218 protein-coding genes, 2 tRNA genes, 4 pseudogenes, 2 riboswitches and 1 other annotated feature (2 of these 227 cut by a window edge) are annotated in these 227,703 nt (G+C 53.9%); of the genes and pseudogenes, 71 read left to right on the top strand and 153 right to left on the bottom strand.

Features of this window, described 5'->3' with window-relative positions; genetic code table 11:
* On the bottom strand, positions 1-710 hold the start of the coding sequence (locus ACKXGA_RS06890; protein ID WP_423730393.1) for a DUF4368 domain-containing protein. The gene continues 847 nt to the left of window position 1, outside the view; 710 of the gene's 1,557 nt are visible here — the first part of the coding sequence; the start codon lies at positions 708-710; its stop codon lies beyond the left edge, outside the window.
* Here ACKXGA_RS06890 and ACKXGA_RS06895 point away from each other — a divergent pair.
* The gene (locus ACKXGA_RS06895) at positions 627-887 is read left to right on the top strand and encodes a hypothetical protein (RefSeq protein WP_423730355.1); all 261 of its coding nucleotides are present in this window, start codon (positions 627-629) and stop codon (positions 885-887) included. The two genes, ACKXGA_RS06890 and ACKXGA_RS06895, sit on opposite strands and share 84 nt — an antisense overlap.
* Before the next feature lie 3 nt (positions 888-890).
* Here ACKXGA_RS06895 and ACKXGA_RS06900 read toward each other — a convergent pair whose 3' ends face one another.
* From ACKXGA_RS06900 to ACKXGA_RS06925, 6 genes are all read right to left on the bottom strand, one after another.
* On the bottom strand, positions 891-1,253 hold the full coding sequence (locus ACKXGA_RS06900; RefSeq protein WP_055145343.1) for a hypothetical protein: 363 nt from the start codon (positions 1,251-1,253) through the stop codon (positions 891-893).
* 42 nt (positions 1,254-1,295) lie between these two features.
* Entirely contained in the window at positions 1,296-3,800 is a 2,505-nt protein-coding gene (locus ACKXGA_RS06905; RefSeq protein ID WP_055145341.1) for an ABC transporter permease, read from the bottom strand.
* Positions 3,800-4,480: an ABC transporter ATP-binding protein gene (locus ACKXGA_RS06910; protein WP_055145338.1), complete on the bottom strand. Its 681-nt coding sequence runs from the start codon at positions 4,478-4,480 to the stop codon at positions 3,800-3,802. The genes ACKXGA_RS06905 and ACKXGA_RS06910 overlap by 1 nt, the downstream gene beginning before the upstream one ends.
* Positions 4,481-4,580: 100 nt before the next feature.
* Positions 4,581-5,588 (bottom strand): sensor histidine kinase, encoded by a 1,008-nt coding sequence (locus ACKXGA_RS06915; protein WP_055145335.1) that lies wholly within the window; start codon positions 5,586-5,588, stop codon positions 4,581-4,583.
* Position 5,589: 1 nt separating this feature from the next.
* Positions 5,590-6,258, bottom strand: a complete 669-nt coding sequence (locus ACKXGA_RS06920) for a response regulator transcription factor (protein ID WP_055145332.1) — start codon at positions 6,256-6,258, stop codon at positions 5,590-5,592.
* Complete coding sequence (locus ACKXGA_RS06925; RefSeq protein WP_055145329.1) at positions 6,255-6,467, bottom strand: helix-turn-helix domain-containing protein; 213 nt, start codon at positions 6,465-6,467, stop codon at positions 6,255-6,257. The genes ACKXGA_RS06920 and ACKXGA_RS06925 overlap by 4 nt, the downstream gene beginning before the upstream one ends.
* Positions 6,468-6,868: 401 nt before the next feature.
* On the opposite strand from ACKXGA_RS06925, the gene ACKXGA_RS06930 reads away from it, so the two are divergent.
* Positions 6,869-7,429, top strand: a complete 561-nt coding sequence (locus ACKXGA_RS06930; protein WP_055145326.1) for an RNA polymerase sigma factor — start codon at positions 6,869-6,871, stop codon at positions 7,427-7,429.
* The gene (locus ACKXGA_RS06935) at positions 7,426-8,094 is read left to right on the top strand and encodes a hypothetical protein (RefSeq protein WP_055145323.1); all 669 of its coding nucleotides are present in this window, start codon (positions 7,426-7,428) and stop codon (positions 8,092-8,094) included. The genes ACKXGA_RS06930 and ACKXGA_RS06935 overlap by 4 nt, the downstream gene beginning before the upstream one ends.
* A 133-nt stretch (positions 8,095-8,227) precedes the next feature.
* Here ACKXGA_RS06935 and mobQ read toward each other — a convergent pair whose 3' ends face one another.
* The 9 genes from mobQ to ACKXGA_RS06980 form a co-directional block, all read right to left on the bottom strand.
* The gene (gene mobQ / locus ACKXGA_RS06940) at positions 8,228-9,925 is read right to left on the bottom strand and encodes a MobQ family relaxase (RefSeq protein WP_055145320.1); all 1,698 of its coding nucleotides are present in this window, start codon (positions 9,923-9,925) and stop codon (positions 8,228-8,230) included.
* Between the two features lie 6 nt (positions 9,926-9,931).
* Entirely contained in the window at positions 9,932-10,162 is a 231-nt protein-coding gene (locus ACKXGA_RS06945; protein WP_055145317.1) for a hypothetical protein, read from the bottom strand.
* Between the two features lie 164 nt (positions 10,163-10,326).
* Positions 10,327-10,515 (bottom strand): hypothetical protein, encoded by a 189-nt coding sequence (locus ACKXGA_RS06950; protein ID WP_055145756.1) that lies wholly within the window; start codon positions 10,513-10,515, stop codon positions 10,327-10,329.
* Between the two features lie 203 nt (positions 10,516-10,718).
* Positions 10,719-11,093, bottom strand: a complete 375-nt coding sequence (locus ACKXGA_RS06955; protein WP_055145314.1) for a hypothetical protein — start codon at positions 11,091-11,093, stop codon at positions 10,719-10,721.
* Complete coding sequence (locus tag ACKXGA_RS06960; RefSeq protein WP_055145311.1) at positions 11,090-12,019, bottom strand: ParM/StbA family protein; 930 nt, start codon at positions 12,017-12,019, stop codon at positions 11,090-11,092. Before ACKXGA_RS06960 ends, ACKXGA_RS06955 begins: the two co-directional genes overlap by 4 nt.
* Positions 12,020-12,302: 283 nt before the next feature.
* Positions 12,303-13,628, bottom strand: coding sequence for a DNA primase family protein (locus ACKXGA_RS06965; RefSeq protein ID WP_330375650.1), 1,326 nt, complete (start codon positions 13,626-13,628; stop codon positions 12,303-12,305).
* The gene (locus ACKXGA_RS06970; protein WP_055145308.1) at positions 13,591-14,226 is read right to left on the bottom strand and encodes a CHC2 zinc finger domain-containing protein; all 636 of its coding nucleotides are present in this window, start codon (positions 14,224-14,226) and stop codon (positions 13,591-13,593) included. Before ACKXGA_RS06970 ends, ACKXGA_RS06965 begins: the two co-directional genes overlap by 38 nt.
* 83 nt (positions 14,227-14,309) lie before the next feature.
* Entirely contained in the window at positions 14,310-16,358 is a 2,049-nt protein-coding gene (locus ACKXGA_RS06975) for a recombinase family protein (RefSeq protein WP_055145306.1), read from the bottom strand.
* Positions 16,355-16,564 (bottom strand): transposon-encoded TnpW family protein, encoded by a 210-nt coding sequence (locus ACKXGA_RS06980; protein ID WP_055145303.1) that lies wholly within the window; start codon positions 16,562-16,564, stop codon positions 16,355-16,357. Before ACKXGA_RS06980 ends, ACKXGA_RS06975 begins: the two co-directional genes overlap by 4 nt.
* Positions 16,565-16,814: 250 nt before the next feature.
* On the opposite strand from ACKXGA_RS06980, the gene ACKXGA_RS06985 reads away from it, so the two are divergent.
* Genes ACKXGA_RS06985 through ACKXGA_RS06995 form a run of 3 tightly spaced genes read left to right on the top strand, consistent with a single transcriptional unit; the run spans position 16,815 to position 20,027 of the window.
* Positions 16,815-17,693: a hypothetical protein gene (locus tag ACKXGA_RS06985; RefSeq protein ID WP_055145300.1), complete on the top strand. Its 879-nt coding sequence runs from the start codon at positions 16,815-16,817 to the stop codon at positions 17,691-17,693.
* Between the two features lie 47 nt (positions 17,694-17,740).
* Positions 17,741-18,667, top strand: coding sequence for a hypothetical protein (locus ACKXGA_RS06990; protein WP_055145297.1), 927 nt, complete (start codon positions 17,741-17,743; stop codon positions 18,665-18,667).
* Positions 18,660-20,027 (top strand): ATP-binding protein, encoded by a 1,368-nt coding sequence (locus tag ACKXGA_RS06995; protein ID WP_055145294.1) that lies wholly within the window; start codon positions 18,660-18,662, stop codon positions 20,025-20,027. The genes ACKXGA_RS06990 and ACKXGA_RS06995 overlap by 8 nt, the downstream gene beginning before the upstream one ends.
* Positions 20,028-20,087: 60 nt before the next feature.
* Here the strand turns inward: ACKXGA_RS06995 and ACKXGA_RS07000 are convergent, their stop codons facing one another.
* The 11 genes from ACKXGA_RS07000 to ACKXGA_RS07050 form a co-directional block, all read right to left on the bottom strand.
* Positions 20,088-20,459 carry a TnpV protein gene (locus ACKXGA_RS07000; protein ID WP_055145291.1) on the bottom strand — a complete coding sequence of 124 codons (372 nt, stop codon included), beginning with the start codon at positions 20,457-20,459 and terminating at the stop codon, positions 20,088-20,090.
* Between the two features lie 349 nt (positions 20,460-20,808).
* Positions 20,809-21,078, bottom strand: a complete 270-nt coding sequence (locus ACKXGA_RS07005) for a hypothetical protein (protein ID WP_117477660.1) — start codon at positions 21,076-21,078, stop codon at positions 20,809-20,811.
* 264 nt (positions 21,079-21,342) lie between these two features.
* Positions 21,343-21,588 (bottom strand): helix-turn-helix domain-containing protein, encoded by a 246-nt coding sequence (locus ACKXGA_RS07010; protein ID WP_117554040.1) that lies wholly within the window; start codon positions 21,586-21,588, stop codon positions 21,343-21,345.
* 6 nt (positions 21,589-21,594) lie between these two features.
* Positions 21,595-22,026 (bottom strand): sigma-70 family RNA polymerase sigma factor, encoded by a 432-nt coding sequence (locus ACKXGA_RS07015; protein ID WP_249259137.1) that lies wholly within the window; start codon positions 22,024-22,026, stop codon positions 21,595-21,597.
* Between the two features lie 462 nt (positions 22,027-22,488).
* Positions 22,489-23,244, bottom strand: coding sequence for an ABC transporter permease (locus ACKXGA_RS07020; RefSeq protein ID WP_423730356.1), 756 nt, complete (start codon positions 23,242-23,244; stop codon positions 22,489-22,491).
* The gene (locus ACKXGA_RS07025) at positions 23,244-23,933 is read right to left on the bottom strand and encodes an ABC transporter ATP-binding protein (RefSeq protein WP_005930891.1); all 690 of its coding nucleotides are present in this window, start codon (positions 23,931-23,933) and stop codon (positions 23,244-23,246) included. Before ACKXGA_RS07025 ends, ACKXGA_RS07020 begins: the two co-directional genes overlap by 1 nt.
* A 12-nt stretch (positions 23,934-23,945) precedes the next feature.
* The gene (locus ACKXGA_RS07030) at positions 23,946-24,119 is read right to left on the bottom strand and encodes a hypothetical protein (RefSeq protein ID WP_035393653.1); all 174 of its coding nucleotides are present in this window, start codon (positions 24,117-24,119) and stop codon (positions 23,946-23,948) included.
* 107 nt (positions 24,120-24,226) lie between these two features.
* A complete protein-coding gene (locus tag ACKXGA_RS07035) occupies positions 24,227-25,129 on the bottom strand; it encodes a sensor histidine kinase (protein ID WP_423730357.1) in 903 nt (300 codons plus the stop codon).
* 7 nt (positions 25,130-25,136) lie between these two features.
* Entirely contained in the window at positions 25,137-25,901 is a 765-nt protein-coding gene (locus ACKXGA_RS07040) for an ABC transporter permease (protein WP_002570970.1), read from the bottom strand.
* The gene (locus tag ACKXGA_RS07045) at positions 25,879-26,844 is read right to left on the bottom strand and encodes an ATP-binding cassette domain-containing protein (RefSeq protein ID WP_423730358.1); all 966 of its coding nucleotides are present in this window, start codon (positions 26,842-26,844) and stop codon (positions 25,879-25,881) included. Before ACKXGA_RS07045 ends, ACKXGA_RS07040 begins: the two co-directional genes overlap by 23 nt.
* 16 nt (positions 26,845-26,860) lie before the next feature.
* On the bottom strand, positions 26,861-27,559 hold the full coding sequence (locus tag ACKXGA_RS07050; protein WP_117554038.1) for a response regulator transcription factor: 699 nt from the start codon (positions 27,557-27,559) through the stop codon (positions 26,861-26,863).
* A gap of 400 nt (positions 27,560-27,959) precedes the next feature.
* Here ACKXGA_RS07050 and ACKXGA_RS07055 point away from each other — a divergent pair, with 400 nt between their 5' ends.
* The 4 genes from ACKXGA_RS07055 (at position 27,960) to ACKXGA_RS07070 (ending at position 31,143) form a co-directional block, all read left to right on the top strand.
* On the top strand, positions 27,960-28,328 hold the full coding sequence (locus ACKXGA_RS07055; RefSeq protein ID WP_005927725.1) for a helix-turn-helix transcriptional regulator: 369 nt from the start codon (positions 27,960-27,962) through the stop codon (positions 28,326-28,328).
* 191 nt (positions 28,329-28,519) lie between these two features.
* Positions 28,520-28,849, top strand: coding sequence for a plasmid mobilization protein (locus ACKXGA_RS07060; RefSeq protein ID WP_186582389.1), 330 nt, complete (start codon positions 28,520-28,522; stop codon positions 28,847-28,849).
* Positions 28,810-30,138, top strand: a complete 1,329-nt coding sequence (locus ACKXGA_RS07065; RefSeq protein WP_423730359.1) for a relaxase/mobilization nuclease domain-containing protein — start codon at positions 28,810-28,812, stop codon at positions 30,136-30,138. Before ACKXGA_RS07060 ends, ACKXGA_RS07065 begins: the two co-directional genes overlap by 40 nt.
* A gap of 111 nt (positions 30,139-30,249) precedes the next feature.
* Positions 30,250-31,143 carry a BRO-N domain-containing protein gene (locus tag ACKXGA_RS07070; protein WP_423730360.1) on the top strand — a complete coding sequence of 298 codons (894 nt, stop codon included), beginning with the start codon at positions 30,250-30,252 and terminating at the stop codon, positions 31,141-31,143.
* A 116-nt stretch (positions 31,144-31,259) separates the two neighbouring features.
* Here the strand turns inward: ACKXGA_RS07070 and ACKXGA_RS07075 are convergent, their stop codons facing one another.
* The 3 genes from ACKXGA_RS07075 to ACKXGA_RS07085 form a co-directional block, all read right to left on the bottom strand.
* On the bottom strand, positions 31,260-31,460 hold the full coding sequence (locus ACKXGA_RS07075) for a transposon-transfer assisting family protein (RefSeq protein ID WP_117477615.1): 201 nt from the start codon (positions 31,458-31,460) through the stop codon (positions 31,260-31,262).
* 2 nt (positions 31,461-31,462) lie between these two features.
* Positions 31,463-34,657, bottom strand: coding sequence for a YodL domain-containing protein (locus ACKXGA_RS07080; protein ID WP_423730361.1), 3,195 nt, complete (start codon positions 34,655-34,657; stop codon positions 31,463-31,465).
* A 99-nt stretch (positions 34,658-34,756) separates the two neighbouring features.
* The gene (locus ACKXGA_RS07085; protein ID WP_423730362.1) at positions 34,757-36,829 is read right to left on the bottom strand and encodes a DNA topoisomerase 3; all 2,073 of its coding nucleotides are present in this window, start codon (positions 36,827-36,829) and stop codon (positions 34,757-34,759) included.
* A 64-nt stretch (positions 36,830-36,893) separates the two neighbouring features.
* Between ACKXGA_RS07085 and ACKXGA_RS07090 the strand changes: the two genes are divergently transcribed.
* The gene (locus ACKXGA_RS07090; RefSeq protein WP_112121137.1) at positions 36,894-37,289 is read left to right on the top strand and encodes a DUF2513 domain-containing protein; all 396 of its coding nucleotides are present in this window, start codon (positions 36,894-36,896) and stop codon (positions 37,287-37,289) included.
* Between the two features lie 257 nt (positions 37,290-37,546).
* On the opposite strand, the gene ACKXGA_RS07095 is transcribed toward ACKXGA_RS07090, so the two are convergent.
* The 23 genes and pseudogenes from ACKXGA_RS07095 to ACKXGA_RS07205 form a co-directional block, all read right to left on the bottom strand.
* Positions 37,547-38,257 (bottom strand): DUF4366 domain-containing protein, encoded by a 711-nt coding sequence (locus ACKXGA_RS07095; protein ID WP_423730363.1) that lies wholly within the window; start codon positions 38,255-38,257, stop codon positions 37,547-37,549.
* Entirely contained in the window at positions 38,247-38,498 is a 252-nt protein-coding gene (locus ACKXGA_RS07100; protein ID WP_097777297.1) for a DUF4315 family protein, read from the bottom strand. Before ACKXGA_RS07100 ends, ACKXGA_RS07095 begins: the two co-directional genes overlap by 11 nt.
* A gap of 18 nt (positions 38,499-38,516) precedes the next feature.
* Positions 38,517-40,502, bottom strand: coding sequence for a C40 family peptidase (locus ACKXGA_RS07105; protein WP_423730364.1), 1,986 nt, complete (start codon positions 40,500-40,502; stop codon positions 38,517-38,519).
* The gene (locus ACKXGA_RS07110) at positions 40,499-41,395 is read right to left on the bottom strand and encodes a DNA cytosine methyltransferase (RefSeq protein ID WP_423730365.1); all 897 of its coding nucleotides are present in this window, start codon (positions 41,393-41,395) and stop codon (positions 40,499-40,501) included. Before ACKXGA_RS07110 ends, ACKXGA_RS07105 begins: the two co-directional genes overlap by 4 nt.
* On the bottom strand, positions 41,392-43,794 hold the full coding sequence (locus ACKXGA_RS07115) for a VirB4-like conjugal transfer ATPase, CD1110 family (RefSeq protein WP_423730366.1): 2,403 nt from the start codon (positions 43,792-43,794) through the stop codon (positions 41,392-41,394). Before ACKXGA_RS07115 ends, ACKXGA_RS07110 begins: the two co-directional genes overlap by 4 nt.
* A complete protein-coding gene (locus tag ACKXGA_RS07120; RefSeq protein WP_005922883.1) occupies positions 43,721-44,146 on the bottom strand; it encodes a PrgI family protein in 426 nt (141 codons plus the stop codon). The genes ACKXGA_RS07115 and ACKXGA_RS07120 overlap by 74 nt, the downstream gene beginning before the upstream one ends.
* 15 nt (positions 44,147-44,161) lie before the next feature.
* Positions 44,162-45,025, bottom strand: coding sequence for a VirB6/TrbL-like conjugal transfer protein, CD1112 family (locus tag ACKXGA_RS07125; protein ID WP_423730367.1), 864 nt, complete (start codon positions 45,023-45,025; stop codon positions 44,162-44,164).
* 103 nt (positions 45,026-45,128) lie between these two features.
* Positions 45,129-45,224, bottom strand: a pseudogene (locus tag ACKXGA_RS07130) (Maff2 family mobile element protein); the annotation flags it as partial.
* Between the two features lie 87 nt (positions 45,225-45,311).
* A complete protein-coding gene (locus ACKXGA_RS07135; protein ID WP_002605633.1) occupies positions 45,312-46,922 on the bottom strand; it encodes a recombinase family protein in 1,611 nt (536 codons plus the stop codon).
* A 100-nt stretch (positions 46,923-47,022) separates the two neighbouring features.
* Complete coding sequence (locus ACKXGA_RS07140) at positions 47,023-47,205, bottom strand: transposon-encoded TnpW family protein (RefSeq protein ID WP_002605634.1); 183 nt, start codon at positions 47,203-47,205, stop codon at positions 47,023-47,025.
* On the bottom strand, positions 47,202-48,059 hold the full coding sequence (locus tag ACKXGA_RS07145) for an ATP-binding protein (protein ID WP_002605635.1): 858 nt from the start codon (positions 48,057-48,059) through the stop codon (positions 47,202-47,204). Before ACKXGA_RS07145 ends, ACKXGA_RS07140 begins: the two co-directional genes overlap by 4 nt.
* The gene (locus ACKXGA_RS07150; RefSeq protein WP_002605636.1) at positions 48,056-48,814 is read right to left on the bottom strand and encodes a phage replisome organizer N-terminal domain-containing protein; all 759 of its coding nucleotides are present in this window, start codon (positions 48,812-48,814) and stop codon (positions 48,056-48,058) included. The genes ACKXGA_RS07145 and ACKXGA_RS07150 overlap by 4 nt, the downstream gene beginning before the upstream one ends.
* A complete protein-coding gene (locus tag ACKXGA_RS07155) occupies positions 48,804-48,995 on the bottom strand; it encodes a hypothetical protein (protein ID WP_006058351.1) in 192 nt (63 codons plus the stop codon). Before ACKXGA_RS07155 ends, ACKXGA_RS07150 begins: the two co-directional genes overlap by 11 nt.
* Positions 48,996-49,181: 186 nt before the next feature.
* Positions 49,182-50,804, bottom strand: coding sequence for a relaxase/mobilization nuclease domain-containing protein (locus ACKXGA_RS07160; protein ID WP_002602093.1), 1,623 nt, complete (start codon positions 50,802-50,804; stop codon positions 49,182-49,184).
* Positions 50,776-51,174: a plasmid mobilization protein gene (locus ACKXGA_RS07165; protein WP_002602094.1), complete on the bottom strand. Its 399-nt coding sequence runs from the start codon at positions 51,172-51,174 to the stop codon at positions 50,776-50,778. The genes ACKXGA_RS07160 and ACKXGA_RS07165 overlap by 29 nt, the downstream gene beginning before the upstream one ends.
* A 533-nt stretch (positions 51,175-51,707) precedes the next feature.
* Positions 51,708-51,911 carry a helix-turn-helix domain-containing protein gene (locus ACKXGA_RS07170; protein ID WP_002602095.1) on the bottom strand — a complete coding sequence of 68 codons (204 nt, stop codon included), beginning with the start codon at positions 51,909-51,911 and terminating at the stop codon, positions 51,708-51,710.
* On the bottom strand, positions 51,901-52,347 hold the full coding sequence (locus tag ACKXGA_RS07175) for an RNA polymerase sigma factor (protein ID WP_002602096.1): 447 nt from the start codon (positions 52,345-52,347) through the stop codon (positions 51,901-51,903). Before ACKXGA_RS07175 ends, ACKXGA_RS07170 begins: the two co-directional genes overlap by 11 nt.
* A gap of 205 nt (positions 52,348-52,552) precedes the next feature.
* A complete protein-coding gene (locus ACKXGA_RS07180) occupies positions 52,553-53,320 on the bottom strand; it encodes a class I SAM-dependent methyltransferase (protein WP_002586626.1) in 768 nt (255 codons plus the stop codon).
* Positions 53,321-53,370: 50 nt separating this feature from the next.
* Complete coding sequence (gene tet(W), locus ACKXGA_RS07185) at positions 53,371-55,290, bottom strand: tetracycline resistance ribosomal protection protein Tet(W) (protein ID WP_418265575.1); 1,920 nt, start codon at positions 55,288-55,290, stop codon at positions 53,371-53,373.
* Between the two features lie 640 nt (positions 55,291-55,930).
* Positions 55,931-56,071, bottom strand: a complete 141-nt coding sequence (locus ACKXGA_RS07190; protein ID WP_044960906.1) for a Maff2 family mobile element protein — start codon at positions 56,069-56,071, stop codon at positions 55,931-55,933.
* A gap of 47 nt (positions 56,072-56,118) precedes the next feature.
* Positions 56,119-57,924 (bottom strand): VirD4-like conjugal transfer protein, CD1115 family, encoded by a 1,806-nt coding sequence (locus tag ACKXGA_RS07195; RefSeq protein WP_423730368.1) that lies wholly within the window; start codon positions 57,922-57,924, stop codon positions 56,119-56,121.
* Positions 57,921-58,391 (bottom strand): PcfB family protein, encoded by a 471-nt coding sequence (locus tag ACKXGA_RS07200; protein WP_156060279.1) that lies wholly within the window; start codon positions 58,389-58,391, stop codon positions 57,921-57,923. The genes ACKXGA_RS07195 and ACKXGA_RS07200 overlap by 4 nt, the downstream gene beginning before the upstream one ends.
* A gap of 100 nt (positions 58,392-58,491) precedes the next feature.
* Positions 58,492-59,406, bottom strand: a complete 915-nt coding sequence (locus tag ACKXGA_RS07205) for a DUF6017 domain-containing protein (protein ID WP_156060277.1) — start codon at positions 59,404-59,406, stop codon at positions 58,492-58,494.
* 403 nt (positions 59,407-59,809) lie between these two features.
* Between ACKXGA_RS07205 and ACKXGA_RS07210 the strand changes: the two genes are divergently transcribed.
* On the top strand, positions 59,810-60,949 hold the full coding sequence (locus ACKXGA_RS07210) for a helix-turn-helix transcriptional regulator (RefSeq protein WP_242990439.1): 1,140 nt from the start codon (positions 59,810-59,812) through the stop codon (positions 60,947-60,949).
* Between the two features lie 12 nt (positions 60,950-60,961).
* On the opposite strand, the gene ACKXGA_RS07215 is transcribed toward ACKXGA_RS07210, so the two are convergent.
* The 9 genes and pseudogenes from ACKXGA_RS07215 to ACKXGA_RS07255 all read right to left on the bottom strand — a co-directional run.
* Complete coding sequence (locus tag ACKXGA_RS07215; RefSeq protein WP_423730394.1) at positions 60,962-61,858, bottom strand: IS3 family transposase; 897 nt, start codon at positions 61,856-61,858, stop codon at positions 60,962-60,964.
* On the bottom strand, positions 61,807-62,163 hold the full coding sequence (locus ACKXGA_RS07220) for a helix-turn-helix domain-containing protein (RefSeq protein WP_181967528.1): 357 nt from the start codon (positions 62,161-62,163) through the stop codon (positions 61,807-61,809). The genes ACKXGA_RS07215 and ACKXGA_RS07220 overlap by 52 nt, the downstream gene beginning before the upstream one ends.
* 316 nt (positions 62,164-62,479) lie before the next feature.
* Complete coding sequence (locus ACKXGA_RS07225) at positions 62,480-63,151, bottom strand: RloB family protein (RefSeq protein WP_117477446.1); 672 nt, start codon at positions 63,149-63,151, stop codon at positions 62,480-62,482.
* Positions 63,151-64,449, bottom strand: coding sequence for an AAA family ATPase (locus tag ACKXGA_RS07230; RefSeq protein ID WP_117477447.1), 1,299 nt, complete (start codon positions 64,447-64,449; stop codon positions 63,151-63,153). The genes ACKXGA_RS07225 and ACKXGA_RS07230 overlap by 1 nt, the downstream gene beginning before the upstream one ends.
* A 139-nt stretch (positions 64,450-64,588) precedes the next feature.
* Positions 64,589-64,819 (bottom strand): DUF6462 family protein, encoded by a 231-nt coding sequence (locus ACKXGA_RS07235; protein WP_117477448.1) that lies wholly within the window; start codon positions 64,817-64,819, stop codon positions 64,589-64,591.
* A gap of 474 nt (positions 64,820-65,293) precedes the next feature.
* Entirely contained in the window at positions 65,294-66,520 is a 1,227-nt protein-coding gene (locus ACKXGA_RS07240; protein WP_117477449.1) for a tyrosine-type recombinase/integrase, read from the bottom strand.
* 107 nt (positions 66,521-66,627) lie between these two features.
* Entirely contained in the window at positions 66,628-66,849 is a 222-nt protein-coding gene (locus ACKXGA_RS07245) for an excisionase (protein WP_242990458.1), read from the bottom strand.
* Between the two features lie 326 nt (positions 66,850-67,175).
* Complete coding sequence (locus tag ACKXGA_RS07250; RefSeq protein WP_242990453.1) at positions 67,176-68,240, bottom strand: hypothetical protein; 1,065 nt, start codon at positions 68,238-68,240, stop codon at positions 67,176-67,178.
* Positions 68,241-68,627: 387 nt separating this feature from the next.
* Positions 68,628-69,311: pseudogene (locus ACKXGA_RS07255) on the bottom strand (DUF5906 domain-containing protein); the annotation flags it as partial.
* A gap of 485 nt (positions 69,312-69,796) precedes the next feature.
* Here ACKXGA_RS07255 and ACKXGA_RS07260 point away from each other — a divergent pair.
* The 3 genes from ACKXGA_RS07260 to ACKXGA_RS07270 are packed head-to-tail and all read left to right on the top strand — an operon-like array spanning position 69,797 to position 72,630.
* Entirely contained in the window at positions 69,797-70,783 is a 987-nt protein-coding gene (locus ACKXGA_RS07260; protein WP_278320829.1) for a FecCD family ABC transporter permease, read from the top strand.
* A complete protein-coding gene (locus ACKXGA_RS07265; RefSeq protein ID WP_117477453.1) occupies positions 70,784-71,542 on the top strand; it encodes an ABC transporter ATP-binding protein in 759 nt (252 codons plus the stop codon).
* A gap of 38 nt (positions 71,543-71,580) precedes the next feature.
* Entirely contained in the window at positions 71,581-72,630 is a 1,050-nt protein-coding gene (locus ACKXGA_RS07270; RefSeq protein WP_423730369.1) for an ABC transporter substrate-binding protein, read from the top strand.
* Between the two features lie 25 nt (positions 72,631-72,655).
* On the opposite strand, the gene ACKXGA_RS07275 is transcribed toward ACKXGA_RS07270, so the two are convergent.
* The gene (locus ACKXGA_RS07275) at positions 72,656-73,447 is read right to left on the bottom strand and encodes an AraC family transcriptional regulator (protein ID WP_005935380.1); all 792 of its coding nucleotides are present in this window, start codon (positions 73,445-73,447) and stop codon (positions 72,656-72,658) included.
* 119 nt (positions 73,448-73,566) lie between these two features.
* Here ACKXGA_RS07275 and ACKXGA_RS07280 point away from each other — a divergent pair, with 119 nt between their 5' ends.
* Positions 73,567-74,235: an alpha/beta hydrolase-fold protein gene (locus ACKXGA_RS07280; protein ID WP_117477455.1), complete on the top strand. Its 669-nt coding sequence runs from the start codon at positions 73,567-73,569 to the stop codon at positions 74,233-74,235.
* A 491-nt stretch (positions 74,236-74,726) separates the two neighbouring features.
* On the opposite strand, the gene ACKXGA_RS07285 is transcribed toward ACKXGA_RS07280, so the two are convergent.
* The 22 genes and pseudogenes from ACKXGA_RS07285 to ACKXGA_RS07390 form a co-directional block, all read right to left on the bottom strand.
* The gene (locus ACKXGA_RS07285; RefSeq protein ID WP_117477456.1) at positions 74,727-75,521 is read right to left on the bottom strand and encodes a hypothetical protein; all 795 of its coding nucleotides are present in this window, start codon (positions 75,519-75,521) and stop codon (positions 74,727-74,729) included.
* Complete coding sequence (locus ACKXGA_RS07290) at positions 75,508-75,966, bottom strand: TFIIB-type zinc ribbon-containing protein (RefSeq protein ID WP_117477457.1); 459 nt, start codon at positions 75,964-75,966, stop codon at positions 75,508-75,510. Before ACKXGA_RS07290 ends, ACKXGA_RS07285 begins: the two co-directional genes overlap by 14 nt.
* A 102-nt stretch (positions 75,967-76,068) precedes the next feature.
* Positions 76,069-77,667: an AAA family ATPase gene (locus ACKXGA_RS07295; protein WP_117477458.1), complete on the bottom strand. Its 1,599-nt coding sequence runs from the start codon at positions 77,665-77,667 to the stop codon at positions 76,069-76,071.
* 123 nt (positions 77,668-77,790) lie between these two features.
* A pseudogene (locus ACKXGA_RS07300) lies at positions 77,791-77,895 on the bottom strand (DUF6462 family protein); the annotation flags it as partial.
* 3 nt (positions 77,896-77,898) lie between these two features.
* A pseudogene (locus ACKXGA_RS07305) lies at positions 77,899-78,051 on the bottom strand (chromosome partitioning protein ParB); the annotation flags it as partial.
* Positions 78,008-78,874 carry a ParA family protein gene (locus ACKXGA_RS07310; protein ID WP_117477459.1) on the bottom strand — a complete coding sequence of 289 codons (867 nt, stop codon included), beginning with the start codon at positions 78,872-78,874 and terminating at the stop codon, positions 78,008-78,010. The pseudogene ACKXGA_RS07305 and the gene ACKXGA_RS07310, both read right to left, overlap by 44 nt.
* A complete protein-coding gene (locus ACKXGA_RS07315; protein WP_117477460.1) occupies positions 78,840-79,706 on the bottom strand; it encodes a DUF6017 domain-containing protein in 867 nt (288 codons plus the stop codon). Before ACKXGA_RS07315 ends, ACKXGA_RS07310 begins: the two co-directional genes overlap by 35 nt.
* A 127-nt stretch (positions 79,707-79,833) precedes the next feature.
* Positions 79,834-80,064: a DUF6462 family protein gene (locus tag ACKXGA_RS07320; RefSeq protein WP_117477461.1), complete on the bottom strand. Its 231-nt coding sequence runs from the start codon at positions 80,062-80,064 to the stop codon at positions 79,834-79,836.
* 489 nt (positions 80,065-80,553) lie between these two features.
* A complete protein-coding gene (locus ACKXGA_RS07325; protein WP_117477462.1) occupies positions 80,554-81,816 on the bottom strand; it encodes a tyrosine-type recombinase/integrase in 1,263 nt (420 codons plus the stop codon).
* A gap of 111 nt (positions 81,817-81,927) precedes the next feature.
* Positions 81,928-82,122 (bottom strand): excisionase, encoded by a 195-nt coding sequence (locus ACKXGA_RS07330; RefSeq protein ID WP_097785632.1) that lies wholly within the window; start codon positions 82,120-82,122, stop codon positions 81,928-81,930.
* Positions 82,123-82,198: 76 nt separating this feature from the next.
* Positions 82,199-82,993: an ATP-binding protein gene (locus tag ACKXGA_RS07335; protein ID WP_117477463.1), complete on the bottom strand. Its 795-nt coding sequence runs from the start codon at positions 82,991-82,993 to the stop codon at positions 82,199-82,201.
* Positions 82,994-83,031: 38 nt separating this feature from the next.
* Positions 83,032-83,754 carry a replication initiator protein A gene (locus ACKXGA_RS07340; RefSeq protein ID WP_242990462.1) on the bottom strand — a complete coding sequence of 241 codons (723 nt, stop codon included), beginning with the start codon at positions 83,752-83,754 and terminating at the stop codon, positions 83,032-83,034.
* A 789-nt stretch (positions 83,755-84,543) separates the two neighbouring features.
* Positions 84,544-85,563, bottom strand: coding sequence for a hypothetical protein (locus tag ACKXGA_RS07345; RefSeq protein ID WP_097839750.1), 1,020 nt, complete (start codon positions 85,561-85,563; stop codon positions 84,544-84,546).
* 641 nt (positions 85,564-86,204) lie between these two features.
* Positions 86,205-86,702 carry a hypothetical protein gene (locus tag ACKXGA_RS07350; RefSeq protein WP_117477465.1) on the bottom strand — a complete coding sequence of 166 codons (498 nt, stop codon included), beginning with the start codon at positions 86,700-86,702 and terminating at the stop codon, positions 86,205-86,207.
* 48 nt (positions 86,703-86,750) lie between these two features.
* Positions 86,751-88,046 (bottom strand): bifunctional metallophosphatase/5'-nucleotidase, encoded by a 1,296-nt coding sequence (locus ACKXGA_RS07355; RefSeq protein ID WP_242990455.1) that lies wholly within the window; start codon positions 88,044-88,046, stop codon positions 86,751-86,753.
* Complete coding sequence (locus ACKXGA_RS07360; protein ID WP_242990457.1) at positions 87,986-88,216, bottom strand: hypothetical protein; 231 nt, start codon at positions 88,214-88,216, stop codon at positions 87,986-87,988. Before ACKXGA_RS07360 ends, ACKXGA_RS07355 begins: the two co-directional genes overlap by 61 nt.
* A 38-nt stretch (positions 88,217-88,254) precedes the next feature.
* The gene (locus ACKXGA_RS07365; protein WP_117477466.1) at positions 88,255-88,590 is read right to left on the bottom strand and encodes a hypothetical protein; all 336 of its coding nucleotides are present in this window, start codon (positions 88,588-88,590) and stop codon (positions 88,255-88,257) included.
* Positions 88,591-88,599: 9 nt separating this feature from the next.
* Positions 88,600-89,199, bottom strand: coding sequence for a hypothetical protein (locus tag ACKXGA_RS07370; protein WP_147322125.1), 600 nt, complete (start codon positions 89,197-89,199; stop codon positions 88,600-88,602).
* A gap of 27 nt (positions 89,200-89,226) precedes the next feature.
* The gene (locus ACKXGA_RS07375; protein WP_097839754.1) at positions 89,227-89,409 is read right to left on the bottom strand and encodes a hypothetical protein; all 183 of its coding nucleotides are present in this window, start codon (positions 89,407-89,409) and stop codon (positions 89,227-89,229) included.
* Complete coding sequence (locus ACKXGA_RS07380) at positions 89,387-90,943, bottom strand: hypothetical protein (RefSeq protein WP_423730370.1); 1,557 nt, start codon at positions 90,941-90,943, stop codon at positions 89,387-89,389. The genes ACKXGA_RS07375 and ACKXGA_RS07380 overlap by 23 nt, the downstream gene beginning before the upstream one ends.
* Positions 90,944-90,958: 15 nt before the next feature.
* Entirely contained in the window at positions 90,959-92,437 is a 1,479-nt protein-coding gene (locus tag ACKXGA_RS07385; RefSeq protein WP_423730371.1) for a type IV secretory system conjugative DNA transfer family protein, read from the bottom strand.
* Entirely contained in the window at positions 92,424-92,609 is a 186-nt protein-coding gene (locus ACKXGA_RS07390) for a hypothetical protein (RefSeq protein ID WP_117477470.1), read from the bottom strand. Before ACKXGA_RS07390 ends, ACKXGA_RS07385 begins: the two co-directional genes overlap by 14 nt.
* Positions 92,610-92,982: 373 nt before the next feature.
* On the opposite strand from ACKXGA_RS07390, the gene ACKXGA_RS07395 reads away from it, so the two are divergent.
* Positions 92,983-96,342, top strand: a complete 3,360-nt coding sequence (locus tag ACKXGA_RS07395) for a S1 RNA-binding domain-containing protein (RefSeq protein ID WP_423730372.1) — start codon at positions 92,983-92,985, stop codon at positions 96,340-96,342.
* A 156-nt stretch (positions 96,343-96,498) separates the two neighbouring features.
* Here the strand turns inward: ACKXGA_RS07395 and ACKXGA_RS07400 are convergent, their stop codons facing one another.
* A complete protein-coding gene (locus ACKXGA_RS07400) occupies positions 96,499-98,913 on the bottom strand; it encodes a tetratricopeptide repeat protein (protein ID WP_423730373.1) in 2,415 nt (804 codons plus the stop codon).
* Between the two features lie 315 nt (positions 98,914-99,228).
* Here ACKXGA_RS07400 and ACKXGA_RS07405 point away from each other — a divergent pair, with 315 nt between their 5' ends.
* The 7 genes from ACKXGA_RS07405 (at position 99,229) to ACKXGA_RS07435 (ending at position 104,676) form a co-directional block, all read left to right on the top strand.
* Entirely contained in the window at positions 99,229-99,534 is a 306-nt protein-coding gene (locus ACKXGA_RS07405) for a hypothetical protein (RefSeq protein WP_423730374.1), read from the top strand.
* A gap of 5 nt (positions 99,535-99,539) precedes the next feature.
* Positions 99,540-100,802 (top strand): hypothetical protein, encoded by a 1,263-nt coding sequence (locus ACKXGA_RS07410; RefSeq protein ID WP_147322126.1) that lies wholly within the window; start codon positions 99,540-99,542, stop codon positions 100,800-100,802.
* Positions 100,803-100,817: 15 nt separating this feature from the next.
* Positions 100,818-102,227, top strand: a complete 1,410-nt coding sequence (locus ACKXGA_RS07415) for a type IV secretory system conjugative DNA transfer family protein (RefSeq protein WP_423730375.1) — start codon at positions 100,818-100,820, stop codon at positions 102,225-102,227.
* A gap of 21 nt (positions 102,228-102,248) precedes the next feature.
* Positions 102,249-103,508 (top strand): hypothetical protein, encoded by a 1,260-nt coding sequence (locus ACKXGA_RS07420; protein WP_117477476.1) that lies wholly within the window; start codon positions 102,249-102,251, stop codon positions 103,506-103,508.
* A gap of 126 nt (positions 103,509-103,634) precedes the next feature.
* Positions 103,635-103,898 carry a hypothetical protein gene (locus ACKXGA_RS07425; RefSeq protein WP_117477477.1) on the top strand — a complete coding sequence of 88 codons (264 nt, stop codon included), beginning with the start codon at positions 103,635-103,637 and terminating at the stop codon, positions 103,896-103,898.
* A 22-nt stretch (positions 103,899-103,920) separates the two neighbouring features.
* The gene (locus ACKXGA_RS07430) at positions 103,921-104,139 is read left to right on the top strand and encodes a hypothetical protein (protein WP_097839765.1); all 219 of its coding nucleotides are present in this window, start codon (positions 103,921-103,923) and stop codon (positions 104,137-104,139) included.
* 18 nt (positions 104,140-104,157) lie between these two features.
* Positions 104,158-104,676, top strand: a complete 519-nt coding sequence (locus ACKXGA_RS07435) for a hypothetical protein (protein WP_117477478.1) — start codon at positions 104,158-104,160, stop codon at positions 104,674-104,676.
* 154 nt (positions 104,677-104,830) lie between these two features.
* On the opposite strand, the gene ACKXGA_RS07440 is transcribed toward ACKXGA_RS07435, so the two are convergent.
* A complete protein-coding gene (locus tag ACKXGA_RS07440; protein ID WP_117477479.1) occupies positions 104,831-107,746 on the bottom strand; it encodes a hypothetical protein in 2,916 nt (971 codons plus the stop codon).
* Between the two features lie 234 nt (positions 107,747-107,980).
* On the opposite strand from ACKXGA_RS07440, the gene ACKXGA_RS07445 reads away from it, so the two are divergent.
* The 4 genes from ACKXGA_RS07445 to ACKXGA_RS07460 are packed head-to-tail and all read left to right on the top strand — an operon-like array spanning position 107,981 to position 111,105.
* Positions 107,981-108,547 carry a hypothetical protein gene (locus ACKXGA_RS07445; protein ID WP_117477480.1) on the top strand — a complete coding sequence of 189 codons (567 nt, stop codon included), beginning with the start codon at positions 107,981-107,983 and terminating at the stop codon, positions 108,545-108,547.
* Positions 108,544-108,972: a hypothetical protein gene (locus ACKXGA_RS07450; RefSeq protein ID WP_423729203.1), complete on the top strand. Its 429-nt coding sequence runs from the start codon at positions 108,544-108,546 to the stop codon at positions 108,970-108,972. Before ACKXGA_RS07445 ends, ACKXGA_RS07450 begins: the two co-directional genes overlap by 4 nt.
* 22 nt (positions 108,973-108,994) lie before the next feature.
* Positions 108,995-109,897, top strand: coding sequence for a hypothetical protein (locus ACKXGA_RS07455; RefSeq protein ID WP_117477481.1), 903 nt, complete (start codon positions 108,995-108,997; stop codon positions 109,895-109,897).
* Positions 109,898-109,938: 41 nt separating this feature from the next.
* A complete protein-coding gene (locus tag ACKXGA_RS07460) occupies positions 109,939-111,105 on the top strand; it encodes an OmpA family protein (protein ID WP_117477482.1) in 1,167 nt (388 codons plus the stop codon).
* Between the two features lie 227 nt (positions 111,106-111,332).
* Here the strand turns inward: ACKXGA_RS07460 and ACKXGA_RS07465 are convergent, their stop codons facing one another.
* Both ACKXGA_RS07465 and ACKXGA_RS07470 read right to left on the bottom strand, forming a co-directional pair.
* Positions 111,333-112,229, bottom strand: coding sequence for an IS3 family transposase (locus tag ACKXGA_RS07465; protein WP_423730395.1), 897 nt, complete (start codon positions 112,227-112,229; stop codon positions 111,333-111,335).
* Positions 112,178-112,534, bottom strand: a complete 357-nt coding sequence (locus tag ACKXGA_RS07470) for a helix-turn-helix domain-containing protein (RefSeq protein ID WP_181967528.1) — start codon at positions 112,532-112,534, stop codon at positions 112,178-112,180. Before ACKXGA_RS07470 ends, ACKXGA_RS07465 begins: the two co-directional genes overlap by 52 nt.
* Before the next feature lie 81 nt (positions 112,535-112,615).
* On the opposite strand from ACKXGA_RS07470, the gene ACKXGA_RS07475 reads away from it, so the two are divergent.
* The 3 genes from ACKXGA_RS07475 (at position 112,616) to ACKXGA_RS07485 (ending at position 118,896) form a co-directional block, all read left to right on the top strand.
* Entirely contained in the window at positions 112,616-112,849 is a 234-nt protein-coding gene (locus ACKXGA_RS07475) for a hypothetical protein (RefSeq protein WP_117477185.1), read from the top strand.
* 310 nt (positions 112,850-113,159) lie between these two features.
* The gene (locus tag ACKXGA_RS07480) at positions 113,160-116,624 is read left to right on the top strand and encodes a TIR domain-containing protein (protein WP_423729204.1); all 3,465 of its coding nucleotides are present in this window, start codon (positions 113,160-113,162) and stop codon (positions 116,622-116,624) included.
* On the top strand, positions 116,608-118,896 hold the full coding sequence (locus ACKXGA_RS07485; protein WP_423729205.1) for a hypothetical protein: 2,289 nt from the start codon (positions 116,608-116,610) through the stop codon (positions 118,894-118,896). Before ACKXGA_RS07480 ends, ACKXGA_RS07485 begins: the two co-directional genes overlap by 17 nt.
* Positions 118,897-119,473: 577 nt before the next feature.
* Here the strand turns inward: ACKXGA_RS07485 and ACKXGA_RS07490 are convergent.
* The 4 genes from ACKXGA_RS07490 to ACKXGA_RS07505 all read right to left on the bottom strand — a co-directional run bounded on the left by ACKXGA_RS07490 (position 119,474) and on the right by ACKXGA_RS07505 (position 125,194).
* Positions 119,474-119,722 carry a DUF6061 family protein gene (locus ACKXGA_RS07490; protein ID WP_117477182.1) on the bottom strand — a complete coding sequence of 83 codons (249 nt, stop codon included), beginning with the start codon at positions 119,720-119,722 and terminating at the stop codon, positions 119,474-119,476.
* Positions 119,723-120,024: 302 nt separating this feature from the next.
* Positions 120,025-121,536 carry a lysine--tRNA ligase gene (gene lysS, locus ACKXGA_RS07495; protein WP_156070116.1) on the bottom strand — a complete coding sequence of 504 codons (1,512 nt, stop codon included), beginning with the start codon at positions 121,534-121,536 and terminating at the stop codon, positions 120,025-120,027.
* Positions 121,537-121,555: 19 nt separating this feature from the next.
* Positions 121,556-122,041 (bottom strand): transcription elongation factor GreA, encoded by a 486-nt coding sequence (gene greA / locus ACKXGA_RS07500; RefSeq protein WP_097773349.1) that lies wholly within the window; start codon positions 122,039-122,041, stop codon positions 121,556-121,558.
* A 363-nt stretch (positions 122,042-122,404) separates the two neighbouring features.
* On the bottom strand, positions 122,405-125,194 hold the full coding sequence (locus ACKXGA_RS07505) for a leucine-rich repeat protein (protein WP_423729206.1): 2,790 nt from the start codon (positions 125,192-125,194) through the stop codon (positions 122,405-122,407).
* A gap of 159 nt (positions 125,195-125,353) precedes the next feature.
* Positions 125,354-125,429: riboswitch (cyclic di-GMP riboswitch) on the bottom strand.
* Between the two features lie 265 nt (positions 125,430-125,694).
* On the opposite strand from ACKXGA_RS07505, the gene ACKXGA_RS07510 reads away from it, so the two are divergent.
* The gene (locus tag ACKXGA_RS07510) at positions 125,695-126,996 is read left to right on the top strand and encodes an MATE family efflux transporter (protein ID WP_423729207.1); all 1,302 of its coding nucleotides are present in this window, start codon (positions 125,695-125,697) and stop codon (positions 126,994-126,996) included.
* 47 nt (positions 126,997-127,043) lie between these two features.
* Here ACKXGA_RS07510 and ACKXGA_RS07515 read toward each other — a convergent pair whose 3' ends face one another.
* A complete protein-coding gene (locus ACKXGA_RS07515; RefSeq protein WP_423729208.1) occupies positions 127,044-127,889 on the bottom strand; it encodes a helix-turn-helix domain-containing protein in 846 nt (281 codons plus the stop codon).
* Between the two features lie 127 nt (positions 127,890-128,016).
* Between ACKXGA_RS07515 and ACKXGA_RS07520 the strand changes: the two genes are divergently transcribed.
* Together ACKXGA_RS07520 and ACKXGA_RS07525 are read left to right on the top strand one after the other, a co-directional pair.
* Positions 128,017-129,132 (top strand): ABC transporter ATP-binding protein, encoded by a 1,116-nt coding sequence (locus ACKXGA_RS07520; RefSeq protein ID WP_005935358.1) that lies wholly within the window; start codon positions 128,017-128,019, stop codon positions 129,130-129,132.
* 115 nt (positions 129,133-129,247) lie between these two features.
* Positions 129,248-129,544 carry a putative quinol monooxygenase gene (locus ACKXGA_RS07525; protein WP_035394851.1) on the top strand — a complete coding sequence of 99 codons (297 nt, stop codon included), beginning with the start codon at positions 129,248-129,250 and terminating at the stop codon, positions 129,542-129,544.
* Between the two features lie 72 nt (positions 129,545-129,616).
* Here ACKXGA_RS07525 and ACKXGA_RS07530 read toward each other — a convergent pair whose 3' ends face one another.
* The 4 genes from ACKXGA_RS07530 to ACKXGA_RS07545 form a co-directional block, all read right to left on the bottom strand.
* Entirely contained in the window at positions 129,617-130,483 is an 867-nt protein-coding gene (locus tag ACKXGA_RS07530; RefSeq protein ID WP_005935355.1) for a carbohydrate ABC transporter permease, read from the bottom strand.
* Positions 130,483-131,460, bottom strand: a complete 978-nt coding sequence (locus ACKXGA_RS07535; RefSeq protein WP_097773343.1) for a carbohydrate ABC transporter permease — start codon at positions 131,458-131,460, stop codon at positions 130,483-130,485. Before ACKXGA_RS07535 ends, ACKXGA_RS07530 begins: the two co-directional genes overlap by 1 nt.
* A gap of 112 nt (positions 131,461-131,572) precedes the next feature.
* Positions 131,573-133,012, bottom strand: coding sequence for a twin-arginine translocation signal domain-containing protein (locus tag ACKXGA_RS07540; protein ID WP_097773342.1), 1,440 nt, complete (start codon positions 133,010-133,012; stop codon positions 131,573-131,575).
* Positions 133,013-133,096: 84 nt separating this feature from the next.
* Complete coding sequence (locus ACKXGA_RS07545) at positions 133,097-134,107, bottom strand: LacI family DNA-binding transcriptional regulator (RefSeq protein WP_097773341.1); 1,011 nt, start codon at positions 134,105-134,107, stop codon at positions 133,097-133,099.
* Between the two features lie 423 nt (positions 134,108-134,530).
* Between ACKXGA_RS07545 and ACKXGA_RS07550 the strand changes: the two genes are divergently transcribed.
* Positions 134,531-136,966: a GH36-type glycosyl hydrolase domain-containing protein gene (locus tag ACKXGA_RS07550; RefSeq protein ID WP_423729209.1), complete on the top strand. Its 2,436-nt coding sequence runs from the start codon at positions 134,531-134,533 to the stop codon at positions 136,964-136,966.
* A gap of 147 nt (positions 136,967-137,113) precedes the next feature.
* Complete coding sequence (locus ACKXGA_RS07555) at positions 137,114-138,841, top strand: DUF262 domain-containing protein (protein ID WP_117477175.1); 1,728 nt, start codon at positions 137,114-137,116, stop codon at positions 138,839-138,841.
* 54 nt (positions 138,842-138,895) lie between these two features.
* On the opposite strand, the gene ACKXGA_RS07560 is transcribed toward ACKXGA_RS07555, so the two are convergent.
* The 3 genes from ACKXGA_RS07560 to ACKXGA_RS07570 form a co-directional block, all read right to left on the bottom strand.
* Positions 138,896-139,648 carry an amino acid ABC transporter ATP-binding protein gene (locus tag ACKXGA_RS07560; RefSeq protein WP_370684159.1) on the bottom strand — a complete coding sequence of 251 codons (753 nt, stop codon included), beginning with the start codon at positions 139,646-139,648 and terminating at the stop codon, positions 138,896-138,898.
* 13 nt (positions 139,649-139,661) lie between these two features.
* The gene (locus ACKXGA_RS07565) at positions 139,662-140,426 is read right to left on the bottom strand and encodes an amino acid ABC transporter permease (protein WP_186851316.1); all 765 of its coding nucleotides are present in this window, start codon (positions 140,424-140,426) and stop codon (positions 139,662-139,664) included.
* A gap of 108 nt (positions 140,427-140,534) precedes the next feature.
* A complete protein-coding gene (locus tag ACKXGA_RS07570) occupies positions 140,535-141,371 on the bottom strand; it encodes a transporter substrate-binding domain-containing protein (RefSeq protein ID WP_423729210.1) in 837 nt (278 codons plus the stop codon).
* Between the two features lie 374 nt (positions 141,372-141,745).
* On the opposite strand from ACKXGA_RS07570, the gene ACKXGA_RS07575 reads away from it, so the two are divergent.
* Positions 141,746-142,363, top strand: coding sequence for a hypothetical protein (locus ACKXGA_RS07575; RefSeq protein WP_423729211.1), 618 nt, complete (start codon positions 141,746-141,748; stop codon positions 142,361-142,363).
* Positions 142,364-142,413: 50 nt separating this feature from the next.
* On the opposite strand, the gene ACKXGA_RS07580 is transcribed toward ACKXGA_RS07575, so the two are convergent.
* From ACKXGA_RS07580 to ACKXGA_RS07595, 4 genes are all read right to left on the bottom strand, one after another.
* Positions 142,414-142,872, bottom strand: a complete 459-nt coding sequence (locus tag ACKXGA_RS07580) for a threonine/serine exporter family protein (RefSeq protein WP_097773337.1) — start codon at positions 142,870-142,872, stop codon at positions 142,414-142,416.
* Positions 142,869-143,663, bottom strand: a complete 795-nt coding sequence (locus ACKXGA_RS07585) for a threonine/serine exporter family protein (protein ID WP_423729212.1) — start codon at positions 143,661-143,663, stop codon at positions 142,869-142,871. Before ACKXGA_RS07585 ends, ACKXGA_RS07580 begins: the two co-directional genes overlap by 4 nt.
* Before the next feature lie 134 nt (positions 143,664-143,797).
* Positions 143,798-145,702 carry a hypothetical protein gene (locus tag ACKXGA_RS07590; RefSeq protein WP_423729213.1) on the bottom strand — a complete coding sequence of 635 codons (1,905 nt, stop codon included), beginning with the start codon at positions 145,700-145,702 and terminating at the stop codon, positions 143,798-143,800.
* 5 nt (positions 145,703-145,707) lie between these two features.
* Positions 145,708-147,807: an efflux RND transporter permease subunit gene (locus ACKXGA_RS07595; RefSeq protein WP_423729214.1), complete on the bottom strand. Its 2,100-nt coding sequence runs from the start codon at positions 147,805-147,807 to the stop codon at positions 145,708-145,710.
* Positions 147,808-148,055: 248 nt separating this feature from the next.
* Here ACKXGA_RS07595 and ACKXGA_RS07600 point away from each other — a divergent pair, with 248 nt between their 5' ends.
* The 5 genes from ACKXGA_RS07600 to ACKXGA_RS07620 all read left to right on the top strand — a co-directional run bounded on the left by ACKXGA_RS07600 (position 148,056) and on the right by ACKXGA_RS07620 (position 152,146).
* Positions 148,056-148,649, top strand: a complete 594-nt coding sequence (locus tag ACKXGA_RS07600; protein ID WP_098924391.1) for a TetR/AcrR family transcriptional regulator — start codon at positions 148,056-148,058, stop codon at positions 148,647-148,649.
* A 144-nt stretch (positions 148,650-148,793) separates the two neighbouring features.
* Positions 148,794-148,869: transfer RNA gene (locus tag ACKXGA_RS07605), tRNA-Val, on the top strand.
* 446 nt (positions 148,870-149,315) lie between these two features.
* Positions 149,316-149,765, top strand: a complete 450-nt coding sequence (locus ACKXGA_RS07610) for a hypothetical protein (RefSeq protein WP_055190176.1) — start codon at positions 149,316-149,318, stop codon at positions 149,763-149,765.
* A 247-nt stretch (positions 149,766-150,012) separates the two neighbouring features.
* A complete protein-coding gene (locus ACKXGA_RS07615) occupies positions 150,013-151,494 on the top strand; it encodes a recombinase family protein (RefSeq protein WP_423729215.1) in 1,482 nt (493 codons plus the stop codon).
* A 217-nt stretch (positions 151,495-151,711) separates the two neighbouring features.
* Positions 151,712-152,146 carry a cytidine deaminase gene (locus tag ACKXGA_RS07620; protein WP_154276929.1) on the top strand — a complete coding sequence of 145 codons (435 nt, stop codon included), beginning with the start codon at positions 151,712-151,714 and terminating at the stop codon, positions 152,144-152,146.
* Positions 152,147-152,333: 187 nt separating this feature from the next.
* On the opposite strand, the gene ACKXGA_RS07625 is transcribed toward ACKXGA_RS07620, so the two are convergent.
* Positions 152,334-152,687 carry a cupin domain-containing protein gene (locus ACKXGA_RS07625; protein WP_423729216.1) on the bottom strand — a complete coding sequence of 118 codons (354 nt, stop codon included), beginning with the start codon at positions 152,685-152,687 and terminating at the stop codon, positions 152,334-152,336.
* Positions 152,688-152,829: 142 nt separating this feature from the next.
* Between ACKXGA_RS07625 and ACKXGA_RS07630 the strand changes: the two genes are divergently transcribed.
* From ACKXGA_RS07630 to ACKXGA_RS07655, 6 genes are all read left to right on the top strand, one after another.
* Positions 152,830-153,162, top strand: a complete 333-nt coding sequence (locus tag ACKXGA_RS07630) for a winged helix-turn-helix transcriptional regulator (protein ID WP_005943481.1) — start codon at positions 152,830-152,832, stop codon at positions 153,160-153,162.
* 454 nt (positions 153,163-153,616) lie between these two features.
* Positions 153,617-154,054, top strand: coding sequence for a radical SAM mobile pair system MarR family transcriptional regulator (locus ACKXGA_RS07635; protein WP_423729217.1), 438 nt, complete (start codon positions 153,617-153,619; stop codon positions 154,052-154,054).
* Positions 154,051-154,740 (top strand): radical SAM mobile pair protein A, encoded by a 690-nt coding sequence (locus tag ACKXGA_RS07640; protein ID WP_423730396.1) that lies wholly within the window; start codon positions 154,051-154,053, stop codon positions 154,738-154,740. The genes ACKXGA_RS07635 and ACKXGA_RS07640 overlap by 4 nt, the downstream gene beginning before the upstream one ends.
* Positions 154,728-155,636, top strand: a complete 909-nt coding sequence (locus ACKXGA_RS07645) for a radical SAM mobile pair protein B (protein ID WP_423729218.1) — start codon at positions 154,728-154,730, stop codon at positions 155,634-155,636. Before ACKXGA_RS07640 ends, ACKXGA_RS07645 begins: the two co-directional genes overlap by 13 nt.
* A gap of 106 nt (positions 155,637-155,742) precedes the next feature.
* A complete protein-coding gene (locus tag ACKXGA_RS07650) occupies positions 155,743-156,186 on the top strand; it encodes a GNAT family N-acetyltransferase (protein ID WP_117477155.1) in 444 nt (147 codons plus the stop codon).
* A gap of 414 nt (positions 156,187-156,600) precedes the next feature.
* Positions 156,601-157,365, top strand: coding sequence for a hypothetical protein (locus ACKXGA_RS07655; RefSeq protein WP_156076377.1), 765 nt, complete (start codon positions 156,601-156,603; stop codon positions 157,363-157,365).
* Between the two features lie 250 nt (positions 157,366-157,615).
* On the opposite strand, the gene ACKXGA_RS07660 is transcribed toward ACKXGA_RS07655, so the two are convergent.
* On the bottom strand, positions 157,616-158,560 hold the full coding sequence (locus tag ACKXGA_RS07660; protein ID WP_186851322.1) for a bile acid:sodium symporter family protein: 945 nt from the start codon (positions 158,558-158,560) through the stop codon (positions 157,616-157,618).
* Positions 158,561-158,666: 106 nt separating this feature from the next.
* Positions 158,667-158,923 (bottom strand) — a binding site (T-box leader).
* A 463-nt stretch (positions 158,924-159,386) separates the two neighbouring features.
* On the opposite strand from ACKXGA_RS07660, the gene ACKXGA_RS07665 reads away from it, so the two are divergent.
* Together ACKXGA_RS07665 and ACKXGA_RS07670 are read left to right on the top strand one after the other, a co-directional pair.
* Entirely contained in the window at positions 159,387-159,719 is a 333-nt protein-coding gene (locus ACKXGA_RS07665) for a DUF6514 family protein (RefSeq protein ID WP_423729219.1), read from the top strand.
* Positions 159,720-159,797: 78 nt separating this feature from the next.
* On the top strand, positions 159,798-160,112 hold the full coding sequence (locus ACKXGA_RS07670) for a hypothetical protein (RefSeq protein WP_097771623.1): 315 nt from the start codon (positions 159,798-159,800) through the stop codon (positions 160,110-160,112).
* Positions 160,113-160,199: 87 nt separating this feature from the next.
* On the opposite strand, the gene ACKXGA_RS07675 is transcribed toward ACKXGA_RS07670, so the two are convergent.
* On the bottom strand, positions 160,200-161,570 hold the full coding sequence (locus tag ACKXGA_RS07675) for an NCS2 family permease (RefSeq protein ID WP_156066003.1): 1,371 nt from the start codon (positions 161,568-161,570) through the stop codon (positions 160,200-160,202).
* A 374-nt stretch (positions 161,571-161,944) separates the two neighbouring features.
* On the bottom strand, positions 161,945-163,636 hold the full coding sequence (locus ACKXGA_RS07680) for a M3 family oligoendopeptidase (protein ID WP_156071087.1): 1,692 nt from the start codon (positions 163,634-163,636) through the stop codon (positions 161,945-161,947).
* Positions 163,637-163,880: 244 nt separating this feature from the next.
* On the opposite strand from ACKXGA_RS07680, the gene acpP reads away from it, so the two are divergent.
* From acpP to fabZ, 10 genes are all read left to right on the top strand, one after another.
* Positions 163,881-164,108 carry an acyl carrier protein gene (gene acpP / locus ACKXGA_RS07685; RefSeq protein ID WP_005935295.1) on the top strand — a complete coding sequence of 76 codons (228 nt, stop codon included), beginning with the start codon at positions 163,881-163,883 and terminating at the stop codon, positions 164,106-164,108.
* An 11-nt stretch (positions 164,109-164,119) separates the two neighbouring features.
* Positions 164,120-164,992, top strand: a complete 873-nt coding sequence (gene accD / locus ACKXGA_RS07690; RefSeq protein WP_097773327.1) for an acetyl-CoA carboxylase, carboxyltransferase subunit beta — start codon at positions 164,120-164,122, stop codon at positions 164,990-164,992.
* Positions 164,989-165,942 carry an acetyl-CoA carboxylase carboxyltransferase subunit alpha gene (locus ACKXGA_RS07695; RefSeq protein ID WP_005935299.1) on the top strand — a complete coding sequence of 318 codons (954 nt, stop codon included), beginning with the start codon at positions 164,989-164,991 and terminating at the stop codon, positions 165,940-165,942. Before accD ends, ACKXGA_RS07695 begins: the two co-directional genes overlap by 4 nt.
* Positions 165,939-166,883 (top strand): beta-ketoacyl-ACP synthase 3, encoded by a 945-nt coding sequence (locus ACKXGA_RS07700; protein ID WP_097773326.1) that lies wholly within the window; start codon positions 165,939-165,941, stop codon positions 166,881-166,883. Before ACKXGA_RS07695 ends, ACKXGA_RS07700 begins: the two co-directional genes overlap by 4 nt.
* Positions 166,884-167,061: 178 nt before the next feature.
* Entirely contained in the window at positions 167,062-167,997 is a 936-nt protein-coding gene (locus ACKXGA_RS07705) for a DUF561 domain-containing protein (RefSeq protein WP_423729220.1), read from the top strand.
* Positions 167,991-169,058 carry an NAD(P)H-dependent flavin oxidoreductase gene (locus ACKXGA_RS07710; protein ID WP_423729221.1) on the top strand — a complete coding sequence of 356 codons (1,068 nt, stop codon included), beginning with the start codon at positions 167,991-167,993 and terminating at the stop codon, positions 169,056-169,058. The genes ACKXGA_RS07705 and ACKXGA_RS07710 overlap by 7 nt, the downstream gene beginning before the upstream one ends.
* Positions 169,055-169,987, top strand: coding sequence for an ACP S-malonyltransferase (locus ACKXGA_RS07715; protein WP_097771629.1), 933 nt, complete (start codon positions 169,055-169,057; stop codon positions 169,985-169,987). The genes ACKXGA_RS07710 and ACKXGA_RS07715 overlap by 4 nt, the downstream gene beginning before the upstream one ends.
* Positions 169,984-170,733, top strand: coding sequence for a 3-oxoacyl-[acyl-carrier-protein] reductase (gene fabG / locus ACKXGA_RS07720; protein ID WP_154276937.1), 750 nt, complete (start codon positions 169,984-169,986; stop codon positions 170,731-170,733). The genes ACKXGA_RS07715 and fabG overlap by 4 nt, the downstream gene beginning before the upstream one ends.
* A 15-nt stretch (positions 170,734-170,748) precedes the next feature.
* Positions 170,749-171,987: a beta-ketoacyl-ACP synthase II gene (fabF, locus tag ACKXGA_RS07725; RefSeq protein WP_423729222.1), complete on the top strand. Its 1,239-nt coding sequence runs from the start codon at positions 170,749-170,751 to the stop codon at positions 171,985-171,987.
* 3 nt (positions 171,988-171,990) lie between these two features.
* Entirely contained in the window at positions 171,991-172,467 is a 477-nt protein-coding gene (fabZ, locus tag ACKXGA_RS07730) for a 3-hydroxyacyl-ACP dehydratase FabZ (protein ID WP_117477164.1), read from the top strand.
* 193 nt (positions 172,468-172,660) lie between these two features.
* Here fabZ and ACKXGA_RS07735 read toward each other — a convergent pair.
* Positions 172,661-172,737 (bottom strand) — tRNA-Val (locus tag ACKXGA_RS07735).
* A 158-nt stretch (positions 172,738-172,895) separates the two neighbouring features.
* Between ACKXGA_RS07735 and ACKXGA_RS07740 the strand changes: the two genes are divergently transcribed.
* Positions 172,896-173,060, top strand: a complete 165-nt coding sequence (locus ACKXGA_RS07740; protein ID WP_097771614.1) for a FeoB-associated Cys-rich membrane protein — start codon at positions 172,896-172,898, stop codon at positions 173,058-173,060.
* A gap of 39 nt (positions 173,061-173,099) precedes the next feature.
* Here ACKXGA_RS07740 and ACKXGA_RS07745 read toward each other — a convergent pair whose 3' ends face one another.
* Both ACKXGA_RS07745 and ACKXGA_RS07750 read right to left on the bottom strand, forming a co-directional pair.
* Complete coding sequence (locus ACKXGA_RS07745) at positions 173,100-173,393, bottom strand: SqdX protein (protein ID WP_423729223.1); 294 nt, start codon at positions 173,391-173,393, stop codon at positions 173,100-173,102.
* The gene (locus ACKXGA_RS07750; protein ID WP_099357280.1) at positions 173,393-173,632 is read right to left on the bottom strand and encodes a helix-turn-helix domain-containing protein; all 240 of its coding nucleotides are present in this window, start codon (positions 173,630-173,632) and stop codon (positions 173,393-173,395) included. The genes ACKXGA_RS07745 and ACKXGA_RS07750 overlap by 1 nt, the downstream gene beginning before the upstream one ends.
* A 183-nt stretch (positions 173,633-173,815) precedes the next feature.
* On the opposite strand from ACKXGA_RS07750, the gene ACKXGA_RS07755 reads away from it, so the two are divergent.
* Genes ACKXGA_RS07755 through ACKXGA_RS07765 form a run of 3 tightly spaced genes read left to right on the top strand, consistent with a single transcriptional unit; the run spans position 173,816 to position 176,017 of the window.
* Positions 173,816-174,436, top strand: coding sequence for a LexA family protein (locus tag ACKXGA_RS07755; protein WP_005935252.1), 621 nt, complete (start codon positions 173,816-173,818; stop codon positions 174,434-174,436).
* Position 174,437: 1 nt separating this feature from the next.
* Positions 174,438-175,130, top strand: a complete 693-nt coding sequence (gene tsaA, locus ACKXGA_RS07760; RefSeq protein ID WP_423729224.1) for a tRNA (N6-threonylcarbamoyladenosine(37)-N6)-methyltransferase TrmO — start codon at positions 174,438-174,440, stop codon at positions 175,128-175,130.
* A gap of 11 nt (positions 175,131-175,141) precedes the next feature.
* Positions 175,142-176,017 (top strand): LysR substrate-binding domain-containing protein, encoded by an 876-nt coding sequence (locus tag ACKXGA_RS07765; protein ID WP_207684595.1) that lies wholly within the window; start codon positions 175,142-175,144, stop codon positions 176,015-176,017.
* 76 nt (positions 176,018-176,093) lie between these two features.
* On the opposite strand, the gene ACKXGA_RS07770 is transcribed toward ACKXGA_RS07765, so the two are convergent.
* The 13 genes from ACKXGA_RS07770 to rlmB form a co-directional block, all read right to left on the bottom strand.
* Complete coding sequence (locus ACKXGA_RS07770) at positions 176,094-177,125, bottom strand: P1 family peptidase (protein WP_097771671.1); 1,032 nt, start codon at positions 177,123-177,125, stop codon at positions 176,094-176,096.
* A 120-nt stretch (positions 177,126-177,245) separates the two neighbouring features.
* Positions 177,246-178,184 carry a homoserine O-acetyltransferase MetA gene (gene metA / locus ACKXGA_RS07775; protein WP_005935244.1) on the bottom strand — a complete coding sequence of 313 codons (939 nt, stop codon included), beginning with the start codon at positions 178,182-178,184 and terminating at the stop codon, positions 177,246-177,248.
* Positions 178,185-178,370: 186 nt separating this feature from the next.
* The gene (locus ACKXGA_RS07780) at positions 178,371-179,645 is read right to left on the bottom strand and encodes an O-acetylhomoserine aminocarboxypropyltransferase/cysteine synthase family protein (protein WP_097771608.1); all 1,275 of its coding nucleotides are present in this window, start codon (positions 179,643-179,645) and stop codon (positions 178,371-178,373) included.
* 223 nt (positions 179,646-179,868) lie between these two features.
* Entirely contained in the window at positions 179,869-180,525 is a 657-nt protein-coding gene (locus ACKXGA_RS07785) for a methionine ABC transporter permease (RefSeq protein WP_097771607.1), read from the bottom strand.
* Complete coding sequence (locus ACKXGA_RS07790; protein ID WP_097771606.1) at positions 180,522-181,535, bottom strand: methionine ABC transporter ATP-binding protein; 1,014 nt, start codon at positions 181,533-181,535, stop codon at positions 180,522-180,524. Before ACKXGA_RS07790 ends, ACKXGA_RS07785 begins: the two co-directional genes overlap by 4 nt.
* A gap of 150 nt (positions 181,536-181,685) precedes the next feature.
* Entirely contained in the window at positions 181,686-182,612 is a 927-nt protein-coding gene (locus ACKXGA_RS07795) for a MetQ/NlpA family ABC transporter substrate-binding protein (RefSeq protein ID WP_423729225.1), read from the bottom strand.
* Between the two features lie 455 nt (positions 182,613-183,067).
* Positions 183,068-184,870: a molecular chaperone DnaK gene (gene dnaK, locus ACKXGA_RS07800; protein WP_423729226.1), complete on the bottom strand. Its 1,803-nt coding sequence runs from the start codon at positions 184,868-184,870 to the stop codon at positions 183,068-183,070.
* Between the two features lie 97 nt (positions 184,871-184,967).
* A complete protein-coding gene (locus ACKXGA_RS07805) occupies positions 184,968-186,029 on the bottom strand; it encodes an SseB family protein (protein ID WP_423729227.1) in 1,062 nt (353 codons plus the stop codon).
* A 127-nt stretch (positions 186,030-186,156) separates the two neighbouring features.
* Positions 186,157-186,789, bottom strand: a complete 633-nt coding sequence (locus tag ACKXGA_RS07810) for a helix-turn-helix domain-containing protein (RefSeq protein ID WP_423729228.1) — start codon at positions 186,787-186,789, stop codon at positions 186,157-186,159.
* A 418-nt stretch (positions 186,790-187,207) separates the two neighbouring features.
* Entirely contained in the window at positions 187,208-188,194 is a 987-nt protein-coding gene (locus ACKXGA_RS07815; protein ID WP_423729229.1) for an Ig-like domain-containing protein, read from the bottom strand.
* A 250-nt stretch (positions 188,195-188,444) separates the two neighbouring features.
* Positions 188,445-188,984: a rubrerythrin gene (rbr, locus tag ACKXGA_RS07820; protein WP_097771602.1), complete on the bottom strand. Its 540-nt coding sequence runs from the start codon at positions 188,982-188,984 to the stop codon at positions 188,445-188,447.
* 134 nt (positions 188,985-189,118) lie between these two features.
* The gene (locus ACKXGA_RS07825; RefSeq protein WP_423729230.1) at positions 189,119-191,734 is read right to left on the bottom strand and encodes a cell envelope biogenesis protein OmpA; all 2,616 of its coding nucleotides are present in this window, start codon (positions 191,732-191,734) and stop codon (positions 189,119-189,121) included.
* A gap of 45 nt (positions 191,735-191,779) precedes the next feature.
* Positions 191,780-192,583: a 23S rRNA (guanosine(2251)-2'-O)-methyltransferase RlmB gene (gene rlmB / locus ACKXGA_RS07830; protein ID WP_005935208.1), complete on the bottom strand. Its 804-nt coding sequence runs from the start codon at positions 192,581-192,583 to the stop codon at positions 191,780-191,782.
* Between the two features lie 565 nt (positions 192,584-193,148).
* On the opposite strand from rlmB, the gene fba reads away from it, so the two are divergent.
* A complete protein-coding gene (gene fba, locus ACKXGA_RS07835) occupies positions 193,149-194,012 on the top strand; it encodes a class II fructose-1,6-bisphosphate aldolase (RefSeq protein ID WP_117477141.1) in 864 nt (287 codons plus the stop codon).
* A gap of 153 nt (positions 194,013-194,165) precedes the next feature.
* Here the strand turns inward: fba and ACKXGA_RS07840 are convergent, their stop codons facing one another.
* From ACKXGA_RS07840 to ACKXGA_RS07850, 3 genes are all read right to left on the bottom strand, one after another.
* On the bottom strand, positions 194,166-195,437 hold the full coding sequence (locus ACKXGA_RS07840; RefSeq protein ID WP_423729231.1) for a bifunctional folylpolyglutamate synthase/dihydrofolate synthase: 1,272 nt from the start codon (positions 195,435-195,437) through the stop codon (positions 194,166-194,168).
* The gene (locus tag ACKXGA_RS07845; protein ID WP_423729232.1) at positions 195,434-195,943 is read right to left on the bottom strand and encodes a folate family ECF transporter S component; all 510 of its coding nucleotides are present in this window, start codon (positions 195,941-195,943) and stop codon (positions 195,434-195,436) included. The genes ACKXGA_RS07840 and ACKXGA_RS07845 overlap by 4 nt, the downstream gene beginning before the upstream one ends.
* Positions 195,944-196,090: 147 nt before the next feature.
* Positions 196,091-196,187: riboswitch (THF riboswitch) on the bottom strand.
* A 168-nt stretch (positions 196,188-196,355) separates the two neighbouring features.
* Positions 196,356-197,903 carry an alkaline phosphatase gene (locus tag ACKXGA_RS07850; protein ID WP_423729233.1) on the bottom strand — a complete coding sequence of 516 codons (1,548 nt, stop codon included), beginning with the start codon at positions 197,901-197,903 and terminating at the stop codon, positions 196,356-196,358.
* 292 nt (positions 197,904-198,195) lie between these two features.
* On the opposite strand from ACKXGA_RS07850, the gene ACKXGA_RS07855 reads away from it, so the two are divergent.
* Positions 198,196-199,083: a PfkB family carbohydrate kinase gene (locus tag ACKXGA_RS07855; protein WP_423729234.1), complete on the top strand. Its 888-nt coding sequence runs from the start codon at positions 198,196-198,198 to the stop codon at positions 199,081-199,083.
* 365 nt (positions 199,084-199,448) lie between these two features.
* Here ACKXGA_RS07855 and ACKXGA_RS07860 read toward each other — a convergent pair whose 3' ends face one another.
* From ACKXGA_RS07860 to ACKXGA_RS07870, 3 genes are read right to left on the bottom strand one after another with little or no spacing between them, the layout of a single operon-like run.
* Complete coding sequence (locus tag ACKXGA_RS07860; protein ID WP_423729235.1) at positions 199,449-201,371, bottom strand: ABC transporter ATP-binding protein; 1,923 nt, start codon at positions 201,369-201,371, stop codon at positions 199,449-199,451.
* Complete coding sequence (locus ACKXGA_RS07865; RefSeq protein WP_423729236.1) at positions 201,371-203,122, bottom strand: ABC transporter ATP-binding protein; 1,752 nt, start codon at positions 203,120-203,122, stop codon at positions 201,371-201,373. The genes ACKXGA_RS07860 and ACKXGA_RS07865 overlap by 1 nt, the downstream gene beginning before the upstream one ends.
* Before the next feature lie 34 nt (positions 203,123-203,156).
* Positions 203,157-203,633: a MarR family winged helix-turn-helix transcriptional regulator gene (locus tag ACKXGA_RS07870; protein ID WP_242888562.1), complete on the bottom strand. Its 477-nt coding sequence runs from the start codon at positions 203,631-203,633 to the stop codon at positions 203,157-203,159.
* A 264-nt stretch (positions 203,634-203,897) separates the two neighbouring features.
* Between ACKXGA_RS07870 and ACKXGA_RS07875 the strand changes: the two genes are divergently transcribed.
* The gene (locus tag ACKXGA_RS07875) at positions 203,898-205,028 is read left to right on the top strand and encodes an MFS transporter (RefSeq protein ID WP_423729237.1); all 1,131 of its coding nucleotides are present in this window, start codon (positions 203,898-203,900) and stop codon (positions 205,026-205,028) included.
* A gap of 70 nt (positions 205,029-205,098) precedes the next feature.
* Here the strand turns inward: ACKXGA_RS07875 and ACKXGA_RS07880 are convergent, their stop codons facing one another.
* The gene (locus tag ACKXGA_RS07880; protein ID WP_097773305.1) at positions 205,099-205,719 is read right to left on the bottom strand and encodes an epoxyqueuosine reductase QueH; all 621 of its coding nucleotides are present in this window, start codon (positions 205,717-205,719) and stop codon (positions 205,099-205,101) included.
* A gap of 122 nt (positions 205,720-205,841) precedes the next feature.
* Between ACKXGA_RS07880 and ACKXGA_RS07885 the strand changes: the two genes are divergently transcribed.
* From ACKXGA_RS07885 to ACKXGA_RS07895, 3 genes are all read left to right on the top strand, one after another.
* A complete protein-coding gene (locus tag ACKXGA_RS07885; protein WP_005935179.1) occupies positions 205,842-206,045 on the top strand; it encodes a DUF896 domain-containing protein in 204 nt (67 codons plus the stop codon).
* 205 nt (positions 206,046-206,250) lie between these two features.
* Positions 206,251-207,546: an adenylosuccinate synthase gene (locus tag ACKXGA_RS07890; protein WP_097771587.1), complete on the top strand. Its 1,296-nt coding sequence runs from the start codon at positions 206,251-206,253 to the stop codon at positions 207,544-207,546.
* A gap of 42 nt (positions 207,547-207,588) precedes the next feature.
* A complete protein-coding gene (locus ACKXGA_RS07895) occupies positions 207,589-208,488 on the top strand; it encodes a DegV family protein (protein ID WP_117477133.1) in 900 nt (299 codons plus the stop codon).
* Positions 208,489-208,663: 175 nt separating this feature from the next.
* On the opposite strand, the gene ACKXGA_RS07900 is transcribed toward ACKXGA_RS07895, so the two are convergent.
* The 7 genes from ACKXGA_RS07900 to rsxC form a co-directional block, all read right to left on the bottom strand.
* Positions 208,664-209,251, bottom strand: a complete 588-nt coding sequence (locus tag ACKXGA_RS07900) for a sortase (RefSeq protein WP_156076358.1) — start codon at positions 209,249-209,251, stop codon at positions 208,664-208,666.
* Between the two features lie 642 nt (positions 209,252-209,893).
* Positions 209,894-210,811 (bottom strand): RnfABCDGE type electron transport complex subunit B, encoded by a 918-nt coding sequence (locus tag ACKXGA_RS07905; protein ID WP_156067485.1) that lies wholly within the window; start codon positions 210,809-210,811, stop codon positions 209,894-209,896.
* A 15-nt stretch (positions 210,812-210,826) separates the two neighbouring features.
* Positions 210,827-211,459, bottom strand: coding sequence for an electron transport complex protein RnfA (locus ACKXGA_RS07910; RefSeq protein WP_097771578.1), 633 nt, complete (start codon positions 211,457-211,459; stop codon positions 210,827-210,829).
* Position 211,460: 1 nt separating this feature from the next.
* A complete protein-coding gene (rsxE, locus tag ACKXGA_RS07915) occupies positions 211,461-212,126 on the bottom strand; it encodes an electron transport complex subunit RsxE (RefSeq protein ID WP_238078350.1) in 666 nt (221 codons plus the stop codon).
* 16 nt (positions 212,127-212,142) lie between these two features.
* Positions 212,143-212,691: an FMN-binding protein gene (locus ACKXGA_RS07920; protein WP_423729238.1), complete on the bottom strand. Its 549-nt coding sequence runs from the start codon at positions 212,689-212,691 to the stop codon at positions 212,143-212,145.
* The gene (locus ACKXGA_RS07925; protein WP_005935147.1) at positions 212,688-213,647 is read right to left on the bottom strand and encodes an RnfABCDGE type electron transport complex subunit D; all 960 of its coding nucleotides are present in this window, start codon (positions 213,645-213,647) and stop codon (positions 212,688-212,690) included. The genes ACKXGA_RS07920 and ACKXGA_RS07925 overlap by 4 nt, the downstream gene beginning before the upstream one ends.
* Positions 213,647-214,969 (bottom strand): electron transport complex subunit RsxC, encoded by a 1,323-nt coding sequence (gene rsxC, locus ACKXGA_RS07930; RefSeq protein WP_227622398.1) that lies wholly within the window; start codon positions 214,967-214,969, stop codon positions 213,647-213,649. The genes ACKXGA_RS07925 and rsxC overlap by 1 nt, the downstream gene beginning before the upstream one ends.
* Before the next feature lie 345 nt (positions 214,970-215,314).
* On the opposite strand from rsxC, the gene ACKXGA_RS07935 reads away from it, so the two are divergent.
* Positions 215,315-215,440, top strand: coding sequence for a hypothetical protein (locus ACKXGA_RS07935; RefSeq protein ID WP_005935143.1), 126 nt, complete (start codon positions 215,315-215,317; stop codon positions 215,438-215,440).
* A 92-nt stretch (positions 215,441-215,532) separates the two neighbouring features.
* Here ACKXGA_RS07935 and ACKXGA_RS07940 read toward each other — a convergent pair whose 3' ends face one another.
* The 14 genes from ACKXGA_RS07940 to ACKXGA_RS08005 all read right to left on the bottom strand — a co-directional run.
* The gene (locus ACKXGA_RS07940) at positions 215,533-216,039 is read right to left on the bottom strand and encodes a hypothetical protein (RefSeq protein ID WP_423729239.1); all 507 of its coding nucleotides are present in this window, start codon (positions 216,037-216,039) and stop codon (positions 215,533-215,535) included.
* Between the two features lie 22 nt (positions 216,040-216,061).
* Positions 216,062-216,598 carry a DUF5662 family protein gene (locus ACKXGA_RS07945; protein ID WP_097773294.1) on the bottom strand — a complete coding sequence of 179 codons (537 nt, stop codon included), beginning with the start codon at positions 216,596-216,598 and terminating at the stop codon, positions 216,062-216,064.
* Complete coding sequence (locus ACKXGA_RS07950) at positions 216,595-218,484, bottom strand: glycosyltransferase family 2 protein (protein WP_423729240.1); 1,890 nt, start codon at positions 218,482-218,484, stop codon at positions 216,595-216,597. Before ACKXGA_RS07950 ends, ACKXGA_RS07945 begins: the two co-directional genes overlap by 4 nt.
* A 3-nt stretch (positions 218,485-218,487) precedes the next feature.
* Positions 218,488-219,231: an ABC transporter ATP-binding protein gene (locus ACKXGA_RS07955; RefSeq protein WP_097771572.1), complete on the bottom strand. Its 744-nt coding sequence runs from the start codon at positions 219,229-219,231 to the stop codon at positions 218,488-218,490.
* 13 nt (positions 219,232-219,244) lie between these two features.
* Positions 219,245-220,054 carry an ABC transporter permease gene (locus ACKXGA_RS07960; protein ID WP_423729241.1) on the bottom strand — a complete coding sequence of 270 codons (810 nt, stop codon included), beginning with the start codon at positions 220,052-220,054 and terminating at the stop codon, positions 219,245-219,247.
* Between the two features lie 6 nt (positions 220,055-220,060).
* A complete protein-coding gene (rfbC, locus tag ACKXGA_RS07965; RefSeq protein WP_005935131.1) occupies positions 220,061-220,627 on the bottom strand; it encodes a dTDP-4-dehydrorhamnose 3,5-epimerase in 567 nt (188 codons plus the stop codon).
* 249 nt (positions 220,628-220,876) lie between these two features.
* Positions 220,877-222,196, bottom strand: a complete 1,320-nt coding sequence (locus ACKXGA_RS07970; protein ID WP_423729242.1) for a D-alanyl-D-alanine carboxypeptidase family protein — start codon at positions 222,194-222,196, stop codon at positions 220,877-220,879.
* 70 nt (positions 222,197-222,266) lie between these two features.
* Positions 222,267-222,857, bottom strand: a complete 591-nt coding sequence (locus ACKXGA_RS07975; protein ID WP_097771569.1) for a dipicolinate synthase subunit B — start codon at positions 222,855-222,857, stop codon at positions 222,267-222,269.
* Complete coding sequence (locus ACKXGA_RS07980; protein ID WP_423729243.1) at positions 222,854-223,648, bottom strand: NAD(P)-binding domain-containing protein; 795 nt, start codon at positions 223,646-223,648, stop codon at positions 222,854-222,856. The genes ACKXGA_RS07975 and ACKXGA_RS07980 overlap by 4 nt, the downstream gene beginning before the upstream one ends.
* A gap of 104 nt (positions 223,649-223,752) precedes the next feature.
* Complete coding sequence (locus tag ACKXGA_RS07985; protein WP_423729244.1) at positions 223,753-224,664, bottom strand: hypothetical protein; 912 nt, start codon at positions 224,662-224,664, stop codon at positions 223,753-223,755.
* A gap of 185 nt (positions 224,665-224,849) precedes the next feature.
* Complete coding sequence (locus ACKXGA_RS07990) at positions 224,850-225,791, bottom strand: histidine kinase dimerization/phospho-acceptor domain-containing protein (RefSeq protein WP_423729245.1); 942 nt, start codon at positions 225,789-225,791, stop codon at positions 224,850-224,852.
* Positions 225,773-226,453 (bottom strand): response regulator transcription factor, encoded by a 681-nt coding sequence (locus ACKXGA_RS07995; protein ID WP_423729246.1) that lies wholly within the window; start codon positions 226,451-226,453, stop codon positions 225,773-225,775. The genes ACKXGA_RS07990 and ACKXGA_RS07995 overlap by 19 nt, the downstream gene beginning before the upstream one ends.
* 4 nt (positions 226,454-226,457) lie before the next feature.
* On the bottom strand, positions 226,458-227,321 hold the full coding sequence (locus ACKXGA_RS08000) for a TraX family protein (protein ID WP_423729247.1): 864 nt from the start codon (positions 227,319-227,321) through the stop codon (positions 226,458-226,460).
* 66 nt (positions 227,322-227,387) lie between these two features.
* Positions 227,388-227,703 carry the 3' portion of a GNAT family N-acetyltransferase gene (locus ACKXGA_RS08005; RefSeq protein ID WP_423729248.1) on the bottom strand. It continues 203 nt past the right edge of the window, so 316 of the gene's 519 nt are visible here — the last part of the coding sequence; its start codon lies off the right edge, out of view; it ends in the stop codon at positions 227,388-227,390.

Below are 227,703 nucleotides of genomic sequence, written 5' to 3' on the forward strand. Positions count from 1 at the left end.
TCTTGGAACACCACCCAATTTTCCGGGTCGTTATGAATCCGCTTCTTGTTCTTGTAGGACTTGGAGTAGGTTTTGAAGTTCAGAACATCACCACAATACTCCTGCTGGTACAGAAGATGGGTAATCGTGGAACCATTCCACTTGGTGGCGGGGCGCGTCTTGGTCTTTCCGGGACGGCCGATGCCTTTCTGAATCCAGTAGGCCTGCGGCGTCAGGATGCCTTCCTTTTCAAACTGAGTGGCAATCTGTTCCGTGCCAAAGCCCTCCAACGTCATATCAAAAATGCGCCGGACAACTTGTGCAGCTTCTTCATCAATGACCCAATGCTTGGGATTGTTCGGGTCCTTGATATACCCATAGGGAGGAAGTCCCATCGGTTCGCCGGAGTTGCCTTTGATTTTATTACTGATACGGCGTTTCTTGCTGATGTCGCGGGCATACCACTCATTGAACAGGTTTCGGATGGGTGCCAGTTCGTTTTCTCCCTCGGCCGTGTCGATGTTGTCCGAAACGGCAACAAGTCGGATGTCATGGTCCGGGAAAAATTCTTCTGTCAGCCGTCCGACCTCAATATAGTTTCGGCCCAGACGGGAAAGGTCTTTGACGAACACGGCGGAGGCTTTTCCTTGTTCAAGCTGCTGCATCATTTCAACGAAACCGGGACGGTTCATGGTCACGCCGGAAATGCCATCATCCAGAAAGTGAACCAGATTGGTATAGCCTTTTTCCTTTGCAACTTTGGTGAGCAGTTTCTTTTGAGATGGAATTTGTCAAGGGGCTTTTCTGCAAAACACAATGTTTCTGAAAATAGCGTTCAAAATATATGCAGAGCCGTTAGTCCGCAGAGGATGCGAATTATCGGCTCAATGGTTTTCTTTTATTTGTAATCATTACTTTTCCAATTCCAGATATTCTTGTCCCATGAAGAAGATTTTCAATTCGTTTTGATCTACTTCTATCTCAAATTCTACACTACTATTTCCCTGTGTAACACAGATTATATCCGAGTAAGAAAAACTATAATATGCGTCACCGCAGGATAGACCCGAATCGGGCATATCTTTACTCACAGCAAGTTCCCCGTTTTCTTGAAAGGTAAATATCTCCTCAGCATTTGCATCCTTCCATGTGCCAATAATATCTTTTTCGTTCTGAATGCGATTTACTTTACCAACACATACAATGGCAAGTATAACTGCACCAACAGTCAAAGCAATGCCTGCAACTCTCTTTACCAGTTTCTTTTTACGCAATTTCTATTACCTCTGTTTCAGTTGCTTTGTTAGATTGAATGATTACATATTGCTCAATTTCAGTTCCTCTACAATTTCCACCTTTGATACGCTTCTAACAGCAAACAGCATAGCGATACATACCATAGCGCCGACAGCCATAACTGCAAGAGCATAAATACCGCCGTTCATATAAAAAGCAAATGGTGTCATACCCGACGATATGAAGTAGTAGATAGCACAATGAATCAAAAAGCTCACAGGCAACGCAAGAACCAATGCTTTTACGCCGTACAAAACAGCTTCGAGCAATAGCGTACATTTTAATCCTTTGGCAGTCATACCAACAGAACGCAGAACAGCAAATTCGCTTCTTCTCAAATGAATCGTATTCGAGATAGTGTTACAAACATTCAAGCTGATAATAACCGTCATCAGGATCGAGAACAGGCAGATTACCAGTTTTGCAATCGTATATACCTGTCTGGAATTATTCGTTGCGGCTGCAATGTCCACAGTTTGCGGAAATCCTCTGTCAGCCAGACATTCCATTGCTTCTTTATGCTGTGCTGTCTGTATTCTCATTTCCACATAGGCGTTATCATCTATCAGCAAGTTAAAATAACTTAAAGGCACGATGAGGACAGCTCGATCTCTCACAAACATGGATTGGATATTTGCATTTTCTTCTGAAACGATTTCTTCCACGATAATCGGCAAGGCATCCTCGGATGCCCCCAGCGGAATGATTTCTGTTCCCGGTTCAATAAGAAACGGTGAGCCTGCAATTACCCGATTTTGTGCCGAATTATAGTATCCCATAGTCTGATTGAGCAAAATTCCATGATTGAAATTTGTCACATCCAGACTGAATCCATTTTCATCGCAAAAAGAGACAAAATGTTCTTCGTCCAATCCTACGACATATACCTCTGCTTTCGTACCATTGATAAAATATCCTTGCATATCAGGATTGATTTGTTCCTGCGAAAATTCAGCGGTCATATATCGCTGAAAAGAATAGGAAACATCCGCAGTGATATTTTCATCCGATAATGCCCCGATTGCGACAGGAATATCTTTGTATTGAATCATCGAAATCACATCAGTATAACAGGAACCGTCCTCCTTCATATCCAAGGATGTCTGATAAAGCATAAAATCAGAGAAACTATATAAGGAAAGGGCAATTACCACCGACAAGAAAATAGAGCCGGTAATCGCTCGGAAGCGTTTTGGATTACGCTTAATATTTTTTGCTGCTAACGAACCATAAATGCCAAAAACCAAAGAAACGATTTTTCCGTCACGGAATTTCTTTCTTGATACCGCATTGTTAGACTGGCGGATCGCTTCAATAACTGTAATTTTAGCTGCTTGCTTCACAGGCTTTCTACTTCCGAAGTACAAAGAAGCAATGCCGGATAATCCGCTGACGAGCAGGATCAATCCGTTTACCTTCAAGGACAGTTCTACGATGCCAAAAGTGAATGTTTCTCCAAAAGCTGCCCTGACCACACTTAATAACAGAGCAGATAGCAGGATACCAACAACCAATCCAAAGGGTATGCTCACCACTCCCAAAAGGAAGGCTTCTAAATATACGCTAAGGCGTTTTTGCCCTTTTGTGGCTCCAATACTGGATAGCATTCCCATCTGCTTAATTCGTTCCTGTAAGGAAATGGAGAGGGCGTTGCTGATCATTGAAGCAGATGCAGCCATCAAAAGACAAACGACCATGACCACCAAAGCAATCAGTTTTGCAGCTCCTTTACCCCCGGTAATTCCATGATAGACTAACAATTCCGAATGAAACTTTGCTACATGACTGTCTACTGCCGCAGCCACTTCTTCGGCTTCTGTATAGATCGAATTGGATAAATTCTTTGCCTTGACATACGCAGCAAAATCGGATGCCGTTTTGTCAACACCTGCAAAGGCATTATAGTTTGCTGCGATTTTTGAGTCATTCACATCTGACAGAATACCAACAACTACATACGCTTTCTCTTTTGTTGGAACGAAGCTTTCTTCTTCGCCCCTATAATTTGTCAGCCCGGAAAGCTGGGCATTATATTCATCCCAAATTCTTGAACCAAGAGTTAAAGAAATCGTATCTCCAATCTCTGTATTCATGTTGTTTTTCTTCAAAAAAGATTCTGAAATAACAATCTCATTTTCATCTTGCGGGAAACGCCCTGCAAGCAAATACTGATTTAACGAAAATCTTTGGGTAAAGTTCTCGTCAATCTCGCCAACGGAGAGCATTGTACTGTTGGATTTCTCCCCGTAAAAACTGTTTCCGGCAAAGCGGAGAAGCGAAACTTCGCCTACATTGTTTTGACTATATAGCTCTTGAACCTGCTCCCAAGTCAAATCCTCCATGTAGTAGTCATAATCGCCACCATACACTTTTTCTTTCTCTTTCAAAAAATCAACCAACGACCATCCCCCACAGAGAATAGCGGTTATCATACTGATTGACAAAAGAATGGTTAAAAGTGTGAGTAGGGTACGCTTTTTATTCGACAACAGATTCCTGAGTGTAAGCATGAAAATCATATTCATCAGCGTATCACCTCATCCCTCACAAGTCTGCCATCCTGAATTTCCAGAATACGGTCTGCCTGCATTGCGATTTCACGGTCATGGGTAATCAGGATCATTGTCTGGCGATAGACTTCATTGGATTCACGCAGAAGTTTCATAATATCCCTTGTGTTCTCCGTGTCCAGATTTCCCGTTGGCTCATCCGCAAGGATAATCGCAGGTGCGTTAATCAACGCTCGTCCGATTGCCACTCTTTGTTGTTGACCGCCGGATAACTGACTTGGCAGGTGCTTTCTACGCTTTACCAGTTTGAGTGTGGATAGCAGTTCTTTCAAACGCTCCTGATTGATTTTACGCCCATCCAATCGAATCGGCAGCGTGATATTTTCCTCGACAGTCAAAACCGGGATCAGATTATAAAACTGATAGACAAGCCCAACCTGCCTTCTTCTGAATACAGCCAATTCATCTTCATTTTGCTCATAAACATCCTGTCCATCCACAAATACTTTTCCCGAAGTCGGTCTGTCAACACCACCTAAAATGTGCAACAGGGTAGACTTGCCAGACCCAGATGCTCCAATGATTGCAACAAACTCTCCTTTATCGACGGAAAAAGAAACATCTGACAAAGCATGGACAGGAGCATTGTCCATTTCATAGGTTTTGCAGATATTCTCTACTCTTAATATCTCCATAAAAAGTTCCTCCATATATTTTTGCAATTCAGTATAGCAAAGCCAAGTGACTGCTTCATTACTTTTTCATTACAAAAATGTCACTTAAAAAGGGGCTGCATTAAGCAGTCCCCCGATAAAAGCAGATTTCAAATTTTGCACCGCCTGACTCCCGATTTTTCGCTTGGATGACACCACCCTGATTGACAATGATCGTCTTTGCCAGAGCCAACCCCAAACCGGCATTACCGATTGTAGAGCCACTTCCTTGATAAAATCGGTCAAATAAATGGGGGATGTCTTTTTCCTGAAAACCTGTTCCGCTATCCTCTATAATGATCTGTGTCAAAAGAGGTCTTTCTATTGCCTTGATTTCGATAGTGCTGCCCTCTGGTGAATGTTCGATACAGTTTTTGATTACATTCCCCAAGGCTTCAGCAGTCCAATCAGTATCAAGAGATAGTTTTAATTCTGCCGGAATCACTTGCGTGATTGTCTGCATTTTTAATTCTGCCGCAATCTCCAGAGGACGAATTGCTTTTTCTACCACATCTTTTAAGTATACCGCCTGTGGCTTTAGAGTAATCGTTCCTGCATCCAGCTTGGATATTTTCAGAAGTGTGGCTATCAGCCACTCCATTCTTGATAAGAGCATAGTCTGTTCGCGGATCAGCTCATACCTTTCTTCGTCAGTCAGTTCCTCATTACACAGAGAAGCATTTAAGATATTCAGCGATGTCAAAGGTGTTTTTAATTGATGTGAAATATCGGCTAAAGCATTTGCCAAATTACCTTTCTCCATTTTCAGAGCTTCTGCCTGTTCAATAAGCCGTCTTGTCATCTTGGATATTTCATCATGTAAAACAGATAACTCACCTTCTTGAAACTGCCCAAAAGAAATTTTTTCATCTCCATGTAACAGCCTATCAATATGCAAACTAAAATCAGCAATTTTCTTGTATCTCTGATATGTGAAAAAGAGGGAAACTGCACTGGATGAAATGATAGCCGACAGAACAATCCACACAGCTTTGCTATCAACGATAATGCCAATGCCGCCCCAAAATAGAATAAGAATACTGCTGACAACAATTTGCCTTTTAACTTCTTTATTTCTGATAAAGTCCATATCAACCCACCTTATAGCCAAGCCCACGAACGGTAATTATGATTTCCGGCTCCTGCGGATTGGTTTCAATTTTGTCACGTAGCCTTTTCATATAGACAGTCAATGTATTATCATTGATAAACTCCCCAGTAGTGTCCCATAAAAGCTCCAACAATCTTCTGCGAGAAAGGACAATACCTTTGTTACGCAAAAAGACTAACAGCAACTTATATTCCATAGCAGACAACAAAATCTCTTTCCCATTCTTTGATACGGTTGCTTGATTTGTGTCCACAACTAAGTCGAGGTAACTGATAATGTTTTGTGTGTTCTTAGTTCTCCTTAATACGCTGTTGATCCTTGAAAGCAGTTCTCTTGGTCTGAACGGTTTGCTGATATAATCGTCAGCCCCCATATCTAACCCAGCCACAACACTATATTCATCATCAGAAGCCGTTAAGAAAATAACTGGCATAGTTCCTCTTTCTTTAATTGCAGAACAAACAGAAAAACCATTTCCGTTTGATAATTGAATGTCCACCAAGGCTATATCGTATTGGTCGCTATCCAATTTTTCTATTGCTTCTTTTTGACCGGGAGCATTTTCGATTTTGAACCCTTCATTTCCTAAATAGTCTGATAATGAGGATACGATACTTTGGTCATCCTCCACTAATAACAATTTACTCATCGTGTGTTCTCCTTGTTGTCAGCTATAAATTCATTTTTATTTTGTTTATATCTTCCATCAGCCGGCTTTTGGGCATCTTGGGGAATTAGCCATGCACGAGGTAGCCGAACAATTCCATCAATGCGATTCTCCTCACACAGCTTTTGAACACGACGCACCGATATTCCCCAAAGTTTAGCCGCATCCTGTACTGTCATGTATTCAAACATAGTTTACCTCCGCATCAAATAGTTATATATATTATATACGCACAAACGAACAATATCAATGGGCTGTTTGTAAACACTTAAACACTAACTGTGTACGAATTAACTCGGCGCTAACAATTTCCGTCATCCTGTTTCGGATATTATTTATTTTTCCACCCAACCCATTCTGTCCGGGCAGCTACCTTTAATTTTTTGTTACGCCTCCTCTGCTGCGAGCAACTCTACCAAAACCGAAGGACCATATTTTCAGACTGCCGAGCGACCTCGACTGGTGCCAAACGATTTTGCTGAGGCGATAGAAAATAGAATTGCAATGTACTATAATAAAGGTGTGAAATTTTCCCTCGCTTCTGTAAGATTGTCCGCCAGATCCATAGTACATAGGTGAGGAGGTGGATACCTTGTTAGAGGATGTGAAGATCATTGAACTGTTCTTTGCTCGTACTGAGCAGGCAATAGCTGAACTTGCTGCAAAATACGGTTCAACTTGCAAAAGAATTGCAAACAACATTTTGAAATGCGAACCCGACGCAGAAGAATGTGTAAATGATACATACCTTGCTGCGTGGAATGCAATTCCTCCAGAAAGACCTGACCCACTCAGAACCTATATTTTTCGTATTACCCGCAATATCGCTACCGCAAAATACCACGCAAATACTGCACTAAAGCGAAACAGTTACTATGATGTTGCACTTGATGAGTTGGAAGAGTGCCTAACTTCTGCATCTACTATTGAACAGGAAGTGGATGCAAAGGAGCTGTCACAGGAAATTGATCGTTTCCTTGACAGCTTGGATCAGGAAAGCAGGGTTATGTTTGTAGCAAGGTATTGGTACTCAGATAGCATTACAGAAATTGCAAAGAGGCTTCGTACAACAAATAACAATGTGTCTGTTCGCCTTTCCCGAATCAGAAGCAAACTTAAAAATCATTTACAGAAAGCGGGGTATGATTTATGACACGAAAGAACATCTCTGACGCCGTTGGTGGCATTGGTAGCCGTCATATCGAAGAAACGGCGAGTTATCAGGCAAAGAAACAAAAAAGCATTTGGCTGAAATTTGGGGCAATTGCTGCGTGTCTCTGTCTAATCGTGGTGGGAGTGTTTAGTATGGGATTATTCGGCAAAAGTACAGAAACAGCTACATTAGGTGATGGAACTACCATATCTTTCACTAAAGCAGATACGGTAGCCTCTGCTCTGAGTTTGAACTTGCAAGCACGAGCATTGACCAAAGATGAGGTTCAGACTATTTTCGGTGATCTTCCGATTTCCGGAGATGCCCTCTTTACCTTGGACGATGTAGCATTTGTTGGCTTTGATGGTCATTACAGCGATATGAAATTTGTTGTTTCGCTGTCTGGGAACAATCTTATGGATACTACCGTAATTGGCAAGGGAAATGTATCTATGGTTGGAGATACGCCAGTTAAAGCTGGCTACTTCGTTACAAATGCAAACAGCGAAGGAATTAAGACTGTGATCTATTACGCCTATATCACATTTGATAACTATTCCATCTATATCGAAAATGCAGGCGGAGAAAGTGAAAGAGAGGCTGTTCGAGCGGAACTGATGGCAGCACTTGATAAGTTGTTGGAAAACTCTTTTGATTTTAAGTGATAGAATTCGATTAAATATTGCAAGCACCGGTATGGAAAACCCATACCGGTGCTTATTTTACGCTTGACGTATAGGGATTATCTCCATCCCCCTATGTCACAGACTTCACCTGAAGTTTCAACCTCCAGCACTTTTAACGTTCCATATCTCTGTTTTTCATCTTACGCTCAAGCCGCTCCGATCGCCGCCTTTGCCGCAGTTCTCGATCCATTGTCTTTTCCTGTGCATATTCGTCAAGATAGCCAGACACATCCCGTAGGCCACTCTCCATCAACCACCAACTGAACTTGTCGCCATAAGCCGCTTCAATGCGTTGGGCTGCTGCTTTCTCTCTGTCAGGTCGAAGTGCCTTCCGCTCCAGATAAAGCTGCAAGGAATCAAAGCCGGAAGCTTGCTCTTTCAGCTCGGCATACTCAGACAATGCAGCCTCCAGCTCTCCGGCATACTTATTCTCCTGCGCCTCAAGCCGTTTGAGATTATCTTCATAGCGGTCAATCTGGCGCTGGAAGATATCGCTTGTGGCGTCCTCTGGGTATTCCAGAGAATGAAGCAGCATAGCCTTTTCGCTTTTTAGCTCCTCTAACTTTTCCGTCAACTCGGCTATTTTGGAGGCAAGCTCACGGTGCCTGACAAAGTGGATCGCAGGAAGGGATTTCTTTTCAGCCAGTAGGGACTTCCGTTCTTTGGTTGTTTCCTTTATCTGCTGCACAAGGGAGCGGTACTGTGCCAGATTTGGCTTCAGAATATTCAAGGCACCGGTCATCTGTTTCTTGCTGCTGCGGATATGCCCTAACTGATAGCAGAAGATCAGCATATTTTCCCGCAGCTTTTCCAACGCTTCTGCAATAGCGGGCAGCGTGTTCTTCACCGCCTCCGTAATTTTCTTGAACTGCGCCTTCAGTTCCCGCAGGAGCCTGTTGTCCGCCTTGATCTGACGGTTGAGTTCGCACCTGTCGGACACGATACCTTTCTGTTCCAAAGCACGGGCAATCACGCCCTCGTGGATGGTGGGCTGCTCGTCAATGCCTCGCTCGACAAAGCTGCGGTGGTCGATGCGCTCCTCATGACCGTATCGCTCCAAATATTTGTTTGTCACATCTGCCCATGCTTTGCGCCAGATAAGGAGCTGTTCCTCGCTGTTCCAGCGTTCAGAAATGGGATTCTGTCTCCCGTATTTGGTGCTTTTGGGATACTTGCTGGCACGCTCATATCCATGTTCCTCAGCTGCGGATGGTGTCATATACACTTTCTTCCTGCCTACCTTGTACTGGTACTGTTTCTCCCATCCGTCAGCCTGTGCAGCCTTAAACTCGGCAGCGGTAAAGCCCCGTTCCTCACCGTCACGGCTGCAGAGATATTCCTTCTCCGTTTTGTATTGCCATTTGCCGCTTTCATCAAGCGGGCGCACCGTCAAGAGAATGTGGGCATGTGGATTATGACCCGGTGGATCAGGATCGTGGATTGCCAGATCGGCGCACATCCCGTCTGCGACAAATTGGTTTTGTACGAAGTCCGTCAACAGCGTCTGCCATTGCTCTAGGGACAACTCTATGGGCAGGGCTACCACAAACTCACGGGCTAAGCGGCTGTCCTTGGTTTTCTCGTTTTCCTCCACGGCGTTCCAGAGAACCTCTCGGTCTTGCCATGCGGGTGGGGCCATGTCCGGCAGGAATACCTCCTGCCACACAAGCCCCTGCTTTCGGGTGTAATCGTGCTGTACTCCGTCATAGTCATTGAGGATGTGGGAGCAGCTGAGATAAGCGGAGGCTGCACAGGCGGAGCGTCCGGCTCCCCGGCTGACCACCTTTGCCTCCAAGTGGTAAATTGCCATTTGCGTTCACCTCGATTCGTATTTTGTGAGGGGGTGGTAAAACGCCACCCCTTGGTTTCTGTTTCTCTTTGCAAAGAGAAAATGGGCTGCATTGCTGCCCATATCTGCGATAAAGCTGCCGGTGGCAGGTTTTCGCAGGCAGGAGGCGGGCAGAGTATCTGCCGGATTGGTGCGACAAGCAGCAATCTCTGCATCAGCAGAAGCGCCGACTGCACAGGGAATGCTGACTTGCGGCATTTCCTGCCCTCTCTGGAGAAGTGTCCGATGGACAGTTCGTGAAGAGCGCACGAGCCCGACCAACGGAAGGGATACCACCGCCTGCTTCGCAGGTGGTGAGTAAGTGCGCCCTTCGGGATAAAAAAGGAAGGGACGCCCCGGTTGCCCGGAACGCCCCTCGCAGATTAGTGTAGCTTCTCATATAACAAGTCCTCTAATTTTTCAAGCTCCATTTGCTGAGCCTCTGGAAATACTTTCTCCAAAACAGCGCCCTCCTGAATCAAGCGTCTGGTACGGGCCTTTCGCTCTTTCGCCCGATCCCGCATTTGTGCCTCCTCCAATCGGTGCTTGGCCTGCAATTCTTCCTTGGTCATGATCTTTTTATTTGCCATATCTGGCTCCTTTCTGCCGCTGGGCGGCTTCGTGATAGTAAAAAGCAGGGAACTGGTATCACACAGATACCAACTCCCTGCAGAACTGATGGTAAATTGTTTTCCTCATTCTGAGAATTGCCAATTTGGTAGCAAAGACGGATTGTATTGCCACCAACATAGTAGTAAAATCAAGAAAAGTAATTTCAAAAGCCGTCTGCAAAATCCAGCGCAGCTGAAATGTCCTCCTCGGTTTCCTCCGAAACAAGAGCAGCGGCAGGCTGTGCGCTCTGCATAAGCTGTAGGATACCGCCAAGGCTTACCGGCGTACAGCTCTGCAAGCTGCGTGAGATGGTATCCTCGATCCGGCTGAGGAAAGCGTCCTCCTTCTCCCGTGTTTCCAGATAGGGATCATCGGCAAGCTGCTTGCTACGGTCAAAGTAAGCGTTGACCGCCGAAACGACTGCCTTGCTGACTGAACGATATTCTCGCCTGTCAAGGCTCTGCAAATGCTCCCACGCCCTGCGGTCTGCTTCGTTCTCCAGATTCAGCCGAAGTGTTGTTGTGTAGATTTGCTTCATACAAGATCGCCTTTCTTTTGCATTTTCTGTGCAGACAGCAGCTCATAGCCCTTGGCTGTGGCGCAGATGTCATCATTGATCATCACCCGGCTGGCATCATATTCTCCGAAATTCTTCACCATGCAGCTTCCACCGCCGACAACATAGAGCCTCATCAGTTCCGGGTCATACTCATGCTCACGCAGTCTGCGGAAGATGCCTGCGGTGTAATCCCTCGCTGTGTTCTGGATAGCAGTTAGGTAGCGTTCGCTGATGTCTGCCGTCCCAAAGCGAATCACACGCTCCAGAATCGTATCATCTACCGATGCGCCAAACTGCCGCATGAGATTTTCCCGGACAGCAATCATGCACTGGTTTGTCCCGTACTTCTCCGTGAAGCACTTCTGAGATAGCGGACGGCGCTCGTTGATATACATGACATTCATCGTTCCGTTGCCAATGTCGCAAAGCATATTGATGCCCTTGAATCCCCGCAGTCTGTCCGCCACAGCGGAGAAGCCCTGCGGGAAGATGTCCGCTCCGGCAAACTCCACATGATAGCTGACACCACGGAAAATGAAATCCGCCATTTCATTCTGCAACAGGTACGCCTTGAAGCTATCCTTCTGTTCGCTGACCCAAGTAAGAGGGAGCCCCGCCGCCAAATGCACACGGGCAGAGGTCTGCTTGCGGATATTCAGCTCTCTTGCAATGGCAGCAAGGGTCAGAATATAGTAGTCACCGTCTGTCATTTTGTCAGAGATAAACTCCTTGTGACCTTCGCCCACGGTGTAATAGCTGCCGTTGTAGACAAGCAGATTGCTTTTGAAGGTCGGCTCCTTGTCAGAGATGATCACGCCCGTAGGAAAGCAGCAATGTGCAGTCTTGATATTCCCATAGCCGTGGTCGATGCCGATGATTATAGGGTTATTGTTCATATAGTTCATAGTTTGTCCTTTCTGCCGCTGTGCGGCCTTGAAAATAGATTGTTTGTGTACGGCTCTGTACGGTAAACGCCAGTGCTGTACGCCGCTGTACACCGATTGGTCTTTGGATTTTGCGTTTGCTTTGTCAAATCGCTGTTTATACCGCAAGAAAATGCGGTAATCGCAGCACATTGCACATAAAGAACGCTGATTTTGCGGTAAAATAGCTTTTTGAAAACGGAGTTGAGAACTGCCGTACATCGTGTACGGCATGTACGGCAGTTTTGAAGTCCAGTTCTCATATTTAATAAGGAAGCAAGTTCATCGCCTCCACTCCGATAAATCCACGCACCCGCTTTCCGGCTGCGTACACATTGTTGGTAGCCTCCACATTATAAAGCCGTTCATTCTGGGCCAGCTCTGAGCTGATACGATTTGCTGACATAGGCTTTTGTGCGTTGTCCTCGCACCAGCGGAGATAGGCTTCATAGATAGCCTTGGAGCTGGCTTCGCTGTCGGCCTTAAAGCGGATATAGCCCTCGGATTGCAAAAACTCGATCACATTGTTGCTGCTGCGCTTTACTGTCTCCATATTTTCTTTGGCTCTATCGCTGATGGTGAACTGATACTCGTTCCCAATCAACCGCCGCAGACCCTCCAGACACCACAAAAAGATGCCCTCACGCTCCTGTGTCAGCTTATCCACCAGAAATGGATCATCGGCTCGTCCTGCTGGCCTGTCCTTGGTGGTCAACACGATCTGCCTGCGGAAGAAGCCGTCTGACTTGTCGTGCAAAGCGGTTAAAGCGCCGTTGCCGAAGCAAAGAAAGCGGACATAAAGCTGGCTCTGATAGCTTTGAACACCCTTGCGTTCCATATCCATCTTGCACTCTGAGGTCACGATGGATTTGATATAGTTGGTCTTGGGCAGGGCACTCATATCCATATCGTCATCCACCATCAGCAGCTTGTTTTCCAGGTCTGCACGGCTGAAACGGTTGTTCTCTACCTTCTGGATGCTGGTGGTATTCATGTTATCTCCCAGCATGGAGCGCATTACAAGTCCGATTCGACTCTTTCCTTCGCCGCCCTTACCAATCATCAGGAGCATTTTCTGCCCCTTTGTGGTAGGCAATAGGCAGTAGCCCATATACTCCTGCAAGGTGGGAATGTCCTCCGGGACAAGCAGCTCGGATAAAAATTGCAGCCAGCGCACAGGCGGCGGTGCATCGGGGAGATAGGCCACACTCAGACGGTTGTTGCAATAGCTTTTGTCCTCGGTGAAACGCCCATCCAGAAAGAGTGTCCCGTTTGCCACATGGATACGGTCAGTCTCGATGGGCAGGGGCGGCGAATAGGCTTGCAGCTTGATACTGGCCAGCAGATTTGCCACCACCTTGGAAAGCCCGGAGGTCAGACAGCCGGAGATCTCCTCCAGAATGAGATTGCCGATTTGCGCCTCGTCCTCAATCAGTCCATCCACTGTGAACAGCCTTCCTCTGACACATTTCATGGGATGCTTTTTTAAGAACTGCTGACAAAACAGCACTTCGTTGATGCGTTTTCCATCATACCAATCGGGAATGCTTTCTTCAGGCGGCATAACCATTGGGGTATTCAATTCGTCCATAGGTTTCCTCCTTTCGCAGTTGTTCCAGACGCTCCTTTAGTGCTATGATTTCACCATCCGTCATCCAGTCCTGTACAATTTCCCGACGCTCATAGCTGTCACCAAAGGTGAGAATGTTCAGTTCATATTCAATCTGACTGAGCTTGTGGCAGGCTTCCACGAATAAATCATGGACTGGCTCATCCGGCGTTTGCGGCGCATAGTATGCTTTCCATTCCTCCAAGCAACGGTAATAGTCCGATAAAACAGAAAAGCACAGACGCTCGTTTTCTTTGAGCTTCTGTGCTTCTGTTCGGATACGCTTTGCATTGAGTGCCGCTGCGCTGGGCGGCTTGTCCGGGTCAAGATGAAAGTCTATCACCAGCTTCATGGCTGCGTCGTAGGGCTTGAGATCAAACAACCTTGCAGTGAAGTCAATGACATCTCCATGCTCTCCGCAGGTAAAGCAATAATAATGGTCGTTTGCCACATACAAGCTGGGGTGTCTGTCATTGTGAAAGGGGCAGAGCGCCTTGCCGTGCCGGTTGACCTCAAGGCCATACGCCTGTGCCGCTTCCCGCAGGCTGACGTTGTTTTTTACGGTTTCGAATAAATTCATGTGTCCTCCTTTGCGTAGAAAAAGCGGCTTGCCCTGATATAAGGCAAACCGCTTCCTCAAAATTTATTGTTTTATTGGAAATATTAAGCCGGAGAGGTAACTGTCTCCGCTGCCAGTTTTTCCTTCCTGTTCGCTGCATTGCGAACCCGCTGGCCTTTGATATGCCCCTCATATCGGCACTCATCACTGCAATACTTGACATTGCTTCTTGTGGTGGAAAAGGTCTTACCGCAGTTTTCACAAGTGCAGTCACGCCGCCTGTTTTCTGCCGCTTCCTGCCGGTAGAACTTCGCCCGGCAATTCGGTCCGCAGAACATAGCAGCCGAGCTTTTGGATTCAAATCCCTGACCGCAGCACTTACAGGTTAGCTGAAAAGGCTGCCCAACGGTGTGCTTCCCGGCCTTAATCAACTGATAGCGCTCCCGGCTTTTGATGCGATGCTGGCGTAGCTGCTCCTGCCGCTTGATTTCCTCTGCTGTCAGCTCCGGGGCAGGAAGTTCAAACTTTCCGATGAATTTCAGGAAGATTTCTACCTCCTGCGTTCTGTCCCCGTCGATGCGCTCCGGGGCATGAACGATGATTTTATCAATAAATTCATTGATCATCGGTGTAGTCAGCTCGGAGAAATCGGTGTACTTTTCTGCCAAAGCAAGGAACTGCTCTACACGGGCAGTATCTTCCTCATAGCTCGTCAGGCTTTCCTCCGTTTCTGCAATCTGTGCGGAAAGGTTTTTCTGTTCGACTTCGTACTCAGCAAGCAGGCTGTCAAAGCGTTCCTCAGAAATTCGGCCTACGGCAAAGGATTCATAGAGCTTTTTAATGATCGTATCCAGCTCACTGTGGCGCTTACGGTCTTTGTTCAGCTTTCGTTTGGCATCTTTGGCCGCCTCCACCTGCCTGACCTGTGAAGCGGCTCGTATCTTCTCGGTGAATTTTTCCCGATCTGCTATGGCAAGCTGGCTGACAGTGCGGATTGTCTCTAAAATAAGGATACGCAGCGACTTAGTGGTAATATAGTGCCCGCAGCAGTCCTTTCCATGCTTCTGATGTGCCAGTGTATAAGAGGAGCAGTCAAAGAAATCCGACGGATACGGAGTGCCTTCTGTACCGCCTCTGGAACGATGATTATACATCTTTGCGCCGCAGTCCGCACAGTATAAAAGCCCGGTCAGGGGATTGGCTTCGCCTATGGTATCAATACGCCGTGGCGTTTTCCGCAGTTGCTGAGCAAGCTCCCATGTTTCCGGCTCGATAATGGCCTCATGGGTGTTCTCGAAGATCAGCCAGTCCTCCTTGGGATTAGGAATAGAGGTCTTGTCCTTATATGACAGCTTGTGGGAACGGAAATTGACCGTATGCCCCATATACTCAGGCTTAGACAATATCTGCCCCACAATATAGCCGCTCCAGTTATAAGGATATGCGAACTCGGTCTTACTTTTCCAAACGCCAATGCCTTTCCTTGCAAAATAGACCGCCGGAGCTTCTACCTTATCTTCAAAAAGGATTCTGGCAATGTCATAGGGGCCTTTTCCCTCGATGGTCAGACGGAAGATGCGCCGCACAACGGCGGCGGCCTCCTCGTCAATCAACCAATGGTGCTTGTCGTTCGGGTCTTTCTTATAGCCGTAGATGGCACTGTTGGTGGTAGGCTTGCCTGATTCCCCCTTCACACGGATAGCGGTTTTCTGCTTGCGGCTCAGATCACGCAAGTACCACTCGTTCATGATGTTGAGGAACGGAGCAAATTCATTGCTGTTCTGGTCGTTGCTGTCCACGCTGTTGGCGATGGCAATAAAATGAATGCCATGCTGACGGAACATAACCTCCGTGTAAAAGCCGGTCTGCAAGTAGTCACGTCCGATTCGGGACATATCCTTTACGATCACACGAGCCACCTTGCCAGCTTCAATGTCTGCCACCAGCTTTTTCCATGCCGGTCTTTCAAATGTGCCGCCTGAGAATCCGTCGTCCGTGTAATGGGCAAAGTTTGTGTACCCCTGCTGTGCGCAATAGCCCTCCAAGTATTTCTTTTGATTCACAATGGAGTTGCTATCCCCAATCTGGTCATCGTCACGGGAAAGTCGTTCGTATAAGGCGGTGATCTTGTCCTCAGTCTGAATGATGCTCATGATGCGCTCCTTTCAGACTGACGGCTCATTTGTGGTACACCAATTATATCACAAGTTCCGTCGTTTGTAACTACTTCGTTGCGTATCATTCGTAAAATTTTATCCTCCATTGTCTCTTTCCCACTTTCACTGAAAGCGACTCTCACCTTGTAGGTGGTGCCGCCAATACGTCTTATCATATACTGTGCCTGTTTGTTTTTATCCATAGCGTTCCTCCTTGAAAAATTCATGTTCGTTTGATATACTAATGGTGGTTCCGACTGATGTAAGTCGGTGGCATCTTGTGTCATGTTTCATAAAGCTACCGCAACTTGCGTCCTCCTTTCTCTTGATACGGGTTGAAAAAGTAACCTAAATAACCGCTTATCAGATTACCCTCTCACTAATAGGAGAAATCCGGGGTGTAAATCGGAACTGTTTTTGAAAGAAATTCAAAAAATTTTCGGAGGTGAGGTCATGACAGATGAAAATAGAACATTTCTCCTGTTCCCGGATGACGGTGATGACCTAACCGAATGGGATGAAGCCTCCGATCTGACGATACAAAACGAGCAGTTAGAGGAAATCCTCTCCGAAGAACGAGCCTTAGAGCTGGAAAGAGAGCTGGAGCAGGACGAAAACCCAAGGGACTACACCGTAGAACTGGAGGACGAAGAGGAAGAAGCTGCTCCTGTCAGCGAAAAACGCTTAAAGCGCCAGATACGGGCAGAGGCGTTGGCACGGCTGGAGGATGCTGCAAGAACAGAGGACGACTTTCGATACGTTGTCAGCGAATGGGACAGGTTGGATCGGAATCGGGAACGACGGGAGCGTGACCATGAAAATCTCCGGGGAGATGTTCCGTTAGAATACATGGCAGTTCCCAATCCGAAGATGATTCCGCTGTATTTGAATCTGCCACGATACCGCCAGCTTGCCAGCGGCAATTTTCTGGATATCATTTTTTCTTGCCCCTATGAACTGCATGAGTTGGTTGCAAGCTCATTTATTTCTGAGCTGATACGCAGCCTTACCATTGATCAGAAGGAAGTGCTGTATTACCTGTCCATCCGGCAGTACAGCACCATACAGGTGGGTATGATACGGGGACAGACAGACCGAAACATTAGAAAGCTCCGAAAGAATATCCACAAGAAGCTGCAAAGAGCGGTTTATGATTACCTTTTGGAAAAACAGAACGACTGTGGAAGCCTAACGCTGCGGGAACGGCAGTTCTTAGAGGAATATGGGCTTTTGCTGAAAGCCTATGGCAAGGACGCCGTTATCCTCCGGGAGAACAAATCAAAGCCGAGGAAAAAGAAAGCTGCCCTTGGCAGCAGCAAGGACAGCGAATGATCTGATTGAATTTGATAAGCAGATGACCGAAAGGAAGGATTTGCGTTATGAATACATTTTTTGAGCAATCCCGTTCCCATTGGGTGCGGTATGAACGCTATGAAATCAAAACAGGCAAGGACGGGAAGAAATACATCACCCCGGCAAAGGATGCCAGGCCGGATGTCTATAACCCACTCAAGGAAGCCCCGGACATTGTGCTGGATGCTCTGAATGTGGGGATGCTGATGATGAACGGCAAGAAAAGCTCTGAGCCAGAGGTAGAAAAGGCAATCTTGGAATTTATTACCCACTATGGGCTGCTGGGCCTGATGACGGCCCTGCCCACCACGCCGTCCTTTATGGATTATGAGGCGGTATATCTGCCAAAGAACCATTTTATCAAGGAAGAAACGATGGAGACGGAGAAGTATCTGTCCCTGTTTTACCCCTTTGATAAGCTGGATGTGGTCAAGAACGGTGTGGAATCCAGTTGGAATGTGTCCAGCGACCGGGCAATGATTGCACTGACCATGACCTTTATGGACGAGCCGATGGCAAAGACCATGAGCTTCCAGCGGGCGTATGCAGAGCCTTACGATTGGGTGGCACAGCAACTCAAGGATTGGGCATTTAATATGCTGACCTCTTTCTTCTATTATAATGACTATGATTCCATGGAGGAAGAAAGCCGGAATATGCTGCGTAAGTCTATGGCTGCATTTGGCGGCATTGCACCCACCTATCATATAGAGCTGTTGGATAGGCCAACGATCTATTGGGATTTCCATTCCCTGCTGTTGGGGATTCAGATGATGTTCAGCTTCATGCTGGTGGACAGCACAAAGCCGTTGCGGATGTGCAAGCAGTGTCAGAAAGTGTTCCTGAGTAACCGGGCTAACTCCGCTTTTTGCAGTGCAAGGTGTAAAAATCAGTATAATGTTTATAAGAGCCGGGGAAAGAATAAATCAGAGGATGGTGATAATAATGCCTGAAAATCAGAACATAGAATGGAAAGCTAAGTGGAAGGATGACTATCTGGAATGGATTTGCGGCTTCGCCAATGCACAGGGCGGCAAGATTTATATTGGCTGTGACGATGATGGAAAAGTTATCGGCCTGCCCAATATCCGCAAGCTGCTGGAGGATGTTCCAAACAAAATCCGAAATGCCATGAGCATCGTGGTGGATGTCAATCAGCTGGAGCGTGACGGGAAAGAATATCTGGAAATCGTTGTTCCACCATATCCCGTTGCCATAAACTGCAAAGGTGTCTATTATTATAGAAGCGGCAGCACCATGCAGACCCTTTCTGGCCCAGAACTGGAGAGCTTCATTCTACGCAAACGTGGTGCTTCGTGGGATAATATGCCCTTGCCGGGATTTACGTTGGATGATATTGATGATGAGTTGGTCAAGAGATTCAAGACCCTTGCCGCCAAGAAGGGCCGGATCGACCAAAGCGTTTTAGACGAGGACAAAGCGGATTTAATGGAAAAGCTGCGTCTGACCAATGCCGGGTATTATACCAACGCAGCGATGCTGCTGTTCTGCAAAGACCCTGACCGCTGGCAGCTGGGCGCATACACAAAAATCGGCTTTTTCGAGAATGATGCCGATCTCCGTTATCAGGATGAAATTCACGGCTCCTTGTTGGAACAGATTGACAAGATCATTGAAGTCATCCATCTGAAATATATGAAAGCGAAAATCACTTACGAAGGGATGCAGCGCATTGAGCGTTATTTTGTTCCCGACGCTGCCCTGCGTGAAGCCCTTCTTAACGCTCTATGCCACAAGCAATATGAAAGCGGCGTTCCGATTCAGATCAGCGTGTATGAGGATAAGCTGTATATCGCTAACTGTGGTAGGCTTCCAGACAACTGGACGGCAGACAGCCTGATGTCCAAACACGCATCCCGCCCTTACAACACGGCGATTGCGAATGTGTATTATTTGGCCGGCTTCATCGAGAGCTGGGGACGTGGTATTGAGAAAATCTGTCAGGCTTGCAAGGAAGATGGAAGCCCGCTTCCTGCGTACACCGTGCATCCCGGCGATATTATGATTCAGTTTACAGCGTCAGAGGATCGGGTTATTCGATCTGCCACCTACAAGGTGACAGAAAAGGTAACAGAAAAGGTAACAGAAAAGGTAACAGAAACCTTGGATGAAAAATCCATGCAAATTCTGGCCCTGATTTCCGAAGATCCTGCATACACATCTACCACCATAGCAGATAAGCTATCTATCAGCAGAAAAACAGTTTCTCAGCGTCTGAAGGAGCTGAAGGAAAAAGGAATCATCGAGCGCATCGGGTCTGACCGAAAAGGCTACTGGAATATAAAGAGCTAAGTGATACAGAATTAGCCCCACACCAGCGTTCATTCATGCTGATGCGGGGCTAACATGTGTTTAGCAATATACAAGCTCCGTCAGAACAATTTCCTCTGCACGGTTATGAATGTTGTTCATGCGCCGTACCCATTCCATTTGATCGGTAGCTTTAAGTGCCTCGGTCACACCTTCCAGTCGTGCCATAGCTTCGCACATGATCTCCATACGCTGATTGCAGGATTTGTCTATCTCTGCAAGATGTTCATGCAGGGTGCAGCTTGTTAGGTAGTGTGCATAAAGGACGGGACGATGCTCTTTCAAGTAGCGGCGGCGCATACGGCCATACTTACCGATCTGATATTCCTCGGTCTCCGGCAGCGCAAGGTCGGGGATATAGTAATCGCCAACCTTCGTATATGTGCCGCCCATTTCTTCAAAAATAGACTTCATTTTCATGCTCCCTTCGTGCTAAAATGTCAGCAGTTATGCGGATTTTTTTCCTTTCCCACAACTGCCAGACCAATTCACCACAAATGAGCCGCCAGTCATGTAATAGTATTAGGCGGTAGAAACCACCCTCTACATATTACATCTTGGTTGCCGATGCTGTAACTCTCGCCCTCCAAATTATCATCACGGGAAAGACGCTCATAGAGAAAAGCGGTTGCTTCACGGGATTTCTTGTTACTCGACTGTTTCATACTCGCTCCTTTCTTGGGACAGTCGAATAGCAAATTCACTTGTACACCTATATTATAACACGATCCGCTTTCTCTGTCCGCTGCCTCCCGAAAGGTCATTATAATTTTTCGCTTTCGGATTTCATCAGCCGGAGAAGAACTTCTCCTAAGGTCTGGGAACTTTCTTCTTTGAACACCGGCTCAACGATAAAGGAGCGATTGCCAATACGATAAGTCGAATCCAGAGTAAGCATCTCTGGATTTTTTGTTTTTTCAGGGTTTGTCTTTTTCGCTTGCATCGTAAAAATCCCCTTTCTTAAAATTAAAAAATGAGCCAACGGATGGCTGCTGGCAGCAGCCCACGGGAATCTCACCCCTGCATTCCTCATGCAGCCCTACTCATTGCCTGCGACGCTCTGAACGCTCGGACTTTGACGGTAAGGGAGTATCAGCCTGTCGGTATGTCATGGCCCGCAAGCAGCCGCGCTTGCATTGCGGCGTGGTGATGATCGCTCCACTTTTCAAAGAAAAGCATCTTGGCGCACCCGCCGTCCGGCTCGATACAGACAGCAACGTATCCGTTTGCCCTATGATGCACCGCCATTATCCTGCGGGCATATTTTTCAAGGTGCTGTCCCGAAACGTGGAAAGGGTCAGCCCGTTTCGGCTTTGGTTACAATAGAAGAAATCAGTTTGATTTCCAGATGGCGTTTCATGTACTCGTCTATGCACACATGAGGCTGACCGTGCTTGTCATAGAGAATGCCTGTACAGAGCTTGTTGATATAACCTCTGTAATGTCGCAAAACCTGTTCAACTGCATCGGTGTCCCCAGCGCAGGCAGAGCGAATCACCGAGAGCGGCAAAAAATCTCTGCTCGTGTGTTCATAGGAGTTCATTTACGCCTAACCTCCCTCCGGCAAGTGCGCCTTTAGCTTTTTTCGCAGCTCGTTCAGCGTTTTTGTCCGGTGGCGCTGTACAGCACTCCGGGACATTCCCATGAGGTCGCCAATCTCGCCATCGCCCAGTTCCAGAACGCAAAACAGAATCAAAATGCTTTGTTCTTGCTTTGGCAGGGCGGCAAACGCATTGGCAACAAGTTCATTGTCGATGTGCAGATCACAGCCGTAGGATGAAAATACAAACTCTTCACTCGGATAATGGTCTACACTCGTGAGCTGCCCCAGTTCTTCCAACGAAAGAACGCTGAATGACTTTTCACGGTCAAGCAGACGTTTCTTATTTCGGTGATAGTTCCGGGCCTCATTTCGCAGCACCGCTTTGCAGAACGCATCGAATCGGTACTGTTCGCCATCGTTGCGAGGGATAGCTTCCATCTTCTCACCCCCTTTCCGTGGGGATGTCGGGTGGATTTTTCCCTTTCCGCTAATATGACACCTGAAACACCCGATTCTGCCCGCTTTTTTGAAAATTTCCAAAAATATTTTTGAAACAGGCAGCTTTTCAGGCGGCAATAGAAAAGCCCAGCAGACCGAAAACGGCCAACCGGGCATAATGGCAGCACGAAACGCGCAGTAGCTACATCGTATAGTACATAGTAAAAGCCCTGCTGACCCTGTGCGGGAGCAAGGCTTTTTTTGACAGTTCAAAACTAGGCGTTCGATAGAATATCAGGCGCATGGCGGCATCCTCCTAGTGGCCGCCATACGGACGATGAAACGCTTTGATAAGCAAAAAGAACCGGCGGCCTTGATTTTCTCAAAAGCCGCCGGTTCAAAATGGGCGCGCGGATATGTCTGCTGTACGACGGCTTTTTTTCTTTTGCCGTCGTCCGGCAGTTAATTTTCTATTTTTTTCTTATGAGAAAAGACAATCAATCCAACCAGAAACAGAACAATAAAGCAAAATACAATGCTAATACATCCGCCAATGGTGGCCGATATAGGCACCTCATAGTAAGTGGATTTATCCGAGAAGAACATAGACACACGATATGCAAAGCTACCCGGAATGACAAAGCCTCTTTCTGAACCGATGAACAGGCAAGATACAAAGCCATATATAACTCCGACAACGCTTGTTACAATAATATTGCGGCTCAGATTGATAACGATTGCCCCTAAACAGGTCGTTACAAAAACTATAACACCGGCTTCAATTCCAAACCCGATTGCCAGCTTGAGGAACAGGGAAATACCGCCGGTCAACCTGCCAGCTCCATTGAGTATCGCCACCAATAGGCCAAATGCGATAAATAAGACAGCCGCAAAACAGATGCCGATAACGACGCTGACAGTAACTTTCGATAGAAAGAGCTTCTTCTTTGAAAACCCGTAGGTAATCCAGTTGATGTAAGTTTTGTTTTTGTATTCCTGATAAAACAGCGAACCAATCAAAATGAAGAGCACCATTGGGAAGAACATGGAAAACTGGTTATTCATAAAGAAGAACAGGTCAGCAAGTGATGTTGTGCTACTGTTGAAAATTGCTCCTGCTCCGCCGGTAATGATGGGAAGAAGCGACAACAACAGAAGAAATACCATAAACCATTCCCGCTTCAACTTGTAAAACTCATTTTTAATCAACACTCCCATTATGCTTCCTCCCTCTGGCCGGAAGTCATAATATCCTCATACAGGGCTTCCAGTTCCTTTTCGTTATAGTCGTTTTCTACAATCTTGATGATTTTTCCGTCACGAATGAAAATAAGAACATCCGTGACAGCAGCAATCTCCGTCAGATTATGGCTTGATACCAAAATACAGTGTTGGGGAGATTTTAAGCGTTCTTTCAGAAGCAGCCGGATTTCCTTTATCCCCATCGGATCAAGACCGTTGGTAGGTTCGTCCAGCAGTAAATATTGAACATCGCCTAAAAAGGCGCGAGCAATTCCCAGTCGTTGGCGCATCCCCAAAGAAAGTTGAGAGAACAGCTTTTTTCGGGCATCCAGCAAGTTCACTTGTTTGAGCGCCACTTCGATGTTTGGTCTTTTCAGACCTAAATATTGTGCGTGGAGCTTCAAATTTTCCTCTACGGTGAGCCGGGGGTAAAAAGCCGGGTATTCAATCAAACTTCCAAAACATCTACTGGAAACGGGCTGTCCATCAGAGAGGATTTCTCCCGAAAAGGCAGTCAGACCCAGCATGGACTTAAACAGTGTTGTTTTACCGGCTCCGTTTGGCCCCAGTACACCATAGATTTTTCCTTGCTCTAAAGTCAAGTTGATGTTGGACAGCAATGCGGTATTTCCAACATTCAAATTTACATTTTTGATTTGCAGCATGAAATACCTCCGTTATTGAAAAAAGATGAAAAGCAAAAAGGCCACAGCATAAATCAAAAATGAAATACTAATGGGTTTTGATCTCTGTTTTAGTCCTTTTAGTCCATCGCTCAATACGCCATGCAAGGCCGTGAGCAGGCACACCGCCAAAGCGATGATAGAAACCACTAAAGCTACTTTAACCATTTGTTTATACCTCCTATGGCTCATACTTTACCAAAGAGGTTTAAGATTTGTTTGAGAAAAGTCTAAGGAAAGTCTAAGGATGAAAAAAGAGCCGCCGAAGCAGCCCTTTAGGAATTGACAATGGGAAACACGACTTGAATTGCAAAGATACCGTTTTGCAAGGAAGCGACAATTTGCCCGCCCATGCGGGTCACAAGTCTTTGAGCGATTGCCAATCCCAGCCCGGTTGTCTTTTTTGTTCGTGACTGGTCGGTGGTGTAAAAACGGTCAAACAAATGAGGAATATCTTCTTGCTGAATACTGCTCGACGCATTTTTAATGGTTATGACCGTTTGAACTTCTTCTATCGCTGCGGTGATTTGATAATTTCCCTCCCCGTGAACAAGTGCATTATAAACCACATTTGAGAAAATCCGGGTCAAGGCATCTGGATCGCCCCAAATGATAGCTGGTGGATTTGGGATAACGATATAGGGGACACATTTTTTCTGTTCAAAATCGCCGTAGTATGAGGCGACAACATCCCGAAGTACACTGTGTATATCCGTATTTCTACAATTCAATTTCAGTTCGTCGGCCTCAATCCTTACAAATTCAAACAGTTGGTCGAGAAGCAGCTTTACAGCGGAAATTCTTTCTCCCGCAATCGTTGCATATTCTTTTTGCTCCCCTGTTAAATCCTGTTCCTGTAAGAGCTGGATATAGCCATTTGCTGTTGCCAGCGGCGTTCGCAAGTCATGGGAAAGACTGGTAATGGTATCTCGGAACAGTGTATCGCTCCGTTCAATTTCCTGCCCCATGCTACGATATTTTTTCAGAAGATGATTGATACTTGCAGCCAAATCCTGTATTGTCCCATCCGTTTTTTCCACCATAATTTCGGTTTGCGTATCACGGTCAATCAGAAAGTCAATCTGTTTTTTTACTTTCTGAACCAACTTTCGCTGATAAATCAGTTTCAGGGACAAAAACAGGGAAAGCATTGCAAGCAAGATACATAACACCATCATGTAGCCATCACCGCCTTTCCAAATTGCGCAAGTCCAACCTTAGAAACAGGGAGAGCGAAATGGCTGTTGGTAAAAACAGATATACTACCAGTGTCAAACAAATGGGTATTAAATCCTCCCCAAAGGTATTGATCTGCAAGCTATGAGATAGCCCTACAACCCAATACTTGTAGAGCGAATAATCCATATCCAGTGCTGTACTTATCTTTGTGAGATATAAATACAAAACCCCCAGCATAAAAAATGCGGTAATCGTAACAATGATCCGATGCCGGAGCAGGTAACTTAACAAATTGAGAAATGCAGTGTAACCTAAAAAGCACAGGCATTGAAACAAAAGAAAGACTCCGATTGCAGAAAACGAATACTTTATGTCATACCGGGATGCTCCCATCATCAGAATTGACAAATACGCAACACCAAAGCATACAAACAGAAAAAATAAAACGCCACCCCATGAGGCCAGCAGTTTTCCAAAGAATAGGTGTACTCTGCTTGTACCTTTAGAAAGTGTGATACTGTATGTGCCGGTATGAAAATCTTCTGTAAAGTACAGGCACAAAAAGAGCGTCAATGGAAAAATCAGACTGTAATCTGAAAACAGAAACTCCGTGAACGAAACCAGTGATATAACCGGAAGCATACCATTTACCGAATTGTGATAAAAGGTCAGGGCAAGCGCAAAGACAAAAAACGCAGCCAATACGAGGCAGGCCCAAAACAGGCGGCTTTTGCGGATACGGAACAACTCACTTTGCATCGTCTGAATCACTCTTTGCACCTCCTGTCATTTTCAAAAGATAGTCGGTCGGCTCCATACCGGCAAGCCAGATTTCTGATACCTCTATCCCGGAATGAACCAGCAGCGTATTGATTTCCCCGGATTGCTCATTACAATGAAAAATTCTAATCAGGTCATGACCCAACACTTCAAAATCCGGGAACTGCTGGCTTAAAATCGTAATAGCCCGTTCTAATTGTGGAGTTCTTATCTTTATGCACCGCTGGCAGCTCTCTTTCAATTCCCCAGCCGTAAGCTCACAAAGCAGCTTTTCATCTGCCATTACGCCATATTTGGATGCAAGCCGGGAAAGCAGCGTATAATCCTGTCCAGAGATTAAAAGTGTGGTATGGTTGATTTCATGCAGATAGTTCAGAACAGAAAGCAGGTGTTCACATTCTCCCTTATCTAGCCCGGAAAAAGGATCGTCCAAAATTATCATATCTGGATTTCCCAAAAGGGCAACAGCCAAATTCACTAAACGCTGGGTCGATAATGGCAATCGCCGTACCGCCTTTTTCTCTTTCAGGTTCAAATGCAGTATATCTAAAATATGGATTTCTGTGGTTCCAAAAACGGAAGAAAAATAACGCAGCATATCAGCAGGTGACAGAGAGCCGATTGTCACAGGCTTTTGTGGTACAAACCCAATCCGGCGGCGCTCCTTCTGATAGTCTATATTGCCAAATAATTTGAGCGTACCAGCTTGAGGTCTAAGTGTACCTATAATGGTTTGCAACAGTACAGATTTCCCGGCGTGATGGCCGCCATACAGTGCATAGATTTCTCCGCGTTTTACCTGAAACGCGATATTTTTAATTCCGTTTCCATCCGGGAAAACATAGGTCAACCCGGCTGTTTCCAAAGCAGTCTCCAAAATAATCATCCCCTTTCCATGCTGTCTTATTGTAGCAGACTGGTGTGCAAACTTCATAAGATTTCTCTAAGGATTAGCCCTGCATTTTGAAACCGAGGCCCCAAACCGTCTGAATATACTTTTCCTCTGGATTGACCTTGGCAAACTTCTTGCGGAGATTTCCAATGTGGACATTGATTGCATTATCGTCCCCGATAAAATTTTCATTCCACATGCTTTCAAAAATATTGTTCTTTGTGAATACCTTTGAGGGCGAGGACATCAGAAGTTGCAAAATCAGGTATTCATACCGTGTCAAAGTAATGGGGGTATTCCTGATTTTAGCCTCCATAGCTTCTGTATCAAGGGACAAGTCCTTAAAGCGAAGTATTTTGCTATTGTTGGGGGTGGTAGACTTCTGAAAGCGCCGGAGCACTGCTTCAATCCGCACCAGCAGCTCTTGATTGTCGAATGGCTTTGTGATGTAATCATCTGCACCATTTCGTATGAGGTTCACTTTGCTGTCTATATCCGTTTTAGCGGACACACCGATAATCGGAATATCCATCGTGCTTTTCATCTTTTCCAATACTGTTTCCCCCGGTATGCCGGGCAGCATTAAATCAAGTAAAATTAAGTCAAAAGTGCCTTTCTCAATCAACAGAAGCGCCTCGCTTCCAGAATATGCAGAGGTTACGCAATAACCATGTTGGGTCAAAAGCCGCTTCGTCATATCATTGAGCAACACATCATCTTCAATAATCAGAAGATGTGGGTGTGTTCCAGTTTCCATACTATTATCTCCTTATCATTTCTCAGATTTCCGAATTAAAGCTCACATATTATTTTAATTATACCGTCTCTGTTGCATTAGAGCAAGGCAGAGCCACTTTTGAAATGAAACAAAATACTACCTTACATCAAATTTGATTACATTCTCATAACCTGACCAGAAATGTACAATGATATAGGGTGGTAGCCGTACTTTTGAAGAAGCTGAACAAGTTCCTCGCGGATTGCCGGTTCATCTTCTATAATGAAGATTTTCATGCTCACACCTCCATATTCTATTATATTTCGATTTTCCAGAGAATACAATGCTCAAACTATGAACAATAAAGTTTAGCAGCAATGCACTTTGCATCATTTCGCCAATCGTCCATGAACTATAAAATGTATATGGGTGATGCAGAATGGCAAAAATTGAGGACTGTCCCGGCTTTGAAACGTTCGGAGCGGATGTTAAGGCAGCACGAAAGGCAAAACAGCTTTCCCGCAGTGCGCTGGCCGACATGATACATTGTGACAGCCGGTATCTTGCGAACATCGAAAACGAAGGCACGTTGCCCAGCTTGCCGGTGGTGATTCAGCTGATAAAAATATGTGGTCTGCCCGTGGAGCGGTACTTCAACCCGGAACTCATGCGGGAAGAAAGTGCGGAACGTCAGCGGGTCAGCCACAAGCTGCAGCTTTGCCCGGAAGAATACTTACCCATCGTAGAAGGTGCCATTGACGGTGCCCTGCGAATCCATGAACAGGAAAAAGAGCCCGTGTGTGTCTGATTGTCATGCACGGTCATTGAGAGGATGCAAAAGCGTCCTCTTATTTTTTTTGCATTTTGCGGGCAAAACGGGGGTGTTGTGGTGTCATAGTAGTGGGAAAAGATAACGTAGCAAGCATAGGGAGTGTAGCCACTCCCGGCAGAAATGCTTGCTGGGGAGTACCCCAGACCCCCAAGAAACGAGGTGAAACTATGACGAACCGAACCCGAAAAATTGTTCTGCGTGTTCCAGTGACGCCGGAGGAACGGGAACTTATCCGGCAGAGGATGGCTCTGCTGCACACACGGAATTTTTCTGCATACGCCCGGAAGATGCTGATAGACGGATATGTTGTCCACATCGACACCACCGACATCCGGGCGCAGACCGCCGAATTGCAGAAGATTGGCGTCAACGTCAATCAGATCGCACGGCGGCTGAACAGCATGGGGCCGCTGTACACACAAGATATTGCGGACATCAAAGGAGCGCTGGCACAGATATGGCAGTTACAAAGATACATCCTATCAAGTCAACGCTGAAAAAGGCACTGGACTACATTGAGAATCCAGCCAAGACGGATGAAAAAATGCTGGTGTCCTCCTTTGCCTGCTCCTATGAAACCGCCGACATCGAATTTGAACTGCTGCTATCACAAGCCATGCAGAAAGGCAACAATCTGGCCCACCACCTGATACAGTCTTTTGCGCCGGGAGAAACCACGCCGGAGCAGGCCCACCAGATTGGTCGGCAGCTTGCAGATGAAGTCCTGCAAGGCAAATACCCGTATGTACTGACCACGCACATTGACAAAGGGCACGTCCACAACCACATCATCTTTTGCGCCGTGGACATGGTGAACCAACGAAAGTATGTTTCCAACCGACAAAGCTATGCCTACATCCGGCGCACCAGTGACCGGTTGTGCAAGGAACATAACCTATCCGTGGTAATGCCCGGTCAAGACCGGGGCAAGAACTATGCCGAGTGGGACGCGCACCGAAAAGGCACGAGCTGGAAGGCGAAGCTGAGAGCTTCCATAGATGCAGCCATCCCGCAGGCCAAGGATTTTGACGATTTTCTGCGGCTCTTGCAGGAGCAAAGCTATGAGGTCAAGAGGGGCAAGTATGTTTCGTTCCGTGCGCCCGGACAGGGACGGTTCATCCGCTGCAAAACGCTGGGCGAAGCCTACACCGAGGAAGCTATCACCGAGCGCATCAAAGGGCAGTTCGTGGAGCGGAAGCCCAAAGAAACCCGCAAAATTTCTCTGCGGATTGATTTGGAAAACAGCATCAAGGCCCAGCAGTCCGCAGGGTATGAGAAGTGGGCAAAACTCCACAATCTGAAACAGGCGGCCCGGACGCTGAACTTCCTGACCGAGCATGAAATCGAAAGCTACCCGGATTTGGAAAGCCGGGTGGCCGAGATCACCGCCGCCAGCACCGAAGCTGCCGCCGCACTGAAAGCGGCCGAACACCGGCTTGCAGAAATGGCCGTGCTGATAAAGGATGTTACCACCTGTAAGGAGCTGCACTCGTTGGTGCAGGAGTACCAGCGGGCCGCTGACAAAAAGCAGTTCCGGCACAAGCACGAGGGCACCCTGATTCTCTATGAAGCGGCGGCCAAGGCCCTGAAAGAGCAGGGCTTTCAAAAGCGGCCCGACCTCTACGCCCTGAAAGCCGAGTATAAGCAACTGACCGAGCAGAAAGACCAGCTGCAGCGGCGGTACAGCGAAGCCAAACGCCAGATGCAGGAATATGGTACCATCAAGCAGAATGTGGACGGCATTCTGCGGACAGCACCGGGAAAGGAGCAGATGCAGGAACGGTAAATCTGCACAAAATATTGTTCGGATTTTTGAATCCCAAACGCTTAGACCGGGTGGCGTTTCCATCCGAAATCATGTAAAATAGAACTAGACAACGAAAGCGAGGAACCCTCTATGGCAGAAGTGAACGATAACAGTTCTATCCAGCTTTTTGAAGATCAGAAAATCCGCACTGCATGGGATGCAGAAAAGGAAGAATGGTATTTTGCCATCGTTGATGTGATTGCTGTTCTGACTGACAGCGCAGACCCACAGAACTATTGGCGCGTTCTAAAAAAGCGTCTTAAAGACGAAGGAAATGAAACCATTACAAATTGTAATGGTTTGAAAATGACCGCTCCTGACGGCAAAAAGCGCAAAACGGATGTCGCTAACACTGAACAGCTCCTGCGCATCATCCAGTCAATCCCATCTCCGAAAGCTGAACCGTTCAAGGCATGGCTGGCAATGGTAGGCAAAGAACGCATTGAGGAAACAATCGACCCGGAGCAGGCCATTGACCGTGCGCTTGATACCTATTTGAAGAAAGGCTACTCCGAAGAATGGATTCACCAGCGGCTTTTGGCAATCCGTATCCGAAACGAACTGACAGACGAATGGAAGAAGCGCGGGGTGCAAAAAGGCAAGGAGTACGCCATCCTGACCGATGAAATTTCCCGCGCATGGTCTGGCATGACCACAGGGCAGTACAAGCGGCTGAAAGGCCTGACAAAAGAAAATCTCCGGGACAACATGACCGATTTGGAACTTGTTTTGACGATGCTGGCCGAAGCCTCCACCACGGATATTTCCAAGACTGCAAAGCCGCAGACCTTTGAAGAAAACAAGCAGGTTGCCAAACGCGGCGGCAAGGTGGCCGGCATTGCGCGGCAGGCACTTGAAGCGGAAACCGGCAAGCCCGTTATTACAGAAAAAAATGCGTTTGACTTCCAGCAGCTTGTGACCGACGTTGTAGAAGATGCCGCCGAACTGCCGGAAAATCCCACCGAGAAAAAAGATAAAGACTGATACATGAAAAATAGCCGGACACAGCAGCCACAAGGCCACCGTGTCCGGCTATTTCTGTGTTGGCAACGACACATCACTTTTGCTGAAAATAATGTGTCATTGTCGAGCTGGCGGTATCACTCACCCGCAAAATCGAACCTCTGTCCGTCAAAGTCCGCATCAGTCATGTGCTCCAACTTTGCAATGGTTCCATTCGCCAGCCGCCGCATTTCTGTGTCCATATCCGGCAGGGCGGCCAGCATCCGCGCCATCGTCCGGCGGCGGTCAGAAGTGTGGTACATACAGATCAAATTTTCTTCTTCCACGCTAAAATTCATAGTCAGACCTCCAATTCCTTTGCCTTTTCCCGTGGCAGCGTTTGCTTGCTCTGTTCCTTTTTTGCGGCATCCAGCTGTGCCCGGATGGACGGCTTTTTCGGTTTGGCCGTTCGGGATTTTTTTGCTTTCGGCGCCTTTTCCTCGGCCTTGACTGCGGCGGCAAGGTCCGTCAGAGAAATTTGTTCCCCGACCTTTGCTTTGGCCTCCAACTCGCCCAGAGAGGGCGCATTGTTCAGCACGCCATCAATCATATTTTCGTTTTGTTCGGTGGAAAGTTCTGCGGTGCGCAGCGGATTTTCCCGCAAAAACTCCGGCACCTGCTGGAAGCCCACACTGTCGCAGTAGTGGGCGGTGTCCTGCCCATTCTGGTGCAGCACCACCACATCCGAAACAGACAGCGAGTGGCCCTTGAAGTCTGCCGGATGGTCCACATTGAACGTGCGGTAAATGTCCTCCAACGTGGTGCCCGTAGCCAGCGGCGCGGCGTAAACTTCCGTATAGTTGGCCTTGTCCACAGTCAAACCGGCAGCCTGCAGGCGGTCGTAAGGTTCAAAACGGTAATCACGGGTGGAATCCTCATTACGCAGCTGGTAGATGGAAAAGCTGTCCTGCTGCGGTGCTTCAAATCCTGCCGCTGCGTATTCCTCTACCGTCATTCCGGCAGCCGCCGCTTCCTGCGCGATCTCGGCCTGCACCTGTGCCTTATAGTCCTGCAAGCTCTGGTCAAAGTCGGTCAGCTTGGGCGGTTCCGGCAAGTCATACTGGCCTTGATTGAGCAGCGGGCGGCAGTCCTGCACATAGGTTACAATGGCATTGTAATAAGCGGTTCGTTCCGGCGAAGCGTTCTGTTCCTCCCGCAAAGCAGTGGTGGCGGTCTGCTCCATAGCGGAAAGATTGCAGTGCTGTTTGAGGTACGGAATAAACTCGGTCAGCACCATTTCCCGCTCTGCCTTGTCCTGCTCCCACGCTTCCGGGCCTTTGTTGTGCAGAACAAAATTCTTCCAGTTTTCATCTTTGGCGTAGTATTCGTGGTAGTTCTGGATGTGCTGAACCAAAGAGCCCTCTCCGTCACCGAAATCCTGCCGCCCCTCGTAGTTGTCGGGCTGACCGTTCAGGGTAAAATCAATGCGGAACGCGGTCTTGTCGTACCAGCCACCCTCGTAACCATCCTTTTCCCGGTCTGTGTGCTGGGCGGTGTCCAGTTCTTCAAAAACGCGGTTTGCCACAGACAGCGGCATGATTTCGCCGTCCTGCAGCTTGTCACTTTCGCTCCAAAGAATTGTGACCGTGGGCGCTGCGGCAGGGTCTGGAATTTTGACAGGCACGGGAAGTTCGTTGGCCTTTTCTGCTGCATCTTGGAATGCCGCCAGCTTATCGCCCAAAAGAATTTCCGACACCGTGGCTGTCTGCCCCAGCAGGTTAAGCGCTTCCTGCCCGGCATCCGGCAGGGTCAGACCGGGCGCGTCCAGCTGGCCTCCGTCCAGAGCCTTTTTGTCCGCATCATACAGTGTATAGTCATAGCCGGAATCACAGGTCTGGATGAACAGGATGCTGCCGTTGTCCAATGCAAATGCGGCCTCCTGTGTAGCGGAAAGGTCTGCTTCCCGCTGCTGGCGCAGTTCTGCCAGATGTTCGTCCAGCGCAGAGATCAGCTCATGGGCCGCGCTGCGAATAATTTCCAGAGAGGCTTTTAGTTCGTCCAGTTCCCGGCCCGAACTCCACCCAGCTACATAGCCAAACGAATACTCGGACGTGTCCAGCCCATAGTGCTGGCAGACGGCATAGGCCACACTTTCGGCCTGCACCTCGCGGGTGCGGCTGTCCGGGCGGTTGGCCTGTTCCGGGTCGGTGGGGTCGATGGCGTGAAGTTTGGCGTGGGCAATTTCATGGATAGCCGTCTTGATGGTCTGTAACTGGCTCATGCCCTCTTGGATGGCAATGCGGTTGTCAAGCAGGTGGAAATAACCGTGCGCCCCGCCCTCGATGTCCTCAAACCCGATGGGCACCGGGGATGTCTGCTCCAATGCCTTGAAAAAATCTTGGTAGTCCTGCACGCTGCCGGACAGTTCATCCGCAGCAATGGACGGCAGTGGTTCACCCTCAGTCTGGCTGACATCGAACACGGACACCACCTTAAAGGCCGGAATCTGTACCGTTTTTTCTTCGGTCAGCGGCTTGCCGTCCTTGTCCAGAATCGGCTTGCCCTGTTCGTCCAGCTTTTCCATCTTCTGCTTGACCTTGTACGGTGCAGGAGCAAGAATTTTGATGCCTTTTTCGCCTTTCTTTACGGTGCGGTGGAACGTGTCTTTCCACTTGTTGAAGCCCGCCACCAGCTGTCCGCCCTGCATGGCGATCAGCAAGGTGTTGTTGAAGCTGTAATTGTGGAATTTTGCCATCGTGGTGAGGTAAGCTTTGTAGTGGTCACTGTCGAACAACTGCTGAATGCCCGTTTCCAGCCGGTCCGTGATTTCTTTCATGCGCTCTACGCTGTCTTTGCCGTTTAGGATAATGGGAATAACTTTCTGCGGTTCCGTTTCAGGCTGAACAGGTGGTGGGATGTTGGCCGAATCTCGCAAAACTTCCGGCGCAGGAAAGGACAGTACCCGGTATTCCTCCGGCACAGGCTGGCCCTCGTGGACTTTCTGCCACGCGTCCCCGCTTTTGACAAGGTAGCCATACTCGGTAAACACGCCCTGCTCCTGCTGGGCCACATACCGGCCGAACTGCGCCGTGTCGATGCCGCCTTTCCATTCTTCCGGCATATCCACCATGCCAGAACGGTTCAGATAGTAGTCGCCCAGCTGGGCAGGCCCGCGCACATCCGGCAGATGCACATAATAGTCCACGTTTTCGGGAAAGTCGGTGATTCTCCCGATGCTGAAAAGCTCACTCTGCGGGGCTTGCAAGGCGGCGTTCAGTTCTGCGCGTTCCCCGGTAGAGAGTGTTTCCAGTCGTGATGCCAGAAAGTTCAGTTCGTCCACATTGGATGCCAGCACCATGTTGTAGGGGATGGCAAAACGCTTTTCTTCCTCGGCAAAATAGCCGGAAATGAAAAGGCCCTGCGGATTATCGGACGAAATGCCGATTTGCCGCAGGGCCGCTTGTACCTGTTCGGTTGTAGTGGGCAGGTCCAGCCAGACGCCATCTCCGCCTTGTTGCTGTCGATTTTGCAGCTGGATGGAAAATAATTCGCTCATTTGGTCACACTCCTTTTTTTGCTATCCTACGGATAGAGAGAGCCGGTTATGGCAAAATGAATGCTTCACCTTACCATAACCGGCCCTCGTATTTTTGCCTTACTCTTTGCGCTCTACCCGGTAATTGACGTACTTGCCTCCCGTATCTGCCAGAAGCATCGTTGCATCATAGGTTTTGCCTGTCTTTTCGGAATAGAGGCCCTTGACCTTTGCCTTACCGTTTTTGAGCAGAGCAGCGGCGATCTTCGGTGTGAACGCCTTTTTGCGCTGCTCAAAGAAGCGGTCATTCTTCCACATCACGAACTGACAGCTACGATTCCCGCAGTAGAAGTTTTTCTTGCCCTCATAGACGTTTTCACTGCACCGGGGACACTTGCCGATAATAACCCGTTTCGACTGGAACAGGTTTTGCTTATCTGCACTGATACAAGAATAGGTCTTGACCAGCTGGCGCACCTGCGCTTCAATTTCGGCCATGAACTCGTCCGCGTCTGCATTGCCCTTGGCAATCTCGGTCAGGCGGTTTTCCCATTCGGCGGTCAGGACGGGAGAGGTCAGGCTTTCCGGCAGAACCACCGCCAGATTGATGCCGTCCTTGGTGGGGACAAGCTGTTTGCCCTTGCGCTGCACAAAGCCCATTTGCACCAGTTTTTCCAGAATCGCGGCACGGGTGGCCGGAGTGCCCAGCCCCTTACGTTCCGCTTCCTCCGGCATATCCTCGGTCCCTGCCCGCTCCATTGCCGACAGGAGCGTATCTTCGGTGTAGGCTTTTGGCGGGGACGTGAAATGTTCCGAAATGTCAGTTGTCACGGAAAAGTTCTGTCCCTCGGCCAGTTCCGGCAGAGTGTTCATCGCTTCCGTTTCTTCTTCACCGTCTGCTTTCAGAGTGGAGCGGAACCGCTGGTCGATCTCTTTCCATCCGGGGACAAGCACGGTCTTTCCCTTGGCGGTGAACTCATTTCCTGCACAGGAAAATACCGCAGTCACGGTTTCGTACTCATGGGGTGCGGCTATCGCGCAGAGCAGTTTGGCGCAGACAAGACTCATCAGCTTGCATTCACTCTCGGCAAGACCAGTGAAACCCTGCTTTACAAATTCGGACGTGGGGATGATGGCGTGGTGGTCCGATACCTTTTTGCTGTTCAGCACCCGGCCCACATCCGCAGTCAGTGCAAGCCCTTGGGCAAAGGGCAGCAGCCCCAGCAGATCAGACACAAGATGTTGTGCTGTCTGGCCCATATCCTCGGTCAGATATTGGCTGTCGGTGCGGGGATAGGTCAGCAGTTTCTTTTCATAAAGCTGCTGGGCATAGTCAAGGGTCTGCTTTGCTGTGAAGCCGAACAGGCGGTTTGCCTCCCGCTGCAAGGTAGTCAGGTCATAAAGTTTGGGCGGCTGTTCCGCCTTTTTCTCTCGCCGAATGGACGTGCAGACTGCATTTGCACCTGTGCATTTTTCTTTGAGAGAATTTGCGGTTTCTGCATCCGCAATGCGTCCGCTGTCCGCTTTCAGGCTGCCGGACTGGATGCCGACCGTATAATACTTTTCTTTCTGGAAGCGCAGGATTTTTGCATCCCGGTCCACCAGCATTTTCAGTGTCGGGGTCTGCACCCGGCCTACCGTCAGGGTTTTGTGATACAGCACCGAAAACAGTCGCGTTGCATTGATACCCACCAGCCAATCCGCCTTTGCACGGCAGAGGGCCGATTGATACAGAGCATCATAATCCGAATCCGGGCGCAGGTTTGCAAAGCCCTCCCGGATGGCTGCATCCTCCATGCTGGAAATCCAGAGCCGCTTCACAGGTTTTGTGCAACCGGCCATTTGGTAGACGAAACGGAAAATCAGTTCTCCCTCCCGGCCTGCGTCGGTCGCTGCGGTCACACTGTCCACATCCGGGCGGTTGAGCAGAGAGCGCACAGTTTCAAACTGCTGTTTCTTTTCGTCCGGGACAATGAACTGCCACAGCTGGGGCAGAATGGGCAAATCTTCATACTTCCACTTGCAGTATTTTTCATCGTACTGGCCCGCTTCCGCAAAGGACACAAGGTGCCCGATGCACCAGCTGACAAGATACCCGCCGCCCTGCCAGTAGCCGTTTTGCTTTTCATCGGCCCCGATCACGGTGGCAATGCTGCGGGCAACACTGGGCTTTTCGGCAATAACTAAATTCATATAGAACACCATCCTTTTATGTAGATGAAATATGTGGTATAATGATTAAAAAAGGGGTGATACAATGGAAAGAGATATGGTGCTAATCCGAAAAATTCTTTTTGCAATAGAGGAAAAATACACAGACAGGGCTTTATCATATCACGATTTGGGATTGAACGATTATACACCAGAAGTGGTTGCATATCATTGTAGTCTTTTACATGATGCGCAATTGGTATCTTCCTATGTGTCGCGTTATGCAGATGATAGATTGTATGCTTTTTATGTAGGCAGACTAACTTGGGAAGGACATGAGTTCCTAGACAAAATAAAGAATGACACCGTGTGGAATAAAACCCTAAAAGTTATAAAGGAAAAGGGATTGCCTTTGGCATTGGATACGGTAAAAGATATTGCCGCTGCTGTTGCGGCAGCAATGTTACAGGCAGCAATCAGTGATATAAAGGCAGGGGGATAAAATGTTTCAAACGTGCAAGTTCTGCGGCTCACAAATGCAAGGAGAATATGAAACGCTGAGTAGTTCAAACCATTATAGATTTTTCTTTACCTGCCCTAATTGCCACGCGATTTATGAGGGAGAGCGCAAAGAAAGAGGAAATCTTGTTCTTTTGAACGATTCTCGCTGGTACAATCCCAATTCTCACGATTTTGAAAAATGAGAACCGGGTCTGCTCGACAATGGGTGGACCCGGTTCCTTTATGATAAGAGAAAGATTATTGGGAAATATCATTAGAACTCTCGATTTCAGCAGGTTCCTCGTCTGCATCTTCGTCCTCGCCAAAATCGTATTCGTCCAAATCATCGTGGCCGGTGGTATCGGTCTTGGGCTTGCGGAACTTGAAATAATAGAGTGCCGCGCCACCGCCAGTCAAAGTCAGCACCAGCAGGATCATCAGACTGCCCATGTTGGACTTGGGCTTTTCCTGCGGCGTTTCGGTGTCAGTTTTCACCGCTTCCGGGGCCGTGCAGTCGCGCAGGCTCTTTTCACACAAGGGGCAGTTTTCGTTGACATCCCCGACATCACACTTCACGGTGCAGGTGCAGACTTCGGCGGCCTGCGGTTCTTCATCCAGCAGGGCCAGCAAGTCGGCATCGTCCACTTGGTTCAGAAAGTGGACAGAAGTTTCCTTGTCCTCGTTGGCGCGGTCAATCAGGATGTAAAAATAATTCCCGGCCTTGGTGGTCACAGTGATAAGCTGCTTGTCGCCGTAAAAATCATCCACCAATGTTGCGTTGCCTTTGGGCGTGATAGGTACACCCTCCGGCTCCATGCCGCCAGTGGTAGTTTTCTCGTCCAGAATTTCCGGCAGAGGTTCCGGGGCAGGGTCAGAGCCGCTTGCAAAAGCGGGCATGGAAAAGGAGCAGAGGCAGAGCAGGATAGCCAGCAGCCCGGCTGCAAAACGGCGGCTCCAATCAGGTTTCATCGGCGGCATCCTCCTGTTTGTGGTACGGGGTGACGGTGGGTGCAGCGTTCAGCGCACCGCTGCGCAGGAAAGCCGCGAACTCGTCCGGCTTCATGTTCATGCTGCGCACCAGCTGAATGATCTGCAAGTTTTCCTGTTCAGTCTTTGCAGCTTCCAGTTCTTTCAACTGCTGCTGATATTCGCTGATTTTTTCTTTGAGCCGTTCGATGTCGCGCTCAATGCGGGAAAGTCTTTTTGCCATACAAAATCCTTTCTGGCGTCACGGTAAACGCCCATAGCTGTAAAAATGTTCCTGCCAATATTTTGAGTTGAGGTTTGTGTAGGAGATAGGGTCGCCGCAGTGCAGCATGATGGAATTGCCTACATAGATACCGCAATGGCTCACGCCGGGGGTATCGTAGGTTCCCTTGAAAAATACAAGGTCGCCCGGTTTGACCTGCGCCGTCGAAACAGGAGTACAGAGGTTGTAAAGGTCCTGTGCGGTCTGGCGGCCCACGTTCCAGCCGGAGTGATTCAGCACCCACGAAATGTAGCCGCTGCAATCAAAGCTGGTGCTGGGCGAACTGCCGCCCCACACATACGGGTAGCCGATGTACTTCGTGGCTTCCTCCATCATGGCGGCAAACCTATCATCCTTTAGTGCTTCCGGGGAAATATCGTAGTAGGTGGGCTGCTTGATGGTGGACGCATTGGGGTACTGCGCTTTGCCAAACAAATCCGGCCGGTTGCCCAGTGTGCGCATATAGAGCGAATAGGCACTAAGCTGTTCTTCGGTCAGCACTTCCACGGGCAGATGGGATAAATCCTTGTTCTTCAGCTTGACGGTGCAGATGTAGTATTCATACGGTTCTTGGTAAGTGATAACCTGCGGCACACCATACGGGCCAATAATGACCATCATTTTTGTACGGTAACGTATCTGCATGGTCACGGTCTCGGTCAGGATGTACTGCTTTTCAAAGAGCATTTCAAGTTCGCCCTGCACCTCGGCCAATGTAAAAACGCCATCATGGAGCGCGGACAAAATCGAGATCAGCACATAGGGGTCATGCTCGATTTCGTCCAGATAAAAATGGTATTCATCGTAGTTGTGGGTGGCCTCGTAGGTGTCGAGATACCGTTGCAGTTTTTGTTCCAGCTTGGCGTAGGCTTTCTCTGCACCCAGCATATCCTTGTCCTTGGAAAAGTAAGAGGATGCCGTCACGCCGGTCCCAGCGGTGCCCGCCATCACCGTGCAGGACTGCAAGCCCGTTATCAAGAGCAGAGCCAGCAGACCGAACACCGCCACGATCAGAATGGTTTTCCAGTTCCGGGCCGCAAATTCGGCTACCCGTTCGCCGCCCTCGGCCGCCAGCTTCGTTACCCGGAAACCGTTCTCTGCGGTGGCGGCTGCACCCTGCGCGGCGGCTTGTCCGGCCTGCCGTGCAGCTTTGGCATACTGCTGTTTGATACGCCGTTTCTGCCACATCCGGGAAATGGGGTTGCTGGCCGCCTGTGCAATTTGCGGATTGTCCCGCAAGGATTTCTGGTAAAAGTATTCTGCATTGGCAGACATGAGCTGACGCTCTGCCTTTTCCACGGCCTTGTAGGGCTTCATCTTGTGGTGCCGGATGCCGCTGCGGATGGCTTTGGCGGTCTGACGCTCCACCAGTTCTTCACCTTTGTGGCCGCCCTCCACGCCCACATTTTCGTGTTCGACCTCGTGGATTTTTCCGTGAGCGAACAGCAATGCTTCCGACAGCGGGCGGCTGGCCGGGTTTGGTTTCAGGCTGGGCGGGCCTTTGTCCTGCTGCTCAAACCGCAGGGTGGATTTTGCCTTGCCGCTGGCTGCATCGTAAACTTTTTCCTTGACCGGGACACGCTTCTTCGGCAGAGCGGCGCGGGCCGCATCCAGCTTGTCGGCCTTTGCTTCCGCCTTTTGGATGTACGGCTGCAACGCCGGGTCTGCCCGTTCTTCCTCGATCAATTCCAAACGGGCGGCGGAACGGTGCAGACCATCTTCACTTTCGGCGGTGGCTGCGGTTTCTGCCGCCTTTTTCGCTTTCTTTTTATTTTTATGCCCGTCCTTGATGTCCTCGGCCCGTTCCAGAATTTTTTCGGCCTTGCCCTCGGCATCCGTGGAGTAGTCCTGTTCCGCCTCCCGGCTGGAAACGTTCTCCACAGTGCCGTCCGCCTGATTTTCTACCACCAGACCGTCACGGGTCATAGTCTGGGTGACTTTGGCTTTTGTCTGCAATTCTTTCAAAGTTCTTCACCTCCCATCGGGCAGCAGCTTGTTTCAATGTCCGCAATGTATTTGAGAATCGGGAACACCTGCGGCGGCGAAACCGCATTGCCCAGTGTTTTCATCCGCTTGCTGCGGTTCGGCACATCTTCGGTCAGGCGCGGGATGTCGGCGGGTTCTTCGGCCCAAAGGGAATGTCCGTCCATTTGCGCGGGAAACCCATCAGCCACTCTACCCAGTCCGGGTTGAGGTAGGGCTTTTCCAGCGTGGTGGGGGTCATTCGGTAGACCACATGAGAGAGCCGCGCCGTCCATGCTTTGCCATCCTTGTTCATCTTGCGATAGCTGCCGTTCGCAGAGATTTGGATGTCCAACCCCTTGCCCACATCCCCGGTGTCGCTGGCAAGGGGTGTGGGAAGCAGCGGAGCCGATGATGAATACCCGTTTCCGTTCGTGCCACGCGCCAACGGCAGCAGCAGGTAATACGAAAACCCGAACATCGTAACCTGCCTGCACCAAGTCAATGAGCGTTTTGTCGAGCCCCATACGGAGGAAGCCAGCAACATTTTCTCCAAGCACCCAACGGGGCTGCAATTCCCGGATGACCCGCAGCATTTCGGGCCACAGGTAGCGTTCATCGTGGAAGCCGCGCTGCCGCCCTGCGGTGGAGAACGGCTGGCACGGGAAGCCACCTGAAATGAGGGTGACGGTGCGAAGTCCTGTTTTTTCAAAGAAAGCCTCCTTTGTTACAGTGGTGATGTCCTGAAAGCGGGGCACCTCCGGCCAGTGGCTTGCCAGCACAGCGGCGGGAAATGCCGCCCACTCGCATTGACAGACAGAGGTAAACCCCGCTGCTTCCGCGGCAAGGTCGATGCCGCCGATGCCGGAAAACAAGCTGAAATGTGTTAAGCTCATAGCTCCACCACCTCGCTGAGCCGGGTGGTCATGATCTTATAGAGCTGTGTGTTTTTCGGGATGGGGTTGGAAAACGGAAGCACCACGTTTTCAAAAATCAGCAGTCCTTCGCCCGGTTCCGAATTGTCGATGTACTTCTGCTGGTCTGCGGAGAGGTTCAGCCGTTCCGAAAGGATTTTGCGGTCGCCGGATGCCTGATTCAGCAGCGTGATGAAGTCGCTGTTTTCCAGAATGTTCTCGATCTCCGGGGAAGAAAGAAGGTCCTTCACATTCTGGGTGGCGCCTGTGGGCACGCCGCCCCATTTGCGGAAGCGTTTCCAAATCTCGGCACTATACGCGGCGGTCTGTTCCTCTTTCAGGAGCAAGTGGAACTCGTCCGCAAAATACCATGTGGCCCGGCCTTGGCTGCGGTTCTGGGTGACACGGCCCCATATCTGGTCTTGGATAATGAGCATCCCCAATTTTTTTAACTGCTTGCCTAACTCTTTGATGTCAAAGGCCACGAGCCGGTTGTGGATGTCCACATTCGTTTTGTGATTAAACACATTCAGCGAGCCGGACACATACAAGTCCAATGCCTGCGCTACCCGGTCCGCTTCCGGCAAGTGCTGGTCGAGCAGGGCTTGGTGGAGGTCAGACAAAATCGGCATATTCTCCGGGCAGGGATTCGCCAGATAGGGGCGGTAGATGGCTTTCACGGCACGGTCTATCACGGTGCGTTCAATCGCTTCCAGACCCGTTTTGCCGCCCATGACCAGTTCACAGAACGACAGCACAAAATCCGACTTCAAGGCCAGCGGGCTGTCATCTTCGGAATAATTCAGGTTGATGTCCAGAGGATTTACATAGTCCTTGCTGGTGGGCGAAAGTTTGATGACCTGCCCATGCAGCCGCTTGACCAGCGGATAATACTCGGCCTCTGGGTCTGAAATAAAAATATCGTCAGCAGTCGTTAAAAACACACTGACGATTTCGGACTTGCAGCTCATGGATTTGCCGCTGCCGGGCGTGCCCAGCTTCAAGCCGTTGGGACACCGGGCCTGCTTGCGGTCCAGCATGATCATGTTGTGGGATTTTGCGTTGATGCCGTAGTACATGGCCGCACCGCTCTGGAAAAGCTCCTGCGTGACAAAGGGCACAAACACCGCCACGTTGGAGGTGGTAAGGCTGCGCTGAATCCTTATCTGGTTGATGCCCAGCGGCAGACTGGACACAAGGCCCTGCTCCTGCTGGTAGTCCAGCCGGACAAGAGAGCAGTTGTACTTCTGGGCCACACCTGCCGCTTGGAACACATCGTTGCCCAGTTTTTGCTTGGTGTCGGCCACATTCAGCACTAAAAAAGTCAGCATGAAAAGCCGTTCGTTCCGGGTCTGCAATTTGTTCAGCAGCTTTTTGGCGTCCTCACCGTAGGTGGCAAGGTCGCTGGGGAGTATATCCATGTCGTACCCGGAACGGACAGCCTTTTTCTGCTCCTGAATCTTCATGGCGTCAAGGTCTGTGATCTTCCGCTTGATGGTTTTGATGGCCTCGGTCTGGTCGATGGCCTGCACATGGAGATTGACGAGAATGCCGCTTTCCGTTTTGAGAAAATCGGCCAGCATTTCATCCGAAAGTTCCGGCGCAAGGATTTGTAAAAAGCTCACAGCTCCATATTTGCCGCCCAGTCCAAAAGTCTTGGCCGTGCCGAAGCAGAGGGAGGACGGGGCCACAAAATCCTTAGTGGACAGGCCGGAGGGCGCCAGCCAGTCCCAGTCAAAGCGGAACGGTTCCCCGTCCGGGTGGAAGATGCCGTGCAGCACCTCCAAACGCGCCTGTCCGTCCATGACGTGCGCCACGCAGCCCATGGTCTTGAAATAGCCCAGCAGGTCAAGACCAATGCGGGTCAGCCGCGCCCGTGCGGTTTTTAGATTGTCTGCCTCGATGGTGAAGGTCAGGTACTTGGTTTTGACAATGCCGTTGTTTCCGCTGGCAAGCTGCTTTTGCAGGATGGCGGTGTACTCGGCGCGGATGTCGTCAAAATCATCCCCCTGCGGTGCGATCTCAAAACTTTTTGCGTACTGCACCGGGTCAACCTTGCGATTGAGAAACGAAAGCTGCACATGGATGGAGGCATCCACATAGTTGTACAGGTCGCACAGGTGTTCAAAGATGGCGGTCCTCGTTTCCGGCTGGGCCAGCTGATAGCTGATGTCCTCAAAGGCAATGCACTTGGAGAACGTGCGTCGGTCAATGCGGCACACACCGTCCGGGTAGATGGCCTCATACGGGATGGTGGCCTGTGCCGTGCGGGGCTTGCCGTCACCCTTGTACTTGCGGAGAACAGCATCAATTTCTTTTTTCTGGGTGCGGGTGAGCTTTTTGGGCTTTTCGGTTTCGCGGGGTGTCGTTTTTCTGGACAATGGCCTTTACCTCCTGTTCCATTTGGTATTGCCGCACAAGGGCGGCATAAGCATTGTTGGTCTGATAGGGCCTTTCCTTGGGGCGCAGAAAACAGCACTGAATCATTTGCTGAATCACCACTTCAAGGGGTTGGCCGTGCCGCTCGAACAGAGCGAACAGCAGCCCCGGCAGCATGGCAAAAATCATCAGCAGGGCCGCTGCACTGTTGGAAAGATAGTTCCGGGCCAAAAAATAAAGCGGTCCGCCCGTTAAAAGCGCACCGCCGAAGCAGACCAGCTGCCGCTTGGTCAGCCCGAATAAGACTTTGGATTTTACATGGGTCAAATCTTTGGGAACGGTCACATACGCCATTCAAACGCTCCTTTCTCAATGGGCACCAAACACGGATTTGCTGATGCTGCCGGTCTTGAACAGGCAGAAGCAGAGCAGCACGGTGTAGCCCATGCAGCCCCAGATGGCCCCGGCAATGTCCGCCGCGCCCGAAATGTTGCGTATCAGCACCGCGTAAATACCCACGACAATCATAATCAGGAACGCTTGGAAACCCAGTGCCAGCAAAGACTTCAAATAGTTCTGCCCGGTGCTGCACCACTCGCTGCTGCCCATGGTCGCCAGCGGGATAGGCCCTAACGCCGTCACTACATAAATTTCAATCATGCGGCCATAGGTCACAAGGAAGATGCAGATGGACAGGATGTTCATGGTCAGGCCCACCACAAGGGTCTGGAACCACAGGCTGAGCAGACTGCCAATGGTCATGCCTTCCAGCTGAAATTCCAGTCCGGGTATCAGGCGGTCAAAGTGGATGGACGTTTCGCCGATGATAACGCCGGAACTTTGGTTGACAACGCTCTGGGTGGCATCGAACACACCCATAACGATATTCCATGTGTTGCTGACAATGAGGATGGCAAAAGCAGACTTGAAAATCCAGCGGAAGAACATGGAGGTGTCAAAGTCGTGCATATTGTTCTTTTCGGTAATCATCTGGATAAGCTCATGGCACATCACAAGGGCAAGGATAGCCGCTGCAATGGGCAGCACCACCGTTTCGGAAAGGTTGCGCAGCATATTGAAGATGCCGCTGTTCCACGCCTGCGGGGTGGAGCCAACGTTGGAAGCGATTTCGCCCACCTTGGCGTTCACGTTATCGAACAGGCCGGAGAGGTTGCCCGTGATGCCATCGATCAAAATGCCTTTTATCCATTTCTCGATGATCTCACTAATCAAGCAAAGATACCTCCTTTCCCGCGCCCTCCCGGTTCGGTGGGAGAGCGCGGAGTAGGATTTTAAGTGTTAGTTGTTCGGAAAATTGTGGGCAGCGATGCAGGGCTTAGCCCAGCAGCCCGGACAGCAGCGGGACAAGGGTCACGCCGATCAGGGCAACGCCGCCGCCCGCGACCAGCTGCTTCACGCCCTGGCTCTTTGCTGATGTGTGATAAAGAAGTAGTAGAAGTGTAAAAAATTTTGCCGTTCCTATCCGGCGTTTGCGCATTGCGCCGGATAGGTCGGGCGGTCATTCGGGCAGGTCTACCTTGCCAACGAAAGAGTAATAAATATCAATGTCCTGTCTGCGTGTGCCGTTCTCGTCATAGCTGCACTCATGCACAACGATTTTCTCCACAAACTCACGCAAAAGGGTAGGGGTAAGTTCTTCAAAGCTGGTGTACTTGCGGACAACATTCATAAACTTTTCTGCGTTTACCGTGGCTTCCTGCGCTTTGGAAAGCTCTGCCCGGATAGCGGCGGCTCTCTCTTTCAGTTCTTTCTGCTCGGCTTCATAGTCTGCCGACAGCTCCGTGAAACGCTCGTCTGAAATGCGCCCGGTCACGCTGTCCTCATACAGCCGCTTGAAGATAGCGGATAACTCGCTGATACGCTTCTCGGCGGCTTCCAGCTCCTTTTTCCTTGCGGCGTTCCTGCGCTTGCCCCCGTCCTCGTTCTGCTCGATCAGCAGCTTCATAAACCGGGCTTCGTGCTTCGCTGCATAGCTGGTGACTTTCCGCAGATTGTCGGTCACTCCGGCGGTCAACAGGTCGGTGCGGATAAAGTGCGCCGTACAGTCACGGGTACGCTTCTTGTAGCTCCCGCAGATATAACAATCCTGCTTGCGGGTGGCGTTCTGGTAACGCTGCTGGTAAAGGACGCTGCCGCAGTCGGCACAAAAGAGTATGCCGGAGAATAAGCCCACTTCATCATAGCGGTTCGGGCGTTTGCGCTGCTTGCGTAACTCCTGCACACGCTCCCACATCTGGGTGTCAATGATAGGCTCATGGTGGTTCTCGAAAATCGCCTGTTTCTCAATGGGGTTCTCTACGCTGTGCTTGGTCTTGTAGGACGGCTTCTCCGTCTTGAAGTTTACCAGACAGCCCGTGTACTCCCTGTTTTCAAGGATATGTACCACGGTATTGGTCGCCCACTTGCACTCATAGCCGGGGTGGTAGCGGCGGGTGCTTCCCGTCCGACGGTATTCCAGCGTTCCCGGCGTGGGGATCTCCTGCTCTGTGAGCATACGGGCTATCTTGGTCGGCCCGTTCCCGGCAAGGCACAAGCTGTAAATCTGCCGCACAACAGGGGCGGCTTCCCCGTCAATGATAAAATTTTCGTCCTCGTCCATAAAGTAGCCGTATACGGGTTTGCTCGTGACGGGCTTCCCGCTCATACCCTTAGACCGTTTTACTGCTTTGATTTTCTTGCTCGTATCTCTCACCAGCCATTCGTTAAAAATGTTCCGCAGAGGGGCAAAATCATTGTCGCCCTGTGCGCTGTCCACTCCGTCATTGATAGCGATAAAGCGGACGCCTTTCTGTGGGAAAATCATTTCCGTATACATTCCCACTTGCAGATAGTTTCGCCCTAACCGTGACATATCCTTGACGATAACGGTGCCGACTTTTCCGGCTTCAATGTCCGCAAGCATGGCTTGAAAACCGGGTCTTTGGAAGTTCGCCCCAGAATAACCGTCATCTGTGTACCATTGCAGATTGGAAAAGCCGTTCTGCTTCGCATAGGTTTCAAGAATACGCTTCTGGTTTGAAATAGAATTGCTCTCACCTTGCAGCTCGTCCTCGTGGGATAATCTCGGATAAAGGGCGGTAATAAGGTTTCGGGTGGTCTGTCTTAACATAGTGTCCTCCATTTCCGACAGCCAGCCCCACTATTCCGTATGACTATCATACCACACGCCGGGGCTGGCTGTACAGTCCTTTCTGCTTCTTTACGTCCCGTCAAATTGCCGATTTTTGTGTAGCAGCTTCCGCTTCCAGCACTTTCAGCATTTTATCGGCGGCGGTGGCGGTGGTGTCCTGCTTGAAATAGCCGGAAACGACAAGGACAGAATTACCTATGCGGATTTCCGTCACGCAATCCGGGCGGCGGGTGCTGCGGTCATTCTTTGGGGTGTTGGTCATAGGCGGCTCTCCTTTCTGTTCATCAGCTTTTTCAGTTGTCCCATTTTCTCCTGCGCCGTGGCTTTTCGGAAGTTGCTCCCGGTAAAGCGGACAGGAGAACACATTTCAATCAGACGGTCATAAATGCGGGCGTGGGCGGTGTCCTCCGGGTGCTGCAAGTCCTCCAGCGTGAGATTAGTCGTGACGATCAGCGGCCTGCCGCTGCGGTAACGGCTGTCAATCACGTTGTAGACCTGCTCTAAGCCGTATTCCGTTCCCCGTTCCATTCCAAAATCGTCAAGGATAAGCAGCGGGAAGCTGCAAAGTCGGGAGATATATTCATTCCTGCCCTCAAAGCTGGCGGCAAGGTCACCCAATATCAATGCAAAGTTTGTCATGCACACGGGGATTTCACGCTCCATAAGGGCATTTGCGATACAGCCCGCAAAATAGCTCTTGCCTGTGCCAACGCCGCCCCATAGCAGATAGCCAATGTTGCGCTCTTTCATGGTTTCCCAGTTCTCCACATAGAAATGGGCGTGTTCCATTTGCGGGCACTTGCCGTTGTCGTTCTCAAACGTCCAGCCCTGCATAGCCGGGTCTGTAAAGCCCCGCCGCTTCAACCGCTCGACAGTTTCAAGGTGACTGCGCTGTTTCTCTGCGGCTTCCCGTTCCTCACGCTCTGCCCGCTGGCAGTCACATTCTGCCGGGTGGCGGTCACGCCCCAGCCATGCGGCGGTTTCTTTGGGGAAATAGCCCTCTTTGGGCTTGTGGCACTTCCCGCAGTATAAAAGCCCGTCCTCGCCGGTGTAGTCCTCCGGCTCCGGCGTGGTGTCGGTCATATTCAAAATCATTTCATCAAATCCATTCGTCATAAGCTCTCGCCCTCCTTACAGGTATAATCGGGTATGCCCTTTTTCGGGGCTTTCTTGGCTGCGTCCTCCTGCGCCCACTTGAAAATCGTGGCTGCATGGCTCTTGTATTTCCTCCCGCTGGAAGCGATATGGCAGGATAGGCGGTCAATGTAATACTCCCACTTGCCGGGAAGCTCTGTTTTCAGCCCGTCAAGCTCCGTATCGGAAAGAATGACATTGTGGTATCTGCCATAGGCGGCGGGGGCGGGGTGTCCCGTTTCTAACTCTCTCTCTTTTTCTATTTCTATATCTATCTCTTTCTCTATCTCTATCTCTGGTGGACAAATGTCCGCTCGATATGGTGGACATTTGTCCGCCCCTGTCTGCGGCAGGGCTTTTTGTTCCTGCAAAGCCAGCCGCGCCCTGCGCTTGCGCTCCCCCTCGGTAGAGGACTGGCCGATTAAAAGCTCAATGTTGCTCATGTAGAGTGCGCCGCTTGGCAAAGGCTCCACAAGCCCCAGCTTCATAAAGATTTTCAAAGCTCTCTCTACGGTACCTACCTGCTGGCGGGTAATGGTCGCAATCATCTGGGCGGTGTAGGGGATATTCTCGTCAAGCTGCAATTTCCCGCCGTTTTTCAGCGATTTCAAGTACAGCTTCAAGAGAATGTTGGAATAGATAACGCCGTCCTGCATACTTTCCAGCAGAACGATTGCATCATCGTCAAAATAGCTCTCTTTCAGCTTGAGGTAGTAATATTTGCGGTTATCTGCCATAGGCTGCGTCCTCCTTTTTCCAGCGTTTGGAATAATAGCGAGGGCATAGTATGATAACCGCCCGGAAGCTCTGTTTGCAGTCACGGGTGCAGCCCCGGCATAGGTCGTTGTAAGTGATACGGTTGCGGTGGTTGAGGAAGAAAGACCATTCCAGCCGCCGCTTCTTGCTCATTCTCGGCAATGGTAAGCTCCTTTCTGCCGTTCCTATCGGTGTAGCGGGATAGGGGGCATTTTCTGTATGTTCTCGGTATCATTTTCGGGCTTTTTCTGCCCTGTAAGCCCCGTTTGGAAGTCGGGGAGTATTGCGGTAAGGGTTCATATCATACCTGTATTTTTGTAGGGTTTCGGTATCATTTCGGGGCGGTCTTTAACGCTCCTGTTCACGCTTTTTCTGCTGGCTCGGTGCGCCCCTTAAAATCTGGTCGATATTGCGTCTGACTGTCTGAAGCTCCTGCGCCCGCTGGCGTTTCTCCCGGTAGTCGTTATATCCGGCGTTCTTCTGGACGGTAAGCTGCTCAATCTCCCTTTGCAGGGCTTTGCTGGCTGGCAGCTTGGTTATTCCATGCTCCCGGAAATAACGGGCGGCTGTGTCCGCTATGATAAAATCGCTTTCGTGCTGTTCCCGGTAGGCTCTCCGGGCTTTCTCCGATTTCTGCGCTTTCAGACCGTCACGGGCGGGCTTCGTGCCGATATAGCCCAAAAGGTTGCGCTGCAATTCCTTTTTCTCCCGGATAGCGGCTTCCAGCCCTTTCAGTCCGGCAAGGCTCTCCTGCGTGGCGGTGTTGGCTGCGGAAATGGCAGCGTCCAGCTCGTCCGGGGAAGAAAAGCCATACTGCTGGTAGAGCATGAGGGTAGCCGACATCTGTTTGAGGTTGTGCATGGTCGCCCACTTCTCATAGCCCCGTCCTTTCCCCTCGGCTCGCTTGGCGGCTATGTCTACCATGCGCTGTACAGCGTCATTGTTCGGGGCGTTTTTCGCTTCTTTTTTCGTCCGTAAGCGGTCTTTGATACTGCCGGGGTATTCCGCTATGGCTGCGGGTTTTTCGGCGGCTCTGGCGGCGTTCTGCTCCAAAACGGAGAGGACAGCAGCCCGGTCAAAATCGTCCCCCAGCTTCCGGGCGGTAATTGGCTTCGTCCTGTCCGGCGTGAGGTAACTTAGCCGCCCCCGGCTCTCCTTGACGGTCACACCATGCCGGAGAAGCAGGGCGGCAAACTCATCAAAGCCGGAAGCAGCGGCAAGGGCTTCCCGGATAGTCCGGCGCAGCTTCGCCTTATCCGTTTCAAACTTGGTCTGCCGGGGCGCGATACCGTCCGCAGCAATAGGGGCGTTGGCTCTGTCAAGGGCAGCCTGTCCTTTCTTCTGCGCCCAATACTCACGCTCGGTAATGCGTTCTTTGCTGCCGTTCAAAAGGTCTATCTGGTAAAGCCCCTCGCTGTGGCACATCTCCATGACTTCGGCTTTCAGATAGTTCATAGCTGCGTCCGTACAGCGGTGCTTGCAGCCTGCTTTCCTGTCCGCTGGCCTGTCCATGTGGGGCAGCATGGGAACCTCCGCAATCCGCAGACTGTTAATGACGATATGCACATGGATATTTTCGGTGTGGCTGTGTCCGTCCGGGTGGGTGCAGACAAGGGCCTGGTGTCCGGGGAAATGCTCGGCGCAGAACTTCTCGCCCAGCTCCTGCGCCCGATCAACGGTCAAGCCGTTGTCCGGGCCGTCCCGTGGGTCAAAGCTGATGATGTAGTGGTGGCTCTTTACGTCCTCCCGTTTCTGGTTCTTGCCGTAGCGGAGATTGGAGCGCATACAGGCAACGGCAAAATCCTCCCCGCCACAATTCAGAGAGGATATGCGGTAGTCTACCCTCGGTATGAGCCGCCCGTCTGCGTCAAGGGTGGGCTTCATGGTAAACTCGTCATGCTCGAATGTGAGGTATTTTTCAGCGTCCCCGTAGTTGGCATTTTTAGAGCTGATATGTTTGAGTATCGCCAACGGCTTCACCTACTTTCTGCAAGACTTCAAACTTCAAGGCGGCAAGGTCGGCGGCGGCTCCCCGCACTTCCTTTTCCAGCCCCCGGTAGGGGCTTCCGTATTCGTTCAGGCTCCGGGCAATCTGGTTTAAGTTGCCGCCGATTTTCCCGTACTCTGCCGTGAGCTTGGAGAGGGCGGCAAGCAGCCCGTCATTGACCGGGGAAACGGTGACAATGGGGCGTATGGTCGCTTTCCGTATGGCTTGCCGGATAAACTCGGACTGGCTGATTTCATAAGCCGCCAGCCGCCCGGTGAAGTCGGCGTATTCTTCATCGGTCATGCGGGTCTTTACCACATGACGGCGGTGGGGCGTATTGTATTTCTTTCGCATGGTCTGTGACCTCCTTTCTCGCCCGACAGGGCGCATAGCAGGGTTTGGGGAAGGCACTCCCCAACAAGATTCCCGCAGGGGCAAAAATAAGCGGAGAGCGAATTTTGGCACCTCGGTAGAATCTTGCTCTGAAAAACTCCGGCGTTCCCCGGCTTCCGTACTTTCCGCTAACAAGACGTTTCAAAAGGGCTTTGCTACCCGCTATTCCGGCTTATCTTGAAAATTTTCCTTTCACTACCTACAACACCACGCAAAGCAAAATGGACGGAGATTTTTAGAATTTCCCCTCTATTCCCTACAACACCACGCAAGCCGGAATAGGCGGACAATGGCAGTATTTTTTTCTTTGATACCCTCTACGGATAAGTAAGGGATTTTGCCAACTGCGGCGGCTATTTTCCCTTTTGTTTTTTCATACTGGGGATTTTCAAAAATGCCAAACAGGAACGAAAAAAAGCAGCAAATCTGTTGAATAGATTTACTGCTTTCTGGTTGCCGGCGAAGCGGCGGTTATTCAGTTGTAGGCGGTAGGGCTATCTCCCAAAGCGGAACTTGAAAATAGCTGTGAGAAGCGTCTGGGTGATGTAGTCCTCTGTATCTTGGTCTACCCGTCCATTCACACGGGCGGCACATTGTATGCGGCGGCGGTAATACTGCAATACAGTTCCCACCGCTTCCGGCTCCCCGCTGGCGGCTTGGACGATTGTTTCATAGGGGAGAAGCCTATTATTTCTCATATGCCATTCCCTCCATTTCCGCTTGGAGCTGCCGTAGGGCTTTTCGGATATGGTAGCCCGCTGTGCTGCGGCTGCGCCCGTACTGTCTGCCAATTTCGTGCTGTGGAATACGCTTGAAAAAGGACAGGTAAATCATTTCCCGCTCCCGTTCGTCCAGCCGTGACAGGGCTTCCGCAAGTAAACCGCTGCTGAAAATGACCGTATCGCCGCAAAGGGTAAGTATGTATTCCTCGTCCGGCTCCGGGGCTTGGAAATATTCATCTGTCGTGCCTAAAGGGTAGTGCTTTTCGTCTGTGAGGTATTCAAGGGATATTTCTCTTTTGTGCTTCCTGCTCCGTGTCCTCGCTGCGTTGATCGTTGCATTTCGGATAACGACTTTGCAAAAGGCATGGAAAGTGTACTCGATATGTTCCCGATATTCTTCTGTACAGGTCATGGAAAATCCCCCTTTCCTCCCAAAAGGGCTGTGGCTGGTTAGTAGTTGCTTTTTATGATAGTAAGGGGCGGCAGCACTTTAGGCTGTCGCTCCTTGATTGCCTACCAGCAAAGACGGGCGGGGCTGTCAACGACGGCGCGAAGCGGCGTTCATTTTATCGTTGACTGGCTCGGCTGGGTTTGCTATTTACCCGACAAACTTGAATTTATTTTAAGCTATCACGTTTTACCTTCTTAAGCCTTACTATCATTACCATAGGAATTTCTTTGTTGGTTTTGAAACATTCTTCATAAAATCCATCAATGACAAATCCAGCTCTAAAACAAAGGTTAAAAATATCTTGTATGGAACGATGATAATAAATCTGCTCTTTCGGTTGCCCTTCAATCGCTATATCATAGTAACTGTGCGGTGTCATATATTTTTCAGTCAACGTGACAAAACAAGGGTGTTGCGTTGCAAAGACAAAAATTCCGCTTTCCTGCAACAGTTCATAAACAGCCATAAGAAGTGGTTCAATGTCCGTAATATCCATAATTGCCATATTAGAAACTGCTTTCGTAAAGGCTCGATTTCTTTTTAATTCTAATATACTTTTTCTATCGGTCGCATCCGCCACACAAAATTCAATTTGTTTTGCATATTGTGATTGCCGTCTTTTAGCCAATTCTATCATTTTTTTGCTGTAATCAAAAGCGACAACCGAAGCACCTCTTTGTGCAAGATACGAAGAATAATTTCCATTGCCACACGCAATATCCAAAATGTAATCCGCAGGATTAGGAGATAGAAGTTCCGTTACTTTGGGGCGCACTACCTCTCTGTGAAATTCATTAGATTCGTCACCCATTGCATTATCCCAAAATTGTGCGTTCTCCTCCCAGATTTTTTTACTTTCCTCTGTTCCCATGTTCTCTCCCACTCCCCAAATTTGCTTTTTTGCTTCCATTAAATCTTCCTTACTATATTCCATTGTTACCCTCCATAACTTCTGATTGTTGCCGTCTTGACGATTATGTATCTTTACATTACCTTCTGAAACATATGGCGCACCTTGTCCAGGCGGCTGTTTGGACGGCGGGGCTGGATGACCGGCTGACCGACAGCGGCCTGATATCCTTTCAGCTCTGTAAGGCATACGCTCCGCCCGTTGGTGTAAAAGGCCAGATCAGTACGGTATGCCTGTATACAGCGGGCGGGAATCTCGCCAGTAAAGACAACTTCATCCTTTTTTACCTGGGCCGTTTCGATGGTGGCACAGTATTTCGGTGCATCATGATAAGCCCTGGAAAGATATTCCCGGGGCGCATAGAGGGTGAAGGAGAGATAAGGTTCCAGCAGTTGCGTCCCTGATTCCTTCAATGCCTGTTCCAATACAATCGGGGCCAATGAGCGGAAGTCCGCCGGCGTGCTGACCGGACTGTAATAAAGCCCGTATTCAAAGCAAATCTTACAGTCCGTTACGTTCCAGCCGAACAAGCCCTGCTCCAGCCCGTAACGGATACCATCCCTGACAGCGTTTTGAAAACTCTGGTTCAAGTATCCCAGCGAAACCCGGCTCTCGTATTGTACACCGGAGCCAAGCGGGAGTGGTGTAACAGACAGTCCGATGGATGCCCAAAACGGGTTGGGCGGCACCTCGATATGGATGGTGTGGCTGGCTGCTTTGAGCGGCCGCTCCATATAAATGACGGTGGGTTCCTTTACCACTGTTTCAAGCTTGTATTTTTCCGACAGCAAAGCGGAAACAACCTCCAACTGCACCCGGCCCAAAAAAGAAAGAATGATCTCATGGGTGATGGAATCCACTTCGCAACGCAAAAGCGGGTCAGTATCCGCAAGTTGCGTAAGAGCGTCCAGCAGCCGTTCTCTTTGCGCTGCCGTTTTCGGCGCAATCGTCGTCCGCAGCATGGGGAGGGGGTCCTCGCGCCACCTTTTACGAGGGAGCCGGGTTTGGTCCCCTAATACATCGTTTAACCTCACGCTGTCGCTGGGAAGGATAACAATTTCACCCTGATAAGCGGTGTCTGTCCGAACAATTTCCCCTTTGGATGGAATACGCATCTCTGTGATTTTCAGCTTTTCTCTCCCGGCCAGGGCCACCGTATCCCGCAGGCGCAGCGTTCCGCTGTATAACCGTAGATAGACACGCCGCTGGCCGCAATCGGTGTACTCAACCTTGAAAACGCTGCCGCATAGGGCGGCGCCCCCCTGTTCCCCAATCGGTTGGAACAGCCCTGTCACCGCATCCATCAACGGTTGAATGCCAAGGCCATTTTTGGCGCTGCCATGATAGACTGGGAACAGGGAGGCGTCTTGAACCCGCTGCTGTTCCTCCCGCGCAAGTTTTTCCCGGCTGATTGGTTCTCCTGCGATATACTTTTCCAATAATTCATCGTTATTTTCGATGACCGCATCCCATGCTTCTATGTCGGTATTTTCCTCCAGGACTATTTCCGGGGACAGCGACACCGTCTGCTTGATGATAATATCGGCGGAGAGCTTATCCCGAACAGACTGAACCACGCTCTGCAAATCAACGCCAGCCTGGTCGATCTTGTTGATAAAGATAACGGTGGGAATGTTCATTTTCCGCAGGGCATGGAACAGAATACGGGTCTGGGCCTGCACGCCATCTTTAGCGGAGATCACCAAGATGGCCCCATCTAAAACAGCCAAAGAGCGGTACACCTCCGCCAAAAAATCCATGTGGCCGGGCGTATCCACAATGTTAACTTTACATCTGTGCCACTGGAAGGAAGTGACTGCCGCTTGAATGGTAATCCCACGCTGCCGCTCCAAAAACATGGTGTCCGTCCTCGTTGTCCCTTTTTCGACGCTCCCCGGTTCTGAAATGGCTCCGCTGGCATATAGCAGGCTCTCCGTCAAGGTCGTCTTTCCAGCGTCTACATGGGCAAGAATTCCAATATTGATTATTTTCATGTGATTGTCCTCCCTTTACAGCCCCAAAGGGCATAAAAATCCCCAGCAGTAAAATACTTTTACCACTGGGGATTATAAGTTGCGGACATACACATATACAGCATACACCTGTTTGTGATTGCTGTTTTTGGGGATATGTCAAAATTGATAAGGCAAAAGTATTCTTAAATTGGGTACAAAAAACTAAGCCCCTACAAAAGGAGCTATCATAATCCTTTGTTCCCACTATTTGATTATAGTTTTATTTAAGAATACCTTGCCGCATATTTTTTACTCCTTTTCTGGATTAAATCATTGTATCACATCAGTTTTAGGAAAGCAAGTACCTAAAAGAAATTTTTCTTCCCCTTATATGTAACAATCATACCGGCTTCCTAGCGTTCAGAATGTTTTCTGCTGTCTGCTGTGGTGTTTGGTTGGAATTGTCCAACCAAAAGCCGATCCGTGGTGTTGTCTGCATTTTACTAAATACAAATTCAATGTATACAGAAAGATATAAGGAGTGGGAGGGATTCCGCCGTAGTTGGCATTGTAGGAAAATCCAAAAGTTTAGATTTTCCCACAATGCTTATCTTTTGGTCTTTGGTTCGGAATAGTGTAGTGCTGGCGGTCTATCTCTTGTTTTCGGTTGCTTGCTTCCTTACCGTACATGAGCATTGCTGCCGGGGTTATCCTGTCCATAACCCTCCAACAGGTTGATGCCGCCCCAGACACACAGGGCACCGCCCAGACCGACCACGATGGTCTGCAAAGTATCGACTGCACTGTTGAAAAATTCCATAAGGTCCTCACTTTCTGCCGCTTATTCTGCGACACTCAAAATAAAAATTATTCGGCTGCATCTTCATCCGACAGGTCGATTTCGTACAGGTCAAAACTTTCGTCCTGTGCGACTACCTGCTGCCGTTTCCGGCGTAGAGTGGATAAGAACCTGTCCACATCAAAGGTATTCTTTTTGTCCGCGTCCGCAAGGTATTTGTAGTGCGGGTGCTTGGTGATGTCGAACTTCTCCGAGAAGAACGGCCTCACACCCCGCAGCTGCAAAATACATCTGCCGCCGTCCATGATTGCGATTTCGTCCTCTGACATCAACGCCTTTCCTAGTTTTTGATAGTTCAGTCCGTGGGAGGTTTGAGAGCCCCGGTTTTCGCTGGTGTTGAAACTGTCGATAGTCTCTTTCCCCAGCGCATCGGAGATCTCTTTGGCATTTTTGCCCCGCCCACTCAAAAAGAGAACAGAATCGCAGTTGTCCGAAATGATTTCGGCGGCATCCTTGTAGATGGCTTTCAGCTGCGACTGGCTCTGCAAAATGATGGATGCCGAGATTTCCCGGCTGCGGATGGTGGCGATCAGCTTGTCGAAGTTGGGAATCTGCCCGATGTTGGCGAACTCGTCCAGAATCAGCCGTACATGGACAGGCAGCCGACCACCGTATTTATCATCCGCACGGTCACACAGCAGGTTGATAAGCTGGCTTTGGAGCATAGCGAGAATGAAGTTGAACGTAGTGTCTGTGTCGCTCATAATCAAAAACAGCACGGTCTTTTCATCCCCGATGGTGTCCAGTTCCATTTCATCGTCCTCCATCAGCTCCCGCACTTCCCGGATGTCAAATGGGGCTAAACGGGCACCACAGCTTATCAGGATGGAGGAACGGGTCTTGCCCGCCGACAGCAAAAACTTTTTGTACTGCCGGACGGCGAAGTGGTCCGGGTCTTTCTGTTCCAGCCGCTCAAACATGAGGTCCACAGGGCTTTGAAAGTCCGGGTCATCTTCACGGGCTTCACTGGCATTTATCATTTCCAGCAGGGTGGTGAAGTTCATTTCTTCTGCCGGGGCCTCGTACCAGATGTAGCCAATCAGAGCCGTGTAGAACAGCCGTTCCGACTTCACCCAAAAATCTTCTGCCGATTTTTCACCCTCGCCCTTGGTGTTAGCGATAAGGGTATTCACCAGCTTCAGCACGTCCTTTTCCGAGTGGATGTAGACAAAGGGGTTGTACTTCATGGACTTGGAAAAGTTTATCGTGTTCAGGATTTTCACCCGGTAGCCTGCCCGCTGGAACATTTGGCCCGTTTCCAGAACCAGAGTCCCTTTCGGGTCTGTGACCACGAATGAGGTGGGATAGTCGGAAGTGGGAAAGCATTGCATGAGGTTGGGCTTCACATAGAAGCGGGTTTTGCCGCTGCCGGAGCCGCCGATCACCAGCACATTCTTGTTCCGGGCCGTCTTGGGGTCTTTGGGCCGCCCGGTCATGGTCAGGCGTTCGGTCTGGGTCAGCAGGATGTTGTTTTCAAACTTGGGGTCGATGTAGGGGGCAATGTCTTTGGCGGTGCCCCATCGGGCAGAGCCGTATTCTTCACCCTTGCGGTATTTCTTGGCGTTCTTGCCCTTGCTGTACACGATGAGCCGGACAGCCACCGCCCCGGCAACGCCCACGCACAGGTCAAACGGATGCAGGCTGGGTAGCGGGTTTGCAAAGGTGGCGGAGATGCCGCTCGTTAGGTGCAGCAGCTTGGCCGAAGCATCCGCGCCCGCAGCCAGACGGTACGCCTGCCCGCATTTGGCGAACAGGTACACGAACAGCAGATACGGCAGATTCAGCAACAGCAGCTTTTTCAGTTCAGGCTTCATCGCTCTAACCCCCTTTGCTTGATTTTTTCCTTCGCACGTTTCGACTGCTGGGCGGCTTTCTGCTTGGCTGCGGTCAGCACCTTGCGGATGGAGGGCCGCTGCTCCTTGGAGAGCGTTTTGGCTGTGAACTCCCGGAACGCCTGTTCCAGATTGTCCGTATCCTTGGCCTTGAAGATCACGATGTAGTGGGGCGGCTGGGTGGTCTTGTCCTTGCGTAAGGTGAAGTCCACGCCGTACTTCTTGGCGCAGGGTTTGAACGCCCCGATGTTCGCCTCCGTGACTTCAATGTTGGTCAGGGATGCACCGTGGGCTTTCAGTTGTTTCAGGCTTTGCTTGCCGTGATGCAGCGTTGGCTCCTTGGCCCGGTGCTGTAAATATTTTTTCAGCGCGGTTTGCAGAGCTTGTGCGGTGAGTTTGCCTGTTTTCATGGACAGGGCAATGGTTTTCTGGGTGATTTCTTCCTGCAATATGAATCCCTCCTTGTTGCAGAAAATTCAGGGCGGCAGCTAGGGTGGAACCACCAGCCGCCGCAGATAAAGGGCTCTCATGAGTGGACGCTCCTTTCGGTCAGGTGTTGGGCGGACGGCCCCAATCGGGCTGTGCCATATCGTGCGCCACAAGGGACGCATAGTAGCTGTTGATGGTGCTGGGCGCGTTAAAAAGCATGGCCCGCAGGTATTGCTTGATGTTGCGGACTTTGGTAGTGTTGTCCCGCAGGCAGTCCATGACGAACTCAATGTGATGGCTGTCCAGCTTCAGGAATTTCGCCTTGACCAGCTCTGCCGGGTAATCGTCCCCAGCCACCCGGATGGATTTGCGGTTGGTGCAGACCGTTTCCAGCAGGATGTCCACGATCTCGTCCAACTGTTCCCGGTCTATCCGGGGATTCTGAGTGAGGGTGTCATACTCGATATTCTCTAAAATCAGGTCCCGGTAGATTTGATAGGCCGCTTCCTTTCGGCTTCCCGTTCGTTCCGGCGGCGATGCCGCTGCCTCGCCCTCGTCCAAAGGCAAGGGGTTTGGGGAATGGATAGGAATGGAATCGGTATTTAATCCCTCTTTCTTTTGTTTTTCTGTAATTAGTTTATCTTTATTTAATTGCATTGGATTTTCCAACGTAGGGTTTTCCTGCGTGGAATTCTCCAACGTTGGATTTTCCAATGTAGGTGAAACTGATGCAGGAACAGGCTGCGGCAGCTCGAAGATCACATAATCTGCGCCGCGCAGCCGCCCTTTCTCGTCCCGTTCTCTGGAACGCTGGATGTATCCTGCCTGTTCCAGTTCCCGGATGGCCTGCCGTATCGCGTCAATGCTTTCCCGGTTGATACGGGCCAGCCCTTGCAGGGTGTAGTCCCAATCTTCCGGCAGGGAGAGCATTTGGGAGAGTAAGCCCTTGGCTTTCAGGGACAAGGCCCGGTTCCGCAGGTGGTGGTTTGACATGACCGTGTAGCCGCTGTTCTTTTCTACCCGAAATACTGCCATTTCACGGATGCCTCCTTTCGTTGTAAACAAAAAAGCAGCGTTCATTTGCTCCCGGTGATGGGAGAAGTGAACGCTGCGCGTACTTGATAATTTTTAGGTTGTATGGTATATAAAAGGCAACTATATTTCAAACACGGCTGCCCATCGGGGTGCGATACAAGCAAGTTGCTATCCGATGACCTCAAAAACAAATTGTACTACGATGGTTTTTGAAAAGTTCTGTATCGCTACTCGCACCAGACAAGAAAGATCCGAACCGTTTCTCGAAAGAGAAGGGTTCGGATCTTTTGTTTGCTGACCTTTGGCGCGGCGCTGTTCCTGTTTGCCAGCCTGCACAACACCAAAAAGGACACCACCCGCAGCCTGCGCCGGACCAGCTGCTCCGGTGCCTTTGTGCTGCTGGATGCCACCGTCAACACCCGCATGGAGGGGGGCCGGGTACTCCCGCGCCGGGCTCTATGTGCAGAAAGGCGGTGCCGACACCCCCACCGTGCCCCTGCTGCCCCACCGCAAATGGCGCATGGAATTCCAGACCGACCAGTTCCCGGACTACGACCGCTGGATGACCCCCAGCAGCACCCCGCTGTACCAGGCTTATACGCTGACGGAGCGGTTCAGCCTCCCCGGCACCTCGGAAGAGGAGGTGCAGTTGTTTTTGCTGCCCCTGCGGGGCCGCGACGGCACCATGTACGGGCTGTGCGGCTTTGAGATCAGCCAGAGCTTTTTCAAGCAGAACTTTGCCCAGCCCACCGGCTTTGACCACCTGATCTGCCTGTTTGCCCCGGCAGACAGCGGGCTGAACGCCAGTGCCGCCCTCAGCAGCGGCACCACCGGCGGCTACTTCCACGCCCCCCGGGAAATGCTGGTGCTGCGCAGCATGGGCAGCAGCCTGACCCAATTGATCAGCTCCGACAGCGCCTATGCAGGCATCTCGGAGCTTTGCCGCCTGAGCGAGAACCAGTCCTACCGGCTGGCCGTCTGCATCCCCATGACGGACTACCGCAGGCTGATCTTTTCCGGCAATCTGCAAATGCTGCTGATCGGCCTGTTCATCCTCTTTTTTGTGGTGTTCTGCTGCATGTACTTCCACCAGCACATCCTCTCGCCTGCGTTCCGGCAGTTTGAGGAGGACCGGCGGGAGTCCCGGCGGCGGATGGACGAGCTGCAGATGGAGCGCCAGCAGATGCAGACAGAGCTTTCCCGGCTGGCGGACGTGTGCCGCAACGAATCCGTCCCCGATGCCTTCCAGACCTTTCTGGAGGGCATCCCCAACCTGACAAAGACCGAGCGCCGCATCTTTGACGGCTATGTGGCCGGGCTGCGCTCCCGGGAGATCGTGGAGCAGCTGGACATCAAGGACAGCACCCTGCGCTTCCACAACAAGAACATCTACGAAAAGCTGGGGGTCAGCTCCCTCAAGCAGCTGCAGCAGTTTGCCGCGATCCTGAATTCCGGCGGCAACAGCGCCCCCGCGCCCCAGCTTTCGCTGAAAAGATGCAAAAAGAGCCGCCGCACCTCACATGAAATGAACCCCAAAAGTTAGACAAAAATTGAATTAAGCAGCTCCAACGGTCTGAATCCTGTACTGTACAGGGCTCAGACCGTTTAGTTTTAATTTAATTCGGCGGTTGTTGTAATAGTCGATGTAATCGACAATAGCTTTTTCAAGCTGGTCAATGGAATCAAATTTTTCCAGATAGAACAGTTCCGTCTTGAGCAGTCCGAAGAAGTTCTCGGCAACAGCATTGTCCAGACAAGTGGCTTTCCGAGACATACTTTGCGTAATTCCTTTTGCTTTCAGCAGATTCTGGTAGGATTTCATCTGATACTGCCAGCCCTGATCCGAATGCAGAATCAGATTGTCAACCTTGTCCGGCAGCTTTTGAAAAGCACCTTCCAGCATATCCGTGATCTGCTTAAAGTTCGGATGGCGGCTCAGATTGTAGCTGACAACTTCGCCATTGAACAAATCAAGAATTGGAGACAGGTAGAGTTTCTGGTCGTTCACTTTGAACTCGGTAACATCTGTGACCCATTTCCGATTCGGCTGGTTTGTCTTGAAATGCCGTTCCAGCAAGTTTGGCGCAACTTCTCCGACTTCACCCTTGTAGGAGTTGTACTTTCTTTTTGCGCGAACCTGACAGACTAAGCCCAGCTGCTTCATGAGTTTCTGAACCGTCTTGTGATTCACACAAATATCGTTGTTGTGTAGTTCTTGTGCAATTCTGCGATATCCGTATCGCTTCTTGTTCTCATTGAAGATTGTAATGATCTGTTTTTTTACCATCTGGTACTTCGCAGGATTTTGAGACCGATGCAGGTAGTAATAGAATGTGCTGCGAGGAAGTCCGGCAAGTTGCAGCAATGCTTTCAATGGATATTTCTGCCTTAGCTCCTGAACTACTTGTGCTTTCTGTTTTGGCGTTCCTCTTCCAGCACCAAGGCTCTCAATTTTTTTAAATAGTCGATCTCCATACGAAGCCGTTGATTCTCTGCAATGAGATCTTCTTCTACTTGCTTGTCTAATTTCGGCTTCCGACCTTTCTGCGTCCCACTGGCGGCACAGGCTCGTCCTCGACGCTCTAACAGAAGTGCTTCTTCTCCTTCCTCCCAATAAATGCGCTCCCAGTCCCTGAGTGTACGGTCCGAAATGCCATATTCTCTGGACGCTCCCTTAAAGCTCAGGTTTTCTCTGTGGATTCGTTTAATGATTTCTACCTTCTGCGTTCCGTTGTACTTTCGTTGTCCCTTTGGCATACAAAAACACCCCATTTCCTAAACAGTATACCATACTGTCTAACAAATGGGGGGCAGTTCACACAGGTGCAGCGGCTCTTTTACATTGATTCTAGGTTCCGGACGCTCCGGGGACACTTCCGGCAGCTTCGTACAGCTTTGCGCCTGCGGAGCCCCGGCAGCCTTCTTTTACTGCTCAATCGGCTTCATCGTGGGGAAAATGCAAGCAAAGACTCTATTGGTATCCATCGTGCTTCATTCGTATCCTTGGTGCCCGAAGAAAAGACAAAGGAAAATTATCATTTTACAATAAAATTCCCCTGATAGTGAGCAATCTTTAGACCATAGAGTTAAGACTTTCCAGAAAATCAAGTGCTTCAAATACAGTTGAAAAAGTTAAACAATTTTTACAGAGCCAATGATTTCGTTCATCGGTATCTTCAATACAAGGAATTTCCTTAATGCTTTGCAAACGCTTTTGAGCATACTTTATTGCCGTTGGATAATTAGGAGCAATTTTCCAAATGGAGTCTTTGTCGCCTTTCCTGTAAGTTGGGATAATCTTTTTAACATCTTCTACGAGTTTCTTTTTGTCCGCATCAGTTTGAGTGGGAGGAGCGCAGTCCTTAAAATGAAGCATAAACCAATACTCAACACAGCCAGAAGTCATCAAAAGCCGAACACGGATATTAGGCTTTTTTCGTAGTTTGCGAAGGTAATTAATGGTTTTTAATCGTTCACTCCATATTTCATCTGCCCTATCCTTTGATTCGACATCGAAAAAGAACCATATTTCATCTGTTGCTTCAGCTACATCTCTATATTTTTTATCCTTTTCAAATCTACTTTTTGTATCTGCAAATAAATTTGTAGAAGCCCTCTTTGAACATCGTTTAATTACAGCCACATCAGAGAAACAACTCTTTAAATAATCAATATACTGTTGCTCGCTCTCTCCTTCATAAAATACATAAATTAAAGGCTTAATACGTTTTACTTGACGAGGCATTACTCTACCTCCTCAATTTCAACATTCGGAATTGCGCCGTACTTGCCAAGAATATAATTTTTCTGGATGTTTTCCGTCGTTCGTGTTCCAAGTTCACTAACACTATAAAGCTCAGAAACACCATCCGCATTGCGCTTATCCACAAAATAGAATTGATCTTTCCTTAGCAAATCCATACCCATAAGTTCTGTATTATGAGTTGTGAAAACAAGCTGTGCACCGTTTGGATTTGTACTCTTGTTCTGGAATTTTGCAACGATATATGCTACCAAAATTGGATGTAGCTCCCGATTGATTTCATCAATCAGAAGGAGTCCACCCGTTCGCAAAGCTGATTCAATTCCAGGAGCAATTGACATTAATCTACGTGTACCATCTGATTCATCGTCCAAGTCCAATTTGTAAAGCCCTTTCGAGCCATCTTTGTTTTTTCCTTTGTGCGTTGTTTTAGCGTCAACTTGGTCAACCCGCATTTGTTGCATTTTCACGTGGGGGCTAGATGCCAATGCCTGTGCAAATTGCGATAATGCCCTTTTTAGTTCATCTGGCATATTTTCGGGGAATTTATCACTGCTGTCGATTTCTTGATTATTAACATCAAATTGGACATCCTCAATGCCGAGATCTGCGGCTTTTGCATAGTTTGAAATTGCTTTTAGCATGAGTGGATCATCAGTGTAGTTAATTAGTTGATCTGGAATATCTGCATAATCCCTCGAAAAACGAACATCCTCTCTAAACCATTGCATCGCTTTGACACAATCGGCATCATTCATTGTACACGCAACGGAGAAAAACAGTTGATTTTCTGATACCATTTTACCAATCAGCTTTCGAAGAGCTTTATCCTCTGTGAAGCTAAAATTTTGTCCTTCTCGATGAAAAACAGTTGCCCTTTGCCCTTTTGGTGCATGAAATAGGTGTTCTTCTAAAATCTTCTGCCGTGTCGCAGAAAATCCATACCAGTACTTTATACTGTTTTTGGTATAAATAAACTCAAATTCTGTCGGTTGTTCTGCAGAATAATCATTTAACGCAAATGAATGAACTGGAATCTCGGATTTTTCATGTTGTGTTCGCTGTGCATTTTTTATAAACTGAACGGCTAGCCAAAAAGCACGGATAACATTACTCTTTCCACCGCCATTTTTTCCATAAATCGCTACAGTTGGTAGAATTTTTTGACTTTTATAATGAATCAGACAATCTTTTTTACTGCCTAAGCCCATTGCCTCCATAGACATTATTGCTTCATCGCGAAATGAACGATAATTTTTAAACCGAAATTCTATCAGCATATTACAACCCTCCAATGATAGAGTATCACACTTTTGAAAGAAATTCAATCAAAAAAATCTCACTTTTGAAAAAAATCATACAAATTCAAGAAAAAGCGCACCTTCGGATGAAAAGTGCGCTATGTAAGAAAACTCTGATTCAGTTGTTGCTGCGATGCTGTTCCAGATAATCATCCAGAATATCCAGATCGACGATCGCCATCTTTTTTATGCGGAGGAGTGCGTGAGCTTCCTGTGCCAGCTTTCGGAACGAAATCTTTCTCATTGAATAGAGAGCCATTCCTTCCTCGTAGCCAACGTATCTCTTTTTCTTCTTGGCTAGAATTTTTTCCAGTTCGGGAACTTCAAACGAAGCAGGCGTATGTTCCATGACAGTCTTCTCCTTTGTCAAGGGTAGTGGTATACTTGCGTTATCAGGATATAAAAAGAGGACATCTCACGGTCAGCGTTTGCTGATGGTGAAATGTCCTCTTGGCTGTTTTCTCGTTTACAGTTCTCTGCTGGTAGCCAGAATGTGAGAATCCGTCTGTCCTAATGGGGATTTTTCTGCATCTCCGTCACTCCATGCGGAAATCCGTCAAGGATGTCAGCTTTCTGACATTTTCTGTGTCTGAATCCGCGATGTACTTCATTGTCGGAGACACAAAGATTACCACGTAGCTCAGTTAGATTCAGGGCGCATCGTGGGGACAGGTCAAGGAAGGCTCACAAATGGCTTTATTTTCCTTTATAAGCCTATCCATGCGGCTTCCTTTTTCCTGCTCCCGTACGTCACCCTACGCAACTCTCCACAACTTACCGGCAATTTGGTGTAAAAGTGGTGTAGTAGTTGGTGTAGTAGATTTCAGACCGAAATGCCCAGTTTACCGTTCAGATTTGCAAAGGAATGGGCTTTGGCTTCCTTAGTGGCTTCCGCGTAAATCTCCATCGTGGTGCTGATGTCCTTGTGTCCCATGATGTCCTGAATGATCTTCAGGTTGGTCTCATTTTCGCACAGCCGGGTGCAGAATGTGTGCCGGAGATTGTGGCAGGAGAAAGGCGGCAGCAGTTCGGGTTCGCGCTTCTGCTTTTCCGCTTTTTCCAGTTCGGCTTCGTTGTAGGCAACGCTGATGCGCTTGATAGCACGGTTGACGGTCTGCGGATTCTGCGGCTGACCGAAGCGGTTCAGGAACACAAAGTCCGAGATACCATCGATTTCGTACTCACACACCAGTTCCTGCTGATTGGCTCGTTCCTGCTCCAACGCTTTTCGAACTTCAGGCAATATGGGAATTGCCCGTTTGCCTGCGGCAGTTTTGGGCGTGGACATGGTGAAGTAGCAGCCACCGACTTCGTGGTCATGGTAGACCAGATTGTGCTGAATGGTAATAAACCCACTCTCAAAGTCGATGTCACTCCAGCACAGGCCTACCGTTTCCGAGATACGGCATCCGGTTCCCAGCATGAAAGTGAACATCGGAAGCCAGTGCTGGAACTTCGGCGTTTTCTTAATGAAATTCAGGAATGCCTGCTGCTGGGGCAAGGTCAGAGCGTGGCGTTTGGGCGTTTCGTACTGGTGGGCGGCTTTAATGGCCGTCAGGACACCATCCGTGGGATTTACACGGATGTACTCATCGTCCACCGCCACCGCAAAGACCTGATGGAGAACATTCTGGATGGTTTCCAGCGTGTTCAGTGCCATCTTGCCATTGCGGACGATGCCATTGTAGTAGCTGCGGATATCCGACTTGCGAATATCCTTGAGCTTCATCCTGCCGATCTCATCCCGAACGAACCGATTGTACATATAAACGTAATTGGCGAAGGTATGCTCTTTCAAGCCCACCTTGTTCTTACGCCACAGTTCAAACAAGTCATTCAGGGTCAGGCTGCACTCCGGGATGCGGATGCCCTCTGCCAAGTCGCGCTGTATCTTCTCTTCCTTTTCGCGCAGCCCCTCCAAGGTTGCATCATAGATGGTATGGCGTTTTCCGTTTTTCGCAGTCCAACGGTACATATACAGCCCGTCACTCTTGCGGTAGACCTCGCCATCCTTCAGAACACGGCCTTTGTTATCTTTACGTCTTTGCATATAAACTCTCCTTTTCGTTCACAGAATGTTGAAAAGGAGCCTTACACCATGAGTATACCATGGTGCAAGACTCCCTGCAACATCAAACGGTCAATTTTCACACCGCATCAGATCGAGAATGCCTTGTCCAGATATTCGTCCAGCTTACGGCGTTTGATCAGCCGTTTGGTTCCGTTCCAAAGGACGAACTTGCATTCATCGCTATCGGTCATCGACCGCAGTTTATTGACACCGATCCCGGAGTACGCCGCCGCTTCCTCCAAGGTCAGATTGCTCTTTTGCCAAATCGGAACTTGTCGGGACTTAGTCCCTCCATCTTGCTGACGCAAGACCGTTCCGTTGCTTAAAGTCCCCACTGGGGACTTCATTGCTTCGCAAACGCAAACTTCTTTCACTTGCACCTCCATATCCTTGTAACCGGGTGCCGGGGCAGAAGGTGCCAGCTTTCTGCCCCAAACGCTCCCGATGAGGTTCAGATTTCCGAGTGCCCCTCCTGTGTGCGGGGTTGTGCCGCTGGTTTGTTTTGTGCCTGTTCTGCCTGCAAGCGGTTCAGCAGTTGCAGAACGGAATCCCGTGCTTTCTCCTTGACCTGCTCCTTGCCTTTCTGCCGGACTTCCGGCTTCAAGAGCTTCTCCTGCAAGCGTGCAGAGGTGGTCTACATGGTCTTGAGGAACTTGTCCAGCACGCTATCCAGATGTTTTGCAGTGTACTCCCGTGTGGCCTGCGGAGCTTTGCGTTCCGGGGACAGCACCCACTTTTTCGTATCCTCGATCATCCGCATATCTTCCTTGCGGATCTCGGTGCGTACCACATCCGTCACGACCTCCACCGCCTTGTCGTAAGCTGCTGCTGAAACATCTTCCAGCAGGGTCTCCATGTCGCCGACCTTGAGGGTCAGTTCGTCCAGCCTGTTCTGCTGAGCGGCAAGCTGCTCCTTCTGCTTGGCAAGGATGAAGTCCTGCTTCTCCAGATACTTGCGGTTGCCGTACTCCGCTTCCTCCTCCAGATCCAGCCCATATCGCTTGGCGATCTCGAACAGCATCTTCCGACAGGCGGTATCAAAGGTGATTTTGCGGTTGTTGCGGCGGCTGAGGGGCTTGTCCGGGTCGGGCAGCTCAAAGCCCAGTGTTTCCAGCGCCTTTTCCTGCTGGGGTGCGACCTCTCCGTGTTTGTTCTCGCAGTCGAACACATGACGTTCGTGGATATGCGGTATACTTTCATCCAGATGCAACGCCCAGTCCAGTACATGAACATGGTCTCCGAACCTCGCCTTGAACTCTTCAATAAACTCCGTCACGACCGCCAGCAGAACTTCGCCCGAAGCATGGTCGTCCTTTGTTCCCAGCTGATAGATGGTTTCTTCCGGGCAGGTCTTGCGGCTGGACAGCAGGTCAGGAATGGAGCGGTTACGTTCCGTGTGCCGGATCTTTGCGTTACGCTCGTTCTGGTTTTCGATGAAGGCCGTGTAGTGGGTCTCGTAGAATTGCCGTTCCACATCTGAGAAGGTTGCTGCCAGATCATCCGGGTCTTGTGGGACAAGAGCCGAACGGAAACCGTGAAAGCAGTCCCAGTAGATGTTGCCCTTGGCTCGTTCGGGGTCGATGTGCTCGCTGTTGGTGAGGTCGAGATTCCGGTCGTTGTGCTTGGGATTATAGGTGCCGTGCTTTCCGGCTCGTCCGTTGTGTCGCGTTAATTTCAGATAGACATCCCTCCGTTTCAACAGCTTGGCGTGGAAAAACGCAGCAGCGGAGCTGCTGGATCTGCCGCCGTTTTGCGCCAGATAATACCCAGTAGGATATGACGCACAGCATCATATCACTGGGGCAAAGGACTGCATCCTCTGCACTCCTGCACCGGGCAAGCTGTCCTGAATGGACAGCTCGTCCGGCTTTTCAGAGGGTCATTTTGACCCTCTGATTTGGTAAATGCCGCTCTCCGACACTTACCACTCTTGGCAAACTGTCAAGATGACACTTTGCCAACGCCTCCTATAAAGGAGAACTTGAGCGTTTTTCTGCGTACGTGCGTACACAGCAGGCGGCGTTCTCTGTACGCACGTACGCAGCGAAAGACCGAAAACGTGCCATATAGGGGGATCAAAAGCGGGTCATGCCCGCCAGCCGTTTGGGGTAAGGTCAGGCTGCACAAGGGTCTCGATGCCCACAAATCCCCGGACCCGCCGCCCGGAAGAATTGATGATGTTGTTGGTGGATTCCAGATTGTACCTGCGCTGGTTGGCGATCAGGGCATCGCTGAACCCACGGGATTTGATGGCGTTCAGGCTGTTCTCCTCACACCACATCTTGTAAACCTCATACAGCTCTTTCGAGCTGGTGCAGGCATCCGCCTTCAGGCGGATGTAGCCCTCGGATTCGAGGAAATCGAACACATTGTTGTTCCGCTTCACCAGTTCCCGGTTCCGCTTGGCACGGTCACTCTCGGTGAACTGGAAGCCATTCTTCACCAGCCGCTGCAAGCCCTCAAATGCCCACAGCAGGATGCCCTCGACCTCTGCCGCCATCTTCTCGGCAATGTCCGGGTCATCCACACGAGACAGGGGCTTGTCCTTGGTGGTCAGGATGAGCTGACGGCGATAGAAACCGTCCGAGCGGTCATACAATGCCTGCAGATCGCCGTTGCTGAACGCCAGCAGACGGGCGTACATCCAGCCTTGATAGCTCTGCTTGCCCTTGCGCTCCAAGTCCATCTGTCCCTGTGCGGTCACGATGGATTTGACATAGTTGGTCTGACGCAGGGCTTCCATCCGCATATCATCGTCCACGCAGCGCAGGGGCATGGGGTCCACCATTCTGCCGTCCGGGGTGAAAAATGCACCATTCGAGTAAAGCAGTTGATGGGTGCTCAGAAAATCGTCACAGAACAGGGATTCGTTGAAAAAAACCTTCTTGAACCATGCAGGGGTAAAATTACTCATAGGCATTCCATCCTTTCGTTGGCGTTACGGAAAAACAATGTGGTCAATTTGACCACATTGTTTTCTGGTAACTGAGGAATCAACGTTTAGCCGTTCTCCCTGCATGGATTTCCTGCCCCCTTCCGGCGGCGTTTTCCGGCTCTCCCACTTGGGGGTCATCGCCGGGTATCCCATGCAGACGGTCATGCGGTTTTTAAGAATCGTCCATTCTTTAAAGAATTGTCCATAGACAAATCTGCAAGCAGCCTGTAAAATACTTTGCAGGTAGTCAAAGCTAACCCCTGACCACTTGAGAGGGTGATTTCTATATGAAAAAGACACGACTGACGATCATTCTATTGATGATTCTAACGCTTGTTTCTGCAATCATTACGCTTTGCATGGGAGCAGTCCGCATTCCGGTACAAGATACACTATCGATCCTGCTTCGGCACCTGTTCGGGACAGACACAGGCACCTCGGTATCTGTGGCATTTGAACAGATCGTCTGGCAGATCCGAATGCCCCGAATTATTCTGGGCTTTCTAGCAGGAAGCGGGCTGGCGCTCTGTGGCTGCGTGATGCAGGCAGTTGTCCAAAACCCAATGGCAGACCCATACATTCTTGGTGTGTCGGCAGGCGCAACGCTGGGAGCCACCGGTTCACTCTTTTTAGGGCTGGGCGTAATCTCCGGCTTTTGGGCCTTTGTAGGAGCAGGCGGTGCCTGCTTCCTCGTATTGGCTCTCTCATCGGCGGATGGCAAGACCACCTCAGTCAAGCTGATTCTCTCTGGCATGATCGTCAATGCGCTGCTGACCGCATTTTCCAACTTTATCATTGCAGTAGCCGGTGATTCGGACGGTATGATGTCCATCAAGTTCTGGACGATGGGTTCACTGACCCGTGCCGGATGGAAGAACATCGGCCTTGTCGCACTGATTGTACTGGCAGCAGCAGTCTTTTTCCGGACGCAGGCGCAGACGCTGGATGGCCTGATGTTGGGCGAGGAAGCAGCTTCCACCATCGGCATCAACACCTTCCGGTGTCGGTTGGTTTACCTGCTGGTGCTCTCGGTGCTGACCGGTGCACTTGTATCGGTCTGCGGCACGATTGGCTTTGTAGGGCTTATTATCCCGCACGTTTCCCGCGCCATTGCAGGCACAGCACACCGAAAACTACTGCCCATTGCAGCATTATCCGGCGGACTGTTCATGCTTTGGGTAGATGCCATCGCCCGCAGTCTGATTCCCAACACCGAGCTGCCTGTGGGCATCTTCACTGCCTTGGTGGGTGCGCCGTTCTTCGTCTATGTGATGGTGCGTAAAAAGTATGGATTTGGAGGCAATTGAATGAAACTGGATGCGAAAAACGTCAGCGTTTCGATTGCCGGAAAACCCATCGTTCGGAATCTCTCCATTGAGGTGCCGGACCGGAAATTTTCGGCCTTGCTGGGTGCCAACGGCAGCGGCAAGACCACTCTACTCCGCTCCATCTACCGCACACAAAAGATGGACAGCGGCATCGTTCGTCTGGATGACGAGGACATCACACACTTTTCCGGCAAAAAGCTGGCGCGGAACATGGCGGTGATGGGACAATTCAACCAGATCAATTTTGACTATACCGTGCTGGACATCGCCCTGATGGGACGGTATCCGTTTCACTCCCTGCTGGAGCAGGAAAAAGAGCGGGATTATGAGATGGCTTTGGAGGCACTGGACAAGGTAGGCATGAAAAGCTACCGCGACCGGAACTTCCAGTCCCTTTCGGGCGGTGAAAAGCAGCGGGTGGTTCTGGCCCGCGCGCTGACCCAGTCGCCCAAGATCCTGATCCTCGACGAGCCGACAAATCATCTGGATATCCGTTATCGGTTAGAAATCCTTTCAATCATCAAAGATTTGCAGATCACGGTCCTGGCTGCTCTGCATGATCTGAGCCTTGCGGCGCAGTTCTGCGACTATCTCTACCTGATGAAACAAGGGGAGATAGTTACGCAGGGGATGCCCGAAGCCGTAATGACCTCTGAAAACCTGCACCGCATCTTTGATGTCGAAGCCTGTGTCTACCCCAGCCCGATCAACGGAAAACTGATGATTCAATATCTATAACAAAAACGCGGGAGTACCCCGCAGAAAGAGGAACCTTTATGAAAAAGAAAACCCTGAGTGTTGCTGCCGCGGCACTGGCAGCCGTCATGCTGGCCACTGGCTGCAGTCAGACTACATCTTCTGTGGCATCGTCTGCTGCCGCCTCCTCTGAGGTGGCTTCATCGGTGGCCGAGAGCACCGTTTCTTCCGCTGAGGAGACTGCCTACCCCCTGACCCTGCAGATTTATGACGCTGATGGCAATGCTGTAGATATGACCTACGACCATGCACCGGAGAAGGTGCTGTCCACACAGCTGTCCATGACTGAGTTGCTCATCAAGCTGGGGCTCAAGGATAAAATCGTCGGCGTGTTCGATAATGACAATGCCCTGAAGGGTGACATTGCTGATGAAATTGCATCTCTAAATAGCCTTGGCGATAAGAAGTCTGTTTCCAAGGAGACCATCCTTGCCACGGAGCCGGATCTGATCCTTGGCAAGGGTCCCCTGATGTTCACCGAAAGCAGCATTGGCACTGTCCAGTCCTATCAGGAGCTGGGCATTCCCGTCTACACTGAGCTGGCTAGCGCTTCCATTGATCAGTCGCTGGATAACATTGTAGAGGATGTGCGGAACATCGGCGAGATCTTCAACGTGCAGGAGACTGCAAACGCTTACGCTGACGAGCTGCAGGAGAGAATCGACGCGCTGATGGACAAGGTCAGCAGCCAGAGTGGCGAACCCCTGAAGGTTCTGTTCATGGCTGGCTACGCCGATGGCACCTTCGTGGCCTTCAATTCCAAGATGAGCAGTTGTATGCTGAATGCCCTGAACGCTGAAAATGTTCTGGACAAGGGCGGCAACGGCTTGACTCTGGAGAATCTGGTCTCCATGAACCCGGATATCATCGTCTACGTCCGCGCAGATCGCTTTGGTGCCACCGATGCCGACGCGGTGGAGCAGCTGACCTCCAACGCCGTCGTGCAGGAAGTTCCCGCCATCGCCAACCAGAAGGTCATCGAGATGGATTATGATGACGTAATGGACTACGGTGCACGGGTCATCGATTCTGCTGAGACCCTGTACAACTTCATGTACAGTGCATCTTAACGGAACCTGAAATCAAAAATTTCGGTTATGGCAGAATACGGGTGGGCGGAAAGCCCATCCGTTTTTTGTAAATGCGGCTGAAATAACAGGCATCTCGGTAGCCGACCTCATGAGCGGCCTGTGTCACAGTGTAGTCGCCGGAACGCAAAAGCTCAGTGGCTATTCGGACACGATAATTGATGAGGTAATCGATGGGACGGATGTTTTTGTACTTATAAAAGAGATAGCTGACATGTCCAGCTTTCTCATTGACCTGCTCGGCCAGTGCGTCCAGCGTCAGCGGCTCTGCATAGTGCTCTGCGATGAAATCCAGCAGGATGTTCATAATCTGGCTCTCGTTATAAGTTTCCTCGGGCTGAAAATCTGCAAAAATCTGGGCGAAGAACTCTTCTGTCAGCTTTTCCTGCTGGTACTGACTGCGGATGTCAGCGTCCGGGTGGAGCTTTAGGATCTGCTCCAGAATGGAAAAGGTCTGTTCCGGATTTTTGAGCTTGTGGGAGAACAGCAAAGGCCGGTCGTTTTCGTAGTACATATTGATGTAGTGGAAATCCTGCTCGCCCAAAGCCGAAATGGTCAGGGTCTTGTCGGGACATCCGTGCAGGAATAGTCCTCGCTTGGCAATGAAAGGTTCGTGCTCAAATGAGAAGATGGCCCGACCCGACACCGGAACAATCAGTGCACTTTTCAGGGTGCGGTAGCTATTACTCTCACCAGCGTGCAGGGTAAAGCTGCGGAAGCCGACAGACTCGATTCGGCCCTGATTGTATTCCTGAAATAAAATTTCCAGCGGATTAGGAAGCGCGGATATTTGATTCATTGGGAGCTCCTTTGTGCAAAAGCGGTTAGCTAATGCTAATATAGCACAAAATGCTACCGTTTGTCTATGTGGGGAGCACCCCACACTGCGTAATAATTGATAAAAAAGGGCGGTTATGGATGGAAATTCTAAATCTCGGTTCACATCGAATTGGAGTCCGGTTCCCGGAAAAGGGACTGCGCAAAGGCAAAAATCCTGCAATCCTACTCAACGATGGGGAACTGATTGAGCAGTTGAATCTGCGCACGGAACGAGCAGTGTTGGTGGGGGTATACCCCAATAACAGACTTTCAGAATATACCCCGTGGCCGGAACCGGCTATTCGACCGGGCACGCCGGATTTTGGTGGGCAGCTAGGACAATATCATCGAGAACTGAACAACGAAATTCTCCCGGCGCTTATAGACGAATACGCCCTTGACACGGAAAAGCTGGCGTATGGCGGCTATTCGCTGGGCGGTCTGGCTGCAACCATGAGTCTCTGGGAAACAGATGCCTTTGCTGCAGTATTTTCCCTCTGTGGGTCGTTCTGGTATCCGGGTGTTGCCGATTTCATAGAGGAACATGTCCCCAAAAACCACTCCGCACAGGTTTATCTGCAAAATGGTATCCGGGAGGGCGAAGGCCACAACAACCGCCTGTGTGATGCCTATAGCTATGCCCAACGAGTCCACACTGCCCTGCAAGCGACATGTGGAGCCAAAACTGTGCTGGATGACTACGGCCATCATGACCGGCAAAGTGAGCGTCTTAACGCTGCACTGCGTTGGGTGGAACGTGTGCTATGAATCATTGGCGTAAATTTTGGCGTATGCTGAATCAAGGTGCATTTTATAATCACCAGCGACGAGCTGATTTAACCGCAGGGAACGCCGATTGGTAGCATAAAATCCTTATATGAAACAAAAAGCGGCAGCTACGTTGTTTTACGCAACATAGCTGCCGTATCTTCGTTTTAATTTCGTGTTTTACTGCTCAATCGGCTTCATCGTGGGGATTGCTCTAACACACCCAGACGAATCCTTATAAATCGCTTCAAATCGTTACTTTTCACTCATTTTCAACTTCATTGTTGAGTAATAAATCTTCAAAAACAGCGATGTTTTAGCGTACAATTGGTACAAGATTGGTACAGAAGTGGTACAAAATCACTTTTGCACCCAATACTTAGCACAGACGATAATATATGCCGACAAGCGTTATTCCACCTATACTATATCAACATCAATGTTATAAATAGTAGGTTGAACTTCATACGATTCATCTCATCTTCCTTAAATCACATTGGAAGAAGCGGTGCAATAAAATCGGCCAGTGCTGCAACTGATGCGCCAAATTCCACGGTGCCTTTAATAGCCTTCAATGTTCCAAGAGCAGTTTTAATCATACTCTTTTTAGGTTTTTCTGCGGCAGCTTCGGTTTCTATTACTTCTAGACTTTCATAAGCAGCCTCTCGGCTATCTACATCAAGTACATCTGCATTTTCTTTGATTGCCGCAATCAACTTCTCTAATCCATCCAAATCAGCTTTTACCTGATTTGTTGCATTAACAGTTGAGCCATCTGTTGCAATAATAGCCTGACCGTTTTCCACAGATACATTATAAACAATTTTTTCATCTAATCCCATATCAATACCAACTTTCGTTAAATATCTTTCAATGTGACCAATCAAAATCATAACAAAGCGATCATTAAAGGCCTTCACTCTTTCCTGAAACTTTGAAGTGGAACGGGCATACCCTATGGCGATTGCATTATAAACATCAATATTTTCATTTGCAATATACCGTAGAACAGCATAAATATTCCGAACTTCTTCCTCCTCTGTATCACCAGGTGCGAAAATTTCTCTCCCATATGAGTGTTGAACTTCTTTAATATCCTCCTCAACATTCATATCACAATCGCCGCAGCTTTTAATATAATCAGCAATAATAGGTGTACTGTCCAAATAGTTCAGATATTTTTGAAGTACACCAGTATAGTCTCCGTAGTTTGCTTGAATCAAGCGATTAGAGTAGCTATTGAAATCATAAAGAATTTTTCGGAGTTCTCGTTTATTCAATTTCATAATCTTTTACCCCACAAAATGGACAATATGCTCCTGCTATTTTCAATAATGGCTTAATTTTGGCTGTCCGTCCACAACATGAAAATGTACCGCTTTCTAATGCTTCAATGCCAGAATGAAGCGGAGATTCACTTTTATGTATCGGACGATTTCCTGCTTTTATTTTAACATACTTGTTGCTTTTTCGTTCCAAGTCTTTAACCATGTCATAAATATAGTCATTGGCAATATTCTCTGCCATGTTCATCGCAAGATTTAATACATCCTCAGTGAGGTAGTTGTCACTTATCAATCCACAACTAGGGCAATAGATTTGAAGTACACCGTCATCCTGTGCGTCAGATGGCATCACCTTAAAAAGATTGCCACAGTGGTCGCATTTCAGAAGTGCATAACCGTCATCGTCTGTTGGAATTGAAATACTCATTTGAATTTCATCATTCATAGATTTTATATCCGTTTTCTTTTAAGAGGATACTCATTGGAATTTTCTTCAAATCAATTCGGATTTCATACGGGGTCTAGATGTGAATAGAAGCTTTTCAAGTTAAACACCTTTCTGGATGTGTTCTATGACACACTCATGTTTTTTCGTGATCTTATCATAATTGATGCCAACCAACAGCAGATTTCCCTGATAATCCTTCAGCGCATTGCCGTAGTGCTTCTCCTTGATTTGAGCCAATGCGCCAGCCGCACTCTTATCCCATTTCAGCTCGATCACTATCGCTGGCTTGTCCAGATGCAGCCTGCGGGGAATAAAGCACACATCCGCAAAGCCTTTACCTGCGGGCAGTTCACGCACCAGCGTGTAATACTCCCGTGCAAAATAGAACGCCAGATTGATGGTACAGCTCAGAGAGTTTTCATCGTTGTATTGCAGGATAGAGACTTCTTCATGTGCCTTATCGATGCCGGCTGCCACGGCATCCGCATCCATTGCCCACAATGCTTCGAGCAGCTTGCGGGATGCGTCAACGGAATCCATGACACCTTTCCAGTTCATTGTGCTGATGGCATTGACGTACTCCTGCGAAACTTCCTTGTTGGGAATCGTCACGGTTTCGCTGGAACTATCGTAGGTCAGATAGCCCAGATGCACCAGCAGCGTCAGCACATCATCTTTGCAGGAGAAAGTGGTCATATCATTGCTGAATGTGCCGGTGTTGATCTTCACACGCTCGCCAGCAAGCATCCGAACTACGGCATCCTGCAAACCATCCATATCCATCTGGATGTAAATTTTCAGGGCTTCGTAGGTTTCAGTCTGGTTCCAGTAGGTGCCGAACTTGTGCCGCAGCATGGCTTCCACAACCGATTTCGGGCTGTACATGGAATAATGCACATCACCGGACTGCCGGTGTGCAATCAGGTCATAGCCATCGTACCATGCTCTGGCTTCCTCAAAGTTCATCTGATACTTGTCACAGAGAGCAGCTACTTCCTGCTCGGTGAAGCCGAAGTATTCTGCCAGATCGCCAGGGTCGGTCATGGAATATTCGGTGAACATATTCAGCGCAGAATGAGAGCCGTACTTCTTGATCGGAAGAATGCCCGTCATATAGGCCAGCGCAACATAATCCTTATCCTTGAGCCATGCCCGCAGGAAGTCGAGATACTTTTTCTGCGCATCCTGATCCTGCTGATATTCGCGGAACAGGCAGTCCCATTCGTCAATCAGGATCACGAACGACCGTTTCGTTTTTGCGTAGATGTCCTTCATCACCTGAATGAGATTGCTCTCATCCCGAAAACGCACTTCCTGAAAGTGGTCGGTCAGGTCAAAGACCAGATACTTTTGCAGCATGGTCAGCATTTCATCCATGCTGTGCGTCATGCTCAGAAATTCCTGCATATTGACCTTGAGGACATCGTACTGGTTCCGATGCTGCTGATAAGAACCTGTCTTGCTGATTTTCAGAGGGTCAAACAGGGATGCGGTATCTTCACCACGGTCGTAGTAAGCTGCAAGCATATCCGCAGCCATCGACTTGCCGAAGCGTCTGGGGCGGCTGACGCAGAGAAACTTCTGCCGCGTGTTCAAAACCGCATTTGTCTTTTCGATCAGTCCTGTCTTGTCCACATAGATTTCCGAGTTCAGACTTTCCTGAAAGCCTTTGCTGCCCGGATTCAGATAACTGCCCATGCAGGCACCTCCCATCGTGCGAATGTTATTATGTTCATTATACTCTAATCTGCCCGGAATCACAAGAACAGGTAACAGGGTTTTATGTAAGACCTCCGGCGGTGCGCCGGAGGTGCAAAATGCTCACATACGGAAGGTGTCCAGATATTCATCAAAGATGTCCAGATTCACCAGCACCACACGGCGAATCTTGTAAATTGCTCCTGCTTCCTTTGCGAGCTGTTCAAATGTATCCAGAACTTTGAATGGGTGGTTCTTAAACGGGAAAAGTTCATCCACAGGAATCTGTTGTACCTGTTCCCGCTGTTCTTCCTGCCGGGTTTCCTCCGAACTGAACAGGTCATCTAGCCCTTTCAGAGCTACGTTTAAGCCGCTTTTCGGCATCCGCCAACACCTCCCTCGCTAAAGATTGGTAGGCTTCTGCCACCTTGCCCTTTGGGTCATGCCGGAAAATGCTCTTTCCTGCGGCACTGGTTTCGGTGGCACGGACAGACCGGGGAATGGTCTGGTCGAACACCTTGATTTTACTGCCGTATACTTGGCGTATCAGGGTGTCGATTTGCTTTCCGTAGTTGGTGCGGCTGTCCGTCATGGTGAGCAGGATGCCCTCGATTTTTAATTTCGGGTTGATCTGCCGCCGCACCTTGCCGACGGTCTGCAAAAGCTGTTCCAGACCTTTGGCAGACAGGTATTGTGCCTGTACAGGAATCAGTGTGGTGTCAGCCGCCGCCAAAGCATTGATGGTGAGCATCCCCAGAGAGGGCATACAGTCCAGTAGGATATAATCGTACTCCTGTTTTGCTCCGTCCAACACCTGTTTGAGCATCTTTTCTCGGTTCATGCTGTTCACCAGAGCTACTTCCAGCCCTGCCAGTTCGATGTTGGCAGGAATCAGGTCAACGCCCTCTGCATGGTGCAAAATGCCCTCGCCGGGCGGAATGGGCTGGTCGTTCATGGCTTTCTGCATCAGAGTGGACAGGGTGGTGGGAAGTTCATCGGGCTGCTGCCAGCCCATGCTGATGGTAAGACTGCCCTGCGGGTCGGTGTCCACCAGCAGAACTTTCTTGCCCTCCATTGCCAGCCCAATGCCCAGATTTTCACAGGTGGTGCTTTTTCCGACACCGCCTTTCTGGTTCGTGACTGCGATAATCGTTGCTTTCTTTGCGATAACATCACCCCACCTTCCGGGAACCGTGCGCAAAATCATGGTTCGTTAAGTTCTGATAGTGTAGATTCATGGTCGTGGGCGCATTGTAGAGCGAGGCAAGCAGATACTGTTTCATGTTCCGCACCGGGGTGGCATTTTCGGTAAGGCTGTTCAGCACAAAGCGGATGTGGTCTGCATTCAGCTTTTTCAGCCGCCTGCGTACCACCTCGGCAGGCTTATCATCCCCGGCGATTCGGAGCATCCTGCGTTTGGTGGCACAGGTATCCACCAGCAAATCCACGATCTGATAGATGATGTCCTCATCGTCCGGGCAGAGCCGGAGAAGTAGCTCGACCTCCAACGCCCGATAAAAATAATCCTCAAGCTGTTCCCGGATGCCCCCGGAATAGATAGGATCAGGATCGTTCCACTCTGTTTTATTCTTATCAGTCTTATTTGCTTGCGGTTTTTGCCGCTCCTGAACTGCGCTTTGGGCAACGCCTGAATTGCTGTTTGCGCAATTCAGATTGTGCGTTTTTGACAGCCCTGTGGTGAAGTCTTTGACGTAAATCAGGCTGGTTCTGCCCAGACCGCGCCGCTTGCGCTCGATCAGGTCGATTTGCTCCAGTTCCCGGAACAGCTTGACCGCCTTGTGTTCGGCGCAGCAGAGCGATTCCTGCACTTCCCGGACAGTGTAGATGATATACACCCGCCCCTGCTTGTCCATCCAGCCGTTTTTGACCGACAGGCTCATGCGGTCGAGCAGGATACCGTACAGCGTCCGGGCATCCGTGGAGAGCTGCCGGAAACGGCTGTCCTGAAACAATGCCTTTGGGATGCGGAAGTAGGAAAACAGTTCGCCCGACTGCCCATAGAAATAGTCGAGCGTCATTTGGTGTGTCCTCGAATTTTTAACTCTAAGCATTTCTTCATGTGCAAAACCTCCTTGATTCTGATTTTCGGGCAAAAGAAAAAGCGCACCTTCGGATGGAAAGTGCGCTATGTAAGAAAACGCTGATTCAGTTGTTGCTGCGATGCTGTTCCAGATAATCGTCCAGAATGTCCAGATCAATAATCGCTATCTTTTTTATGCGGAGTAGTGCGTGAGCTTCCTGTGCCAGCTTTCGGAACGAAATCTTGCCCATCGAATAGAGAGCCATTCCTTCTTCGTAGCCGACGTATCTCTTTTTCTTTTTGGCCAGAATTTTTTCCAGTTCGGGAACTTCAAACGAAGCAGCTTTATGTTCCATGACATTCTTCTCCTTTGTCAAGGGTAGTGGTATACTTGCGTTATCAGGATATAGAAAGAGGACACCTCACGGTCAGCAATCGCTGATGGTGAAATGTCCTCTTGGCTGTTTTCTCGTTTACAGTTCTCTGCTGGTAGCCAGAATGTGAGAATCCGTCTGTCCTAGCGGGAATTTTTTTGCATCTCCGTCAGTCCATGCGGAAATCCGTCAAGGATGTCAGCTTTCTGACACTTTCCGTGTCGGAATCCGCGATGTATTTCATTGTCGGAGACACAAAGATTACCACGTAGCTCAGTTGGATTCAGGGCGCATCGTGGGGATGTCATCGACGAGCAGTTATAAGCCTTTATTTCTTGATACTACTCTACACCGCAAGGGTTGATTTTTGCCCTTCCATTTACGTCTCTACACAAGCCTTTATCCGAACTGTATCGTTTGGCGTATGAAATGGCGTAAATGGCGTATGGCGTATTTGGCGTACGCTTTATTTTATTCTTCAGGGTCTTTCCACTGTGCGAACTGACGGTCAAGATTTTCAAATTCGGACTTCCGCAATTCCTTGGTCACATCCGCGTAGATGTTCAAGGTCGTGGAAATATCCGAGTGTCCCAGCGCATCCTGAATCACCTTGATGTTCACGCCCGCTTCGCACATGCGGGTCGTGAAGGTATGCCGCAGGGTGTGGCAGCTGAAACGCGGCAGAAGTACGGTACTATTCGGATTCTTCGTCAGCACTTCATCGTTGCAGTCCCGGATGATGCGCCGGATGGCCTTGTTCAGCGTTCCCTGATGCTGACACTCACCAAAGCGGTTGACAAAGATGAAGTCCGTGTAACCGTCCACCGTTACCGTGCAGCGGATCTCTGCTTCTTCCTGATAGGCACGTTCCTTTTCAAAGGCTTCTTTCACGAAGTCCATCATCGGAACAGTGCGGACACCAGCCTTCGTTTTGGGCGAGTGGCAGTTGAAGTAGCAGCCCTTCTTACCACCGTTGTTCTCACGGTGGTCGTAGTTGACCAGCGTGTGGTTGACGGAAATCGTCCCTTCCTCAAAATCCACATCGCACCAGCGCAGACCAGTGGCTTCTCCTACGCGCAGTCCCGTTCCCAGCATAACCGCGAAAATTGGATACCAATGCTGGTACTTCGGCGTTTTGGAGAGGTAGGACAGCAGAAGATTCTGCTCTGCGACGGTCAATGCCTTACGGCGGTTGGTTTCAAACTGGTGTGCCTTTTTCAGCTCCCGCAAAACATTGTCCGAGGGATTGCTCCGCAGATAGCAGTCATCCACCGCCATGTCCAGCACCTGATGCAGAACCGTGTGTACGCTTTCAATCGTGGAAATCTGCAAACCCCGCTCGTCTGCCAGCGTGTTGTAGAACTGCTTCACATCCGACTTTTTGAGCGCAGACACCTTCGATTTGCCGAAATCCAGCTCCACGAACTGCCGATAAAGGTACAGATAGTTCTGGAAAGTGTTGTCCTTCAGACCACGCTTCACCTTTGCCCACAGGGTGAACACATCATTCAGGGTGACATACCGCGCTTCTGCCTTGATGCCTTCCAGTGAATCCAACTGGATGTCTTTTTCCTTTTCCCGAAGTTCCTCTAAGGTCGCGGCATAAATAGAATGTCGCTTGCCATCCGGAGAAGTCCAACGGAAATCGTACTTGCCATCTTTGCGCTGGGATTCCCCTTTGCGGAGAACCACACGCGCCTTGTCCTTGCGTTTCGTATTCTGATTTGTTGCCATGAGCGTTGCTCCTTTCTACATCGCGGTGCAGAAAAGAGCGTTGTTCTGTGTTCATAGTACCACAGATACGCCATTCTCTGCAAGACGTTTTGAAAAATATCCGGGACATTTTCAAAGCGAGTACATTCGCTCCGTGTATTCATCCAGCTTGCGCCGCTTGATGAGCCGCTTGGAACCCACCCACAGCACGAACTGACAATGCTCCTTATCCGATAATGAACGTAGCTTGTTGATGCCAATGCCGGAGTAAGCCGCAGCTTCCTCCAGCGTTAAATTGCTCTTTTCCCAGATTGGGACATCCTTCATAGGCAGACCTCCATATCCTTATAGCCGGATGCAATATTGCATATCCAGCAGTTCTTTTTCAGGTATCTATCTCGGATTATCCAATCAATGCTTTCAGCCGTTCCAGCTTTTCTTGTGCGTTTTCTCTCCGTAAGCTGACACCAATACAGGAGATGGGCACGCACATCTCCAACAGGCGGTCATAGATGCGGGCGTGAGCAGTATCCTGTGGGTGCCGGATCTCATCCAGTGTCAGATTGGTCGTGACGATCAGAGGCTTTCGGCTGCGGTAGCGACTGTCTACAATGTTGTAGATTTGTTCCAGCGCATACTCTGTGCCGCGCTCCATCCCGAAGTCGTCAATGATGAGAAGCGGATAGCGGCACAGCCGGTCTACGACCTCATTGCGCCCGGAGAAACTATTATTCAATTCGTTCAGGACATGAGCAAAGTTTGTCATGCACACAGGCACTTCCTGCTCCATCAGAGCGTTTGCAATGCACCCGGCAAGGAAACTCTTGCCGGTGCCAACACCGCCCCAGAGCAGCGGCCCAATGTTCTCTGAGTGCATGGTCTGCCACTGCTCCACATAACGGTGTGCATGGTGCATCTGCGGGCTGCGCCCATTGTCGTTTGCAAATATCCAGTTCAGCATCGCAGAATCCGAAAAGCCATCTGCTTTCAGCCGCCGCACAAGGTCGAGGTGCTTCTGCTCCTTAACAGTTGTCTCCTGCCGCTCCCGTTCGGCCTTGTGACAGGCACATTCTACCGGATGCTTGTTCCTTCCCATCAGAACAAGACCTTTGGGAAAGAAGGCTTCTTTGGGCGTTTGGCACTTGCTGCAATAAAGCAGACCGTTGTCTCCGTGATAGTCCGCTGCGTTTCTGGGCATACTTGAAACGGGGTTTTCCAAAATTTTCTCAATCGTCTTTATAGGCTTTCTCCTTCCGCAAAGGTGTAGTCCGGGATGCCCGGTATTGTCTTTTTCTCTGACTTTTGCCGCTTCGCCCAGATACGAAGTGTAGCGGCATGGTCAGTATACTTCTTTCCGGTGGACTGGATATAAGAGGACAACTGCTCGATCAGACTGTCCAACCCTACAAAGTCAGCCTTGAGCCGCTTGTACTCTTTGTCCGTCAGAAAGACATTCTGGTATTCTCCCAATGATAGGCGAGCCGTGTTTGTTCTTATCAGGTGGTTATCATTCAGGTTGTTCTTATTACGTTGGTTAGGTGTGCATTTTTGCGCAATCATGCTGCGCGTTTCTGCACAATCAGACTGCGCACTGGTGCATACTGTGACTGCGCAATTCTGCACAGTATGCGGAACTTTAAGCAGAATATGGCTGGGTTTGGAAAATCCGCTGCGCACCCGCTCGGCAAGTTCCGCTTTTTCCAGTTCAGCAAAAGAGCGTGTCACACTGGAAACGCAGCACCCCAAATCTTTCGCCAGATTGGAAAGCGGATAGACCACATAAATGCAATCCTGTGAATCGGCCCAGTTGTTTTTCTGCGAGAGTGTGGCACGGTCGAGCAGGAGCGTGTAGAGCAGCTTTGACGTGTGGCTCAGGTCAGCGTCGAGAAGAAACCGGGCATAGGGCAGATACTGCGGCAGTGGCATATTGGCTTTCAAGTAGTCTGAAATAATCTTCACCTCCAATTTTTACGTTCTATCATGGTGCTTTAGGGGGCTGAGAATTGTAAGCGCAAGATTCGCCCGTGTCGCCTCAAAACTCACTTTCGTAATTTTGGCCGACGGCGAACTTGCTGGAGATTTCACTCCCCAGTCCCTCGATGAAATCTGAAAATCTGCAATTTTCAGATTTTGGCTCCCCATAAAAATGGTGAGCAGCCGAGATGCAGGGCATCATCGGGGACGTGTGGGACTGCATCCCACACCCTGCACCGAACAACCATTCAACAGAGATTTGCGAATCCCTGCTGTCTGCTTGTCCGGTTTTTTGCTGTCGGTCTCTCCGCAAGCTATTCCTGCCCGATTCACTCCGGCGTTCTGGCTTTCCTTGGTGCGCTCTTGTCCTGGCGGCACTTCACCGGAAAGTTATATTGGCTTGCAGTCGACGATTCTGTTGTCAAGGAACACTGGTTTTCAATCTTAGAATTGGAGAAAGCCCGTTTCGCAAGGTACTTTCAAAATCTTTACAGATTTTTTGCTGTCTCACAAATAGGAATCCGCAAGGGCAGTTTCATATACAATTTTTTGAAATTTTCAAAATTTCATCCACCCACGAGGCGGGAGCATTGTGGCTGCAAGATGAATTTTCATCAAGCCAACCATCAGAAACGGACGGTTCTGTATGAGGGCATGGGGAGCAGAATCCCCATCAAGATGCCCGGTATGAAAAGCCCAAATGGGATTTTGAGTTACTCCGGGCGAATCTTGCCCTGATAAATGTGCAGGCAGTGATCTTCGGAGAAGTCAGCGTTAGCATTGAGATTGATGGTTTCCATCACTGTTCAAGCGGTCTTTTACGGTCTGAAGATACCGGCTGGCGCGGTCGATAAACACCAGCAGTTTCTCATTGTTCTTTGGTTCGGTAAGAATATCGGGGTATTCACGAAAACACATTTCCCACCGCCGCACAAAATCCTCCTGTGCGCCCTGAATCTCACACATCATGGCTTCGCCATCTGCCAAACGGCGAGGCGAATAGATACTCTTGACGACATCCTTGAGATTCTGTTTTTCTTCCTTGTTGAGTCCTTTCTTATGCCCCTGAATGTCTCGCTTGAAGGTCGTTATAAACTCATTGTCCTTTGAAGGCGAAGAATAAGAATCCGTGATACTGGAATTCCGTTCAGCTTTAGGCTTACGCAACTCTGCCACAACTTCGGGACGCTTTTTCTTTGGAATCTTTGCAATCGAGGAAATTTCACGGTCAGTTGCACGAATCTTTCCGCTCAGGATTTCTTCTTGCACACCGGGTACTGCTTCCTCCGCCGCTTCCACACCTTTTGCAAATTGTTCTGCACGGTAAACATAACTTTCAGATGTTCCATTCTCTGCTGCAACTTTTGAACGCGAACCATGCTTTTGGTGGTTTGGTTCATTTTGAACCAGACCACTTTCGGGTGCCAAGGTGTACTGATTGCCGTGAAACGATTTGATTTGCTTTTCCGCTTCTGCCTGCTTTCCAATCAGGAACTTTTTCTGCTCTGGGGTCAGATTACGCCGACCCAGCTGATTCTTGCAGATCCATGCCAGTGCTTCATAACGGTTAGAAAATTTTCTCTCGATGACTTCAAACGGAATAAATGGATATTTTTGAAGGACTTGATAGCGCGTGTGTCCGTCAACAATGTAGCCGTTCCAAGTGATGATCGGATTCAGCACACGCTCTTCCTTGAGGATGTTCATTTCCAGTTGGTGTTTTTCTTCAAATGTTGGAGGATTGATCTGACGCTGGAACTCCGGGTCAATTTTGAGTTGGCTCAGTTTTGTCATAGGCAAATCATCCTTTCTGAAATGAAATAGAATATCATTATTCTTACGCCGTTCTCTCTGCATGGTGTTCCTGCCCCTTTCCAGCGGCGTTTTCCGGCTCACCCTTGCGGGGTCTTCGCCGGGTATTCCATGCAGACGGTCATGCGGTTTTCAAGGTCCATGGAATAAGTATACAGTATCCTTTGGCTACTGAACAGGAAGTATTCGTTCCGGTTTTGAGGCCTTTTTTCGGCTTTTATGGGCAAAAACCGGAAGCTTTAGTTCCGGCTAACCACTGGATCGCTTTTATCATAGCAGAAATCTCGTTGAATTTTCAGGAGGTCGCACCTCCGGTTTAGACACAAAAAACCGGAGGTATCGCCTCCGCTTTTGCGTGCAACTTGCTTTAGCTGCGTGCATTTCGTTTTGCACAAAAATAACCGTCCGCTTCAAGTTAAACTTGAAAACGGACGGTCTGGCTTGCAAAATAATCTTCAAAATTGGAGGGCAGTTTGAGAGGCTTCATAGTACCCGCAAGCAGTGCAGACGTATATACATCTGCTTATTTTGCGTTGCAAAATACTTGTTGGGAACACCCAAACCCGTGAACTGCATCCGTTGGATGCAGGCCGCCTTTCCTGATTCAACACGATTCTTCGCACTCAGAGAGTGGACGATTCCTCCGGGTGTTCCAGTTCATAGGCTTCCTGCGCAGGAGCAGTCAGATCCCACAGGGCACTGTATACTTCCCGATAATGCGGTGGGAACGAATTGGTCCCATACGCCGAGATCGTAGAGCCATCTGTAAATTCAACGTAGAAACCGAAGCTTTCACCATCCAGCACCGCACGGTTGCTGCCTTTGAAACCGTTCCAGCTGCCGACATCGTAGGTCTCAAGAAGTTCTCTGGCCTCTTGCAGGACCGATGCATCTGTAGGATACACAGAATCCGGCTCCTCACCGTCCCAGAGTTCCAGCACGATCTCTGCACCTTGATCGGTACGGCGGATGATCCGGTTGGTGATTGCAGCGCGTGCCATCCCTTGTTGCGAAAAGCTGATCTTCTGTACCTCAGTGATGGGAACTGAAGATGCTTTGGGCGTTCTGGTGCACCCCGGCATCGCAAGTGTTATTCCCAGCAGCGAAGCGAGAAATGCCATTTTCCGCTGCCTCCGTAAGGATCGTTTCATAGGATCCGCCCTTTCCTGTTATGGTGTTACGGTGATCCGGCCATCCAGCCAGTGATCCAGCCACTCGTACTCCTGAAAGTATTCTATAAGCACATCCTGACAGGAGGTTGCAATGGTACGGGGCTTTTGCAGGCGGGCGATTTCCTCCCGAGTGACATCGAAGAAGCTGGTGATGTTTTGGAAGTGGAAATTCTGCATCCCGACGGTGAAAATTCTCTCGTCTGTTACTTCCTCACCCTTGTAGGTCAGCGACTCAAAATCATGGTTGCTGCGGCTGTACCGCAGGCGGAGCGCTGCCGGGATCTGGTAAAACTCAGTGTGGCCCGCGAAAGATTCTTCCCGCAGCATAAAACGCAGCATATGCCGCAGCTGTCTGCCGGTGACCTTGAACAGATACACGCCGTCATCGTAGGGGAACGCCTCGGTCAGGTTTCTGTAGGTCACAACAGGTCCCAGCCTTTCGGCCCGGATGCTGCCGGAACCCAGCAGCATGACATCCACGCCAAGGCTCTGGGTAAAGATATCGGCCAGCAGGTCGCCCAGCTCCGTTTCCTGATTGCGCTCCGGGTGGGTCAGTTCCCGGCGGAACCGCGCCACGATGTGATTATACTTTTCATCTACCTGACAGGAGAATTGTGCAATGACCTGTTCCATCACCGGGTTCCGAGGACAGTTTTTGTCGATGATGGGAACGGACTTCCATGTGTAGGAGTCGATGCAGTTGTTGTCGGTGTCCACTACGATGTCGAACCGGCCAATCTGATCCGTCCCGGTCCCGGTCTGTGTAATTACAATGCCGTTTTCTTCCCATGCCTGTTCCAAAAAGGTGTGGGAATGCCCGCCGATGATGAGGTCCACACCCCAGGCCGGGTCCAGCTGGCTGGCAAGCCGCCGATCCTCTTCAAAGCCGATGTGAGTGAGCAGGACCGTAAAATCAATGTCGATGCTGTTGTGGGCGTTGCAGATCTTGCCCACTTCCACCGCTGCGGCTGCCGTATCTACAAAGGAGCCGATGAGGGATTCGGATTTTGTCTGGTTGATCACGTCTTGTGTGATGATGCCGATGAAAAGGATGTTCATCCCATCTATCTGTAAAATCTTATACGGCGTGAACAGCCGCGTCTGGGTGTGCTTGATGTAGAGGTTGGCGTTGATGATGGGGAATCGCGCCAGCTTTTCGATGAAAAGCAGATGCGCGACACCGTAATCCACCTCATGGTTGCCGATGGTGACGATATCCGGGGCGAGGGCGTTCATGATCTCGATCGTGGAAAGCCCCTTGTATTCCGAATCGATGACCGAGCCGCGGAACATATCGCCTGCAATGGCATAGAGAACATTTTTTCTTCGCTGCGCACCTTTTCCACATAGCCCGAAAGCATCGACACGCCGCCTACCAGTTTGTCATCCAGCTGTTCGGCCAGAAAATCGCCGTGCATATCGTTGGAGTGCAGGATGGTGATCTTTTTTGTGTGTTTCATCATATCATTCCTCCATGGTCCGGGATCCGGCTCAGACTGTCTCAGCTCTCAGGATCCAGAAGCAGCGTTCCGGAAGTCGGGCCGGACAGAAGCGGGTCGCCATCCAGATGGGTCATTTCCAGCCGACCGTCCGACCGGCGCGTGACCTCGAAAATACCTGACAGATCTGCTGCGCCATCGGTTCGGCTGAAAAGGGTAAATTTGATCTGCCGGGGCGTATCCCATGCACCGCCTTCGCCGTCCAGAATCAGCCAGCTGCCGCTGTACTCTGCAATCGGCGCACGGTTGCCCGGGCCATAGCTGTAATAAAGCTCGTTGCCGGACCTTTCAAAAAGCAGGTTCAGGCTGAGTGCCTGCCCGTCTTCGCCCCGGGCCAACGCAGACCATCAACCCTCAAAAGGCTCTTTTTCGTATCTCGTCAGGTCCCATACGCCGCCACCGAGGTTCCACGGGGTGTTCACCGTGCCGTCCTGAAGGGAAAGGCAGGGGTTCCAGTCCAGAACATCTCCCTGCCGGGTCGTGATGACGACTTCGGTGCTGGGGATGATATCACTGACATTGCAGAAAAGCAGGATGGGGTCTGCCTCGTCGCTGCGGTAGAGCACCTGCCCGGTCTCGCCCACAAAGCCGTTGCCCTCATTGCACACCCATTCATTGACGGCCAGCGTGGCACCGTAGGCCGGGACGATGCAGTAAAGTTCGTACCCGCCATCCGGGGCAGAGACATATCGGCTTTCCTGGATCTCTTTCACATAGCCGCACTGGGAGAGATCTGCATTTTCCAGAATTTCCCCGACGCTGCTGCCGCCGCCCAGAAAGACCACGGCACAGGCAAAGTTCTGCTCCAAGGCCATGTTCCGGAGCGTTTCCAGCGTCCAGCCGCCGCTCGCGCCTTTGCGGGCAGCGCCGCCGAGGTCAAAACGAACTCGCTGTATCAGGATACGGAAAGTAACTTCTGAACTGAAATAAGAGCCGGTTTGTGACACTTACATTTCGCAGACCGACAAGATGCTTCAGGCGGACAACATCTGTTCCAATGCAGTGTCAAATTGTATCCACGCATTGATCGAATTCACTTTCTGCGCCTGTCTGGCCGCCTGAAGGCTGAATTTCCACCCGGCAAGCACCAGGCCAAGCAGTGCAATGCTGACGGCTGTAAGGCAAAAATATTTTTTAAACAGTTTCAGGATCTTCATCGTATGGTTCCTCCATGTATTCATCTGTATGTACGCCTTCCATCGAAACAGGGGCATGATACGCACTGTACCGCTGTCGGACCCGTTGCTGAAGTTCGTTTGTGGACGAATCCGGGAGCACCCATTCATCGGGTTCGTGTTCCAGGATGAACCGGATCGTGCGGGAATCAACTGTCGTTGTAAAGACTGTGAATGACTTTTCCGGCAGAGCGTATTCATCGGCAGTACACGAAAGCTCACCTTCTTTGCCTGAAACAAGAACCGGTTCGTCAAATAGATAGTCCGTAGTGCAGGGGGTGCCATCTGGATTGTGGACCTGACAATGCAACTGATCGCCTGCGTCAAGAAGTGTTTCAGCTGGAACGAACGTATCTTCCAGATGCTGGTGTCTGGAAATCTGGATGTTCTCCCATGCACCCCACAGTATGAGGGCAAAGACCGGCAGATCCAGCAGGCTGTTCCTGCCGAGAAAAGGCAGAGTGACCGGCCAGGGAGCGCCAAAACCGTACAACATCCCGCACACGGCACGGTAAGAAAGCATCCCTGCTGCGGTAGCGTATACAGACCATTCTTTATGGACGCGGGCATTCCGGAAGTCAACCAGCTTTACAAGCACCCAGATGAAGCCAACCAGAACCAGAGTCAGACCGATCACGGCAGCCCAGCCGCCATAGTACAGAAGCTGCAGCACGGGTGTGCGATTGTCTGCCAGCCAGTAATGTGCATCAGCGGAAACTTTCAAAAAGTCCGATGTACCAAAGAACGCGGCATGCGTTGCGATTTCACGGACCGCTACTTTCAGTGCCTCCCAGTTACTGGAGAGCATACAGATGGTATCACCCTCCACCGGAAGCTTCAGCTGCAGGGGCAGGCATAGCGTTCGGATAATTGCATACAGCCCAACATGCAGGATGGATTTTTCGGCATATTCGGTTGGTACATATTTCCACACTGCAACAGCCAGTGTGAACGTATTGAGGAGCAGAAGATCGAACTGCCAGATATTCGGCATTGCCTGAAAAAACAGAAGTTCTTCAAGCGTCATGACAAAAAGCGAGGTGAAACCGTTTTGCTGGGCATCCCGACTGAAGTCCTCATGTTTCATCGCCCGCAGAATGGCATCTACCTGGATCGGGAACCAGATGATGACCCAAAAATCGTAGATATATCGTTTGGGGAATGTGAAGCTTCCGAGCGCGACACTGGAATACGAGAAAAAGGAAACGTTGCCTTGGCCCCTAATCTCGCAAAAAAGCAGAGCCATCATGGCAATCGCGCCCCATGCCGCATCCTGCGCACAGTCCGCTGTGCTGTATGTAGACTGCCACACGGCTGGCCGGAACATCACAAGTGTATTTAACAGGGTTGCAAGGCTGATGGCCGGGATAATTTCTATGAGGAACGAAAAATCTCCATAACTGTCGCTGAAACTGTTCTGATGAATGAAAGTGTTCAGCCAGATCAGACCCAGGACCAGTGTGCTGCCGATGACCATCGGCAGGATTTGTTTGCTTGATCGTTTGATTCCTGTCATAAGGATCCTCCTTTTTTATTCTTCAAAAAGCTGTGCCAACAGATCTGGCTCCTCGGCCGAAACGCTGCCAACGAACGATTTTTCTGATGGAACACGGATGAAGATTTCCTGCAAAAACGCAGTGTGCCGGCGGTTTGCATCATCATTTTCCGGATTTGCTTTCTGCCCGGAACGGACTCTCTGCCGAAGTCTGAATTCTTTTGCGACACGTTTCTCGTATTCCCGGAGGACATTCTGATATTCCGCGTTCGCAAACGTATTGTAACGCTGTCCGTAATGCGGTTTGGAACCGTGCCGGAACAGGATCTGGCTGCCAATGGGCATCTCCAGAATATCCTTCAGCGGAACATTGGCGCGGACACTGATATTCTGTGCGGTTGCCAGGTCGTTACTGCCCATGTAGACATAGGTATCACAATTGTTTCTGATCGTAGTTGCCGGGCCATCTCCGTAAAGAGAAGCCAGCTGCGTTTCCGACTGGATGAGAAGGGTGACTGAGATCTGCTTTTCACGCAGGATCGAAATGTACTGGTCAAATAGCGGAACAGGACAGCCGGTAGCGAAATCATCTGCAATCAGGTGGACGGGAACGGGCAGTTTTCCGTCCGGCTGGTTTTCTGCGTAATCGAACAGTTCCTTGAACAGTTGGGCATAGAACAGGCTGATAAAACTGTTAATGCTGGGATTGACGGGGCTGGATGTGATAAAAAGCGCTGTCTTTTCATTGGCCAGCTGCTCAAATCGGAGCCTTTTCCGCATCCGGAGCATCACACGCAGTTCAGGGGTAAAAGTCGAATCTATAATGGAATGCAGCGTGCTGAACACGCAGCCCGCTGTTTTGACAGGCAGATTGCTGAAAGTCCGCCAGTTGGAAGAAGCGTAATTGAGCGGATCTTTTGATTCCAGAAACTTGAACTTTTCGTCCAGATCGGTTGTGACCAGTTCATCATAGCGTGAGGAAATGGAAAGGGAATCGATCGTTTCCAGTACATCCGCAAATGTCGGGTCATCTTTCAGCATCAGTGTCTCGGCAATCAGAGCGTTGAGAAGGGAAGCTGCCGATTCATCCCAATAGGGGTCCGGATTATGGTTTCTTCTTGTTCCGGATATGATGCTCTGGGACAGGAACGAAATATCGGCAAAGCTGTTGATATAGTCCAGCGGATCAAAGCAGACATTTCCACGCGATGGATGGACAAAATCAAGATCCAGAATCTTATACCCCCGGTTTTGCAGCAGCGGGATGAATTTGTTCACGATCCCGCGCTTTGTAACAGAACAGACGATCGAGCGCGAAAAGGATTCCAGAAGGAATGGTTCCACGATCGAAACCGTTTTGCCGGAGCCGCTGCCGCCCACGACAAGGATATTGTTATTCAGTCCGGTTTTCCGGCAGTCTGTACTGAAGATGCAACCATCGCCCAGGATCATGCGGTCGGCTCTGTCCGGGTACTTTGCCGGGATGTTCAAAGATCGGGTCTTACGTTTTGCCATTGCCTTGATCCTCCCGTGCTTTTAAAAGCGTTGCAATCTCCCCGAATGGGATGACCCTGTCGTACAAGCAAGCCTTATCCTGAACAGAGACCGATTGGGGATCTTCCGCCTGTCTGTCTGCCGGAGCGCTTCTGCCGCTCGCCCGGAACATGATGAGGTTGCAGTTGCTCATGGTCGAACTCTCCTTTCCTTTTCCTGAGAACTCCAGGCTGCAGTGCGGTCTGGTCTCTTTTGTCTGGCATAAAGATATCAGATGGTTTTCTTTCACCGGTGCAAAAAAACAGATTTTACCTGAAAGTTGGGAATGAAAGTGGCTCATAGAGAAAAGCCGAACCTTTCCTTGGGCGTGAAAGGTCTGGCTTTTTTCATCCTGATACAAAACAAATAGTGGGTTTTGTGTGCCAAGGGGGAAAATTCAAAGGGAAGATCATCGGGACTGTATGCAGGAAACATTGAGATTTTCCTTGTTACAGTCCGGCAGGTGTGATATGATAAAACCATAAACTCAGGGCGTGAATCTCAAAATGTAAAAAGGAGTTGGATATATGAAAAGTTTTACCGGGTTCAGGCTATCACTTTTCAGCTTTTTGGACCGTCATCCCCTTTATCCTTACCGGGATGACGCAGGAGAGCTGAAAGTTCTTCTGATCGGTTATGGCCAGCGGATCCTGGATGATATCCTGCCGACAGTCGCAACGAACGGGCAGCTTCTCGACACAGCGCTTCATATCACGCTGGCAAGTTCCAACCCGTCGCAGTGCGTGGACACGCTCCTTCAGAAGGTACCCTATCTGCCACATTTTTCGGCAATCTCCTGCATGAACAAGCGGGTCTCTGAAAGTGAGATGGAGGATAACCGGTGCACGCTTTCTTTTGAGAAAGCACAGCTGACAGCAGAGGGAATGCAGCAGCTTGCCGGGGAACACAGCGATTATCGGTATGTCATCATTTCAACCGGAACCGATGAGAAAAATGCCGAGCTTGCACGGGCGTTTGGCAGCTGCGGACGCGATGAGCCGGTGTTGATCGCCTATGTGCAGAGAAAAAAGAAGCCTGGGCTGACGATGCCGTCCACAGAACAGGCCGAGCTGATTCCATTTGGTTTCGATGCCGATGGGGCAGAGTTTTCGGAGGAACTGGAAAAAATCGGCCTTAACCTCCACAGTTCCTACATTCGCTCGGCGGACAGCCGGTATTCCGCCAACAGCGTGCTCCACGATTTTTACCATGATAAGTATACCTATGTGTCCAACATGGAGGCAGCCATCCACATCAAGGCAAAGCTCCTCTGCTGCGGCATTTCCTGCAGCGACCTGAAGCAGGCGGCCAAAGAGTTTTCTGCACGCATCGCAAAGGAGCCGGCTCTCATCGACCGGCTGGCATCGGTGGAACACGACCGCTGGGTATTCAGCAAGATCTTTGCCGGATACCGGCAGCTGCAGGATCAGACCTTGATTTACCGGGACGGCAATACCACCCACAGTTCTGCGCAGAAGTGGCATACCTGCTTGCTGCCGGTAGATCACACCGGAGTTTCCTCTATCACACAGGAGATCTGGCAGGCGGCAGAATCCGGCACGGTATCCGACCCCGGACTCGACCCGCTGGATCAGATGACACTGCTGCTCCATCAGAAATGCAGAGAAAATGCAGAAGCACACACCAGCACGGTGGACAGCCTGCTGAAAACGATCCAGGATCTGCTCGCGGACAATGCAAGCTTTCCCCTTTCTGCATATGAGTCGTTCAAACAGCTGTCTCTTGCAGTGTCTGAACTGCGGATCCACAAAAGAAGCGCGATTTCCCTTTATCGTCGGTCGTGGAAAAAACTGTATGACCAGATCCGGGCCGATGACGGTGTGCACGCTGCGGTGCTGACCTCTATCCTGGATAATTTGCAGGCAGAGATGGGATCGCTCATTGAATACGTTTCCCGGAAGGATTACAAGGAACAGGACCGGATCCTGTGCCGGGGCATTCCTTATGCCCTGACCCATCAGTTCCGTCCGGTGGTTCTTAAACTGCTTTCCTCCAAAACAACGGACAACATTGCATCGATCCAGCAGATGGATCCTGCGGCGGTCACGTTTGTGGGGATTGCCCGTACCGCAATGGAGCTTGCTCAGATCGATACAGTGCTTGCAAACCTGAAACGCTATGTTTCCCATTACCTGCAGGAAACGGAATTTGAATACTCCATCTTTGTACCCAATGAACTGTGCGGCACCGCAGACGAGGAACGCGAGGATCTCGTGTTTGTTCCGCTGCTGGAGCGCAAGGCACTTGTCGATGAAATGAGCATGCTGTTTTCGGCAGCTCCGGCGTACATTGATGTCAGTGGAGCGGATCCGCTCCTGACAGCTGCCGCGATGGAGTATGCGGATACGCAGGGCTGCGGGGTGTTCTACAACTGCGGTGGCACCTTCTTGAATATTTCCCGTGCAGAGGAACTGGAGTACCCGTTCCCGAAGCAGGGCTTTACGGTGGAGCAGATGTTCTCCATCAACGGCGCAGACACCATCGGCGTGGAATCCTCCCGGATCACAGGCCTGGAGAACATTTACCAGCCGCTGTGGGATCTCTTCCTGCAGAACAGTATGTACTGGAACACGCTTCCTGACAAACGGATCGCTCTGCCGGATGACCGGACGTATACCTTTCCCTTTGCCGGAGAAGGCGGGGAAGTCACGATCCGGACACAGCAGGCTGTGGCACAAAAGCTCTTCCCGGTGCTGCAGCAGATGGTGCAGCTCCAGTATATCCGGGATATCTCGTTTGATTCGGTCTATGGTTCGGCACGGACGATCCTTTTTTCAGTCCGGCCCGGCATCACGGATGCTGCGCAGTTCCAGGCGGCGCTGCAGTCCCTCTGCGATGGATTTGATCCGCAGACCATGACCTTCAGCCTGAATTATAACCATAAGACCCTGCAGGTATCCGGCCTCCACTGTACGGTTTCGCTGGCAGATGATAATCCGGCGTACCTCAAGGGGCATAAGACGATCCTGCAGCGGCTCACGGAATTGGGCGGGATCTATGATGTTGTCTACAGTGACCCGAAAACCTGTACGTTCCGGCTTGCCAGCCAGGAAATGCGGCATATCATGGAAAAAGCCGGCAATCTGGCAGAAGCCTATGTGTATTATACCGCTCTGCTGGACTGTGGCTTTGATGATGTGGAAAACGGCCTTTCCTTCCGTCATTCGGTAGGCTCCGAGATCCGGAATGAGATCGATGTTCTCTGCACCAGCGCAGACCGGTCTTTGTTCATCAGCGTAAAAGCCCGCAACGAGGGTGCGTTTGCAGATCCGGATCTGAATTATCTGAACATGGTCGCTTATGAGATCCGCTATGAGGCGGAGCATTTCGGGCTGAACAGCAAGGCGGTTCTGGCAGCTCCTGCGCTGCCGATGTTTATCCTTGCTGCCAATGGGACTTATGTGCTGAGCAACTATGCCATGAAGTGCCGGTCGCGCGGGGTTTATTTGTGCGGCAGGGAGTGCTTCCAGAGCGGGATGCTTGGCCGCACGCTGACTGCTATCATGAACGACGCAGTCGATACCTGGAGCGATTTTCTGCGCCCGACCGCCGCACCTGTGGCGGATTCCATACCGGCTCGGATCATTCCGTTTGAGGACCTTGAGGAAGGGCAGGTCTATTATGGTAAGATCGTCGGCATAATCGCCAAGTCTGCCTTTGTGGAGATCGGCGTCCGCCACAAGGGCACTGTTGTGAACGGAGCACTGTTCATCTCAGATATCGCCGACTGCTATGTGTCCGATATCCACGACTTTGTGCAGGAAGGCGACGTTGTAAAGGTGGTCGTGACGTGCATCGACCCCCAGAAGACGCAGTTCCGGGTCTCCATGAAACAAGTTCCGGAACGGCATGAAATAATAAAATAAGCGCGTTTTCAGCTCAGCTTTCCGGGCATAGCAAAGCCTCCCCGTGCAGGTTTATGATCCTGCACAGGGAGGCTTTTTGTCTGTTGTCTACTTTTTGTGAACCTGTTCAGCAGACAGGACGCCTATTTTTGGTTTGCTTCTGCGTTTCAGGGCGGATCACTGTTGTGCAAGCTGCTTCTGGTAAAATTCTGCCACTTCGCGCCTCAGACTGTCTGCTTCTTCTCTGCGGCCTGTTTTTTCCAGAAGGGCTGTCAGATTGTCGCAGACCAGCTGTAACTTCGGCAGGTAGACTTTTGGATTTTCCTCGGCCAGATTCCGGCGTATTTTTAATGCCTCCCGATACAGTTCTTCCGCCTCCTTGAATGAGTCAATATCAGAGAGAAGATATGCCAGATTATTGCAGCTTCGCGCCAAATAAGGCAGATAGGCATCAGAATTCTTCTCGGCAAGGTCGCTGCAAATCTTCAATGCCTCCCGATACAGTTCTTCCGCCTCCTTGGAAGAACCGGTATCACTGAGAAGGTATGCCAGATTGTTGCAGCTGATTGCCAGACTGGGCAGATAGACATCAGGGTTTTTCTCGGCCAGATCCCGGCGAATCTTTAATGCCTCCCGATGCAATTTTTCTGCTTCCTTGAAAGAGTGGACATCCTGAAGAAGGCTTGCCAGATTGCTGCAGCTGAGTGCCAGATCAGGCAGATAGGCGTCGGGATTTTTCTCGGCGAGACTGCGGTAAATCTTCAAAGCCTCCCGATACAGTTCTTCAGACTCTTTGAAAAAACCGGTATTACAGAGAAGGTCCGCCAGATTATTGCAGCTTCGCGCCAAATAAGGCAGATAGGCATCAGAATTCTTCTCGGCAAGGTCGCTGCAAATCTTCAATGCCTCTCGGCACAGTTCTTCGGCTTCCTTGAAAGAACCGGTATTACAGAGAAGGTCTGCCAGATTGTTGCAGCTGTTTGCCAAATAAGGCAGATAGGCATCAGAACTCTTCTCGGCGAGGTCACGGTGAATCTTCAATGCCTCCCGGTATAATTTTTCGGCTTCCTTGAAAGAACCGGTATTACGGAGAAGAGTTGCCAGATTGTTGCAGCTGTTTGCCAAATAAGGCAGATAGGCATCAGAACTCTTCTCGGCGAGGTCACGGTGAATCTTCAATGCCTCCCGGTACAATTTTTCGGCTTCCTTGAAAGAGCCGATATCGAAGAAAAGAATTGCCAGATTGTTGCAGCTGTTTGCCAGATTAAGCTGATAGACATCAGAATCTTTCCCGGCGAGATCCCGGTATATTTTTAATACCTCCTGATACGCTTTCTTTGCTGTCAGAAAATCATTTTGTGCGGAATAATCCAATCCTATCAGGTTGTATAACTTTGCCCGCCGTACCGCGCTGGTATCCGGCTCCAGCGCATACCAGTGCTCCAGCCGCTGTGCGATCTCAAGAGATTTCTGATATTGGCGCTGATTATACAGGAAAGAGGCGTAGTCATACAGCACGTCTGGCTCCATGTGGTGTTTCGCTGCCAATGCGGTGATGTCCTCATAGACAGCGATGACCTTTCGAGCATTCTCCGCCGTATTGCCCTCGGCCTTATAGGTGTCGATCAGCGTTTTCTGACCGGAGATATATTCCAGGATCGCATCTTTTTTGATTTCAATGATTTCCTCCGCCTGGCGGATCTCCTTTTTCCACGTCTGATCTTCCAGCAGAGTTCTGGCAGCCTCGTAGTTGCCCATGTCGATCATCTGCAGGGCGTCCCGCTCGCGCCAGTTCAAGGACTGGCCCAGCTGGCGTTTTTCCGTGGACTGACGGAACAGCTGCAGGACATCCATTTCCAGCGTGTGGAGCTGCTCTGCAATTTTGTTCCGCTGCCCACTGTTTGCCAGCAGGCGCTGCATGGCATCTCCCGCTGGGTTCTTTGCATACTCCAGTGCCAGTTTGCCCATCTCGTCTTCCAGCTGGGCCTTCTGTGCCAGAAGCTTCTGGACCGTCTCATTTTTACTGTAAAGCGGGATGTCTGCCACGGAGAACATCTTGTGGCCGTCCAGGGATGCCATGCCGTCCTCGACCTTCACTGTGCCGCCTACGGTCTGATCGCGGGTCAGTTCCAGCAGCATATTCAGTTTGAGCGTGTCCACATTGCAGAAGGTGGAATAATAATGCCCGATCTCCTGATCCAGACGGTTCATGAAATCACGGATGTTCTTGCTGGCAGATTCCCCCTCTGGCAGCTGCCGGAAGTAGGTGTAAATCTTAGGAGCACCGGCTTTTCGGAACTGATCCAGTGCCGTATCAAATTCCTCGATCGTGTAGATGGCATCGTCTGCCCGGTCAGAGCCTCTGCCGAAGAGGATGTAGAAATACTGTGCTTCCCGGATGGTCTGGTTGTACTCCGCCTGCTTCCGGTCCTTTGCCACCGCATTGGAAAGGTCCTCGCAGATGGTGAGTTGAAAATAGATGCCGCGTGGGACGTAAATATCGTTCAGCGAGCGGATGAAATCGCTCAGGCTTGCCCGCTCCTGCGCGAATTCGATGATGGAAGACGCGATAAACAGCTTGATGTACTTCATCTAAGCTCCTCCTGCATTCCTTGCAATGCACCGGCAGAACCGCCGGCCCGTTCGTGCCCATAAAATCAGCCGGGGTACATTTATAATAACACGGACTTCTGAAAATGTGAATGCACCATCCGGAAAAATCCTGATTCTGTTATAAAAATACGAAGCGTCCACTCATTTGCCTGAGAATGAGCGGACGCTTTTTTCGTTATGCCAGTTTCATGCTTTCTTTCAGGGACCTTCACGAAGACACGGAATAAGAAGCGGCTGAAAGAAGAACATACGGTATGATGATGCAAGAAACCAACCCGAAAGGAGAACAGAACAATGACCGCAGAATTACAGGCAAAGCTGGCTGAACGGATCAGCCAGGAATATTTTCTGAGCGAGGACGCCGCAAAAAAGCAGGCGCAGGAGGCGGTGCAGCACTGCCCGGATCTACTGCAGAAGAATCTGGAGCAGTGGGCAGCCGGAGAACCGTTGACAGAGATCAGCATCGACGGATACTCCGTTCCCATGCTCCTGGCACTCTGGCACAGCCCGGATTTTCTCGGAGCAATGGAGGTGCTTGCGGAGTATCTGACCGGTGACCGCGACAAGGCAGAACGCCGGATTTGGCGGACGCGGAGGTGATCCAGGTGAGCGACTATGGAGCGCATCCGACCCAGTACGGGAACCTGAGCGATGGAAACCTTTATGCGATGTACCGCGAGAGCGTATACCGCAGCCTCAGCGAAAGCCAGAAGCTGGATCTGCTGCAGGAAACCGTAAACCGGGACGCCGCAGCGAGAGGTGAGGTGGGAAGCCCGAAGGTCCGGTTTGAAAATATGCCGTCCAGGACCGACGGCTATGCTGAAAAAGGCGTCATTTCCGTGAACCGTGATCTGGCGGTGAACGGAACCCGGACGGCGACGTATCAGGGCAAAACGCTGCAGCATACGATCAATGACTACAATATACAGAGCCTGGTCACAGTGCTCCACGAGAATGTGCACTGCTATCAGGACCAGATCATTGACGGCACGATCCGGAATGCGGATCCACAGCTTGCGGCAGAATATCGCGCCAACGACTTCACGATAAGTATGGTCCAGCAGGGAAACAACCTGGACTTTGGAAGCCAGTACCTTACAGGCGAAACATCCAACGGCTACTACATCTATTACTTTCAGGCCACAGAACGGGATGCTTTCCGGTGGTCAGAAGAGGAAGCAAGCCGCATCGTGCAGGAACTCACAGCAAAGTACGGCATGGAACCATCGTTTGAGGCCTACGAAAAAACGCTGCAGGCGAATGGCTATTCCGTGATGGAGGCGGAAGCGATCCAGCGTTTTCAGAATCCGGACTTTGTAAAAGACCTAAACCAGGTGCTGATGAACCAGTATTATGGCACCCACAAGTCTGTGGATGCCAGAACAGAACAGGCTGTCAAGAACGAAATGGTACAGAGTCGGCAAGCTCTGCAGCCTGTCACGACAAGGTCGTTATCCACGGGAAAGGAGCAACAGAATATGAGTTTCCAATATACACCGATGACAGTCGAAGAATATGACCAGTTTCTTCGCAATGCGGTCAACGAGTACTATGTGCACGCCATGAACGACCCGAACATGAGCAAGGAAGAAGCGCTGCGGACATCCGGTGAAGCGGCCGAACGCTATCTGACGGCGGTGGAGGAGTACAAAGCAGCCATGGAAAACAATGCAGAAAACAAGATCGGTGCTGTGAACGACAACTTGAATACCGGCGGACCGGTAGAACAGGCCTCTGCAGGTGCCGTGAATGAACAGACAGAGCAGACCTCGGTGAACACAGGCGTGGATGCCGGCACAGATGTCGGCGTGAGCAACAGCGAAGGCTGTGACGAAGATGTAGGTCTGGGTGGAGATCTGGACCTGTGAGAAAGGAGCATCATAATGGCATACGAATTTGGAAACCGCCTCGCGGAAAGTACTGCGGCAAATCAGAACCGGAATGCGGGAGTTTATACGAGAACGCTGATCGGACAGACGATCCGGGAAACACCTGTCCCGGTATGGACCGCCGAAGCGGCACAGCATCCGTTTGTGACGTTTGAAGATCCCTCCACCAGAAAACGGATCGGGATCAGCAAAGACATGCTGTCCTACGGGTTCCTCACCCTTGCGGAGCCGGGCGGCGGCAAAACCAATCTGCTGAACATGATCACCAGGCAGCTCCTTGTCAGCCAGGAAAAAGGCGACAAGATCATCATCTTTGATACCAAGGGCGATTATTACCGGGAGTTCAGCGACCGCATCCCGAAGAAGGATTGCATTGTGGTCGGTGCGGGCAGCGAGTATGCCGGCCTGACCGGCTGCCACAATCTTTTTGCGGAGATCATGCCCCGCGCCGGCAATGGCCGGTTGGTGTATACGTCGGATTCGGATTCCGATGCGCTGGAAAAAACAAAGCAGCTTTTTTCCGGGATGCAGAGCGAGTCGCAGCCCATCTTCCCTGCCATGGCTGAGCAGATCGTGGCCGGATTGCTGATCTATTTCATGCGCCGGTACTGGATGTCGGAACCGGAGATGCTGAACAATGAGGCGTTCATCCGGTTTGTCACGGCAAGTACGAATGCGGAACTGAAGGCCGTCTTTGAACTGGACTATATGAAGGACTACCGGAACTGCATCAGTTATATTGCCGGTACCAATAACCAGACGCAGGGTGTCAGCAGCTACATCGGCACAGTCCTCCGGGAATTGTTCATTGGCCCCTTTGCAAAGCATGATCCGGGCAGGGAGTTTTCCATGCGGGAAGTCGTGGATGCTGCAGACCGGAAGGTTGTATTCGTTGAGTATGACCTCCGCCGCGGCAAGACCCTTGCGCCCATGTATGGCCTGCTGATGGACAGTGCGCTCGCCAATGCGCTGGGAGGCCGGAATACAGCCAGAAACAACGTCTATTTCATCTGGGACGAAATGCTGTTGCTGCCTAAATTGACGCATTTCTCTGATGGGTTGAATTTTGGGCGTTCGCAGGGCGTAAAGATCCTGTGCAGACTTCAGAATTTTTCCAGCCTGGCAGATATCTATGAAGAGATCGGAGCCAAACGTGTCCTGTCATCGTTCCAGAACATCGTCGCTTTCCACAATGCAGACTATGACACGCGTTGCTTTTTGATGAACCGGTTCGGTGCGAACTACCAGAACCTGTCTTTTTCAAGCCAGCAAAGCAATATCCACACGCAGCGGGAAGGCCACACAGTTGAGGATAACGATATCCTGTCGCTGGGATTGGGCGAAGCAATCGTCAGCCTGAAAAATGAGGCACCGTTCTTTTTCCGGATGCCGCGGTATCACTGATAAACAAAGGAGACGAGCAGTATGTTTGAGAGCAACAAAGGAATGGTCCTGCGCGAGTGCGACCGACTGAATGAAACCAGAGGCGTTATGACCGGCAGCGTGAGCCATACGACCTTTTTCCACCGGATCCAGGGAGATCTGCTGATTTCCGGATATCTTGCTTCGAACCTGTCACTCATCACCGACCTGGTTCTGGAATATCTATGCCGGAAGGATATGCCGACGATCCTTCTGTCGTGCCACCCGGAACTGTTTGGCCGGATTCGCGGGATGTGCGCAGGAGCGGAGGAACAGATCGCCATTTCGGATTCGCTTGAACGGAAGTACCAGCCCTTCTATGGATTGGGAAAAGAGAAACTCCTTCACTTTATCCATCGTGCAGCGGAGCTGCTGGGATATCACACCATGATCGATCGGATCCTGCAATATGCCTCTGCAGCGTTGAACATTGTTGCCATGAAGTATCCGGTGTCTCTGCCGGCACTGTCCGCACTGCTTCTGGAAGACGATGATCGAATCGCCGGATATGCGCTTACACTGGGGCTGAACAACATGGTCACTGACGTGATCCTGGCAAACCACGAGGCAGGCATCTGTCTGCGGCGCATCTGTGAGAAGCTCAGTTCTGTATTTGACGCTGTGGCAGATCCTGACGCCGATACCAAATACGATCTTCAGAGCGGAACACAGAAGGGCATCCCACTGCAGGCGCTCTATACGACATCCGCAGAACAGGCCCTGATGAACGAATACCTGAAAGAAGAACTGGCGGCCGCCCTGAAAAAGGTCAACCGGATCCGTGTGATCGTGGATGAACTGGAGTTCGTACCGGAAGATGTGCTTCTCCGTTATTTGTTTAGTATGAAACGGCAGGGACGGATCGAACTGATCTATATCTCCCGGAATGCAAAAGAATCCACGGAAGGCGCGGCCCTGAGTTTTTCCAATGTTGTGCTGTCGGGGCATGATCAGCCGGCAGTCACAGAAGAACTGTCCCAGACTTTATGGGGAACCTATCTCTACAGCTACCCGGTGCCGAATGTCGGCAAACCGCCGGCTCTGATCTTCACTCCCCGCAAAACAGTCAACTGGGCGATCGCAACGCAGGAGCGACTGAGAGTCCGTGCTGCCGACCTTTTTCCGCGACAGGGGTTTCTGGGGCAGATCCCGGATCAGTTTGCGGTAAAGACTGCTGCGAATGAGTACATCTATCTGGTTTCTTCTGCACGGTTCCTGTCATCAAAGGGAGCATCCCTGACAAGAGCTGCACTTCACGCCTGATACCGGTTCACTGTCCAGCCTGAAGAAGATCCTGCTTTTACTTTCAGAATCAGTGCAAAAAAAGCAGCTCTGAAAATAAGGGCATGCTATAATGGAACCAGAGCAGAGAAAAAGGAAGAATTGCAAATGAAAAATGAAAATGATATCTTTGGTTCCGAACGCGGCTTTGGCGCGGACACCGGTATTTCCGCAGTTACAATAACCACCCTGATCCTGTCAGCGATCTCCATTGCTGCGGCAATCTTTGTGATCATCAACTTCAATATCATCACCGCTGTGATCGCGATGTGGGTGTCGGAATTGCTGGCATCGGCGATCATCATCCTGGCCGTTGTAGCGGAGATCCTATGTCTGATCCTGAGCCTGTCCAGGGGCTTCAGAAGATGGTAAATGCAAGAAGGAGGAATTTGTCATGTATTATCAGGATGTTACCGTCTGGACTGTCATCAAGCGGTTTCTTCTCGGTTGGCTGGCTGCAGGAGCGGTGCTGGTGCTTATAAGCTGCGTGCGCTACAGGCAGTGCATCGCCGCAGCTATTGCCAACAACACCTGGGCATGGATCAACGCGGTCATGCCGATCGGCATCGTGATCATCATGTTGTGGGTGCTGATCAGATCTTTTTTGCGATAACAAAGGGGAAAAAGGAAAATGCCTGCATATAAAAAAATCACCGATCTGAAGGTCTATGTCCAAGAGCTGCTGAATAGCGGCGCACCGGTCTGCACAGCGGAAAAGACTGCGCGCATCCTTGCCTGTCCGGGCGTGCCGGGGAAACAGGTCATTTCGTGGTCTGTGGATGCCGGCGGTGCGGCTGTGAAAGAGAAAGAGGCGGTGGTTTCAACCGACGCATCCGGCCATCCGGACTGGATCGCCACCAAGGCGGATGCGTCAGGCAGCCCTGTGGCCGACTGTCATGCCCACCTTAATCAGTGGATCATCGGCGACAGTACGTTCCGGAGAAAATACACGGCTATACCGGGTCAGCCTGATCTGTACAAGCCCATGGGCGGTCCGCAGCGCTTTGTGTTTCTTTCGGAGGCCATCCACATCGTGCAGTGGGGAGAAGAATGGAATGTGGACGCAGGCGGGTATATCAACATCACGGATCCGGAGGATCTCTATGTCATTTCCGGCCGGGATTTTTCGGACACCTATCGGGTCGTCTGACGGATCCGGCCATCCGGAGAGCGGTATTTCGGGCCCGGCCAGAAACCCGCAGATTTCCCGCACTGCCGCACGAACAGAGAAAAGCAGGCCACCACTGTGCATAAGCGGGGCCTGCTTTTGCTTTTCCAAAGGAGAGGGTGGAGCCTTCCGGCTGTCAGATGCCGTTCAGCGCCTCCTGCACAGGGGCCGGAGGTTCATGCTCGATCCAGCGTGCTTCGATAAGTTCCGCGCTTGCGAGAACATGAGAGCGGTCGAACTCGGCAAAGTCCTTCGGCGTATAGATCCAGCCAATCGTGGTGGCACGGTCGGTATTGTTCAGCTTGACGGTGTCTTTTTCCCGGGATGCAGCAAAGCGCTTCCAGTCGTTCTTGTGGGGCTGTTTTCCGTCATCTGGCGTCAGCGCCTGTTTCATCTGCTCTGCCAGCACGGCCAGTTCCTGCGATGCGCACAGGCAGCCGTGGAGCCGCGCAATGTACAGCTGCTGCTTGGGGTTTCCTTCTTCCATATAGAAGAGCACCTGCTCCGGCGGTGCGGCTCTCCAGCCGCGAGAATAAGCCCACCGGATCCAGCGTGCATGTTCGATGCAGACAAGCTCCGGGATAAGGACTTTGCCGTTTTCCCCGATGGCTTCACGGAACTGATCTCCCATGTCATGGGCAAGCTTTGCGTTTGCGTCCTCTGAGCCGACGGTGCCGAGTGGTGCATCAGACATAATGTGTTCCGCATTGGCTGTTCCGATCTGGAACATCTGGTAGGGCAGATACAAGGCGGCAGCCATGGAGGAATCCCGGTTGTACATTCTGGCATAGTAGTCCACCAGATTTTCATTCTTTACGTCATCCGCTGCATTCCAGGCAATCCCGCAATACTGCAGATGCACGGATTCTGCCACTCGTTCCCAGTAGCCGCCATCCATGGCATCCCAGGAGTAGCTGTCTGTGAGAAGGCCGAAAGAAATCAGGTTGTAATTGTTATACCAACTGCTACCATGATCTACGGTCTGGACGACCATATTCTCCGCGAGATATGCGATGTCCGGATCTTTGCAGTAGAAGGCAATGCGCGGTTGGCTGCCGTTCTGAAGAGGTGTACGCCCTGCGACACAACTCCGCACATTCCACTCCCGCAGCCGGATTGCAAGGTTGAGGCTTGAGATGTCATTGCCTGCGTCGATTACATAATAATTGAACGAGTTCGGCATCGCTTCGATCTTGTCAACATATCCTGCGAGCCGATAATCTGAAAGCGCCGGAAGCGTGAGATCCTCTGCCAGAAACGTCACATGGGAAGTCATGTCGGCATCCGGAAGTGCTTCAAACATGGCGGGAAACTCCAGCCGCATTGTATTTTTGATCTCCTGCGCAACGGGCGACAGCAGATGGAACTTTACCGTAAGTCCGGGGTAAGAAAAAGTACTGAGCCAGTATGCTTCGCGCAGCAGGCGGCTGGCAAGCGCGGCATTCCTGTCACAGATCACCGTGAAATTGATGACAAACGGGCCGCGCTTCAGTTCCTTGCCGGACACGCACTGGATCAGCTCGTAGATCGGATGCCGGGTGAGGAGGGCCTGTGCTGCCCATTTTTCATCGTCGATGAGGAATACCTTGACAACGAACTGACCAAGACGCTTCATAGCTGTATCGACCAGCGCGGCATAACGATCCTCCGAGGCTCGCAGATAGATCGCAGTTCCGCTCCAGTGCCGGGTAGACTGCTCCGGGCTGACCGGATTGCTGCGCTCCACAGCGGCGATCCGGTCCAGAAGACATAACAGATCATGGAAATTCTTTTCCTGGTCATCATCAAACAACAGGTAGCGGGTCTCCTGTCTGAAGTCCACAGAATCCTGAAGGGCTTTTTTTCCGGGTGCACAGTACACCCACTTTTCTGCAGCTTCTTTCTTTTTCAATGCATCATCTGCTTCTTTCCGCAGTGTATCCGGTGCAGACTGCAAGACGGTTTTTGTGTACTGGTTGATGCAGTTGGAGACCACTCTTGCTGTTCCGTGCAGTGCTTTGGCACGCGGACGCAGAAGAAGCGGCGCTGCATCGAACCCGTATTTGTTCAGCAGGACCTCCCGCGCCCTGGCATAACCGAATTTGTAAGCGCGGAGCATCAGCTCCTTCGGACTCAGCAGAGTGCCGGATCTCTTGTACCCGTGTCCTGCGTAGCAGACAGACAGCATGTAATATGCTTCGCCCCGGACAAGGTCCGGCGCGAACCGCAGCGCAAGAATGCCTTCTGCGGCTTCACCGCAGGTGAAGAAATCCTTCTGCCTGAACGCGTCTCTGCACTGCTCCAGCAGCTTGGCAGAGCGGTCGTTGTCTTCTGCTAGCCGCTTTTCTTTCCATGCCTCAATGGCCTGGATCTCTGTGCCTTCCTTTTTGGGGGTAAGGAGAAGGAAAACGAGGTCTTTTGTCAGAGCGTCGTTATTCCAACTCCAGCAGGACCAGGTGAGTGCGATCACGGTCAGGTAGGCCAGCTGCTCCTCCAGTGTGCCCAGTTTTTTCAGACCCTCGGAGTGGCTGGCCAGGTCGGGGTATTCTTTTGATTTCTTTTTGAGCCGTTCCAGCAGCGTCATCACGTCTCCCGAAAAATCTCTTCGCTCGTTTTCTGTCAGCTCTGCCAGCATGATCTGCAGCTGCCCACGGATGTGAGGAAGCAAGGTGAACTCACCGGTCCTGAATCCCGCTTTCCGGGCAAGATCGATCAGGTTGTTCCCTACGGCCTCGTACTGACGTTCGGAGTAGAGCTTTCCTGTGTTGGGATTCTCTGCGCAGATAAAAAAACGGCTGATGGAAGCTTCCTTCAGGTTGGCGAGATCCGTTCCGTCGGGCATCAGGCGATACTCCGCCGGCAGTATTGCGCATAGGATGCGGTGCTGGTTGTTCTTTTTATCGGTATCTCTCTCTTCAGGCCGTCCCGCCTGCTTTGCAAGAGCCGTGGTCATCCTGTCCCGCATCTTTCGTGCATACAGGCCGCCCAGTGAAATCCGGAAGGGGCCAGATAAGCATTTTTCATCCATTACCTTCAGGCGGCATTCTTCTTTCAAAGAGGGCTTTGTCATCATAAACGTTCCTCCATGTTCCAAACCGGAACCTCTGCGAATGAATGACTTCCGGTGCATTTTGCGCCGTTTTGACCAGTATAGCATCCGCAGGGCATGACAGCAAGGCTTCTTTCACAAAAACCGCAGGTTACTTTCAGGAAAGACCTCTCTGTGAAACACCTGAAACATGAAATCTGATAAAATTATCTCAGCCGAAGGGCCAACGGACAAAACAAAAGAAAAGGAGTTGAGACTATGCTGATCTATTCGAACAACCGAAAAAGCAAGTATCATGAGGTGCCCATCTGGAAGGCGGATCGGTTCATGCGTCTGCGCGGCACTGCGGATGCACTCATGCACAAAACCGATTTCCGGATGAAGGGTGAAAAGAACACCCTCAGTGGCGGATATTATGAGCACGTCCGCCGTGAACTTCAGACGCTGGAAGCTGCGCAGGTGGCATGGCTGAACAAGAGCCTTGGCCCCCAAATTGCTGAATTCAAGGCAATGCCCCATGCCTCTGACTACGGCGACAGCACGCCGCGTTCCACCACCGGTGCGAGACGCGCGGCTCGCGAAGCAGGCGCACGCCGGGCTGCCGCGCAGGGAAAGCGGCGTGAGCTGATCGCCTCCATCCGCAGTGAACTGCTGACGGCAGAAGGCGAGATCAACACCGCCTACTGCACGGCCAACGCCGCGCTTACCCGCTATGGCAAGGCCAGCAAGTTCAAGGTGCTAGATGAAGAAATCCCGCACTTTACTGCAGTTTTTTCGGCAGCGGATTATGCCAAACGTCTCGGAATTGAGGAGGTGGTATCATGAGCCTTTTTAAGAAGAAGCCGCAGATGCCCGCCCAGGGGCGCAAACAGGTGGAGACAGATTTTGAGCATCACACGATAATCCATCACCTTCTCTTTGCCTATCCTGACGATTATACATCTTGTGGAGCGTATCCAGATTATTCCTCTCCGGAATATTTTTCAGATGTGCTTGCAAAGGCAGAGGAAGCTATCAAGTCTCTGGATCTGGACGAGACAACGACGGAAGGTTTCACGGAAATGGTGAAATTGAAAGCGTACCAGAGTATGCTCTCCTCGCTGGTCGAAACACGGCAGAGTCACCACCGTACCGCCTTGAATCTCCGGTCCGATCTGCTCCTTCAAATCGACAATCTGAAGTCGAGTGAAGCTATGATCCAGCATGAACTCGACGCCGTCGAAGCTGCGATTGCTCGTCTGAAAGCCTAAAATAAGAATGGAGGAAACGCATATGTATACTGGAAATGAAAAGAATCCGGTCCAGCAGATCGAAATCATCAAGAAAAATAGCCGTCAGAAGAGCAGCTTGCTGGACACTCTGATCCATCATGCACTTTTGCCGATGACCATCCTCTTCATGGTGATCGATGCCCTTACGATTGCTTATTACGCGCAGAACATTTTTGACGAACGTGTGGAGCTCGCCTGGGCGGTCTCCGGGGTCCTTGCACTTGTCCTCGACGTCAGCCCTGCGCTTGCCGGTTCACTCCTTGCCAATCACAGCGACCTGTTGAAGAGCGATAAACGTCCCAATAAACGGCGGATCTGTCTCCTCATGGCTGCGGCAGCGGGTGCATACCTCGTGTTCCTGGTCTTTTGCATCGTCACGGCCAAGATGAACATCGCAGATGTGGACGGTGACGCGACGCTGTACTTCATCGGTCAGATTGCACGAGCACTGGTCCCGCTGGTCACAAGCGCCGCCGCCTTTGGCCTTGGCTGGGAATGCAACCATCACGACCGTCTGGCTGTGCTGGAGGCGGAACGTCTGGAACTCCTTGATCTGCAGGCAGAGACTGCCAATGCGATCCGTCATAAGGAATTTGCGATGGCGAATTTCAACGCGGACGAAGCGGACTACCGCCTGGCCTGCGTGAAGCTCCAATCCCTGGCCTGCGCAGCCAAAAGCGCTCAGCTGGCTGTCAAAATTATCCTGACCAACGAACTCGGAAGCGCCGAAGCGGCCAAGGCCCTACTGACCCGTGCAGGACTGGAAGATCCCTTTGCATGTGATGAAGCGAAGATCCGAGAGATGCTGATCCCTCCCCAGGCAGATGCCGTACCAGCACAGCCGGCGCTGCATCTGGAGGAAACAGCCGAGGAAGCACCCCAGGAAGAAGCACTGGCATCCTGATATCCGATTTTGCAACATGATAAGAAGAAAGGAAAATCCTTATGAAAAAGATGTTTCGACTGACCGCAGTTCTTGCAGCTGCCGCTTTGGCCGCAGGCCTGATGGTGGGCTGCAGCACCGTGCCTTCCTACGGAGACAGTACCACTGTCGCCCCAACGGACACTGTGTTACTGTTGGAACAGGGCGATGGCGTCCCCGCTTTGACAAATCCTGAAGATTTCACTGAAAACATAAACACGGCTTTCGGCGGCAGTGCAGCACTGATCATCACGGACGGACAGCCGCAGGTGTATGGGCCGGTCAAGTTCAATGTTAAAAAGAACAACGAGATACAGCAAAATAAGGCAAACAACAAGCTGAAAGCCTCTTTTGTGGAGATCGTGAAGGAGGCCCGGGCGCAGGTGCCGGAGACCGATGTCTTGACATCTGTCAGTCTCGCTGCGAGAGTCTTGAATGCCGGGACAGCTGAGAATAAACAGCTCATTATACTTCACAGCGGTGTCTCGACCGCAGCCGCGTTACCGATGGAGGATATTAATATTGTCAACGAGGATCCTGTGGCTCTCGTTGATCGACTGGAAGAGGCTGCCATGATCCCGGATCTGGAAGGGGTTTCTGTGGAATGGTTCGGAGCCGGTGACACGGCAGGCAGCCAGCCCACCCTGAGTGCGAAGCAGACGGAAGCAATCAAAGCTTTCTGGTCTGAATATTTTAACCGTGCCAAAGCTTCCCTGACCTTCCACAGCGACGTGATCAGCGGCCCGGCGCTCACAGAGTTCGGACACACTGTTTCTCCCATGGCCGCTGACGGTGGCATCGAATTTGTGAAGATCACAAATGAGCAGATCGCGTTTCTCCCTGATAGTGTCGAGTTCGCAGATGAGGCTGCAGCCGGCACAGTGATCAACGAGCTTGCCGAGCAGATCCGGACTTCGTCATCGTCTTATGTGGTCGCAGGCAGTGTGGCCAAGGTGGATGGCTCAACCACCGAAGGGGCCATACACCTCTCTCTGGTAAGGGCCAAGGTCGTGCGGGATTGCCTTGTTGCAGCAGGTGTGGACTCCGGCAAGCTGATCTGCTACGGTCTGGGATTCGAAGCCACCGATTGCCGCAGTAGCGTGGAAGAAGAAAATCGTTGTGTGTTTCTCGTCCAAGCCAACACAGCTCAGGCTGCTCAATTTGAAGCGGTCGGCCAGCCGGAGAGCTGAACGGCAGCTGCATAAGGGCAGACACTTACGCGGTCATCTCCGGAAGTATGATATCCGGCCGGCAGGCCTTCTTACGATGGCGTACTGGCCGGATCTTTGTTTGGCACTGCACCGGACACAGTTTTCCCCCCTCGTCTGTGTGAAATCGGTGATGATACCATTTTATCAGAAACAAAAAACACGATGCAAAAATGATATGAACCCCAAAAGTTAGACAAAAAAACGAATTAAGCGGCCCCAACGGTCTGAATTCTGTATTGCACAGGACTCAGGCCGTTTAGTTTTAATTTAATTCGGCGGTTGTTGTAATAGTCGATGTAATCGACAATAGCCTTTTCAAGCTGGTCAATGGAATCAAATTTTTCCAGATAGAACAGTTCCGTCTTGAGCAGTCCGAAGAAGTTCTCGGCAACAGCATTGTCCAGACAAGTGGCTTTCCGAGACATACTTTGCGTAATTCCTTTTGCTTTCAGCAGATTCTGGTAGGATTTCATCTGATACTGCCAGCCCTGATCCGAATGCAGAATCAGATTGTCAACCTTATTTGGCAGCTTCTGAAAAGCGCCCTCCAGCATCTCCGTGATCTGTTTGAAATTTGGATGGCGGCTCAGGTTATAGCTGACAACTTCGCCATTGAACAGATCGAGAATTGGAGACAGATAGAGTTTTTGGTCGTTCACTTTGAATTCAGTAACATCTGTGACCCATTTCCGATTCGGCTGGTTTGTCTTGAAGTGCCGTTCCAGCAAGTTTGGCGCAACTTCTCCGACTTCACCCTTGTAGGAGTTGTACTTTCTTTTTGCGCGAACCTGACAGACTAAGCCCAGCTGCTTCATGAGTTTCTGAACCGTCTTGTGATTCACACAAATATCGTTGTTGTGTAGTTCTTGTGTAATTCTGCGATATCCGTATCGCTTCTTGTTCTCATTGAAGATTGTAATGATCTGTTCTTTTACCATCTGGTACTTCGCAGGATTTTGAGACCGATGCAGGTAGTAGTAGAATGTGCTGCGAGGAAGTCCGGCAAGTTGCAGCAATGCTTTCAACGGATATTTCTGCCTTAGCTCCTGAACTACTTGTGCTTTCTGTTTTGGCGTTCCTCTTCCAGCACCAAGGCTCTCAATTTTTTTAAATAGTCGATCTCCATACGAAGCCGTTGATTCTCTGCAATGAGATCTTCTTCTACTTGCTTGTCTAATTTCGGCTTCCGACCTTTCTGCGTCCCACTGGCGGCACAGGCTCGTCCTCGACGCTCTAACAGAAGTGCTTCTTCTCCTTCCTCCCAATAAATGCGCTCCCAGTCCCTGAGTGTACGGTCCGAAATGCCATATTCTCTGGACGCTCCCTTAAAGCTCAGATTTTCTCTGTGGATTCGTTTAATGATTTCTACCTTCTGCGTTCCGTTGTACTTTCGTTGTCCCTTTGGCATACAAAAACACCCCATTTCCTAAACAGTATACCATACTGTCTAACAAATGGGGGGCAGTTCAAAAAAGAGGAGGTAGTTTTTATGTGGGATTCCAATGACAACTATGACGTGCGTGATGGAGCTCGTGGCGTGGTTCGGGATACTTGCCGGAAAGGGTTGATCCTTGCGCTTGAAAACGGGCAGGAGGCCTTTGCTTTCTTTAGCGGGCTGCTTCCCGGCACCGAAGTGTTCTGTACGGTGCTGAAGCCGTCCAACGAGAATTTGCGGATGCTTGTTTCCGTTGACGCCGTTCTGGAAGAAGATCTGGCAGCTTAAAGGGGGTGCTCCTTATGATTTTGCGCGTTGGTCAAAGAAACGGGGTGCGCGGTACCCCTCTCTGGACTGCGGCCGATCCATAAGGGGTGATCGGCTTGCCTTGCGCCAAAATCTCTCCCCCCCCTTGCTTGTTGCAGATGATTTTGCACTATGTTATACTTGCAAAGTAGGAAAGTTTCTTTTTCTCTCACTGCGCGAAAAAGGTTGAATCTCCGGTGAAAGCACCGGGAAGAAGAGCACACCGTTTCGCATCCTCTGCGGCGGATCGTTAGAGAAAAGGATGTCAAAATACAAAATGGAGGTGTGAAGAATGATGGAAAATATACCGTCCGGACACGTTGATGTGTTCCTGTCCTATTCACATGATGACCGTGAACTGGTGGAAAAAATCGCGGGTTTGATCTCTGCAGCGGACTTTTCCTGCTGGATCGATAAAGAAAGACTGCGTGCGGCAGAAAAATTCAACTCTTCGATTGACATTGCCATTGATGACTCGATCGTCTTTGTTGCCTTTCTTTCCAAGACCTATGTCAACAAGCCGTATTGTATTCACGAATTCGACCTGGCGATCCAGAGGGAGAAAAGCATCGTAGCGGTCTGTCTGGACGATGTGAGTGAAAGCGCGAACCGGCAAAGCGCCTATATGTTCTCGTTTTGTGCCGGCCATGATGTTCTTGGTTTTGGGGCAGGAATCAATGAAAGTTCTGATGGCATCGCATCCTTTGCGCGTGAGATCACAGAGAGCGTCCCCCTGATGCAGTTGAAGAGATTCCTTTGCAGTGGGGACGAAAAGGATCTGCCGCCGATCGACACGCCGGAGTATCTGATGGACCGCCTGCGGCTCTATCATGAACATCAGTATGAGCAGAGTGAAAACTACGCATTGAACGAGATCCGGAGCGAACTGTTCCCCGCCATTAAGAACCCTGAGATCAATATCCTGTACAAGGATGATCAGAAGAAGGATGTCTCTCTGGTAAAGTTCTTCTCCGAAACCGACGGACAGGATGATCTTCATAAACACCTGTTGATCACCGGCGAAGGCGGCATGGGAAAAACCGTTTCCCTGCTGAAGACCTGTGATTACCTGTTGAGCAAACGAATCAACGCCATCTATGTCCCGCTCAGCAAGATTAATGCCAGTATGACCCTGGACCAATATCTGGCTCGCGTTGTCTGCGGAGGAAATCAGTCCATGTGGGGTGTTCTAAGAAATCTGATGAGCGTGCCCTATACCTCGGCACCCAATGTTGTTCTCCTGCTGGATGGCATCAACGAAATTTCACTGGACTATGTAAAGACCTTCGTAAATAAACTCAATACTGATTATATCATTGCCTACAGTGGGATCCGAATTATCATGACCTCAAGATGGTTTGACGCCTCCCTGCTGCATTGCCTGATGGGAAATGTTGTCTCGCTTGAGATGCAGACGTTGGACAGAGAATCCATTGAGTTATATCTACACAACATGGGCCTTCCGCCTGTTACGGACGAGAAGGTGTTTGCGGTCATCCGGACACCGTTGATGCTGACCTTGTTCTCGGATGTTGAAAAGCACCGTTCCAAATACCAATACATCAAGGGCATTGTTCTGGAAGAGCATCCGGACACCGCCGGAAAGATCCTGAGCAACTTCTTTCAGACACAGTTGTACCGTGCTGCGGAAGAAGATAATTTTGATCAGGCCGCCCACCTTGTGCTGTTGGAATATCTGCTTCCTGCTCTTGCATTCAAAATGTTGGAAAAACAGCGACTGTATTTGAGCGAGGATGAGATCTGGCGCAGTATCGGCGAGATAGATAAGAACTGTGATCGGTACACTTGGTACAAAAAAGATACGCTCTGCAGGCTGCTCCGTGGGAGAAGCCGTTTTGATACAGAGATCCTTGTTGGTCTTGCAACGGATTCTCTGCATTTTCTGCATGAATCAGATGCCGGATACGAATTTTTGCATCAGAGCTTCCGCGACTACTTTGCAGCATTCCATATTGCAAATGAGATGAAGGCATTTGCATACGATCCTGACCGCCAGGATGACGTGGAGCCTGTTCTGCAGCAGACTATCTATCCGAATGATATTCTCGGTTTCGTTTCAGATATCCTGCGGGAGGAAAATGCCCGACCGGTGCGGGCAGAAGACGGCTGGAACTTTCCGGGAAAGACAACGATCTCAGCGCCGGAAAAAAGTGTTGCCGAACAATTACTCTCCCTGTGGAGAACAGAAAACGGCGACCTTGCCCAGAACGCTGTTGCGAACCTTATAAACATTATGAAAATCGGCCGGAAGGGCCTTCTGGCCTGGTGCGATTTCTCGGATCTTGATCTCCGGAAATGCTGGTTGAATAAATGCGTGTTCACGGTCTGGTACAGGGATGCCTATTATCCCAGCCTCTTTGACCGGGCATGGATCGACCGGGCCAATTTTCTGACAGACGGTCATGAAGCACCGATCAGCGCTGTTGCGGCCGACAGCCACGCGCATGTGTTCAGCGGTGATGAGGCGGGCGTTGTGAAAATCTACAGCCTTGCAGAGCAATCCTACCTCGACACGATCCAATTACAGTCCAGTCCGGTCGTTGACCTTGCGCTGGATCACAGCGGGGAACTGTTGGCCATCTTGTACGAAAATATCGTTTTCTGCTATTCGATCGCAACAAAGAGCGTGGTGAAAAGTTACGGCAATGACAGCCGGAGCAAAAGCTTTCGCTATGTTCAGTTCTCAAAAGAAAACGAGTTGAATGTTTCGTTCGATCTGGAGCCTTTGATCTGGTACGATGTTCATGGGCAGAAACTTCCTTCCGGTTTGCCCTATGATATTCCGGCAAGATGCGCCAGATGGAATCCGCAGCGACAAGAATTCGCCCGGAGCAATCTGCTACAGCTGTTTTCCGTGACACGGTTTGACGAGGACACACATTCATGGAAACTTCAAACCTTTTTTAAAAATTCCTCTGAGGATACCATCCCCCACAAAGGCGGCGACCGGGAATTCGACCCTTCGCGGTTCCAAAGTTTGAGGGATGTCGGTGCTTTGGGGGCCGGGGGAATCTGCTGCATCCAATATCGTGCAGATGGTACACGCGTCTTAGTCGCGATTGAGAACTTACTGGTCGAGTATGATACTGAATCCTTCGATGTGCTAAATCGGAAGACATTCTCATCCAATGTCCGATGCGCCTGTTATTGGGAAAATGGAATTGCCGTCGGAGTTGGTTCTCATCTGGTCTTACTGGATCCCGATTTCTCAGAGGAAAAAGTCCTGCGGGGTTCGCAGATCAACTCAATCCGTCGTGTCCTTGAAGATTATAAGAGTGATGGGTATTATGTCCTTTCTTCCACCGGCGAAATAAAAAGGCTGAACCATGAACTGGTCGTTCAGGATATGCGATATACAGGAATCACGGGCAGGTTTGTCTGGGTGCGCGACAGGCTGACCGATGATATCCAGATGGCCTTCCTACCGCTGAGACGTTTTCCCTACGGGGCGCGGTATACTTATGAGACCGATCAGTTTGAACCGTTGGGTTGGAGATATGAGTTTCTGGATATTCCTACGGATAATGACGAAGATGCACAGCGCTTTTACACGATGGATTCCTCACTGATGGCGATCGAACGTATTCCTTCTTACCGAAAAATTGAATATACCAACTATACAGGGATCTGGATTTTTAGGTGCTCCTTTAATGAAATCCAGGGAAATATGACGGATCACAAGAACATTAGTTTTCTCATCCAGAACGGAGGTATCATTCATGACGTCAACGAATAAACTCAGCATTTCGTTTCACGATTTCGATGCGCAGGGAGGCTGCTGTGCAGACATCACACTCCCCGTCTCCGGCACGGTGATTTCCGGGTTCAAGGTCAGGCCTGGCATGGGCGGCGGCATCCAGGTGCATATGCCTGCTGTTATGGGGACCACATGGCCCTACTCGGCGGAGATCGAATGGGCCGAGGTGAGAAAACTGATCACCGCAGCATACCGAAAGGAAAGTTTTGATCCGCCGGTTTCGGTGACGCTGCACGATTTTGACCAGGAGAACAGCTGTCTGGCGGATGTGACCCTCCGGGAGACCGGGGTCGTCGTCAGTGATCTGAAGGTCAAGATCGGCCCTGGCGGCGGCATCATGGTTCATATGCCGGCATGGATGCACACCCGTTGGTCGTATACTGAGGTTCAATGGAGCGATGTCCGCCAGGCAGTTACGCAGAAGTACCTACTCGTTGCCCCTACAAAACAGCAACCGGACGGAGCGGCAGGCACCGCTGCTGCTCCGAACAAAAAGCCACTCTGCACGTTCTATTCCTCCGTGAACAAGACAGAGGCTGAGGTCACGGCTATGATAAGAGCTACCGGGGAACAGATCCCCGGCATTCATCTGGTGTATATCAAAGAACTGAAAAGTCTCCATATCTATATGCCCAAAGAAATACACGATCAATGGGCCGGCACCGGCATGGACTGGAACACGCTGTCGGGGATCATTGCTGAGGAATACAAGCGACAGGTTCTGCACGAAGACAGTATCCTCCCGTCGGATGCAGCAGAGATCCTGTTCCCCCGTGTGAGGAATGTGACCGCCTGCTTTGCGGATGTGAGTCTGCCGTACAAGAAAAGCGTCATAAAAGGCTTCCGGATCAGGAAACTGGAAGGGGAAGAAAAGCCCATCATCTGGACACCTCAGTGGATGGGGCGCTGGAACGACGACCGATTGTCTTGGTACGATCTGTGCGCGCTGATCGCGCGAGAATACAGTCAGTATTCCGGAGGCGGTACCCTTCCTGCGGAGTCCCCCTCCACAGAAGCTTCCTCTGTACCGGCTGCTGCACCGCCCCTGCCGGAGAACTGTACACAATCGAGCGTTCCGGCAGATGAAAACACTCCCATCCTGCACGCGCCCAAACAGCCGGTCCGAGAAGCAAACGAGTTCGGACGCGTAAAAAATGCCGAGAAATCTTCCTTTATTTTCTATCCAAGAACGGTACTGCGCGCTGCGGATGCTTCAGACGGCAGCCCAAGTTCTCCAAAGCCACTCATTGCTCTGGTCGCTGCAATGAACAAGGGCTCTCTGGGTGGCATTGGCCCGTTCGAGATCAGCCTTCTTGAATGGATCGCAAAGCTTCGCTATGTTACAAGCACGATGCTGGTCGATCTGATAAAGGCGGGTTATGTATCGTTCGGTTGGCGAAGTGGTGTCACACAGGCTAAACTGACTACAATTACAAACAGAATGGCGGAATATGGGCTGATCAGCCTGACCCGCTTTGTGACGCTGAATGAGGACGGCAGTACGGATGGCAGCAGCTGCTCCGTCATGCGAATCATTACGTTGGGAAAGAACGGCAGCACCCTGCTGCGTGAACTGGGCAAAAAAGGCGGCCGCTATAATGCGTTCGACATTTTCCAGGACGGCAACACGGTCAAACGCATCCTGGCGACGAACCAATGGCTGATCTATTGGCTGCGTACCTACAAGGACGAAGTTGGTGAGAATTTCGAAACAAGCTGCGTCATTCAACTGAAGGGTACGGAGTATACCGGTGCCCGGTTCTATGCGACCGTAACCATAAACGATTGCCCGATGGTGGCAGAGCCTGTCCGGCGCACCGAAGACTTTGAAGCCGAAAGCATAAAACAATGGTTGCGTGAAAAAATCGAACGTTTTGCTCTCATGTTTGACAATTTGGATCAGCTTTACCACGAAAAGGACGAGATCAGTTTCCCGCAGAGGCCCATTATCGTTTTGATCTGCGAAGATGATGATCATATCCGCGAAATCTGGGAATCAATCCAGCCTGTTCTGCCAAAGATCAATGGCCAGGAAATCTGGTTCTCCAGTGATTTGCGAATCTTCAATTATAACAAGCGTGGTGAGCGTTTCCTGTACTTTGTCGACGGTGTTCCTCAGCTGGTGAACCTGAAACAAGTCCTGGGCGTAGACGATGAGGCAGGTTCGGCGGCTCCAACGGCAGACGATGGGGAACAGGCCAAAACGTTACAAACTGTCTGCCCTCAGGCTCCTGCCGATGATGCAGATTGAGCAGTAAACTACATAAGGCATAGTGATTGAAAAGTCCACTGAACCTTCAGGTCGTTACGATTACGACTGAGAACACCCCTGAGGCGTGCGAGAGCATCGCTTCGGGGGCGTTTTGCTGAAAAGATGCTGCCAGAAGCCCCTTGGCTCCTGTAACAGGAAGCCAAGGGGCTTTTTGTGGCTGAAAATCGTAAAAAATGATTGACGCATCGGCTGTTTTCAGGCATGATAAGAAAGTCATTCTATGAACAAAACGTGAATCGCCAAGAAAGAAGGAACATCATGAACTATGGCCTCCTGAGTCTGCTGCCGCCCGTTGTGGCAGTCATTCTCGCCATCTGGAGCAAAAACGTTATATCATGCTACTGCTTTCTTTTCAAAGAGGAAAGGACTTTATTTTACGGAATATGTTTGTTTTCTTTGGATGTTCTGCTTTTCCGTAGCAGCTTTTGATTACAACTGCACTTTGGCTGGTCCGGTTCAAAATGAACCAGACCATTTTTACGCATCAGGAAAAATGATGCCCACCGACTTATGGCAGAAGCCATAGGCCAGTGGACATCGTGTTCTTTATAGGGGCTTAATCTTCCAGTCTGCCATGGTCGCAACCAAGCGAGAGATAATGTCCAATCTCCCCACCCAGCACCATCTGGGCATACTCCAAGGGCTTGTTGTAAAGCAGCCAGTCCAGTTCTGCCCGCTGTGCCGGGGTGTTGCCGTACTCGTCCTCGACGGCAATGCAGTCGATGGCAAGGGTAGTGCCACCCTCGAACCGAGCTTCCACCCGGTTGGTGTCCATATTGTAACGGCAAGAAAGCAGGTTGTTCATAAGAAAGCCTCCATGTTCTTCCCATTTGCTTCTTTTGCGGTGAAAAGTTCCGGCTGTCCGTTTGCAGATTTATGAATTCGCTTTGTGATGCAGCCCTTTGCAGGTCTACACCCATCCACCACACGCTCCAATTTTACGCTAAACGCGAACAACGCTCTTTTTGCTCTGCACAAAATCCTGCATCGTTTGGCGTAAAATTGGCGTATGGCGTAGTTTTCGCTGGAAATCCGTCAAAAGAAAAAGGCCTGAAACTTCTCGGTTCATCAAGAAGTTTCAGGCTTTGTTTCGCTTAAATTGGAAATTTACTGCTCAATCGGCTTCATCGTGGGGAACAGCAGAACATCGCGGATGGAGGCGCTGTCGGTGAGCAGCATGACCAGGCGGTCCACACCGAAGCCCAGGCCGCCCGTGGGGGGCAGGCCATACTCCAGAGCGTTGACGTAGTCGTAATCCACCTGAGCCTTGCAGTCGGGCTCGATGGCCTTGCGCTCGGCGACCTGACGCTCAAAGCGGCCCTTCTGGTCGATGGGGTCGTTCAGCTCGCTGAAGGCGTTGCCGTACTCGGTGCAGTCGATGAAGTACTCAAAGCGCTCGGTAAAGGCGGGATCGTCCGGCTTGCGCTTGGCCAGCGGGCTGATCTCGACAGGGTAATCATAAATGAAGGTAGGCTGGATCAGCTTGTCCTCAACAAAGGCATCAAAGAACTCGGCCAGAATGGCACCCTTGGTGGGAACCTCGGGCAGCTCCACATGATGCTCCTTGGCAGAGGCAATGGCATCCTCGTCGGACTTCCAATCGTTGAAGTCCACGCCGGAATACTTCTTGACAGCCTCCACCATAGTCAGACGCTCCCAGTGACCCATATCGATCTGCTTGCCCTGATAGGGAATGACCATGCTGCCGCAGATCTTGAGGGCAAGGCGCTTGTACAGCTCTTCCACCAGATCCATCATGCCGTGGAAATCGGTAAAGGCCTGATACAGCTCGATGCTGGTGAACTCGGGGTTGTGCTTGGGGTCCATGCCCTCGTTGCGGAAGATGCGGCCAACCTCATACACGCGGTCCATGCCGCCCACGATCAGGCGCTTGAGGTACAGCTCAGTCTCAATGCGCAGCACCATGTCCATGTTCAGGCTGTTGTGGTGGGTGTAGAAGGGACGGGCGGAGGCACCGATCTCAAAGGGGGTCAGGATGGGGGTATCCACCTCCAGGAAGCCCTTCTCGTCCAGATAGGCGCGAATCTCCTTCAGGATCTGGCTGCGCTTGACGAAGGTATCCTTCACCTCGGGGTTTGCGATCAGGTCCACATAGCGCTGACGGTAACGCATCTCGGTATCGGTCAGGCCGTGGAACTTTTCGGGCAGGGGGCGCAGGCTCTTGGCCAGCAGGGTCAACTCGGTGGCACGAACACTCAGCTCGCCGGTCTTGGTGCGGAACACCTCGCCCTTGACACCGATGATATCGCCCACGTCCAGCTTCTTGAAGGCGGCATAGGCCTCCTCGCCCAGCTCGTCGCGGCGGACATACAGCTGGATATCGCCCTTGTCATCGCGCAGGTGGGCAAAGCTTGCCTTGCCCATCACGCGCTTGGACATCATACGGCCAGCCAGCGCGACCTGCTTGCCGCTGTCGGTCTCGTTGGGCAGCTCCTTGAACTCTTCCTTCAGGTCGGCAGAGTATGCGTCCTGCGGGAACTTGGTCAGGGTGAAGGGGTCGTTTCCGGCAGCCTGCAGGTCGGCCAGCTTCTGGCGGCGCACCTGCACCTGCTCGCTCTCAGACAGGCCCTGAGCGGGGTTTCTCTTTTGCTCTTCCATGGTTTCCTCCCGTTCAGGCTCAGTTTGCGGCGTGGGTGATGGCCAGCACTTCGTACTCGACGGTCTGGCCGGAGGGCAGCAGGACCTCAGCCTTCTCGCCCACGGCCTTGCCCAGCAGAGCGTGGCCCACGGGGCTCTCGTCGCTGATCTTGCCGTTGATGGGGTCAGCCTCGGTGCGGCCAACGATATCGTACTCCTCGGCCTCATCATCGCCGATCATCTTGATGGAAACGTGGGTGCCAACAGCAACGCTGTCCACGCTCAGCTCGCTCTCGTCGATGATCACAGCGTTCTTGACCATCTGCTCCAGCTCGGTGATGCGGTTCTCCACCAGACCCTGGGTGTTCTTGGCTTCATCGTACTCGCTGTTCTCAGAAAGGTCGCCGTGGCTGCGGGCTTCCTTGATCTCCTCGGCCAGCTCCTTGCGGCGGACCGTCTTGAGGTATTCCAGTTCGTCCTGCATCGCCTTCAGGCCGGAAGCGGACATCTTGATTTCTTGTGCCATTTTGGATCTTCTCCTTGTCTATTGGATTGACGCAGCCGCAAAGCCGCGCACGAATGCTATTATGACTGTTCTATTATAATAGCAAGCCGGGAGCTTGTCAATAAAAACCACGGCGCTAGAGCGGAAAAAGCGGCGGTTTCGGCTCCCGCCCCTATGCAGAAGCGCCCCACCGGTTCCCCGGCAGGGCGCTTCCACAGGTTATTTGGGAATAGAGAATGGTTCGGTTGTGGGGGCAACCCCCCAGTCGCTTTCAGCGACAGCCCCCGCTAATAGGGGGGCCCTTGGCATGGCGGATAGTTTCACCTTTTTGCCAAGGCCGCCCCTATTAGGGGCGGTGGCATCCCGAAGGGATGACGGTGGGGTTTACTTTTCCTGTGCCTTATTCCACACGCGGATCACTTCGACACGGCTCACGGAATCGGTATCCACATAGGTCTCGCCGTTGTCCTTTGCGGCCTTGAGCAAATCGTTCTCCACAGCCCAGGCAATGGCCTTCTGGGTATCGGTGGCATCGGCGGGCAGAACTGCGGCGGGTGCGGGCTTACCGGCATGGTTCCACACCAGCAGGGCCAGCTCGGCACGGTTTGTGGGGATGGCAGTACCGGCGGGCAGAGCGGTTTTCAGGTACAGCTCCGTGCCCAGCTGGTAGCCCTGCCATGCCAGAATGGCGGTGCCAGCAGCGGCAGTGCCGACTACTGCGGCGGTGCCCAGAATGTTGGGCTCGTCCTCCTCAATGGAGGCATCCTTCGTCATGGCTTCGATGGTCACGCCACCGGCAGGCATCTGGAACTTCAGGGGGTTGTTCTTGACATCCACATCCAGCGTTTCATCGGTGGTAATAGTCCACTGGTCAAATGCAACGGCATCGCTCTGGCTGGTGTAGGTCACGGTCACGTCAGCCTTTTCGGGCACTTTGGCGATCAGCTCGCCCTTGTCGTTCTTCTCAGCCTTGATCTCTTCGTCACCATTCTTAATGGTAACATCAGCATTCTTAACGGTCAGGGTGTAGAGCTCGGTTGCAGGGGTCAGTTCGGCGGCCTTTTCGGCAACAACGACCTGAGTGCCATCAGCACAAATCTGGGCACCATTTGCGTCCTTCAGGGCAACGTTAAAATCAAACTTGCCGACTTTTTTGTAGGTCACATTCAGGGTTGCTTTGATATTACTGCTTCGGGAAGTCAGTTTCATCATCTGAGCCAGCTCCTGAACAGTGTATTCTTTCTCGGTCAGTTCCTTGCCGTCCAGCTCCACCTTCTCTACTTCGTCGCCGTAGGTCAGAGCAACTTTACCTTTGTGAATCTCTGCCCCATAGGTGCCCGGGTTAACGGTAATGTTCACATCAACCGGGGTATTGACCAGATAGGCGCTCTTGGAAGTGGTTGCAGTCATCGTTGCGGCAACGGGGATGACTTTCCACTTGGCGTAATAGGTTTTACCAGTTACGGGGGTAGTATCCTTGGTTTCAATCTGGCAATTAGCGTCCTCATACCATTTTGCGGTACATCCAGCCTTGGTTACACTGTCAAAACCGGTCTTATCCGTATTGACTGTACCGCCCTTAACAACCATAACGATACCGTGACGATTCGAAATGCCAGTGTCACTCCCCGGAATTGCACTTGCATCATTGACATAGATGACAGTAGAATCATTCATACCATCACCAAAGCAGCCAGCTGCATAGCTGGCAATCTTTTTGCAGCCGGTCAGGTCAACGGTTTTCAGGTTGGTGCATCCCGCAAGCGATGCTTCAAACGTTGCATCATCGCCAACCACTTTCAGATTTTCCATCTTCGGGAAAGTCTCAGCTTTTACATATTGCAGGTTTGCATCGCTCACAGTAACTTCTTTGAGTTGTTCACTAGGAGAGAACATATTTTTCCAAAGAGTTTCTGTCGTCATATCTGTCCGACTAGTATTCAATGTGCCAAGAATTTCCACGTTCTTCAAAGAGGTTACAGCCGGATAAGAACCTGTCGGTTGTTCTCGGAAGGGATTAGAATCATCGCTAGTAATTTTTGCGCCTTCTTCAATAATAAAGGTTTCAATGCCACATGCTGGGAAAGGAACATGATGCAATGCGGTTTCACCGTAGAAGGTCACTCTCTTCAAATTCTGACAATTTGCAAACGCCCATGCATCAACTTTTGTCACACTCTTCGGAATGTCAATTTTCTCAATAGCAGTCCCTGCGAATTCAGAATCTCCAATGATTGTAGGGTTGCTTCCCAAATCAATCACACTCAATTTCTCACAACCCCGCACAATTGCATAGGGAAGTTTTTCGGTCCTAACAATCATTTTTTTCAAACCAGAACCTTGAAGTGCATTAGAAGTCCCATCCGGAACCTGTGGGTTTTTTCTTAATCCAAACTCGATGTCATCTGTAACAGTAAAGCTTTCCAGATTCCGCATCATTGAAAAAGCATACGCACCAATATATTTCAGATTGCTCCAGTTATCAAAATCAACTGTAAACTGTGTTCCTCGAACTGCCGCACAGCCAACACCTTCAAAGCTCTTGGGAAGCCATTCAGTCAGTTCCTTGTCCTTGCCCAGTTCAGAGCAGAAATCGAACATACTTGTAGGCAAATATTTTCCTGTATATACATTCTGGTTTGAATCCACGTCAGTAGTTTCAGCCGCTTCAAATCCTTCTGCCCAGATTACTTCTTCCAATACTTCATCATGGCGGAAGATGTAATCACCCAAATGCTGAATGCTGGCAGGAATATTAGCTTTTTTCAAAGCCTTCATCCCACGGAATGCACTATTGCCAATCGCAGTAACGCCTTCCTCAATATGTACCTCTGTAATCTGGTTGAGATAGGGTTTCCATGGACGCAGATCATTGTCTGTGCCAACATCCGTATCAGCAATTCCCTCATAATCTGCCATTGGGCCATTGCCAAAAATAGTCAGAACCTTTGTAGATTCATCGTATTTCCACTGAACACTCTCTTCCTGATTCTCTGCACCACAATAACCAGAGGTTTCTGCTTCGCTTTCGGTGCTATTCTTGCCAGTAACAGTGGTTGTCTCCGCAGTATTGGTGCTCGTTCCCGCTGCAAACGCCGAAACCGCAGTAGCAGGCATCATGGAAACTGCCATGCTCACTGCCAAGGCGGCGCTGATCACACGTTTCAATCTCATAAAAATCCTCCTTTTATGAATTACTCCCAAAATATAACCATGCCCGCACAAAGCAAAAAGAGCGCCGCACCGGCCAAATGGCTGGTACAACGCTCTGCGTTTTGTACTTTGGGAATCTACCGCCCCTTGAGGTGATGCCCATGTGCGGTATGGTTGAGAAAGTGCAGCTGGCTGCCATATTACAGGCCCTTTAGCTTTGCGCCGCAGCCTTTCGACTGGTTTGCCGATTCTTCTATTTTTATGTGGCAACTTACACAAAAATCATAAAACTTTTTTTTTTTTTTTGTCAATAACCCAAAAGCATCTTTGGCGAGTTGCACAAAAGCAGCAGTGTTTGTATAACATTTTCGGATAGCGCATCGCCCCGGGGAGAAGTGTTCCGTTTGGGAAATGATGGCGTGTTTTCTCGCTTTTTCGTTGAAATATGCCAAGTTTTATGATATAGTAGTAGTCGTTTTTATGTTTCACTCCCCTACTCTCCCTGCGGAAAGGAAGCTCCCATGAACCTGACAAAGCAGTTCTTCAAGTATGTGTCGCAGAATATTTTCGGTCTGATCGGCACATCGTGTTATATTCTGGCCGACACCTATTTCATTGCCCAGGCGGCGGGCACCGACGGCGTGACCCTGCTGAACCTCTGCCTGCCCATGTACAACCTGATCTTTGCCTTCGGCTCGATGATCGGCCTGGGTGCGGCCACCCGGTACGCCATCCTGCAGGCGCAGGGCGAGGCGCGGGCGCAGCGGTATTTTTCCAACGCCATCCTCTGCGCCTGCCTGATCGCCATCCCGTTCATGCTGGCGGGCGCGTTCTGCCCGGGCACGCTTCTGCAGCTCATGGGCGGCGATGCGGACATCGTGGCGCTGGGCCTGAACTACACCCGCATCTTCCTGCTGTTCACGCCCTTCTTCATGTGCAACTACATCTTCTCGGCCTTCGTCCGCAACGACGGCGACCCGTCCCTTGCCATGGTGGCCACCCTGAGCGGCAGCCTGTTCAATGTAGTGTTCGATTACATCTTCATCTTCCCCATGGGGCTGGGCCTGCCCGGCGCGGCGCTGGCAACCGCCATCTCGCCGGTGCTCAGCATCGCCATCTGCAGCCGCCACTTCTTTCAAAAGAACAACACGCTCACCTTTGTCCGGCAGGCCCCCTCGGCCCGGCTGCTGGTGCAGAGCTGCCAGCTGGGTATCTCCGGTTTTGTCGGGGAGCTCTCCTCTGCCGTGACCACCACCGTGTTCAACTTCCTGCTGCTCCGGCTGGCGGGCAACGTGGGCGTGGCCGCTTACGGCGTGGTGGCAAACTTTGCGCTGGTGGCAACAGCCATCTTCAACGGCGTGGCCCAGGGTGCCCAGCCGCTGATCAGCCAGTGCTACGGCAAAAACGAGATGGCCGGGGCAAAAAAGCTGCTTCTGCTGGGCTGCGGCACCGCGCTGGCGCTGGCGGCGGTGTTGTATGGTGCCGTGTTTGGCTTTACCGATACCTTTGTTGCCCTCTTCAACAGCGAAAGCTCTGCTTTGATGGCCGAATATGCCCACAGCGGTATGCGCATCTACTTCCTGGGCTACTTCTTTGCAGGCTGCAATATTGTTGCGGCGGGCTATCTGGGTGCGGTCAACCGCCCCACCGAGGCCACCATCACCTCGGTCAGCCGGGGCGTGGCCGCCATCGTCACCTGCTCGCTGCTCCTGAGCGCCCTGTTTGGCATGAACGGCGTGTGGTCGGCCTTCCCCGCCGCCGAGGCCATCACGCTGGCCCTGACGGTGTTCCTGCTCAAGCGCCCGCAGTCTGTGTGCAGCTGAACGCCTCCACGGAAAAGAGCCGGGTGCTGCCCCGGCTCCTGAACATTTTAAATATACAGTGCCTGCTCCCGCTGGCTTTCCGCCGGGCTGAGGGGCCGCGCTGTCTGACCGGCCAAGGCCCGCCACTGTGCGGGGGATTGGCCGGTCTCTTTTTTGAACACCCGGCACAGGTAGTTGGCCCCTGAGAAGCCGCACAGGCTGGCAATGACATCCAGCGTGTATTCCCGGTGCAGGAGCAGCCGCATGGCAGCTTCCACCCGCACGGTGGTCAGGTAGCGCCCCGGGGGCACCCCCACGGCGGCGGTAAAGGTGCGGACAAGGTGGCTCTTGGAGACTCCCAGCCGCTCACTGAGCTCCTCCACGCCGTACAGGCCAGCGTAGTTCTGGCGGATATCCTCAATGGCGGCCTCCACCAGCGGCGGCAGGGGCGGGGCGGCGCTGTCGGCCCCCGCAAGCTCACAGAGCAGGGCAAAGGCCAGCTGGCTGGCGGCCCGGCTGCGGGGTGTGTCGGCCTCGGCGGCAAGGCGGCCCAGCAGCTCTGCGGCGGCGGGGCAGGTCTCGCCCCGGGCCAGGAACGGCAGCTCCGTCAGCCCGGCAAGGAACTGCACCGCCGCCTGCCCGGTCAGCTGGATGCAGAGCAGGTGGCTTTCCCCTTCCGGGGTCAGGGTCAACGGGGCGCGGCTCAGCACCAGATGGCCCGCCGCCGCACTCTGGGGCGGCAGGATCAGTGCGCTGCCCGCCGGGGAGGGCGAGACATCGGTCAGGCTGGCAGTGCATCTGCCGCTGGAGATCAGGCAGACCCACAGCCCCTCGCCGGTCAGGGTCAGGGGTTCTTTGGGCTGGATATCCCGCACCACGCCAAGGGCTGCGGTGCTTGTCCAATCATAAAGCAATATCTGACACCTCAAATCAATAAAATGCTATTTTATATCACAAAGTTATCTGTTATTATAATACCAACGAGAGCGTGCACCGTCAAGGTGCCGTAACATAGAAAAATTTTAATGGAGGCAATGACCTATGGCTTCGATTAGCTGCCAGCACATCTACAAGATCTATCCGGGCGCTACTGCTCCTGCTGTTACCGACTTCAACCTGGAGATCCAGGATAAGGAGTTCATCATCTTCGTCGGCCCCTCTGGCTGCGGCAAGTCCACCACCCTGCGCATGATCGCCGGTCTGGAGGAGATCTCCAAGGGCGAAATGTACATCGGCGGCCGCCTGATCAACGACGTTCCCCCCAAGGATCGTGATATCGCCATGGTGTTCCAGAGCTACGCTCTGTACCCCCACATGACCGTTTACAAGAACATCGCGTTCGGTCTGGAGCTGCGCAAGACCCCGAAGGACGAGATCGACCGCCGCGTTCACGAGGCTGCCAAGATCCTGGAGATCGAGCACCTGCTGGACCGCAAGCCCAAGGCTCTGTCCGGCGGCCAGCGTCAGCGTGTTGCTCTGGGCCGTGCAATGGTTCGTAACCCGGCAGTCTTCCTTCTGGACGAGCCCCTGTCCAACCTGGATGCAAAGCTGCGTACCAGCATGCGCACCGAGATCATCAAGCTGCACAAGAAGCTGGCTACCACCTTCATCTACGTTACCCATGACCAGACCGAGGCTATGACCATGGGCGACCGCATCGTTGTTATGAAGGACGGCATCATCCAGCAGGTCGATACCCCGCAGAACCTGTACGATATGCCTTGCAACATGTTCGTTGCCGGCTTCATCGGCAGCCCCCAGATGAACTTCCTGGACGGCACCGTGACCAAGAACGGCGATCAGTACGCCATTGACCTGGGCGGCGACACCATCCCCCTGCCCAAGGAAAAGACCGCTGACGGCAAGCTGGATTCCTACGTTGGCAAGAAGGTCAAGATGGGCATCCGTCCTGAGGATATCGACGACGAGCCCGAGTTTATGGCAAAGCACCCCGACTGCCACCTGGAGGCTCAGGTCGATGTGTCCGAAATGATGGGCGCTGAGATCTACCTGTACCTGGAGTACAAGGGCAACAAGATGACCGCCCGTGTCGCTCCCACCTCCAAGGCACGCAACGGAGACACCGTCCGCGTTGCATTCGATCCGCACAAGGTCCACCTCTTTGATGTCGAGACCGAGCAGACCATCCTGAACTAAGTTCTCCAGGGATCATCTTTTGATCCTCCTAATAAGCAAAAGCCGCCGGGAAGCGATTTCCGGCGGCTTTTGTCTAAAAGAACACACATTGGAACATTATAAGGGAGATTTCACCATGGAACACATGATGCTTCTGGTCACCTACCGTATGCTCCCCGGCCAGCGGGACGCTTTTCTGCAGGAGGTTGCCGCTGCCGGCATTCTGGCAAAGGTCCAGCAGGAGGACGGTTTTGAGCGCTACGATTACTACCTGAGCGCCGCCGACCCGGACGAGCTGCTCATCGTTGAGGAGTGGGACTCCGAAGCCCAGCAGCAGGCCCACGTAAACACCGACCACATGGCCCAGCTCCGCGCCATCAAGGAGAAGCATGTTGCTTCCACTGCGATGCAGCGCATTGCCAAAGCCGACTGAGCACGAGAGGATAGAAAAGCACCCGCAGCCAGCTGGCTGCGGGTGCTTTTTTCAAAGGAGAGAACGGAATGCTCAGCCCTTGACACCGCCCAGTGCAACACCACGGACGATGAACTTGGACAGCAGCAGATAAACGATGATCACAGGCAGGATGGCAATGGCCACCAGCATATAGACCTTGCCCATATCGAACTTGAGGAAGTCGGCACTGCGGAGCTGTGCAATGAGGATGGGCAGGGTCTTTTTGTCTGCCGTATCCAGCACCAGTGCGGGGATGAAGTAGTTGTTCCAGCTGGACACAAAGGAGAAGATGGCCTGCACCGCCAGAGCGGGCTTCATAATGGGAAGCACGATATGGTTGAAGGTGTAGAACTCCCCTGCGCCATCAATGCGGGCGGCTTCCACGATCTCCATGGGCAGGCTGGCATCCAGATACTGCTTCATAAAGAAGAACACCGCCGGGGCCGCAATGCTGGGGATGATGAGGGGAATGAAGCTGTTCTTCAGCCCCATCTTCGTGATGAGCTGCAGGAAACCCAGCGCCGAGACCTGGGTCGGCATGGTCATAATGAGCAGGATGATGGCAAACGCCGCCTTTTTGAACCGGAAGTTATAGGCGTAGATGCCGTAGGCTGTCAGGGCCGAAAAATAGACACTGAGGGCAGCCGAGCAGCCGGACACGATCAGGCTGTTCCGCACACCAGTCAGCACCGGGATGTTGGCATCCGACAGCACGTTTTTCAGGTTGGTCATCAAGGATCTGCCCGGCAGAAAGGAAAAGCCCTTCTGGATCTCAAAATGGGTGCGGGTGGAATTGATGACCAGCACATAGAAGAAGAACAGGCATAAAAAGCTCAGCAGCACCAGCGCCGCATAGCACACCGTGCGGCGGGCCGCAAGGGTCGCTTTTTCGGATCTTGTCTTGACTGCGTGTGACATTATGCTTTTCCTCCCTTCACCTGTTTGGCCGCCTGCCTGCGGGCCTTGCGCTCGGCCTTGCTCAGGCCGTCGTCCTCCTTGGTCAGGGCCATGTAAACGATCACGCAGAGCACTGCGCACACCAGGAACAGCACCACCGAGACCGCGCCGGCCATGCCGTAGTTCTTGCTGAACAGGTGGTTGTTCAGGTACATGATCATGGTGGTGGAGGTGCGGTCGGGGCCGCCCTTGCCGTTGGTCAGGATCTGCGGCACATCGAACATCTGCAGGCCGCCGATCATCGAAGTGATCATCACATAGACCAAAATCGGCCGGATGAGCGGGATGGTGATCTTCCAGAACATCTGGTTCGGGGTGCAGCCGTCCAGCTCCGCTGCCTCATACAGGGTGGGGTCCACACCCATGATGGCCGCCATCAGCATGATGGTCGTATTGCCGAACCACATCAGGAAGTTCATCAGGCCGATAAGGCCGCGGTTGCCCCAGACACTGTTCAGGAAGCTGAAGGGCTCCTTGAGGATGCCCATGCCCACCAGTGCAGCGTTCACGGGGCCGTTATCCGAGAACAGGGCAAAGAACAGCATGGCAAATGCCGAAGCCATAATGAGGTTGGGCATGTAGATGACTGTCTTGAAGAAGGTCTGGCCCTTCAGCTTCAAGCGCAGGTCGGTGAACCAGGCCGCCAGCAGCAGCGAGATGGCGATCTGCGGAATGAAGCCAATGATCCAGAGCAGCAGCGTGTTGCCAAAGTATTTGGGCAGGTCGGTTGCAAACAGGGTGATGTAGTTCTTCAGGCCCACAAAGGTGGGGCCGATGATCTTCAGGCCGCTGCGGTAATATTCAAAAAAGCTGTAATAGATCGTAGACCCCAGTGGGATGAGCTGGAACAGCGCAAAGATGAGGAAGAACGGTGCAATGAAGATATAGCCCCACTTTGCATAGCTGATTGAGCCGTTCTTCTTTGGTTTTGCTCCCATAGTAACTGCCCTCCTGACGTACACTGCCCAAAGCAAAACGGGGCGGGCGGGATCAGCGTCCGGCCCGCCCCATTCAGATTCGGTTCAAAAGGTTTTCAGGTTCCGGCTGCGCTTATGCGGGCCAGACCACATCGGTCAGCTCGGGGTACTTTTCCTTGATGGCGGTCTCGAAGTTTGCCTTTGCGGTATCCTCGTCCACCGTGCCGGTAAAGTAATCCTTGAAGGCATTCTGGAGGCTCTCGTTCAGGCCCTGATCGTACGGGCCTGCGTTGGACATGTCGATCTTCTTTGCAGCTTCTGCAAACAGGGCGATATGGTTCTGGCCGCCCAGGAAGTCGGAGGCATAATCGCTGTTTGCGATCTCTTCCATGGCCTTCTCGTTGTTGGTGTAATCCTGCGTATCCAGGGTGATCTGCTTCATAATGGCTTCGTCGCAGGTCAGCTTCTGCATCACGTCGCGGATGATATCGGTATTATCGGTACCGGCTGCCGCGCAGATCCAGGTGCCGCCCCAGTAATAGGGCTGAGGACCTTCGCAGACTGCGTAATCGCCGTAGATGCCGTTGCCCACTTCTTCCTTGCCGCCCTCGGCCACAGGGGTCTCCAGAGAGTTGCCCAGCAGGGTGAAATTGATGCCCCAGGTGGAATAGAAGAAGCCAAACACCTTGCCGCTCGGGCCCTGATCGGCTGCCCACTGGCTGTCCCACAGGCTGGACTTGTTGTTGTAGCCCTTATCGGTGTACTCCTTGGTCTGATCGACCCACTTCATAATGTTGGGGTCTACCTTGACGGTCGTGCCGTCCACCCAGGGAGCGTCCACGTTGTTGGAGAAGGTGCGGTAAGCATCATCGAAGCCAGACAGCATCTTGTAGCCCTTTGCATAGGCCTGTGCAGCCACCTCGTTGAACTTATCCCAATCGGACAGATGGCTCTGCACCTCGGTGGGATCATCGGTGCCCAGCACTTCCTTGGCAATGCTGCGGCGGTATGCGAACAGACCGGGGGTCGCCTGCCAGGTGGTGCCGCGCTGGCTGCCGTCCACGCTGACAATATCCTTGGTGTACTGGTACTGACCGGCCAGATCGGCATCGGTCAGGCCGATGTCTGCCTTGACATCCAGCGCGTAATCGGAATCCACATACTTCAGTGCGTAGTCAGCCTCGATCAGGAAGATATCTACCTTGTCATCATCGGCGGCGGAGTCCTGATTCAGCAGGGCCTCATCCAGCTTATTCTGGTAGTTGTTGTTTTCGTTGGCGTTGATGGTCCACTTGACAACGGTGCCATCTTTCAGGGTGGTGGTGGATTTGTCCTCAGCGATGGAGGCGACCTCAGGATAATAGTTATTGAAGCGGCCCTGGAACTCGTCGTTCCAGCACCAGATATTCAGCACCTTGCCCTGAGCTGCCGGAGCAGCGGAAGCGGCGGAAGAGGCTGCGGCAGAGGATGCCGCGCCGGTAGAAGAAGAGGAGCCGCCGCATGCGCTCAGCGCTGCACTGATGGTAACTGCACCGGAAGCCAGCAGGAAATTACGACGCGAAATCTTTCTCATAATGAAAAACCTCCTTCAATGGTTTTCGTGAAAAAGCGTTTCAAATTCAAGGCTCCGGTTCGCCCGGAACCAAATCCAACCCATTCATTCGATGCTGCGCACCGAGCCGCCCTCCAGCAGTTTTCCTGTCACCGGGATCTGCTCGGCCAGCGTCACACGGGGATGCTCGATCATCTGCACCAGCTTATCCGCTGCCATCCGGCCCAGCATTTTGGTGTTCTGCTGCCAGGTCACCAGCTGGGGTTTCATCACGCGGGAGAGGTAAATGCCGTCATATCCCATCACGGAAATATCCTCCGGGATGCTCAGGCCCGCTTCCTGCAGAGCGATGCAGCCGCCCATGGCCGAGAAGTCATCGGGGAAGAGGATGCAGGTGGGCCGCTGGGGCAGTGCCAGCAGGGCCCGGGTCTCCTCGGCACAGCGGTCGGGATCGTGATACACACCGCTGCGCACATATTCTTCGGGGACCTGCAGCCCCAGCTCCGCGCAGCTCTTGTAGAAGCCCGCCAGCCGATTCTCCGTCACCGCCGTGCGCTCGCCATGGATAAAGGCGATGCGGCGGTGGCCGTTGGCGTAGGCGTACCGCACTAGAGCCGAAAGTCCGTTGACATTATCGGAAAGGACCGCCATCCGGTTGTTGAACACATGGTCGATGGTCACCACCGGCACATCACTGTTGACCAGCTCCACCACCTGCGGATCGTTGAAATCCACGCAGGCAATCACCGCTCCGTCCACGCCCCGGTAGTGGCAGTGCTCCAGATAGGTCATTGTTCTGCCGCCGAGGTTTCGGTTGACAAAGGTGATATCATAGCCCAGCTTTTCTACCTGCACCTTGAAGCTGTCCAGCACCGCCGAGAAGTACTCATGGGCCAGACCGCTCTGCCGCTCGTCCACAAACAGAACGCCAAGGTTGTAGGTACGGTTGGTCTTCATCGCGCGGGCCGCCATATTGGGCACATAGCCCATCCGGCGGGCCGCCTCGCGGACACGGTCGCGGGTCGCAGCAGAGATGTCCGACTGGCCATTGAGCGCTTTGCTCACCGTTGCCACCGAGACACCGCATTCACGCGCCAGATCTTTTAAGGATGACATTTCGCCGCCCTCCCTCACAGAGACCCGCTCAGGGCTTCCGAACGAATCCTAAATCGTTTTCGCAATTTCAATATAGCGCACTTTGCACTAAAAATCAAGCAGAAGAAGAAAAGTTTTATTTCAAAAGACTGCTTTTCAGCAGGTTGCGAGATTTCATTTCCTCAGAATTATGCAGTCTGTATCGTTTTCGTTACATTTCGTTACCGTTCGATAATTTTTTCGTTCCCATACCGGTTTCCACCCCTGAACCAGCCCGCTGCACCCTTGTTGTATATTTCAGGTCCGCTCTTGATTTTTCCCGCAGGATAGACTATTCTTAGGGCGACAAGTGCCTTTCCCACCCTTGGGCCGCAAATCCTAAATCGTTTTCGCTATCAGATGATTTCAGCATTTCCGGTTTACCCTATAAGGAGGAACAAGGCTATGAGATTCGGACATTTTGATGATGCGCGCCGGGAATATGTGATCGACACGCCCCGCACTCCCCTGCCCTGGATCAACTATCTGGGCAGCGAGGACTTTTTCAGTCTGGTGTCCAACACCGGCGGCGGTTACAGCTTTTACCGGGATGCCCGGCTGCGGCGGCTGACCCGCTACCGCTACAACAATTCCCCGCTGGACATGGACGGCCACCGCATCTACATCAACGATGGCGGCACCATCTGGAACCCGGGCTGGCAGCCCGCCAAGACGGAACTGGACCGTTACACCTGCCGCCACGGTCTGGGCTACACGATCCTGCAGGGCGAAAAAAACGGCATTGCGGCCGCTCAGGAGTTGTTCGTACCCCGGGGCGATGCCTGTGAGATCGACCGGCTGACGCTGGAAAACAAGACCGCCGCCCCCCGCACGCTGGACGTGTTCAGCTATGTGGAGTTCTGCCTGTGGGATGCCATGGACGACAGCTCCAATTTCCAGCGCAACTTTTCCACAGGCGAGGTGGAAGTGGTGGAAAGTGCCATCTATCATAAGACAGAGTACCGGGAGCGCCGGGATCACTACGCCGTGTTCTGGGCCAACGCCCCCGTTACCAGCTTCGACACCAGCCGGGATGCCTTCTGCGGCGTATACGGCGGCCCCGCCGCACCGGAAGCGGTCAAAGCCGGTCACTGCTCGAACAGCATTGCCCACGGCTGGGCTCCGGTGGGTGCCCACCATTTCCATCTCACGCTGGCACCGGGTGAGAGAAAGAGCATCATCTTCGGGTTGGGCTACATTGAAAACCCGGTCGGGGAAAAATTCAGCGCTCCCGGCATCATCAACAAAGCCCGGGCCGAGGCCATGATGGCCCGCTATGCCACCGACGCACAGGTGGATACCGCCCGCAGGGCACTGGCCGACTACTGGCAGGAGTTGCTCTCGGGCTGGCAGCTGACCTCCGGCGAGGAAAAGCTGGACCGGATGGTGAGCCTTTGGAACCAGTATCAGTGCATGGTCACCTTCAACATGAGCCGCAGTGCCAGCTATTACGAGAGCGGCATCGGCCGCGGCATGGGGTTCCGGGATTCCTGTCAGGATCTGCTGGGCTTCGTTCATATGATCCCCTCCCGCGCACGGGAACGCATTCTGGACATTGCTGCCACCCAGTTTGAGGACGGCAGTGCCTACCACCAGTACCAGCCCCTGACCAAAAAGGGCAACAGCGACGTGGGCAGCGGCTTCAACGATGACCCGCTCTGGCTCATTGCGTGCACCGCCGCCTATCTGCGGGAGACCGGTGACTGGTCGATCCTGGACGAGCCGGTTGCCTTTGACAACGACGTGACCAGAGCACAGCCCCTGATGGAGCATCTGCGCCGGAGCTTCCGCTACACCCATACCCATCTGGGCCCCCACGGCCTGCCGCTGATCGGCCGGGCCGACTGGAACGACTGCCTGAACCTGAACTGCTTCTCGGAGCACCCGGGCGAGAGCTTCCAGATCACCGGCCCCAGCGAGGGCCCTGTGGCTGAGAGCGTGTTCATTGCGGGCATGTTCGTGAAATATGGCCGCGAGTACGCCGAACTCTGTGACCACCTGCACCTCACCGAGGAGGCCGCCAGTGCCCGCACCGCCATTGACGCAGTAGAACAGGCCACCCTGACCGCCGGCTGGGACGGCGCATGGTTCCGCCGTGCCTACGATGCCTTTGGTGCCCCCGTAGGCAGCAGGGAATGCGACGAGGGGCAGATCTTCATCGAACCCCAGGGCATGTGCGTGATGGCCGGGATCGGCCGGGAGACCGGTCAGGCTGAAGCCGCACTGAAGAGCGTGGAGGAGCGGCTGGACACCCCGTACGGCGTGGTACTGCTCCAGCCCGCCTACACCACCTACCGGCTCAATCTGGGCGAGATCTCCAGCTATCCCCCGGGCTACAAGGAGAACGCCGGTATCTTCTGCCACAACAACCCATGGATCAGCTGTGCTGAGACCGTGCTGGGCCACGGTGACCGGGCCTTTGCTGTCTACAAAAAGACCTGCCCGGCCTATATCGAGGACATCAGCGAGATCCACCGCACCGAACCCTACGTTTACAGCCAGATGGTGGCAGGCCGCGATGCCCCCACCTTCGGCGAGGCCAAGAACAGCTGGCTGACCGGCACGGCGGCATGGACCTTCGTGAACGTGAGCCAGTACATTCTGGGCATCCAGCCCACTCTGGACGGCCTGCGCGTTGACCCCTGCATCCCCCACACGCTGGCAGGCTACACCGTCACCCGCCGTTACCGGGGTGCCGTGTACCACATCCGGGTGGAGAACCCCCACGCCGTGCAGAAGGGCGTGCAGCGCGTCACCGTGAACGGCGCTCCTATTGCGGGCACCCTCCTGCCGCTGGCAAAGGCCGGTGAAGGTGTGGAAGTTGTTGTGACCATGGGATAGGCGCATAGCTTCTGTTTTGTAGAATTGTAAAGCTCCCGTTTTTCAGCTTTTCCTGAGAAACGGGAGCTTTTGTTTGTGATTCATTGAATTCACAGTGGATTCGTGCTATTCTACTAATAAATCTGAAAAGTAACGGGAGGATTTTCCATGGACGCACATAAAGCGAAAATACCTGACATTGTAAACAACTCCACTCTCATTGAAGTTCCATTTTTTCAGCGAGCCTATGTTTGGAAAGAGGATTTATGGGAACGTTTTCTTGACGACATGGCGTTCGTTGTTCAATATAACCGCCCCCACTTTCTTGGAACTCTCATCCTGAAAGACGCTTCTGTTCCTCAGCAAAACACCTCTTATGCATCAAAACTTGTTCTTGTTGATGGTCAACAACGTCTTACGACATTTTTGATTTTCTTAAAGGTGCTCTGTTTAAAAATGAATCAGCCGGGTATCTTTGATACAAATTTTCGCCTAATAACAACGCGGGAGCTTTCTTTACAGCATGGAAAAAATGATTCCGAAGCATTCAAATGCGTTATGGATCAAACAAATGCAGTGCCCATCATAGACAACCGCTCCTCGTCTCCAATTGTTCAGGCATTCAACTATTTTGCTTCACATTTGCAAATGAGTACTTTGAACGACTATATGACAGTCATTTCCAACGTTCAATTTGTCCGGATTGATTTGGGCCCCACCGATGATGAACAGCAGATTTTTGATTCTCTAAATTCCCTTGGTGTTCGCTTAACCACCTCCGAGCTTTTAAAGAATTACTTTTTTAGCAGGAATAACATCACTGCGTATCAAAATATTTGGGAATCTGTTTTTGAAGCCAACGAAAGCGCAAAAGCCTATTGGGATACCGAAATTGAGGCCGGCCGCGTAAAACGCCCACTTATTGATATCTTCTTCGATGCCTATTTTCAGCAGTTTATCCAAAAGAAAAAGTATAATATTAGTGTTGACGACAAATTAATATATGCTCGCACAGATCAGCTTGCCAATTCCTATCAGAGTTTTGTAAACACATATTGTGGCGGTAATAAAAATACTATTCTGGATACTCTAAAGGATTATGCCACTTTATTCCAGCAAACCTTCAAGTCCGATTTTTGCAGCACCACAATTCCATCAGATTTTGGCATCGAACGTTTGAACATCGTTATTTTTGGTCTAAAAACCACAACGTTGATTCCTTACGTTCTCTACCTTGCAAAAAACATTTCTAATTTAGCCATTCTAAACGAGATGTATGGCATTCTGGAAAGCTACGTTATGCGTCGTATTGTCACTCGTGCTTCCACAACAAATTATACAAAGTTATTTCTCTCCTTTATCGCCAACGAAATACTTACTCCACAGGATTTACGAGACCGTTTGCAAGTGCTTGGCGGCACCAACTCCTCGATTCCTGATGACACTGAACTTCGGGATGGTTTTGAACACTCTAAACTGATGAACCTTTATTCTAAAGGTGTTCTTTATCTGATTGAAAGCCACATCCGCCCTGCTCAGAGTGCTGTTGTGCTGCATGGTTTCAACAATTACAGTCTTGAGCATCTGATGCCCAAAAAATGGCGCAACAACTGGCCCGCCTGCTCTACCCCGCTGGCCGCAGAAAAGAGAGATTCTATCCTTCTGACTCTGGGAAATCTTGCAATCATCCCGCAATCTTTGAACGCCTCCATCCGGGACAGTGACTGGAGCACAAAGAAAGCCGGAAAGGGCCAAGCAAAGCCCGGTCTTACGCTCTGCGCATCGGGCCTTTCCACGCTTCAGAATGCCCTGACAAAAACGGACTGGAACGAGAGTGAGATTCAGACCCGTGCCCTCTGGCTTTATAAACAGGCACAAAGTCTCTGGAAGTTTTAAACCATTCAAAAAATGCCGCCGCACGAATTTGTGCGACGGCATTTTCAGCTTCAATTACAGCATCTTGGAAAGGAAAGCCTTCAGACGAGGATGCTTGGGGTTCGAGAAGAGCTCCTGCGGGGGCTCATCTTCCTGGATCCTGCCCTCATCGATGAAGATGACGCGGTTGGACACCTCGCGGGCGAAGCCCATCTCGTGGGTGACCACCAGCATGGTGATGCCGGTGTGGGCCAGCTCCTTCATCAGCTCCAGCACCTCGCCGACCATCTCAGGGTCGAGGGCGGAGGTGGGCTCGTCGAACAGGATGACATCCGGGTCCATGGCCAGAGCGCGGGCAATGGCAATGCGCTGCTGCTGGCCGCCGGAAAGGCTCTTGGGGAACACATTGGCTTTATCGGACAGGCCGACACGGGCCAGCAGCTCCTCGGCACGCTTGGAAGCCTCCTCCTTGCTCTTGAGCTTGAGCAGCTCCGGGGCCAGGCAGAGGTTCTGCTTGACGGTCAGGTGGGGGAAGAGGTTGAAGTGCTGGAATACCATGCCCATCTTCTGGCGCACGGCATCGATGTGGGCATCATCCACCTCGATGCCTTCAAACTTGATGGAGCCGCCGGTGGGGATCTCCAGCCGGTTCAGGCAGCGCAGGAAGGTGGACTTGCCGCAGCCGGAGGGGCCGATCAGGCAGACCACATCGCCGCGGTAGATGTCGATATCGATGCCCTTCAGGACATCCAGGGTGGGGGTGGGCTGCTTTGCGCCCTTTTTGACCTCACCGCCGTAGGTCTTGGTCAGACCACGGACTTCCAGGATCTTTTCAGCATGATTAGCGGTCACCTTGCGCCATCCTCCTCTCAAACTTCGACAGCAGCCATGTAAAGATCATGACTAAAATCAGATAGACCACTGCAACGCCCAACAGGGGGAACATGGCCTCGTAAGTACGGTTCATAATGCCCTGCGCCGCATACAGCAGCTCCTTGCCGCCGATGACGGTGATGAGCGAGGTATCCTTGAGCAGGACGATGAACTCGTTGCCCAGTGCAGGCAGCACCGCGCGGATGGCCTGCGGAATGACGATGACCACCATGGTGGTCATGTAGTTCAGGCCCAGGCTGCGGCCGGCTTCCATCTGGCCGGGGTCCACCGCCATCAGACCGCCGCGGATGATCTCCGAAACGTAAGCGCCCGAGTTGATGCCCAGTGCCAGTGCGCCGACCATGGTAAAGTTGCGGCTGTTGGAAAAGATGACCATGCTCATAATGAGCAGCTGGACCATCATGGGGGTGCCGCGGATGATGGTGGTGTACACCTGACAGACGGCATTGAAGAAGCCCAGCACCGGGTTCCTGCGGCCGGGACGCTGCTGGTCGTGCGCAACACGCACCAGTGCCACCACGCTGCCCAGCACCACGCCCAGTGCCAGCGCAATGGCGGTGACCAGCAGCGTAGTGCCCACGCCCTGGATGTACTGCACCCAGCGGTCGTTCAGGATGAACGCCTGATAGAATTTGAAGAACATTTCCTGCCCGAAGTCCAGCTTCGTGCCGCTGTTGAGCAGCTCTTTCAGCAGTTCGTATTGTGCGGCCATTCGCATCCTCGCTTTCTGAAATTGTTAGAATTTTGTAACCTGTTCTTTCCAAAAAAGGGGAGGTGCCCCAGATGGGGCCGCCTCCCCGTGATACAAGGTACAGCTGAATTATTCAGCGGTGATGTACTTGTCCACGATGGACTGCAGGGTGCCGTCAGCCTTCAGCTCTTCCAGAGCGGCATTGACAGCATCCTCCAGAGCGGAACCCTTTGCCATGCCAATGGCGTAGTCCTCCTCGGCGTAGCTGGTGTCCAGAATGACCAGACCAGGGTTGGCGGCAACGTACTCCTTTGCAGGGGCATTGTCGATGACAACTGCATCGACCTGGCCATTCTTCAGAGCCTGCACAGCGGTCAGGCCGTCGTCGTATGCGACCACAGCATCATCACCGAAGTCATCAGAGCAGTAGATGTAGCCGGTGGTGCCGCGCTGGGTGCCGATCTTCTTGCCTGCCAGATCATCGGGAGAGGTGATATCAGAGCCCTCGGGAACGATGATGGACTGGATGCCGGTAGCGTAGCTGTCGGAGAAGTCCATCACAGCCTTGCGCTCGTCGGTCACGGTAACGCCAGCCATGACAATATCGGCCTTGCCCTGCTGCACGCTCAGCAGTGCTGCGTCGAAGTCCATATCATCGATCTGCAGCTCCAGGCCCAGCTTCTCAGCGATCGCCTTGGCGGTGTCCACATCGATGCCCTCGATCTCACCGGAGTCGGTGGTCATCTCGTACGGAGGGAAGGTGGCGTTGGTGGCCATGGTCAGCTTGCCAGCCTCAACGGTGGTCAGCTCAGCGGCAGCGCTGGTGGAAGCAGCCTCGGAAGAAGCTGCACTGCTTGCAGTGGAAGAAGCGGTGCTGGAGGCGGAACCGCCGCAGGCAGTCAGAGCCAGAGCGGCAGCGGTCAGACCAGCGGCAGCCAGAAAGCTGCGGCGATTGATCTTTTTCATATTCAAACACTCCTCTGTTGATTGTATATTTTTTCACTTTCCCGGCACGATGCGCTTCATCGTGTCATCAAGGAACAGAATTAGTATATGTTGTACAAATAAAAAAGTCAAGTGTTGTGCAAAAAATCGGAACAAATGAAACCCTTTTGAAAACATTTATACAGGTTGCATCCCATTTTCAGTGTATATATTCATTTTACTTCTGTGTTTCTGTCATTCCGCTGCATTCTGCCGGAAAATGTTCCCACGGGACTTAATCCCGGACATTGACACCTTTTCCTTCCAATTGATATAATCAGGCTGGAACAACGGTAAAAAGTAACCAAGCTCAAACCGCGTTGCCCCGCCGGGATGCGGGGAGAAAGGATCCTGCTATGAAAAATCGTATGCTGAAAGCCCTGGCCGCCTTTGGTCTGTCCGTCTGCGTGCTGGCGGGCAGTTCTGTGGTCGGCATGGCCGAAGAGACCCCGGGCAAAACCGAGTGCAAAGAACACACCTGGAAGACCACGACAGAGTATAAGACCGAGTGTGTGGAGACCACCTTCCAGCATAAGCTTCCCGATGGCACCACTGAGACCCTTACACTTTGCCCCGAATGCGGCAAGGTAAAGAATAACACCCAGCTGACCAAGGTAAACGGTGTCTTCTCCAACTTTTCCAACCTGATTGTTCACACCGGGACTCTGAAAAACGGTGAGCAGGTAATGACAGCAGCATTCTACTATCCCACTGTTATTGAACGGGTCATCTGCGAAAAGTGCGGCACCGTAAAGAGCGAGGAGATCACCCCCGCCCGAGTGATGGCTCAGCCGGTCATTGCCAGCATCGAGGTACCCGCCAATACCGTTTCCGGCTACAGCCTGATGCAGATCAATGCCGACGGTACTGAAACGCCGGTCAGTGTCTCCTACAACACCGAGCTGAACAAGGCATACTTCCAGCTGGATGTCACCACCGGGGCCCAGCTGCTGCGGATGGTTCCCACCACCTGATTTCCCCGCATAACCAACGAGACCGCCCGGTGGGCGGTCTCGTTTTTGTTTTATCGGCGTTTCTGCGGCAGGGGGATGCCCAGCACAAGCGCAATGCCCACGGCCAGCGCCACGGCGATCTTGAAGGTGGAGATGCCGTTTGCCAGCGCCAGCGCGTTGTCGCCCTGAATGAAGTAGTAGGCGCTGTAATAGATGCCCGCACCGGGCACCAGCGGAAAGATGCCGGTGAGCAGGAACACCGTCACCGGTGTTCTGAGGGTCATCGCAAGGATGCGGGCCAGCAGCGTCAGCGGGATGACCGCCAGCAGCGAGGCTGCAAAGGCTTCCATTCCGAACAGCTCCGCGATCTCGTATACCAGCCATCCCACTGCGCCCACCAGCCCGCAATAAGGCAGGGTGCGCCTGGGGCAGGCAAAGAGGATGGCAAAACTCAGGGTGCCCGCCCCGGCCAGCAGGAACTGCAGGGCCAGACGGCCCAGCTGCTCCCCGGTGAAAAGAAGCTCTGTCATACCACGGCCACCCCCTTCAAAAAGGCATAGAGGCTCAGCACAAGGCCGGTGCCGATGGCGATGCTGGCCGCAATGAGCAGTGCGTCGATCATCCGGATGGTGCCGGACAGGTAATCGCCCTGCACAAAGTCCCGGATGCCCATGGTAAAGGCGATGCCGGGGGTCAGGATCATCAGAGTGCCGATGATGGCGTGGCTGGACTCAGTGCCCAGCAGGCCGCAGCCCAGAATGCAGCACAGAGTGATGAGGGCGGCGGTGGAGATGGTGCGAAACCCGCCCCCCACGCCGCGCCGCCCGCAGAACAGCAGATAGGCGTTGGCCGCAACACCGGCCGCAGCGGCGGCAAGCCCGGCTTTCAGATTGCCGCCAAAGATCAGCGCAAAGCAGAACGCGCCGCCCATGCCCGCCGCAAGCTGCACCCAGTCCTTTGGAAAAGGGATGCACCTGGCCTGAGCCAGACGGGCCTCGGCCTCGGCGACGGTCTCCACTTCCCCGGACGCGATCTGCCGCGAAAGCTGGTTCACTGCCGCCACCCGCCCCAGGTGGGTAGTACGGGTGGGCACGTTGCGCACCTCGCTCATCTCCGCCGTACCTGCGCTGGCAAAAATGCCGTTGGTCAGCACATAGACATGGAATTCCCGCAGGTGGAAGCTGGCCGCCATGATCTCCATGGTCTGCTCCACCCGGAACACCTCTGCCCCGTTCTCCAAAAGGGTCTGCCCAGCCGCCATGATAAAATCCATGATGCGGCGGCGCTGTTCCCCGTCCGGATACAATTCCCTCTCTGCCATGCTGTGGTCTCCTTAAAATTGGCATAAAAAATGACCGCCTCAACGTTTCAGTGCCTGAGCGGTCATTTTTCTTGACGAATCTATTTGTAGTATAGTCAATCTCCGGCGGCTTGTCAAGCAGGCACGCCGTTTTTTCAGAACTTGAACAGGTTCACGATCCGCTGCCACAGGCGGGTGAAGAAGTTGCCTTCCTGCACATCGGCGGTGGTCTGGGCGGTAACATCCGCAGCGGCGACCGTCTCACCGGTCTTATAGATGAACTTCACGCTGCCGGAAGCATCCTCGGACTTACCGGCAAAGCTGGTGTAGTCCTCCAGACGGCTGGTCATCTCGTCCAGCACGGTCTTCAGGCCATGGATCTGCTCCTCGTCCAGAGCGCCGGTCAGCTTGGAGATGCCCTCCTCATTGAACTGGTTCAGGCCATCGTTCAGCCGGACCGTGCCATCGCTGAGCTGGCCTGCGCCATCATTCAGGGTGGTCACGCCGTCATACAGGGTCTTGGTTCCATCGGCCAGCTGGGCGGCACCGTCCTTTGCGGAATGGGCACCATCAGCGGCGGTGGCAACACCGTTGGTGTACTGGTTGACACTGGACACGAAATACTGGATCTGCGCCAGGCTGTTCTTCAGGGCACGGACATCTGCGATATCCTGGCTGTTCTCAGCCTGATACTTCAGCTCGTCATGCACGGTCTGCTTGGCGCTGGCAGTGCTCAGATCAAGCATGGCGCTGAACATGGAGGGGTCGTAGCTCTGCATCAGCCGCAGAGCAGCTTCCAGGTCATGGTTGGTCTTGGTTGCGGAGAGATACAGGGCAATGTCCAGCTGGCTGGCCTTGAAGCTGGGCTCCTGCTCCCAGACGGTGCGCACCATCTTCTTGCGGGCAGCGGCCAGTGTCTTTTCGTTCATGGTCAGCACTTCGTCAATAACGGAAGCGTAGTTGTCCCAGGTCATGGGGGTGTCGATCAGGCCGCCCTCCATCAGGGTGCTGTTGGCGGAGGCCAGAATGCCATCGGCCACCTGCTGGGCACCAGCCTGCAGGGCGGCGTTGTTGGAGCTCAGGGTATCCAGACCGTTGGTCAGCTGGCCCAGACCATCGTCCAGGGCAGAAGCACCGCTGTTCAGCTGAGAAGCGCCGTCCAGCAGGGCCAGGGTACCGTTGGCCAGCTGGGAAGCACCGTCCACCAGTTGGGCGGCACCATCCATCAGCTGGTTCATGGCATCGTTCAACTGGCTGATGCCATCGGTCAGCTCGTTGAGGCTGCTCAGGTCAAAGGCATTGGTGCCCAGCGCATCGGCGTTGGTGGCACAGGCCAGCATGACCTGCGGTGCGGTCAGGTTCTCAACATCGGCTTCCACGGTGACGCTGTCCTGCAGATAATCCTCCACAGTGGACAGGTCATCGGGCAGCAGGCCGTCCAGAGATTCCTTCACGCCGGGCAGGCAGACAAAAGCGGCCACGCTGCTCTTGGCGGCAGATTCCAGCATTCCGTGCTCGGCGCTCAGGTTGGTGGCATCCTGACCAAAGATCACGCCCACAGCAGTGATGAGCGGGGTGACAACGGTGCGCTCCTTTCCGTTGACGGTCACGGTGCCGGTCTCGTTGTTGGTCAGGTCGATGGTCACGGTCAGGTGGCCGCTCTTGCCGATCAGGTTCTCAAGGCTGTCGGTCACACCGTCCAGCGTATAGGTGACATTTGCGGTGATGGGCAGGGGCTTGTCGGTATTGCCCTTATAGTACACGTCGGTGTCGTCGGTGTTCCAGACCAGCTTTTCGCCGTCCTGGGTGAACGCGGCATCGCTCTCGGTGTTCTGGATATCGGTCAGGGTGCTCTCATCGGTGACATTGGACAGGCCGGAAGCGCTGTACAGGTGCTCGCTGACGGTGGTGGACTTGATGGAGCCGTCGGCGTTCATCACGGCGTAGACGGTCTCATCCTTGGAATAATCGGCCTTGGCGGCTGCAAAGGCGGGCAGGGTCATGCCTGCGGCGAGAGTCAGCGCCAGCGCCGCACTGGCGAAACGAAGCGATTTTTTCATGGTAATTACTCCTTATCAGACTTCTTGGCGTTGGAAGATTCAGGGACCAGCCAGTGCATGGTGGTGTGGCGGATGACCCAGTCCAGCAGCATCAGGGCAGCGGGCAGAACAACCAGAATGACAGCCATACTGATCAGTGCGCCGCGGGAGATGAGCCGGCAGATGCTCTGCAGCAGTTCCATCTTACTGATGGCGGCCACGCCGACGGTAGCGGCAAAGAAGGTCAGGCCGCTGGTCAGGATGGACTGGCTGCAGTGCTCCAGCGACTGCTGGGCAGCTTCCCGGGGGGTGCGGCCATAGCTGCGCTCCTCGTGATAACGGGTGGTCATCAGGATGGAGTAATCCACAGTCGCGCCCAGCTGGATGGTACCGATGACGATGCTGGCGATGAAGGGCAGCTGGGTACCGGTGAAGTACGGGATGCCCATATTGATGGAGATGGCGGCCTCGATGCTGGCAACCAGCAGCACAGGGATGGACAGGCTCCGGAAGGAGATCAGGATGATGGCAGCGACTGCCATGATCGACCAGACGTTGACGTTCTTGAAGTCCACGTCCGCAACCTCGATCAGATCCTTGGTCATGGCACCCTCGCCGGTGATGACACCGTTGGGGTCAACCGCCTTGATGAGGCCATTCATCTCGGTCAGCTGGCTGTTGATGGCATCGGTGCCGGTCTTATAGGAGCTGTTGGCCAGAATGAGCTTGTAGCCGCCGGACTGCAGGATCTCGGTCACGCTGTCGGGCAGCAGCTCGGTCTGGAAGCCCGGGCCGGTGATGGAATCCAGGCTCACCACCTGGGTGATGCCGTCCACATCCTTGAGCTCATCACAGAGGTCAGACACCTGCGTTGCGGTCAGGTCCTCATCCACCAGAATAAAGTGGGAGGTAGTCATGCCGAAGTCCTCGCCCAGCTTGTTGGTGCCAACGATACCGGTCAGGTCCTGGGGCAGCGAGTCGAACAGGGTGTAGTAGACCTCTGTCTTTTGCTGGGCCACCACAAAGGGCACCAGCAGCACAAGAAAGACGACCACGATGGGCATTGCGTGCTTGGAAACAAAGTAGCTGAGCTTGGTCAGCTTGGGCACGATGGTGCGGTGCTTGTACTTTTCGACCTGCTGATCAAAGGTCAGGATCAAAGCAGGCAGAATGACGATGGTGCAGATGACACCCAGCGCCACACCCTTTGCCATAACAACACCGATATCGCGGCCCAGCGTCAGGCGCATGGCGCACAGTGCCAGGAAGCCTGCAATGGTGGTCAGGGAGGAAGCGGTGATGGAGGTCATGGTCTTGCAGATGGCGGTCACCATGGCTTCCTCGTTGGAGGAGCGGAGTTCCTTTTCCTCCTGATAACGGTGGAGCAGGAAGATGGAGAAGTCCATCGTCACGCCCAACTGCAGCACCGTGGAAAGCGCTTGGGTGATGTAGCTGATCTGACCCAGGAAGATGTTGGTGCCAAAGTTGTACGCAATGGGGAACAGCAGGCCCAGCATGAACAGCACGGGCGTGATGGTGCTCTCCAGCGAGAGGAACAGCACCAGCATACTGGCACCCACAGCGCACAGGATGTACAGCGGCATCTCTTCATTGATCAGCGCCTTGGTATCCTGCAAGATGACGCTCATTCCGCCAAAGTAGCAGTCGTGCCGCAGCACCTGTTTGATCTGCTGGACGGCGTTCATCGTCTCGTCGCTGGCGCTGGGCGCATCAAACCGGACGATGAGCATGGTGGAATCATTTTTACCGAACATGAACTGCTGGACATCCGCGGGCAGCATCTCGGTGGGGATGCTGGGGTCGATGACATCGCTGAGCCAGAAGGTCTGTGTGACACCGGGCACCGCATCAATGTCCTTCTTCATGGCGATCAGTTCATTGGTAGGCAGGCCTTCCACCGTGATCATGCCGGTGGAGGCCAGATGGAAGTCGTCCTCAAGCGCTACCTCGCCGATCATGGAGTCGAGCTCCTGCGGCAGATAGGTCAGGACATCATAGTTGATGCGGGTAGCAACCGCGCCGATTGCGGAAGGGATCAACAGCAGGACCGCTACTGTTAAGATCAGCTTGCGCAGACGCACGATGCTCTGTGCGATCTTTTTCATGGGAACCCTCCATACGAAAGTTGATTGGATCTGCCCTAAAATGACCCGTGGTCATTTCTGAGCAAGCACTATTATAACCAATCGACGCAAGGTGTCAAGATAGAAAATGACCAAAAGTCAGTTTTCTTATCACAAAGCAAAAATTGTATAGCTTGTCCGGGGGCTTTTGCTCTTGCGCTCTTCCCTTCTCCCTGCTAAAATATTGTTTACACGACAAAACAACGTCAGAAAAGAGGATGCAGCAAGCTATGAGCACCGTGGAAGGAAAGAAACAGGAAAAGCGCCGTGCGCTTCTGGACGCAGCTTACGAGCTGTTTCTGGAGCGGGGCACCTCCAAGACCAGCGTGGAGGATATCACCTCCCGCGCCAAGGTGGGCAAGGGCACGTTCTACCTCTATTTTGCCGATAAGGGTTCGGTCACGCAGGCCCTGCTGGCCCGGGTGAGCTACCAGCTGCTGGACAACGCCTGTGCCGCCGCCGAGCAGCACGCCGCCGAGCTTACCAGCTTCCCCGACCAGATGATCTTTGTCATTGACCATATCATCGAAGCCCTGCGCGCGGACACCCTGATGCTCCGCTTCCTGGAGCGCAGCTTTGTCTGGCCCGGGCTGGATCAGATCGAAGCCAGCGGCGAGGCCGAGCCGCTGATGCGCAAGGTCCTCCAGACCGTGATGTGCAGCCCCGAGATGGCAGGCCGCACCGAGCGGGAGATCTACCAGCGCATCACCGCCCTGGGCAGCATGTGCATGTCGGTGTGCTATACCTCCGTGTTGGAGGGCAAGCCCGACAACATCGACAACATGAAGCCCATCCTCTATGACATCATCCGCCGGGCGCTCTGAGCGCACCTCTCCCCTGCCAGCCCCCGCAAAGGGGCCTTTGCGCCAATCCCCCGGGGCAAAAAACGGAAAAGGCAGACTTTTTTCAAAAAAGCCCTTGCAATTGCGCGAAAAATGTGGTATTATATTTAAGTCGATACGACATCTGGACGGTTAGCTCAGCTGGTAGAGCATCTGCTTGACGTGCAGGAGGTCACAGGTTCGAGTCCTGTACCGTCCACCATTCAGTTCGTACTCGAACCCAATCTTCTATGAGAAAGGGTTCGGGTACGTTTTTTGTTTATCGGAGGTTCTGCGGAAGGACTACTCGGAACGGTAAACGAGCAAAGGCAGGGTATCATCGTGGTGATGGTATCCTGCCTTTTGTTTTGCGGGATCAAGGTCGCTTTGTGCGAACTTGATCGTCCCCCTATATGGCGCGTTTGGGGGTAATCGCTGCGTACGTGCGTACCGGGAGCCTGTACACCTCTGACAATGTGTAACACACTAGACTTTGTTCCAAAGTCCGTGTGCTAAGGGGCAGGCCCCTTAGAATTCCTGTGGAGTGTGTACGCACGTACGCAGGAAAACGGCAAAATTTCACTATATCGGGGTGTTCTTTCATTGAAGAGTATGATATACTCGGCTTAGTTCAACAAATCGGAATTGAGGGAGTAGGAGAAATCGAGATTGGAGGATAAGTTGGTGAACAAGATTTTCAAAGGTCTTATTCGATTTTTGATAGAAGTGATAGTTATGACTGTTTTGATTGTTGGGATCAACATATTTACGAATGGTATGTATCTTTGGGGATTGCCCCGCATAAATGATATTCAGTCTGTAAATATCACGTATCCGAGTGTCACGGATGATGTTAAAGAAATTTCGAGCAGTGAGGACATTGAGTTAGCCTTAAAGCTAACGGGATTTCTGAAATATGATTTATTTGGGGAAGTGAATAGCGAAGAAGAACCCGCTATTACAATTACTTATTTTCTCAAGGATGGAACAAGCAAAACAATCTCCGCTAATAACACTACTGTCTGGTGGAACAATAAAATTCATGTAATCAAGGACAAGGAAATGTTTGTCAACCTAACAGAGGGAATTTTCTTTCTGGAAGATTTACAAACAAAGTAAATCAATTCCAGTTTGCTGTACTCGTTCCTAGCAGGGTTTGGGGCAGGCACGCCCCAACAAGAAGCTGTCCCAAAGGGGCAAGAATTTTCAAGAATTGAAAATTTGTGGCCACGGGACGATTCTTGCTCTCACCTTTTTCGCTGCGTTTCGCAATTTTCACATTTCAATCTGCTCGCAGATTGTTGACAAGCTGCGCTTGACCCGATACTATAAAGGCAAGTCGAATACACGCCAAGGAGGTGCAACCATGACCGCCGTGATCTACGCCCGCTATTCATCTGACAGCCAGCGAGAAGCGTCCATTGAAGGACAACTGCGCGACTGCAAGGACTACGCCGAGAAGAACGGCATCACCGTGGTCGGCACCTACATTGACCGTGCCTACTCTGCCAAAACGGATGACCGCCCGGACTTTCAGCGGATGATCAAAGACAGTGGAAAGAAAATCTTCGATGTGGTTCTGGTCTGGAAGCTGGACCGCTTTGCCCGGAACCGATTCGATGCCGTGAACTACAAGTACCAGCTGGAAAAGAACGGTGTCCATCTGGTGTCTGCTATGGAACCCATCTCGCAGGGGCCTGAAGGCATTATGGTGGAGAGTATGCTGATCGGCATGGCGGAATACTATTCCGCCGAGCTCGCCCTGAAAGTGGCGCGCGGTGAGCGCGAAAATGCCCTTCAGTGCAAGTATAACGGCGGTGTGGTGCCGCTGGGCTTTACCATTGGCAAGGAAGACAGACTGTACCATATCGACCCGGAAACGGCGCCCATTGTGCAGGAGATCTTCACCCGGTACGCCAACGGCGAGCCTGCCGAGAAAATCGCAGCATCCCTGAACGAGCGCGGTCTGCGCACCCGTACCGGCAAGCCCTTTGTCAAGAACAGCTTCTTCCAGATTTTCCGGAACCGCCGCTACATAGGCGAATACCGCTATAAGGACATCGTGACACCGGGCGGCATTCCCGCCATCGTGGACGAGGACTTGTTCAACCGGGTGCAGCAGCGTTTCGAGCAAAACAAGATTGCCCACGGTCGCCCCGCAAAAGAGGATGTGAGTTATCTGCTGACCACCAAGCTGTTCTGCGGCAAGTGCGGCACCCTGATGGGCGGTGAGAGCGGCACCAGCCACATGGGAAACACCTACTATTACTACAAGTGCGGCAACGCCAAACGCCACGGCAAGGCGCACTGCGACCTGAAAGCCATCCGCAAAGAGCCTCTGGAACGGTTCGTGGTGGAAACTGCTATTAAGGTGATTTTCAGCGATGAAATCATCGAACGACTGATAGATTTGATTATGGAAGCCCAGCAGCAGGAGAACACCCGCCTGCCCGTTCTGAAAGACCAGCTCCGGGATACAGAGAAGCGGCTGGCAAATCTTCTGGAAGCCATTGAACAGGGCATCCTGACCCCGACCACCAAGCAGCGGTTGGACGAACTGGAAGCCCGGAAGGAAGCCCTGAACACCAGCATTCTAGAAGAAGAGCTGAAAAAGCCAGTCCTGACCCGCGAATGGATGCGGTTCTGGTTTGAAAAATTCCGCAAGGGTGACATGAGGGACATGGAACACCAGCGGCAGATCATTGATACCTTTGTCAACTCGGTCTACGTCTTTGATGACCGGGTCGTACTCAATTTCAACTTCACGGATGATTCCAAAATCATCTCCCGTGAAGACGTTTTGGGTTCGAGTGCTGTGGACAATGCTCCACCATACGAAAGCCTCTAACGAAAGTTAGAGGCTTTTTTGTTGCGTCTGCCACTGTCTCACATCAGAGCAGGACGGTACAGAACTCGAACAGGGCGGCCCCGCCAGCGCAAGTCCGAGCGGTCGTACAATAGCAAAGGCAGAGTATCATCATTACGGTGGTATCCTGCCTTTTGCTATTCTTCATAGAGTATGGTATACTCAGCTCAACAATTCAGAAGTTGGCATGGAGATTTATATGAGAAACTATGAAATCGAAAACGAAATGTACCGCAGGGCGGTAGAACTGATTGAAACACGGTATCCTGTCGGTTGGGGTGGTGCTGGTGTCGTGCATACATCGAATGGAAATTATTACACAAGTGTCAGCATTGAGACTGCTAACGCATCTGCTGTTTTGTGCATCGAGACAGGTGCAATGCTTGAAGCACATAAATTCAATGAAAAGGTAACGCATTGCATGTGTCTTGTCCGTAAAGATGAGAAATCCCCCTATCAGATATTGTCTCCGTGCGGTATTTGCCAAGAGAGATTAAGATACTGGGGTGAAGATGTGCAGGTAGCAGTTACCACAGAAGAAGAAAAAATCAAATTCGTACAGCTGAAAGAATTGCAGCCCTATCATTGGACAAAAGCATACCCCGCTGAAGAACTTGAACATTGGAACGAATAAGTTCGCCGCACATCCTCATCGCATCGGGGAACTGCCCATGGGGCGGTTCTTGCTTTCACGCTTTTAGGAAAAGGGTTCGGGTACGTTTTTGTTTATTGAAGTTTACCGCAGCAACCGAACGGTAAATGAGCAAAGGCAGGGTATCACCATGACGGTGGTATCCTGCCTTTTGTTTTGATATGTTTTATCAGTAGATCACAGCATCCGTTGCAGTATAGCCTTCGAGAGAATTCTCCTTGACCTGAATACAAATATAAGTGATTTCAGAATTGTTTGCAGCAAAGAACTGACGTTTTGCCACGGGAGAAATCTTCAGCCAGTCGCCTGCTGCAAGGCTGATTTCTTCGCCATCGATAACGACCTTGCCTTTGCCGGAAAGAACACCGTAGATTTCCTCATTTGCCTTGTGGGAGTGGACAAACGGAACATTTGCTCCCGCAGGAAGCGTATTCAGGCTGATCTCCGCACCAGTCAGGGCGAGCTTTTCGTGAAGCTCCGTCCGATCTTCTTTTCCAACGGTCATTTTTGTGTAGCTTGCCATTGTAAGCACCTCCATTTTGATTCGCAATCTTTCATTGCCTGAGCTAAGTATAAAAGCTCGCACATTCAAAAACAAGTACGCACCTTTTTGTAACTGTACACTCAAAAATGAATGTGATATACTATACACAGAGGTGACTGATATGCGTACAAAAGAAGAACTGCCGGAATGTCCGGTTGCAACAGCAGTATCCCTGATTGGCGGAAAATGGAAACTCTTGCTTCTGCGCAATCTGAAAGAGCGTCCATGGAGATTCAATGAGCTGCAAAGAAGCATCGACGGGATCTCGCAGAAAGTTTTGACCGAGAGCTTAAGACAGATGATTGATGATGGGCTTGCCTACCGCCGTGATTATCACGAGAATCCTCCCAAAGTAGAATATGGGTTGACCGATCTCGGAACGGAAATGTTACCAATCGTCAATGCACTTGCAGACTTTGGCAATTACTATAAATCAGTCGTTGATCGGTCATAATCGATATTATGAAGTAGGGTTTAGGGCAGGCACGCCCCAACAAGACCGCGTTTGCGAAGCAACGAACGCCCCAGTGGGGATTTCAAGCGGCAGAACGGTCTGCGTTAGCAGATGGAGGGGCTTTGCCCCAACAAGTTCTGAAAAGAGACTACTCAGAGCGATAAACAAGCAAAGGCAGGGTATCACCATGGAGGTGGTACCCTGCCTTTTGCTTTGCATCCCTTATATTGCACGTTTCGGGTCAATCGCTGCGTACGTCCGTACATGGCCGGTACGCACGTACGCAGGAAAAAGGGCAGGTTCTTGCATATAGGGGTGTTCTTTCGGCTGTCGGTATGGTATACTCGGTTTAGTTCAACAAATCGGAATTTACTTCTACTTAGACATACAAACTGTTGACAGTAAAACTCCTATATAGTATTATTTGATAAAATACTATGTAGGAGTTTTTTGTGTGAAAATGAATGGCGGATTTCTTGTCACCAAAATAAAACAGCTTGGAGACCGGATTTTCGAGAAAATTCTCAGCGAAAAGAATATTGATGCATTTAATGGAGCTCAGGGGCGTATTCTTTATGTGCTGTGGCAGGAGGATGGTATCTCAATCAGGTTACTCTCGACTAAATGCGGATTAGCGATAACATCTCTTACTACGATGCTGGAAAGAATGGAAAATCAAGGGCTGATAAGACGCGTTCAGTCTGAAACGGACAAAAGGAAAACACTCCTGTTTCTGACTGAGAAAGCACACGCCTTAAAGGGCGAGTACGATTCTGTATCTGATGAGATGGGCAGTATTTATTACAAAGGTTTTTCAGAGGAAGAAATTACCCGGTTTGAGGAATGCCTCGACCGCATCAGAAAGAATCTTGAGGGGTGGCAGAAGTCATGAGTATTTGTATCAAAGATCAGATTCAGAACATGAATATCGTCATTGGCTGCACAGTGGGGTGTACATATTGCTATGCCCGCAACAACGTGAAACGCTGGCATATGATTGAAGACTTCTCTGACCCTGAATTCTTTCCGGGTAAGCTCAAGATGATGGAAAAGAAACGTCCGCAGAACTTTCTTCTTACTGGGATGAGCGATCTCTCCGGATGGAAGCCGGAATGGAGAGACGAGGTATTTGTAAAGATCCGTGAAAATCCACAGCATCAGTTTCTGTTTCTGACCAAGCGCCCCGATCTGCTGGATTTTGATACCAATCTGGAAAACGCATGGTTTGGCGTTACGGTGACGAGGAAAGCAGAACTGTGGCGTATCGACGCCCTTCGGAAAAACGTCAGAGCAAAACATTACCATGTTACCTTTGAGCCGTTATTCGACAATCCCGGCACAGTTGACCTTTCCGGAATCAATTGGATCGTTGTGGGCACCATGACCGGAGCTCAGAGCAGGAAGATTCATACGGAGCCGGAATGGGCATGGTCTCTGGCGGACCAGGCACATAAGCTCGGCATTCCGGTGTTTATGAAGGAAGACCTTGTCTCTATCATAGGGGATGAAAATATGATTCAGGAAATGCCGGAAGAATTTAATAAAGTGTTAGAGGTACAGAAATCATGGAAGAAGTAATAAATGGAATCCTCATTCGTGAGGTGGAAACAAAGAACATCATGACTAAGTCTAGTCTGCCGGTAGGTGGTTACTCGGTCAATCCCTATGTAGGCTGTACACATGCCTGCAAGTATTGCTATGCTTCTTTTATGAAGCGCTTTACCGGACACACGGAGGAATGGGGCACTTTCCTTGATGTGAAGCATTGGCCGGAAATTAAAAATCCGAAGAAATATGCCGGACAGCGGGTGGTCATCGGTTCTGTGACAGATGGCTACAATCCACAGGAGGAGCAATTCGGGAATACCAGAAAACTTCTGGAGCAGCTGATCGGCAGTGACGCAGATATTCTGATCTGCACAAAGTCGGATCTTGTGGTACGGGATATTGATCTGCTGAAGAAGCTTGGACGTGTAACCGTTTCATGGTCGATCAACACACTGGATGAAAATTTCAAGAACGATATGGACTCTGCTTCGAGCATTGAGCGGCGTATCGCTGCTATGAAGCAGGTATATGAAGCAGGTATCCGTACAGTCTGTTTCGTATCCCCGGTATTTCCCGGTATCACGAATTTTGAAGCAATCTTTGAGCGGGTAAAGGATCAGTGCGATCTGTTCTGGCTCGAAAATCTCAATCTTCGAGGCGGTTTCAAAAAGACAATTATGGATTATATCACCGAAAAACATCCTGATCTTGTACCACTTTACGACGAGATCTATAACAAGCATAACCGCAGCTACTTTGAAGCACTTGAAGTAAAAGCTGCGGAAATGGCTAAGAAGTATGATTGTCCCTTTGTGGATAATGAAATGCCTTATGGCAGAGTCCCGCAGGGGCATCCGGTAATCGTGGATTATTTCTATCATGAGGAAATCCGTGGGACAGAGAATACTGGAAAAAGAAATCGTTAAACAGAAATTTTGTAAGAACTTTGATCGAGGGAGACTCCTTGTCCGAAGGGCAAGAAGGTGCAATCGAGAAGATTTAGAACAATTCCAGTTTGACGGAGTAATGGATATGAAAATCCGAGAAGTGAATGAGAATAAAAAGCAGTTTATATCATTATTGTTATTAGCTGATGAACAGGCGAGCATGGTTGATCGGTATCTTGAAAAAGGAACTATGTATGTGCTTGAAGACAATGATGTAAAAGCTGAATGTGTTGTCACCGATGAAGGTAACGAAATACTTGAAATTAAGAATATCGCAGTCGATCCGGAAAATCAGGGAAAGGGCTATGGCAAAGCACTAATTGATTTTCTTGCCGGTAAATATGCAGATGAATATTCTGTTTTGCAAGTTGGAACAGGTGACAGTCCATTGACGATACCATTTTATGAAAAATGTGGATTTGTTCGTTCTCACAAGATTCCTAATTTCTTTACCGATAATTATGACCACCTAATTTATGAGGGCGGTGTACAACTAATAGATATGGTATATTTGCAAAGACATATATAACTTCCAGTTTGCCGTACTCGTTCCCAGCAGGGTTTGGGGCAGGCACGCCCCAACAAGACCGCGTTTGCGCAGCAAGAGGGAGGGGCCTTGCCCCGACAGGTTCCTGCGGAGGCACCACTCGGAACGGTAAACGAACAAAGGCAGGGTATCACCATGGAGGTGGTACCCTGCCTTTTGTGCTATATGTCGCGTTTGGGGGTAATCGCTGCGTACGTGCATACCGGGGAGAGCCTGTACACCTTTGGCAAGGTGTGCCACACTAGACTTTGTGCCAAGGGGCTGCGCCCCTTTGGAACCTCTGCGGTGCGTGTACGCACGTGCGTAGCAAAACGACTAAGTTCTCGTATATAGGGGTATTCTTGTAGACAACGGTATGATATACTCGTCTTAAAGAGCGAAAAAGGAGACAAATATATGGACAGTAGTGAAATCCTCGCAGAAATGGAAATGAATTACGATGATCTAGTTGCATATCTTCTGGGTAAATATGGTAAAGCTCAGTATGACTATTTTCTAACCGATAAATGCGTTTCAAAAAATCGGAAAGTAACGAGAACATCGGAAGGATTGCTTTGTCATCACATCGATGAAAATATACATGATGATCTTTCCGAACCTCACTATGCAATAAAAAGTCCTTTTGCAAGCCAAAAAGCTGATAGATTGGTATACTGCAATTATATAGAACACCTTCTGCTACATATTCAAATCGGAAAGGACCGCTACTGGAAAACGCACTCAACCATACGATCGCCGGCCTCATTTTCAGCATTTATCATGCCTGGTATGCATTATCTTTGTTATGACTTAAATGAGTTATATGATAAAGATGGAAGTGTTCTTGAATGGAAAATGCGGTGCTACCGTAAGGTTGAAGAAAACTTTAATGATTATGTATTTATTCTTAAGAGTTTTGTCAACTACTTGGAAGAACATTACAAAGGTCCAAAATTAACTTTTTATGTAGGAAAAAAGGTTAAACATAAAATCCAAGGAGAAGGTATCGTTACCGAGATTAAAGGAAAAGGTACGAGTGCGATAGTAACGATTCAGTTTGACAAATATAAAAATTTCACCTATGGAGAGTCGTATGACTGTTTTGTTGTAGAGTTAAAGGATGAACTTGCGAGAAGTTGGAGTTCTGATTGCGTCGCCAAAATACGCAGTGCTCTAGGATAAATTTAGCAGGGTTTGGGGCAGGCACGCCCCACCATACAGTTCGTACCCGAACCCGATTCTTTACGAAAAAGGGTTCGGGTACTTTTTTGTTTATTGAAGTTTACCGCAGCAACCAAACGGTAAACAAGCAAAGGCAGGGTATCACCATGATGGTGGTATCCTGCCTTTTGATATTATCGTATCCTCGGTTTCGTTCAGTAGATCGAAAGTTATACTGGGGTTTCCGGGCGGTTGAGGTTCTTATGGACCATCAGTCCTTCTTCTCTGCAGTGCGGGCAAAGAAGTTGGCGAGGAGGGCACCGGAAATGTTATGCCACACAGAGAACACAGCGCCGGGGATGGTTGCCAGCGGATACTGTGCAAAGTGGGCAGCGGCCAGAGAGGTGGCCAGACCGGAGTTCTGCATACCGACCTCGATGGAAATTGCACGGCACTTAGTGGAATCCAGCTTCAGCAGTTTGCCCACGCCAAAGCCGGTGAGGTAGCCCAGCAGGTTGTGCAGGATGACCACGGCCAGGATCAGCAGACCGCTGGTCATGATCTTGGCAGAGTTTGCGGACACAACGGCGCAGATGATGAGCACGATGGCAGTGGTGGAGATCAGCGGCAGCACACGGACGGCATTCTGGGTGAAGGCATGGAAGAAGTGATTGACCACAAAGCCCAGTGCGATGGGAACCAGCACCACCTTGACGATGGACAGGAACATATTCACGGGGTTCACCTCCACGCGCTGACCGGCATACAGCAGGGTGAGCAGCGGGGTGAGGAACGGAGCCAGCACGGTGGAAACAGCAGTCATGCCAACGGACAGTGCAACGTCGCCCTTAGACAGATAAGTCATCACGTTGGAGGAGGTGCCGCCGGGGCAGGTGCCCACAAGGATGACACCGATGGCCAGCTCAGTGGGCAGATGGAACACCTGCGTCAGCGCCCATGCAAGGAAGGGCATCAGCGTGAACTGTGCAATGCAGCCGATGATCACGTCCTTCGGGCGGCTGAACACCACCTTGAAATCCTCCGGCTTCAGGGTGAGGCCCATGCCGAACATAACGATGCCCAGCAGGGTGTTGACCCATGCGGTCTTTACCACGCTGAATGTGCCGGGGAAGAACAGGGCCAGCGCTGCCACCACAATGACGATGCCAGCCATATACTTGCCTACAAAGTCGCTTACTTTTTCCAGTGTTTTCATGTTAAACTCTCCTTTTCCAGGTCCTGATTTTTGCGGATGCAAAGGCAATGAAACATCCGGAAAATGGCTTTCCCGCAAACAAAAACGCCTTTGTCCCTTACGGTTTGTAAGAGACAAAGGCGTAGATCCTCTGCGGTACCACTCTTATTGCCGGTGCAAAACCCGGCCCCTCAGTGCGCATCCAACAATGCGCGGCCCGTGATAACGGGGGCCTGCCGTTCCCGCTTACTGGGGCGCAGATGCCGCCCATTCAGCCGGAAAGCTCGGAGAGGATCTTCCCACGGACACCCTGCACTGCCTTGCACCATCCGGCAGCTCTCTGCAGCATTCTTTCCGGGTACTCTTTCTCGTCATAGCCGAATATTTCACTGCCCCGGAGTATACTCCCCTGCAAGGGGAAAGTCAAGTGATGCGGCCCGTCGGATTTTTCATCTGGTTTGCATCCGGAGTGAAAGCATTTCAGACAAGGGCAGCGCCGGGGTCTGCGGCAGACGATGCGGAGGCAAAGCAGAACGAGCAGCCTTATCCGCACAGCGAACAAGTGATATACCAGAAAGCTCGGTCTTACGACCGATTTCTCAACTTTTTCTGCCAAAAAGTGGTTAAGATGCGGCAAAGATTTTTCTTTTTGTGCTTTCGGTTTTCCGCGGAGCATTCTTTCATCTGCTGCTGCGTGAAGTTGATTTTCTCAATTTTACACGATATTCCGTAAAATTGTTCATTTCCATTTTCCAGTTCGTCTTTTTACTGCACCACCGGTTTCACCGGACATGCAAAACACGCCGCCAAATTTCGAAATTTTGGCTGTTTATTTTGAAACCAAGAGATGGTATATAAATTTTGTCAGAACATTTTGCGGGTACGAACCTGCATTCATGCAGCCGTTTCAAAGCGGCGTGACAATTTTGACAGAGAGGTGATTGGTGTGTTTTGGTATCATTGTGTTATGGAACGACTTTATCATCCCGCGTGTGGTGCGTATACATCCTTTGGCATCGCCGCGTATTCTACATCTCACGGACGACACCGAAAACTGCGGTTCATCTCAGATGTCTCCGTTGACCCGGTGCGGGTCCTTCGCCTGGCCGCGCGCTGTACCGCGTGCCAGCTCGATCCGTCTCAGCTGATGGATGTGGTGGAGGATCTGCTGGCGGCATAAGGCCGCTTTTTGCGGGAGGAGTTTTTTCTGTCACAATTCTATGGTATACTGGTAGAAAAAACGCCGGAGGATACCACCATGGCAGAAACGAATCAGACCCAGCGGGAAGAAGAGCTGGCCCGCCGTGAGGCACTGCTTGCCCAGCGGGAGGCCCAGCTGGAAAAGGAGCAGGCAGAACTTGCCGCCGCCAAAGCCCAGAGCGCTGAGCGCAAAAAGACTCTGCTGGACAACAACGACCCGAATTTCGTCAACCCCAAGGAAAAGCTCTACGATAAATTCCCCCTCACGGTCCACCAGATGGACATCATCATTGGGGTGCTGTTTGCCCTCATTCTTCTGTTTCTGGTGCTGGGCATGACGCACACCAGCTTTTTCGGGCTGTTCGGCGGCTGAACCCTGCCCGCCCCACCCGCGCAGAAACCCATAAACGCACGAAAGCCCCGGCCGGAGCCGGGGCTTTCTGTTTGCTGCAAATGCCTGTTACAGCAGGACGTATTTCAGGATGAACAGAACGGTCAGCACATACATCAGGGGGCTGATCTTCTTCTCCTTGGCCTTGCCGGTGATGACATTCAGCAGGGTCCAGGAGATAACACCGATGGCGATGCCCTCAGAGATGCTGTATGCGGTGGGCATTGCCAGGATGGTCAGGAATGCGGGGATGCCCTCAGCAGGATCGTCGAACTCGATCTTCAGGGCAGAACCCATCATGTAGAAGCCAACGATGATCAGGGCCGGAGCGGTCGCAAAGCTGGGGATGGTCAGGAACAGGGGGCTGAACACCACGGCCAGCAGGAACAGCACACCGGTGGTCATGGAGGTCAGGCCGGTGCGGCCGCCCTCGGTCACGCCGGAAGCGCTCTCGACGAAGGTGGTGGTGGTGGAGGTGCCCAGCACGGCACCGGCGCAGGTGGCGATGGAGTCGGCCATCAGCGCGCCCTTGATGTTGGGCAGCTTGCCCTCCTCATCCAGCATGTCGGCCTTGGAAGCAACACCGATCAGGGTGCCCAGGGTATCAAACAGGTCAACGAAGAGGAAGGAGAACATCACGGCGAAGAAGTTCAGGATGCCCACGCCGGAGAAATCGGTCTTGAACACCTGACCAAAGGTCTTGCCCAGAGCAGAGAAATCGAAGCTGATGAAGCTGGTGGGGATAACACTGTACATGCCGGCATCGGGGTTGGGGATGTAGATGCCGGTCAGCTCGCAGAGGATGCCCAGCACCCAGGTGATGAGGATGCCGTACAGGATGCCGCCCTTGACCTTTTTGACCAGCAGGATGGCAGTGATGAGCACGCCCACCAGCGCGAGGATCGCACCTACGCCGATGCTGTGGAAGGTCTCGCCCTTGAAGTGCTGATAGGTGACAAGGGTAGAATCGCTGTTCACGATCAGCTTTGCGTTCTGCAGGCCGACGAAAGCAACGAACAGGCCGATGCCCACGCTGACAGCGCTCTTCAGGGTCATGGGGATGGCATTGAAGATGGCCTCACGCACATTGGTCAGGCTCAGCACGATGAAGATGATGCCCTCCACAAAAACGGCCATCAGAGCCAGCTGCCAACTGTAGCCCATGGTCAGGACGACCGTGTAGGAGAAGTAGGCGTTCAGGCCCATGCCGGGAGCCAGAGCGAACGGATAGTTGGCCAGCAGAGCCATCAGGGCAGTGCCAACGAACGATGCCAGCGAGGTGGCGATCAGGACCGCATTGGCATCCATGCCCGAAGCGGACAGGATGCTGGGGTTGACCGCAAGGATGTAGGCCATCGTCATAAAGGTGGTGACACCCGCCATGAGTTCGGTCTTGACATCGGTGTGGTTTTCTTTCAGGTGAAAGATCTTTTCTAACATGAAAGTTCCTCCTGTGTTATAGTAAAAACAAAAACCGCCGCGTGGGAACCGGCGGAAAGAACAGCTCCCATTGTAGCAGAACTGTTTTCCCCTGTCCATGGTCGAAACACAGAAAATTCACGAAAAGTTCAAACTTTCTTGTATAGGTATGACTTATCCAAAGGCTTTTTGGCGTTTTATGGAAATTTTTCTTTCCGGTCATGGAGTTTGTGCTGACCCTGATATATCCATAGTCTGTATTTGCGATAAAATCGACCTCCTATTCACGAAAAAGCGCCCCCGCTCACTGCGATCTTACAGTGAACGGGGGCGCTGTGCATTTTCATAGAAAAGAGCGGATTTTGCAAGAAAAAATCTCCGTAGATCCGGGAAGCTTACACCTGATGCTCTGCGATCCACTGGCCCATCTGCTGGGCGATGGCCTTGATCGAGCCATCCTCAAAGGGAACCTTCAGTCCGGCGGTCTGCATCAGCTCTGTGTAGCTGGCCAGACCGGCACGGCGCACCAGCTTGAGGTAGCGTTCCCAGGCATCCTTGTGGTCCTTGAGGCTCAGCAGGAAGAATTGCAGCGCAGCCATGGTGGACAGGCAGTAATCAATATAGTAGAAGGGGCACTCATAAATGTGGAGCTGACGCTGCCAGCCGGCACCGCGGCCATAGAAGGGCAGGTTGTCGAAATCGATCCAGGGGCGGTACTTGTGCTCCAGCTCCAGCCAGACGGCGTTGCGCTCGTCCGGGGTGAGGTTGGGGTTCTGGTACATCCTGTGCTGGAACTCGTCCACGATGCAGCCATAGGCCAGGAAGAGGAAGCTGTCCTCGGCGTGGAGCAGGGCGTATTTCTCAGTGTCCTTGCCAAAGAGCAGATGGTGCCAGGGAGCCGTCAGGAACTCCATGGCCATGGAATGGATCTCGGCGCTCTCCATGCCGGGGCACTCGAGGTCTGCGGGGACCTTGGGGTCACGCTCGGCCACATAGCCCTCAAAGGCGTGGCCGCACTCGTGAGTCAGCACGTCCACGTCAGCAGAGGTGTTGTTCCAGTTGGCAAAGATAAAGGGGGCCTTGTAGGTGGGCAGGCTGGTCATATAGCCGCCGGACATCTTGCCGGGGCGGCTCTCCACGTCGAACAGCTCATTGTCCTGCATGAAGTCAATGAATTCTGCGGTCTCGGGGCTCAGCTCGTGGTACATGGTGCGGGCGGCGGCCATCCGGGCATCGTAGCCGGGGATGGGAGAGGGGTTGCCGTCCTGAAACGCCACAGGCAGGTCGGAGAAGGTCAGGTGGGAGATGCCGGTGCGCTTGCAGCGCAGCTCGATCACCTTTTTCAGCTCGGGCACCACATCGTTGGCCACCTGGTCGCGGAACTTCCGGATCTCGGCAGGGCCGTAGCCGATGCGGTTCATCCGCACATAGGAAAGCTCGCTGTAATCGTGGTAGCCCAGGATCTGCGCCTGTGCGTTCAGGTTCTTGACGATCTTGGTGTACAGGCCATCCAGCTCGTCACGGTGGGCATCGAAATACGCTGCCTCGGCCTCGTAGGCGGCGCGGCGGACAGCAGGGTCCAGGTTCTCCTTATAGGGGCCCAGCTGGGGAATGGTCAGCTGCTTGCCGTCAAACTCGACCAGTGCGCCGCCGTACACCTGCTGGTACTGGCTGACAAGGGCGTTGTACTCCTTCTGCAGCTCCACGGTGCGGTCATCCATGCCCAGCACGGCGTTCTTCATACCGGCCACGCAGGTGGTGCCAAAGGCTTCGGTCAGCGCGTCCACATGGGCGTTGGCCAGAAATGCCCGGCTGATCTCCACCCGTGCGTTCTCCACGGCGGGACTGTTGGCATCAAAGAAGTCCTGCTCGGCCTTCCAATAAGCGTCACGGGTGTCGCAGGTGTAGTGGATGCTTGCCAGCTGTGCGGCGGTGCTGTAATCGGCAAAGGCGCGGCTCTGCTCGTAGTAAACATTCACCAGCTCCTCGCCGCTGGCGGCCCCGGCGGCCTTGGCAGCCAGCGCCTTGCACTGGCCCAGCAGGGCATCAATGTCCGGGCGGGTATAACTCATTTCGCTGAATTTCATGGGATCCATCCTTTCGTTTCTTCTTGTCTGAGTGCTGAACCCATATTAGCACGTTTGGGGAAAAAGGGCAATGGAAAAGAGGAACTGCCCCTGTGGAGGAAAGTGTGTCAGAATTGTAAAAGTTAAAATATTTTAGCTATTATTCTTGACTTATCCGACGATTCAGATATAATGGTCGTGTTCGCAAGAAACCTCAAACTTTTTAGATAATAAAAATACAAACCGATCAAAGGAGAATATTACCATGACGTTTGAAGAAATGAAGAAGATCGTTGTTGACACCCTGAACTGCGAGGAGGACAAGGTGACCATGGAGGCCAGCCTGACCGAGGATCTGGAGGCCGACAGCCTGGATGCCGTGGAGCTGAACATGGCGCTGGAGGATGCCTGTGGTGTGTCCATCCCGGACGAGGAGCTGGCAAAGCTCAAGACCGTGGGTGACATCTACAACTACATCACCGCACATATCTGAGGAAACATGCGATGAATGATATCCGAGATCTGCTCCCCAACCGGATGCGGGAGCGCACTTTCCAGCTGAAAGCCAAGCGGGATGCCGGAGCTGTCTGGCACGAGCCGCAGTTTGTGGAGTGCAAGCAGTGCGGCCGCCGCGCTGCCCGCACCCTGTGGGGCAAAAGCCTGTATGTCTGCCCCAACTGCGGCTATCACATGCCCATTGGCGGGTATTACCGGCTCAGTCTGGTGCTGGATCACGGCAGCTTCCGGGAACTGGACGCTGACCTTGATCCGCAGGATGTGCTGAACTTCCCCGGATACGGGGAAAAGCTTGCCGCCGCCCAGAACAAGACCGGCCTGCACGAGGCTGCTGTCACCGCTGTCGGCCGCATTGGCGGCGTGGCCTGTGTGGCAGCCGTGTTGGACAGCCGGTTCTTTATGGGCAGCATGAGCACGGCTGTGGGCGAGAAGATCACCCGCGCCGTGGAGTACGCCACTGCCAAGCGCCTGCCTCTGGTCATCTTTTCGGCCAGCGGCGGCGCGCGGATGCAGGAGGGCATTTTCAGCCTGATGCAGATGGCCAAGACCAGCGCCGCCATCCAGCGCTTTTCGGCAAAGGGCGGGCTGTACGTCAGCGTGCTGACCCACCCCACCACCGGCGGCGTGACCGCCAGCTTTGCAAGCCTGGGCGATATCATGCTGGCCGAACCGGGGGCACTCATCGGCTTTGCCGGCCCCCGTGTCATTGAGCAGACCATCGGTGAAAAACTGCCCGCCGGGTTCCAGCGCAGCGAATTCCAGATGGAACACGGCTTTGTGGATCAGGTGGTGCCCCGCAGTCAGCTGCGGGATACGCTGATCCAGGTCCTGCAGCTTCATGCCGGAGGGAAACACGAATGATAAAAGATATTTTGGAGCAGCTGGCCCCGCTGGACGCACAGATCGCCGCGCTGAAGGGCAGCGGCAGTGACATGGAGGCTATCACCGCCCATGCGTCCGAACTGGCAGAGCTGGCGGTGGAAGAGGACGAGATTCTGCGCTCCTGCGGCCCGCTGACTGCCGAGGATCGGGTCTTTCTGGCCCGTCACCCGGAGCGTCCGCACATCGACGAGACGATCTCTGCCCTGTTCACGGATTTCTTTGAGCAGCGCGGCGACCGGCAGTGCAAGGAGGACGCGGCCATTCTGGGCGGCGTGGCCCGTTTCCACGGGATGCCGGTGACGGTCATCGGCCACCGCAAGGGCTCCACGCTGGAGGAAAATCTGGCCTGCAACTTTGGAATGCCGGGGCCGGAGGGTTACCGCAAGGCTCTGCGCCTGATGAAGCAGGCTGAAAAATTCGGCCGTCCCATCATCACCTTTATCGACACGCCGGGCGCTTACCCCGGCAAGGATGCCGAGGAGCGGGGGCAGGGCGAGGCCATTGCCCGGAATCTGATGGAGATGAGCGGCCTGACGGTACCGGTCATCGCCGTGGTCACCGGCGAGGGTTCCTCCGGCGGCGCGCTGGCACTGGGTGTGGCCAACCACATCCTCATGCTGGAAAACGCGGTCTACTCAGTGCTGAGCCCCGAGGGCTTTGCCAGCATCCTGTGGAAGGACTCCTCCCGCAGCGGCGAAGCCTGTGAGATGATGAAGCTGACGGCGCAGGATCTGTACCGCGGCGGCATCGTGGAAGAAGTGATCCCGGAGCCGGTGGGCGGTGCCCAGCGCTGCCACGCGGCCCTGTTTGAGCGCATGGATGCCGCTCTGCGCGCCCACCTGAAAGAATTGTGCCGCATGAGTGACCGGCAGCTGGCCGATCAGCGCTATAAAAAGTACCGCCAGATCGGAGAAACGAGGAACGCATGAATGGTTTACAGCTGATCGCCACCGGCGGGGCACTTCCCGGACGGACGATCACCAATGACGCGCTGAGCCGCATGGTGGACACCAGTGACGCATGGATCACCAGCCGCACCGGCATCCGCACCCGGCACTGGTGCACCGAGGACGAATCTGCCGCCACGCTGGCCATTGCGGCCGCGCGGCAGGCCCTTGACCGCAGCGGCCTTGCCCCGGCGGACATTGCCTGCTGTGTCTGCGCGACCCTTTCTGCCCCGGATGCCACCCCCAGCGTGGCCTGTCAGGTACAGGCGGCGCTGGGCCTGCCCGAAAATCGGCCCGCACTGGACATCAACGCGGCCTGTTCCGGTTTTCTCTATGGCATGGCCGTGGCGCGGGGAATGCTGACGACTCTGGGCGGGCAGTATGCCCTCGTCATCGGGTGCGAAGCGCTTTCCCGCCTGATGGACCCCACCGACCGCTCCACCTGCGTGCTGTTCGGCGACGGGGCCGGAGCCGCCATTTTCCGGCTGGCAGATACCCCCTTTGCGTTGACGCTGGGGGCACGCGGCAGTGATGTCCTCCATGCGGGCGGGCCGAGCCGGGAAGGCTCTGCCCCCATCACCATGGACGGCAAGGCGGTGTTCCGCTTTGCGGTGGATGCCCTGCCCAAGTGCCTGCACACGGTGCTGGACGAGACCCGGCTGACCCTCGAGGATCTGTCGTGGGTGGTCTGCCATCAGGCCAACAGCCGCATCATCGACCACTGCATCAAGGCCCTGCAGGCCGACCCGGCAAAATTTTATAAGAACATGGATCGCCACGGCAACACCAGCGCCGCCAGCATTCCGGTCGCCCTCAACGAGCTGGCCGAGAGCGGGCAGCTGACCCCGGGCAGACCGCTGGCCTGCATCGGCTTTGGCGGCGGCCTGACCTGGGGCGGCGCGATCCTGCAATACAAAGAGTGAAAATCATGTTCGGCAAACGGGCTCGCCCTCTCAGTCACCTTCGGTGACAGCTCCCCCAAAGTGGGAGCCTTTGGCAAAACCGAAAAGGTTACCGTACTGCCAAGGGCTCTCCCCTTGGGAGAGCTGTCGAGCAGAGCGAGACTGAGAGGGCGAGGACGCTTACCGATAGGATAAAACTATGAAACTTTTAAATGAAATTTTAGGCACGAAATACCCCATCCTGCAGGGCGGCATGGCAAACATTGCCACCGGTGAGTTTGCCGCAGCCTGCTCCAATGCAGGTGCACTGGGCATCATCGGCGCAGGCGGTATGAATGCCGACACCCTGCGCGAAAATATCCGCCGCTGCAAACAGCTCACAGACAAGCCCTTTGGCGTGAACATCATGCTGATGCACCCGCAGGCAGACGAGTTTGCCCAGATCGTTGTGGAAGAAGGCGTGCAGGTGGTCACCACCGGCGCAGGCAACCCGGGCAAATATGTTCCCATGTGGAAAGCGGCGGGCATCAAGGTGATCCCCGTGGTGGCTGCCGCCGTGCTGGCAAAGCATCTGGAGAAGCTGGGCATCGATGCCGTGATCGCCGAAGGGACCGAGAGCGGCGGCCATGTGGGCGAAATGGCCACCATGGCGCTGGTGCCGCAGGTGGTGGACGCAGTGGATCTGCCCGTCATTGCGGCAGGCGGCATTGCCGATGGCCGTCAGCTGGCAGCAGCCCTGGCGCTGGGTGCCTGCGGCGTGCAGGTGGGCACCTGCCTGCTGGTGAGCGAGGAGTGCCCCATCCACGAAAACTACAAGGCTGCCCTGCTCAATGCCAAGGACAGCGACACCATCGTGACCGGACGCATCGGCGGTTCCCCGGTCCGTGTGCTGAAAAACCGGATGAGCCGTGAATATGTCCGGCAGGAAAAGGCTGGTGCCGATAAGATGGAGCTGGAAAAGTTCACCCTGGGCAGTCTGCGCCGGGCCGTGTTTGAAGGCGACATCTCCACCGGCAGTCTGATGGCCGGTCAGGTGGCCGGAATGCTCCACGAGGTACGCCCTGTGGCGGACATTCTGGATGACCTGTGGAACGGCGGGAGGCAGCGTATCCACGCGCTGAGCGAGGAATGCTGACGCTCGGAAAGAAAGCCCTGTCTGTGCCCATCCTGCAGGGCGGCATGGGCGTGGGCGTTTCTCTGGGCGGGCTGGCCGGTGCCGTAGCGGCCTGCGGCGGCATGGGGTGCATCTCCACCGCCGATGCAGGCTACCGGGAGCCGGACTTTGCCCGTGACCCGGCCAACGCCAACCACCGCGCCCTGACCGCTGAGATCCGGAAAGCAAAGCAGATCGCAAACGGTGCCGGTATGGTGGCCATCAATGCAATGGTGGCCACGCAGGACTATGCCGCCGCCATCCGCACCGCGGTGGAAGCGGGCGTGGACGCTGTGGTGTCCGGCGCGGGTCTGCCGCTGGAGCTGCCCGGCCTTGTGAACACGATGGAGGTCGCCATCGCGCCCATCGTTTCCAGCGGGCGGGCGGCAAAGCTCATCCTGCGCCGCTGGGCCAAGGAGTTCGGCCGCACCGCCGATTTTGTGGTCATTGAGGGCTGCAAGGCAGGCGGTCATCTCGGCTTTGCGGAGCAGGACCTGTTCTCCGGAACCTGCCAGACGCTGGATGAGATCCTGCCGGAGGTGCTGGCCGAGGTAAAGCCCTATGAGGCGCAGTTCGGCCACAGCATCCCCGTGTTTGTGGCGGGCGGCGTGTACACCGGGGCCGATCTGGCTCACTTTACCAGACTGGGTGCCGCAGGCGTTCAGCTTGCCACCCGCTTTATCACCACCTACGAGTGCGATGCATCCCAGGGGTACAAGGATGTTCTGCTGAACGCCGGTTCTGAGGATGTGCGCATCATCCACAGCCCGGTGGGAATGCCGGGCCGGGCGCTGAACACGCCGCTGGTGCAGGCTATGGCGGAGGGCAGACGCTTCCCGCCCCGGCACTGTGCCCGCTGCCTGAAGACCTGCGACCCCGCCAAGGTGCCCTACTGCATCACCCATGCACTGATCGAAGCGGTCAAGGGCAACCTGGAGGAAGGACTTTTCTTCTGCGGGGCCAATGTGGGCAGGCTGGACCGGATGTACACTGTCCGTGAGCTGATGGATGAACTTGTGACCGAATGGAGGCAAAACCGATGAAGCTTGCCGTTTTGTATGCCGGTCAGGGTGCGCAGCACCCCGGCATGGGCAAAGAATTTTACGAAGCATCTTCCGCTTTCCGTGCCGCGTTCGACGCTGCAGACCTTCCGTTTGATCTGCACCGCGTCTGCTTCGACGACCCGGACGGCGTTCTGAATCAGACCGAATACACCCAGCCCTGCATGGTGGCCTTTGCCTGCGGCGTATCCGCCGTTCTGGCCGAGCAGGGGGTCAAGCCCGCTTATGTGGCCGGTCTCTCTCTGGGCGAATATTCCGCGCTGGAAGCCGCCGGTGTATTCACCGCCAAGCAGGCCATTGAGCTGGCAGCCTACCGCGGCAAAGCCATGGCCGACGCGGCCAGCGGCATCGACTGCGGCATGACCGCAGTGCTGAACCTCGACCGGGTCCCCCTTGCAGAATGCTGTGAGCAGGCATCCGCGCTGGGCTGTGTGCAGATCTGCAACTACAATTGCCCGGGCCAGCTGGTCATTGGCGGCGAAAAGGCCGCAGTGGACAAGGCTGCAGAGCTTGCAAAGCAGGCCGGTGCCCGCCGGTGCATCCCGCTCAAGGTGAGCGGCCCGTTCCACACCCGTCTGATGGCTCCCGCCGGGGATGCCCTGGCAAAGCGCTTTGCCGCCGAACCCTTTGGCGAAATGAGCGTTCCGGTGCTTTTTAACTGCCTGGGCCGTGAAAAAGCCGAGAGCGACAGCATCCCGGCCCTGCTGGTCCGGCAGGTGCAGAGCAGTGTCTACATGGAGGACACCCTGCACCGTCTGGGCGAGCTGGGTGTGGATCACATTCTGGAGGTCGGCCCCGGCAATGCACTCTCCGGCTTTGTGAAAAAGACCCTGCCCGGTGTGACTTGTGTGTCGGTGGAGACCCCGGCGCAGCTGGACACCGTTCTGAACGCATGGAAGGAAGAACAATGAACGAAGAAACCATCATCCGTACCGCCGTTGTGACCGGCGGAAGCCGGGGGATCGGCCGGGCCGTGTGCGTACAGCTTGCCCGGCAGGGCTGCCATGTGGTGGTCAACTACTGCCACGGCGAAGCGGCCGCCGCTGAGACCGTGTCTCTCTGCAGGGCCGAGGGTGCGCAGGCTGTGGCCGTGCAGGCCGATGTTTCCACCGCCGAGGGCTGCAAAAAGCTCTTTGAGGAAGCGGTGAACGCCTTTGGCCGGGTGGATATCCTTGTGAACAATGCAGGCATCACCCGGGACAACCTGATCCTGCGCATGTCCGAAGCAGACTTTGATGCTGTGCTGGACGCAAACCTCAAGGGTGCGTTCCTCTGCTGCAAGGAGGCGGCCCGCCGGATGGTGCGCCAGCGCTGGGGCCGGATCATCAATCTGAGCAGCGTCGTTGCCCTGCGGGGCAATGCGGGCCAGACGAATTACGCTGCCAGCAAGGCCGGACTCATCGGTCTGACCAAAAGCCTGGCCCGGGAGCTGGCCAGCCGCAATGTGACAGTAAACGCTGTTGCGCCCGGCTTTATTGAAACTGATATGACTGCCGCCCTGCCGGAGGCTGTCCGCACCGAAATGGCAAAGGATATCCCGGCGGGCCGCGCGGGCCAGCCGGAAGACGTGGCAAACGCGGTGGCGTTTTTTGCCGCAGAACAAAGCAGCTATCTCACCGGGCAGGTGCTCTGTGTGGACGGCGGCATGGCAATGTAAAAGGAGAAATTCTCTATGGAAAAACGCAGAGTCGTGATCACCGGTCTGGGCACCGTGAACCCGCTGGGCAACACTGCTGCCGACAGCTGGGCTGCCGCAAAGGCAGGCCGGTGCGGCATTGGCCCCATCACCCAGTTTGACACCACCGATTTCAAGTGCAAGCTGGCCGGTGAAGTGAAAAGCTTTGACCCCGAGACCGTTGTGGACAAAAAGGAAGCCCGCAAGATGGCCCGCTTCACCCTGCTGGCACTGGCTGCTGCAACCGAGGCCATTGCCGACAGCGGCCTGAACACGGAAGCAGAGGCCAAAAACATCGGTGTGGTCCTTTCCAGCGGCATTGGCGGCCTGCCCACCATCGAGGAGCAGCACACCCGCGGGGAAGAAAAAGGCATGGAGAAGGTCAGCCCCTACTTTGTGCCCATGTCCATTGCCAACATGGCGGCGGCACAGGTGGCCATCCGCTTTGGCCTGAAGGGCATGTGCACCTGCCCGGTCACGGCCTGCGCCGGCGGCACCAATGCTGTGGGCGATGCCTTCCACCGCATCCGGGACGGTTACGAGACTGCCATGGTCTGCGGCGGTGCCGAAAGCTGCATCAGCCCGCTGGGCATCGGCGGTTTTACCAGCATGAAGGCGCTTTCCACCGCCACCGACCCGGACGCTGCCAGCCTGCCCTTTGATGCCCGCCGCGGCGGCTTCGTGATGGGCGAGGGCAGCGGTGTGCTGGTTCTGGAAGAGCTGGAGCACGCCCGGGCACGCGGTGCGCATATCTACGCCGAGGTGGTAGGCTATGGTGCCAACTGCGATGCTTACCACTTTACCGCACCGGCTCCCGGCGGCACAGGTGCCATCGACTGCATGAAGCTGACACTGGCCGATGCAGGCATTGCCCCGGAGCAGGTGGATCACATCAACGCCCACGGCACCGGCACCCACATGAACGATGCCTGCGAGACGGCTGCCATCCATGCCGTGTTCGGTGAACACGCAAAGCAGCTGACCGTGGTCAGCACCAAGAGCATGACCGGCCACCTGCTGGGTGGTGCGGGCGGCATCGAGGCCGTATTCACGGCGCTGGCCCTGCGAGACCAGTTTGCTCCGCCCACCATCCACTACGAGCAGCCTGACCCGGAATGCGATCTGGACTATGTGCCCAATGCAGGCCGTGCACAGGCCATGACCTACGCACTGAGCAACAGCCTGGGCTTTGGCGGGCACAACGCCTGCATCGCCCTGCGCAGATGGGAGGGCTGAGCCATGGCAGAACCGCGCACCGTGCGGGAGAACGCAAACGCTCTGAACAGTGAGCAGATCGCAGCCCTTCTGCCCCACCGCTACCCCTTTGCCCTCGTGGACCGTATCCTGGACTACGAGCCGGGTCAGTGGGCCATTGGCCGCAAGTGCGTTTCCCGCAATGAAGAATTCTTCTGCGGTCACTTCCCGGGCCAGCCGGTCATGCCGGGAGTGCTGATCCTGGAAGCACTGGCCCAGACCGGAGCCGTGGCGGCGCTGAGCGTTCCCGAAAACAAAGGCAAGCTGGCCCTCTTCGGCGGCATCAAAAATGCCCGCTTCCGCAAACAGGTCACCCCAGGGGATGTTCTTACGCTCCATTGTGAGCTGGTGGAACAGCACGGCCCGGTGGGCATCGGGAAAGCGTCTGCTTATGTGGATGGCAAGTGCGCCGCCACAGCGGAGCTGACCTTTGTGCTGACCGAAGCAAACACAGGGGCTTAAGGCGCTTTGTGCGCAGCAATCGCCCCCAGAATATCCTTGTAACACAAAAGGCAGGATACCATCGCCATGATGATATCCTGCCTTTACTCGTTCCTGCTTACCGTTCTGCATACTCCCTCCGCAGAACCTCTTGTAAACAAAAAACGTACCCGAACCCTTTTTCATAAAGAATCGGGTTCGGGTACGAACTGTATGGTGGAGAATTAGGGACTCGAACCCCAGACCCCCTGCGTGTGATGCAGGTGCTCTAACCAGCTGAGCTAATCCTCCGAATCGGAACGAGAGAATTATACCACAACCGAAGTGGATTGGCAAGCCCTAATTTTGATTTTTTCGCAATTTTTTTCCACAGCGGGGCAGTTGCTCTTTTGCGCAAAATGGTGTATACTGAAATTGCGCATTCCAGCGCAAAAAGAGAGGTTTTTTCAATGCTGACACTTCGTGGGATCATTACCATTCTGGTGCTGGCAGGGCTGTTTGCCCTGGCAGTGGTCTGGATCTCCAAGCAGGGCGGCTGGAAAGGCGAAGGCTGCGGCGGCAACTGCGCCTCCTGCCACCAGCACTGCGATACTCCGGAAAAGAAAACGCACTGACTGCAATGCCCCCGGATGGCTGTCCGGGGGCATTTTGCGTCACAGGGCACCGTAGCGGGCGGCAAAAACGGCTACGGTGCTCAGCAGATCGAGCTGGGCTTTCTGGTAGGTGGTGCGTCCGATGCAGAGCCGCTCCAGCACATCCTCCTCCTTGCGGCGCTCCAGGTAGCGCAGCTGGAGCAGGCCTGCACGGATGGGGTCGGCGGTGCGGTAATACTCCTGCGTCTGCTGGATGGCCCGGGCCCAGCCCCAATTGGCCGGGCTGCGGGCCCACTGGCGGGTACCGTAGTTCTGCAGGGCCTCCCGGGTCTTTCTGCGCTGTTCAGTGGTCATCACGCCGCCCCCTTTCTTTGGCACATCCGGGTGCCCGGGCCAAAGAAGCAGGCATCCCGCTGTTCCATGGTCAGCCCCAGCATGGCAGAAAGCCGGTCGGCTTCGCTGACTTTGAAATCACTCTCGTCGTTCAGCTTCTGATGCAGGGCGCTGCTGCTGATGCCCAGCACCCGTGCCACATGGCCCAGTTTCAGGCCCTGGCTTTCAATGTAGGCGCGGATCTGTGTGGTATTTGTCATCAAAGATTCTCCTTTCATCTGGATCTCTGCGTGTCGTTTCACAATCTTTGGTTGTATTATAGTTCGATGTTGATTTTTTGTCAACTATTTTACCAAAATCGCGCGAAAATCGTTGATTTTTAAGAACTTTTCTGATATACTCATGGCAGAACATTCTTTTTCAAGAAAAGCGAGGTCTCTGCCATGTCAGAACTTTCCCGCCGTATCTTACAGCGTCGGCTCGAGCTGGGGCTCTCTCAGGAAGAGCTTGCCCAGCGGATGGGCTACCGCTCCAAATCCTCCATCACCAAGCTGGAAAAAGGGGTCAACGACATCCCGCAGTCCAAGGTGGAGGAGTTTGCCGCTGCATTGGAGACCACACCCGCATGGCTGATGGGGCTGGAAAACACTGCGTTTGTCCCGCCGGGGTTTGAGCCCCTGCCCGAAATGGTGCGGGTGCCGCTGGTGGGCAGCATTGCCTGCGGCTCCCCCATCACCGCCGAACAGAACATCGAATGCTACATCGGCGTTCCTGCCGCATGGCACGCCGACTTTGCCCTGACCTGCCACGGCAGCAGCATGGCCCCCACCATCTGCGATGGTGACATCGTCTGCATCCGCTGCCAGCCCGAGGTGGAGCAGGGCGAGATCGCCGCCGTGCGGATCGGCGACGAGGCCACCTTAAAGCATTTTCACCGGCAGGGCGACACCGTTATGCTGCTGGCCGACAACGCCGCCGTCTGCCCGCCCATGATCTATGCCGGGCCACAGTTGAACGAGATCCAGATCGAGGGCAGAGCCGTAGGCTTCTGCAGAGGTTTATAATATGAGCAACGAAACCATGACCCTGAAGGTCATCGCACACATCCACACCGCCTTCCCCACCAAGTTCGGCATCCCCCGGCAGAGCGGGCTGGTGGACGGCCTGCGGGGCGAGATCATCTTCACCCCGGAATACCGCAACGCCGATGCCCTGCGCGGACTGGAGGATTTCAGCCACATCTGGCTGGTGTGGCAATTCTCCGGCGCGGTGCGGGAGAGCTGGTCTCCCACCGTCCGGCCCCCGCGCCTGGGCGGCAACACCCGGATGGGCGTGTTTGCCACCCGCTCCCCCTTCCGGCCCAATCCGCTGGGCCTTTCCAGCGTCAGGCTGGAGGCCATCGAGCACCGCCCCGAGGTGGGCCCGGTGCTCATCGTGCGGGGCGCAGACCTGATGGACGGCACCCCCATCTACGACATCAAGCCCTACATCCCCTACGCCGACTGTCACCCGGACGCGGCGGCAGGCTTCACGGCCCAGACCCAAACGCACAGGCTGCAGGTCGAATGCCCGCCGGAGCTGTGGGAGACCATACCCGCCGCCGAGCGGGACGGCCTGCGGGGCGTGTTGGAAAACGACCCCCGTCCCTCCTACCAGCACGACCCGGAACGGGTATACGGAATGGAATTTTCTGGATTAGAAGTCCATTTTGTCGTAGATGGTGCTGTTCTGACCGTGACCGGCATCACCCGCCGCTGAGAGGTACCGCCGTGGAACTGCGTACCATCAACACCTTTTTGCATATTGCGGAGCTGCACAGCTTTTCCCGTGCGGCACGGGAGCTGGGGTATTCCCAGTCGGCAGTCTCCGCGCAGGTGGCCCAGCTGGAAGCCGAATTGGAAACGCCGCTCTTCGACCGGGTGGGCAAAACGGTCCGCCTGACCGATGCCGGGCAGACCTTTCTGACCTATGCCCGCTCCCTGCTGGCCACAGCCGAGCAGGCCAAAGCGGCCCTGCAGCCTGCCCGGCAGGTCAGCGGCACCCTGCGGGTGGCACTGGCGGATTCGGTCTGCAGCACCTTTCTGCCCGACCTGCTGCAGCGGTATCACGCCCTCTGCCCACAGGTGGAGCTGGTGCTCCGCACCGCCACCGACGATGAGATGCTCCAGATGCTGGGTTCCAATCAGATCGACCTGGCTTACACGCTGGACAAGCCGCTGCTGCAACCCAGCTTTGTGCTGGCTGTGGATGAGCCGGAGCCCATCTGCGTGGTGGCCCCCGCCGGGCACCCATTGGCCGGGCAGGCAGAGGTCACGCTTCAGGAACTGGCCGGGCAGGAGTTCCTGCTGACCGAGCGGGGCATGAGCTACCGCGATGCCCTCGACCAGTGCATGGCAGCGCAGGGGCTGGCCATCAAGCCCTTCCTCGAGCTGGGCAGCGCTTCCCTGCTCTGCCAGATGGTCGAGCACGGCATGGGCCTCTCCTTCCTGCCCGAGTACATCGTACAGAATGCCCTCGCCGCCGGAACGCTGGCCCGCCTGAATGTCCCCGCCTGCCGCGTGGAGATGCGGCGGCAGCTGTTTTACCACAAGGATAAATGGCTCACCCCCCAGATGAAAGCATTCATCGCGCTGGTGCAGAGATAAAGACAGCGATAAAAAATAAGCCTTTCCGTTGGTGTCACACTGTGAGGTGTACCACACGGAAAGGCTTATTTCTTCGTTACTTTTTCAACAGGTCGGAAAGGCACTGCACCGTCCGGCCATGGTAGCCGGTGACGGTCTCGGCGTGGAGCAGGCTGCTCAGGACGCTTTCCTCCACACACTCGGCCACCGCCCGGAACAGCGGGTTGATGGCATCATCGTGGAGCATCTCCATGGGCAGGAGGGCTTTGTCCGAGTAATGCGGCATCCGGTTGGCCGTGGTAAAGGCCAGAACGATCTCACCCGAACCGTTGCCGCAGGCACTGCCGGTGCGGGAAAGCCCCACCAGCGCCCGGTGGCAGAGCCGCCGCAGCTGGCGCTCACTCAGGGGGATATCTGTTGCCAGCACCGTGATGATAGAGCCCTTGTCCTCATGGGGCGGGATGCGGGCCTCCAGCAGCTCGTGGATGGGTGTGCCCGCCACGATGAGGTCATCGAAGGTGGCGTGATTGGAGAGCACCAGTGCCCCGATGGTGTAGGACTTACCGTCCAGCTCCACCAGCCGGGAGGCAGAACCGATGCCGCCCTTCAGCCCATGGCAGCGCATTCCGCGTCCGGCACCCACTGCACCCTCGGCGAAATCAGCTTTACAGTCTGCCAGAGCGGCAGCCACATGTGCCTCGGTGACATGCAGGCCCCGGATATCGTTCAGGCCGCTGTCGTTGCACTCGCAGACGACCGGGTTCACACTGCCGGTGGTCTCGCAGATATCGGGGTTGCGCTCCAGCATATATTTGACCAGCGCCGTCTCCACGGTGCCCACACTCAGGGTGTTGGTAAACAGGATGGGGGTCTCCAGCGTGCCCAGCTCATCGATCTGGACAAGGCCGGTGGTCTTGCCGAAGCCGTTGATGACATGGCAGGCCGCCAGCACTTTGTCATGGAACACATCCCCGGGGTGAGGCAGCAGCGCGGTCACACCGGTCTGGATGTCGCCATCCGCCAGTGTGCAATGGCCCACTGTCACGCCCGGCACATCACTGATCTTATTGCGCTCCCCGTGGGGCAGATGCCCCACCCGGAAGCCCCATTCATTCTTATCGATTCCCATAAATACCTCTCCGTTATTGCTTTCCAATACCGCCCCTCCTGATCCGAAAGGCAGAAAAACAGTCGTGCGTAAACCTGGCTTCCCCATGGGGGAGCTATCGCCGCAGGCGGTTGAAGGGGTTCACCCCTCAGAGTGCTTCACGCGCTGCATCTCCCCCAGATCATAGGGGGTGTTCTGGTAGACGTAGTAGTTCAGCCAGTTTTCATACAGCAGATGGGCGTGCGCGCGCCAGCGGAAGAGCGGCGGCTGGCTGGGGTCATCGTTGGGGTAGTAGTTTTTGGGCACTGCAATGGGCAGACCCTTGGCCACATCCCGCTTGTACTCCGCATCCAGCGTATATTTGTCGTACTCCGGATGGCCGATGACAAAGATCTGCCGGCCGTTCTCGGTGCTCATCAGGAAAGGCCCTGCCTCATCGCTCTCGGCAAGGATGCGCAGCGCACTGCAGTGGTCGATATCCTCCCGGCTCATGGCGGTGTGGCGGCTGTGGGGGGCATAGAACACCTCATCAAAGCCGCGCACCAGCGGGTTGGAGGGCCGGATGACCCGGTGCTCGAACACGCCGAACATCTTGGCAGGCAGCAGCTCCTTGCGGATGCCATAGTGGTAGTACAGGCCCGCCTGCGCACCCCAGCAGACATGCAGGGTGGAATAGACGTTCGTCTCGCTGAAATCCATGATCTCGCACAGCTCCGGCCAGTAATCCACCTGCTCAAAGTCCATGGTCTCCACCGGAGCGCCGGTGATGATCATGCCGTCGTAGCGGTTATGCTTCACCTCGTCGAAGGTCTTATAAAAGGCCTCCAGATGGGCCGCGGAGACGTGCGTTGCCTCATGGCTGACCGTCTGCAGCAGGGTCATGTGCACCTGCAGCGGCGTGTTGGCCAGCAGCCGGGCGATCTGGGTCTCGGTGGCGATCTTGGTGGGCATCAGGTTCAGGATCAGGATCTCCAGCGGGCGGATATGCTGGGACGCTGCCCGCTCCCGGTGCATGACAAAGACGTTTTCCTCGTACAGGGCATCGTAGGCGGGGAGCGTTTTCGGGATGATGAGGGGCATAGATGGTTACTCCTTTGGTGCGGATATTGATAGCGGCCTCGCCCTCTCCGTCACGGCTTACGCCGTGCCACCTCCCCCAAAGTGGGAGGCCTTGGCAAAACCACAAAGTTTATTTTTCGCCAGAGGCTCCCCCTTTGGGGGAGCTGCTGAACGAAGTGAAGCTGAGAGGGCGAGCCCGTTTGCCTTTTAAATTTTATCCAAAGCCTGTGCGATATCTGCGATCAGATCCTCAGCGCTTTCCAGACCGCAGCTCATGCGCACCAGCTCTGCGGGCACACCGGCGGCTTTCAGCTGCTCATCGTTCATCTGGCGGTGGGTGCTGGAAGCCGGGTTCAGGCAGCAGGTGCGGGCATCGGCCACATGGGTCTCAATGGCGGCCAGCTTGAGCTCCTTCATAAAGGTGCTGGCAGCTTCGCGGCCGCCGGCCAGACCAAAGCTGACCACGCCGCAGCTGCCATTGGGCAGATACTTTTCAGCCAGTGCGTGGTAGGGGCTGGACTCCAGGCCGCAGTAATTCACATAGGCCACCTTGGGATGGCTTTCGAGGAACTTTGCCACGGCCATGCCGTTGGCGCAGTGGCGCTGCATCCGGACATGCAGGCTTTCCAGGCCGAGGTTCAGCATATAGGCATTCATCGGGGACTGCATGGAGCCGAAGTCCCGCATCAGCTGAGCCGTTGCCTTGGTGATAAAGGCACCCTCTTTGCCGAAGCGTTCGGCGTAAGTGATGCCGTGGTAGCTGTCGTCCGGGGTGCACAGGCCGGGGAACTTCTCGGCGTGGGCCATCCAATCAAACTTGCCGCCGTCCACGATGGCACCGCCCAGCACTGCGCCGTGGCCGTCCATATACTTGGTGGTGGAGTGGGTCACGATATCCGCGCCCCACTCAAAGGGGCGGCAGTTGACCGGCGTGGGGAAGGTGTTATCCACGATCAGGGGCACGCCGTGGGCGTGAGCAGCCTTGGCAAACTTCTCGATATCCAGCACGGTCAGGGCGGGGTTGGCAATGGTCTCGCCGAACACCACCTTGGTGTTGGGCCGGAAGGCAGCGTTCAGCTCCTCCTCGGTGCACAGCGGGTCCACAAAGGTGGCCTCAATGCCCATCTTCTTCATGGTGACGGAGATGAGGTTGAAGGTGCCGCCGTAGATGGTGCTGGATGCCACGATATGGTCACCGGCCTCGCAGAGGTTGAACAGGGCAAAGAAGTTGGCTGCCTGACCGCTGGAGGTCAGCATGGCGGCGGTGCCGCCCTCCAGCTCGCAGATCTTCTTGGCCACAAGGTCACAGGTGGGGTTCTGCAGGCGGGAGTAGAAATAGCCGTCGGCTTCCAGGTCGAACAGCTTGCCCATATCCTCGCTGGTGGCATATTTGAAGGTGGTGGACTGGATGATGGGGATCTGGCGGGGCTCGCCATTGCCGGGCGTATAACCGCCCTGCACACAGATGGTATCACGGTTCATTGCAACATACTCCTTTACTGGGTTTGTCCGAATAGTACAATTCCCCGCAGGAGCACATGCCTCCGGCGGGGAATTGAAACGTTGAATTTTACTTCCCGTCCGGGACGAAATGAGGAGGGAACTCCTTCCGTCAAAGCCTTTCGGCTTTGCCACCTCCCTCAAAGAGGGAGGCTTTAAGGCTCCCTCTCCGAGGGAGCTGGCGCACGAAGTGCGACTGAAGGAGTTACTTCCTCAGCCGCTTATCGCTTCTGGTGGCCCAGAAGGTGCCAACGGTCTGGAAGATCTGCACCAGCAGCACCAGCAGGATGACGCAGACGATCATAATGTTGGTCTGGTAGCGGTAGTAGCCGTAGGAAAGGGCGATCTTGCCCAGACCGCCGCCGCCGATGACACCGGACATGGCCGAGTAACCCAGAATGGTGGTCAGGGCCGTGGTCATGCTGGAGATCAGGCCAGGCAGGCACTCGGGGATCATTACCTTGGTGATGATCTGGAAGGGGGTCGCACCCATGCTCTGGGCGGCTTCCACCACACCCTCATCCAACTCGCGCAGGCTGGTCTCCACCAGACGCGCCACAAACGGGAAGGCCGCCACCACCAGCGGGACGATGGTGGCCTTGGTGCCTACGGTGGTGCCCACGATGATACGGGTCAGCGGAAAAACGCAGATCATCAAGATCAGGAATGGCACGCTGCGCAGGATGTTGATGATGATATTCAGCAGGTGCATCAGCCAGCCGGGCAGGGGCAGAATGCCGTCCTTATCACCGGCCACCAGCAGCACACCCAGCGGCAGGCCGATGACCAGAGAGAACGCGGTGGAGAGCACCGTCACATAGAAGGTCTCCCAGATGGCAAAGCCATAATCTGCAATGGTCATTCTCCGGTCACCTCCTCCACCGTAATGCCGGGCTGTGCCCGCATATAGGCAGCAGCCTGTTTTGCTTCGTCCAGGTCAGCGGGCAGCTTGAGCAGCATGGAGCCGTAGCACTGGCCGCTCAGGTCGCGGGTATCGGCGCTGAGCACCGACACCAGAATGCCCTTTTCAGCGGCAAGGCTTGCCACCAGCGGTTTTGCGGCGGAAGAACCGTTGAAGGTCACACGCACCACATGATCGTCCGGCGCAAAGCTGGACAGGTCGCGGGCGGCGCTGCCGCCGTTGGGAGCCACCAGACGCTTTGCCGCGGCGGTCTTGGGATTGGCGAAGATCTCCTTCACCTCGCCCTGTTCCACCACAACGCCGCCGTCCAGAATGGCAACGTGATCGCAGATCTCCTCCACAACGCTCATCTGATGGGTGATGACCACCACCGTGATGCCCAGCTTCCGGTTGATGTCCTTGATCAGGGTCAGGATGGAGTGGGTGGTGTTGGGGTCCAGCGCGCTGGTGGCCTCATCGCAGAGCAGAACCTTGGGGTCAGTTGCCAGTGCGCGGGCAATGGCAATGCGCTGCTTCTGACCGCCGGAGAGCTGGGCCGGGTAGGCGTTGGCCTTATCGGGCAGACCCACCATTTCCAGCAGTTCCTTGGCGCGCTTTTCGGCTTCCTCTTTCTTCACACCTGCCAGCTCCATGGGGAAGCAGATGTTCTTCAGGCAGCTGCGCTGCATCAGCAGGTTGAACTGCTGGAAGATCATCGTGATCTCCCGGCGGCGCTGACGCAGCTGGGCAGGCGTGAGCTTTTCCATCTCCACGCCGTCAATGACCACGCTGCCCTCGGTGGGGCGCTCCAGCAGGTTGATGCAGCGCACCAGCGTGGATTTGCCCGCGCCGGACATGCCGATGATGCCGTAAATCGAACCATCCGGGATGGTCAGGCTGATGTCCTTCAGCGCATTCACTGCGCCGTCCTTCATCTGGAAGGTCTTGGAAAGGTGTTTGATCTCGATCACAGAAATTGCTCCTTGCTGTTGAATAAACTCCTTCAGTCAAATCCTTACGGATTTGCCAGCTCCCTCATGGAGGGAGCCTGAAACAGAACGGTCAAGCAAAGGCCCCCTCCCCGAGGGGGCTGTCACCGCAAGGTGACTGGGGGAGTTCGCTTAACCCTCGATCGGGCTCAGGTCACTCTGCTTGCCGCCGTAGATGCCCATGGGCTCAACGTGGATGCCTGCAACGGAGACCAGGTGGGTGCCCTTCTCCTCATTGAAGTTGTCCAGGTAGGGCTGATGCTGGAAGTAGTTGGTGTCGCACTGGCCATCCTCAACGATGGTGTTGGGGATCACGTAGTCATCGTACTCCTGGATGTCCAGCGTAATGCCCTTGTCGGCCAGGATCTGCTTGCAGACCTCCAGGATCTCGCAGTGGGGGGCGGGGGTGGCAGCGCAGCTGACAGTCTCACCGTTCAGTGCGTCATAATCGATGGAAGGATCATAGCCGTCAGTGGGGTCCTCCACAACAGAGACCACAGCGCCGCCGTAGCTCTCGGTCATAAAGTCCTTGACCTGCTGGCTCTGCAGGGCAGCGATCAGAGCCTTGATCTTGGGCTCCTCCTCATTGCCTTCCTTGCAGACCAGAACGTTGACGTAGGCAGAGGTGCCATCCTCCATGGCCAGAGCGTCGGTCATGGGGTCCAGACCGGCAGAGATGGCGTAGTTGGAGTTGATGACAGCGTAGTCCTCATCCTGCAGGACGTTGGGCACCTGAGCAGCCTCGACCTCGTCCACATTGACGTTCAGGGGGTTCTCCTCGATATCGTTCTTGGTGGCGGTCAGGCCTGCATCTGCCTTCAGCTTGAAGAAGCCGTTCTTCTCCAGCAGGGTCAGAGCGCGGGCCTCGTTGGTGGTGTCGTTGGGAACCGCGACCTTGATCTTGTCCAGCTTGGCAGCGGTGGAGGCAGCCTCAGAGGATGCAGCACCGGAAGCGGCAGAGCTTGCGGTGGAGGAAGAGCCGCCGCAGGCGGTCAGGGCAGCGGCAGCAGCGGCCACGCCGGAAACTTTCAGAAAATTACGACGAGTGATCTTAGACATTTTGTTTTCCCTCTCTACTTTTACAAAAAATGTTTTTGTGCGGTGCGGCACAATCCGCACCCTTTGCACCGGAAGCAAAATAAAAAACGCTTCCGTCCTCAGCGGGCATACACCCACAAGGACGAAAGCGTAAAACTTCCGTGGTACCACCTTGGTTTACTGTCCCCTCACAGAGGCAGCCTCACTGCTGCGGCGTTTTGCAACGCGACAACCGGACGCTGTAACGGGCGCTCCCGTCGCAGGCTTAGCACTCTTGCACTTCGCCCCCGCGGCTCCGAGACCATTTTCAGCCCCCTGTTTCCTGCCCTTTTCCACCGCCCGGGCTCTCTGGAAGGATCAATGCGAAAACCTACTCTTCTCTTCACAGCCATTTTTGTGATATTGCATACATAATACCCCACTCTTCCGGGTTTGTCAACCCTTTCAACGAAGTTTTTCAGTAGGGAATTGCCTGCTTACTGCCGGCCGGCATCCTGCTCCGTGCTGTACAGCACCATCAGGTGGTTGGCGCTGGCTTCCAGCTGGGATTTTGCCTGACGGAGGTTCGCCTCCTCGGTCTCGTTCATCTTTTCGGGCTTATCCTTGCGCAGGCAGCGGCGCAGGCCGGCAAGGTCATTCCTGACTCGGTTCTTCTCGTCCTTATCCAGCTCTTTTTTACACTTGGAGAGGGCTTCATCCACCTTGTAAGCCAGCATCTCGGCCTGATTGTGGAGTTCCAGCCGCTCCCTGCGGCGGGTATCCTCCTCCTCGTAGGCGGCGGCATCGGCCATGGCGCGCTGGATCTCGTTCTCAGAAAGATTGGTGCTGCCGGTGATGGTGATGTTCTGCTCCCGGCCGGTGCCCAGATCCTTTGCAGACACCTTGACCACGCCGTTCACATCAATGTCAAAGGTGACCTCGATCTGGGGCTTGGAGGAGAAGCCGGAGCGGATGCCGGTGAGCTTGAATTTGCCCAGGCTCTTGTTGTCGCGGGCAAAGTGGCGCTCGCCCTGCAGCACATTGATCTCCACGCTGGTCTGCATGGGGCGGGCCGTGGTAAAGATCTGGCTCTTGCGGGTGGGGATCATACTGTTGCGGGTGATGAGGGGGGTGGCCACGCCGCCCAGCGTCTCAATGGACAGCGTCAGCGGGGTGACATCCATCAGCACAAGGCCCTGCGCGGCCGCACCAGTGGCACCGGCCAGCTTTCCGCCGCCCTGCAGCAGACCGCCCTGCACGGCGGCACCCATGGCCACGCATTCATCGGGGTTCAGGGTATGGCTGGGCTCACAGCCCAGCAGCTCCCGGACCTGCCGCTCCACAGCAGGCATCCGGGTGCTGCCGCCCACCAGCAGGACTTTGCCCAGCTGGCTGGCGGAAATCCCGGCATCCCGCAGGGCGTTCTGCACCGGCTGAACGGTGCGGGCCAGCAGGTCACCGGTCATCATCTCAAACTGGGGGCGGCCCAGGCTCAGATCCAGATGGTGGGGGCCATCCTTGCCCACCGCGATAAACGGCAGGTTCAGCTGGGCGGAAAGCGCACTGGAAAGCTCCTTCTTGGCCTTTTCCGCTTCCTCCTTCAGGCGGCCCATGGCGGCGGGGTCCTTGGTCAAATCGATGCGGTCAGATCTGCGGAACTCCGCCACAGCCCACTCAACGATGCGCTCGTCAAAGTCATCGCCGCCCAGATGGGTATCGCCGCCGGTGGCCAGCACCGTAAAGGTGCCGTCCTCGATCTCAATGATCGAAACATCAAAGGTGCCGCCGCCCAGATCATAGACCAGGATCTTCTGGGGAGCTTCGTTGTCCAAGCCATAGGCCACCGCGGCGGCGGTGGGCTCGTTGATGATGCGCAGAACATTCAGGCCCGCAATGCGGCCCGCGTCCTGAGTGGCCTTGCGCTGGCTGTCGTCAAAATAGGCAGGCACGGTGATGACGGCCTCGGTCACCGGTTCGCCCAGGTAGCTCTCGGCATCGCGGCGGATCTTGGTCAGGATCATGGCGCTGATCTCCTGCGGGGTCAAGTCCCTGCCATCGATATGAACCCGGTGATCAGAACCCATGTACCGCTTGATGCTGGACACCGTGCGGCCTGAGTTTGTGGCGATCTGGCGCTTTGCCGCGCCGCCCACCAGACGCTCGCCATCCTTGGTAAAGGCCACCACGCTGGGGGTGGTGCGCTCGCCTTCGGCGTTGGTGATGACCACAGGCTTGCCACCCTCCACCACCGCCACGCAGGAGTTGGTGGTACCAAGATCGATTCCGATCACTTTGCTCATAGTGCTTGTCCTCTTTTCTTCGGCGCAGAATATTTCCTTGAATATCTTACCGGTTTCCTATGACGATTTCTTAGAACAAATGTAAAGAAACTGTGTTTCAGGCATTTTTATCGTCGGCCAGCAGCTGATCCGTCAGCAGTTCAGCCTCCCGCAGCCAGTCGGCAGCATCCGTTTCGCCCTCGGCCTGCAGGATCCGAAAGCCCTGCACGGCCTCCGCCACCTGCAGCAGCGCCTTTTTGCGGGAGAGGTACTGGGTCTCGTACTGGGCAAGACGCAGGCAGACCTGCGGGGTGTAGGCGATGTCCGGCACCTCCCGGGCAGCGCTCTGGGCGCGGCGGTAGTATTGCAGGGTCTCCGCCATCTCCCCACCCGATGCGGCACAGTCATCCCCCAGGGCGATCATGGCCTGCACCTCCCCGGCCTGTGCGGCCTTTTTCCACATCCGCCGGGCCTGGGTCTTATTCTTCCGGGCACCCCGGCCATAATACAGGCAGTCCCCCAGGGCAGAAAGCGCCTCTGCGCTGCCCGCCTCGGCGGCGGCAGTGTAGCGGGCCGCTGCCTCCGGCCAATCCCCGGCCCGGGCGGCGGCGTGCCCGGCTTCCAGCTCCTGAGCGCCGGTGTTATCGCTCCCCCGCTCCGATCTCAGCAGCCCGCTGAGCAGGGAGACATCCAGCGTGGCAGAGCTTGTCCACGGGTCCAGCACCACACCATCGATGCCGTCCGTTTCCAGCGCATACTCCATGGCGCTGCGCAGACTGCGCTCCACCATGGGGCGGGTGGCGCTGGCCTTTTCCGCCTCGGCGTTCTTTACCGAAGTGAACAGCGGCAGATAGTGCCGCTCTTTCCGGGCGTGGAGCAGCCAGGGCGGCAGGCCCTCAGCCCGCTCCTCCGGAATGGGCAGATGCGCCCAGGGGGCGGCCCCGCTCTGGGGGTCCACCGCCGCATCCAGCGGAACCAGCACCTTGGTCTGCAATTCCAGCGCATAGTTCAGGGCGTTCATCAGGCTCCAGAAATGTTCCTCGTTCTGCTCCCGGTACAGCCGCGCCACGGCCTCCTCCACAAACGGGCAGCCTGTGCCCACCGGCCCGTACTGCGGCGCAGTCCGCTTTTTTCCGCTGCCCACCGGCCGGAAGCGCCGACCGCCCATGTTGTATGCCATTTATCTCACCCTTCTTTTTCATCAATAGGATAAGTATAGCAGGAATCCGCAAATTTCACAATATTTTCCCGCAGGCAGCCGAACGCAGAAACAGCAGGCGGCTGCACATGGCCGTCTGCTGTTCGGTTCACTCTTCTGCCGGTTTTGCCGCATCGTCCAGATAGTCCTCGATGCTGCCGATGCTGTACCGGTTCTCGTTGGCTTCCACGCTCCGTACACTGGCATCGTAGCAGGCTTCCAGAATGGGCATCACTGGCTGCTGGCCCTCCGGGTCGGTCAGATGACCGATGGCCCGGGCCTCATAGTAGTTGTCGATGATCTGGTTCACGATCCGTTTGCGGTCACGGAGCGGAGTCTGCAGGTTGGCCAGCTGCTCCTGCCGGATGCCGCAGCTGTTGCTGCCGTGGTCACCGAACAGGATGTAATACTCCTGCTCGATCTCCAGCGGTGCAGCCTGATGTAGGTAATAATCCGCCAGTACCCGCCGCTTTTTCTCCGTGCTGAAGCCCTTGATATCCTCCATGCCGCGCGGAAAGAGTTCCGGATGCCGGATCCACATTTCATAGGGCCCCACCGGCAGGTGCAGAGTATCGAATACATCCAGATAATCCTCCAGCGCAATGCGGATCTCGCCCCGCTCCCATTTCTGAATGGTGCGCTTGTCCCGCCCCAGCATATCCGCAAGCTCCTGCTGGAATCTGCCCGCCACGTTCCGGGCAAAGGCAATGGCTTCCCCGATTCGGTTCCTGTAGTTGGTCATATTCTTTCCCTCCTGACACACACTTGTCCACCAGGCATTCCAACGTCTGGCGACATAAAATACTTTCCTCTGGATAAAAGGATAATGGTTTGTCCCGCCTTCTGTCAAGAGTTGCAAATTCAATCACTTCACGTCAAATTTTTGTTAAATGTGTCATTCAAGCCGGACAGCCGCCTTTTTTGTAGAGATTTCGCCGCTCTGTGGGGCAGCCGCTCCCTGTCTTAAACAACATTCGGGCCATTTTGTCCTTTTTCACCTGCCGGAGGCGGCCGGATGTGTCATGTACATCACACCATGCAACGCAAAATATTTTTTGAAAAAAATTCCTCTTCGGCAAGTTTTTCCCAGCGCATCCGTTTTCATACACGCAAAAACCGCCCATAGCCGTCAAAAACAGCCATAGGCGGGTGCTTTTTCTTTATGCCAGTTTATTCAGCCTTACGGCAACGTAGGGGTCAGGGAGCTTGAGCTCGTCAGCAAGGTCGGCTTCAGATTCGTACTTCTCCGCCGCCATGCCCACCACAACGCTGCACACGTCAAAGCGTCCGGCGGGCGAAAGAGCCGTGACCTTAGCTTCTCCGTCGGCAATGGCGGTCACCACGCCATCCGCATCCACGGTAACGACACCGGGGTTGCTGCTGACCCATGTAATGGGCACACTGCCGCCGCCTTCCACCGCAACGGTGGCCGTCAGGCGCTCCTGGGTGCCCACGGTGCGGAGCAGCAGGTCACTTTTGTTCAGGGTCACCTTGCCGATATCCGAAGTCACCGTGACGCTGCACCGCAGAGCCTGGCCGTTGGAGACCATTGCCGTGATGGTGGTGGTGCCCGCCGCCTGAGCCGTGACAAGGCCCTTGTCGCTGACTGTGGCAACCTCAGGGTTGCTGCTCATCCACTGGTAGACATAGAGGAAGGAGTGGTCGCTGTTGGTCAACTGGAGCTGATGGGTGGGGTGCAGGTCATTGTACTGCAGCACAAGGCTCAGGCTGGTGGTATCCAGCGTGGGCTTTTTTCTGGCTGCTTCTTCATTTTTGCGGGTCACGGTCACCTTGCAGGCGGCACGTTCGCCGTGGTCGGAGATGGCGGTGATGATTGCGGTGCCAGCATTGCGGCCCGTCACCTTGCCGTCGCCATCCACCGTGGCAACATTGGAGTTGCTGCTCATCCAGACGATGAAGTAATAATCGCTCTGGCCGCTGGTGTACAGGTAGCCCTTGGGGCGGGGGTCATCATCGGTGATCTCCAGCTCCATCTCGGTCAGCTCCAGTTCCAGCTTGGAGCCGGTTCCGGTCAGGCCTGTCAGCACACCGGGCGCGGCCTGCGCGGGCAAAGGGACAGCCAGCAGGGCCCCGCTCAGAGCCAGCAGGGCCAGAAGCCGCCCCGCGGTTTGGAATTTCCATTTCATTGGGTCGAACTTCCCTCCTTGTTTCATCCCATGGGATCAAAGGAATGCCGCACACATGGAAAAATTTCGCGTCCATGATTTTTCTCACTATTGATTTATTTTACACGTCCGGCCAATGTGGGTCAAGTTTTTCGCCCAAAGTGCTGTGCTTTCGCACCCGATTTCGTGGACTATACCAGTTTTTCCGGAAAATTTTGTGCAAAAAGAACGCCGCAGTCCCGGCGTGGGAGCTGCGGCGTTCCGGACAGGATCAATAATTGTGCTTTTTCAGCTCAAAGTAGCTCTGGGGATGTGCGCAGACCGGGCACTTCAGGGGAGCCGACTTGCCGATATAGGTGTAGCCGCAGTTCCGGCACTGCCAGACCTGCTGCTCTTCCCGGGCAAAAACCTTGTTGTTCTTCAGGTTCTCGGCCAGCTCACGGTAGCGCTCCTCGTGCTCTTTCTCGATCTGCGCCACCATGGTGAACAGGGCAGCCAGCTGGGTAAAGCCCTCTTCCTTGGCCTCTGCGGCCATCCGGGGGTACATCTCGGTCCACTCGTCGTGCTCGCCGCCGGCTGCCATTTCCAGGCAGGTCATGGTATCGGGGATGGAGCCGCCGTTCAGGGCCTTGAACCACATCTTGGCGTGCTCCTTCTCGTTGGCAGCCGTCTCCTCAAAGATCGCTGCCAGCTGCTCATAGCCCTCCTTCTTGGCCACGCTGGCGAAGAAGGTATACTTGTTGCGGGCCTGGCTCTCGCCTGCAAAGGCTTCCCACAGGTTTTTCTCGGTCTTGGTACCCTTGAGTTCCATATTCATGCTCTCCTTTTGTTTGTGCGGTGTATCATTTCGCCGCCGGTGACCGCCGGGGCGTTCCTTCTGCACTGATTATACCAGAGTTCCGAATTGAAATCAAGAATAATTCCTATTTATTTTGAGAATATCTCTCAGTTATGCTGTTTCAGAGCGCAGACTGCAATGCTCAAAGCGCTCCATGCCGCCTGATACATCAGGACAGCGGCCACCGACAGGGTGCCGATGCTGCCCGCGTAGGTCAGCAGAACACCGATGACCACCGAGAACCAGACCGAGACCATCTGCACCGTGGTGGCGCTCGTCTCGGCGTTCTGGGCCTTTTCCGCCGCGCGCAGACCGCCGATCAGGCTGGCAAAACCTTTATCATGCAGCATACAGCAGCGGGCGGTCTCGTCCGGCCGGGCTGGGGTCAGCGCGCTGCACTGCTCCTGATCCAGCAGAGTGATCATCCCCTCGGGCAGATGGTAAGCCTCGGTGATGTGGCGGGCCGTCAGGCTGGGGTCCTCACAGGTGACCAGCAGGCGGATGTTCTCCCGCTGCAGCACCTCCAGACCGCGGGCGGCGTTGCGGCCGCCCACATAGTGGAGCACGAACATGGCGTGCAGGCTTCCGGAAACAGCCAGATACAGGATCTGCAGCGCGCCGTTCTGGGAGTGCTCATCCTCGTACTCCTGCTCAGGCAGGGGCACGCCCTCCCGCTCCATGTACAGCCGGTTGCCGATGAGCACCCGGTTGTTATCGCACCAGGCGGCAAAGCCAAGGCCGTGGTGGACCTCCAAGTCCTTCACAGGGTACAGGATCTCGGTGCGGTCCTCGATGATCTGGCGGAACAGCCCCCGCAGGGTCTCGCAGCTGTGGTTGAGGATGCTGGCCGCATAGAGGATGGCACGGTCGATGCGGCCGCCCTTGAAGATGCGGATGTCCTCCAGATTCACGCTGTCGGCGGTAAAGAGCTCGTCGGCATCCACCTGCACGGTGTCCACACCGCCCAGCTCCTCAATGGCAGCCCAGCCGGGCACCACGGCACCGGCGGCGGCGGCGGTCTTTTGCAGGCGCAGAGACGCGATGCCCGCAACCAGGGTGGAGGACAGCGGTGCACCCATGCAGAGCATGGAGGTCAGGGCTGCGGCCATGCCGTTGGGCCCGCCGCCAAACAGCAGGAACACCAGCCCGCTGAGCACGGCGGCACCCAGCAGGATCAGGGCTGTCTTGCGGGCGCGGCGCTCACTGGCGCGCTCCCCGAAGCTCTGCTCCACCAGCGCCTCGTCCCACTGGACAGGGCGGCTGAGCAGCACCCAGGGGTCTTTCTGATCCAGACTCCGGGCCAGCACCCGGATCAGATCCTTATCCCGGACACGGAATGCGCCCTGCAGCCCCTCGGGGGATCGGGCGGCGAGGTCGTAGCCGTTTCTGACGGCAGTCAGCAGGACACGGCTGCCCAGCAGGGCCAGGAACAGGCCCAGTGCGGCCACACCGGAAAGCAGCGTCCAGCTGGAGTTCTGATAGCTCTGGGCGTTGAGCAGGGCGACCACAGCCTGCACCAGCGCACCGCAGGCAGCCAGCGCCGGCATGGTGTCTGCACTGGGGCGGCCCTTGAGACCCTGCAGGCCATCCCGCAGGACAGGCCAGCCCACAGCCAGCGCACCGGCCAGAAAGAGCAGGTTGGCAGCATAGAACGCCGCCGGGGCGATCACGGGGTCAAGGGAGGCCACAGGGGCCAGCAGCCCCTCGGCAACAAGGCCAAAGTGGAGCAGTACCACGGCAAGGATGCCCTCCAGCACACACCGCAGCGTCAGCTCCGCGCCCATCCGGCGGAGCTTCTCCCCCACCTGCTCGGGCGTTTCCGGCTCGGTTTCTTCTTCAGGCTTCTCCGCAGCCTCCGGCGCGGCAGGGGCCGCTTCCTCAGCAGGCTGGGCCGGGGTCTCCTCTGCCGGGGCGGCAGGCCGGGCGGGTGCTTCGTCCTCTTCCAGCCCCATCAGCGGCAGGCTCATGCTGTCGTCCTTGCTGGGGGCCTCGGTGCGGGTAGGGGCCTGCGGCTCGTTCTCGTCCGCGCCCTTGCCAAAGAACTGGAAAGCCGTTTCCGGTTCCGGCTCAACCTCTGGCGCGGCTTCCGGGGCAGACTTCGCCTGCTTTACCGACTGATCCTCGGCAAACACCATGGGGATGGCCGGGCCCTCAGGCGCTGCGGGAGCTTCCGGCTCCACGGCCAGCACCTCTTCGGGGGCATCCTGCACCTCCTCCACCGGGGCGGGCTTGGGGGTGCCATAGAGCATGGCCTTGAGTTCGGCCATCTCTGCATCCTCCTGCTGCTCCTGCGGGGTCAGGGGTTCCCGGCGGCGGGGCGGCTCCGGCTTTTTCTCGGGCTGGGGTGCGGGCCGGGGTTCCGGCTTCGGCGCTGCGGGGACTTCCGGCGCGGTGGGCAGAGCCACAGGCTCTGCTTCCTCCAGCTCTCCGGGCTCCAATGCCAGCTCCAGGCCGGCCTCGGCTTCTTCCTCATGGCCCAGCACGATCTCACCCGTGGGCGGCAGCTCATTCTGCACGGCCGGGGCGGCGGCAGGCTCCTCTTTGTCCTTTTCGCGGTGAAAGAGTTTGCCCAGCAGGCTGCCGGTGCTCTCCTTTTCCTCATCGCGGCGCTTCATCTCTTCGGGCACCTGTGCCACGCTGGTGCTGAAAAACGTGCGGAACTTCTCGTTCTGCGCATCGATCTCTTCCTGTGTCAGCTCTTTGCGCTTATCATCCTTTGGCATCCTAGTCCCTCCCTGTTCTGGTCACGGCGGTCTGGCCGCTGTTTCTTACTCTGCGGCGCGCTGGCTCTGGATCTCGTACAGGATGATGCCAGCCGCTACCGAGACATTGAAGCTGTCCACACCGGTGCCCTGAGCGGCCATATCCAGCCGCACCACGCCATCGCAGAGCTTTTTCACCAGCTGGGACACACCACTGCCCTCGCTGCCCAGCACCAGTGCGATGGGGCCGGTCAGGTTGTTCTTGCGCAGGGGCACACCGTCCATATCGGCACAGTAGACGAACACACCCTGATCCTTCAGGCGGCGGATGGTCTCGCCGATGTTGGCCACGCGGGCCACAGGCAGGCGCTCGGCCGCACCGGCACTGGACTTGATAACGGTGGGGGTCACGGACGCGCCGCCCCGCTTGGGGATGACGATGCCGTGGGCTCCGCACAGCAGAGCAGAGCGCATCACCGCGCCCAGATTATGGGGGTCCTCGATGCCGTCACTCAGCACCAGGAAAGGGGGCTCCCCCTTCTCTCTGGCAACGTTCAGCAGGTCCTCCACGGTCACATATTCGATCTCGCTGGCAAAGGCAGCCACGCCCTGATGGCTCTCGGTGCCGGTCATCAGGCGCAGCTTGTTGGGATGCACCCGCTTGACCGTGGCCCCGGCCTCCTTGGCCATGGCGGTATAGTAAGCTGCCACAGCGGGGGCCATGCCCTCCGCGATCAGCACGGTATCCACGCCGGAACCGCTCTTGAGCAGCTCGGTCACGGGGTTTTTGCCGTAGACCAGGCTCTCATTCTTGGGCTGCTCCTCCGTGCTGCTGCGGCGGGGGCGGCGCGGCATTTTCTGTTCGTCCATTGATGTGTTCTCCTTCCATTCTATGGCAAGGCGGGCCGTTTGAGCCGCGCCATGGTTTCGTTCTGTTTCAGTTTTACTATATTTTGACACTGATACATTCTAAAGTATAGCATACCCCGGCATTCTTCGCAATGTTTGCCGAAGGCAAAAGTTTTCCACATTCAGCAGGCTATACAATCGGTAATTCGGCTCAAATTTTTCCACATGTTGAAAACCCGGTTGAAAATGTTCAAAAATCAAGTTTGTACGCCCACTTTCCAGGTGGAATTCCACAGTTTCCACCGAGTTTTCAACCTCCCGGGTTCGACACGCAAACTTTCCGCCGTACTTTTTGTAAAATTCAAGTCGGAATTATGACAATTTTTTGAAGGGAGATCCAGTGGTTTTTGCCAGAATCTCCAACATCAAAATGCCCAATGTGAATTTGTGTTGAAAACGCCGCGGGAACCGCCTTGATTTTATCCTGTAATTGGGGTATACTACCCTTAGGTTCGTTAAAGGATGCGCAATCTTGTATCCAAAACGGCTTTTTCACCCCAAAATGATTTTGCGGAGGTAATGAATAATGTTGGTAAATGCAACCGAAATGCTGATCAAGGCACGCGATGGCCACTACGGTGTGCCCCAGTTCAACATCAACAATCTGGAGTGGACCAAGGCAGTCCTGACCGCCTGCGAGGAAATGAAGAGCCCCGTTATCCTGGGTGTCTCTGAGGGCGCAGGCAAATACATGACCGGCTTCAAGACCGTTGCCGCCATGGTCAGCTCCATGGTGGAGACCATGGGCATCACTGTTCCCGTTGCCCTGCACCTGGACCACGGCACCTACGAGGGCTGCAAGGCCTGCGTTGAGGCCGGCTTCTCCTCCATCATGTTCGACGGCAGCCACTACTCCATCGAGGAGAACGTGGAAAAGACCAAGGAGCTGGTCGCGCTGGCACACTCCAAGGGCCTGAGCATCGAGGCCGAGGTCGGCTCCATCGGCGGCGTTGAGGACGGCGTTGTGGGCGCTGGCGAGATCGCAGACCCCGCCGAGTGTGCAAAGATCACCGATCTGGGCATCGACTTCCTGGCTGCCGGCATCGGCAACATCCACGGCGTTTACCCCGCCAACTGGAAGGGCCTGGACTTTGAGGCTCTGGATCGCATCCACAAGGCCACCAACAACATTCCTCTGGTCCTGCACGGCGGCACCGGCATCCCCGACGAGATGATCCAGAAGGCCATCAGCCTGGGCGTTTCCAAGATCAACATCAACACCGAGTGCCAGCTGGTCTTTGCTGAGGCCACCCGCAAGTACATCGAAGCTGGCAAGGATCAGCAGGGCAAGGGCTTCGACCCCCGCAAGCTGCTGGCTCCCGGCGCTCAGGCCATCATCGACAAGTGCAAGGAGAAGATCGAGCTGTTCGGCTGCGCAGGCAAAGCCTGAGCCGAAGCGCATCTCCTGAGCACATTCCCGCCCCATAAATGATATTGCCCCGCTGTTCTGTGCATCACAAAACAGCGGGGCGTTTTTTGTAAGCCAGTCCGCAAAAAGGGGGCTGCTGCACCGATTTTTCCCGTGTGCCGCAGCCCCTCTTCTTTACTGGTTCAATTTTGCAAACGCTTTCCGCACATCGCCGGAGAAGTAGAGCGTGCCCAGCGCGCACACGGGGCCGGTGCCCCCAAGGGCGGCCGCCCGGGCTACACCGGCTTCAATGGTGGAAGCGGGCTCAGCTCTGCCGCCCCGGGCGCGGATCTGTTCGGCCAGCGTCTCGGCGGGCATGGCGCGGGGGGTATGGGCCGCCACGGTGACGAACTGCCCGGCCAGCGGCAGGAGCAGTTCCAGCATCTCGTCCACATCCTTATCCGCCATGATGCTGAGCAGGAACACGAACTTCTGCCCCGGAAAGCGGTCCCTCAGGCTCTGCACGGTGGCCCGCATTCCGTGGGCGTTGTGGCTGCCATCCAGCAAAAAGGCGGGCGAATGCCGCAGCAGCTCGAACCGGCCCGGCCAGCGCACCTGTTCCAGACCGGCGCGGATGGCGCTGTCCGGGATGTTCCAGCCCCGGCTGCGCAGCACCCGCAGGGCCGTAATGGCCGTGGCGGCGTTCCGTGGCTGATAGCTGCCGATCAAGGGCAGGCGGATGCCATTCAGGCCGTCAAAATCAAAGGTGACAGCATCCAGATCCCCGTCCTCGATGGTCAGCCTGCTGAGGTCCACCACGGTCAGCGGCGCGTGCCGCTCTGCCGCCGTACGGGCGATGACGGCATCGGCCTCGGGCACACCGCCATAGCTCACCACCGGACTGCCCGGCTTGATGATGCCCGCCTTGGCCGATGCGATATCGGCCAGGGTGGGGCCCAGCTCCTTTACATGATCCATGCCCAGCGCCGTGATGACCGCGCACTCCGGCGGGTCGATGACGTTGGTGGAATCCAGCGTGCCGCCCAGGCCTACCTCCAGCACCACGATGTCGCATTTCGTCTCAGCGAACCAGAGCATCCCCAACGCCGTGATGATCTCGAACTCGGTGGGGATATCGGTCATGGCATCGGCAGCAGGCTTCACACGCTCCACCAGCCGCACCAGCGCCTCGTCCGGGATCTGTTGGCCGTTTACCTGAATGCGCTCGTTGAACCGGTTGATAAAGGGCGAGGTATACAGGCCCACCCGGTAACCCGCCGCCTGCAGGCAGGAGGCCAGCATGGCCGCCGTGCTGCCCTTGCCGTTGGTGCCCGCCACATGGATGAATTTCAGCTGCTTGTGCGGATCTCCCAGTGCGGCCAGCAGGGTCCGGGTGCGGGTCAGGCCCGGCTTGTGCCCCGCCCACTGGACGGCGTGGATATAGTTCAGTGCTTCTTCATAGTTCATTGTGCAATGCCTCGGATCGTTTTGTTTTCCAGCAGCAGGCGCACCAGCACGGTGTTCACCGCTGCCAGGACCAGCGCGTTGGGAATGCGGGTCACCAGCACGCTCCACGGATAGTTATAGAAGAGGTGGAGTGCCAGCGAGTTGATGACAATGGAGCCCACCGCATGGCCGGCAAACACGCTGATCTGGGTGCGCAGGCCCAGCCGCAGGTTGGGCAGGGCGCGCCAGAGAAGGCCCGCCGTCAGGCCGATGGAGCCTGCCCCCAGCGTGATCAGCGGATTGATGGCGTAGCCGGAAAGGGTGCCGCCGATCATATCGGCCACTGCACCCACAGCAAAGCCCTCCACCGGCCCGAACAGCACAGCGGCCAGCAGGGTGGGCAGGCTGCCCAGGTTGAACCGGACAAAGCCGGTGGAAATGCTCAGCACCCGGGCAAACACGATGCTCATGGCAGTGAGCAGGGCCAGCATGGTGAGCTTGCGGATAGAATTTCTGGAATGGTTCATATCAATTGTCCTCCCCTGTTTCGGGAACCGCGGGGCGGGCAATGCAAAACGCCCTCCCCTGTGACAAACCGCACAAAGGAGGGCGTGATTCAACGGTTCACATCCAGACGGGGCCGCAGACGGCCCCATCTGCACCCAAGTCCATGCAGCAGCGGGATGCAGGCCATGCACCGCGGGTCTTACCTTCGTCCGCAGCACAACTCCCCGTTGATGCGGCACTTAACGCGCATGGCCTTACTCTGTTGATGGTCTTATTATATGCCTTTTTCCGGCCCATTGCAACCACAACTCCCATCATTTTTCCCAATTCGCGGGGCAGATTTTTGACAGGGTGCACAATTCCGGGCCTATACAAAAAGCCCTCCGGTGCGTCTCGTCCCGGAGAGCTTTGGGGTACAGAAGGTCTGGTCAATTACTGCACATCGGTCAGCTCAGCCAGCTTGTGGAAGATCTCGGTGTTGTCATACACGCCGCGGAACTTGTCTGCACCCTGACCACGGGCGTAGAGGTTCACCATGGCACCGGTGTGGGCGTAGGTGGTGTGATCCACACCGGACTTGTGGTTGATGGTGTGGCAGATAGCCATGCTGAAGGGGATGTAGGTGCCATACAACTCGTAATCCTGCTGGCTCATCTTGCTCTGGCTGGAAGAGCCGACCTTGAGGGTGCGCTCGTAAGCGGTGCGCAGGTTCTCCACCTCGTAGTCGGTCAGCAGCAGCTTGCCTGCGTTGGCGGCAGCGGGGTCGGTGGGCAGGGTCAGGCCGAAGTTTGCCTTCACGTCCTGCATCGCGGTCTCAAAGGGAGTCTGATTCTTCACGTAGTGGTTCACATAGGTGGAATCGAACTTTGCGTAGGACATCTTCTGGTGGGCCAGGTTGGTCAGGAAGGTATCGTAGTTGGTGGTCTTGTAGCCAATGCCCAGGCCGCCGGTCTCGTGGTCAGCGGTCACCAGGATCAGGGTATCATTGGGATGCTGGGCGTAGAACTCCACAGCGGCCTGCACCGCGTTGTGCATCTCGATCACATCATGGATGGAGGCAGCGGCATCGTTGGCGTGGCAGGCCCAGTCGATCTTGCCGGACTCCACCATCATAAAGAAGCCGTTGCTGTTGTCCAGCAGCTCAATGCCCTTGCGGACATAGTCGGTCAGCTGCCACTCTCCCGGAGCGGCATCCATGGCGTAGTTCATGGACTTGCCGTCGGCCAGGTTCTCGGCAATGATCAGGGTCTTGCCGGCCCCGGCCTTCAGGGCAACTGCACCGGCCTGGGTGGTGACAACATTGTAACCGGCCTGTGCAGCCACCTCGTGGTTGTTGGGGCCGGTGCCATCGCCGTTCACCTTCTGGAACTCGCCGCCTGCGAAATACTCAAAGCCGGAGTTTGCCAGCTCCACGCCGATCTGATAGTAGTTCTTGCGGGTCTTCTGGTGTGCATAGAAGGCAGCAGGGGTGGCGTGGTCAATATTCACCGTGGAAACAATACCAACCTTGTAGCCCTTCTGCTTATGGAGCTTCTCCGCAATGGTCTCATAGGGCACATCACGGGTCCAGGGGCACATATTGATGACACCGCTCTCGGTCTTTTTGCCGGAAGCGATGGAGGTAGCGGTGGAAGCGGAGTCCGGGCAGAAGGAGGTGCTGTCGTAGGTGGTCACACTGCCCACTTCCGGGAACTGGGTAAAGCTCAGCTCTGCCTCGGTGATGGCACCGTTGTTGGTGACAGTGCCCTGATAGAACCGGGCAGACTGGATCTGGGCAGTGCCCATGCCATCGCCGATGAACAGGAAGATGTACTTGGGCTTATTCTGGAACAGGCCAAAGCAGTTCTCCTCGTCAGCTGCGATGGAAGCAGCCGGAGCGGCAGCGTTTGCAGCCACAGGGGCAGCAGTCATCAGACCGGCGGCAGATGCCACAGCACCCACTTTCAGGAAGTTGCGGCGGGACATTTTATGTTCTTTCATACGATAATTCCTCTCTTATCCTGAGCCCTCCCGGGCCCTGTTGCAATGTTTCTTGGGAACGGTTCTATTGTACCCGTTCAGAGAAAGAGGGGAAACCACGGTAAGGAAAATCTTAGGTAAACCCTGGGCAAAGAAAAACAGGCATTGGTAAAAAACAGGTGGTCTTTGTAAAATCGGATCTTTCCTGCCCGCACCATTTCGCTCCGTCAGGATTTGTCCCGGATCGGTTGCATCCGGTGGGCAAATCGTGTATACTGTAACCCGATTTTTATTTGCGGAGGGAGGAGTGCACATGTCTGTTTTGTGTCTGGGCGAAGTCTGGCTGGAGCTGAACGCTGCCACGGCTCCGGAGCTGACGGAGACGTTCCGGGCGCAGACCGGCGGCTGGAGTGCAGGCTTCTGCCGCCGGTACGCCGCATTGGGCGGGCAGGCGGCTCTGCTGGCCCAGCTGGGAGCCGACCCCTTTGGCCGCAAGCTGGCGGCCCAGCTTGCCCGGGATGGTGTGGATTGCTCCCTGCTCTGCTTCACGGATGCCTTCCCCACGCCGGTGGTGTTCACCGGAGCAGACACCGCTCTGCCCTACCGTGCCCACACCGCCGGGCTGGCCCTTGGGCCGGAGCAGCTGGAGGCCGCCCCGTTCCGGGGAGCCTCTGCCTTCTGTTTTTCCTCCGCCGGGCTTGTGGACAGCCCCCTGCGGCTGGCCCACCTCAAGGCCCTTGCCGCCGCCCGGGATGCCGGGGCGCTCTGCTGCTATCTTCCCCGGCTGGCGCAGGCCGCGCCCTACTGGCCGCAGCGGGAGGCTCTGTGTCAGACCGCCCTGCAGTTTCTTGACCGGGCAGACGTTCTCTTTTTAGAGGAGAGCGACCTGCTCCTCCTCTTCGGCTCCCGGGAGCTGCGCACAGCCCTGTTTGCCCTGTTCACCGGCCATGTGCAGCTGATCTTTTTCTACAAAAAGGATAGGATTCTCGCCTTTACACGCAGCATTATGGCTTCTGCCGCAAAAAAAGACCAGAGCCCCGCTCTGGTCTTGTATCGGATGGAACAAATGGGGATCCATGTAATAGATCTGCCACAGTTAAGGGAGCATGTACTAGGACAGTTACTAAGTAACGATGCGGATGCTGGGAGCCGCAACCCGGACGCTGGCGAGCGAAGCGAGACTGAGAGGTTTAACTCTTAGCCAAACAAAAACAGCCAGCGCCGTGGAAAGGAGGAGAAAGCGGCGCTGGCTGTGTATGAGAACTCCCAAACATTTGCGGCTGTCAGGAGATGGTTGGTAGTCTGTCCGCTGCCTTGGCTATTGCCTCGCATCAGCAGGGGACAGTGTTTTTTAAAGGGGCCGCGCCGCCCGGTTTCTGCCGGAGATGCGCGGTTTTCATTGCCTGCATGGCATCTTGGGAGGATGTTTTTCTGTTCCTCCCTGACTGCACCCTTATTGTACAGGATAAAAATGGAGTTTCTTTGTGAGGAATTTGAACAAATTGAAAATAAACGGAGCCGCTGCACATCATTTTGTACAGCGGCTCCGTTTTTTACGATTTTTCTTTAATTTTCAGCCAGATTACCGGTGTAGAGCTGGTAATACTTGCCCTTCTTGGCGATCAGCTCGTCGTGGCTGCCGCGCTCGATGATGCGGCCCTGCTCCAGAACCACGATACAGTCTGCATTGCGGACGGTAGACAGGCGGTGGGCAATGACAAAGCTGGTGCGGCCATACATCAGGCCGTCCATGCCCCGCTGGACCAGCGCCTCGGTACGGGTATCAATGGAGGAGGTCGCCTCGTCCAGGATCAGCACCGGGGGATCGGCAACCGCGGCGCGGGCAATGGCCAGCAGCTGGCGCTGGCCCTGCGACAGGTTTGCGCCGTCGTTGGTCAGCATGGTGTTGTAGCCATCGGGCAGACGCTTGACAAAGCCATCGGCATTGGCCAGCTTTGCGGCGGCAATGCACTCCTCATCGGTGGCATCCAGGCGGCCATAGCGGATGTTCTCCATGACCGTGCCGGTAAACAGGTGGGTATCCTGCAGAACGATGCCCAGAGAGCGGCGCAGGTCGTCCTTTTTGATCTTGCGGATGTTGATGCCATCATACCGGATCTTGCCGTCTGCGATATCGTAGAAGCGGTTGATCAAGTTGGTGATGGTCGTTTTGCCGGCACCGGTGGAGCCGACAAAGGCGATCTTCTGGCCCGGGCGGCCATAGAGGTTGATCCCGTGCAGAACGGTCTTTTCCGGCACATAGCCAAAATCGACATCGGTAAAAGTGATGTCGCCCGCCAGCTTGTGGTAGGTGGTGGTGCCGTCGTGGTGGGGATGCTTCCAGGCCCAGATGCCGGTGCGCTCGGTGGTCTCCACCAGCTCGTCATCCTTGCCATACTTGACGTTGACCAGGGTGACATAGCCTTCATCGGTCTCGCTGGTCTCGTCCATCATCTTGAAGATACGCTCTGCACCGGCCAGTGCCATGATCACGCTGTTGGCCTGCATGGACACCTGGCTGATGGGCATATTGAAGCTCTTGTTCAGGCTCAGGAAGGCCATCACGGTGCCCAGGGTCATGCCGCCGACATTGCCAACGGCCATGGCCGCGCCCGCCAGAGCACAGACTGCATAGCTGATATTGCCCAGCTGTGCGGTAACGGGCATGATGATGTTGGCGTAGCTGTTGGCCTGCTTGGCGCTTTCCTTCAGTTTATCGTTCAGCTGCCGGAAGCCATCCAGAGCCTTCTGCTCGTGGGTGAACACCTTGACGACCTTCTGGCCCTCCATCATCTCTTCGATGTAGCCGTTCACCTTGCCCAGATCCTTCTGCTGGGCCACAAAGTACTTGCCGCTCATGGCAGTGATCTTCTTGGAGCAGAACAGCATCAGAGCCACCATCAGCATGGTGACAATGGTGAGCTGCCAGCTCATCAGGCACATACTGGTGAACACGGACACGATGGTGATGGCGCTGGACACCAGCTGGGGGATGCTCTGGCTGATCATCTGGCGCAGGGTGTCCACATCGTTGGTGTACACCGACATGATGTCGCCGTGGGGGTGGGAGTCAAAATACCGGATGGGCAGGCTTTCCATGTGGGTGAAAAGCTGGACGCGCAGGTTGCGCAGGGTGCCCTGGGTCACGTTGACCATGATACGGGCGTTGAGCCATGCGGCCAGCACGCCGATGGCGTAGATGCAGCCGATGCGCACCAGTGCGCCTGTCAGCGGGCCGAAGTCCGGTGTGGCCTGCTTGGTCATGGGGACGATGTAATCATCGATCAGGGTCTTGAGGAAGAGGCTTGCCTGCACATTTGCCAGCGCGCTGACGATGATGCAGACCAGCACAAGGATGCAGTGGGGCAGATAGTGCTTGAACACCTCATCCATGATCCGCTTGAGCAGCTTGCCCGGGTTCTCGACCTTCGGTTTGGGGCCGCCCACCCCACGGGGGCCGGGGCCCTTTACTTCTTTCACCTGTGCCATTACTGCTCACCTCCCTGCTTGTCAAAATCGCCGCCGCCCTGGGTCTGGCTGTTGTAAACTTCCTGATAGATCTTGTTTGTCTTGAGCAGCTCCTCGTGGGTGCCCAGGCCGTTGATCTGGCCGTTGTCCAGCACCAGGATGCGGTCTGCATCCTGCACGGAGGAGATGCGCTGTGCAATGATGATCTTGGTGGTGCCGGGGATCTCCTCCCGGAAGGCCTTGCGGATCTTGGCATCGGTGGCGGTATCCACGGCGCTGGTGCTGTCGTCCAGGATCAGCACCTTGGGCTTGCGCAGCAGCGCGCGGGCAATGGTCAGGCGCTGCTTCTGGCCGCCGGACACGTTGGAGCCGCCCTGCTCGATCCAGGTATTGTACTTGTCGGGGAAGCGCTCGATGAACTCATCGGCGCAGGCCAGCTTGGCCACCCGGATGCACTCTTCCTCGCTGGCGTTCTCATCGCCCCAGCGCAGGTTGTCGAGGATGGTGCCGCTGAACAGAACGTTCTTCTGCAGCACCATGGAGACCTCCCGGCGGAGGACATCCAGGCTGTAATCCTTAACGTCCACGCCGCCCACCTTGACAGAGCCGGTCTCGGCATCATACAGGCGGGGGATCAGCTGCACCAGGCTGGATTTTGCACTGCCGGTGCCGCCGATGATGCCCAGCGTCTCGCCCGGCCGGATGCTGAAGGTAACATCGTTCAGGACAGGCTGGCCGGAGCCGTGCTTATACTTAAAGGTAACGTGGTCAAACTCAATGCTGCCGTCTGCCACCTGCTGCACCGGCTGCTTTGCCGGGGGCAGGTCGGTGGTCTCGTCCAGCACCTCCACGATACGGCGGGCAGAAGCGGCGGACATGGCGATCATCACAAAGGCCATGCTCAGCATCATCAGGGCCATCAGGATGTTCATAATGTAACCGAACAGGGCGTTCAGCTGGCCGGTGGTGATTGCACCGTTCAGGACGTAATGTGCGCCGAACCAGCTCAGGGCGATGTTGCAGCCGTACACAGAGACCAGCATGGCGGGGTTGTTGAAGCTCAGACGGCTCTCGGCGTGGACGAACTGCTTGTACAGGCTCTCGCAGGCCTTGGTGTACTTCTCGTTCTCAAAGTGCTCCCGGACAAAGCTCTTGACCACGCGGATGGCCGAGACATTCTCCTGCACGGAGGCGTTCAGGTTATCGTAGTTCTTGAACACCTTATCAAAGATGCCGAAGGTGGGGACCATAATACCTGCCAGCACTGCCACCAGGAACACGATCGCCACCAGGAACACCATGGTCAGCGAGCGGCTGATCATGGAGGCCATGATGAGCGCGAAAACCAGATGGACGGGGGCACGCACACACATGCGCTCGATCATCTGGAACGCGTTCTGCAGGTTGGTCACGTCGGTGGTCATACGGGTGACCAGACCGGCCGTGGAGTACTTGTCGATGTTGGAGAACGAGAAATGCTGGATGTTCTCATACATCGCATCGCGCAGGTTGCCTGCAAAGCCGGTGGATGCCGTGGCGGCAAACCTGCCGGCCAGCACGCCCAGCAGCAGGGCAATGGCCGCCACCAGGAAGGTGAGCAGGCCGTACTTGATAACGGCGTTCATATCGCCCTTTTCAATGCCCTGGTCAATGATCACGGCCATGATGGTAGGCAGCAGCACATCCATGATGGCTTCCAGAGCAGATAGGATCGGTGTCAGGATCGCGGCGCGCTTGTACTCGCCCAGATGTGACACAAGTTTTTTGATCATCTGTTGTAATCCTCCTGAAGTTTATTTGCAGGGGTCATTCCAGCCCCTTGCGCAGCTTGTTCAATAACCGCAGAAGCTCTGCGTTTTCCTCTTCCGTCAGCAATCCGGCCACAAACTCATCGGTCTGGTGCAGGGAGAGTATCGTCTTTTCATGGACGCGGCCCCCCTCTTCCGTCAGGATCAGCCGCTTGAGCCGGGCATCCTGCGGCACGCTCTGGCGTTCGATGTAGCCCTTGCGCTCCATCAGCTGCAGGATGTTCGTCACGGTCGAGCGTGTGATGGAAAACTCCCGCTCGATATCGCGCTGGTATACGGCCTCATTTTTGTGCCAGTAGAGGTAGCTCATGATCCAGTCGTGCATGGGGGTCACGTTGTCCACGTTGTTCTCCCGGTGGAACTGGTTGATCTTGCGGAAGATCAGGTTGTTCACCCGGCGCACCTGTGCCGGGATGACCTGCGGCGGCTCCCATGGGGGGTTGCAGCAGGGCTGTTTTTTGCTTTCATCGTGCATAATGGTTTCCCTTTTGAATTGTTTGTGACAGGATTGTTTTCCTTAGAACTGTTTGATGCCGTACAATATCATAACGCACGATTCGATCTTTGTCAATAGAAGACGCAAAATAAAATACAGAAGCGCCCCACCGAACGGCAGGGCGCTTCCACTGGGCGCTGATTTTGCTTTTGCTGGCTCAACAGCCCTTGCTTTCTGACCAGAATATGCTTTAATAAAAGCAACTATGGGCGCTGCGCCCCCGAATACTGCAAGGAGAATCCCATGGAACAACGGAACACCCGCCTGCGGAACGCGGGCTTCGTCACCTTCTTTTTCAGCGGCATCTGCACCATTTCCAGCGGTGTGGTGGTCAGCCTGCTGCAGGAGGAATACGGCTTTGCCTACGGCATGACCGGCACCCTGCTCAGCCTGCTGAGCATCGGCAACCTGCTGGCGGGCCTGCTGGCCGGTGCGCTGGTGGGAAAAATGGGCATGAAGCCAAGCGTCCTGCTTCTGACCATCGGCTATGCGGTGGGCTACGGCCTGATGAGCCTGACCGGCCTGCCCATTCTGCTGGCGCTGGCCTTCTTCATTGTGGGCATTGCCAAGGGCAGTGTCCTGAACACCTGCACCATTCTTGTCAGCGGCAACTCTGCAGACCGCACCCGGGGCATGAACACCATGCACGCCTGCTACGCCTGCGGTGCCCTGCTCTGCCCCTTTCTGATCTCTGCCGCGGCCAGGGTCAGCACCACGCTGGCCGTGCTGGCACTGGCGGCGCTGGGTCTGGTGCTCTGGCTGGTATACCTGTTCACCCCCATGGCAGGCCGCGCCAAGGCCAAAGAAGCTGTCACCGATTGGAGCTTTTTGCGCTCCTCCCGCTTCTGGCTGCTCACCGGCCTGCTGTTCTGCCAGAACGCCGCCGAGCAGAGCGTTGTGGGCTGGATGGTCACCTACTTCAAGGACAGCGGCATCATTGCAGGCACGCTGGCGGCCTATACCGTCACCGTGATGTGGGGTGCCACCCTGATCGGCCGCCTGCTCATCGCCTTTGTGTTCCCACTCAAACAGCCCCGCAAGGCCATGGTGTTTATGGCGGTTTTCTGCACTGCCTTCTACTTTGCCATGATGCAGACCCACAGCCAGCTGCCTGCCATCCTGCTGCTGTTCGCCTTTGCCTTCTCCATGGCCGGTATGAACCCCACCGCCGTGGCCAGCGCCGGTAAAATGACCACCGTGACCAGCATGGGCATCATGCTGCCGGTGGCATCCAGCGGCGCGATCCTGATGCCCTGGGTCATCGGCAAGGTAGCTGAAAGCGCCGGTCTTGCTGTTGGTATGGCAACCAACATCGTGCCCTGTGTGGGGCTGATCGTCTTTGCGATTCTGGTGTCCAGAATGCGGGAGGAGTAAACCTCTCCGTCATTGCTTCGCAATGCCGCCGCTCCTGGCAGGAGAGGCAAGCAGCAGGCGACTGAGCGGTTCATCCCCTCGCCTTTGCGCTGAACTCACACCCACAGTAATCCTGACGGTAAAGCCCGTACTCCTCCGAGAGCTGGAGGGAGCGCAGGTAGCCGTTCTGCTTTTTGAAATCCGAGGGCAGGTGCCTGATGCCGAATTCGGCTTCAAGCTCCTGCCCGATCTGATTGATGCGGGCAGCATCCTTGTGGGGGCTGATGGAGAGCGTGGTGGTGAACCAATCAAAGCCGTGCTCCTTTGCGTACTGTGCCGCCCGGCGCATCCGCAAGCGGTAGCAGACGGTGCACCGCCCGCCCCGCTCCGGCTCGTTTTCCAGCCCCTGCACAGCCGTATAGAACTCCTGCGGATCGTAGTGGTCCTCGATGACCGTGACCCCCAGCGGGTGCGCCTGCGCCACAAACTTTTTCAGCTCCTCGCCCCGGCGGTAGTATTCTTCGGCAGGCCAGGTGTTGGGGTTATAGTAAAGCACCGTGATCTCAAAATACCGGCACAGCTTTTCCAGCACGGCGCTGGAACAGGGCCCGCAGCAGGCATGGAGCAGCAGCTTTGGCCGCTGCGGCCCCAGCGTTTTCAACACTTCGTCCATCTGCTGTGCAAAATTCAACTGTTTTGACATCGGTTTCATCCTTTGTTATACTTGCTTTGATTCAAATAGCTCCCTCCTGCTGCCTCGCCAAAAGAGCCGCAGCTGCCGGAAGGGGCATCCCGGTCATATTATATCACATTTTATCTAATAGGAGAACTGCGATGACAAACGAGAAGATTGCCCGTATCAACGAGCTGGCAAAAAAGAGCAAGACCACCGGCCTGACCGATGCCGAAAAGGCAGAGCAGCAGGCCCTGCGGCAGGAGTATGTTGCGGACGTAAAGGCCAGCCTGCGCGCCCAGCTGAACAACACCTCGATCAAAGAGCCGGATGGCACTGTGCACAAGCTGGGGAAGAAGAACTAAAGCAGCATCACGAAGAGGAGCGCCCTGTGGATAATTGAGAGAAAAGTATTTCTTCCCTCTTTTTTTGTTCCGCGTTTCGTGCTATACTATAATTGTATTGTTGCGGACATTTCCGCGGGCGGTACAGATTCCCAAGGTGGCGTATCCCGGGCAAGGTGCACGGAAAAGGCTGTCTTTTGAAAAAATGATAAAGAGGTCATTTATTATGCTTACTGCAATTACGGGTATCAACTGGGGCGATGAGGGCAAGGGCCGCATGGTCGACCTGATCAGCCAGGAGTATGACATCGTTGCACGGTATCAGGGCGGCAACAACGCAGGCCACACCGTGAAGAACGAGCGCGGCAAGTTCGTGCTGAACCTGCTGCCCTCCGGCATCCTGCGCCCCAACGTTGTCTGCGTGATGGGCAACGGTATGGTCATCGACCCGCACCATCTGGACGGCGAGATCAACAAGCTGCGGGAGCAGGGCATTTCCATCACCCCCGATAACCTGAAGATCTCCGACCGGGCCACCATCACCATGCCCTACCATGTCGATCAGGACGGCCTGGAAGAGGCCCGCCTGGCCAAGACCGGCGCACAGTTCGGCTCCACCAAGCGCGGCATCGCCTACACTTACGGTGACAAGTACATGAAGAAGACCCTGCGCATGGGCGACCTGCTCCACCTGGACGACAGCGTGAAGAAGCGCCTGGTGACCATGGTGGATTCCAAGAACCTGGTGATGGAGGGCAGCTACCACTCCGCCCCCATCAGCGTGGACGAGATGTGGGCATGGCTGGAGAAGTATGCCGCCATCTTCAAGGATTACATCTGCGACGTGGGCCAGTATCTGGCTGACGCTGATGCCGCCGGCAAGAAGGTGCTGTTCGAGGCCCAGCTGGGCGCTCTGCGCGACATCGACTTCGGCATCTACCCCTACACCACCTCCTCCAACGTCATCGGCGCTTACGCCCCCATCGGCGCAGGCATCCCGGGCCACAAGCTGACCAACAGCATCGGTGTGATGAAGGCTTACTCCTCCTGCGTGGGCGACGGCCCCTTTGTCACTGAGCTGGCCATGACCGAGGAAGAGAAGCACGCCCTGCGTGAGGCTGGCCACGAGTACGGTGCAGCCACCGGCCGTCCCCGCCGCGTTGGCCCCATCGACCTGGTGGCAAGCCACTACGGCGTGTTCTGCCAGGGCTGCGATGAGGTTGCCCTGACCCTGCTGGACGTGCTGGACTACATGGAGAAGATCCCCATGGTCACCGGCTACAAGCTGACCGACGGCACCATCACCAAGCGCTTCCCCATGGGCATGGCTCTGGACACCGCACAGCCCGTGGTGGAATATCTGCCCGGCTGGCACTGCGATATCACTGCTGCCCGCAAGTGGGAGGATCTGCCCCAGGAAGCCCGCGATTACGTTGAGTATCTGGAAAAGGCTATTGGCTGCAAGATCACCTACATCTCCGTTGGTGCCGAGCGTGAGGCCTACATCCATCACAACGTCTGATCCGCGCCACAGAACCCGCCGCATTGAAAAGGAAGCGTGACTATGTTTGATATCATCACGGACAGCGCCTGTGACCTGACCCCTGAGACGGCCGCAACACTGAATATTGAGATCATCCCCTTCTATGTCTCGCTGGACGGTGAGCACTACCGCAAGGAAGGCAAGGAGATCGCCGTGCGCGATTTCTACCAGTTCATGGTAGATAACCCCGCGGCCTACCCCAAGACCAGCCTGCCTTCTCTGGAGGATTTTGAGACCGTCTTCCGGGCCCATGCCGAGGCGGGCCGCCCGGTGCTCTGCATCTGCTTTACCAGCAAGATGAGCGGCTGCGTGGGCAGTGCCCGCAACGCCCGGGAGCTGGTGCTGGAGGATTTCCCCGATGCTAAGATCGAGGTCATTGACAGCACCGCCGCCACCGTGACCGAATCCATCGTGGTGGAAAACGCGGTGGCTATGCGGGATGCAGGCTGTACGCTGGACGAAGCCGTGACCTGGCTGGAAGCGGAAAAGATCACCAACCAGATCTTCTTCACGGTGGGTAATCTGGACTACCTCATCAAGGGCGGGCGCATCGGCAAAGTCACGGGCCGTGCCGCCAATATTCTGGGCATCAAACCCATGATCCTGTTCAAGGAGGGCGAGATCTTCTCCGCTGGCGTGGCCCGCGGCCGCCAGAAGAGCTTTGAGAAGGCCCTCGACCTGCTGATGACCTATCTGGCCGAACACAACGGCACACCCGATGACTACTGCATCACGGTGGGCTACGGCTACGATGCCGACGAGGGCAAGCGGCTCTGGATGCAGACCCGCGCCGCCCTGCGCGCCAAGTACCCCACCTGCGAGTGCAATGTGGTCCTGCTGCAGATCGGCTGCACCATTGCCGTGCACACCGGCCCCTATGCGTTGGGCATGGGCGTGATGCGGCGGTGGAAAAAACAGTAACTCCCTCAGTCGCCTCCGGCGACAGCTCCCTCTAGGAGGGAGCCTTACGGCAGCGAAAAGCCTCTCTCTGAGAGGGAGGTGGCATTGCGTCAGCAATGACGGAGGGAGTTCCCACATAGTAAAAAAGAAGCCCCGACAAATGTCGGGGCTTCTTTTTGTTTTTCAGCCTTGATTTTTACGATGCACGATCACAGAAGACGGTGACACGGGTCTTGCCGCCATAGGTGCAGGTGTACAGCACCAGGGCGTAGCCGCTGTGTTCCACTTCCTCCACACTGTGGGGGTCAAGCACTTCGACCTTGTTCACGACGTACTCATTCACGATGCCGTCCATATCGGTGAAGGTGACGTTGTCCCCCGCTGTGAGGGAGGTCAGCTTGCCGAAATGGCTCTCGTAGTTGTGCGCCGCAATGACCAGATCATCGGTGCGGGAAGAGCCGAACTGGCGGCAGGGGGCGATCTTCAGGCGGGGGTAGCTCCACTCGCTCATCACCGGCAGGTCAATGCCGATGGCGGGAATGGAGATCTCACCCACATATTCGTTGCCATCGACCTCCACCACCGGGAGCTCGGGGTCCAGAGGGCCGCTCTCTGCCTCCGGTTCCGGGGTCTCCACCTTCTGCTGAAGGTCGGCCACCACGGTCTGGGCCTCGGCACCGGCGTGGGCATCCTCGTAGCGGTTGTAGGCGTACAGGCCGCCCGCCGCCAGCAGGAGCACCACACCCAGCACGATGCAGACGAGCCCGGGGGATACTTTACGCATTCTTTTCACGTTAGCCTATCTTTTTTTCCGTGATGATTTTTCCGCACAGTGGAGCCCTCCCTGCATCATAGTATTTTTGGCAAAGCCGGAGGAAAAGATATTCAACTTTTGTCGTTTTTCTTTCCCTTGGCAGGTTATTTTTACCAGACAAACCCATTATCGTAATTATAGCATGTATATCCAGTATTTTCAATAGTGAAATTTTATTTTTCCTTCCCCTTTTCAGACAAAATATTCTGCGATATACAGCACGTTATGAACCGCCGTAATATATTGCGGGGAGTAGAGCAGTCTAACTTATCCGCACCGCCCGCCGCATTGATATATCGCGCAGTTTTGTGTTGTATCTTCGCAGTTTCACTCTCTATAATACATGAAACGCAGATTCCTTTCACTTTTTTTCGGAATTTTTTGAAAAAAGTTTTCGGAGGAGATGGAAAACCCCACCGTCATCCCTTCGGGATGCCACCGCCCCTAATAGGGGCGGCCTTGGCAAAACCATAAGGCTTCACGAAATGCCAAGGCCCCCCCTACTAGCGGGGGCTGTCGCCGCAAGGCGACTGGGGGTTTGAGCCACCAAAAAGCGCCCCCATCACTCAAAGGAGCAATGGGGGCGCTTTGTCCTATTACAATGGATTCCGCTTACTCAGCCTTGGGGGCCTCGGGAGCCTTTGCTTCCTCAGCCTTTGCGGCGGGCTCTGCCGGAGCGGCAGGAGCGGCAGCGGGCTTCGGAGCCTGCTTCACCACGGGCTTGGGGGGATTCGGATCGTCCTTCAGCGGGAAGAGGATGATGTGCTTGGGGCACTTCTGGGCGCACATGCCGCAGCCCTTGCACTTGTCGTAGTCCACACGGGCCACGCCGTCCACAACGTGGATGGCATCAAACTTACAGGTGCGCTCGCACATGCCGCAGGCAATGCAGGAAGTGGTGCAGGCCTTCATGGCAACGGGGCCCTTATCCTGATTGGAGCACATGACCACGGGCTTGCGGGGGCCGCCTGCGTCGATCATAATGACGTGCTTGGGGCAGATGTTGGCGCAGGCACCACAGCCGGTACACTTGTCCTTGTCCACCTTGGCCACGCCGTCCACAATGTGGATGGCATCGAACTTACACACCTTGGTGCAGTCGCCCAGGCCGATGCAGGCAAAGGTACAGGTCTTGGGGCCGCCGTACAGGGTGGCAGCAGCAGCGCAGGTCTGGATGCCCTTGTACTCGTAGCTGGGCTTGCAGTGCTCGGAGTTGCCCTGGCACTGGACCACAGCCTTCTTCTCCACGGCGCTTGCCTCACCGCCCATGATCTTGGCAATGGCGGCAGCAGCCTTGGGGCCGCCGGGGGCGCACTTGTCGCAGGGAACGCCGTCCATAACAACGGCCTTTGCGTAGTCGGCACAGCCGGCGTAGCCGCAGCCGCCGCAGTTTGCACCGGCCAGGCAGGCAGAAACTTCTTCAATACGGGGGTCTTCCTCAACCGCCATGAACTTTGCGGCCAGCACCAGAACAACGGCACCGATCGCGCCCACGATGGTACAGAGGATCACAGCAGATACAATATTCATAATCCTGTTCCTCCCTTACAGCGTCACGTTGAACAGGTTTTCGACGAGACCGCCGAAGCCCATAAAGGACAGGCTGGTGATGGCTGCTGCGATCAGGGTGATGGGCAGGCCCTTGAAGGGTGCCGGGGGATCGCAGGCTTCCACACGCTTGCGCACGCCGCTGAACATGACCATGGCCAGCATAAAGCCGACACCTGCACCCACGGCACAGACCAGAGCCTCAATGTAGGCAGCGGCAAAGCCAAGGGTAGCAACGTCTGCGCCGTAGTCGTCCACGACCAGAATGGTCACGGCCAGCACGCAGCAGTTGGTGGTGATCAGGGGCAGGTAAACGCCCAGAGAATTGTACAGTGCAACAACATACTTCTTCAGGAAGATCTCGATGAACTGCACCAGCACTGCAATGACCAGGATGAACACGATGGTCTGCAGGTAGCCCAGGTCAGCCGGGTTCAGAACGAAGATCTGGATGGGGAAGGTGACAGCCGTTGCCACCAGCATAACAAAGATAACAGCGCCGGACATACCAATGGAGGAATCCAGCTTCTTGGAAACGCCCAGGAACGGGCAGATACCGTAGAACTTCACCAGCACGTAGTTGTTCACCAGGATCATGCTGAAGAAGATCGCAGCAAGTTTGACTAACATCTTATTCTGCCTCCTTCTTCAGGTTGTCGAGGTCGCAGCAGCTCTTGCGCTCGATGCGGGCATCCAGCTTGCCTTCCAGCCAGACGCAGCCGGCCATCAGCACGCCGTAGCAGAAGAATGCGCCGGGAGCCTGGGTCATAATGCTCATCTTGGCCATGCTCTCGGGCAGAATCTGGAAGCCCAGCCAGGTGCCGCTGCCCAGGATCTCACGGATGGAGGCCATCAGCACCACGGTGAGGGTGTAGCCGATGCCCATGCCGATGCCGTCCAGTGCGGAATCCACCACATTGTTCTTGCAGGCAAACATCTCGGCACGGCCCAGAATGATGCAGTTGACAACGATCAGGGGCAGGAACACGCCCAGTGCGGTGTACAGGCTGTCCATGTAGGCGTGCATCACCATCTGAACGATGGTCACGAAGCCTGCAATGATGACGATGTAGCAGGGCAGGTGGACTTTAGCGGGGATCACGTTGCGCAGCAGCGAGATCAGGATGTTGGAGCACACCAGCACGAAGGTGAAGGCTGCGCCCATGCCCAGCGCGCTGGAAACTGCCGTGGTAACAGCCAGGCAGGAGCAGGTGCCCAGAACCAGACGCAGAACGGGGTTTTCTTTGATGATGCCGTTGGTAAGGATGCTTACCTTGGACTTGTTTTCGCTTGCCATTTCTTACCAACCTCCTTTATGCCAACTCGTTGTAGCAGTTGATGCAATCGTTGATGGCGGCAAACAGAGCCTTAGAGGAAATGGTTGCGCCGCTGTATGCGTCGTAGCCCTGGCCCAGGGTGATGTTCTGGGTGCCATCCATGCCATCGAACTGAGCAAGGAAGCTGTCGGTGGCAACGTTGCTGCCGATGCCCTTGGTCTGGGTAGAAGCGTCCACCCAGATGCCGGTGACAGTGCCGTTGGTGTCGAAGCCGATGATGACGGACAGGATGCCGCCGTCAAAGCCCTTTTCCTCAGCCTTGATGGCCAGGGAGCCGTCGCTGGCCTTTACAGCACCGGTGATGTTCTCGGTGGTGTAGTCGGTCACTTCGTCCAGATCGGAGGCGCTGGAAACGGTGGGCATCACGTCCACATAGGCAGCCAGCGTTGCGGCCTTCTGGTTTTCCTCAATGATGGGAGCCGTAAAGGAGTTGACCATGGCCAGCAGCAGGCTGACGATCAGTGCGATCACGCTCAGCACAACAACAGGCTTTACACTGGTCTCCCAGGAAGAATTCTTATTCATTTGCCAGCACCCTCCTTTGCTTTCTTTGCAGGCTTAACATAGCCGTAAGGAGTCTGACGGGTCCAATCGTTGATAAAGGGGACCCACAGGTTCATAAACAGCAGCGCGAAGGAAACGCCCTCGGCGTAGCTGCCCCACTGACGGATGGCGAAGGTGACGATGCCCAGGCACAGGCCGTAGATCAGCTTGCCCTTCAGGGTAAAGGGGCTGGTGACATAGTCCGTTGCCATGAACACAGCACCGAACATCAGGCCGCCGGACAGGATGCCGACCAGTGCGCCGTGCAGGCTGCCGGTGGAGATCAGGTAGAAGATAAACATGCTGCCGATGTAAGAAGCGGGGATGGCGATGCTGATGGTCTTGGTGGCCACCATATAAATCAGGCCCAGCAGGATGGCCAGAGCGCAGGTCTCGCCCAGAACACCGCCGTGCACACCCATGAACAGATCCAGCAGGCTCAGCTTGCTGGTGTCAGCCACAGCCAGCGGGGTAGCGCTGGACAGCTGGTCAACCGCTGCATCGGGGAACACCCAATTGTTCATGGAACCGGCAAAGCTGATGAACAGCACGATACGGCCCACCAGTGCAGGGTTTGCAAAGTTCATGCCAATGCCGCCGAACAGCTGCTTGACCACGATGATGGCAACCAGGTCGCCGATGATGAGCTGGCCGATGGGCATGCCCACGGGCACGTTCATGGCCAGAATGATACCGGTGACCACAGCGGACAGGTCGCTGATGGGGTTTGCCTTCTTCAGCAGCTTGCAGTACAGCCACTCAAAGGCCACGCATGCCACAACGGACACTGCAGTGACCAGCAGGGCACGCGCGCCAAAGATGATTGCAGAGGCCACCACACAGGGGCACAGGGCAACGATCACGTTGGCCATCAGGCTCTGGGTCGTTTCCTCACTGCGCAGGTGCGGGGAGGCCGAAACAATAAGCTTCGTATCCATTACTTATTGCCTCCTTTTTTGATTTCACCAAGATAGAACGCCTTTGCCAGGCCCATCATCTGGGTGCAGGGGCGCTTTGCCGGGCAGACAAAGGTGCAGGAGCCGCAGTTGAAGCAGTAATCAACATGCAGCTTGCCCAGCTCCTGAACGTCGCGGGCAGCGTAAGCCTGGTTGACCTCCACGGGCTCCAGACCCATGGGGCAGTACTCCACGCAGCGGCCGCAGCGGATGCAGGGGTTGACCTGCGGGGGCTCTGCAGCAGCGGCGCTGAGCATGATCAGGCCGGAGGTGGTCTTGGTGGTGGGGTAGCTCAGGTTCTCCACAGCGGGGCCCATCATGGCACCGCCGGCAACCACCTTGCCCAGCTCCACGCCGCCCTTGATGCCGGCAGCGTTCAGAACATCCTCGTAGGCAGTGCCTACGGGAACGATCAGGTTCTGGGGCTTTGCGCAGGCATCACCGTCCACGGTGATGCAGCGGCTGACCACCGGCATACCGGTAGCCAGGTACTTGCCCAGGGTAGAAACAGAGGTCACGTTCATCACGATGGCACCTGCATCTGCGGGCAGACCGCCATGCGGCACCTCGCGGCCCAGGCACTTCTCGATCAGGATCAGCTCTGCGCCGGTGCCGTAAACACTGGGCAGTGCCTTGACCTCGATGGCGGGCTTGTCTTTGGTCTTCTGGTTCAACAGCTCGATGCACTCGGGCTTGTTGTTCTCAATGCCGATGATGCACTTCGGGATGCCGGTGTACTTCAGCACGGCCTCGATGCCGCGGACGATATCATCGCTGCAGTTCAGCATCTCCTGCGTGTCGCTGGTCAGCCAGACTTCACACTCGGAAGCGTTGATGAGCAGGGTGTCCACGGTCTGCTTGGGCTGCAGCTTGACATCGGTCGGGAAGCCTGCGCCGCCCAGACCCACCAGGCCGCACTCACGCACGGCTGCCAGGAAGCTGGCCTTGTCGGTGACCTCAGGTGCCTTCACGGCAGGGTCCACGGTCTGCTTGCCATCGGTCTTGATGACAACAGAGTCGCACATCCGGCCATTGGAGAGACGGAAGGGTTCCACAGCGGCCACGGTACCAGAAACACTGGAGTGGATATTTGCAGAGACAAAACCGCCTGCTTCGCCGATCTTAGTGCCAACAAACACTTCGTCGCCCTTTTTGACCAGGGCTTTCGCCGGAGCGCCGATGTGCTGGCTCATCAGGATGCGTACCTGCGCGGGCAGAGGCATCGGAACTGGTTTGCTTGCAGCGGTTGCCTTGTCATGCGGCGTATGCGCGCCAAGCGCCGCACGTTTCAGCTTGTTCAACATGGAATAAATCCCCCATTCTGCTTGAATTGCCACCCCTGCCCTCATGCGGGCGCACTGCGGCAGGGACAGCAGCTGCTTAACACAGTTATTGTATCATTTTACAGCCGGAAGTTCAACGACAACAGCACCAAAATGATGCAATTTCCTCAATTTTCTTTGCCATTTTTAACGATTAGTCGTATCTAACCAATTGTTTTTTTATTAACAACCACCAACTTCACGCAACTTTACTACCGTTTGCCTTTCTGCCGGGATTATGGTATACTGTTGCTAATGACCCTGCGGAACGTCCCCTGCTCCGCATTTGAACGACCGGGCCATGCCCGCCAAGGAGGATCGGATACCATGAAAGTTCTCAAAGCTCTGCTTGCCATCTTCACGTTCTTAGCCGCCGCACTCACCTGCACGCTTCTCTTTGTGCAGGACAGAAACGCCCCCCACTATATTAAGATCTACGAGAACGAGCAGTAAGCGGTTTCTCTGACACAAAAGCCCCCGGAAAGCGGTTCGCGCCGCTTCCGGGGGCTTTTTATGCGTTATGCTGTTTTGGCGTTATGTGATGCTCAGTTCACGTCGAACAGGCAGACCGCCTGATAGACAGTGCCGTTAGAAGTGGTAACGTATGCAACGCCGATCTTTTCAGCCAGATTGAATACGCTCTCGTCCTTGAACAGAGAATCATACTTGAAGCTGGTCTTGGAAGCGGGGTTATAATCACTGGTGATGGGACGGTAATCTTTGGTCATGCCAACCACAATCTTCACACTGCCCAGTTCAGCAGTGATCTTACGGTAATTTTCCCAGTAGGTCGTGTTATTGATCTTGTTATTGGTATACTCCAGCCAGTTCTCCAGCAGAGCCTTCGTCACTGCGCTGTACTTTGCACTGTACTTAACCTGGCCCAGGCCCTTATTGGCAGCCATGTTATTCACGGTCATCACCACTTCGGGAGTACCGTCCTCCGGCATTATGCTATCCGGGTCGGTGGTGCCACCGTCGCAGGCGGTCAGCATTGCCAGTGCCAGAACACCGGCCAGAACGAGTGCCAGAACTTTTTTGAAACGTTTCATTGCAATGCCTCCTTGATTTTATTTAATCGTTATCTTCACACCCGAGCAGGAATCTTATGTAGGCAAAGGTGCGCTCCTGCCCCAGATCCCGGACCATCAGCAGCAGCTTTTCCAGCAGTGCCCTTGTTTCGGGATGGAGCAGATAGTGATCCTTGCTCTTTTCATAATACTGCCACGGGGATGCGTCGGTGTACTTGTCGCCCAGATAGATCTGGCTGGCCGCCACGCGGTCGCAGACCATCTCGCAGACATAGCGCAGGGGCATTTTCATGCCGCCCAGGCCGGATTTGTTGGTTGTGTAGTCGATCCAGTATTCCAGATGGTGCTTGTTGCGGCCCTTATGGTGGAGCCATGCCGAGGAATAGCCCCGGGCGGCGCGCTCTGCCTCGTTGGGGCTGTGGTCGCCCTGATAGTAGATGCAGCCCGGGATGAACTCGGTGGGGCTGTACTTGCTCAGGTCATGGGTCAGGCCCTGCTGATAAAGGCCGCATTCAAAGCAATACTTCATCACCAGCAGTTTATGCCGGGTGATGGTCTCAAAGTGTCCCTTGATGTTCATTGGAGGGTACCTCCCCGGAATCTTACCGTTACCCTGCCCTCTTTCAACCTGCGCAGATCGTCGCTCTCCGAAAAATCCTCCCGGTCACGGGTCAGGTTGGGGTTGTAGTAGGGGTCATCCAGAATGTTTTCCTTGCCGTGGATGGTGTAGAGCCGCTGCTGTTCCGCCGCAAAGCGGGCCGCCTTAACGGGGTCTTTTTCATCCCCGCCCCGGCTCTTGCTCTCATAGTGGATGAGCTCGGCGTAGGGGGTCCAGGCAATGCGGTAGCCCGCATCCCGCACCCGCAGGCAGAAGTCCACATCGTTGAAGGCCACGGCGAACTGCTCGTCCAGCCCGTGCATCTCGTCATAGACGGCGGTCTTTACCAGCAGGCAGGCACCGGTCACGCCGGAGAAGTCCTGCACGGTAGAGGTGCGGAACAGATAGCCGCTGCCGCCCTTTTTCTTATACTTGTGGCTGTGGCCCGCGTAGCCGCCCAGACCGGTCACGATCCCGGCGTGCTGGATGGTCTCATCCGGGTACCAGAGCATGGCACCGCAGATCGCCGCGCCGCCGGGGTGGGCGCACTGCCGGAGCAGCTCCGTGAGCCAGTCGCCGTTCACCACTTCCACATCGTTGTTGAGCAGCAGCAGATAGTCGCCCTCTGCCGCTTTCCGGCCAAAGTTGTTGATGGCCGAGAAGTTGAAGCCCTTGCCCGGGTAGGTGACCACCTTCAGGCCATCGTACCGCTGCCGGGCCTTCTCGTAATAGGCAAAGGTGGCCGGGTCTGTGGAGTTGTTCTCAATGACGATGACCTCGAACCGGTCCCAGGTGGTCTTTTTCCAGATGCTCTGCAGGCACTTTTCCAGATCCTCGGTGTGATCCTTGTTGGGGATGAGGATACTCACCTTCGGTTCCCCCACAATGTCCCACCTGACCCGATAGGTGCTGGGGTACAGGCCATCCTCTATGGTACCGGTGCGGCCGGTGCGCTCCAGATGGTCGGCCAGCGCCTTCTTTGCCGCTTTGGCAACGTAAGGCTTGGCATCGGTGCCGCCGGAGGTCGAGCCTTCGTGCACCCGCCAGTAGTAGAGCACCTGCGGCACATGGGCCGCGCCGCCCACCTGCTCAATGAGCCGGAGGAAAAGGTCGTGGTCCTGACTGCCATCACACTCGGGGCGTTCCCCGCCCACCTGCTCGAACAGCTCCCGCCGGAACACGGCCAGATGGCAGATGTAGTTGCAGCAGAGCAGATAATCCGGGGCGTAATCGGGTTTGAAGTGGGCCACCAGCGGCTTTTCGATCTTTTTGGTGAAGAGGGCCTCGTCGCTGTACAGGAAGCCGTCCGGCTCCCCTGCCTCACGCAGCTGCCGGATCGCCCGGCCCATGGTATACATGGCGTGGGGCGCAAGGATGTCATCGTGGTCGGCCAGCGCCAGATATTCCCCCGATGCCAGTTCAGCGGCGGCGTTGGTGTTGGCCGCAATGCCCTTGTTTTCGATCTTTTTGTATACGATGTGTTGATATTTTGCCTGATATTCCCTTACGATATCCCCCACACTGCTGTGGGCGGCATCGGAGGCATCCGCCAGGCAGAGCTCACCATTGGGGGCTGTCTGGTTCACGAAGGAATCCAGAAACTGCCGCAGAAACACCTCAGGAGTATTATACAACGGTGTCAACACGGAAATCGTCGAAAGTTGGCAGTTTTCAAAATTTTTTCCTGCCATTTCGGCTCTCTGGGCTTCCAGCACCTTTTTTGCGGGCAGGTAGCGGGCCTTTTTGCCAAAGCACCGCCGCCTGACAAAACCCGCGCCCCGGGCCAGCATGGTGCCCAGACCCTCGTCCTTTGTCAGCTGGACCGCATAGCCTGCCAGCTCTCTGGCACGTTTCAATCGCACATTCATGGCTCAGGCCTCGCCGCGCTGGGTGGCCTTGTAGGCCGCGCAGACTGTCTCGGTATCGCCGTTCATTTTCAGGTGGCCGTGGCTCAGCCATGCCACCTTGCTGCACATCCGCTCGATCTGCTCGATGGAGTGAGAGACCAGAATGACGGTGGTGCCGCCTGCCATCAGCTCCTTCATCCGCTTTTCGCATTTCTGCTGGAACAGGAAGTCGCCCACCGAGAGCACCTCATCCGCGATCAGGATATCGGGCTTGGTGATGGTGGCAATGGCAAAGCCGATGCGGGCCACCATGCCGGAGGAGTAGTTTTTCAGCGGCACATCCAGAAAGTTCTGCAGCTCGCTGAACTCCACGATCTCGTCGAACTTCTCGTCCAGATACTTGGGCGAGAACCCCAGCACCGTGCCGTTGAGGTAGATGTTCTCCCGGGCGGTCAGGTCCATATCAAAGCCCGCACCCAGCTCGATGAGCGGGGCGATGGTGCCGTTGACGGTGACCTTGCCCCTGGTGGGCTTGTACACGCCCGCAATGGTCTTGAGCAGGGTAGATTTGCCCGAGCCGTTCAGGCCCACCAGACCGTAAAAATCGCCGGGCATGATGTCCAGGCTCACGTCCTTCAGGGCGTAAAACTCGTCGTACTGCAGGCGGCCCTGCACCATGGCCAGCAGATATTCCTTCAGGCTCTCGTGCTTTTCGGTGGAGAGGTTGAAGCACATGGACACGTTGTCCACTTTGATGATCGGTTCCATTCTTCTCCCCTCCTTAAATATGCAGCACAAAACGATCCTGCGTTTTGCGGAACATGTGCACGCCCACCCACATGGAGACCACTGCGCAGATGCCGCAGACCGCAAACATGTTGAGGTCCAGCGGGATGCCCCACATCAGGGTGCGGCGGAAGCCGGTGATATACCAGTACATGGGGTTCAGCTTGATGATCTGCTGCATGTTGAACCCGCCGATGGAAAAGGTCATCTGGGTAGGGTCATAGAAGATGGCGGAGAAGTAGAGCAGCGCCGTGATGAACACGCTCCAGATGTGCATGATGTCCCGGAAGAACACCGTTGCCGCCGCCAGGAACAGGCCCACCCCCAGGCTGAAGAAGAAGAGGGTGATGAGCGGGTAGAGCGCTTCCAGAAGGGTCAGGTGGAAGGGCGCGCCGGTAAAGACCATCACCAGCAGCAGGGCCACAAAGCTGAACACGCAGTTCACCATGGCAAAGCAGCACTTTTCCAGCGGGAAGATATACTTGGGGATATACACCTTTTTCAGCAGGGGGGCGGCGCTGAGCACGCTGCTCATGCTGGAGGAGGTGGCCTCGTTGAAGAAGTTGAAGAGCAGCTGACCGCACATCAGGAACACCGGGAAGTTGTCGATGCCGCTGCCCCGCATATCCATCAGGCTGCTGAACACAGCCCAGTAGACCAGGCACATCAGCAGGGGGTTCAGCACGCTCCACAGCACACCCAGCACGCTGCGGCGGTATTTCAGCTTGAAATCACGGCTGACCAGATTCCACAGCAGATAGCGGTAGCGCCAGAAGCCGTTGAACATTCCTTTCAGTTTCGCCACGGGCTATCACCACTTTTCAAAGAATTCAAACTTCTGGGCTGCAAAGGGCTCATGCAGCTTGTCCTTTGCGCTGGTCTTGTGCTCACAGCCGCAGTCGGGCCACTGCACGTTCACGGTGGGGTCATCGTAGGGGATGCCGCCCTCGCTGGTGGGGTCATAGACATCGGTGCACTTGTAGCAGAACTCGGCCACATCGCTCAGCACCAGGAAGCCGTGGGCAAAGCCCTCAGGGATATAGAACATCTTCTTGTTCTCCTCGCTCAGGGTCACGCCCACCCACTTGCCAAAGGTGGCGCTGTGGGGGCGGCAGTCCACGGCAACATCATAGACCTCGCCCTTGGTCACACGCACCAGCTTGCCCTGGGTGTGGTTCTTCTGGAAATGCAGGCCGCGCAGCACGCCGCGGGTGGAGCGGCTCTGGTTGTCCTGCACGAACTCCTTGTCGATGCCGGCAGCAGCAAACTGATCCTTCTGGTAGGTCTCCATGAAATAACCGCGGTCATCACCGAACACCTGCGGCTCAATGACCACAACACCAGGGATCTCGGTCTCAGTAAACGTAAACTTGCCCATATTTCTTTTTCCTCTCTGTTTTCTTTCAGAAAATTTTGTCTGTTTGTAGTATATGGAAAAGTCCTTGCGGGCTTTTGCGCGATAGATCAAACTGTCCCTTCCTGCCAAGGCCTCCCCTACTAGGGGAGGTGGCATTGCGTCAGCAATGACGAAGAGGTTGGACAGAGGAGAAGCTTTCCCTTCATACAACCTCTCAGTCTCGCAATCGCTCGACAGCTCCCCTGGTAGGGGAGCCTCTGGCGAAACGGGTCAGTGCTTACTTCTTGATTTACGTTTCTTCCATTTTATTCTCAGCCGCACCACGCCGAACGCAGCAAGAGCGGCCAGCACGGTGGCACCGACCGAGATGGCCAGCAGGCCGCCTGCGATCCTCTTCGGCCCCACATCCCGGGAGGCGGGCAGGGTGGCGTTGGCGCTCTTGGCCAGCAGCTCCTCCAGCCCGGTCACAGCGGCAGGCACCCGGACGCTGGCCGTTTCCTGCACGTCCCGCCCATGAATGGTATACACCGCATACACCGCCGGGTCAACCCCCAAGAGGTATCGTTCGGGCAGTTCCAGCGTGACCGACACATCCGCAGCGGTCAGGCCGTCGGCCAGCAGCAGCTTCACGCCCGGGTCAGAAACCGTCACCGTGCCCAGCGTGCTGCCGCCGCCCGCCACTTCCAGCTCCCCGGTCACGCCCTGGGCAGGGATCTCGGTGTAGCCGGTGTAGCGGGCAAAGGCATCGTCCAGCAGGGTGCGGACATCGTTGTATTTGTCGGTCTTGATCTGGCTCTGCATGGTCACGCAGATCAGCCGCACGCCGTTCTGCTCCGCCAGGCAGACATAGCTGTACCGGGCAATGTTGGTGTAGCCGATCTTGGAACCCAGGATGGCCGGGATATAGTACCGGCTGGAGCCCACCCGCATTTTATCCTGCTGGTGGAAGTACCGGGTCACGGGCTGGATATTGGTCGGGCCCATGGTGTACATCTCGTTCCGGGTAAACAGGGTCTCGAACCCGGGCTGGGTCAGCGCCCAGCGCAGGATCTGCGCCATGTCATAGCAGCTGGTGTAGTGGTCCTCATCGCTGATGCCGTGGGGGTTGGCAAAGTGGGTGTGTTCCAGCCCCAGCTCCTTTGCCTGCGCGTTCATGGCGGCCACACCGCCCTCAATGGAGCCGCCGCCGAAGTATTCGGCCAGCAGGTTGGCCCCATCGTTGGCGCTGGCCATCATGGTGGCATACAGGGCATCGGTCAGGGGCACTTCCTCCCCTTCCTGCAGGGCGATGTGGCTGGAATCGGTGCCCGCCAGCGAGTAGACATCCTCGTGGCTGACCGTCAGCTTGACATTGTCCCACTTGCCCTGGGCCTTTTCACAGGCAAGGCCCAGCGTCATCACCTTGGTGATGGATGCCGGGTGCAGTTCCTCGTTCATGTTCTGCTGGGCCAGCACCAGACCGGTGTCGGCATCGATGATGCAGTACGCTTCCGTAGCCGTCAGTGCAGGCCCGGCAGCTGCCGCGCCCGGCGCAAACGCCGCCAGTGCGGTCAAAAGCACCGCACACAGCATGGCGATGTGTTTTTTCATTCCAGTTCCTCTATCTCAAGATATTATGATATAGTATACCACATTTTTATCCCTCTGAAAAGAGAAACCCTCAGTTCCACTCCCGGAGCACCGGCTGCAGCTGCTGACCGTGCAGGGCAGCCTCCAGTGCAGCGGGCAGCAGGGTGAGATCCGCCTTCAGGCTCTGGGGTTTCTGCGCTGCATCGTCCTGTCCGTAGGGCACAAAGTAATAGTGCTTGCGCTGCATCAGCCGGGCGATGTTCTCCCCGGAAGCCCCCAGCCCATCGTTGGTGGAGACAGCCAGCAGCACCGGGCACCCGACCCGCAGCAGGCTTTTTGCCGCCAGCGTGACCGGCGTGTCGGAAAGGCCCGCCGCCAGCCGGGCCAGTGTGGTACCGGTGCAGGGGGCCACCACCAGTGCCCGGGCCAGCTGCCGCGGCCCCAGCGGCTCCACATCCTGCAGGGTATCCAGCACCCTGTGGCCGGTCAGGGTCTCCAGCCGATCCTTCCACTCATCCGCCCGGCCAAAGCGGGTGTTCAGGCCGGAGGCCGCATAGCTCATCACCGGCAGCAGCTCCCAGCCCTGCCGCACCAGCTGTTCAGCCTGAGCCACCGCCGCGCCCAGCGTGCAGAAGCTCCCGCAGACCGCAAACGCCACTGTCCCGCGCAATTGCCTTTTCATGGTGTCCCCTCCCTTTCCGCCAGGATCTCACAGACCGTCCGGGCCAGAGCCTCGCCCGCCGTTTCGGGGGCGCAGGCCGCAGGCAGGCTCAGGGCATGGATGGCCCGGTGCCCCAGCCGCCGGGCTGCGGCAAAGTCAGTGCCGCCCGGCTTGGATGCCAGATCCACGATCAGGCTCCCGGGCCGCAGGGCTGCCAGCACGGCTTCCGTCAGAACAGGGGCCGGGATGGTGTTTACCACCGTGTCAAAGGCCGGAGCGGCCTGTTTCAGCCGGGCCAGATCCACCGCCCGCAGGCTGAAACTCTCCGCCAGTGCCCGCTGGGCCGGCCGCCGCGCGGCCACCGTCACCTGTGCGCCCAGTGCCGCCAGCCGTACCCCAAGCGCCTGCCCCACCGGCCCAAAACCGGCCAGCAGGATGGCGCTGTTCCAGAGCGTCCGCGTCCGCTCCGCCATCAGGATGCCAATGCAGCCCTCTGCTGTCGGGATGGCGTTGCAGAGGATCAGTTCCTCCCGGGCAAAGTAGTCCACCAGCTCCACGCCCGCCTCCGCCGCGATCTGCCTTGCCTGCGCCGAGAGCTTTCCGCCCAGTGCCAGCGCCCCCGGTTTTGCGGCCCGCAGCAGTTCCGCCAGCGGGGTGCGGCTCTCGTCCAGCGGCAGCGGCAGTAAGATGTAATCGGCCAGCGCCGTCTGCTCCGGCCCGCCCACCGCAAACCCGGCACGGGCCAGCGCCCGGCCTGCCGCCGCCAGCCGCGCGTCCGTTCCGATCACCGCAAATCGTCTTTGTCCGTCCATTCCCGGCCCCTCCTCCCCATGGTCTGCGTCATCCTATGCCCATGGAGCGCCGGGTGTGAAAAAGCCGCCGCTCTCCGTCAGGAAAGCAGCGGCGATCTGTTTTTTTATGATATCGGCTTTTCGGTCAGAGCGGCGGCAGAGATTGCCTCCGGCTCCTCCATGTTTCGCGTCCGCTCCACGGCCTCACGCATCCGCGGCAGCTGGACGGCTTCATCAAAATCCGCATATCCCTTTGCGTAGGCAGGCACCATCTCCAACCGGTATTCTGCACTTGCAACGCTCCATTCCCGGATAGAAAAGTGCTCCGGCGGGAAATTCAGCCAGTTTCCACTCTCTCCAAACTGCGAGACCGCGTCCACCTGAATGCGGAACAGATTCTTCGCATAGTAAGCGGTCGTTGCGATATTTTTCCGGTAGAGCTTCTGCAGATCCTTTTCCCGGCTCGTCGCCTTGCAATACGTCACAAATCGGGTGTCTGCCATCCGCTCTCTGGCTTCCAGCAGGCTCAGGATCGTGCCCTGCTCATCTACCAGATACCCGTTGGTCGTTGGGTCCAGCATACACCACTTTTCCTGTGATCGGTCGTAGATCTCCGTGACAACGTGACAATCAAAATCGAAGGGAGAATAGGGCAGGAAGCGCACCCGCCGTGCGTAGATTCCCAGTGCCAGGCAGACCTCCTCCAGAATTTTGGCCTTATTCAGGCAGTTGATGCCCTGTTCCGGTTTATCCAGACTGTAATCCAAAAGCGCCAGGGCGTTGCAGTCCACATGGCCGTCGTACCACGGGCTGTGCGTCAGCTTAGGCGAGAGGTATTTCAGCACCCGAATTGCCCGCTGCAGGTCCGTGCCTTTTCCTGCAATTTTCTCAAAGGGATACTTTTTCAGGAGGTCGGCATACTCCGGGCAGTCCATGCGATATTCCACCGCCGTGCTCTTTCCCGGTTGAAAGCTCCGATTGTTCCGCAGGATTCCACGGTAAACATTGTAAAGGACTTCTGTCTCTTCAAAATTCATTGTTTTTCCCCTCTCTTTTTTGGATAGACGAACGAATGGCCGTAAGTGTTCATTTTCCCCTCTATTTTCAGACCCTATCGTTTTTTATAATACCACGGTTTTCCTGCTCATGCAATGCAAAATGCCCGGCCATGTGGGCGTTCCCACACAGCCGGGCGGCTTCCTTTTTCATCATTCGGGTCTGCTCAGGGCCGCTTATATTTCAGCGGTGTCTGCACCTGAGCACGGATCTTGAGCAGATAGGTCCGGGTCTGCTCGGTGCCCCGCAGGATGGCCTCCACCTGTTCCCGCTGCTCCGGGGTCAGGGCCTCGTCCTCGGCCAGCAGGTCGGCGTTGCCCTCAATGACGGCCAGCGGCGTTTTGAGCTCATGGGAAAGCTGGATGATCTGCTCCCGCTGCTGCTGCTCCATTTTCCATTGGGCCTGCAGGCTGGCCGTCAGCTCCTGCCCCATGGTCTGCAGGGCAGCCAGTGTCTCGGCGTATTCCCGCACCTGCGCCCCGGAAAAATCGATCTCTTCCACGCCCTTTTTCTCAGCCACCTGCCGGGAGACCTCGGTCAGGCGGGCCGTCTCTCGGGCCAGAAACTTTCTGGAGCGGTGGGTGCTCCACACCACCGCTCCCACCAGCAGCAGAATGCCCAGAATGCAGTGCACCGTCTGCACATCTGGCAGCTTTCCCCGCAGCGCAGGGGCGGCGTAGGGCACGGCATAGTCAAATTGCAGCAGACAGACCGTTCCGTCCTGCAATTTTGACATCATATAATACTGTGTGTATCCAAAATGCCAGCGGTTTTTCCCCTGCCGGTTCTCCATTGCCCGCTGCAAGTGCCCGGCATCCATGTTGGTGGCCAGCACCTCGCTGCTGTCCGGCGCGGCAAACAGGGCGTAACGGCACAAGGAGTCCAGCTGGGTCTCATCAAAGGTGGCGGCAGTCATGCCCGGCAAAACGTCCTGTGCAGCCTTCTGGCAGGCCTGCGCGGCCTGATTGGCCGGGAGCGCCAGCCCGCTGTTGATGACGCACATCAGCGCCGCAAACCACAACAGCAGCGCCAGCACACAGCAAAAGACGGTCTGCACCAGATATCGCAGCAGTACGCCCCGCAGGGAGATCAGCCCTCGTTTTTCCATTGATATCCCACTCCCCAGATGGTTTTCAGCAGTGTTTCCGGCTCTGCCACCCCCGCCGCCCGGAGCTTGGCCCGGATGTTCTTGATGTGCTGGGTCACGGCGGTGTCGTCCGCAGTGCCGTCAATGCCAAAAACCGCTTCGTAAATTTGCTCCTTGGTAAAGGTCTGCCCGGCGTACAGCGCCAGATGCTCGCAGATGGCATACTCGGAGCGGGTCAGCGGCAGAGGAGTTTCTCCCACCGCCGCCTCCCGCGCGGACAGGTCAAAACTGACTCCGCCACGCACCAGCCGATGCACCGGGGTGCGGCTCTGCCGCCGCAGATGCGCCGCCACCCGGGCACGCAGCTCTGCCACCCGGAAAGGCTTTGCAAGGTAATCGTCTGCCCCGATGCCCAGCCCCTCCAGAATAGATGCTTCGTCTGTCCGGGCCGTCAGAAACAGAATGGGGGCATCGGTCAGGCCCCGGATGCGGCGGCAGACGGCAAAGCCATCCTCCCCGGGCATCATCACATCCAGCAGGATGCAGTCCGCCCAGCGGCAGAGTTGTTCGGTGAGCTCCGCGCCGGAGAGTCGTGTTTCCACCCGGTGGCCGTCCCGCTCCAAGGCAGTGCGGATCAGCTTGCAGAGTTCTATATTGTCATCCACTGCCAGAATATTTGCCACAAGATCACCTCAAAGCGTTATAAACAAGGCAGGATGCCCCATACAGCAGATACACATGGGCCGGGTAGAACCAGTAGAACAGCTGTTTATGCCCGCTGCCGCGCTGACCGTTGTACAGCAGCATCAGCAGGGCCGCAAACACGCCGAACCACTCGTAATAGGTGGTGAACATCTGGGTCCACACAAAACCCTCCTGCCGGCAAGCCATCCCGAAGGTCAGCACAAAATCACACAGGAAGATCACCAGTGCCCATACCGTCAGCTGCACTTTGCGCCGTCCACGCAATGCATACAGCAGCGCACCGCCCAGCAAAAAGCTCCAGCTGCCGTCTGTGATGCCGGTCCACAGGGGCAGCGGGCTGGTGATGACAAACGCCACCACCGTGGAAGCCCACGGCATCTGCTGGATCTGGGGGAAGGCGCTCAGAAACGCCACCATCACAAACGGCCAGCACAAAACGGCGGCAATGGCAGCTATGCCTTTTGCAAATTTCTTTTCCCGCAGCCAATCGATGCCCTGCCAGACGATGCACAGCAGCATCAGATCCTGAAAAATAGCGTTCAGCGGGTAGAAGCCATCCCCGCGCCGGAAGGCTTTGGCGTAGATCATAAAAAATTCCAGCGCCGCCATGGCCGTTCCGATACCCCAGATGCGGATAAAATACCGCCTGCGGTCATGGGTGTGGGCAAAGCCCTCCACCGTGCAGAACAAAAACAGCGGTGCGCTGAGCCGCCCCAGCATACTGAACACCGTTGGGATGCAGCCGGTGAATTCAAAGAAATAATGAATGTGATCCAGCACCATCAGCGCCAGTGCAATGGTCTTGAGCTGGGTACCGTCCAACCCGTTTTTCAATTTTGTCAGCATACAAATTCCCCTTTCAATGATGCTATCATTGTAACAGGAAAATCTGTAGGAATTCTGAGGGAGAACTTATTTTTCCAGATAATAGCACACCAGATCCGTGGGGCCGCGCTCTGCATGGCGCATGGCCTTGTGTTCGATGCCCTCATAGGCAAAGCCCAGCTTTTTCAGCAGCTCCCCGGAGATGGTGTTATAGGCATAATGCCCACCCGTGAAAAGCACCGTATCCGTTTTCTCGAAGAACGCCTGAATCACAGCCGCCAGCGCTTCCCGGGCATAGCCCTGCCGCCGGACATCCGGGGCCATCTCAATGCCCAGCTCCCAGCCGGGCACGGCACGCTCGGCATCCATCAGCGAGATCACGCCGATCACACGCCCATCTGCC

This window comes from Faecalibacterium hominis (ex Afrizal et al. 2022) (genome assembly GCF_049545105.1).
GTDB classification, from domain to species: Bacteria; Bacillota; Clostridia; order Oscillospirales; family Ruminococcaceae; genus Faecalibacterium; species Faecalibacterium duncaniae.

Coding starts and splice junctions, on each gene's coding strand:
- ACKXGA_RS06905 (WP_055145341.1), bottom strand. CDS start 3,800: ATGAATATGATTTTCATGCTTACACTCAGGAATCTGTTGTCGAATAAA.
- ACKXGA_RS06910 (WP_055145338.1), bottom strand. CDS start 4,480: ATGGAGATATTAAGAGTAGAGAATATCTGCAAAACCTATGAAATGGAC.
- ACKXGA_RS06915 (WP_055145335.1), bottom strand. CDS start 5,588: ATGGACTTTATCAGAAATAAAGAAGTTAAAAGGCAAATTGTTGTCAGC.
- ACKXGA_RS06920 (WP_055145332.1), bottom strand. CDS start 6,258: ATGAGTAAATTGTTATTAGTGGAGGATGACCAAAGTATCGTATCCTCA.
- ACKXGA_RS06925 (WP_055145329.1), bottom strand. CDS start 6,467: ATGTTTGAATACATGACAGTACAGGATGCGGCTAAACTTTGGGGAATA.
- ACKXGA_RS06935 (WP_055145323.1), top strand. CDS start 7,426: ATGACACGAAAGAACATCTCTGACGCCGTTGGTGGCATTGGTAGCCGT.
- mobQ (WP_055145320.1), bottom strand. CDS start 9,925: ATGGCAATTTACCACTTGGAGGCAAAGGTGGTCAGCCGGGGAGCCGGA.
- ACKXGA_RS06945 (WP_055145317.1), bottom strand. CDS start 10,162: ATGCCGCAAGTCAGCATTCCCTGTGCAGTCGGCGCTTCTGCTGATGCA.
- ACKXGA_RS06950 (WP_055145756.1), bottom strand. CDS start 10,515: ATGACCAAGGAAGAATTGCAGGCCAAGCACCGATTGGAGGAGGCACAA.
- ACKXGA_RS06955 (WP_055145314.1), bottom strand. CDS start 11,093: ATGAAGCAAATCTACACAACAACACTTCGGCTGAATCTGGAGAACGAA.
- ACKXGA_RS06960 (WP_055145311.1), bottom strand. CDS start 12,019: ATGAACTATATGAACAATAACCCTATAATCATCGGCATCGACCACGGC.
- ACKXGA_RS06965 (WP_330375650.1), bottom strand. CDS start 13,628: ATGGACGAATTGAATACCCCAATGGTTATGCCGCCTGAAGAAAGCATT.
- ACKXGA_RS06970 (WP_055145308.1), bottom strand. CDS start 14,226: ATGAATTTATTCGAAACCGTAAAAAACAACGTCAGCCTGCGGGAAGCG.
- ACKXGA_RS06975 (WP_055145306.1), bottom strand. CDS start 16,358: ATGAGCATCATTCAGACTGAGGACAAGATCACCGCCTTATACGAACGA.
- ACKXGA_RS06980 (WP_055145303.1), bottom strand. CDS start 16,564: ATGGATAAAAACAAACAGGCACAGTATATGATAAGACGTATTGGCGGC.
- ACKXGA_RS06985 (WP_055145300.1), top strand. CDS start 16,815: ATGACAGATGAAAATAGAACATTTCTCCTGTTCCCGGATGACGGTGAT.
- ACKXGA_RS06990 (WP_055145297.1), top strand. CDS start 17,741: ATGAATACATTTTTTGAGCAATCCCGTTCCCATTGGGTGCGGTATGAA.
- ACKXGA_RS06995 (WP_055145294.1), top strand. CDS start 18,660: ATGCCTGAAAATCAGAACATAGAATGGAAAGCTAAGTGGAAGGATGAC.
- ACKXGA_RS07000 (WP_055145291.1), bottom strand. CDS start 20,459: ATGAAGTCTATTTTTGAAGAAATGGGCGGCACATATACGAAGGTTGGC.
- ACKXGA_RS07005 (WP_117477660.1), bottom strand. CDS start 21,078: ATGAGGAATGCAGGGGTGAGATTCCCGTGGGCTGCTGCCAGCAGCCAT.
- ACKXGA_RS07010 (WP_117554040.1), bottom strand. CDS start 21,588: ATGAACTCCTATGAACACACGAGCAGAGATTTTTTGCCGCTCTCGGTG.
- ACKXGA_RS07015 (WP_249259137.1), bottom strand. CDS start 22,026: ATGGAAGCTATCCCTCGCAACGATGGCGAACAGTACCGATTCGATGCG.
- ACKXGA_RS07020 (WP_423730356.1), bottom strand. CDS start 23,244: ATGGGAGTGTTGATTAAAAATGAGTTTTACAAGTTGAAGCGGGAATGG.
- ACKXGA_RS07025 (WP_005930891.1), bottom strand. CDS start 23,933: ATGCTGCAAATCAAAAATGTAAATTTGAATGTTGGAAATACCGCATTG.
- ACKXGA_RS07030 (WP_035393653.1), bottom strand. CDS start 24,119: ATGGTTAAAGTAGCTTTAGTGGTTTCTATCATCGCTTTGGCGGTGTGC.
- ACKXGA_RS07035 (WP_423730357.1), bottom strand. CDS start 25,129: ATGATGGTGTTATGTATCTTGCTTGCAATGCTTTCCCTGTTTTTGTCC.
- ACKXGA_RS07045 (WP_423730358.1), bottom strand. CDS start 26,844: ATGAAGTTTGCACACCAGTCTGCTACAATAAGACAGCATGGAAAGGGG.
- ACKXGA_RS07050 (WP_117554038.1), bottom strand. CDS start 27,559: ATGGAAACTGGAACACACCCACATCTTCTGATTATTGAAGATGATGTG.
- ACKXGA_RS07055 (WP_005927725.1), top strand. CDS start 27,960: ATGGCAAAAATTGAGGACTGTCCCGGCTTTGAAACGTTCGGAGCGGAT.
- ACKXGA_RS07060 (WP_186582389.1), top strand. CDS start 28,520: ATGACGAACCGAACCCGAAAAATTGTTCTGCGTGTTCCAGTGACGCCG.
- ACKXGA_RS07065 (WP_423730359.1), top strand. CDS start 28,810: ATGGCAGTTACAAAGATACATCCTATCAAGTCAACGCTGAAAAAGGCA.
- ACKXGA_RS07070 (WP_423730360.1), top strand. CDS start 30,250: ATGGCAGAAGTGAACGATAACAGTTCTATCCAGCTTTTTGAAGATCAG.
- ACKXGA_RS07075 (WP_117477615.1), bottom strand. CDS start 31,460: ATGAATTTTAGCGTGGAAGAAGAAAATTTGATCTGTATGTACCACACT.
- ACKXGA_RS07080 (WP_423730361.1), bottom strand. CDS start 34,657: ATGAGCGAATTATTTTCCATCCAGCTGCAAAATCGACAGCAACAAGGC.
- ACKXGA_RS07085 (WP_423730362.1), bottom strand. CDS start 36,829: ATGAATTTAGTTATTGCCGAAAAGCCCAGTGTTGCCCGCAGCATTGCC.
- ACKXGA_RS07090 (WP_112121137.1), top strand. CDS start 36,894: ATGGAAAGAGATATGGTGCTAATCCGAAAAATTCTTTTTGCAATAGAG.
- ACKXGA_RS07095 (WP_423730363.1), bottom strand. CDS start 38,257: ATGAAACCTGATTGGAGCCGCCGTTTTGCAGCCGGGCTGCTGGCTATC.
- ACKXGA_RS07100 (WP_097777297.1), bottom strand. CDS start 38,498: ATGGCAAAAAGACTTTCCCGCATTGAGCGCGACATCGAACGGCTCAAA.
- ACKXGA_RS07110 (WP_423730365.1), bottom strand. CDS start 41,395: ATGAGCTTAACACATTTCAGCTTGTTTTCCGGCATCGGCGGCATCGAC.
- ACKXGA_RS07120 (WP_005922883.1), bottom strand. CDS start 44,146: ATGGCGTATGTGACCGTTCCCAAAGATTTGACCCATGTAAAATCCAAA.
- ACKXGA_RS07135 (WP_002605633.1), bottom strand. CDS start 46,922: ATGTTAAGACAGACCACCCGAAACCTTATTACCGCCCTTTATCCGAGA.
- ACKXGA_RS07140 (WP_002605634.1), bottom strand. CDS start 47,205: ATGACCAACACCCCAAAGAATGACCGCAGCACCCGCCGCCCGGATTGC.
- ACKXGA_RS07145 (WP_002605635.1), bottom strand. CDS start 48,059: ATGACGAATGGATTTGATGAAATGATTTTGAATATGACCGACACCACG.
- ACKXGA_RS07150 (WP_002605636.1), bottom strand. CDS start 48,814: ATGGCAGATAACCGCAAATATTACTACCTCAAGCTGAAAGAGAGCTAT.
- ACKXGA_RS07165 (WP_002602094.1), bottom strand. CDS start 51,174: ATGCGAAAGAAATACAATACGCCCCACCGCCGTCATGTGGTAAAGACC.
- ACKXGA_RS07170 (WP_002602095.1), bottom strand. CDS start 51,911: ATGAGAAATAATAGGCTTCTCCCCTATGAAACAATCGTCCAAGCCGCC.
- ACKXGA_RS07175 (WP_002602096.1), bottom strand. CDS start 52,347: ATGACCTGTACAGAAGAATATCGGGAACATATCGAGTACACTTTCCAT.
- ACKXGA_RS07180 (WP_002586626.1), bottom strand. CDS start 53,320: ATGGAATATAGTAAGGAAGATTTAATGGAAGCAAAAAAGCAAATTTGG.
- ACKXGA_RS07190 (WP_044960906.1), bottom strand. CDS start 56,071: ATGGAATTTTTCAACAGTGCAGTCGATACTTTGCAGACCATCGTGGTC.
- ACKXGA_RS07195 (WP_423730368.1), bottom strand. CDS start 57,924: ATGAAGCCTGAACTGAAAAAGCTGCTGTTGCTGAATCTGCCGTATCTG.
- ACKXGA_RS07205 (WP_156060277.1), bottom strand. CDS start 59,406: ATGGCAGTATTTCGGGTAGAAAAGAACAGCGGCTACACGGTCATGTCA.
- ACKXGA_RS07210 (WP_242990439.1), top strand. CDS start 59,810: ATGCCACCGTCAACACCCGCATGGAGGGGGGCCGGGTACTCCCGCGCC.
- ACKXGA_RS07220 (WP_181967528.1), bottom strand. CDS start 62,163: ATGCCAAAGGGACAACGAAAGTACAACGGAACGCAGAAGGTAGAAATC.
- ACKXGA_RS07225 (WP_117477446.1), bottom strand. CDS start 63,151: ATGCCTCGTCAAGTAAAACGTATTAAGCCTTTAATTTATGTATTTTAT.
- ACKXGA_RS07230 (WP_117477447.1), bottom strand. CDS start 64,449: ATGCTGATAGAATTTCGGTTTAAAAATTATCGTTCATTTCGCGATGAA.
- ACKXGA_RS07235 (WP_117477448.1), bottom strand. CDS start 64,819: ATGGAACATACGCCTGCTTCGTTTGAAGTTCCCGAACTGGAAAAAATT.
- ACKXGA_RS07240 (WP_117477449.1), bottom strand. CDS start 66,520: ATGCAAAGACGTAAAGATAACAAAGGCCGTGTTCTGAAGGATGGCGAG.
- ACKXGA_RS07260 (WP_278320829.1), top strand. CDS start 69,797: ATGATTCTAACGCTTGTTTCTGCAATCATTACGCTTTGCATGGGAGCA.
- ACKXGA_RS07265 (WP_117477453.1), top strand. CDS start 70,784: ATGAAACTGGATGCGAAAAACGTCAGCGTTTCGATTGCCGGAAAACCC.
- ACKXGA_RS07270 (WP_423730369.1), top strand. CDS start 71,581: ATGAAAAAGAAAACCCTGAGTGTTGCTGCCGCGGCACTGGCAGCCGTC.
- ACKXGA_RS07275 (WP_005935380.1), bottom strand. CDS start 73,447: ATGAATCAAATATCCGCGCTTCCTAATCCGCTGGAAATTTTATTTCAG.
- ACKXGA_RS07280 (WP_117477455.1), top strand. CDS start 73,567: ATGGAAATTCTAAATCTCGGTTCACATCGAATTGGAGTCCGGTTCCCG.
- ACKXGA_RS07285 (WP_117477456.1), bottom strand. CDS start 75,521: ATGAAATTGAATAAACGAGAACTCCGAAAAATTCTTTATGATTTCAAT.
- ACKXGA_RS07290 (WP_117477457.1), bottom strand. CDS start 75,966: ATGAATGATGAAATTCAAATGAGTATTTCAATTCCAACAGACGATGAC.
- ACKXGA_RS07295 (WP_117477458.1), bottom strand. CDS start 77,667: ATGGGCAGTTATCTGAATCCGGGCAGCAAAGGCTTTCAGGAAAGTCTG.
- ACKXGA_RS07310 (WP_117477459.1), bottom strand. CDS start 78,874: ATGATTTTGCGCACGGTTCCCGGAAGGTGGGGTGATGTTATCGCAAAG.
- ACKXGA_RS07315 (WP_117477460.1), bottom strand. CDS start 79,706: ATGACGCTCGACTATTTCTATGGGCAGTCGGGCGAACTGTTTTCCTAC.
- ACKXGA_RS07320 (WP_117477461.1), bottom strand. CDS start 80,064: ATGGAACATAAAGCTGCTTCGTTTGAAGTTCCCGAACTGGAAAAAATT.
- ACKXGA_RS07325 (WP_117477462.1), bottom strand. CDS start 81,816: ATGGCAACAAATCAGAATACGAAACGCAAGGACAAGGCGCGTGTGGTT.
- ACKXGA_RS07330 (WP_097785632.1), bottom strand. CDS start 82,122: ATGAAGGATGTCCCAATCTGGGAAAAGAGCAATTTAACGCTGGAGGAA.
- ACKXGA_RS07335 (WP_117477463.1), bottom strand. CDS start 82,993: ATGCCCAGAAACGCAGCGGACTATCACGGAGACAACGGTCTGCTTTAT.
- ACKXGA_RS07345 (WP_097839750.1), bottom strand. CDS start 85,563: ATGACAAAACTGAGCCAACTCAAAATTGACCCGGAGTTCCAGCGTCAG.
- ACKXGA_RS07350 (WP_117477465.1), bottom strand. CDS start 86,702: ATGGCATTTCTCGCTTCGCTGCTGGGAATAACACTTGCGATGCCGGGG.
- ACKXGA_RS07355 (WP_242990455.1), bottom strand. CDS start 88,046: ATGTTCCGCGGCTCGGTCATCGATTCGGAATACAAGGGGCTTTCCACG.
- ACKXGA_RS07360 (WP_242990457.1), bottom strand. CDS start 88,216: ATGATGAAACACACAAAAAAGATCACCATCCTGCACTCCAACGATATG.
- ACKXGA_RS07375 (WP_097839754.1), bottom strand. CDS start 89,409: ATGAAGATCCTGAAACTGTTTAAAAAATATTTTTGCCTTACAGCCGTC.
- ACKXGA_RS07380 (WP_423730370.1), bottom strand. CDS start 90,943: ATGACAGGAATCAAACGATCAAGCAAACAAATCCTGCCGATGGTCATC.
- ACKXGA_RS07385 (WP_423730371.1), bottom strand. CDS start 92,437: ATGGCAAAACGTAAGACCCGATCTTTGAACATCCCGGCAAAGTACCCG.
- ACKXGA_RS07390 (WP_117477470.1), bottom strand. CDS start 92,609: ATGAGCAACTGCAACCTCATCATGTTCCGGGCGAGCGGCAGAAGCGCT.
- ACKXGA_RS07395 (WP_423730372.1), top strand. CDS start 92,983: ATGAAAAGTTTTACCGGGTTCAGGCTATCACTTTTCAGCTTTTTGGAC.
- ACKXGA_RS07400 (WP_423730373.1), bottom strand. CDS start 98,913: ATGAAGTACATCAAGCTGTTTATCGCGTCTTCCATCATCGAATTCGCG.
- ACKXGA_RS07405 (WP_423730374.1), top strand. CDS start 99,229: ATGACCGCAGAATTACAGGCAAAGCTGGCTGAACGGATCAGCCAGGAA.
- ACKXGA_RS07415 (WP_423730375.1), top strand. CDS start 100,818: ATGGCATACGAATTTGGAAACCGCCTCGCGGAAAGTACTGCGGCAAAT.
- ACKXGA_RS07420 (WP_117477476.1), top strand. CDS start 102,249: ATGTTTGAGAGCAACAAAGGAATGGTCCTGCGCGAGTGCGACCGACTG.
- ACKXGA_RS07425 (WP_117477477.1), top strand. CDS start 103,635: ATGAAAAATGAAAATGATATCTTTGGTTCCGAACGCGGCTTTGGCGCG.
- ACKXGA_RS07430 (WP_097839765.1), top strand. CDS start 103,921: ATGTATTATCAGGATGTTACCGTCTGGACTGTCATCAAGCGGTTTCTT.
- ACKXGA_RS07435 (WP_117477478.1), top strand. CDS start 104,158: ATGCCTGCATATAAAAAAATCACCGATCTGAAGGTCTATGTCCAAGAG.
- ACKXGA_RS07440 (WP_117477479.1), bottom strand. CDS start 107,746: ATGATGACAAAGCCCTCTTTGAAAGAAGAATGCCGCCTGAAGGTAATG.
- ACKXGA_RS07445 (WP_117477480.1), top strand. CDS start 107,981: ATGCTGATCTATTCGAACAACCGAAAAAGCAAGTATCATGAGGTGCCC.
- ACKXGA_RS07450 (WP_423729203.1), top strand. CDS start 108,544: ATGAGCCTTTTTAAGAAGAAGCCGCAGATGCCCGCCCAGGGGCGCAAA.
- ACKXGA_RS07455 (WP_117477481.1), top strand. CDS start 108,995: ATGTATACTGGAAATGAAAAGAATCCGGTCCAGCAGATCGAAATCATC.
- ACKXGA_RS07460 (WP_117477482.1), top strand. CDS start 109,939: ATGAAAAAGATGTTTCGACTGACCGCAGTTCTTGCAGCTGCCGCTTTG.
- ACKXGA_RS07470 (WP_181967528.1), bottom strand. CDS start 112,534: ATGCCAAAGGGACAACGAAAGTACAACGGAACGCAGAAGGTAGAAATC.
- ACKXGA_RS07475 (WP_117477185.1), top strand. CDS start 112,616: ATGTGGGATTCCAATGACAACTATGACGTGCGTGATGGAGCTCGTGGC.
- ACKXGA_RS07480 (WP_423729204.1), top strand. CDS start 113,160: ATGATGGAAAATATACCGTCCGGACACGTTGATGTGTTCCTGTCCTAT.
- ACKXGA_RS07485 (WP_423729205.1), top strand. CDS start 116,608: ATGACGTCAACGAATAAACTCAGCATTTCGTTTCACGATTTCGATGCG.
- ACKXGA_RS07490 (WP_117477182.1), bottom strand. CDS start 119,722: ATGAACAACCTGCTTTCTTGCCGTTACAATATGGACACCAACCGGGTG.
- lysS (WP_156070116.1), bottom strand. CDS start 121,536: ATGGAAGAGCAAAAGAGAAACCCCGCTCAGGGCCTGTCTGAGAGCGAG.
- greA (WP_097773349.1), bottom strand. CDS start 122,041: ATGGCACAAGAAATCAAGATGTCCGCTTCCGGCCTGAAGGCGATGCAG.
- ACKXGA_RS07505 (WP_423729206.1), bottom strand. CDS start 125,194: ATGAGATTGAAACGTGTGATCAGCGCCGCCTTGGCAGTGAGCATGGCA.
- ACKXGA_RS07510 (WP_423729207.1), top strand. CDS start 125,695: ATGAACCTGACAAAGCAGTTCTTCAAGTATGTGTCGCAGAATATTTTC.
- ACKXGA_RS07520 (WP_005935358.1), top strand. CDS start 128,017: ATGGCTTCGATTAGCTGCCAGCACATCTACAAGATCTATCCGGGCGCT.
- ACKXGA_RS07525 (WP_035394851.1), top strand. CDS start 129,248: ATGGAACACATGATGCTTCTGGTCACCTACCGTATGCTCCCCGGCCAG.
- ACKXGA_RS07530 (WP_005935355.1), bottom strand. CDS start 130,483: ATGTCACACGCAGTCAAGACAAGATCCGAAAAAGCGACCCTTGCGGCC.
- ACKXGA_RS07535 (WP_097773343.1), bottom strand. CDS start 131,460: ATGGGAGCAAAACCAAAGAAGAACGGCTCAATCAGCTATGCAAAGTGG.
- ACKXGA_RS07540 (WP_097773342.1), bottom strand. CDS start 133,012: ATGAGAAAGATTTCGCGTCGTAATTTCCTGCTGGCTTCCGGTGCAGTT.
- ACKXGA_RS07545 (WP_097773341.1), bottom strand. CDS start 134,107: ATGTCATCCTTAAAAGATCTGGCGCGTGAATGCGGTGTCTCGGTGGCA.
- ACKXGA_RS07550 (WP_423729209.1), top strand. CDS start 134,531: ATGAGATTCGGACATTTTGATGATGCGCGCCGGGAATATGTGATCGAC.
- ACKXGA_RS07555 (WP_117477175.1), top strand. CDS start 137,114: ATGGACGCACATAAAGCGAAAATACCTGACATTGTAAACAACTCCACT.
- ACKXGA_RS07565 (WP_186851316.1), bottom strand. CDS start 140,426: ATGGCCGCACAATACGAACTGCTGAAAGAGCTGCTCAACAGCGGCACG.
- ACKXGA_RS07570 (WP_423729210.1), bottom strand. CDS start 141,371: ATGAAAAAGATCAATCGCCGCAGCTTTCTGGCTGCCGCTGGTCTGACC.
- ACKXGA_RS07575 (WP_423729211.1), top strand. CDS start 141,746: ATGAAAAATCGTATGCTGAAAGCCCTGGCCGCCTTTGGTCTGTCCGTC.
- ACKXGA_RS07580 (WP_097773337.1), bottom strand. CDS start 142,872: ATGACAGAGCTTCTTTTCACCGGGGAGCAGCTGGGCCGTCTGGCCCTG.
- ACKXGA_RS07585 (WP_423729212.1), bottom strand. CDS start 143,663: ATGGCAGAGAGGGAATTGTATCCGGACGGGGAACAGCGCCGCCGCATC.
- ACKXGA_RS07590 (WP_423729213.1), bottom strand. CDS start 145,702: ATGAAAAAATCGCTTCGTTTCGCCAGTGCGGCGCTGGCGCTGACTCTC.
- ACKXGA_RS07595 (WP_423729214.1), bottom strand. CDS start 147,807: ATGAAAAAGATCGCACAGAGCATCGTGCGTCTGCGCAAGCTGATCTTA.
- ACKXGA_RS07600 (WP_098924391.1), top strand. CDS start 148,056: ATGAGCACCGTGGAAGGAAAGAAACAGGAAAAGCGCCGTGCGCTTCTG.
- ACKXGA_RS07615 (WP_423729215.1), top strand. CDS start 150,013: ATGACCGCCGTGATCTACGCCCGCTATTCATCTGACAGCCAGCGAGAA.
- ACKXGA_RS07620 (WP_154276929.1), top strand. CDS start 151,712: ATGAGAAACTATGAAATCGAAAACGAAATGTACCGCAGGGCGGTAGAA.
- ACKXGA_RS07625 (WP_423729216.1), bottom strand. CDS start 152,687: ATGGCAAGCTACACAAAAATGACCGTTGGAAAAGAAGATCGGACGGAG.
- ACKXGA_RS07630 (WP_005943481.1), top strand. CDS start 152,830: ATGCGTACAAAAGAAGAACTGCCGGAATGTCCGGTTGCAACAGCAGTA.
- ACKXGA_RS07640 (WP_423730396.1), top strand. CDS start 154,051: ATGAGTATTTGTATCAAAGATCAGATTCAGAACATGAATATCGTCATT.
- ACKXGA_RS07645 (WP_423729218.1), top strand. CDS start 154,728: ATGGAAGAAGTAATAAATGGAATCCTCATTCGTGAGGTGGAAACAAAG.
- ACKXGA_RS07650 (WP_117477155.1), top strand. CDS start 155,743: ATGAAAATCCGAGAAGTGAATGAGAATAAAAAGCAGTTTATATCATTA.
- ACKXGA_RS07655 (WP_156076377.1), top strand. CDS start 156,601: ATGGACAGTAGTGAAATCCTCGCAGAAATGGAAATGAATTACGATGAT.
- ACKXGA_RS07660 (WP_186851322.1), bottom strand. CDS start 158,560: ATGAAAACACTGGAAAAAGTAAGCGACTTTGTAGGCAAGTATATGGCT.
- ACKXGA_RS07665 (WP_423729219.1), top strand. CDS start 159,387: ATGGTATATAAATTTTGTCAGAACATTTTGCGGGTACGAACCTGCATT.
- ACKXGA_RS07670 (WP_097771623.1), top strand. CDS start 159,798: ATGGCAGAAACGAATCAGACCCAGCGGGAAGAAGAGCTGGCCCGCCGT.
- ACKXGA_RS07675 (WP_156066003.1), bottom strand. CDS start 161,570: ATGTTAGAAAAGATCTTTCACCTGAAAGAAAACCACACCGATGTCAAG.
- ACKXGA_RS07680 (WP_156071087.1), bottom strand. CDS start 163,636: ATGAAATTCAGCGAAATGAGTTATACCCGCCCGGACATTGATGCCCTG.
- acpP (WP_005935295.1), top strand. CDS start 163,881: ATGACGTTTGAAGAAATGAAGAAGATCGTTGTTGACACCCTGAACTGC.
- accD (WP_097773327.1), top strand. CDS start 164,120: ATGAATGATATCCGAGATCTGCTCCCCAACCGGATGCGGGAGCGCACT.
- ACKXGA_RS07695 (WP_005935299.1), top strand. CDS start 164,989: ATGATAAAAGATATTTTGGAGCAGCTGGCCCCGCTGGACGCACAGATC.
- ACKXGA_RS07700 (WP_097773326.1), top strand. CDS start 165,939: ATGAATGGTTTACAGCTGATCGCCACCGGCGGGGCACTTCCCGGACGG.
- ACKXGA_RS07705 (WP_423729220.1), top strand. CDS start 167,062: ATGAAACTTTTAAATGAAATTTTAGGCACGAAATACCCCATCCTGCAG.
- ACKXGA_RS07710 (WP_423729221.1), top strand. CDS start 167,991: ATGCTGACGCTCGGAAAGAAAGCCCTGTCTGTGCCCATCCTGCAGGGC.
- ACKXGA_RS07715 (WP_097771629.1), top strand. CDS start 169,055: ATGAAGCTTGCCGTTTTGTATGCCGGTCAGGGTGCGCAGCACCCCGGC.
- fabG (WP_154276937.1), top strand. CDS start 169,984: ATGAACGAAGAAACCATCATCCGTACCGCCGTTGTGACCGGCGGAAGC.
- fabF (WP_423729222.1), top strand. CDS start 170,749: ATGGAAAAACGCAGAGTCGTGATCACCGGTCTGGGCACCGTGAACCCG.
- fabZ (WP_117477164.1), top strand. CDS start 171,991: ATGGCAGAACCGCGCACCGTGCGGGAGAACGCAAACGCTCTGAACAGT.
- ACKXGA_RS07740 (WP_097771614.1), top strand. CDS start 172,896: ATGCTGACACTTCGTGGGATCATTACCATTCTGGTGCTGGCAGGGCTG.
- ACKXGA_RS07745 (WP_423729223.1), bottom strand. CDS start 173,393: ATGACCACTGAACAGCGCAGAAAGACCCGGGAGGCCCTGCAGAACTAC.
- ACKXGA_RS07750 (WP_099357280.1), bottom strand. CDS start 173,632: ATGACAAATACCACACAGATCCGCGCCTACATTGAAAGCCAGGGCCTG.
- ACKXGA_RS07755 (WP_005935252.1), top strand. CDS start 173,816: ATGTCAGAACTTTCCCGCCGTATCTTACAGCGTCGGCTCGAGCTGGGG.
- tsaA (WP_423729224.1), top strand. CDS start 174,438: ATGAGCAACGAAACCATGACCCTGAAGGTCATCGCACACATCCACACC.
- ACKXGA_RS07770 (WP_097771671.1), bottom strand. CDS start 177,125: ATGGGAATCGATAAGAATGAATGGGGCTTCCGGGTGGGGCATCTGCCC.
- metA (WP_005935244.1), bottom strand. CDS start 178,184: ATGCCCCTCATCATCCCGAAAACGCTCCCCGCCTACGATGCCCTGTAC.
- ACKXGA_RS07780 (WP_097771608.1), bottom strand. CDS start 179,645: ATGAACCGTGATACCATCTGTGTGCAGGGCGGTTATACGCCCGGCAAT.
- ACKXGA_RS07785 (WP_097771607.1), bottom strand. CDS start 180,525: ATGACCATTGCAGATTATGGCTTTGCCATCTGGGAGACCTTCTATGTG.
- ACKXGA_RS07795 (WP_423729225.1), bottom strand. CDS start 182,612: ATGTCTAAGATCACTCGTCGTAATTTTCTGAAAGTTTCCGGCGTGGCC.
- dnaK (WP_423729226.1), bottom strand. CDS start 184,870: ATGAGCAAAGTGATCGGAATCGATCTTGGTACCACCAACTCCTGCGTG.
- ACKXGA_RS07805 (WP_423729227.1), bottom strand. CDS start 186,029: ATGGCATACAACATGGGCGGTCGGCGCTTCCGGCCGGTGGGCAGCGGA.
- ACKXGA_RS07810 (WP_423729228.1), bottom strand. CDS start 186,789: ATGACCAACTACAGGAACCGAATCGGGGAAGCCATTGCCTTTGCCCGG.
- ACKXGA_RS07815 (WP_423729229.1), bottom strand. CDS start 188,194: ATGAAATGGAAATTCCAAACCGCGGGGCGGCTTCTGGCCCTGCTGGCT.
- rbr (WP_097771602.1), bottom strand. CDS start 188,984: ATGGAACTCAAGGGTACCAAGACCGAGAAAAACCTGTGGGAAGCCTTT.
- ACKXGA_RS07825 (WP_423729230.1), bottom strand. CDS start 191,734: ATGCCAAAGGATGATAAGCGCAAAGAGCTGACACAGGAAGAGATCGAT.
- rlmB (WP_005935208.1), bottom strand. CDS start 192,583: ATGGACGAACAGAAAATGCCGCGCCGCCCCCGCCGCAGCAGCACGGAG.
- fba (WP_117477141.1), top strand. CDS start 193,149: ATGTTGGTAAATGCAACCGAAATGCTGATCAAGGCACGCGATGGCCAC.
- ACKXGA_RS07840 (WP_423729231.1), bottom strand. CDS start 195,437: ATGAACTATGAAGAAGCACTGAACTATATCCACGCCGTCCAGTGGGCG.
- ACKXGA_RS07845 (WP_423729232.1), bottom strand. CDS start 195,943: ATGAACCATTCCAGAAATTCTATCCGCAAGCTCACCATGCTGGCCCTG.
- ACKXGA_RS07850 (WP_423729233.1), bottom strand. CDS start 197,903: ATGAAAGAACATAAAATGTCCCGCCGCAACTTCCTGAAAGTGGGTGCT.
- ACKXGA_RS07855 (WP_423729234.1), top strand. CDS start 198,196: ATGTCTGTTTTGTGTCTGGGCGAAGTCTGGCTGGAGCTGAACGCTGCC.
- ACKXGA_RS07860 (WP_423729235.1), bottom strand. CDS start 201,371: ATGGCACAGGTGAAAGAAGTAAAGGGCCCCGGCCCCCGTGGGGTGGGC.
- ACKXGA_RS07865 (WP_423729236.1), bottom strand. CDS start 203,122: ATGATCAAAAAACTTGTGTCACATCTGGGCGAGTACAAGCGCGCCGCG.
- ACKXGA_RS07870 (WP_242888562.1), bottom strand. CDS start 203,633: ATGCACGATGAAAGCAAAAAACAGCCCTGCTGCAACCCCCCATGGGAG.
- ACKXGA_RS07875 (WP_423729237.1), top strand. CDS start 203,898: ATGGAACAACGGAACACCCGCCTGCGGAACGCGGGCTTCGTCACCTTC.
- ACKXGA_RS07880 (WP_097773305.1), bottom strand. CDS start 205,719: ATGAAACCGATGTCAAAACAGTTGAATTTTGCACAGCAGATGGACGAA.
- ACKXGA_RS07885 (WP_005935179.1), top strand. CDS start 205,842: ATGACAAACGAGAAGATTGCCCGTATCAACGAGCTGGCAAAAAAGAGC.
- ACKXGA_RS07890 (WP_097771587.1), top strand. CDS start 206,251: ATGCTTACTGCAATTACGGGTATCAACTGGGGCGATGAGGGCAAGGGC.
- ACKXGA_RS07895 (WP_117477133.1), top strand. CDS start 207,589: ATGTTTGATATCATCACGGACAGCGCCTGTGACCTGACCCCTGAGACG.
- ACKXGA_RS07900 (WP_156076358.1), bottom strand. CDS start 209,251: ATGCGTAAAGTATCCCCCGGGCTCGTCTGCATCGTGCTGGGTGTGGTG.
- ACKXGA_RS07905 (WP_156067485.1), bottom strand. CDS start 210,811: ATGAATATTGTATCTGCTGTGATCCTCTGTACCATCGTGGGCGCGATC.
- ACKXGA_RS07910 (WP_097771578.1), bottom strand. CDS start 211,459: ATGTTAGTCAAACTTGCTGCGATCTTCTTCAGCATGATCCTGGTGAAC.
- rsxE (WP_238078350.1), bottom strand. CDS start 212,126: ATGGCAAGCGAAAACAAGTCCAAGGTAAGCATCCTTACCAACGGCATC.
- ACKXGA_RS07920 (WP_423729238.1), bottom strand. CDS start 212,691: ATGAATAAGAATTCTTCCTGGGAGACCAGTGTAAAGCCTGTTGTTGTG.
- ACKXGA_RS07925 (WP_005935147.1), bottom strand. CDS start 213,647: ATGGATACGAAGCTTATTGTTTCGGCCTCCCCGCACCTGCGCAGTGAG.
- rsxC (WP_227622398.1), bottom strand. CDS start 214,969: ATGTTGAACAAGCTGAAACGTGCGGCGCTTGGCGCGCATACGCCGCAT.
- ACKXGA_RS07935 (WP_005935143.1), top strand. CDS start 215,315: ATGAAAGTTCTCAAAGCTCTGCTTGCCATCTTCACGTTCTTAGCCGCC.
- ACKXGA_RS07940 (WP_423729239.1), bottom strand. CDS start 216,039: ATGAAACGTTTCAAAAAAGTTCTGGCACTCGTTCTGGCCGGTGTTCTG.
- ACKXGA_RS07945 (WP_097773294.1), bottom strand. CDS start 216,598: ATGAACATCAAGGGACACTTTGAGACCATCACCCGGCATAAACTGCTG.
- ACKXGA_RS07950 (WP_423729240.1), bottom strand. CDS start 218,484: ATGAATGTGCGATTGAAACGTGCCAGAGAGCTGGCAGGCTATGCGGTC.
- ACKXGA_RS07955 (WP_097771572.1), bottom strand. CDS start 219,231: ATGGAACCGATCATCAAAGTGGACAACGTGTCCATGTGCTTCAACCTC.
- rfbC (WP_005935131.1), bottom strand. CDS start 220,627: ATGGGCAAGTTTACGTTTACTGAGACCGAGATCCCTGGTGTTGTGGTC.
- ACKXGA_RS07970 (WP_423729242.1), bottom strand. CDS start 222,196: ATGAAAAAACACATCGCCATGCTGTGTGCGGTGCTTTTGACCGCACTG.
- ACKXGA_RS07975 (WP_097771569.1), bottom strand. CDS start 222,857: ATGAAAAGGCAATTGCGCGGGACAGTGGCGTTTGCGGTCTGCGGGAGC.
- ACKXGA_RS07980 (WP_423729243.1), bottom strand. CDS start 223,648: ATGGACGGACAAAGACGATTTGCGGTGATCGGAACGGACGCGCGGCTG.
- ACKXGA_RS07985 (WP_423729244.1), bottom strand. CDS start 224,664: ATGAATTTTGAAGAGACAGAAGTCCTTTACAATGTTTACCGTGGAATC.
- ACKXGA_RS07990 (WP_423729245.1), bottom strand. CDS start 225,791: ATGGAAAAACGAGGGCTGATCTCCCTGCGGGGCGTACTGCTGCGATAT.
- ACKXGA_RS08000 (WP_423729247.1), bottom strand. CDS start 227,321: ATGCTGACAAAATTGAAAAACGGGTTGGACGGTACCCAGCTCAAGACC.